Source organism: Rhodoferax sp. BAB1 (assembly GCF_013334205.1).
Taxonomy (GTDB): Bacteria; Pseudomonadota; Gammaproteobacteria; order Burkholderiales; family Burkholderiaceae_C; genus Hylemonella.
Genome location: NZ_CP054424.1, coordinates 404,834 through 631,784, shown reverse-complemented (window position 1 = coordinate 631,784; position 226,951 = coordinate 404,834). Strand labels below are relative to the sequence as shown.

Sequence of the window (226,951 nt, the reverse complement as noted above, 5' to 3'; positions counted from 1 at the left end):
TGTTCTGGCTGTTCAGCCACAGCGACCCGGCCCACCTGGTGCCGAGCAACGTGAAGTTCAGCGACCAGCTCAAGGCCCTGAAGGACCCCAAGGTCATCAAGTACTGCCAGTACTACAGCATCGTCTTCGGCGGCTACGTCGCGCTCTCGCTGTGGATGGTGCAGTACTACGTGGGTGAATACGGCCTGGACATCCGCGCCGCGGCCCTGCTGGCGGCCTGCTTCTCGCTGCCCGGCGGCGTGCTGCGTGCGGTGGGCGGCTGGCTCAGCGACAAGTACGGCGCGCACAGCGTGACCTGGTGGGTCATGTGGGTGAGCTGGATCTGCCTGTTCCTGCTGAGCTACCCGCAGTTCGACTTCACCGTCACCACCATCGAAGGCCCCAAGACCTTCCATTTCGGCCTCAACGTCTACGCCTTCACCGGCCTGATGTTCATCCTGGGCATCGCTTGGGCCTTCGGCAAGGCCAGCGTGTTCAAGTACATCAGCGACGACTACCCGACCAATATCGGCACCATCAGCGGCATCGTCGGCCTGGCCGGCGGCCTGGGCGGTTTCGTGCTGCCCATCCTGTTCGGCGTGCTGCTCGACCTGACCGGCATCCGCTCCAGCGCCTTCATGCTGATGTACGGCGTGGTCTGGGTCTCGCTGATCTGGATGTACTGGACCGAAGTGCGCCGCACCCAGGTCATGGGCTCGCAGGCCACCGCTTTCAGCCTCAAGGGCTGACCCTTATTCATCCCAAGGAACCATCATGAACACCAACACCAGGGAATCGGGTGCCACCATCACCGACTGGCGCCCCGAGGACGAAAAGTTCTGGGAAAGCACGGGCAAGAAGATCGCCTACCGCAACCTCTGGATCTCGGTGCCGGCCCTGCTCTGCGGCTTCGCCATCTGGGGCATGTGGGGCATCATCACCGTGCAGATGCTCAACCTGGGCTTCCCCTTCACCCAGGCCGAACTCTTCACGCTGACCGCCATCGCGGGCCTGGCCGGCGCCACCATGCGCATCCCCGCCAGTTTCCTGATCCGCCTGGCCGGCGGTCGCAACACCATCTTCCTGACCACCGCCATGCTGCTGGCCCCGGCCATCGGCACCGGCATCGCCCTGCAACATAAAGACTGGCCGCTGTGGGCCTTCCAGCTCATGGCCCTGTGGTCGGGTGTGGGCGGCGGCAATTTCGCCAGCTCCATGTCCAACATCGGCACCTTCTTCCCCAAGCGCCTGCAGGGCACGGCGCTGGGTCTGAACGCCGGCCTGGGCAACTTCGGCGTGACCACCATGCAGATCGTGATCCCGCTGGTGATGACGGTGAGCATCTTCGGCACCATCGGCGGCGAATCGATGACGCTGGTGAAGGACAGCGGCTGGATCTTCGGCAAGATCGCCGCGGGCACGCCCACCTTCATCCAGAACGCAGGTTTCGCCTGGCTGCTCTCGCTGGTGCCGCTGTCCATCCTGTGCTGGTTCGGCATGAACAACCTGAAGACGGTCACGCCGGGCGTGGACAACAGCGTCGGCAGCACGATCAGCGCCTTCATCAAGATCGTCTGGCTCTACACCCTGTCCTTCCTGCCGGCCGGTGTGGGCCTCTACCTCTACCTGCCCGCGCCCACCGGCCTGGGCCTGCTGAACATGTGGCTGGCCATGCCGCTGATCATCATCAGCACCCTGCTGGTCATGAAGCTCACGGCCTTCGGCACCATGAAGGAGAACATCGACAAGCAGTTCGCCATCTTCAAGGACAAGCACACCTGGTCCATGACGGCGCTGTACATCGTGACCTTCGGCAGCTTCATCGGCTTCTCCATGGCGCTGCCCCTGTCTATCACCGTGATCTTCGGCAGCACGCACATGTTCGACGTGGCCACCAACGCCTGGGTCCATGCCAAGAACCCCAACGCCCCCAGCGCCCTGACCTACGCCTGGATCGGCCCCTTCGTCGGCGCCGCGGTGCGCCCCATCGGCGGCTGGATCTCGGACAAGGTGGGCGGCTCCATCGTCACGCAGATCATCTCGGCCGTGATGGTGGTGGCCTCGGGCGCCGTGGGTTACGTGATGCTGCAGGCCTACCAGTCGGCCACGCCCGAGCAGTATTTCCCGGCCTTCATCGGCCTGTTCATCGTGCTGTTCTTTGCCACCGGCATCGGCAACGGCTCGACCTTCCGCACCATCGCCGTCATCTTCGACCGCAGCCAGGCCGGCCCGGTGCTGGGCTGGACCTCGGCCATCGCCGCCTACGGCGCCTTCGTGGCCCCGGTGGTGATCGGCGCCCAGATCAAGGCCGGCACGCCGCAGTACGCCATGTACGGCTTCGCCGTCTTCTACGCCCTGTGCCTGGTGCTGAACTGGTGGTTCTACCTGCGCGCGAATGCCTACGTGAAGAACCCCTGATTTACCCGTATCGCGCGTCACAACGAATTTAGGAGGCCGACATGAGCCATTTTCTCGACAAACTGAGCTACTTCTCCCAACCCCGCGAGTCCTTCTCCAAGGACCACGGCGTCACCACCGGTGAAGACCGCACCTGGGAAGACGCCTACCGCGACCGCTGGGCCCACGACAAGATCGTGCGTTCCACCCACGGCGTGAACTGCACGGGCTCCTGCTCGTGGAAGATCTACGTCAAGGGCGGCATCGTCACCTGGGAAACCCAGCAGACCGACTACCCGCGCACCCGCTGGGACATGCCCAACCACGAGCCGCGCGGCTGCGCCCGCGGCGCCAGCTACAGCTGGTACCTGTATTCCGCCAACCGCGTGAAGTACCCCATGGTGCGCGGCCGCCTGCTCAAGCTCTGGCGCGAGGCCCGCCTGAAGTACGGCCCGGTGGAAGCCTGGTCTTCGATCGCCCAGGACAACGCCAAACGCAAGGAATACCAGAGCGTGCGCGGCCTGGGTGGATTCGTGCGCTCGAGCTGGGACGAAGTCAACGAGATGATCGCCGCGGCGAACATCTACACCGTCAAGAAACACGGCCCGGACCGCGTGATCGGCTTCTCGCCGATTCCCGCCATGTCCATGGTCAGCTACGCCGCCGGCAGCCGCTACCTGAGCCTGCTGGGTGGCGTGTGCATGAGCTTCTACGACTGGTACTGCGACCTGCCACCGGCTTCTCCCCAGATCTGGGGCGAGCAGACCGACGTGCCCGAGTCGGCCGACTGGTACAACTCCACCTACATCATCGCCTGGGGCAGCAACGTGCCGCAGACGCGCACCCCCGACGCCCACTTCTTCACCGAGGTGCGCTACAAGGGCGCCAAGACCGTGGCGGTGACGCCGGACTACGCCGAGATCTCCAAGCTGGCCGACATCTGGATGCACCCCAAGCAGGGAACGGATGCGGCCATGGCCATGGCCATGGGCCACGTCATCATGAAGGAGTTCTACTTCGACAAGCCCAGCGCCTACTTCGACGACTACGCCCGCCGTTACACCGACCTGCCCATGCTGGTCATGCTCAAGGAGCAGAAGACCCCGAACGGCGAGACCGTGCTGGTACCCGACCGCTACGTGCGCGCCAGCGACTTCAACGGCAAGCTGGGCCAGGCCAACAACCCCGAGTGGAAGACCGTGGCCATCAACGAAGACGGCAAGGTGGTCTGCCCCAAGGGCGCCATCGGCTTCCGCTGGGGCCCGGACGGCCGTGCCGATGCCGGCCAGTGGAACCTGGAGGCCAAGGAAGCGCGCCACGGCAACGACGTGAAGCTCAAGCTCTCCGCCCTGGAAGGCGGCCAGAAGACAGAGACCGCGAAGATCGGCTTCCCCTACTTCGGCGGCATCGAGCACGAGCACTTCCCCAACAACACCACGGGCGCCGCGGCCAGCAACGTGCTGCTGCGCACCGTGCCGGTGACCCGCATCTCCCTGGGCAAGGAAGGCGAGAAGCGCGAAGCCCTGGTGGCCACCGTGTTCGACCTGCAGGCGGCCAACTACGGCATCGCCCGCGGCCTGCCCGGCGAGCTGGCGGCGAAGAGCTTTGACGACGACACCCCCTACACCCCGGCCTGGCAGGAAAAGATCACCGGTGTGCCGCGCCAGCAGCTCATCACCGTGGCGCGCCAGTTCGCCGACAACGCCGACAAGACCAAGGGCAAGTCCATGGTCATCATCGGCGCGGCCATGAACCACTGGTACCACAGCGACATGAACTACCGCGGCATCATCAACATGCTGATGATGTGCGGCTGCATCGGCCAATCGGGCGGCGGCTGGGCGCACTACGTGGGCCAGGAAAAACTGCGCCCGCAGACCGGCTGGACCGCGCTGGCCTTCGCGCTGGACTGGATCCGCCCGCCGCGCCAGATGAACAGCACCAGCTTCTTCTACGCCCACACCGACCAGTGGCGCTACGAGAAGCTGACCATGGGCGAGGTGATCTCGCCGCTGGCCGACAAGAAGCAGTTTGGCGGCAGCATGATCGACTACAACGTGCGCGCCGAGCGCATGGGCTGGCTGCCCAGCGCCCCGCAGCTGCAGACCAACCCCATGCAGGTGGTCAGGGACGCGGCCGCCGCCGGCATGGACCCCAAGGACTACACGGTCAAGGGCCTGAAGGACGGCACGCTCAAGATGAGCTGCGAGGACCCGGACCACCCGGCCAACTGGCCGCGCAACATGTTCGTCTGGCGTTCCAACCTGCTGGGCTCCAGCGGCAAGGGCCATGAGTACTTCCTCAAGCACCTGCTGGGCACCAGCCACGGCGTGCAGGGCAAGGACCTCGGCAAGGACGAGGCCAAGCCCGAGGAAGTGGTGTGGCACGAGCAGGCCCCGGAGGGCAAGCTGGACCTGCTGGTCACGCTGGACTTCCGCATGAGCACGACCTGCCTGTATTCGGACATCGTGCTGCCCACCGCCACCTGGTACGAGAAGAACGACCTCAACACCAGCGACATGCACCCCTTCATCCACCCGCTGTCCACCGCCGTGGACCCGGCCTGGCAGAGCAGGAGCGACTGGGACATCTACAAGGGTTTCGCGAAGAAGTTCAGCGAGCTCTGCGTGGGCCACCTGGGCGTGGAGCGCGAGATGGTTCTCAGCCCGCTGATGCACGACAGCCCGGCCGAACTGGCCCAGCCTTTCGGCGTGCAGGACTGGAAAAAGGGTGAGATCGACCTGATCCCCGGCAAGACCGCGCCCAACATGGCCGTGGTGGAGAGGGACTACCCCAACCTCTACAAGCGCTTCACGGCCCTGGGGCCGCTGATGAACAAGGTGGGCAACGGCGGCAAGGGCATCGCCTGGAACACGCAGGACGAGGTGAAGCAGCTGGGCGAACTCAACGGCGTGGTCACGGCCGAGGGCGCCACCTGCGGCATGCCGAAGATCGAGACCGACATCGACGCCTGCGAGGTGGTGCTGCAGCTGGCCCCCGAGACCAACGGCCACGTGGCCGTCAAGGCCTGGGGCGCCCTGAGCAAGCAGACCGGACGCGATCACACCCACCTGGCCCTGCACCGCGAAGACGAGAAGATCCGTTTCCGCGACATCCAGGCCCAGCCGCGCAAGATCATCTCCAGCCCGACCTGGAGCGGCATCGAGAGCGAGACCGTGTCCTACAACGCCGGCTACACCAACGTGCACGAACTCATACCGTGGCGCACCCTGACCGGCCGCCAGCAGTTCTACCTGGACCACCCCTGGATGACGGCCTTCGGGGAAAACCTGTCCAGCTACAAGCCGCCCGTGGACCTGAAGACCACGGCCGGCATCCACGGCATCAAGCCCAACGGGAACACCGAGATCCTGCTGAACTTCATCACGCCGCACCAGAAGTGGGGGATCCACTCCACCTACAGCGACAACCTGATGATGCTCACGCTGAATCGCGGCGGCCCGGTGATCTGGCTCAGCGAGGACGACGCCAAGAGCGCCGGCATCGTGGACAACGACTGGGTCGAGCTGTTCAACATCAACGGCGCCATCGCGGCACGCGCGGTGGTGAGCCAGCGGGTGAACAACGGCATGGTCATGATGTACCACGCGCAGGAGAAGATCATCAACACCCCGGGTTCGGAGATCACGGGCGCACGCGGCGGCATCCACAACTCGGTGACGCGCATCGTGCTGAAACCCACGCACATGATCGGCGGTTACGCCCAGTTCAGCTACGGCTTCAACTACTACGGGACCATCGGCACCAACCGCGACGAGTTCGTCGTGGTGCGCAAGATGAACAAGGTGGACTGGCTGGACACCCCGGCTGCCGCCTCCGCCCCTGCCGGCGCACACGCTTAAGGAGACGACCATGAAAATCCGCGCTCAAATCGGCATGGTGCTCAACCTGGACAAGTGCATCGGCTGCCACACCTGTTCGGTCACCTGCAAGAACGTCTGGACCAGCCGCAAAGGCATGGAGTACGCCTGGTTCAACAACGTCGAGACCAAACCCGGCATCGGTTACCCCAAGGAGTGGGAGAACCAGGACAAGTGGAACGGCGGCTGGGTCCGCAAATCGAACGGCAGCATCGAACCACGCCAGGGGGCGAAGTGGAAGCTGCTGATGAAGATCTTCGCCAACCCGAACCTGCCGCAGATCGACGACTACTACGAGCCCTTCACCTTCGACTACGACCACCTGCAGTCGGCGCCCGAGATGAAGGCCGCGCCCACGGCACGTCCGCGCAGCCTGATCACGGGCCAGCGCATGGAGAAGATCGAATGGGGCCCGAACTGGGAAGAAATTCTCGGCGGTGAATTCAGCAAGCGTTCGAAGGACAAGAACTTCGACGACGTGCAGAAGGACATCTACGGCCAGTTCGAGAACACCTTCATGATGTACCTGCCGCGCCTGTGCGAGCACTGCCTGAACCCGGCCTGCGTGGCGAGCTGCCCCTCGGGCTCGATCTACAAGCGCGAGGAAGACGGCATCGTGCTGATCGACCAGGACAAGTGCCGTGGCTGGCGCATGTGCGTCAGCGGCTGCCCCTACAAGAAGATCTACTACAACTGGGAATCGGGCAAGGCCGAGAAGTGCATCTTCTGCTACCCGCGCATCGAGGCCGGCCAACCCACGGTCTGCTCCGAGACCTGCGTGGGCCGCATCCGCTACCTGGGTGTGCTGCTGTATGACGCCGACCGCATCCAGGAAGCGGCCAGCGTGGAGCACGACCGCGACCTCTACGAAGCCCAGCTCGACATCTTCCTGAACCCGAACGATCCCAAGGTGATCGAGCAGGCGCGCGCCGACGGCATCCCCGATGCCTGGATGGAGGCCGCGCGCAAGAGCCCGGTTTACAAGATGGCGGTGGAGTGGAAGGTGGCCCTGCCCCTGCACCCCGAGTACCGTACCCTGCCCATGGTCTGGTACGTGCCGCCGCTCTCGCCCATCACGGCGGCCGCGAACGCCGGCGACATCGGCATCAACGGCGAGATCCCGGACGTCAAGCAGCTGCGCATCCCGGTCAAGTACCTGGCCAACCTGCTGACCGCCGGCGACACCATGCCAGTGGAACGCGCCCTGGAACGCATGCTCGCCATGCGCGCCTACCAGCGCGAGAAGCACGTCGAAGGCCGCATCAACACCACAGCCTTGCAGCAGGTGCAGATGACGCAGGCCGAGGTGGAAGACATGTACCACGTGATGGCGATTGCCAACTACGAGGACCGCTTCGTCATCCCGAGTTCGCACCGCGAGTACGCAGAAAACACCTTCGACATGCGCGGCGGCTGCGGCTTCTCGTTTGGCAACGGCTGTTCTGACGGCGCCAGCGAGACCAGCCTGTTCGGCAGCGGCAAACGTAGAACGATCCCCATCAAGGCAGGAGTCTGATCATGAGCAACAACGCTACCTTGACCCTGCGCGTGCTGGCCCGCCTGCTGGGCTACCCCGACGCCGAACTGCGCGGCCACCTGGGCGACCTGAGCGCCGCGCTGCACAGCGAACAGGCCCTGGGCGCGACCCGCCTGGGTGAGCTGGACGCGCTGCTCAAGTCCCTGCGCACGCGCGACCCCATCGACATGGAAGCCGACTACGTTCAGCTCTTCGACCGCGGCCGCGCCACCTCGCTGCACCTGTTCGAGCACGTGCACGGCGACAGCCGCGACCGCGGCCCGGCCATGATCGACCTGGCCCAGACCTACGAGAAGGCCGGGCTGTATCTCGCCGAAGGTGAGTTGCCCGACTACCTGCCCGTGGTGCTGGAGTTCGTCTCCACCCAGCCGGCCAAGGAGGCACGCGCCTTCCTGGGCGAGATTGCCCACATCCTCAACGCCATCTTCAGCGCGCTGGTGAAACGCGAAAGCCCCTATGCCAGCGTGCTGGGCGCCCTGCTGGAAGTCGCCGGCGAGCGGGCCCAGGCCGTGAAGGTGGTGGAAGACGAGCCGCTGGACCAGGCCTGGGAAGAACCCATGGCCTTTGACGGCTGCTCCACCCAGGGCCAGGCCAAACCGGGCCAGCCCCAGCCCATCCGCATCGTCAGGAATGTTGCGCAGAACGCTGCGCCAGGAGTATGAGCATGAGCTACCTCAACCAGTTCGTCTTCGGGATCTATCCCTACATCTGCCTCACGGTCTTCCTGCTAGGCAGTCTGGTGCGCTTCGACCGCGACCAGTACACATGGAAAAGTGATTCCTCGCAGCTGCTGAAAGCCGGCCAGCTGCGCTGGGGCAGCAACCTGTTCCACGTCGGCATCCTCTTCCTGTTCTTCGGCCACACGGTGGGCATGCTCACGCCGCACTTCCTCTACGAGCCCTTCATGACGGCGGGTGCCAAGCAGCTGATGGCCATGGTCTCCGGCGGCGCGTTCGGGGTGCTGGGTTTCATCGGCGTCACGCTGCTGCTGCACCGCCGCCTCTTCGAGCCGCGCATCCGCGCCACCAGCAAGACCAGCGACATCGTGCTGCTGCTCCTGCTCTGGCTGCAGTTCGCCCTGGGCCTGGCCACCATCCCGCTGTCGGCCCAGCACCTGGACGGCGGCATGATGATGAAGCTGGCCGAGTGGGCGCAGCGCATCGTCACCTTCCGCGGTGGCGCCGTGGAACTGCTGGCCGAGGCCAGCTGGGTCTTCAAGGCCCACATGTTCCTGGGCATGAGCATCTTCCTCATCTTCCCCTTCACGCGCCTGGTGCACGTCTGGAGCGGTTTTGCCTCGGTGACCTACCTGATGCGGCCCTACCAGGTGGTGCGCAGCCGCCGGCTCAATGTGCCGGCCGGCCACAACCTGCCGCGCCAGCCCGGCGCCCGCGTCTGAGGAGCACACCATGAAAGAACCCTGCTCCCCCAGCTGCGGCTGCGCCAGTGCCGCAGCCGACACGGCCGTGGCCACCCCGGTCGCCGTGGCACGCGTCAACGGCCAGCCCTTGCAGCGCGCGGATGAAACACTCAGTGAAGACGAACTGCGCCAGCGCGCCTGCACCGAACTGCTGCGCCAGGCCGCGCAGCGCGCCGGCCTGCTGGCCGCGGACGACAGCGCGGCCGACGGTGTGCCCGGCGAGGCGGCGGTCGACGCCATCGAGCAGCTGCTCGAACAAAGCCTGCAGATCCCCGAGCCGTCTGAAGAAGCCTGCCGCCGCCACCACGCTGCCCACGCCGCGCGTTACCGCATCGGCGAGCGCGTGCACGTGCGTCACATCCTGTTCGCGGTGACGCCGGGCGTCGACGTGGTCGCTTTACGCAAGCGCGCCGAAGGCGCCCTGCTCGATGTGCGCAGCCACGACGGCACGGGCGACCCCTTCGTCGAAGCGGCGCGCAAGCTCTCCAACTGCCCCAGCGGCGCCGAGGGCGGCGAGCTGGGCTGGCTGACGGCACAGGACTGCGCGCCCGAGTTCGCGCGCGAGATCTTCGGCCAGAGCGAGGTGGGTGTGCTGCCGCGCCTGGTGCACAGCCGTTTCGGCCTGCACGTGGTGGACGTGCAGCAACGCGAAGCCGGGGCCGACCAGCCCTTCGAGTCCGTGCACGGTGCCGTGGCCATGACCCTGCGCCAGCAGACCTACGTGACCGCGCTGCGCCAGTACCTGGCCCTGCTGGCCGGTCAGGCCGAGCTGGAGGGCGTGGAGCTGGACGCGGCCGACACGCCCTTGGTCCAATGAAGCACCCCCAGGCTCCGCTCCCTACGTTCGCTACGCCACCCCCCTCAAGGGGGCAACGCCAGTGGCCCGGCAAAGCCGGTTCCACGGCGTTCCGCGGTTGGGCTTCTTTATGCGACACGTAGTTGTAGAAGCCAGCGAACCTCTCTCGGATCCATCGAGCCATGCCTGACGAACTGCTGGAGCGTCTGCGGCGCTTTCACGACCACACCTTCCCCGGCATCCAGGACCAGTTCCAGGATCTGGTGGAGCGCGGCCAGCACCCGACCATCCTCTTCATCGGCTGTTCCGATTCGCGCCTAGTGCCCTACCTGCTCACGGGCACCGGGCCGGGCGACCTGTTCATCGTGCGCAACGTCGCGGCCTTCGTGCCGCCGCACGACGGCATGACGAGCGTGCCCTCCGGTGACATTTCTCCCGAGGGCGCCTACCTGGGTGCCGCGCGGCGTTTCACCGGTTACCACGGCACGGCCGCGGCCATCGAGTTCGCGGTGCTCAACCTCAAGGTTTCGCGCATCGTCGTCTGCGGCCACAGCCACTGCGGTGGCATCCGTGCGCTCTACGAAGGGGCCCCGAAGGAGGCGATCAACCTGGCCGCCTGGCTGGAACTGGGCCGCGAGGCCGTGCTGCCCGTGCAGATGTCGCCCGAAGCGCTGCGCCGCACCGAACAGCGCGCGGTGATCCTGCAGCTGGAACGCCTGATGGGCTATCCCATGGTGCGCGAGCGCGTGGAATCCGGCCAGCTGGCCCTGCACGGCTGGCACTACGTGATCGAAGACGGTGAGGTGCACGTCTTTGACGTCAGAAGCGGGGAGTTCGTGCCGGCGTCGAGTGCCACGCACAGCGGCACTGGACCCTATGCCGACTCTGATGACACAATGGCCCAACCGCTGTTCAACGAAATCGACGACAGCTACCGGCCACAGCAGGCGGCTGCCGGTGGGGCACCAAGGGAAAACAAACCCTAGCGACACCCACCGACCAGCCCGGGGGACCGGTGGCGTATGAGGAGACTGGACCCATGCGTATCGCTGACTGGAAACTCGGAACCCGCCTCGGACTGGCCCTGGGCCTGCCCCTGCTGCTGCTGGCGGGGCTCACCCTGCTGGCCCTGCAGCAGCTGCAGCAGGTCGGCATCGCCAGCGAACGCATGAGCGCCGACGACCGCGCCCAGACCGAGGCCGCGTTGCAGATCCATGCCGGCACCGACAGCCTCTCGCGCCTGACCATGGCGCAGATCACCGCTCCCATCGCGGCCCCCATGGGCCAGATCCGCGAACAGCAGACGGCGGCCAACCGCCAGATCGACCAGGCCCTGGCCACGCTGGAACGCCTGGGCTCGCGCAGCGACGCCCAGGTGCTGACCGATCTCAAGCGCCACCGCGCCGCCCATACGGAATCGGCCGAACGGGTGGTCAAGCTGGTCGAGGAAAACCTGCGGCCCGAAGCCTCGCTGCTTTTCATCGGCGAGACCCTGCCTGCGCTCAACGCCCTGCAGCAATCCATCCAGACCCTGACCGCCCTGCAGCGCAAGAGCGTGGAGCGCGGCAGCATCGCCGCCGCGCGCACGCTGCTGCTCTACTGCGGCGTGGCCGCCGTGCTGCTGGCCGCACTCTGGGGCCTGTGGCTGCTGCTGCCGCTGCGGCGCGGCCTGCGCGAGAACCTGCGCGCGGCACAACAGCTGGCCGCCGGCGAACTCGACACACCCATCGAAGTCCGCACGCACGACGAAAGCGGCCAGGTGCAGGCCGCCCTGGCGCGCATCCAGCAGGGTGTGCAGCAGCTCATCGGGCAGGTACACCAGGACGCCGAGCAACTGGCCATCGACACGCGAACGCTGGCCGCCCCCGAACAGGCCGAAGACCGGCGCAGCCCGCAGGCCGCACGCGTGGAGCAGGCCCAGACCAGCATGCAGGCCCTGGCCGGCACCCTGAAACACAGCCACGAGAGCGGGCGCCAGGCCCAGACGCTGGCGGCCGAAGCCGCCAAGGTGGCCGAGCGCGGCGGTGCCGTGGTGAGCCAGGTGGTGGACACCATGCAGGACATCCGCAAGTCCTCCGCCCGCATCGCCGACATCATCGGCACCATCGACGGTATCGCCTTCCAGACCAACATCCTCGCGCTCAACGCCGCGGTGGAAGCCGCGCGCGCCGGTGAGCAGGGCCGCGGTTTTGCCGTGGTGGCCACCGAGGTGCGCTCGCTTGCCGGGCGCAGCGCCGCCGCCGCCAAGGAGATCAAGCAACTCATCGATGCCTCGGTCGGCAGCGTGGCCGAAGGCGGCAAGCTGGTCGAGCAGGCCGGCCGCACCATGCAGGAGGTCGTGGCCCAGGTGCGCCAGGTGGCCGAGACCATGGCGCAGATCACACGCGAAGGCCAGGCGCAGGACCAGGGCTTCAGCCAGCTGCGGGACGCCATGGCGCAACTGGAGCAGATGGTCAGCAACAACGCCGCCGTGCTGGACCGCTCGGCCGCCTCGGCCCAGGCCCTGGAGCAGCAGGCCCGCCAGCTGGCCAGCAGCGTGGGCGGCTACCGCCTGGGCAGTGCGCCGCTGCGCCTGCGCTGAATGCTGCCATTCCCGCTTTCTTGACGCAGCGCAAAACACGGCGCGGGCATCGTCCTTAAGCTGGCGGCTGGTCTTTTTACCGGCCGCCGTGGCCGCCCGCCCGTTCATGAATGCAGCACTCCCCTTCCCCTACATCCCCACTGACAGCGCCGCCTGGCTGGCGCGCAGCGGCCTGCGCCCGCTGAACCTGGCTGGCCGCAGCCTGCTGCCCCTGGTGCAGGGCGGCATGGGCATCGGCGTCTCGGCCCACCGCCTGGCCGGCAGCGTGGCCGCGCTCGGCGGGGTCGGCACCCTGTCCTCCGTGGACCTGCGCCGCCACCACCCGGACCTGATGGAAGCCACCGGCCACCTGGAAGCCGGCGATGCCGCCAAGCTGGCCATCGACGCTGCCAACATCGAGGCGCTGCGCCGCGAGATCCGCGCCGCGCGTGAGCTGTCCGGGGGGCTGGGCCTGCTGGCCATCAACGTCATGCGCGCCGTCACCGAATACGCCCATTCCATCACCGCGGCGCTGGAAGCCGGCATCGATGCCGTGGTGGTGGGCGCCGGCCTGCCGCTGGACCTGCCCGACCTGGCGCAGGACCACCCGGACACGGCCCTCATCCCCATCCTGTCGGACGCGCGCGGCGTGCAGCTGATCGTGAAGAAGTGGGAGCGCAAGAAGCGCCTGCCCGACGCCATCGTCATCGAACACCCGCGCCTGGCCGGCGGCCACCTGGGCGCCGCGAAGATCGCCGACCTGAACGACCCGCGCTTCGATTTCGAGAACGTCATCCCGCAGTCGCTGGCCTTCCTCAAGTCGGCCGGCATCGAGAAGGAGATCCCGCTGATCGCGGCCGGCGGCATCCGCAGCTTCGAGGACATCGCGCGCCTGCAGGCCCTGGGCGCGGCGGGCGTACAGCTGGGCACGCCCTTTGCCGTCACCACCGAGGGCGACGCCCACCCCGAGTTCAAACGCGTACTGGCCGAGGCGAAAGAAGACGAGATGGTGGAGTTCACCAGCGTGGCCGGCCTGCCGGCGCGCGCCGTGGCCACCCCCTGGCTGCGCGCCTACCTGAAGATCGAGCACAAGCTGCAGGCCGTGGTGCACCACAAGAACCGCTGCACCAAGAGCTTCGACTGCCTGGCCCAGTGCGGCCTGCGCGACGGCCTGCCGGGCTGGGGCCAGTTCTGCATCGACAACCAGCTCGCCGCCGCGCTGCGCGGCGACGTGAAGAAGGGCCTGTTCTTCCGCGGCGTCGGCGCCCTGCCCTTCGGGAACCAGATCCGCAGCGTGCGCGATCTGGTGGAGCGCCTGCTGACCCACCAGGAAACCCTGGTGCCGGCCTGATCCCGGCAGGTACAGCGTGAAGACCATCCCCGTTCGCCCCCTGCCGCCAACGGGACCGGCACGGACCCGCATGCCGCCGCTCGATGCGTCGTGGCGTCCGGCCTGGTTGCTGGCCGCACCGCACCGGCTGGGCTTCTTTGCCGCCGCCCTCATGATGGCCCTCAGTGGGCTGTGGTGGGCGGCTATGCTGCTGGCCCGCGCCCTGGGCAGCCCCATCGCCTGGGCAGTGGCACCGGCCGCCGCCCACGGCCTGCTCATGGCCCTGGGTTTCACCCCCCTGTTCATCGCCGGCTTTCTGTTCACCGCCGGCCCGAAATGGCTGGGCCTGCCCGAAGTGCAGGCCCGCCACCTGCTGCCGGCCATCGTGCTGATGCTGGCCGGCTGGCTGCTGGCCCTGCCCGGTTTCCACTGGCATGCGCTGCTGGCCAGCGCCGGCATCGCCGCCGTGGCCTGCGGCTGGAGCCTGCTGTGCCTGCGCTTCATCGCCTTGCTGCGCCGCAGCCGCGTGGACGACCGCGTGCACCCCGGCGTGGTGGCCGTGGCCTGCGGCATCGGCGCCCTCAGCCTGTGGCTGGCCGCCGTCGCCCTGGCGTTGAGCGACATCACGCTGCTGCGCAGCGCCACGCAGCTCGGGCTCTGGGGTTTTGTGGCCACGGTGTTTGTCGCCGTGTCGCACCGCATGATCCCCTTCTTCAGCGCCAGCGCCGTGCCCCTGCTCGATGCCTGGCGCCCGATGTGGCTGCTCTGGGTACTGGTGGCCGTGGTGTGGCTGGAGCTGCTGCCCGCGCTGGCCGAACTCTGGTGGTGGCCGCTGCCGCCGCTGCTGCGCTGGCTGCAGGTGGTGCTGGAGCTGCCGGCGGCCCTGCTACTGCTGTGGCTGGCCGCGCGCTGGGGCCTGGTGCAGAGCCTGAAGATCCGCCTGCTGGCCATGCTGCACGGCGGCTTTCTCTGGCTCGGCATCGCGCTGGCGCTCAACGCCCTCTCGCATGCGCTGATAGCCCTGAGCGGCGGCGAGCTCTCGCTCGGCCTGGCCCCGCTGCACGCCATGACCATGGGCTACCTCGGTGCCACGCTGTTCGCCATGGCCACCCGCGTGAGCAGCGGCCATGGCGGGCGCCCGCTGGCGGCCGACAACACCGCCTGGGTGCTGTACTGGCTGCTGCAGACGGCCGTGCTGCTGCGCGTGCTGGCCGCCCTGTGGCCGGCCGCTACCACCGTGCTCACCCTGGCCGCCGTGCTGGCCTGGGCGGCCGCCACGCTGGGCTGGTCACTGCGCTACGGCGGCTGGTTCGGCCGGCCGCGGGTGGACGGGCGACCCGGCTGAGATGCGGCGCATGCCGGTCCGGCGCGTCGCCGGTTTCAGCTGCGCAGCAGCAGTGCGACCACGGCGGTCCCACCCAGCAGCGCGGTGAGACCGGCCAGCCAGAGCAGACGCCGGCGCAGGGTTTCCACGCCTCGCACCAGTTGGGCATTCTGGTCGGCCAGGTCGTTGATGAGTTCGGTCGCCGCCAGCATCTGCGCCTGCAGTTCCGACACAGCCGTCTCGGTGGCCTGCAGTTCCGCACGCAGCCTGGCGATCGCATGGGCCTCGGCCTGCAACTGGCCCTGCACCTTGTCGTCCACCGGTGGTGGTGGCGCCGCCGGCCGGCCCGACACCTTGCCCCAGAGATCCTTGGCGCCTTCGGCCACCCTGGGAGCGTTGCGGATCACCTCGCCCCAGGGCACCAGTCGCAATACGGAAAACAGGCCTGTCGCCATCAGCACTCCTTCAGTCGAAATCGAAAATGTCGGACAGGAAACCTTCGCGCTTGCGCTTCTTGCTGTAGTAGCCGTCCTGGTGGCCATGGGCATGGTGGAGCGGCGGCACGGGGCGCGCCACCGCGGCCGGCTGGACCTGCTGGACCACGGCGCCATCGAGCGAGCGGTCGATGATCTTGTCGAGCTCACCGCGGTCGAGCCAGACGCCGCGGCACTGCGGGCAGTAGTCGATCTCGATGCCCTGGCGCTCGGACATCACCAGGCTGACGGTTTTACAGGCTGGGCACAACATGACGGGCGGACTCCATGAAAGCGAAGTTTCTCATTCTGCGCCCGGACGGATAACGCAGGAAACCGTGTGGAAACCAGGCCCGCCGCTCAGCCCTGCGCTGGCAGCGTGCCGGGTGCCGCAGCGGCAGGCTGCTGCAGCTTCTTCCAGGCCTGGAAGCCCCCCGCCACGGACAGCGCCTTGCCATAGCCCATCTGGCGCAGCAGGCTGGCCGCCGCCAGGCTGCGCCGGCCGCTGTTGCAGATGCACAGCAGCAGGTGATCGCGCCCATGGTGCAACTGGTTGATCATGGTGAAGAAGCTCATCACATCCATGTCCTTGGGTTTGCCCGCATCCAGGATGTCCTGCTCGTCCTCGCTCAAGGCGTGGCCCAGCATGCGCTTGACCTCGAACAGGGGGATATGCATGGTGCCGGGAATCGCGCCCTTCATCTCGATCTCGAAGGTCTGGCGGATGTCCACCAGCGTGCCCAGCCCCAGGCGGCACAGTTCCAGCGCGGTGAGCAGGGTCACTTCGAGCGTGGCGCGCTCTTCGTCAGAGAGGGAGGCTTCGGTGTTCATGGCAGGCTCTCGCAAACGGTACCGGGCTGATTGTCCTACAGTGCATCCCCTTGTGGGCCCGAACAGAATGATTGCATTCCGCTGCAAGAAGACTATCCTGTCCCTCGGTCATGTCGACCGCAAGGAAGAGATGCCATGCCGGAAGCCACCACAGCACAGCGGGACAAACTGCTGGACGACCTCCGCCTGGTCATCAGCGACGCCGAGGAGCTGCTGCGCATGACAGCCCACCAGGTCGGCGATGACACGGCCGAACTCCGCAGCCGCATCCAGAGCCGCCTGCAGGAGGCCGGCGTCGAGCTGGCCGGACTGCAGGACGCCGCCACCGCCCAGGTCAAGGCCGCGGGCCACGCCGCCGACGAGTTCGTGCACGAGCACCCCTGGAAGTCCATCGGCATCGCCGCCGCCATCGGGCTGGTCGTCGGCCTGCTGGTCGCGCGCCGCTGAGCCGCCGGCATGAGCGAACCCGCCAAAAGCCCGGGGCTGCTGGCCTCCCTGCGCCAATTGATGGCCACGGTGCTGGAGACCGCGCAGCTGCGGCTGGCCCTGCTCAGCAACGAGATCGAGCAGGAGAAACTGCGCCTGTTCGACGGCCTGCTCTGGGCCGGACTGGCCCTGCTGCTGCTGGGCCTGGGCGCCTTGCTGCTCTGCGCTTTCATCGTGGTGCTGTTCTGGGACAGCCACCGCCTGCTGGCCCTGGGCACGCTCGCGCTGCTCTTCCTGGGCGCCGGCAGCTTGTTGCTGGCCAGGGCCCGGACCCGGCTGCAAAGTCAGGGCGGTTTGTTCCAGAGCAGCGCGACAGAACTCGGCCGCGACCGGGCCGGGCTCGATACGGGCGAATAAGGCCCCATCCCCACACCATGCATCGGCGTCAACACCAGGTACTGATGGAGCGGCAACAGCAACTGCTGCTGCGCGGCGCCGAGCTGCGCCTCACGCTGAAACGGCAAGCCCGGGCCCTGCAATCACCACTCGTGCTGGTCGACCAGGTGCGCAGCAGCCTGCACTGGTTGCGCCAGCACCCGGTCTGGCCCCTGGCCGCCCTGGGCTTGCTGGTGTTCAAGCGCCCGCGCCGCATCCTGCGCTGGCTGCCCCGCCTGCTGGGCGGCTGGCAGCTGTACCGGCAGTTGCGCGACTGGCTGGGCGACAACGCGGCCCGCAAGCCCTAGTCAGGCGCCTGCCTTGGGGTACAGCACCATCTGCGTGCAGCGGAACAGTGCCAGCGTCTTGCCGCTCTCGCGGTGCGTCACCGTGGCATCCCACACCTGCGTGGTGCGGCCCAGGTGCACGGCCTTGGCCACGCTTTGCACCACCCCGTCGCGCACCGTGCCCAGGTGGTTGGACTTGAGCTCGATGGTGGTGAAGCCGTTGGCCCCTTCGGGCAGGCTGGCCAGGGCGCCGCAGCCCGCGCTGGTGTCGGCCAGCGTCACGATGCTGCCGGCATGCAGGAAACCGTTGGGCGCCATCAGCTCATGGCGCACCCGCATCTCCGCGTGCACCTCGCCCGGCTCCGCGCGGGTGATGACGATGCCCAGGTGGCCGGGCAGCATGGCCGCGGCACGCTGGTTGAAATCATGGGGTGTCATCAGGGTTTCCTTCGTCAGGGATCTCGGCTTCGACCAGCAGCGCCAGCAACTCCAGCGACTGGCCCCAGCCCACGTAGCAGCCGTCCACCGGGATGGCCGCCGGGATGCCCTCCTGCACGGCGGTGAGCTCGGTGCCGCTGGGCACGGCGCGCAGCGTCACCGTGGTGCGCATCTCGCCGGGCCAGCCCGGGTCATCGAAACGGTCGGTGTTGACGATGCGCTCGTTCGGCACCAGCTCCAGATACTCGCCGCCAAAGCTGTGCCGCTGGCCATTGCCGAGGTTGGTGAAGGACATGCGGTAACGCCCGCCCACCCGCGCGTCGATCTCGTGCACCCGCCCGGTGAAGCCGTGCGGCGGCAGCCACTTGGCCATGGCGTCGGGGTCCAGGAAGGCGCGATAGACGCGCTCCGGCGGGGCGCGCAGCACGCGGTGCAGGCGGACGGTGTTGGTACTCATGGCAGGTCCTTCAGACATCACTCAGACTGTACGACGAACGGGCCGCGCCGGTTTCGACCAGGCCAGGCACGGGTAACACCCCAGGGTGTACAGGCTCAGCGCACGCCCTTGAGCGCCAGGCCGTCCACCGAACGCGTGATGGGACAGTTGACCACGATGTCAGTCACTTCCAGGGCAAGGTCCCCGCGCTCCTGCGCCGCCAACACCTCTTCTTCGGAACGCAGTTCGCGCACGGCCCCCGGCCTGAGCCAGCGCACCAGCACCATGCGCCACAAGGGGCTGTAGCTGCGGTCGGCATTGGCCCCGCCCGTGGGCAGGGGCGCGGACTGGAACACCGTGATCTGCTCGCCATTCACGAACTTGTAGACTCGCTCCACCAGCGAGGGCCGCCCCTGCGCGGGGATGGCCTGGGCCAGGCGCGGCACGTAGTTGACGCCCTCCTGCCTGGCCATGGTGGCGTCCGAGATGTCGGTGGTCACGTACTCCACCTGGCGGCCCTCGACCCAGGCGCGGTGCAGGGGCAAGGTGGTTTGCGCCGCACCCTGGCCCGGGGTCGGGCCGGCGCAGGCGCCGAGCAGCAGGGCGCTGGCGAAGAACAGGGGCAGCAGCAGACGAGACATGGTGTGATGGGTCCTTGAAAGTCGGAAGGATGGTTCAGGGCGGGTGATGTTCCCGGCTCAGACCGGCAGCCAGCGCCGCCAGAAGGGCTGGCGCGTCTCCCGCGCGCCCAGCGCCAGCAGCCTGGGCAGCAGCGCTACGCGCCCGTACTGGCGGGCCGCCTGCAGCGGGGTGAGGTCATCGAACTCGGAGCGCAGCTGCGGATCGGCCCCCTGCTCCAGCAGGTACAGCGCAACGTCGTCGTGGCCCTGGATCAGGCTGGCCACCAGCGGCGTGCACAGGACTTCAGGGTGCTGGTAATTGGGGTTCACGCCCGCGCTGATGTGATACCGCACCAGTAGCAGATCCCCCGACTGCGCGGCGGCGTACAGCTGTTTCCAGTCTCCGGCTGACATCGTGATCCTCCGGTTCGTCATCCATGGCGCCCGTGGCATGCGGGCGCCGCGGATTCATTCATCGACAAAACCACCCTTGTAGAAACTCCAGGCCGTGCCATCGTGCAGGTAGAAAAAACCGTCAGCGCAGAAATCCTTGCCCGGGAAGTATTCACGGTAGGCTCGCGGCAGCAGACGCAAGAGCTGCTCGTCTTCCAGCAGCTCGAATTCCTCGGGGGTGATGGGCCGGCCGACCCTGAGTCGTGGTGTTTCCATGCTGATCGTCTTCCGATTGATGTCAGGGGCAAGGCTGGCTCACCCCAGCCGCACCGGCTCGCCCCGCGTATTGAACGGCAGGTAGTTGCCGATAGACCCGCGCTTGACGTCTTCCACCATGCGCTGCAGAGGGGCCTCGGCGTCCTGGCCATCGGCCATGGCCGCCACGAACACCAGGGCCCAGGTCTGGCCGAACTGCTGCGCCTCCTCGGCCAGTGCCGCAAAAGATACGAGTTCCTGCGGTGTCTTGTCCACGCACATCAGCGGCGCCAGCGCGCCGCCTTGACCCGCCTCAAAACGCGCGGCCTGTTCGGGTGTGCTGTCGGCCGGCAGCTCGGCGGTGGCAAAAACGAAGAGCAGGCGCTGCGGCTCGCGTTGCTGGCGCGCGGCGGCCAGCAGGTCATCAAAAGTGGCAATGGTCATGGCTTGATTTTCCTCAAGACCATGCCACACTGGCAAGTGCGTTCCCCTCGAAACAACGCCTTGCCTGCATGAGACCAGGGTTTGTGACAGGTCAAACCCGCGTGCCGGCACTCCTCCTAGCATCCTGTCCAAACAGACATGGAGAGATTTCTCATGAGCGACACAACGCACCCGACACCGGCCCTCCAGGCCCTGGCCCCGCAAAGCATCAGCGAGGAAGTGCTGCTGGAAAAGTACGCCAAGGGCGATGAGCAAAGCATCCTGCAGGTGAACCAGCGCGTAGCGCACGCCCTGGCCCAGGTGGAGGCGCCCGAACAACGCCAGCACTGGGAGGGGCGCTTCCTGCACGCGCTGCAGCAGGGCTTTCTGCCGGCCGGGCGCATCCAGTCCGCCGCGGGCACCGACCTGACGGCCACGCTGATCAACTGCTTCGTGCAGCCGGTGGGCGACTCGATCTCGCACGACGACGAGGGCCACCCCGGCATCTACGTGGCGCTGATGGAGGCGGCCGAGACCATGCGCCGCGGCGGCGGCGTGGGCTACGACTTCTCGCGCATCCGCCCGCGCGGCGCCTGGGTGGGCAGCACGCAGAGCAGCGCTTCGGGCCCGGTGAGTTACATGCGCGTGTACGACCGCTCCTGCGAGACGGTGGAATCCGCCGGCAGCCGGCGCGGCGCGCAGATGGGCGTGCTGCGCTGCGACCACCCGGACATCGAGGAGTTCATCCACGCCAAGGACAGCGGCGACCTGAAGAACTTCAACATCTCGGTGGGCGTGACGGATGCCTTCATGCAGGCCGTGGTGAACGACGGTGAGTTCGAACTGGTGCACCGCGCCGAGGCCGGCATGGCACAGAAAGAGGCCGGCGCCTACTTCGAGCGCGAACGCAGCCTGTGGATCTACCGCAAGATCCGCGCGCGCGATCTGTGGGAACAGGTGATGCGCTCCACCTACGACCACGCCGAACCCGGCGTGCTTTTCGTCGACACCATCAACCGCGACAACAACCTCTCGTACTGCGAGAGCATCGCCAGCACCAACCCGTGCGTGACGGACGACACCTGGGTGATGACGTCGCAAGGTGCGCGGCAGGTGCGCGAACTGATAGGCACGCCCTTCGATGCCATCGTGGACGGCAAGCCCTATCGGTCCGAGTCCGCCGGTTTTTTTGCAACCGGCACCAAGCCCGTTTTGCAACTGCGCACGAGCGAGGGCCACACGCTGCGCCTGACAGCAGATCACCCGGTGCGCAAGGTGACCCAGCGCACCCGCTACCAGACGCACAGCGACTGGTGCAAGGCAGGCGAACTCAGGCCTGGCGATGAAATCGTCCTTAACAACCACCGTTCGCTCGAAGGCTGGGAAGGCCATGGCACCCGTCAGGAAGGCTATCTGCTGGGCCTGCTGATTGGTGACGGCCGCCTGGGTGCGACCAAGGCGGTGCTCTCGGTCTGGGCGCCGGAGCTCAAGGTCGTGGGCAGCGACACCCGCGTGGAGAACCACAGCGCCAGCGGCATCATGGCCGCCGCCGCCCAGGCGATCAGCACGCTACCGCACCGTGCCGACTTCCGCGGCTGGCAGCGCCCAATCGAGAGCCGGGGCGAATGCCGCATGGCCTCTGCCGCGCTGCGCGACCTGGCCTTTGCCATGGGCGCCACGCCCGGGCACAAGACCATCACGCCGCAGATGGAAACCGGCTCATCCGAATTCTGCGCCGCCTTGTTGCGCGGCCTCTTCGATGCCGACGGCTCTGTGCAAGGCACGCAAGACAAAGGCGTGAGCGTGCGCCTGTCGCAATCCGACCTGCCCCTGCTCGAAACAGCCCAGCGCATGCTGTTGCGCCTGGGCATCAACAGCACGCTCTACCGTGAACGTCGCCCGGCCGGCATCACGCTCATGCCCGACGGCAAGAGCGGCCAGCGTGAGTACCCGCAACAGGCCTCGCATGAACTCGTCATCAGCGGAGACAACCTGACCGTCTATGCCGAACGTATCGGCTTTGCCGATACGGCCAAGTCCGAGAGGCTGTCCACGCTGCTGGGCAGCTACAAACGGCAACTGAACCGTGAACGGTTTGTCGCCACCGTCGAGTCCCTGGAGAACGACGGCACTGAGCCCGTCTTTGACGTCACAATCGCCGACCTGCACGCCTTCGACGCCAATGGCCTGTACGTCCACAACTGCGCCGAGCAACCCCTGCCCCCCTACGGTTGCTGCTGCCTCGGTTCAATTGACTTGACGCGCTTCGTGCGCGACCCCTTCGACGACAAGGTCCACTTCGACTTCACCGGCTTTGCGGACCTGTGCCGTACCGCCACGCGCATGCTGGACAACGTGCTCGACGTGACCGTCTGGCCGCTACCGCAGCAGGAGCAGGAGATGCGCAACAAGCGCCGCGTGGGCCTGGGCTTTACCGGCCTGGGTGATGCGCTGGTGATGCTGGGCCTGCGCTACGACAGCCAGCCCGCGCGCGAGATGGCGCGCCGAATCTCGGAGACCATGCGCGATGCGGCCTACGACGCCTCCAGCGAACTGGCGCGCGAGCGCGGTGCCTTCCCGCTGTTCAATGCCGACCTGTACCTGAGCAGCCCGCGCTTTGCCTCGCGCCTGCCCACCGCACTGAAGGACAAGATCCGCAAGCAGGGCCTGCGCAATTCGCACCTGCTATCCATCGCCCCCACCGGCACCATCAGCCTGGCCTTTGCCGACAACGCCAGCAACGGCATCGAGCCAGCCTTCAGCTGGCACTACACGCGCAAGAAGCGCATGCCCGACGGCAGCCTGAAGGAATACGCGGTGGAGGACCACGCCTGGCGCCTGTACCGCCACCTCAAGGGCGAGGCCGCGCCGCTCAGCCCCGCCTTCGTCACCGCGCTGGAGATGAGCGCGCAGGACCACGCAGCCATGGTGGCCGCGGTGGCACCCTGCATCGACACCGCCATCTCCAAGACCGTCAACGTGCCGGCCGACTACCCCTATGCCGATTTCCAGGACCTCTACCTGCAGGCCTGGAAAGCCGGGCTCAAGGGTCTGGCCACCTACCGGCCCAACAGCGTTCTGGGCTCGGTGCTCAGCGTGACACCCACGGCCGCACCGCTGCAGCTGGACGATGCCAACCGGCGCCTGGCACTGGAGCGCCTGCCCGCGCCCGTGCTGTCTTCGCTGCGCTGGCCGGGCCGGCCCGAGCTGCCCGGCGGCAACCTGGCCTGGAGCTTCATGGTGCACCACCCCTATGGCGAGTTCGCACTCTTCGTGGGTGAACTGCCGGGCGAGGAAGGCGGACCGCCCCAGCCCTTCGAGGTCTGGGTCAACGGCGCCGAGCAGCCGCGCGGCCTGGGCGCGCTGGCCAAGACCCTGTCCATGGACCTGCGCGCCAACGACCCGGCCTGGCTGCGCCTCAAGCTCGACGCGCTGGCCACGGTGGCGGAAGAGCGCTCCTTCGAAATGCCTTTCCCCCCGCACGGCGAGCGTCGCCTCTTCCCCGGCGTGGTGGCCGCCACGGCCGCCGTGGTCCGCTGGCGCTGCGAGCAGCTGGGCGTGTGGCGCGAACGCACGCAGGCCGCGCCCACGCCGGTGCTGGACGCCATGTTCAGCCGCGAGGAGCCGCTGACCGGCCCCTCGGGCACGCTGGCCTGGGCGGTGGACATCGACAACCCGGCCACGGGCGAGGCCTTCACGCTCACGCTCAAGGAGGTCACCCTGCCCGCGCCCGAAGGCGGCAGCGTCACGCGGCCCTGCGCCGTGGGCTTCTCGGGCAACTACCCGCGCGCGCTCGACGGACTGGCACGCATCCTCTCGCTGGACATGCGCGTGGTGGACCCGGCCTGGATCGGCATGAAGCTGCGCAAGCTGCTGAACTACGCCGAGCCCCTGGGCCAGTTCATGGCCTTCGTGCCCGGCCTGCCGCACGGCGAACGCCGCCAGCAGACCTGGCCCTCCACCGTGGCCTACCTGGCACGCCTCATCATCCACCGCTACGCCATGCTGGGCGTGCTGGACGAGCAGGGTTACCCGCTGCGCGAGATGGGCGTGCTGGAGAGCCCGGGCGAACACGCCGAAGGCGAGGAACCCGCCGCCATGGCCGGGCGCCCCTGCCCCGAGTGCGGCAACCCCACCGTCATCAAGAAGGACGGCTGCGACTTCTGCACCGCCTGCGGCTACGTGGGGCAGTGCGGCTGAAACACTGATCGGGCGAGACTGTGGGTTGACAGTAAAGATGAAACTTTTGACCGATAAGTTGAAACTCTTGCCACTTCAGGATGAAACAGAGCCGGGAAACCGGGTTTAGTAACATTCTCAAGTCAACCTAGGCCGGTTTTCTGCCAATTTGAAGCCATGGACAAGCCCTTAGGGGCTAGTTCATGGCTTCTTTTCTTAAAACATGAAAGACTTTTCCCTGTACGCAAGAAGGACTGTCAATTCATACGAAATCTGCGTCCCCCTCCTTCCGCCGGAAGCGAATCGCCCCCCCGTTTTGACGACAAGCTACGAGATTTATTCTCTCGAAGTAAAGCCGTTAGGACGTGTTCATCGGAATGCGATGGGTCATACTCGAAGCCATAGCATGCCGCGACTGCTTGATCTAACTCCTCATGCACTGATCGCAACCAGTCAGGGAATGTGTTGTAAAGATTTGTCATCGTACGCCGACTCAATTCTTTTGAATCTTCCGCAGAGAGTCCTGGGCGATCAACGATTCTGTCGGGATAAGGTGAAGCGGTCATCCCGATAGGGACGCCCTCGGGAACCGCGATGGTCCATTCCCGCGGGTTAATCCATCGCTCCCGGAGCTCGTAAAGGCGATTGGCAGCCCGGGCAACACGTATAGCTTTAGTCTTGATGGAGGGACGCAGTCCAACAGGAATAGTGGCTCCTTCGGCAGTCTCCGTCTCCTGATTTGAGGTGTCTGCAGGTGTGAGACCAATAGGAAACGGAAATGTCTCAAAGCACGTCGTTGGCGTATATCTGGGGCGATCCTCGAGAGAGGTACCAAGCCTAAGAGACCAGACACGGTGAAATCGAGACTGTAGTATTCCGAAGGTGCATTCGTCTTCTCTGGCTACAACAGCTAGTGCATGATCAGGCAACCCGACTCGACGGCGGTCAGCGTCGTGCGTGAGACCCCGGCTCGTTTGGCCATCTCGACCGTGCCAAAGCCTCGGGCTTTACGCAACCGCTTGAGACGGTCACCAAGCTGTAAAAGTGATTGGCGGTCAAGAACGCTAAGTGAGTCATGCGAGCTCATTTGTCCACTATATTAGACAAGCGGCTATGGCCTATCGACGTCGCCTGGCCCGCTTTTATCGTTCTGGAATTTTGGTTCTAATAGAGACCAATAAGCCTAAAATATCCTATATTGGTCTTAAAGAAAGCCAATAGCATCAAGTCCTAAATCGATCTATTGTTCAACCCATGGCAAAAGATCTCTCTACGCCGGCCGAGCTCGAAGTAACGTTGGGTGAGCAAATCCGTGCTGCTCGATTGCTACGGAACTTATCCCAGGAAGCGCTGGCCCGGGATGCTGGTGTATCCCGTACAGCGGTGCGCAATCTTGAGGGCGGGAAAGGAGCCACGGTCGAGACTCTGGTGCGGGTCCTAAAGGCCATGGAAAGGACGGATTGGATCTCAATGCTGCAGCCGACGGTCACCATCAGTCCGCTGCAGATGCTGAAATCTATATCGCCCCGCCAACGGGCACGTGCGTCTAGAGAGCAAGATTGAGTGAAACTCTTTAAAGATTCACGACTAATCGTTGAACCGGCCTGATGCGTACTGGACATCAACACCTGCGAGCAATGCGGTCGAACGATGGCTGCGGCCTCGGACTTTCCATTGCAAGTGAGATTGCCACACGACATGGGGCAACCCTCACGATCAAAGCCAACCCTACAGGCGCCGGTGTCGTAGTTGAGGTCGTGTTTCCTGAATCAGATGGAATAAGTGCCTGAAGCACCACTTCTGAAGCATAAGCGTATCTAGTCTTCAGCATACGGAGATGCCCAAGGCTTTTTAAGATGGCACGGCCTTTACAACAACCAAAACCGCTATGGTCAACCTCGCCAGCTTTCTGAAATCAGAAATCTCACGTATCGCCCGCAAAGAGATCCGCACCGAAACCCAAGCCCTGAAGAAGGCATCAACCCAGTACCGAAGCGACATCGCCGCGCTCAAGCGGCGTCTGGCCGAACAAGACCGCCTGATCGCCAAGCTGCGCAAGAGCAAGCCCGTTGCCGCAGCGACTGATAAGACGGTTGAAAGTCCCCAGCTGCGTTTCCGTGCCGGTGGGTTCGCCACGCTGCGCCAAAAGCTCGGCCTATCCGCTGCAGATATGGGCAAGCTGCTCGACGTCACTCAGCAAACCGTCTACCACTGGGAGAAGGGGCAATCCAAACCCCGGGCCAGCCAGCTGCAAGGCATCGCTGAAGTGCGCAAGCTGGGCAAGCGCGGTGCAGCCGCACGTCTGGCCAAGGCCTGAACTGCACTGACTTATGCGCGCGCTCCTGCTCCTGGTTCTCGCGCTTCTGGCCTCGCCCAGCCAGGCAGAGATCATTAGCGGCCGCGTTGTCCACGTCGCTGATGGCGACACCATCACGGTTCTCGATGCCAGCAAGGTCCAGCACAAGGTTCGCCTGGCTGGGATTGACGCCCCAGAGAAGTCTCAGGCCTAACCACTCCCCTTTGCGGGATTGACAATGACTCGCCAAGCGGAATCTAGCCAAGGGAGACATTTAGGGAACGTCGGCCATCGCCCCCCGTTGCGGACTTCCACCTCTGCATAACTCATGTCGGCTCAGCAGCGATTGCTGCCGGTCAGGTGGAACGCCTGGGCGTCCTGTTCTGGCCTCAGATCGGTCGTCAGAATTGACCGCAATTAACTGGAGCCGTGTCCGCTAACCGAGGTATGTCGGCCGCCGCATTGGGCAGTCTGATTTGAACGATCACTTGGCCGGCGTTGCCAGCAGGCACTCCTACCCCGTTGCGGACAAATTTGGCAAGGAGAGAAGCGACGAAGAAGATACGCTCGCACGATTCACACTTGAATGCAAACTGGAGGCGGAGCGGCTGGTGAGCAGAGGACCAGAGCTTGGTGATTGTGCCGTTCAGCACAAAGTGGCCGCTAGCGGCACCAATCCTCTTTTCTCACTGTATTCCCTACACCGCTTCAGATGGCACAGCCAGATCAGGCCGGCACCCACTTGAGCTTTAACGGAACCGTGGCGCTGGCCACCTAGATGGAGCCTCATCCTCGACTTCGTCGGCAAACGTATCCAGAGTGAGAATCGTAAGCGTCTTCCCATATGTGCCGAGTCCTTTGACTTCCTCAGTTATCTCAAGGTCATAAGGGCCTCCAAACCAATCCTGAAGGCTGCCCGTCATCTCGTCGCGTTCTGCTGCTGCAATGCGCCCAACTGAACCGTTCATATCTGCCGTGACAGAGCCTTTTGGTATCGGCGTATTTCGTTGTGGCCAATCTAAGCCACGGAATTCCTTGAAAGCCGGTGACATCTTGCAATACTCTACGCGGCCTCCGACGCTAACGACGACAGCCACTGGAATCGAGGAGTGATCCACATACCGATTAGCGGTGGCGAGCATGGACGTTTGGCATAAGCCCGCCAGATACTCTATACCTGCAAGACCGTCATTGGCTTTTCGCAATGCGCTTGTAAATAATCCCTTGGGCATCAGTAACGCAGCTGCGAATGCATCTGCTTCTATTTCATACCGGTCTGGGGATGCACCAGAACGGGACTCGTGCATTACCTTGCTCCCGAGTACAGCATCGATGTGATCGGGCATGAAGTAATGGCCCAATTCATGCGCCACACTGAAGCGCTGAAAACCTACGCTGGCAATTGCGGTGGCATACAGGATTCCAAAGGTGCTTCCACTGCGGAGCAATAGACCAGACACGCCTGGTTGCGTAGGCGGCGCGGCCTTTACGGTGATCTCACGATTCTCTGCGATGCGAAACGGATCTACCGGGAATGTTTTGATCCCATCGTCCAGCAGAACTTTTTCGGCTATGAGCTCTGCATAGTTAGCATCTGGAATCGGCCTAGTCACGATCTTCGCTCTTTGTCTTTGTCTTTGTCTTTGTCTTTGTCTGCCAATAGTGCGAGGAAACCTTCGGCTAGTTTTAAGTCAGCCGTCGTCAGTTTGCTGGCATGCCGTGCCAATTGATCGGGGACGGCCGTCTGCTCCGGTGTGATCGCTCGTCCCAGCAGGAAATCAGCACTGACGTTTAACTTATCAGACAAAAGTCTAAGGTTGTCAAAAGATGGCTTACGCGAACCACTTTCGAAATGTGAAATTGATGTCGCAGGAAGACCTGTGGCGATAGCAAGTGCTTGCTGACTCATTCCACGTAGCTCGCGCGCGCTCTTCAGTCGGCTTGGGAACAAGTTGGATGGTGGGGTAATTTCAGAAATCGACATGAATTAGTTGCCTATTTCGACAAGTTATGATTAAATATCGACAAGTCGATCTTGTCGTTTCCGCATTGTGCGCTGAAAAAGGTTGGCTGCAAATAGGAGTTTTCTATGACTAGCGAGTCTTTTATCAAGCGTGACGACGGTGGTGTTCTTCACCCTATCAAGATTCACATCAAGGTGGATGGTGAAACCGAGGAAGTCCAGGTTGGCGTGATGACCGCACGCCAGATCATCATCGATCTGGCTAAGCGCGACCCCGCGCAGTATTACCTTGTGCAGATCCATGGTCAGGAGCGCATCAGCTACCAGGACAATCCGGGTCAGGAGATCCCTCTCCACAATGGGATGAAGTTTCAGACGGTGCTGCTTGGTCCTACACCGGTATCAGACATCACCGGCATGAAAACCGGCGCTGCTGTATTTGCAGATGGCCTGACTGCAGCGGGCTATAAGCCCGAGGCTCTTCCTGGTCGCGCCGACCACCTTGTTTTTGACTATCGCGTCGAAACTGGCAGCAAGGCGGGCATTGATGTGAAGATCGGTCTGGTTATCCCGGGGGATTTTCCGGTTGGAGTCCCGTCAGGTCCGTATGTGACTCCGCAGGTCTTCCCTATCAAGACCGATGGCGCACATCCTCACGGTGCGATTCATGAATCCCAAGCGGCAGTGTTTGCTGAGGCACTGGGCGGCAAATGGGAATATTGGTCTCGCCCCTGCAATGATTGGAACGCAGGTCGAAAGACAGTGACGGCATACCTTAGCCATATCTGGCGCCTTTGGGACAGCCAATGAAGATGGCACCTCGCGTTGGCGTAGCAATGACGCTCGCCGTGCATGACGAAGTTGTTTGCCATCTTGTCCGTGCGGATGGGCAGGAAGACATTTGCTTCGCCCTGTGGAATCCGAGCAAAGGTGAGGGGCGCTACAGCGCCCTCATCGAGAAGGTTCTTTTGCCTGGCGAAGGTGACCGGATTTTGCATGGCAATGTCAGCTTCACCCCGCAGTTTTTCGAGCGCGCATTGGCCGAGGCCGCAACGCATGGGATGGGATTGGCGATGTTGCACAGTCATCCGCTTGGCCGCGGCTGGCAGGACATGAGCCAACCCGACGTGCTAGCGGAAAGCCGTAACGCCGGCGCAGTCTATGGCGCTACAGACCTCCCGTTTCTCGGTCTGACCCTAGCCTGCAAGGACCATGCATGGAGTGCGCGGATATGGCAACGCGCCGCGCCGCGGGTCTACGATCCTGCGTGGTGCGAGAGTATTCGGGTGATCGGTGACCAGCTGCGGCTTCATTTCGCGCCGCACCTGCTTCCGCCACCTCAAGTCTCTCCGAAGCAGAGACGAACCGTCTCTGCCTGGGGTGAAGCGAAGCAAGCCGACATTGCAAGGCTGCGGATCGGCGTAATCGGCGCTGGAAGTACCGGGGGCTTCATCGCTGAGGGCCTGGCGCGGACAGGGGTCAAAGATATTCTCGTCATGGATCCCGATAAGGTAGCCGAGCACAACCTCGATCGACTTGTTTATGCGGTACCAGAGGACGTAGGGCACAGCAAAGTTGATGTGCTGGCGAAAAGATTGCTAACTGTGGCAACGGCAGAGCAGTTCAACGTCACACCTGTTCAAGCGGCCGTATACGAAAAGAATGCTTACAGGTTAGCACTGGATTGCGACATCCTATTCTCATGTGTAGATAGACCGTGGGGGCGCCATGTACTGAACCATATCGCTTACGCGCACTTAATTCCCGTCGTAGATGGCGGCATCCTTGTCCGCACCAACCGCAGCAATAGACTGGTCGGTGCGGATTGGACTGCCCAGACAGTGGGAGTTGGGCGCGCATGTCTGCAATGCCTTGGGCAGTACACTTCGGCGCTAGTGCAGATCGAGCGCGAAGGTATGCTTGACGACCCGAAGTACATCGAAGGTCTCGCAGACGACCACCCTTTGAAAGCCCGGCAGAACGTATTTGGATTCTCAATGGCATGCGCAAGCCTGCAACTATTGCAGATGCTCAATTTGGTTGTCGCACCTCTTGATCTGGCTGACAGCGGAGTGCAGCGTTATCACTTCGTGGATTCGACGATGGAGCCTAAAAAGCAATGGCACTGTCTCGATAACTGTTTTATGCCAGACCTAATCGCCAAAGGTGATAGATCGCCATTTGTGATGACCCGAGAGTGAGAAAAATCTGCGATCGCGTACAGATCGCTGAGCAGATCTTTCTCGAAGCGCTGGAGACTCGTCGACAGCCGTCAAGTCGAGCTACGCCTCGGATGAATGAGAAGGCACTTCGCCATCAAGGATGGTCGGTTGCTCTCGCTGATGATGCATCATCTGGCACACTTATCAGCAAGGAGGAACCATGACAATTCAATCTACAGCGATGAAGCTACTGCGTTGGGCTCATGAGCAGTCGCTGCTTCGGCCCGACGCATATTCTCCCGGCGATGGCTTTGGAAGCCCGGAATTTGACCCGCCAATAGGGCTCACATCACTCGGCATCCTTAGGCAAAAGCAAATCCGGTTCGTGGGAGTTCATGAAGCCGCTGGGCGAATTGTTGTTTACCTGAGTAAAGCAACACCTAGCGAAAAGGTCCTGAAAACACTTCCGAAGACAGCTGACGGATTTGCTCTTCAATTTCGACAGGGCAACCCCGAAACTGTTTCTCCCGCGCACGTCGCTGAGGCAACAAACACCTGCTCGATGCATATGACTGCGAATGGTGCGCACTACACGTGCGGCAGTTCGGTATCTGTTGGCAACGCTGCCGTTGCAGGGACGCTGAGTTGCTTGCTTAGAGATCCCATTACCGGGGACGTTTATGGTCTTTCAAATAATCACGTTACAGGAGGCTGTAACTATGCGCCAGTAGGATTGCCAATCGTTGCACCTGGGATCATGGATGTCACTCCCAGCAATCCAGTGCCGTTTACGGTTGGGACTCATACTCGTCAACTGACAATGCATATGGGTGATCCCACCCAAGTCGATGCAATGGCGAACAGAGATGCGGCCATCTTTAAGATTCGAGACCTGTCAAAAATATCTTCGATGCAACAGAATCACTATGACACTCCGCTTGGATCATTGCCGCTCGTCGCAGGCATGAAGGTGGAAAAGGTAGGCCGTTCCTCGGAACGGACTGAAGGTGTCGTGCAATCGAAATGTGTTGGTCCATTGCCTGTCACCTATTCGGCGACTCAATACAACTTCTCTGGCTCCGTCTATTTCGAGCCGATATTTGTGGTGCACGGTATCGGAGATAGATTTTCGGAAGGTGGTGATTCAGGTGCGTTAGTAACGCATGTTGATGCTAACGGGGTACGGCACGCAGTCGGGATAGTTGTAGCCGGGTGTGCCGACTCTTCTGCCCCTGGGCAAAAGATCTCCCTAATTGCGCCAATTCAACCTATACTGAATGAATTCGGGCTGACCCTCGTCTGCAATCACAACGTGTAACATGGTCGCTGCAACACTGTCCGATGCATCAGAAAGTGCAGCTGCTCTGATGAAGAGCATCGATGCGGTGGTTGGCTGCGTCTCGATTGCAGCCACTACTGAGCCCAATGGTTCAATCGTTCTACGTGTATGGCTACGCGCAGGCACAAGCATATCGAAGCTTCCGAGCACATTCGCTGGTTATCCAGTTCGAGTTGAGCGTGTACCGGAATTTAAAGCTGAGGCAGATTGCCTTTGACATGAAATATCACCAGAGCGTCACTAGATACGATGAAGTGTGGGATCTAATTAGGCGCTCGAACATGACTCATGTCGGTAAGCCGATGCTTGCGTCGAAATCTCGACGTTGAGCGCATGCATTCTTGATCGCCATTGCGGATACTCGGCAATCTAATTTGAGTAGCTGCAGTCGTCCTAGGAAACAGTGCAGTTGAACGACGGCTTCACGGCCTCAGCCGGCCAACCTGAAATATTTTATCGATGTCCCATACCGGCGGTAGCAGTCATTGGCACACCAAAACCGAATTTCGGCAACCAGCCTGAAGACGATGTTCAAGTGAGTTTGGGCGCTGTGGAGCTAGCCAGATGCACTGCCGCGCCACGTTTGCCGAGCTTGCGAACATCGGCAATACGCTGCATCTGGCCGGCTCTGGGCTTGGACTGCCCCTTTTCCCAGTGGTAGACGGTCTGTAGCGACACCCCCAGCAGCTTGCCCATATCGGCCGCCGACAGGCCCAGCTTCTTGCGCAGGTTGGCAAAGCCATCTGCGCGGAAACGTAGCTGCGGGCCTTCCTCCGACGTCCTGCTGGTCTCGACCACAGGCTTACCTTTACGCAGCCTGGCGATCACGCGATCCTGCTCGGCAATGCGCCGCCTGAGTGCCGCAATATCAGTGCGGTACTGGGCTGACGCCTTCTTCAAGGCTTGGGTTTCGGCGCGGATCTCTTTACGGGCAATACGGGAGATCTCTGCCTTAAGCTGGCTGGCAAAGTTGGCCATTTCATTCTCTGAGTGTTATCGAGTGCCCCATCTTAACGAGTGCAGGATGGCATTTACGACAGCGTGCGACACAATGCACATTCCTCGGCTGTGCTACAGAACTGGTGAGGCGGAGCTCCGGAGCAAGAACACGTCGAGCATCAAGCCCCTCCTTAGGGGAGAATGACCTTGTCAACCCGGAAAGCACAGTGCAGCTGGCACATGCATATAGCTCTTATATTGGGAGATAGGGCTGGAGTACCAATCCTTACATTTGTTGAACACGCTTGAGAATCCAAGTCGCCTCTGACCTGCATTTGGAACTTCTGCCTGAGGATCTGAGGGTAGAGATCCTGGTCGACCCCCACCCGAACGCTGAGCTACTGATCTTGGCAGGAGACATCCATACCGGGGTTGAGGCCATCCGGCATTTCCGAAACTGGCCTGTCCCCGTACTCTATGTCGCGGGAAACCATGAGTTCTATGGACAGACCTGGGAAGATGTCCGGGAGAGTTTGCGGGAGACGACTGCCGGCACGTCCATCCAGATCCTGGACAACGACGCCTGCGTCATCGGCGGTGTCCGCTTTCTGGGGACGACCCTTTGGACCGACTTCGCCATCGATAGGGCGCGTCCGGCACCCAGCGCCATGGAGTTGGCGGGGACTTATCTGAAAGACTTCTTTGAGATTCACACCCGGTCAGCCGAGGCCTCCACGGGGCGGATCACGCCGGCCCTGATGCTGGCTGATCACCTAGCATCCCGTACATGGCTCGAAGGCGAACTAGGACATGAATTCGTCGGCAAGACGGTGGTGATCAGCCATCATGCACCCCATCGCCTGAGCGTGCACCGCAAGTACGTTGGCCATCCATTGACACCCGCTTTTGCCTCCGATCTATCGGAGCTGATGTATCGGACGGATCTCTGGATCCATGGGCATGCGCATGACAGTTTCGACTATCAGGTGGGGCGATGCAGGGTGGTCTCGAACCCGGCTGGCTATTCGCTGAGTCACCGCGGCAGGCTCTCTGGGCGCGAGTCGCTTCAATTGGAGAATCCTGGGTATCAGGCCAGCTACCTGGTCATGATCTAGTAACAACTGGCCTTCAATCTTCAGCATAGGGGGATATTCTCCAAATGCGGCATGGAACGACAGACTTTGGCTCCGAGCTTGGTTGAGCGCCATCGGCGCTAACGGCCTCTGGTGTTCATTTGCCTTAATTGCTGCACCCCAACAACCCACAGGTCAAGGGCCGGATTGCAGCGGGTGCTGCCTGTCGTAGCGTAGCCGCGCGAATTCCGGTATTGGCTGCCTTGCTGTCATTGAACAGCCCGTGCGCTGCTGCGGTCTATGCCCGGTCTGCGATAGGCCACGGACATTGCCGGCTGCAACTTACGCGCGCCGGCGTTGTCGGTATGCGGAATGTCTAATACTCAACTCGGCGAAATCACGCCGCCGATTCATGGCAGAAGACGATAACAGCAAGGGGTGACCTTGTGTGAGTCAGCGCTCTTCAGCGCAGCCATAGCACCGTCGTGACTTGCATGACCGAGCCGATCTGGTTAATCGCCTGCCCCTGCTCGAAAGACATAGCGCTCCAAGTCGCTGCGATTTCGCAACGACACCCTTGTCCGTCGCGGTCGGTTCAGTTGAACGTCCAGCCAGTACTGCGCGGCGAAGTAGCCCACCAGACACTTCTTGATCTGAGCCTTCCACGCCCAGCCCTGCGCATCTCTAGTCATGCCGAAATCACGGGCGACAAGGCTTTGCTGCGCAGCCGTCAACCGTGCATCCGGCACCACAATGACCTCCACCGTCGAGTTCCACTCCTTGTCGTCATCCGCAGTCGCCGGACTGATGGCATGGTGTGCGCGTGTTTCGTCGAAGCGGTGCAAGGCAAAGTCGCGGAAGGCCATGTGTTTGGAGTCATAGGCACGCACGTACCACCACTCGCTGCTGAAGAACAGCGCATGCGGCCAAAGGATTCGGGGCGTCGGCTTGGCGGTTTCCATCGAGAGGTAGACCACCTCCAGGCCGTGGGCGCGCTGAATGGCGAACAGTAACTGCCTGAGCACCTCAGGCAGCACCCGCGCTCGAGGAGCCGGAAGCGATGCGTGTCGGGCAAGATCAGGGTGCAGGCCGAGACTGGGAAGTTGCTTGACGGTCTTGGCTTGGATACCGGCTTTGAGGAGCGCCAGGTACTCCTCCGGATCACCAGTGGCCAGCACTGGCTGAAATTGCGCCGTCGGCTGATAGATCTTCAGGCGGTTGTTGTATGTGAGATTGTCAGGACACCGGTCCCGGTAAGTGGTGAAGTCGCGCGTGACTTGCGTCGGCGCTACTCCGAATGACGCGGACACGCGCTCACGCTGCACTGTGCCGTCCCACAACGCGAGCGTCTCGATGAAGTGGAGCCGTTGACGCTGAGCGAACGCGACGTCGGCAAAGACTTCCATAATTCCCATTTTACAGCTTATCATCAAAATAGATGCTACTATTGTATTGATTGTAATCACCAAAATGAGTAGTGTTACAATCGTATCCACAAACAACCATCAACGCACAGCTTCCTCCACATTTATGACCGCGCACGACAGTGATCAGTGGCTGGAAAGGTTGGGCTACGACAGCGGTTCTGCGTTCCTGCATCGAGCAGCGGACGGCCTAAAGGGCCAGCATCGTTACGGGCCGGAACTGGACGTGCTCTTGGATCCGGCTGGACCGATCCGAGCGCATGCGGTCTTCGACGTCGAAGGCGTTCCCACGGTCTGCTTCTTTCACGACGATGGCCTGCTCAATGATGCGCAGCGGCTCAATGACATCCGTCGCAGGATCTGGAACCAGAATCTCGTCAGTATCATCCTGGTACTGAGCGGGAGCACAGTTACCCCGGTGCCAGTCTCCAAGCGTGCAAACGTGGGGACGCCGGTGCAGCAGTCAGCTGCGTCTTCTCACGGACTCTTCAGTGCCGCGGATGTCCAGTCGGGCGATCTCTACGCCCGGCACGCCGACTGGTTCCGGCATGAAGAGCGTGTGGACTCCTACCTGCTTCGCAACTTGAACGAGGCAGTACGTCAGCTCACCAAAGTCGCAGGCCTCTCCGATGAGCAGGCCCAGCAACTCGTGGGACAGCTGTTGTTCGTGTCCTACCTTGAGGAAAGAGGCATCGTCACCGACGTGTACCGGCGCGAGCGCAAGGTGGCGCGGATGGGCGATCTAGTGACGCAGCAAGATAGTGTCGGCATCCTACGCCTTCTCAAGCAGCTGAAGTCGGACTTCAACGGTGACTTCTTGGAGCCCAGCGCGGGCGAGGACCCCGTCTGGAAAAGCCTGCAACCTAATGGCTATGCCGTAGCCCAGCGCTTCCTGTCTGGCGAGGACATGTCCAGCGGACAGCGGCGCCTGTGGGGCTACGACTTCAGCTTCCTTCCAGTCGAGCTGATCTCGGGCATCTACGAGTCCTTCCTTCGCGATGAACAGGACGAGCTCGGCGCCTTCTACACGCCGCGGAACCTAGCCAACTTGGTCATCGACCAGGCGCTCGGCAATTGCGAGGATCTCGGCGCCCAGCGCATATATGACGGCGCATGTGGTTCGGGCATCCTGTTGACGACTGCCTTCAGGCGGATCCTCACCCACGTGGAGGCGCAGCGCGGACAACTGTTACCCCTAGCTGATCGAATTACACTGCTCAAGTCATGTATTTTTGGCAGCGACGTGAGCAAGGCCGCCTGTCAGATGACGGCGTTCAGTCTGTACTTGTCGCTGCTCGAGCGCCTTCAGCCAGCCGACCTGGCTCAGCTAGAACGCGGCGAGGGCGTCAAGCTGCCCAAGCTGCGGGGAGAGAACCTTTTCAGTGGTGCAGCGGGCGACTTCTTCGATACCAAGAACAAGCTGGTATCCAAGCCGTCGTTCACGGTTTTCATCTGCAACCCACCCTGGAAGGAGCCAAAGAAGGGGGCACAATCGTCAGCGGACACTTGGACCGAGAGCCAGGGCGGCGCGGTCGTGCGCCGTCAGATGGCAGCCGCCTTTGCACACCGCGCGCTGGACTGCGTTGAGTCGACCGGTCGGCTGTGTCTGATCCTCCCGGTGAGCTTATTTCTCGCGCCGACCAGCCAGCGCTTTGTTTCCGAGTGGCTCAGCAAGGTCAAGCTGCACCGGCTGATCAACTTCGGTGACCTACGCGATCTCTTGTTCGATCGCGCTCACCACGCCTGCGTGGTGGCACTGGCTACGCCGCGAGCAAGGAATCAGCAGTTCGTCCCCGTGGCCGAGCAGTTCGAGTATTGGGTGCCCAAGGCTGACACCAGCCTGGCCATGGGAAGGTTGACCTTGCGCGGAGAGGACAGGCAATGGGTACAGACCCAACGCATCGTCTCCAGTAACCAGGCGCTGACCACCCTGTCGTGGGGCGGGCCGGTCGACATCGCGCTTTGTGCCCGTTTGCGCCTGCACGGCCGGCTGGATGACATGGCGAATGGCCGTTTCGGGTCCTGGCAAATCCGCAAAGGTGTCCATCTCAACGACGCATCCCGCCCTCTGCAGAGTGCCACCAAGCTTCACGCGATGCCGCACATCCCCGTGAAGATCGTCCAGGGATCACTTCCCTTTGTCGACGAGGGTCTGCTCGACAACTTCCCGCGCGAGCAGAAGAAGGTCGTCGGCCTAGACAAAGAGCTACTTGCGGTGTTCAGTGGTCCCCGCGTCGTCTTTCCTGATGGCCCGTCGCCGGGCTTGGAAGTGCGCGCGCATTTCATCTCGGCCAGCGCGTCCTTCACCAGCAGCGTTGGCGTCGTTAGCGGCCCCGAGGAAGATGCGGATTTACTGAAATTCTTGGCGGTCTATCTACGGTCCGACCTAGTGCGGTACTTTGTAGTCATGAGCCAGTACTCGGTGCTGGTCGCGCAAGATCGCATCACCCTGAAGGACATCAAGAGCCTGCCCTTCGTGCCGCCTGCGCGGCATCCCAATCCAGAGAAGGCGCGCGCAATCGTGGCGGAGGCGGCGCAGGCCGTTGCGGACGTTCAAGGCTGCGATGTGTTCGAGCAGGACCGTCGATATCAGCAATTGCGCCGGAAGCTGCAAAAGCTGATCTTCCAGTACTTCGGCCTGAGCCAGAGCGAGACGCTGCTCGTGCAGGAAGTGGTTCGCGACGTCATCCCGTCCATCCAGCCGCGCGGGTTCAGCACGCTGCGCACTGAGCTGCAGTTGGACGCGCCGCTGGACAAGTTGTCCGACTACGCGGAGGCCTTGCGCGCCGAATTGGTGGCCTGGCGTGACGCGACGTCCGGACGGGGCGACTTTGAGGTCACCGTGCAGGCTGCCACAGCCGGCCAGGGCCGCTTTGCCGTCGTGCGTGTGAACCTGGTCGCTGCAGCTGGCAACGCGAAAGCCGCTCCCGCTGTTGAGGCAGACAAAGCCGTCCAAGCGACCATCCGGATGCTTCAGGACCGCCAACTCCTACCCATGCGAGTGACTTCCAACATTTTCCTGGCCGCCGATGTCGTGCTGCTGGTCGATTCGTCGGCCTACATCATCAAACCGATGCAGCGCCGAGCGTGGTTGCGCCGCAGCGCGCTGCAGGATGCCCAGCGGATCGTGCAGACCGCCCGTGGCGTTGGGGAAATACCGCGGGCGGAGGCGGCATGAGCGGCGGGCTGAGTTGGGGAGGCGTGTTCCCCACAGACGAATCAGCTATCGCCACCAAACTGCTTGTCGAAGCCTGGGCGCAGCTCACCAGTTCGGCCGGTACCGCCTTCAGGTCCTCGCTGTCCGAACCTAAGCTCACGGACCTCCTCTGCGAGCATCTGAAGGACATTTCCGAAGCCACTGGGCGCCTGACGGGGCGTTGGGGCCAAGAGAGCCCCTTCGGCAAGATCGACGCAGCGGCTGGCAAGCGAATCACCAGCTACCGCACCGACATCGAGTACTTCTCCAACCGTTCGACGCCGACGTTGAAGCTCGTTTACGAGTTCAAGAAGATAGACGGCAACAACCCTCGGACATTGACGAAGTACTGGGGCGCAGACGGCATGGGGCGCTTCATCGACGGCGACTACGCGATCAAGCAGCCGGTGGTGCTGATGGCCGGCATCGTGATCTCGCCAAAAGCTGCTTGCGTCAACAAGCTAAAAGCAACTTTAGCCTCCAATCGCTGCGAGAAGTTGAACTGGCGCAGCGCCGCACGGATCATCGAGCCGTCGCAAGGCTTCCACGAAGCCCATTTCGACACGGAGCACCTGAGGCCGACCGACAAGCAGCCACCCGTCGGGTATGTGCGAATCTGCCACCTCTTCCTTGATTTTCCGTCCTGACGACAGCCGTCAAGCACACGCCGAGATGATTTTTCTGGCGTCGTTCAGCGCGATAGCGCTGGGTTTCGTGATCGAAATTGAGCTGCTGACATTCCAGGTGGTACGGCCACTTGTTGCCATGGAACATGATTTTTCCCGTCCCGTAAGACGATGAGCAAACAGGCGACGAGCGTGCCGTAGGCTGCTGGCACCGTACTCAACAACGGCAGCACTTCAGCGGCAAAGGCGGCCATCATCCTCGGGGCAATGAAGTAGTTAGATGGTGCGCTCCCGTCCCAGTACCGCTGGCGGAAATAGTCATAGCCGTCGAAATCGATTCAGCATCGAGCGACCCAGCGGCTCCTTGTCGGTCGAACAGCGACTTCAAGCTGGCGGCATTCGCTTCGTGTCCAGTTCCGTTTCAACCCGATTTAGCGCATTACTCGCTGCTCGTGCTGTCACGGCGCCAATACATGACGCATACTTGTGAATGCCGTTAATTGTGCATCGCACGGAGTGCGGCATTGAGTTGATCGACAACCTCTGACCAATCAGCATCGTCTTGAAGCTTTTCCCGAAGAAGGGTGGCTTGCGCAGCACTCCAAAACGGCGCGTCCTCTAATCGCACCTCGGCAAACAACGGTGAATTCTTCTCGATAAATGCGCGGATATCGGCTGGCTCGCGCGAGAGGCCAATCTGGGCAAAAAGCTCAGAGAATCGGTGATAGAAAGCATCCATTTCAAAAACCTCTTCTTGCGTCTTCAACCATTTCGCGTACACACCAACTTGCGTAGACGGGGCCCAGGAGCCATCCCAGCCATCTCAGGGCTGCCCGGCTGGGCAGTTGGTAGTCAATCCAGACTTGCAGGCGCGCACCTTGACCTTCTGCTGCCAGGTTGAATCCCATGCGATAGGCTCCAATGACGAGCAAGCGCGGCTCGCCAAGCGTGGCCCACGCCTTGCGTAAGGGTGGCTCATATCCATTCACGATCTCGTCCAGCCCGAGTTCAATGCCGGCGACACGCCCGTTCATGCGGATAACCGAGCCGACACGATGCCCCTGGAACTGATCCAGCTCGAAATTGAATTTCGAGCCCAAGGTCATCCACGACGCTTTGGTCATGTGCGCCGCGAGTCGGCGTTGGTCGTCCAGCCTGGCAAAGATCTGCTCCGGCGCTGCATGGATCAGCGCCACAGCCTCGGCATGTCTCTCTCGCTGTTGACTCATCGCCGTAGACGCAATGCATTACCGATCACCGACGCCGAACTGAAGCTCATGGCCAGTGCGGCAATCAGGGGAGAAAGCAGCCATCCGGTCACTGGATACAAGACGCCGGCGGCCACCGGAATACCCAGCGCGTTGTACAGGAAGGCAAACACGAGGTTCTGCTTCATGTTGCGCACGGTGTCTTCCGACAAGGTACGTGCCACCGCAATCCCGCGCAGATCGCCCTTGACCAGGGTGATCTGCGCGCTGTTCATCGCCACGTCGGTGCCGGTGCCCATGGCGATGCCGACATCCGCTTTCGCCAGTGCTGGCGCGTCGTTGATACCATCGCCCGCCATCGCGACGACCCGACCTTCACGCTGCAGCTTCTCTACAAGAATGAGTTTGTCCGCCGGCTTGACCTCACCATGCACCTCGTCTATCCCCAGGCGGGCACCGACCGCCTTGGCCGTCGTCAGGCCATCGCCGGTGGCCATCACGATGCGCATGCCGGCTGCCTTCAGGGTGGCCAGCGCCTCGGGCGTGCTGGCCTTGATGGGATCGGAGACAGCCAGCAGCCCGGCCAAGCGGCCGTCAACCGCCAAATGCATGACGCTGGCGCCCTCCGCACGGAGTGCCTCAGCCTGGGGAACGAGGGTGTCTACCGACACGCCCATCTGCTGCATCAGGGTTGTATTCCCCAGCGCCAGTTGCCGTCCGCCAACGCTTCCGCGCACGCCGATACCGGATCCAGACTCAAACTGCTCAGGCTTGTCCAGCGCAAGGCCGCGCTCGCGGGCGGCGCGCACGACGGCGTCGGCCAAGGGGTGCTCGCTGCCCTGATCCAGGCTGGCCGCCAGCCGCAACACTTCGTCCGCATCGAAACCGGCAGCCGCAACCGCGCGGTCGAAGGCCGGCCGACCCTCCGTCAGGGTGCCAGTCTTGTCGATGATCAGCGTGTCGATCCGGCGCATGTGCTCGATGGCCGCTGCGTCGCGGAACAGCACACCACGGGTGGCGCCCTTACCCGTAGCCACCATGATAGACATGGGCGTCGCCAGTCCGAGCGCACAGGGACAGGCAATGATCAGGACGGCAACCGCATTGATCAGCGCATAGACCCAGCTAGGCTGAGGCCCAAAGAACCCCCAGACAAAGAAGGTCAGCAGCGCAATGGCAACGACCATGAGTACGAAATACCCGGCCACGATGTCCGCCATGCGCTGCATCGGCGCCTTGGAGCGCTGGGCCTGCGCCACCATCTGAACAATCTGCGCCAACATGGTCGAAGAACCGACTTTTTCTGAGCGCATGACCAGGGCGCCGTTGGTATTCATGGTGGCACCGATCACCTTGTCACCGACCCGCTTTGTCACGGGCACTGGCTCTCCAGTGAGCATCGATTCGTCAACCGCGCTACTCCCTTCCTCCACCACGCCATCCACCGGCACCTTTTCTCCGGGCCGGATGCGCAGCCGGTCGCCAACATGCACATGGGTCAAGGGCACGTCCTCTTCCGAACCATCGACACGAATGCGCCGCGCAGTCTTGGGCGCCAAACCCAGCAGCGACTTGATAGCGGCCGAGGTCTGGGACCGGGCTTTCAATTCGAGCACCTGCCCCAAAAGCGTCAGCGAAATGATGACTGCAGTGGCCTCGTAATAGACGGCCACACGGCCCATGGCAACGAAGGAGGCCGGGAACACTTCCGGCGCGATGGTAGCTACCAGGCTGTAAAGAAAGGCGGCACCGGTGCCCAAGCCGATCAAAGTCCACATATTGGGACTGCGGTTGAGAACCGACTGCCAGCCGCGCTCAAAAAACGGCCAGCCCGCCCACAGCACGATCGGCAGGGAGAGGACCAGTTCGATCCAGCTCTGTCGTGCCATGTCAAACCAGTTGAGCTGGTGGCCAAACATGGCCAACACCGTCACAACCACTGTCAGCGGGAGCGTCCACCAGAAGCGTCGCCGAAAATCTTTCAGCTCAGGGTTGTCTTCCTCTTCCAACTCCGGCAGCAAAGGCTCAAGGGTCATGCCGCACTTGGGGCATGAGCCCGGATGGTCCTGCCGGATCTCCGGATGCATGGGACAGGTGTAGATCGTCCCAATGGGCGCCGGCGCTGACACCGGTGCGGCGGCTACCGGGCTTGCGTAGCGCTCTGGATCAGCGGCGAACTTGCCTTGGCACTTCGCACTGCAGAAAAAGTAACTCTGCCCCTGGTGGCTGAGGCGGTGTTCTGACTGCGCGGTGACGGCCATGCCGCAGACCGGATCTTTCAAACCAGTCGTCTGCGCCGGTGATGTCGAGGCTGGTTTTACCCCATCATGATGATGGTGTTCGTGATGAGCATGTTCATCCATGGCTTCAACTTCCCTTCTGTTCTCAAACAATCTTGGCGCAGCGGCAGTTCAGTCAACGGCCGCAGCAGCATCCACCTTGACCTTGCGTGGCTTTGGCGCTGGTGCAGCGCCCCATGGCAGGGCTCGGCGAATCTTCGCTCCCTGATGCCGTCGAACCTGAAACCAGTTCCCCCTTGTAGCCAGCTTCAGTCAGCGCATCCAGCATATCCTGCAGATGGTTTCCATCACCTGGAGACGCGACCATCGCCCGTCCTCGCGCGAGATCCACGTCAACATGACTGACACCGGGAACGCGGGTCAACGCTCTGCGCACGGCGTTGGCACAAGAGCCGCAGGTCATACCTTCTACTGACAGTTCCATCGAGCTCATAAGTTTCTCCTGTTAGGCGTCTCTATTGACGCAGATACCAAGATAAACCTTCCCATCATGTCAATGTCAAGCGTTATTCCCGAGGCTTGATCATCCCCTCGCCTGTTCAGTTTGGCTTTACCCCCAGCGGAAATACACCATCCATTTCGTGGCGTAGCTGCCATTGCTTCACCAGAGCATAAATGGCCGGGATAACGGCCAACGTGAGGACGGTTGAAGAAATCATGCCTCCGACCATGGGGGCGGCAATACGACTCATGACCTCGGAGCCGGTGCCGCTGCCCCACATGATGGGCAAAAGACCCGCCATGATCGCTACCACGGTCATCATCTTGGGCCGCACGCGTTCAACGGCGCCATCCATCACCGCCGCGTAGAGGTCGGCCGCTCCCGGGGTCTTCCCCTCCGCCTGGCACCGAGCCTTCACCTCTTCCCAGGCGTGATCCAGGTAGATCAGCATGACCACTCCGGTCTCCGCTGCTACCCCGGCCAGAGCGATGAAACCCACGGCCACGGCAACCGACAGGTTGTAATCCAGCAGCCACATCAGCCAGATCCCGCCGACCAGGGCAAACGGAACGGAGAGCATCACGATCAGGGTTTCCGTGAGACGCCTGAAGTTCAGGTACAGCAACAGGAAGATCAGCGCCAGCGTCACGGGGATGACCACCTTCATTTTCTGGATAGCCCGCTCCATGGACTCAAACTGGCCGCTCCAGGTTGCGTAATATCCCGGCGGGAACTTGACCCGTTCAGCCACGGCCTTCTTGGCATCGGCCACATAGCCACCGATGTCCCGATCCCGGATGTCCACATAGATGTACGCGGACAGCAAGGCATTTTCGGTGCGGATACCGGGCGCACCCTTGGCTATCGAAAGAGTCGCCACCTGCCCCAGCGGCACCATGGCGCCGCCCGGCGTCGGCACCAGCACCTGTGTCGCGATCTGCTGCGGATCGTTGCGCAACTCACGCGGGTAGCGCACAGTGACGCCAAAGCGCTCGCGCCCTTCGACCGTGGTGGTCACCATTTCGCCGCCCAGCGCCGTCCCGATGACTTCCTGCAACTCACCCACATTGAGCCCATAGCGTGCCAGCTGCGGGCGATCGGGCTCGATGTTCAGGTAGTAACCGCCGGTGATGCGCTCGGCGAACGCCGAACTGGTGCCAGGCACCGTCTTGACGACCGCTTCAATCTCCTTGGCTAGACGCTCCATCTCGGCCAGGTCCTTGCCGAACACCTTGATACCTATCGGCGTGCGTATGCCGGTCGAGAGCATGTCGATACGCGCCTTGATCGGCATGGTCCAGGCATTGGAAACACCAGGGAACTGCAGCGCCTTGTCCATCTCTGCGATCAGCTTGTCCGTCGTCATGCCGTCCCGCCACTCTGAGGTCGGTTTGAGGTTGATGACCGTCTCGAACATCTCGGTTGGGGCCGGATCGGTTGCCGTGTTGGCACGGCCAGCCTTGCCGTATACGGAGGTTACCTCCGGGAAGCTCTTGATGATCTTGTTCTGGGTCTGCAGCAGTTCGGCAGCCTTGGTGATGGACATGCCAGGCAACGAAGACGGCATGTACAAAAGCGTTCCCTCGTTGAGCGTCGGCATGAATTCGGATCCAAGCCTGGACGCCGGATAAAGGGTGATACCCAGCGCCAGCAGCGCAAGGCCAATGGTCGTCTTTTTCCAGATCATCACCCAGGCAATGATGGGGCGGTACAACCAGATCAGGAAACGGTTCACCGGATTCTTGGCCTCCGGCATGATCTTGCCGCGGATGAAGAACAGCATCAGGACCGGAACCAGTGTCACCGAGAGCATGGCCGCTCCGGCCATGGCGAAAGTCTTGGTGTAAGCCAAGGGCGAGAACAACCGCCCTTCCTGCGATTCCAGCGTGAAGACCGGCAGGAACGAGACCGTGATGATGAGCAGCGAGAAGAACAAAGCCGGCCCAACCTCCTTGCAGGCGACCACCATCGCATCGGCACGCTGGGCCGCCGTATGCTCGGACGGCAGGCGCTCCAGGTGCTTGTGCGCGTTCTCGATCATCACGATGGCGGCATCGACCATGGCGCCGATGGCAATCGCAATCCCCCCCAGACTCATCAGGTTCGAATTCATGCCCAGCAGGCGCATGGCGATGAAAGCAATCAGGACGCCGACGGGCAGCATCAGAATGGCAACCAGGGCGGACCGGACGTGGAGCAGAAACACCACGCAGACCAGCGCAACGATGAGGGATTCCTCGAGCAAGGTCCGCTTCAGCGTGTCAATCGCCCGGTGGATCAGGTCGGAACGGTCATAAACAGCCTCAATGGTGACCCCCTCGGGCAGGCCCGAGGAGACCTCGGCGACTTTTTCCTTCAGATTGTGAATAACCTCCAGGGCGTTCTGACCATAACGCGCCATGGCGATGCCGGAAACCACCTCGCCTTCGCCGTTGAGTTCGGTCAGGCCGCGGCGCTCGTCGGGTACCAGTTCCACCCGTGCGACGTCGCGCACCAGCACCGGTGTCCCCTTCTCGCTGCGCAGCGCCAGGGTTTCGATATCCGACACGCCGCGCAAATAGCCCTTGCCGCGCACCATGTACTCGGTCTCGGCCATCTCAATGACCCGTCCGCCCACGTCCCGATTGGAATCGCGGATCACCTGGGAAATCCGGCTCAGGGGTATGCCGTAGGCGCGGAGCTTTACCGGGTCGACCGTGACCTGATAGGTCTGGACGAAGCCTCCGATGGAGGCAACTTCAGAGACCCCGTGTGCCTTGGTCAGCTGATAACGAAGATACCAATCCTGCAGGCTGCGCAACTCGGCCAAGCTACGGTCTTTCGCCAGCAAGGCGTATTGATACACCCACCCCACGCCGGTCGCGTCGGGCCCGATCTGCGGGGTCACGCCCTTGGGCATACGTCCGGCGGCGAAGTTGAGGTACTCCAGCACGCGCGAGCGTGCCCAGTAGATGTCGGTGCCGTCCTCAAAAATGATGTAAACGAAAGAGGCACCGAAGAAGGAGAATCCCCGCACCACCTTGGATCGGGGCACCGACAACATGGCTGTTGTCAACGGGTAGGTAACCTGGTCCTCGACCACCTGCGGTGCCTGTCCTGGATACTCGGTGTAGACGATGACCTGGACGTCGGACAGGTCAGGCAGGGCATCCAGCGGTGTGCGGATCACGGCATAGATGCCGGCCGCGACAACGAACAGGGTGGCAAGAAGGATCAGGAAGCGGTTGCGCCCCGACCAATCGATGATTCTGGCGAGCATTTTTCTTCCCGTTAGCGACTCTTGTGTGCAGCGGCATCATGCGTTGGTGCGGCACGGCGCATTGCCGTCACCACCCACTCACCGGGCTTGCGCTCGACAAACTCGAACGCCACCATGTCGCCAAGTTTGTAACCCTGCAGCAGGCCGCCATTGGCGACAGCGAACTCCATCGACATGGCTGGCCATTTGAGGCTGGGTACCGGACCATGGCTGATTTCGACCGTGCCGTTCTTAAAATCGATACTTTCGATCGCACCCTCCGCCCGATGACCTGTCGTTGCCGCTTTCGGCGTCTCGCTCGATGGCTTCTGCCCGGCATCTGCACTGGAGCCATGACCCGCGTGACCAAAGCCGCTGACGGCTGCCTTGAGATTGCTCTCGGCATCAATCAGGAAGTTGGCAGATACAACGACGATCTCGCCGTTGCGCACGCCTTCCAGGACTTCCACCTCATTGCTGGCGCGCCGGCCTAGGCGGACCTCCCTCGGCTCGAAGCGCCCCTCCCCGACCTGGACGAGCACGAGCTGCCGCGTACCGCTGTCGATAACCGCCGAATTGGGCACCGTCACTGTCTGTGTGCGTGTTCCGACCGATAGTTCGATCTGCGCAAACATGGCTGGCTTGAGCAGCATGCCGGGGTTGGACAGCTCAATGCGCACGGGAATCGTCCGCGTCTCGGGATTGAGCGTGGGGTAGACATAGGTGACGATGCCCGAAAACGCCTTGTCAGGATAAGCATTGATCGCCACCTTGACCTTGGCACCGGTCTTCACGAGACCGATATCCTGTTCGAACACATCGGCCACTACCCAGACAGCGCCGAGGTCAGTGACTTGGTACAGCGCTTCGCCCGGCATGAAGCGCATGCCTTGCACGGCTCTTTTCTCTGTCACCAGGCCCTGGACCGGGGAACGGAATGCCAGCGTGCGTCGGACTTCCCCCGACAGCGTCAGGCCGGAGATCTGCTCTTCCGAGATATCCCAATTGCGCAGACGCTGCAGACTGGAGTCGGCCAAACGACGCATTCCCGACTGAACCTGATCCGCAGATCCTTGCGTCGACTGCAAGCCCTGCAAAGCGATCTGGTACTCGCGCTGCGCGGAGATCAGTTCCGGGCTGTAGACCTCAAAGAGCACCTGACCCTTGGCCACCGTCTGACCGGTCACGTTCACATGCAGGCGCTCCACATAACCCTCGAACTTCGGCGAGATGGTGTAGATCCGGCGCTCGTCGGGTTCGACCCGTCCCGCCGCACTCACTGTGCGTTCCAGTTTTTGGACGCGCGCCGCTTCGGTCCGAACCCCCAACTTCTGGATCTTTTCCGTGCTGATCCTGATCAGGCCCGTCCGACCCGAACTTTCTTCCTGATCCTCGCCCTCATAAACGGCGATGTAGTCCATGCCCATGGGATCCTTCTTCGGCACGGGAGAGGTATCGGGCAAGCCCATGGGATTGCGATAGAAAAGAAGCTTGCGTGCAGGCTTGGGCGTTTCGGCATTCGGCGATTCCGCCCCGCTCTCTGTGGCAGCCGCTTGCAGTTCGTGGCCTCGGTACAGGAAACCATAGCGAACTTCGAGCGCAATGAGGACCACCAAACTGACGCCCAGACCGGCGATCAGCCATTTGGACCGGACATTCATAGATCTTCTCCGATGATTCGTTCGATTTCAGCCAGCCGGAATTGCGCCTCTACCTGGGACTCCAGCTGACTCTGTCTGGCCTTGCGGATCTGCCGCTGGGCATCCAGCAGCGTCGCAAAGTCCACCTTGCCGTTCTCATACCCTACCAAGGCCGCCTGATAGGTGAATTCCGACTGGGGAAGTAATTGGGTCGCTACGAGATTCTCCGTACGACGGGCGGCATCGATCGCATCCACGTTCTCCGAAAGTTCGGACAGCAGTTGCCGAGTCGCAGACTCCTTGCGCGCCTGGGCTGCCTGCAGCAGGGCTTCGGATTCCCTCTCCTGAGCCCGACGGGACGACTGCTGCAGAGGTATATTCATTTCGATCATCAGTTCCCATTCCTTCACGGTTCCTTGGTACTGAATGGGAGACACCCCCAGCGTGATGTCGGGGTAGCGGTTCTTCAGCACGAGATCCCGGCTCAACTGGGCAGACCTGATGCGGGATTCCTCGCTACTGAGTTGCGGATTGCGCGTTATCGCACGCTCCTCCAGCCCTGTCAGGTTCAACTGTTCATGCGACGGTACTGGCCGCAGTGCCACCGGTTCTGCCAGGGACGCTCCGGCGGGCCGGGCCAGCAAGCCATTCAGACGTGCCTGTAGCTGACGACGTTCAGCGTCCAGCGCGATCAATTCATTGCGCAAGGCAGATTGTTCGAGCTGGGCCCGGATTACGTCCTGCTGGGCCGCCAGGCCGCCGGCGTAGCGGGCCTGCGTCACGCTCTCAAGACGGGTCATCAAGTCGATGATCTCGCGCGCAATTCTTTCGCTGCGATACAGCAGGTAGAGTCGTGCATAGGCAACTTTGATGCGACTTGAAATCTCGATCCAGATTCCCTGGCTGCGCCCCCTAGCTGCTTCGACATCCTGCTCGGCAATGTTTCGCTTCAGGTCCCGCTTGCCATACCAGGGGAACTCCTGCATCAGGAGATATCGCGTGCTGCCGACCTGGCCTGGAAGAAGCAGGGGGGATTGGTCCCCCTGGCGGGTCACGTCCCGAAGTTCGGCGCGGAAACGCGGGTCAGGCAAGGCCCCCGCAGACTCTACGCGCTGGGTCGATGCGTCCAACTCGGCGCGCATCGCAGCGTATTCAGGATTGCCCTTACGCGCGTAGTCAAGGAGACCGCTGAGTGACGCGCCGAGGTCCGACTCCTGGGCCACCGCGGGAAAAATCAGCGACAACCAAGCGATGGAGGCGCAAAGTAGAGTCCGGTAACTTGTTTTCATGACTATCGGTGCTTCCAGAGTCAGCATTCGGTCGATCGGGATGCGACCGAATGCTGACTGGCAGTATCGGAGCCTGGGACCGACAAATTCCTGACAAATTGATTACATTCTTGTAATCCATAAGGCGTGCGAACGCCGACTACTTTATGTTTGATCCCTATCAAACGCTGTCATGACGATGCGGCCGGCGCAAAGATCAGCGCATAGAGCCACAAAGCCGAGAATCCCACTGGAAGCACGAGCGGCGTGATCCGAACGAGGGCGTGGATACGTCCGCCGACGATCTTGCCGGCCCCATTGGCCCGATTGACAACCATGGTTCGCTCATAAACCTGAAGCGCCATCTTTTCGGCATCCGAAAGTTGAAACTCGGCGTTGATCCTGAAAACCAGCGCCTCCTGCTCCCTCAAATACACATCCTGTGCCCAGGTTGCCGCATAAATGGACGCCAGGATCACCACCGAGAGAACGATGGCCGCAATCGGCATCACGTGATGAAAAAATGACTGCCAGAGAAAACCGGTACTCCAGGAAGCTGCATACGCCGTCAGCAGAAACGACTGCGAGGTCACGTACCAAGTCACTCGGCTGGCGATCAAGGTGTTTTCAGCCTGAATGTCTTCTCGTAGCGCCCTCAGGATGTCGGCAAGAGCAAGAGATTTCGTTTCCATGATGGGTATGAATGGGGTCGCTGGCAGATTCTGATGACGATCAAACGCAGGACTGGCCCGGTGCGATCGTATAAATTGCCCCCTCGTTCGGACCGAACGATAGCAGCATACCGCTCAAAAGGAACTTGTGCCGGCAAGCTCAATGGCTACACCCGCCGCCCTTTCCGCTCTTCTGAATCGGTGGACAAGGCATGCTGCCATATGAGCAGTAGACGCAACAGTCTCCTGGCTTGGGGCGGAGCACGGTGTGGCACTGCTCGCACTCGTAGAACCACTGGCAAGCATCTGTAGGCATGATCTCCCGCTTGCTATGGCCACAGACCGGACAGGTCAGCATCGAATCTGGTACGACGGCGGTCATTGTGCATTCCCTAGCGGTTGAGACGGATAACCCGCCTCCTGAGTGGCCCAGGTCAGTGTCTCGACAAGGGTCTTGGCATCGTCGAAGCTCACGGTAGCCTGGCGTTTCTCCAGGCTCACCGCAATCTTGTTGACGCCGGGCACCAATGTCAGCAGCAGCATCGCCGCCGCCGTAGTAGCGCTCAAGTTACCCGACAGCTTGGTTGCATAGGACGATGTCAACAGCAGGGATAGCCCGAGCAACGCACCCAGCAGCGGCCAGCCACCGAAGGCCGGCTGTAAATGGACGATATATGTTGCTGATTGATCTATCAAACAAGTGGGGGAGGATTTTTTCGCCCAAAGAACCTAAGCGCAACGATCACGCTCAAAATTGCCGCGAAGAAACACCAAACGGAGATGAACCATCTCGCAAAGATCAGATAGGCCAGCATAAATGAGATCAAGGCGAGAGCCCCAAAGATCCTGACCATGATCTCATTCGACAGCAGTGGGCTTACGGTGGCTGCGAGAAGGTACCCCGTCATCGTCACTACAGCAAAAAAATGGGGTGACACATATTCAATGTGCCCCCCGTCGCCCGGGATGTGATCGGATACTCGAACATCAAATACAGCAGATACAAGCCGACCCCCATCCCAGCAATGGCGGTCAATTTCAGCAGTCTGCTCCGCCCACCTGGAGGCTCCAGCAAGAGTACGGCCAGAGGCACATAGGCCGGCCAGAGTACGTGCGAGAAAAACGAGTAGAACTGGGTCATGACGACATTGAGACCCGGCGCATCGTGTGCAAAGGTCCACCAGACGACACCCTCGCTCAGTTGCTGAATGGAAAAGAGCAGTGGTATTGCAGCAAAAGGAACCTCAGACGAACGTCGTGCCGCCTTCACGGTCATCGTGCCAACGCCGAGCAGAAATCCTCCGGCGGCAAGACTGGCAGTCATCGAAAAGCACATGGTTCAAGCTTCGTCGTGGCTATTGATCAATCGCATCAATGATGATCATCGCATTGTCGATGCAACGTCCGCTGGCGCTGTTGCATATAGCGATTACTAACGCCACCGGGGAAAGAACCTGGGCGTTTTTAGTGCGTAGCGATCGAATTCCTCCCCGAACTGCGTCCGCATTTCCGTCTCCTCCGTGATAGCGAGCCGGCCGTACATCATCAACAGGATCGGAAACATGAGCAATGTCAGGAGTGTGGGCCACTGCAGCAGAAAGCCCAGGAGGATCAGGACAAACGACACATATTGTGGGTGACGGATCCGCGCATATGGACCTGTCATTGCCAGTGTATGCCTGCGTTGCGCATGGTAGAGAACATTCCAGGCTGTAGACAGCAGATAGAAGCCGTAGCCCAGAAAGATATAGCTGGCGATATGCAGGACACCAAAATGCGGATCCCCCTTCTCTCCGAGCAGAGTGGCCCATAGGTGGCCAGTATCATGGGACATGATGTCCAGATTCGGAAACTTCGTCTGCAGCCATCCTGACAGCAGGTAAATCGTCAGTGGGAATCCGTACATTTCGACGAATAAGGCGACGATGAACGCGGAGAAGGCGCCGAAGGTCCTCCAGTCGCGAGCAGTTGCGGGCTTGAAGAAGCTGAACGCGAACATGATGAAGACGGCCGAGTTCAAAGCCACCAGCAGCCAAAGTCCATAAGCAGGTTCGGCGTGAGTCATGGTGCATCTCCCTTGTCGCCGGAACCAGGTCCCAGGTTGTCCTGTCGGCTGGGTCCGTGCTTATGACCATGCCCGCGATGCATGAAAAAATGCATGATGGGGCAGGCGAGAATAAACAAGTATGGGAGCGCAGTGGCTACGTGTACCAGATGCTCTTTCAACAGAAAGTAACCGGCAACGGCCCCGATCACGAGCAAGCCGACCGAATAACGTGACCCCCAGAATGACGGGGCAGGTTCATGTTGGTGATGTTCGTGATTCATGGCGCCCCCCGATTACTTTCCGGCTGGTGCCGGCTGGATGTCCATCATCATCTGCATCATCATCTGCATCATGTCCATGCGTTTCTCCATCATTTGCTGACGGTCTTCCATGTTGCCAGGCATGCTCTTGCTGTCTTGCGCGCCACCCATCCCCGGGCCACTCATGCCACCCCCACCCATACCTGCGCCGGCCATGCCGGAGCCTTTCATCATGTTCATCATGGACATGCCGTCCTGCATCATTTTCATGTGCTCACCCATGAGTGCACCACGCTCACCTGCGGATTGGGCGCTCATCATTTTCTGATGCATTTCGCCCATCATCATCATTTGCTGGTCCATCCGCTCAATGTTCTGCTTCACGGCCGCTGAAGGCTTCGGCGCAGAGGCTTTTGTCGCTGGCGGTTTTGCCGCGGGGGTCTTGGATTTCGGCGCTGACGCAGCGCCGGCGGGGTGATGGGCCTCGTGATCTTGCGGGTCAGGTTGAGCGGCCAGGCTCAACGTTGAAAGACACGTGATCAAGGACACAGCGATCAGGGAACGTACTGCTTTCATACCAACCTCCTAGAAGTGAAAAACCAATTGCGAACGGGAAACGCCTTACCTCTCGGCCTCCCCCGAGATGGTCAAAAAGGGGTGGGACTTTAGATATTCCTTTGCGTAAGACAACTCCCCAGTAGATTCCGCGTGCAGGGTGAACAAGGGCGTGCCCTGCTGCACAGAGTCCCCGAGCTCAACATGCATGGCCAAGCCGGCGGTTGGAGTTGTTGGTGCTCCCAGCAGCTTCGCCAGGCGTGACAGACGTCTGTTATCAATGTGAGAAATGTGTCCCGAAGATGCTGCGATGACGGGGTCTTTGATTCTGGCGACGGGTGGCTCATGCAAACCTCCTTGCGCTTCGCAAATACCTTGGAATTTCTGCCACGCCATACCAGAGTCAAGCAGCCGCCATGCGAGCGAGTTCCCCGTTCCTGGAGTCGCTTTGCCACAGAACTCCAGCAGGTCGCCCGCCAAGTTGAGCGCACGCATCCGGAGATCGACGGGTGCATGCGCGGCCCCACGGAGTACGCCCATCACGTCGTGAGCTTCGAGCGCTGGGCCGACACCTTGACCTACCGGCTGGCCTCCCCGGGTATGGCGTATGTGCAAATTCAGGCCACAGGCGTCGCCGACCTGCTGAAGCATGGTGGTCAGTCGGCGTGCGTCCTCCTCGCTACGAACTTTTGCGGTGGGGCCAACCGGGATATCCAACACGACATGTGTCGCCCCCGCAGCGATTTTCTTGGACAGCACAGAGGCCACCAGCTGGGCATCACTGTCCAGGTCCAAGGGCCGCTCAACACGAATCAGTAGATCGTCGGCAGGGCTCAGCGACAACGCGCCACCCCAGGCAAGACAACCTCCCTCTCGCTCAACGACCCGTCGCATGGCCCCCAGATCCAGTGTCACGTTTGTCATCGTCTCCATCACGTCCGCTGTTCCAGCCGGGGACGTGATGGCGCGCGAGGAGGTCTTGGGCATGGTTAGACCGGCCGCGGCGACGATGGCCACGACGATCGGTGTCGTCCTGTTGCCGGGCAGACCACCAACACAATGCTTGTCCGCGATCGGGGTTCGCCCCCAATCGATCCGCGTTCCTGCCTCCACCATGGCTAGAGTCAGGTCGATGACTTCCTGCAGATCCATGCGGCCACCGGCGCAGGCACTGAGAAATGCCGCCAGATGCATATCGGAATAGTGACCCGCAGATACATCCGTGATGATGCTGCGGTATGCCGACGCATCGAGCCGGTGCCCGTATATCTTGGACCGCAGCGCACTGTAGGACTCCAGCGTCGGCGCGTGGGAGACTTGGAGTTGGCTTTGCTCGTCTGCAGCCAACGTCTGGGCTGCACCACGCGAAAGGCCAACTTCGCCTGGCAACAGCAAGTCGGAATCGATCACGTTGAGGGTGGCGATGATATGGCGATCCCCCAGGTCCACGCGTACCCGGGTTTGCGATTGAAAACCCTCAGCCCGACACACATGACAGTCTCGCCGCATGTAGATCACATACTCCTGCTGCGTGTCGATTCCCAACAGCCGGTACCGAAGCGCAGCATGCGTCTCGTGATCTTCAAGAGCGTGGAGGTGACTCATGGCACCAGCTCCACGGTCTGGCCTAAGCGGGGCACGCCAGCCGTCCAGCCGAGTTCTCTGTCCACACGCTGTCGCAAAATGTCGGCCGGTCCTGGCTCGCCATGAGTCAGGAAGACCTTCCTGGGCGCGTGGGGCATAGCGGCCATCCAGCGCATGAGCTGTCCGGCATCGGCGTGTGCGGACATGCCGCGCAGCATCGCGACTTCGGCATTGACAGCTACATCCTCGCCAAAGATCCGGATAGACTTCTCCCCGGCGGCTAGACGTGCACCACGAGTCCCCCCGGCCTGATAGCCCACCAGGACGATGGTGTTGCGCCGGTCCGGTGCCATTCTCTTGAGATGGTGCAGCACCCGACCTCCGGTGGCCATGCCGCTGGCCGAGATGATGACGGCGGGGTAGCGAACGTTGTTCAGGGCGCGTGATTCGTCAGAGGTCCGGACCATGGTGGCAACCCGGCACAGACCTTTGCACTCTTCCGGGCTCAGTCGGTGCTCCTTCCGGTGCCGGTGGTAGATCTCGGTCATGTCGATGGCCATCGGACTGTCTAGGAACACGGGCAGATCCGGTATCGCGTGTCGTGCCTTGAGGCGCGAGAGCAGAAACAGCAGGGTCTGCGCGCGCCCCACCGCGAAGGCCGGTACCACAACGCTGCCACCGCGACCCGCCGTTCTCTGGATGATCTCGGCCAGAAGCGCCTCGTTGTCCTCCGGCTGGTGCAGCCGATCGCCATAGGTGGACTCGATGACTAGGTAGTCCGCCGTCCCAAGCGGTGTCGGCGGCCGCATGATCGGATCGTCATCGCGTCCAACATCTCCTGAAAAGACGATGGTCAAGCCGCCCGCCTGAATTTCTGCGTTGGCCGCACCAATAATATGACCCGCTGGCCGCAGTGAAAGCTGCATGTCAGGCACCATTTCTATGGTTTCATTAAATGGCACAGCCTGCATATAGCGCAAAACATGTCGCGCATCCTGTTCTGTGTAGAGAGGAAGAGCCGGCTTATGCTTGCTGGCCTGGTGGCGATTCAGATATTCGGCTTCTTCCTCCTGCAGCCTCGCACTATCAGGCAGGAGCAGGTGACAAAGGTCGATGGTTCCTGGCGTGGTGTAGATGGGGCCGCGATACCCGTTCCGAAGCAGCAGAGGCAGGGCACCGGAGTGATCCAGATGCGCATGGGTCAGGATGACACAGTCCAGGCGCGAGACATCCACTGGGAAAGGCTCCCAGTTCATCTCCCGCAAATGCTTGTAGCCTTGGAAGAGCCCGCAATCGACCAGGATCTGACGTCCGGCATGCTCCAGCAGGTATTTGGAGCCTGTTACTGTGCCTGCAGCGCCGAGAAACGTCAGCTTCATGTCCATTCCTTGTCGCGACGAATTTTTCGCTATTCGTCCTTGCCGAGCAACTGCTTGAGTTGTTCGTACTCTTCCGGCTTGATCTCGCCCTTGGCCAGTCGGCGTCGCAAGACCTGATGCGGTGTCTCCCGCAGGCCGTCATCTCGACCACGGCTAGGAGGCCAAGGACCGAACAATAGCGCGATGATGATGATCACCCAGAAGATCCACCAGAAAGCATGCATGCCGACCATGTAGTAACCATCACCAAAGTACATCGAGATTCTCCCGTTACTGAAGATGCAGTGAATCGTGGGAGCGTCACTCGACTGGCTGGAGATCGGTGATAACCATCTTGCCGCCTTCGTTGACGACCATGAACTTGACCTTATCGCCAGGCTTCAAGTTTGTCAGCAATCCCTTGTCCTTTGCCGTGAAGACCATGGTCATGCCTGGCATGTCCAGATGTTTGATATCGCCGTGCTTGATGGTGATCTTGCCAGTCTCACGATCGACCTTGCGGACCTCCCCATCGGTCATGGACGCGGATTGCGACATACCCATCTTGCTCTGGTCCATCATCATGGTTTGCGCGATGCTGCTCATAGGCAAGGCTATGCCCAATGCGAGAGACGAAATGGCAAGAATATGTTTGATGTTTTTCATGATTTCCTCGCGGGATATTGCTGAGAACCTGTTGCGACCCTTCTTGGTGGCCAGCACGACCTGGTGCAGATCGTGCAGACCGTGCCTTCGGATGGGTTTCATTTCCTGGCGACCTTGACCGCACCTTTCATCCCTGCTTCATAGTGGCCAGGCATCAGACAGGCGAAATTCACGGTGCCAGCCTTGGTGAACTGCCAGATGATCTCGCCCTGCTTCCCCGGAGCCAGCGTGACCTTGCTGGGCTCGTCGTGCTCCATATCGGGAAACTTCTTCATCTGCTCCAGATGCTCCATCAGTTCCTGCTGCGTTCCAAGACTGAGTTCGTGCTTGACCTTGCCGACGTTCTTGACCACGAACCGGACGGTTTCGCCTTGCTTGACCTGAACGTCTGCGGGCGTATAGCGCATGCTGTCGTTCATTTCGATGGTGATGGTGCGGTTGACCCGTGCAGCCACGCCTGGCTTGCCGATCGCCGTCTCCTCATCGTCGTGGCCGTGGCCGCCGGCATGGTTGCCACCAGCGAAAGCCGAGCTGGACAGGGCAATCGCCATCAGGGCCATCACTTTGGCCAGGGTGCGTGTCTTGTGTGTCATGGATATCTCCTTGGATTAAAAATTCAGTGCCCGCTGTGGGACTGAGGCTTGCGAACTTTGACTTCGGTCGGTTGGCTGGGGGTCTGCGCACGAGGCATGGATTGGCCGCCTTCGGCCTTGAACCTCGCAGGCTCGCTGAGCGGGCCTTCGTACTCGTGGGCCACCGTGCCTTCGGGATGCTTGAACCACCCCGGGTCCTTGTAGTCCCCGGGCTTCTGATCGCGCCGAACCTTGAGCACACTGAACATGCCACCCATCTCCACCGAACCAAACGGGCCTTCGCCAGTCATCATGGGGGCGGTGTTGTCGGGTATGGGCATCTCCATTTCCGTCATGTCCGCCATGCCACGCTCCCCCATGACCATATAGTCCGGGATCAGGTTGTTGATCTTCTTGGACAGGCCGCGGTGGTCCACGCCTATCAGCGTAGGGAGGTTATGTCCCATGGCGTTCATGGTGTGGTGGCTCTTGTGGCAGTGGAAGGCCCAGTCGCCTTCCTCGTCCGCGAGGAACTCAACCTGACGCATCTGGCCAACCGCGACATCGGTGGTCACCTCATACCAGCGCGTGCTTTTCGGTGTGGGCCCGCCATCGGTTCCAGTCACCAGGAACTCATGGCCATGCAGGTGGATGGGGTGATTGGTCATCGTCAGATTGCCAATCCGGATCCGGACCTTGTCGTTCAGGCGGACATTCAGGGAGTCGATGCCGGGGAAGATACGGCTGTTCCAGGACCACAGATTGAAGTCCAGCATGGTCATGATCTTGGGGGTGTAGCTCCCGGGATCGATATCAAAGGCGTTCAGGAGAAAGCAGAAGTCTCTCTGAACCTCGTCGATCAGCGGATTCTTGACCTTGGGATGGGTCACCCAGAAGCCCATCATGCCCATGGCCATCTGCGTCATCTCGTCGGCATGTGGGTGGTACATGAAAGTGCCCGGCCGGCGCGCCACGAACTCGTAGACAAAGGTCTTACCGGGTTGAATCGCCGGCTGGTTCAGGCCGGCGACGCCGTCCATGCCGTTGGGCAGCCTTTGGCCATGCCAGTGGATGCTGGTGTGTTCCGGCAGCTTGTTGGTCACGAAGATGCGCACGCGGTCGCCCTCGACCACCTCGAGGGTGGGCCCGGGACTCTGGCCGTTGTAGCCCCAAAGATGGGCTTTGAACCCGGGTGCCATCTCGCGGACCACCGGTTCAGCCACGAGGTGGAATTCCTTGACGCCCTGGTTCATGCGCCAGGGCAGGGTCCAGCCGTTGAGCGTGACCACCGGGTTGTAGGGGCGGCCGCTGTTGGGAACCAATGGGGCCATGGTGTCTGGGCTGGTCTGGATGACCGGCTCGGGCAGGGCCGCCATGGCCACGCGGCTGACCGAGGCCGCTGCCACAGCACCGCCAGCGACGCCTGCTAACTTGAAAAAATCTCTTCTGGATGTCATTGCGGATTCCCTGAAAATCAATGGCCGGCGGCGGCGGCACCGGAAGGAGGTGCTGCTGCGGATAGCGTCGTGCTGGTCGGACGCCCGATGAGGGAAGCCTGCAAGGCTGCGTCAGCCAGCCAGAACTGTTGCTCTGTGTTGATGGCGGCAATGACCGTATTGACTTGATCACGGGCGTCGGCGAGCAGCTCGAAAACGCCGATGATCATTCCGTTGTAGCGCAGCTGGTTCTCGTCTGAGATCACCTTGCGCAGCGGCACGACCTCATCGCGGTGATGGCGCGCCACGTCGTAGGCGGTGCGGTAGCCGGAATAGCTCTCGCGCAGGCTGGATCCGGCCGCACGAATTGTGGCTTCCAGCTGGTTGGCTGCGGCCAGCGTACGCGCGCTCATCGCATCGCGCTGCATGCCACCCCAGTCGAAAATCGGCAACCGTACCCCGATTTCATAGCCACGCGGATCTGAACGGCTTCCCGTTGCGCTGTCGGTCTTGGTATTGCGGCGCGCCGTGAGTTCGATGTCGGTGAGGCTGGTCACCGTGGTCAAACCTTGAGATTTGGCATAAGCCTCGAAGTTCGTCTGTGCGAGCCGGATATCCAGGCGGTTGCGTGTGGCGTACGAACCTGCGGTCTGGGGATCCATGGCCTGCTTGGGCAGATCAGGCAAGCGCTCGGGGAGCTTGAGCAGCGGGGCCTGTGCTTCATCGAGCCCCAGCCGGCGGACCAACTCCTCCCGCGTTGCCGTGGCCTGATGGTTGGCCGTGGCCAGGCGTGTGGCAGCATCTGCGTAGAAGGCCTGCTCGCGGGCACGGCTGATGCGACTGAAGTTGCCCGCGGCCTGCATGCGCCGGGCAATCTCGGAGGTGGCTTCTGCACTCTCGTACACCTGACGGGCATACCGGAGGGTTTGCTGCGCCGCAACGGCACGCACCCAGGCCTGGCGGACCTGCGTGACCTGGTCTACCACTTCGCTGGTCAGGCGCAGCTGCGACTGCTCGATGCGGTAGCGGGAAATCCCCTGGCGGGTCGGCAGCGTCAGCAGGTCCAGCAGACCAAACGACAGAGCGCGTCCAATTTCCAGCTCATCGCCCGCGACCATGCGCTCGTAGCTGAAAATTGGGTTGGCGATCCGGCCAATCTGGGCGGCGTCGGCCGATTCCGCCCAGCCCTGGGCCAACAAGGCCTGCAGGGAGGGGCTGTTGACCAAGGCCAGTTGTACGGCTTCGCGCTGCCCCAGAGGCTGGGTGAGGAGTGCCTGGGCGGCGTCAGCCCGCTCCTTGCGCTCCTGCTCCGTGCGCGAAAGCGCCAGTTTCTTCTCCGTGAAGCTGCTAGCCTCGTCGTTCACGCGGCTGACGTTCTGTTCGAGACTGACGCTGGCGCAGCCGGACAGAACCGCCAGAGTCACGGCCGATATCGCGAGCCTGGCTCCGCTCGATTGCAGAGTGCGTCTCATCGCTTGGAACCTCCGTGATGCCCTTCATGGGCCGCAGACGAAGGTACCGTGTCATTGGCAGGCTCAGCCGTTCTGGCTTCCTTGGCATAAGTGCGCCATCCCCCGATACGGCCAACGGTGTCGTTAACCTCCCGCCAGGACTGGACCGGTTGGTCAGCGTAGGCCTGATACCCGTTCAGGGGCGAGGTGTAGGTCAGTTGGGCCGGGGGTGCCGGTGGCGGGGTCTGCTCGGCCGTGATCTGCGCCATGGCTGAGCCGGCAAGCAGCGCCATCGTCCAGGGAAGCAATTTTCCGAAGGACAGGCTGTGGGTAGGGATGGTCATGGATTCCTCTTGGGGTAACTCGCTGATTTCAGGGGGTGATTCTGAGAAACCGACGCCGTCAGAAAGCTGACTTGCGGATTACATTTCTGTAATCTTGCTGACGAAGGCCAGAAACTTGTCAAACTGACGCCCAGTCGGCTGTGGAGTGCATGCGTGAAGATATTGATCGTTGAAGACGAGCACAAAACTGGGGAGTACCTGCGCCAGGGTCTGGGGGAGGCTGGTTTTGTGGTCGATCTGGCGCGAGATGGAACGGATGGGTTGCACCAAGCCCTCCAAGAGCCCTACGATCTGGTCATCCTGGATGTCATGCTGCCTGGCATCGATGGCTGGCAGGTCCTTCAGGCCATACGCAAACGCGGGCTGCAGATGCCGGTGTTGTTTCTCACGGCACGTGACCAGGTGGAAGACCGCATCAAGGGGCTCGAACTTGGCGCCGACGACTATCTGGTCAAGCCGTTTTCCTTCGCCGAGTTGCTCGCCCGGGTGCGAACCATCCTGCGACGCGGCCGCAGTGGCACAGAGCCAACCACCCTGCTGGTGGCCGACCTGGAGCTGGATCTGCTGCGTCGCCGTGTCGCTCGGGGGGGGCGGAAAATCGATCTGACCGCCAAAGAGTTCGGATTGCTGGAGTTACTGATGCGTCGCCGGGGCGAGGTCCTTCCGCGTTCCCTGATCGCCTCCCAGGTGTGGGACATGAACTTCGATGGGGACACCAATGTCATCGAGGTAGCCATGAGGCGGTTGCGGGTCAAGGTCGACGAGGGCCGTGAGGTCAAGCTTATCCAGACGGTGCGCGGCATGGGCTACGTGCTGGAAGTCCCAGAGGAGTCCTGAGTGCTTCGGTCTCTGTCTCTGACCTCCCGTCTCACCCTGTTCTTCACGCTGCTCTCCGCGGCGATCGTTTTGGGCCTGGGTGTCATTTTTCTGGTGGCGTCCGAACGTCATTTCATTGACCTTGACGACATTGTTTTGCAAGACAAACAGCGTCTGGTTGGAGAGTTGCTCGCCAGGTCCAGCTCAACACAAGACGCTCAAGTTCGATTGAAGGAGGCGTTGGACCATCATCACGGTCTCTATGTGCTTATCAAAGACGTGCATGGCCGCGTTTTTTTCGAGTCGGATGATTTCAACTTGCCCGATGCGGCGGCACTCCCCGAACCCGGGAGCACCCCAAAATCCCTGCTATGGAGCAGTCGAGAGCGCGCTTACCACGGTCTTGCACAGTGGTCAGAGACCAATCACGGTGAATCTACTGAAATGTTGATCTTGGTTGCCATCGACACCGAGCACCACACTCATTTCATGGCGCAGCTGCAGCACACTCTGGCGCTTTATGCCGTGCTCGCCACCCTGGTAAGCGGGTTTGCAGGCTGGTTCGCCGCTCACCAGGGCATGGCCCCGCTGCGCGCCATGAAATCGAGAGCCTCGGTGGTCAGTGGCCAGCAGCTCAATCAACGCATGCAGGTCGAAGCCGTGCCCATCGAAATGGCCGATCTGGCCAATGAGCTTAACCACATGCTGGATCGGTTGCAGCAGGATTTCCAGCGCTTGTCCGATTTTTCGTCCGACCTGGCGCATGAGCTACGCACGCCCATCAGCAACCTCCTGACGCAGACGCAGGTGGCCTTGTCCAACCGGCGTGATGCCGACACCTATCGCGACATCCTGGCCTCCAACGCTGAGGAGTTCCAGCGCTTGGCACGCATGGTGTCCGACATGCTCTTTCTGGCCAAGACCGAAAGAGGGCTCCAGCTCCCCAGCAAAGAGCTTTTCTCGGCCGAACAGGAGGCTCAGGCTTTGCTGGACTTCTACGAGGCCGTGGCCGAGGAAAAAAACGTACGCATGAGCCTGCACGGCAGCGGCAACATCCTGGGCGACCGGCTGATGTTTCGCAGAGCGGTGAGCAACCTGCTGTCCAACGCCTTGCGGCATACGAAGATGGCTGGGGAGGTCTGCATCGAGATCAGCGATACCGAAAATTCAACCCAAGTCTCTGTGGAGAACACGGGTGACGGCATTGATCCGAAAATCATGCCCAGGCTGTTTGACCGCTTCTATCGTGCGGATCCATCACGAGCACAGCCGGACTCTGACGGAACCGGATTGGGACTCGCCATCACGCGCGCAATTGTTGAAGCACACGGAGGGAAGATCGAAGTTTCGTCCGCTCAGGGCCGAACAAGATTTACTCTGGAGTTCAGAAAAGTCAGCCTGACATGAGTAAGAACTCAGACAATACCCTTACTCAGGCAGCGGCGCATTGGAACTAACGCAAATGTAATCGCCGGCACATCTTCATGTCAGGGCTGATCGACAGAATACATAACGTGCATCCGCACAAAGTGCATTGATTGACATTGCACCTGTATTTCAAGAAAGGACCTGATATGAACACCCGAATCACCTCGCTCTTCGCTGCCGCCGTACTCAGCACTCTGGCATCGACCGCTTTTGCCACCGACTCGCTGGCAAACAATGTCGACAAGACCTACCGCCTGAAGGACGGCGGCACTGTATTCGTTTTCAAGGATGGGAAAATGGCTGCGGCCGACAAGTTCGACCGCGTCGTCCATCTCCCCAAAGGCCAAGTCCTGGAAACGGCTGACGGTCAGAAGATCGTCATGACCAGCAGCGAAAGTGCGCGTCTCGACTTCCAGCTGCGCCAAGGTCACGAGAACTGACCTGTCATCTAGGCATACCCCATTTGAGGTAGTGCCTTTCGTTCCTTTGGGGGGCGATGCCTCACGGGCCTTGGCGATGGTCAAACGATCTTGTCAAGGCTCGTGGAATCTCTGCCATTCGAAACTTTGACCTAGTCCATCCGGTCTTCGCAATATACGGCTACGAACGCTTGCGTCGATGTCTTCGTTCCGGTTACGCATACTGCGCCGGAGCCGATCCGTACACATCTGATAGATGTAGTAAACAAAGATCAGTACTAGTACGGTGGCCATGGCCACCCGAAAGAATGCCCCAAAAATCATGGAAATGCTGGATGAAATCCAAGTCTGTGTTATCTACTTTAATTGCACGGAATACCAGAGACCTCTTTTACTCGCGTGATTAGCCATTGACGAGATTCCATGTCTCCATTTCGACCTCCGCCTCCCGCAGGAGAAATTTGTTAACAGAGTCAGAAAATCTCTCGAAGTCCCTCGCCGAGATCCCGAGCCGGTAGGTGCCGCTTAGTGGAACCAATAACGTCGCGAAATAGTCCGCCGCGAGCTGACGAAATCTGACCAACGGCTCCTGCAGCAACTCAGGCTCTGACGCAATCAGTTGATCCAGTGTCCACAAGATGCCGATCACCGCGAATCGGAACACTGCGGCTTGGCCCGCAAACTCGGCCCGCCGAAGGGCGCAAGCCAGCGCCCCAAGCGACCAGACCGATGGCCTGGACGCCAACTCGTATATCCGGTCTTCCCACAGGTCCTGGAGCACAAGTCCTGCGGAGGGTCCTGGGATGTCTATATTGAGCATGATCTCAAGGTACTGCGGGGGAAGCAGCCTCACGCACTCCAGTACCTCCTGCGCGTAGAACGGACCGGGGTCCAGCAGGTACCAGACCGGCGTATCAAACCAGGCTGCAGATCCTGGATAGGCAAGCTCTCCATATTCAACCCAATCCCCGCGACCGCCAGGCCGCCGCGGAATCTGGACACTGTGCTTCCCTCGGCAATAGCGGTCCAGCCGATTGCTCGCCTCGAATCGTTGCAGCCCGGCGCGCTCGTAGAGTTTCTCCTCCAGATTTTTTCGCCCTCTCACGCCGGCAACCAGGAAGAGATTCCGGACCCAGGTCTGGGCTCTGAGTCGGTCGAGTTCTGTGGTCTTGCGGTTCGCCATGCCTGAGGGGGTGCGGTGAGAGATGCGCGATTCGTGATTTGGACAAATTTGACACCAAATTTAACCCTTCCAGTTCAGGTCGTTTTCATGCACATTCCGCGGAAATCATTCAACTGCCCGAATCGTCATCAAAAGTGCCCCAAACGACCGATCTGTTCTCCCGCCTGCTCGAGCGCTATGGCGAGCTCGTCGAGCTCAAGGAGCTGGCTCCCCTCTTGAAATATCCCAGCTCGACGGCGCTGCGCCGAGCCGTCGACGGCAATCGCCTGGATCTCAAGCTGGTCACCATTGGACGTCGCAGGGTCGCGGCGACCCAGGACGTCGCTAAGTTGTTGGTCGAATCGGGATTGTTCCAAGGGTGAGGGCTGCGTGTCTCCTTTGAACGCCCCTACCCAGTGACTTGCCAGTCCTCCGCTTGTACCCGCGACGGACAGGGCAAGAACTCAACCGCCCACTTCCGTGTTTAGTCAAATCATGAAAGGAGCCGCCATGCTCAATAGCTCATAGCTGTCCAGCGTGGGGAAAAAGAAAACGGCCCGAAGCTGTTGACGCAGAATCGGGCCGTGGGCACACAAGTGTTGAAGAACGACTTGATGTCTACAGTATCCCCCAGGTTTGCTTCTCTGTCAACGGTCCAAAAGTACCGATGAGGGAGAAGTGCCGCCTGAAAGCATCACTACCGCATCGGACGATGTCGGCACGCCGCGCGCCGCTTGATGGCCAAGCACGCTGCGGCGTCTTCTGCGGGACCGGCCCATGGCCGCCCTGGCTACCGCCCACTGCCAAGACCTCCACTTTCATCCTGCCTAGATGGCGATGACGGAACGTCCGGGCAGCACCCTACGCCTGATCTCGCTGGGCTATGCCCAGCTCACCTAACCTGGATTTCGCATATGCACATCCAATCTGTCACCCTAGCGCCAACGGACATACTCGCCCGCAAGGTTGTCACCCGTTCCAAGTCCTTCTGCACTGGCAAATGGCCGAGCTGGAAAACCGGCCGCATGACGCAGTGGGAATCGCTGAATGAGCGCAATGCCTTCGTCCTGCTCGATTGCGATACGCGGGTACGCACTTACAAAGAGCAGCCCGCGGTCATTCAATACGAGGTCGCGGGCCGCAGCTTTCGGCATTTCCCTGACGTGTGGGTCCAGTATGAAAGTCACCAAGAGTTTCTGGAAATCAAGCCTGCCAAGCAGGCCCAGGATCCTGAAGTGCAAGTACGCACAGCGCTCATGGAAGTGGAGCTGCCGCGCTTTGGTTACCGATACCGGCTGCTCCTGGCCGAAGACTTGGCCCTCCAACCCCGGTTGAAAACCTGCTCGTATCTGGCGCGCTACGGTCGGCAACCCATCGATGCCCAGGAACGCGAGTGGGCACGGCGCATGTTCGCTCAATACGGCCATCTGCGCTGGGGCGACATCCGGGCAGGGGCCCTTGGTGCAAAGGGAATGTCTCTGGCCTGTCGACTCGCTCTGGAGGGCAATGTGACTGTCGCCCTGGAAGAAGAACTTGGCTCATCGAGTCTGTTGCATTGGTCTACGGGCACGAAAGGAGATCAGTAATGGGCAAACACACTTTCAGCGCCAACGCGCGCATCCAGCTCGATGGCAGGGAACACCATCTGGTCCGCAAGGTCACCGCCACCACCTGGCAGATCGAGGAGTTCACGACCCGGCGCATCACCGAACTCTCGGAGACAGACTTGCAAAGTCTGTACGCTGAGGGCCGTCTGATTTTTCTAACGGACTACGACAAAGCTGTCCAAACGTTCAAACGGGGCCGGCGGCCGGTCACTCTTGATGAAATCGAGTGGCTCGCCGCCAAAACCCGTCGCGCGTATGTATTGGCTATCCGAGGCCTGGCTCGTAGCAAACGGGTCCTCGCCAGGGCCGTGGAGCAGACCCACAAGTTGCTCAATGTCTCCACCCCCAAGCCCAGCCCGAGTTCGGTTCTGCGCTGGCACGACCGCTACTACGCATGCGGGGAGGACATTCACAGCCTGGCGCCAGGATTTGCTCAGAGCGTTCACCGTAAGCCCCGCTATCCCGACGAGCTGTTGAGCCTTGTCGAGCAATCTATCGACGAGATATATCTGAAGCCTGAGCGGCCAAGCGTCGAGGAGACACTGAACCACGCCATCACCGCCACCGACAAGGAAAACGAACTGCGACCCAAGCAGCTGAAGCTCCCTCGCCCGACACGTCGCTTGCTGCGACGCCTCATCGAGGCCATCCCTGCCTACGATCGATGCGCAGCGCGACATGGCGACACTTATGCCAAGCGCAAGTTTCGTGCGGTACTGCAGCACCATACGACGCTGGCGCCATTAGAGCGTGCGGAAATTGATCACACGATCCTCAATTTGATTGTGGTGGATGACGAAAGCGGGTTGCCCCTGGGGCGACCATACGTCACGGCCTGCATAGATAACCACACCCGGTGCGTCCTAGGCATTTACATCGGCTTCGAACCTCCGAGCTATCTCTCTGTTGCCAGATGTCTGCGCCACGCCTTCCTACCCAAAACGGACTTGGTGCAGCACTACCCAGAAATACGACACCCCTGGGAAGCACATGGTGTGATGGCCATTCTGGTGGTGGACAATGGTCAGGAGTTCCACAGCGACGCGCTGGAGCTCGCGTGCGAGGCCTTTGGCGTTGAAATTCACTACACGCCGCGCAAGACCCCGTGGCTCAAAGGCAAAATCGAGCGTTTCCTGGGCACCCTGAACCGGGAGGTTGCACACATCTCGCCGGGCACGACCTTCGAGAGCATCCTGGCGCGCGAGGAATACGATCCCGCGCGCCACGCCGTCGTGAGTCTGAGTGTTATTCAAGAGATCGTGCATCGCTGGATCGCCGACGTTTACCACCAGCGCCCCCACCGCATACTCAAAGCGCCGCCAGCTGCAGCATGGAGGAATTCGATCGCGGCCGACGAGATTCCCCTGCCCGATGACCCCAAGCGTCTGGACGCGCTCCTGGGACGCCCCGACAAGAGGAAGTTGACCCACCAAGGTATCGAATTCGACTGCCTCGTCTACAACTCGCCAGAGATGACCGATCTGCGCCGGCGCTACGGTGCGCAACTCGATGTGGACATCCGGTACAACGATGAAGATATCGGCAGTCTTCACGTCATCGGCCCGGACGGCGAAATCTACGAGGTTCCCGCCCTTAACGGCGACTATGCCCAAGGCCTGAGTCGCTGGCAGCACAAGATTATCCGGCGCTATGCCGCGCGCATCCTGGGGTTGCACGACGACACAGGCTGGCGCGAGGCGAAGCGCAAGATCAGCGAGATCGTGCGCAAGCGGCTCGGCCTGGGCAAATCCCGAAAAACGATGAGCCGCGGGGCACGCTACCTCCATGCCGGCGACAAGGAGGCGCCCGCCCCCAAAGGCTCCGGCACCGGGACGCGCTCGCGCTCCACGGCGCGCAAGGCACAGGAAGCGGCAATACCGACCACCCCCGCCGCCGCAACTCAGGCTCTCGTTTTGCCTCTGAAGGCTGTCCCCGGCGGCCCGGATACCGAAACGAACTTGCACACGCCCCCGCTCAGCGCACCCAGGCAATTTGCGCCGCTACAGCGGGACCGTCGTCCTTCCCCCTGACAGCAAAGTGCACCCAATGATTTTCCGGGCAATAGGCGGGCGAACCCTCGGTGCTTCGCTCATCTTGCTGCGCCGGGAATCGCGGGATGCCCGTACACATCCATACCTTCAATTTCACACGCAGATCACCACCGTATATGGACATCAAACACCTCGTTGACAGCATCCTCGTGCCCCACACGGCATTCACTCACGCACTCAACAAGCTGGATCAGTGCTACGCGTATGCACCGGGCGCCAGCGAACCGATTTGCCTTGCCTTGATCGGAGAATCTAGAACCGGCAAAAGCCGGGTCATCGAGGAGTTTTGCCACCGCCATCCGCCAGCCCGACTGAAAGAGAGTCTTTCGATGCCGATCCTGCGGGTCAGAACGCCCTCGCACCCCACCGTCAAGGGCTTGGTGGAACTGCTGCTGGGCACCATCGGCGACCCGCGGTTTGCCTCGGGCACGGAGAACGCCAAGACGATCCGTCTAAAACATCTGATGCGAGAGGTCAGCACCAACATGGTGGTGCTTGACGAGTTCCAGCACTTCTTTGACAAGGGTTCCCAGACGGTCATGCACCATGTAGCCGACTGGCTCAAGATCCTGGCCGACGAAAGCCGCTGCGCGCTTGTGGTGGCCGGATTGCCGACCTGCAAAGCGGTTATCGACCAGAACGAGCAGCTGGCCGGCCGCTTCGCGGCCCCCATCGTGATGCCACGCTTTAACTGGACAGTCGACGAAGACCGGCAGGAATTCATCGCAATTTTGCAGGCCTTTGACGAGGTGATTGCCACCGTCCTGGATTGCCCTCTCCTAGCGACCGATGACATGGCGTTTCGCTGCTTCTGTTCCACCGGCGGGCTGGTCGGCATTCTCTCCAAGTTCCTGCGCCAGCTGGTCTGGAATGCGTCGGTTGCCGGCAAAAAGGTCCTGGCGCTGACGGATCTGCAGGAAGCGCACAAGCAGTCGGTCTGGTCCATTCAGCGGGAAACTCCAATCACAGGTCAATCCGGACCGGTCATGCCCAATCCCTATGCGCGGGACTTCTTGAAACGACACACCCAGGAAGAGCTTCTTCTCTGGGCCCAGAGTGTCGGTCGACCGGCGCCGCGCCAAACCGGCTCCTCCAGACGCGGTAGAAAGAAAAGCGTCAGTGCCGACTACAACGATGTCTTCGGAGGCTGATGTGCTGGTCGTTACGCCCGATCCCATGCCTCGCGAAAGCCTGTTCGGCTACATGCTCAGGCTCACTCAGGTCAATGCCTACGATTCGCCATGGCACATCTATCGCCATGCCGGACTACAGCAAGGCGAAATGAAGACGGCATGCTTACCCGTGCACAAGTTGGCCGCGGTTCTGGGCAAGAACCCGGCACGGCTTGAGGCGATGTCATACACACGCACCAGCGTTCAGGGTGACACCACCTACCGAATATTGACGCATGATCTCGGGAGCGGTTTGATGACTCGCCCGTTTCGATTGGATCTGCAGGGCCTCTGCCCGCTATGCGTTAAAGAGTCGGGTTACATAGACACTTTCTGGGACTTGCGCATTGCCACGGCCTGCCCGTTTCACCGCTGTAAGGCTTTGACGCAGTGCCCGACATGCCAAGAACCGCTGAGACAGTTTAGGCCTGCGCCACTTAGATGCAAGTGCGGGTCTGACCTCGCAAGCGTTTCACTCGAGATAGCAAGTTCGGCTGAGGTAGAGCTGATGAAGGTGGTGTATGCGCGTCTACATGATGAGCCCGGTACCTTGGGCGATTTGACTGAGGGTCTACCGATTGATCATCTGATCAACCTCCCGATGAGATCCCTGATGACGCATTTATTCCGTCTGGGAGCTTTTGTGTTGAACGAAAGCTGCGAGAAATCGTCCGCAGCACGATCCATCCCTGCCGCAGCCGACCTGCTTGCGAACTGGCCCAATGGTTTGTTCAGCCATTTGCGGAACAAGATGGAACATCGCCTGCCGCATGAGACAAGTTTTCTGAAGTTTTATGGCAATTTTTATAACAATTTTGTGAAAACCGGAAAGCGCCCGCGCCAGGAACTTGACTGGATACGCAACGCCTTCTTGGAATTTGGCGTCAAAGAATGGAATGGAGGAGCAGTTGATGCACGTCTCGTTGCTCAAACAGTAGAAAGGAGAAAGCTGCTCAATAGACAGGATTTGGCCGATGCCCTAAGGGTCAGTTGTGGGACCGTCACCAAATGGCTACGCAACGGCGTCATTGCCCAATGCGAATATGTTCACACGGACTCACGGCGTTATGGTTTTGACCGTAGTACCCTGGGAACCGCTGCCACACCAGAAGGCAAATCAGAGGTCTTGGAGACCAGAGTGGCTGCCGCCTATTTGGGAATACCGGTCCCCGCGCTGCAGTTTCTCAAAGAGAATTGCCATGTGGGCGCTCGCAATCCCAGACTGCAGCGAGCAGGCTACTTCCGATCAGATCTGGACCGGGTCAGGCAGCAACTCCTGGAGAAAGCACCTTTTCTTCCGGCTGATTCACTTCCCAATTCCAACGCATTGTTGATCTTGGGCCGATTCCTGAAGTTCTCACACCCGAGAAACAAGTCCATCAAAGGACGCCTTCTTGCCGCAATTCTTACTGGTTCGGTACACCCCATTGGTCGAAACGGCGATCAAATTTCCACGATTCTTCTAAAGAAGAGTGACCTCGATCGCATGCTTCACGAGAGACCAATTGAAAACTGATGTGTTGACTCAGATCCGGTCAATGTGCTGACTCAGCAGTTGGCTGCAGGCAAACGTCTCTCCGGTTGTCCTCTTGCCATCTGTCATGGTACCGGAGAGCCGGGTGGTGCTGATCAACCCGGTGCACCCCCTTTCCGCAGGGGTCTCCGCGACGAAAACCCGCAAGTGGCTCTATGATCCGCGACTCAAACGCTGATTGATGTGATTCGTTTAGATGAAGTCCATCCATCTCTCACATTCCCTCAGCTTGGGTCCTGGCGGTAGGTGTCATCGCCGGCCTGCCGCAACGCGCTGACCTGGCGCAACTCGCTCAGGGCTTTCGCCGCAAGCCGAGGATGCAAAACGGCTCGATCCATATGGATCAGAGTCAGCTTCTTTTTACCGGTCGCTTCGCTGCTTTAGGGCCTTCGGATTTGGGATGAGCATCGATGTCTAGCACGATACCTTTCTTCAGGCTCCGCATTTGATCGAGCACATGCAGTCTGATGTCATCAGGGAGAACGGTAGGAAGTGGCGACGCCTGTCGCAGCTGTTGTGCCCGGCAGGTGTGGCCTAGTGCCTTGCGCCAATTGCGCGCCTCAATGATTCGAGCCCATTCTTGCCACAAGGGGGCGGCACGTGATTTGAGATCAGCGGCAAGCCATTTTTCCAAAGTACCTTGTGCCTTGGTGATCAAGGCCGGATCACGCTGTATCGCCCGAACGGCCTCCCGATGTAGCGCCAGGCTTTGCAGGTCTTGGGAGCGATGGCTGGACTCGTCCACGGAAATCACAACCTGGCGGGCGCTTGCCGACCGTGTCTGCTTCTCGGCAAATCCTGCCGGCGCCTGCTGCAATGCGTCTTCGACCAGAAGAGCCAACTCACCTTCCAACCCTAGAGTCGACATGATCCGGAGATAGGCCCCAATGGAAGAGGTCGGATCACCTGACTCGACGGCTTCTAAGGTCATGCGAGAGATCCCGGCGCGCTTGGCCATCTCGACCGTACCCAGTCCTTGAGATTGGCGTAGCCGCCGCAGGCGGTTTCCCAGCACCATCAACAACTGAAGATCCAAGACCGTGAGGGCGTCGGGCGTGCTCATTTGCCTAATATAGTAGACAAATGGGCCAGAAGTCTGCCTCCGCTCCCTTCAATGTGGCCAGCCAAGCTAGGACATAAAGGGCAACCTCCAGCAAGTGTCGAGTTTCGTTGGTGAAATTTGACGGATTTCCAGTCCTATAGGCGGAAGCTGATCAGTTGAGTGCCCCGTTGAGCTTGCGTGCGTCGTATCTCCGGTACATCCGGGAGACGCTCAATTTGATGGCAAAAAACTTTCCAAAGCGTGACGGTTATGGTGTCTAGCGATGCGTCAAGACTTTTCTATTGGTGCGGATCTTCACGCCCTGCCATGCACTATTGTCATTGCGCTGGCCAGGACATACGCGCCGTTTGGTTGTTCTGGTCTTGCGGCATTGCCTCAAGAGGCTTGAGCGCCACTTCAAGTACATGCTCAGCGAACCGCTTGAAGGTACTTCCGGTTACGCCACGGCCAGCTAGCAGGCCTATGTTTGCGGTGTGTAGCGCCTGCTCTAGATCCTCAACACTGGACAGCATCTGTCGAAATCCGGAACCGGCCCGGCCAGCCAGCTCGGCTGCCTGCTGCGGAAATATCGCTTGAAGCCCTTCCCACCACCTTGCTGCCCAGGTCTCGGTTTCACCGTGGCCCCCTAAGATAGCCAGTGTGACTACGCGGCCCAAGTCTTTATTCGAGCGCTTGATGGGACGGCCATTGTCGTCTCCGCTGATCAAGGCGGGATGCACAGTCGGATGGTGCAGCATGTTGGCCATGGCCATCATGGCTGGGGTGGCAACCCGTATACCGAATTCGCTTGTGATGGCATCGTGCTGGACCAGCGCAAGGTAGCCAAAGCTCACCAAGCTGAAGTACCCTTGTTGAGTGGAGATGGGGTAGAAGTCTCGTTTCAGTCTGGGGGGCTTCGTCTGGTCCGGAGCGGCCATCAGTTCGATGAACCACTGTGCAGCACCACCTGGTGGATGCAAACGTACGAGTGGACGGTCGTCAGCTGGAACATTTTCCTCCGCAGGCCGTCCCCAGCGTGGGTCGGGACGAAGTGTCCACTTTCCCGCCATAAGCTGGTTTGCAACCTCCTCCCCAGTAATGATGGCCGCGGCATGCGGCGCGATCATCGTGTCCACGTCCTTGGTGTACACCCCTTGGCCCTGGCTCAAGCTGAAAGCTGCGGCCAGGCTGCCCACGATAATGACCTTCTCGCGCTGCTCATGCGTGAGCGTCTCGGCCAGTTGTCTGAGCACGGCAGCAGGATAAAGGTAGTTCATGTGGGCATTCCAGTCGTAGCTGACTTTGATCTCGCATCCACGAGATGGCGCAGCATTTCATTGGCCTGACTCTCCAGTCCTAGTTCGTACATATCGACGATACAAGTCAGGGGATCGGCGTAGAGAATATCTCCGTCCGAGAGGAAGCGTGATGTCTTTCGGCGACCGACGAAGTGCACTGCCAGAGATGCCTGCGCCTCATTTCCGGTGCAGCGCTCTAAGGTCGGATCAAGGCGGGCCACGTCCACTTCTGTCATATCTCGCGGCTCACCCAGTACCACGAGATCCACCCGTGGCGTTCCGACTACATCCAGCATTGGGAAATGCTTAGCTGCCCCGAGGGTGCCTCCAACTGCGATGTCATCGCGGCCAAGTTTCTTCAGGCGAATTAATACCCAAGACTCGGCCGTGGGCAAGTGCCTTACCGTAGATTGGTAGAGCACGGTCTTGCGACTGGTAATCGTTCTGGCCGACCAGCTGCGCCACTCGGTCCAGGGGAAGCGCTTGAGTTCCACTGAGCGGTTGAAGCCGCGTTCAATATAGCCTGAAGACTCTAAATCCTTGATGACGGCCGCAGCTGTTGGATAGCTCACGCCTACGTGGCGCTGCACATCAGCTGTCGACAATCCACCATCCGAGCGCAGCCAGCTCAGAATGAGGAACTCCAGCACAGCGTCCTTGCCTCCTCCAGGAGCCGAACCGTACGGACGGGATGGGGCGGTCTCTTGCTGAATGAGATTCAACAAATAGGTATGAAATTCAGTAGTTTGTAGTTGTTGTGGTGCGTCAAATTCGTGGTCGAATTTTTCGAGGGTAGGGAGCCCATTGAAGATGTCGATGCGACTGAATAGATCGTCGCGAAGCACGCTGCGAAACATCTGCATTTCGGTATGGACGGCTTCAGAGCTGATTCGACTGTCGACCAACACGACCATCCCGCGCAAATCCTGAGAGCTCTCTTGGCTGAGACGATAAACCAGTTGCAGAACCGCTAGGCGGAGGTCTCGTCGACTGCTGCTGGTAAAGATCTCAATCAGCCAGTTGGCCCACTTGCCATCCGGAGAGTAGTGACCGGTGCTGACATTTGGGTTCGCCATAGGATTCAAACAGATCGAAAGTTTATTTTTAATATTAAACATCAACTTAAACAATAAAGCAAGTCCAACTTACATAGTTAAGTCCAACTTGCGTAGTGTATTGAGCTTGTTCCGCGCGATATTGACAGCATCATCAACAACTGAAGATCCAAGATCTGTGAGGGCGTCGGGCATGCTCATTTGCCTAATATAGTAGACAAATGGGTCGGAAGTCTGCCTCCGCTCCCTTCAATGTGGCCAGCCAAGCTAGGACATAAAGGGCAACCTTCTGCAGCGTGTGATGGAACACCCGTACATCACTAGGCTGCGGTCAAACCCGCGCTGAACAACGGGGAAGAAAGGGACCTTCGCCTTGGAACTAGCGGTTCATCAGCGCTTCGAGCGCCGCATCTTGTGCGCTCCCGCCGGAGTCGGCGGCTTGGGCTACAGACAATCAACCGTTGACCGGAAAAAAATGTTTGAAATCCAGTAGTTACGATTCTGTCAATACGTATGGGGATGTTGATGCGCGGAAAGCGTCACCGTTAACGTCAACTTCCGGTGAAAGATTCACCGTTAGTGATCAACGAGCCTCAACTTAGACTGTGCAGTCGGTATGTAACTACTTGATTTCTATAGACGCTCAGTTGCATTCAATCTGCTAACTCACAGAGACAGCTGGTCCATCGGGTGAAGTATTGCGGCGCTGCCCTGCACCGCCCTATACTTCACTAATGAACGAACCAGTACAAAAAACGCGGGCACGCACGACTCGTGCCGCGGCCCCGGCCCGCAAAGCCACCAGCCGCACCAACGACCCCGAGCGCACCAAGGCCAACATCCTGCAGGTGGCCGAAGTCGAGTTCGGCGAGAAGGGCCTGGCGGGCGCGCGCATCGACGAGATCGCCGAGGCCACGCGCACCAGCAAGCGCATGATCTATTACTACTTCGGCAGCAAGGAGGGCCTGTACCTGGCCGTGCTGGAAGAGGCCTACCGCCGCGTGCGCGACGTCGAATCCGAACTCAAGCTGCAGGACCTGGAACCGGAAGAAGGCCTGCGCCGCCTGGTGGCCTTCACCTTCGACCACCATCTGCACCACGAGAGCTATATCCGCCTGGTGATGTCCGAGAACATCCACCGCGGCCAATACCTGGCGCAGAGCCAGCGTATCCAGGAACTGAACGTGCCGGCCATCGCCGCGATCCGCAACCTCTACGAGCGCGGTCTCAAGGCGGGCCAGTTCCGCAAGGGACTGGACCCGGTCGACATCCATGCCTCGATCTCGGCCTTGAGCTTCTTCAACGTGTCCAACCGTCACACCTTCGGCATCATCTTCAAGCTGGACATGACCTCCCGTGCCTACATCACCCAGCGGCGCGAGAACGTGGTGGAAATGATCGTGCGCTTCGTGCGCAAGATCTGAGCAGGAAGCGCCCCGGTAGCGAAAACGTCAGGGTTTTCCCTTAAATAAAAACTAACTAGTTCGTACAAAATAAGATCATGGAGACATACCCGTGATACAGAAATTCATCGATCTCATCGCCCGGGCCTTCGGTTTGCTCATGGTGGCCTGCCTGGGCCTGATGGTGCTCATGGTCTTCGGCAATGTGGTGCTGCGCTACGGCTTCAATTCCAGCATCACCATGTCGGAAGAGCTGTCGCGCTGGCTCTTCGTCTGGATGACCTTCCTGGGGGCCGTGGTCGGCCTGATCCAGCACGCCCACCTGGGCACGGACGCCCTGCTCTCGCGCCTGCCCCCGCTGGGGCGCAAGGTCTGCTTTGTGTTGGCGCACGGGCTGATGCTGGCCATGTGCTGGTTCATGTTCGACGGTGCCCGCCAGCAGGCCCTCATCAACCTGCAGTCCACCAGCGCCGTGATGGAGGTTTCGATGGCCTGGCTCTACAGTGCCGGGCTGCTGTTCTCCGTACTGGCCGCACTGGTCATCGCCCATGAGCTGTGGAAGTTCTTCACCGGCCAGTTGCCGGATACGGAACTGATCGGCGTCGTCGGCTCCGATGACATGCCGCACGGCCTGGGCCCGGCCGCCCCGGGCACGCCAGCGGTGCAGCCGAAGGAGCGCGCATGACCATCGCCATTTTCCTCGCCGTCCTGCTGGGCGCCATGGCGCTGGGTGTGCCCATCGCCTTCTCCCTGCTGGTCACCGGTGCCGCGCTGATGTGGCACCTCAACATGTTCGACGCGCAGATCCTGGCCCAGAACATGATCGAAGGGGCCAACAGCTTCCCCCTGCTGGCCGTGCCCTTCTTCATGCTGGCCGGCGAGATCATGAACGCGGGCGGCCTGTCCAAACGCATCGTGGCCTTCGCCACCACCCTGGTGGGCCATCTGCGCGGCGGACTGGGTTACGTGGGCATCATGGCCGCCGTCATCATGGGCGCGCTCTCGGGTTCGGCCGTGGCCGATGCCGCCGCCCTGGCCGCGCTGCTGCTGCCCGTCATGAACCGGGCCGGCTACGACCGCGCGCGTTCGGCCGGCCTGATCGCCGCGGGCAGCATCATTGCACCCATCATCCCGCCCAGCATCGGCTTCGTGATCTTCGGGGTGACGGCCAATGTCTCGATCTCCAAGCTCTTCCTGGCCGGCATCGTGCCGGGGCTCATGCTGGGCCTCACGCTGGCCATCACCTGGTGGCTGCTGTCACGCAAGAGCGATGTCGCGCTCACGCCGCGCGCCACGCGCGCCGAGGTGCTGGGTGCCCTGAAGGACGCCACACTCGCGCTGGGCCTGCCGGTCATCGTGATCGTAGGGCTGAAGTTCGGCGTCTTCACGCCGACCGAGGCTGCGGTGGTCGCCGCCGTGTACGCGCTGCTGATCTCCACCCTGGTCTACAAGGAGCTCAAGCTCAGCCAGCTCTTCGGCCTGTTCCAGTCGGCCGCCCAGACCACCGCCGTGATCATGTTCCTGGTGGCCGCCGCCATGGTCGTGGCCTGGCTGATCACGGTGGCCAACCTGCCCGGCGAGCTGATCTCGCTGCTGCAACCCCTGCTGGACCGGCCCACCCTGCTGCTGATCGTGATGATGCTCATCACCATGCTGGTGGGCACGGCCATGGACATGACACCCACCATCGTCATCCTCACGCCGGTCTTCATGCCCCTGGTGAAGGCCGCGGGCATCGACCCGGTGTACTTCGGCGTGCTATTCATGATCAACAACGCCATCGGGCTGATCACGCCGCCGGTGGGCACCGTGCTGAGCACGGTGGCCGGCGTGGGCAAGCTGAGCATGGACGAGGTGACCAAGGGCGTGTGGCCCTTCATGCTGGCGCAGTTCGCGCTGATGTTCCTGCTGGTGCTGTTCCCGGCCCTGGTGATGGTGCCGGCGCGCTGGTTTTATTGATTTCAAGACGATGACTGCGGCACCAGGGTACGCCACCGCAGTTGTCCCAGAACCCGGCGGCCCGTAAACATAGACGGAGACAAACCATGAAACGACTCGTCCTCAAGACCCTGGCGGCAGCCATCTGTGTCACGGCCTTCGGCCTGGCCCAGGCCCAGACCAAGACCCTGAAGTTCGTCAACCAGAACGCCAAGGGCCACCCCATCGTGCTGGGCATGGACAAGTTCGCCGAGATCGTCGAAGCCAAGTCCGGCGGCAAGCTCAAGGTCACCGTCTATCCCGGTGGCGCCCTGGGCAGCGACCAGGCCAATGTGTCGGCCCTGCAAGGCGGCACGCTGGAGATGGCGTCCATGAATTCGGGCATCTTCGCCAGCCTGGTGAAAGACTTCGCCATCTACGACTTCCCCTTCCTCTTCGCCAACCCGGCCGAAGCCGATGCCGTGGTCGACGGCAGCTTCGGCAAGGCCCTGCACGCCAAGCTCGAAGAGAAGGGCCTGGTCGGCCTGGGTTATTACGAGCTGGGCTTTCGCCACATCAGCAACAGCAAGCGCCCCATCAACAAGGTCGAAGACCTGGCCGGCCTGAAGCTGCGTGTGATCCCCAACCCGATCAACGTGGACTGGGTCTCCGCCCTGGGCGCCAACCCCACCCCGCTGCCCTTCCCCGAGCTGTATGCCGCGCTGGAGCAGAAGGCGGTGGACGGCCAGGAAAACCCGGTCGCCACCATCAATGGCGCCAAGCTCTTTGAAGTGCAGAAGCACCTGGCCCTGACCAGCCACCAGTACAACCCGCAGTCCGTCGTGATCAGCAAGAAGGTCTGGGACGCTCTGTCGGCCGACGAAAAGAAGATCGTGCAGGACGCCGTGAACGAGTCCAGCAAGTTCCAGCGCCAGCAGTCGCGCGCCCTGGCCGGCAGCCTGCTGGAGACGCTGAAGAAGAACGGCATGCAGGTCACCGAACTGCCGCCGGCCGAAGTGGCCAAGCTGCGCGAGAAGATGAAACCCGTGATCGCCAAGCATTCCGCCAGCGTGGGTGAGGCCACCGTCAGCGCCATGATGGCCGAGCTGGCCCGCATCCGCAAGTAAAGAAGAGCGCAGCACCGCGATGAACGCACGAGCCTTCCAGGGCACCCTGATCAACGGCGACACCGAGCTGATCGCCCATCTGGGTTTCCCCACCCATGCCTTCAAGGCCCCGCTGATCTACAACCCCTACTTCGAGTCGGTCGGGGTCAATGCGGTGGTGGTGCCCATGGGCTGCAGGCCCGAGGCGTTCGCCGAGGTGCTGCATAACCTGTTCCGGCTGGAAAACATACGCGGCGCGCTGATCACCATGCCACACAAGGTCAGCACCGTGGGCCTGCTCGACGAGGTCACGCGCACCGCGCGCGTGGCCGGCGCCTGCAATGCCGTCAAGCGGCTGGCGGACGGCCGCCTGGTCGGCGACATGTTCGACGGCGAGGGTTTCGTGCGCGGGCTGCGCCGCAAGGGCATGGTGCTGGAGGGCGCACGGGCGCTGGTGGTCGGTTGCGGTGGCGTGGGCTCGGCCATTGCCGCCTCGCTGGCCGGCGCCGGCGTGGCCCACCTGGCGCTATTCGATCTGCAGGGCGCCTCTGCCGACGCGCTGGCCGATCGGCTGCGTACCGAGTACCCCTTGCTGGGCGTGTCCACCGGCAGCCGGGATCCGGCCGGTTTCGACCTGGTCGTCAACGGCACGCCGCTGGGCATGAACCCCGGCGACCCGCTGCCCATCGACATCGAGCGCCTGTCCGCCAACACCTTTGTTGGCGAAGTGGTCATGCGCACCGAGATGACCGCCTTTCTCAAAGCCGCGCAGGCGCGTGGCTGCCGCATCCAGGTGGGCTCGGACATGCTGTTCGAGATGATCCCGGCCTATCTGGAGTTTTTCGGCTACCCCACAGCCACGGCCGACCAGCTGCGCGCCGTAGCACGCCTGAACGACTGACACCCCTGCTGGAGACCGCCCATGAGCGACCTATTGCTACAACCCGAACATGCGCGCGAACCGCTGCAGGATTCTTTCAGCGATGTCTCCAACCCCATAGCCCTGGACGGCATCGAATTTATCGAGTACGCCACGCTCAAGCCCCAGGCCCTGGGCCAGGTGCTGGAGATGATGGGTTTCCGGCCGGTAGCGCGCCACCGCTCGCGCGAAGTCACGCTCTACCGCCAGGGCACGCTGAGCATCGTGGTCAACGCCCACCCGCCGGACGCGCTGGGCGCCAGCCACGGCGCCGACCACCCCAGCATCAGCGCCATCGCGCTGCGGGTGCGCAGTGCGCGCGCCGCGCGCGAGTACGTGCTGGAACGCGGCGGCTGGGAAGTGCCCAGCCATCCGGACGCGATGGAACTCAACATCCCCGCCATCCACGGCGTGGGCGGCAGCCGCATCTACCTGATCGACCGCTACCAGGACTTCTCGATCTACGACGTCGACTTCATCCCGATTCCCGGCGCAGCCGCCCAGCCGCCCGTGCTGGCCGGCCTCAATTTCTTCGGCATCGTCCAGTACATCGGCATCGGCCGCAGCTACGACTGGATCGAGTTCTACCAGACCCTGCTGGGCGCCACGCTGATCCCCGACGAACAGCGCTTCGGCATCATGCCCTCGGGCAAGCTCATGCGCACGCCCGCGCTGCACACCGGCCAGTCCTTCATGATCCAGCTGGTGGAGCCGGCGGTGGACGCCCCCGATCCGCGTGAACAGCTGCAGCGCATCGGCCTGGGTGTGCCGGACGTGCTGGCCGCGGTGCAGGCCCTGCGCGCCCGGGGCGTCGAGTTTGTCGAGAGCCCCGCCACCCACAGCGGGAAACGCGGCGCCATCAGCAAGACCTATCTGGGCAGCGTGGTGTTCGAGCTCGTGCACTCCGCCGCGGAGCCGACATGAACGACCGGCGCAGCATGGAGGAAGCCATCCGCGGTTTCGGGATGGACACCATCACCCTGGCCGGTCCGCTGCAGGCCAAGCTGCAGGCCATGAAAGACGCCGGCTTCAGCCAGGTCATGCTCAAGGCCAATGACCTGGTCGGCCACCCCGGCGGCTGGAAGGCCGCCGCGCAGGAAGTGCGTGAGAGCGGGCTGCGTGGCACGGGTTTCCAGGTGCTACGCGACTTCGAAGGCCTGAGCGGCCACCTGCACGACTACAAGGTCGACATCGCCAAGACCATGCTGGAGATGTGCGCCGAACTGGGCTGCGACGTGCTGCTGGCCTGTTCCTCCACCTCGGCCCACGCGAGCCAGGACCTGGACCACATCGCACGCGACCTGCGCAAGCTGGCCATGCTGGCCGTGCCCTTCGGCATCCGCATCGCCTACGAGGGCCTGTCCTGGGGCCGTACCATCAACGAATACACCACGGCCTGGGACGTGGTCAACCGTGCCGACGCGCCCAACCTGGGCGTCTGCATCGACTCGTACCACATCCTGGCCGCCAAGACGCCGCTGGACGGCATCCTCGACCTCGACCCGTCCAGGATCTTCCTGGTCCAGCTCTCCGACTTCATGTGGAATGAAACACCCACCTTCGAGGAGCGCATGGCCACGGCGCGCACCTACCGGGTCTTCCCCGGCGAAGGCGTGCACACCACCGAGCTCATCGATCTGGTGCAGAAGCTCGACCGGCTCGGTTATGCCGGCGACTACAGCTTCGAGGTCTTCAACGACGATTTCGTGCAGATGCCCCTGCCCATGGTGGCCGAACGCGCCCGCAAGTCGGCGCTCTGGCTGGCCGACGACATCCTGCGCCGCTCGCTGCCGCTACCGAATCAATTGAGGCTGCGTCGCAGCCACGCCTGAGCGGCAGGCGCCAGCTCTTCCTCTCGCATCAGATCTGCACCCGCGTCCCCAGCTCGATCACGCAATTGTTGGGCAGGCGGAAGAAGTCCGCCACATTGCCCGCGTTGCGCGACATCAGGGCAAACAGCGCTTCGCGCCAGCGTGCCATGCCGGCACCTCGCGTGGGCACCACGATCTCGCGGCTCAGGAAGTAGGACGTCTCGAACAGGTTGATGGGCAGGCCCTGGGCCTGGCACAGCTCCAGCGCCTTCGGGATGTCCGGCTGGTTCTGGAAACCGTAATTGATCTGCACCTTCCAGAAACCCGGCACCAGCGGCGTGACCTGCACCCGCTCCTCGAAGGGGATCCAGGGCACATCATGGAAGACGACTGTGAGAATCAGGTTGCGCTCGTGCAGCACCTGGTTGTGCTTGAGGTTGTGCATCAGCGCCTGCGGCACCGTGTCCGGGTTGGCCACGGCATACACGGCTGTGCGCGGGACGCGGTGCATGGCCTCGGCCGAGAGAGTGCCGATGAAAGGCAACAACTCGGGGTCGCCCTGGCGGATATTGTCGAGCAACAGCTCGCGCCCGCGCCGCCAGGTGGCCATGACGAGGAAGATCAGCACGCCCGCGACCAAGGGGAACCAGCCACCGTCCAGGAACTTCAGCATGCACGCAGCCACCAGCATGGCGTCGAGCAACAGGAAGGCGCCGGTGGCCGCCAGCGCCAGTGGCAGCGGGTAGTTCCAGGCATGGCGGATGACAAAGAAAGTCAGCGCGGTGGTGATCAGCATGGTGACCGTCACCGCGATGCCATAGGCCGAGGCCAGCGCGGACGAGCTGCCGAAACCCACCACCGCCAGCAGCACCGCGGCCAGCAGCAGCCAGTTGACCTGGGGCATGTAGATCTGCCCCGCTTCCCGGGTGGACGTGTAATGCACCTGCAGGCGCGGCAGAAGGCCCAGTTGCATGGCCTGTTTGGTCATGGAATAGGCACCCGAGATGACTGCCTGCGAGGCGATCACCGTGGCCAGGGTGGCCAGTACCACGGCAGGAATCAGCCAGGCGGCCGGGAACAGGCGGTAGAAGGGACTTTCCAGCGCGCTCGGGTCACGCATCAGCAAGGCGCCCTGCCCCATGTAATTGAGCGCCAGCGCCGGCAGCACCAGGCCGGTCCATGCCAGCTGGATAGGCCGCTTGCCGAAGTGTCCCATGTCGGCATACAGCGCCTCGGCACCGGTGAAGGCCAGCACGATGGCGCCCAGGGCCACGAACATGTGCCAGCCCTGCGCGCGCAGGAAGGCCAGCGCCTCGAGTGGGTTGAGCGCGGCCAGGATGGCCGGTTCACGCAGGATCTCCACCACGCCGGTCAGGGCCAGCACGCTGAACCACAGCAGGATGATAGGACCGAACAATCTGCCTACCAGTCCCGTGCCGTAGCGCTGCACGGCAAACAGGGCCACCAGCACAGCCGCGGTGACAGGCAGGACATAAGGCTTGAGCAGAGGTGTGACCACCTCCAGCCCCTCGACGGCACTGAGCACCGAGATGGCAGGCGTGATGACGCTGTCGCCATAAAAAAGCGCCGCGCCCATCACCCCTACCAGCAGCAGAGCCACGCGCCGCCGGTGGGTCTTGCCAGCGGCCTGCGCCGCCAGCGCCGTGAGCGCCATGATGCCGCCCTCGCCGCGATTGTCGGCGCGCAGGATGAGCAGCACGTACTTGAGCGTCACCACCAGCATCAGGCCCCAGAAGATGGTCGACACCGCGCCGATCAGGTGCGGGGCGTCCAGCGGTATGCCGGTATGCGGTCCGAAAACTTCCTTCATGGTGTAGAGCGGGCTGGTGCCGATGTCGCCGTACACCACACCGAGTGCGCCCAGGGTCAGGGCGGCCAGGCCTTCGCGGCCCTGCGTTTGCTGATTCATATCCATCCATGCAGAGTGAGCATGGTTGCGACTGTCGCCGCGCAGGCATCAGGAACGCATATGGATGGCGCGCACTGGTGCCGATTCAGTCCCCGGCCAGGCGGTAGCCCACACCGGTTTCGGTCAGCAGGTGGCGCGGCTCGGCCGGATCGCGTTCGATCTTGGCACGCAACTGCCCCATGTACAGGCGCAGGTAGTGCGTGTGCTCGGTGTATTCCGGGCCCCAGACGTCGGCCAGCAACTGGCGGTGCGTCACCACCCGGCCGGCGCTGCGCACCAGACAGGCCAGGAGCTTGAACTCCGTGGGCGTGAGATGCACGGGCTGGCCATCGCGCGTCACGGTGCGCGTGGCCAGGTCGATGCGCAGGTCGTCCAGCACGTGTTCGGTGACTGCCGCCGCCAGGGCCGTACCGCGATGGCGCAACGCCACACGCATGCGCGCCAACAGCTCGGCCACGCTGAAGGGCTTGGTCAGGTAGTCATCGGCGCCGGCGTCGAGCAGCACGATCTTCTGTTCTTCCTGGTGGCGCGCCGAGACCACGACGATGGGCAGGCTGGACTGGCGACGCACTTCGCGCACCAGCTGCAGTCCCTCGCCGTCGGGCAGGCCCAGGTCGAGCACGATGAGGTCAGGCGGGCTGTGCTGCACAAGCGCGGTGGCTTCGCTCAGCGTCACCGCCGTCTGCACCTCGAAACCCTCGACCGCCAGCGCAGACTGCACCAGGGTGCGGATTTCGCGGTCGTCCTCGACCACCAGCACGCGCAGGCTCATGGAGAAACCTCCGTGCGGCGCACTACGGTGCGAGCCCCTTCGGGCGGCCGGGCGGGGCTCATGCTGCCTCCGGTGTCGCGGGTTGCGGTTCGACCGGCAGTTGCAGGCAGAAGCTGCTGCCGCCACCGGCACGCGGACGCAGCAGCAGTTGAGCCCCGTGCGCCTGGGCGATGGCGCGACACACTGCCAGCCCCAGGCCCGTGCCGCGCCGACCCGCGCGGTCGCCGCGCACATAGGGCAGGAAGACGGCTTCGCGCTCGGCCTCGGGGACACCGGGGCCCCGGTCCTTGACACAGACATCCACACGTCCATCGCGCGACACCACCGACAGCTCCACTTCACCCTCGCTGTACTTGAGCGCGTTGTCGAGCAGGTTGGTCAGCAACTGGGATAGCAGCACGGCATCGGCCCGCACCAGGGGCAGCCCTTCAGGCACGCGCGAGCGGATGCGGCGCGCCGGATCGTGCTGGCGCACGCGGCCCAGCACCGCACCGACGATCTCCTCCAGCGATTCCCAGCCGAGCTGCAAAGCCTGACCCGGCTGGGCCAGGCGCAGCAGCTGCAGGGTGTTGTCGCTCATGCTGCTCAGGTAGTTCGCTTCATTGACGATGCTCTGCAGCAGGCGTGCCTGTGCTGCTGCATCGAGCCGCTCGCGCTGCGTCTGCAGGGACGAGGCCGCCGCGACGATGGCCGCCAGCGGTGTGCGCAGGTCGTGCGAGATGGCCGCCAGGAAAGTACTTTGCAGTTGCTGGCGATCGGCCTCGCTCTGCGCCACCTGCATGGCATGCCCCAGGCGCAAACGCCCCAGGGCCTGTGCCAGCAGGGCGCACAAGGCCTGTGCATGTTCGCGCCCGGCTTCATCGCTTGCCAGGGCCGGGCGCACGCACGCAGCCCCGAACACCTCGTCCTGGTCACGCAGCGGCAGGTACCAGGCCTCCAATCCGGGCCAGCGCCCGGTGCCCGGCCCCAGCACGGCGCGCTCCTTCATGCAGCTGCGCAGGCCGTCACGGACCTGCGGCTCCAGGTCGCCGTCGGGCGCAGGTTCCCCCATGCCACCGGCCAGGACCAGCTGGCAAGGGCCGGCAAAGGCGGCGCCCAGTGCCACCTGTCCAAGTTGCCATACGTCCGTCGGCTGTGTAGCAGTCACCAGCTCACCCGCCAGCGTCTGCAACTGGCGCGCCCGCTGCTCGTTGACCCGTGCGATCTCCGTTTCACGCCGCAAGCCACTGGCCAGCCGGCTGATGACCAGTGCCACCACCAGCATAACCGCCAGCGCGATGAAGTGCTCGCGACTCTCGACATCAAAGGTCCAGCGCGGCGGCACGAAAAAGAAGTTCAGGGCGATGACAGCCCCCACGGCACAGGCCAGCGACGCCTGCCAGGCCAAGCGGTAAGCTGCGATCACGACCGCCAGCACATAGATCATGGCCTGGCTGGTCAGCGAAACCTGCGCATCCAGCACCCAGCCCAGCAGCGTGGCGAGCGCCAGCAGGCCGGCAACGGTGAGCCATGGCCGGAGCGGGGCAGGGACAGGGTGCGGGTCCATGGCAGCCAGCGTACCACCCGTGCCATCAGGAAAGCATCAGGATAGTCTGCTGGAGGTATGGGTCGGCAGCATGCAATAGCCTTACGTGTGGGCCTAGTTCTCTCGACGTATTGGCTGCTGGCACGGCTTGGGCTAGGCTATGGCTGTCTTGAAAATACTTCTTCAGCACAGCCATGACCTCAGCCCTCACCCTCGAATCCACCGCCGCCCATATCCTGCGTCACATGCCGGAGGCGCTGATCTTCTGTGACCTCGAAGGCATCATCCGCGTCTGGAACGGCGGCGCCGAGAAGGTATTCGGCTGGACTGCAGCCGAAGCCGTGGGCCAGAGCCTGGACCTCATCATCCCCGAACGCATGCGCAAGGCACACTGGGACGGTTTCAACCAGGCGCTGGAGCGCGGCGGCGTCAAACCCGGGCGCACCTCGATGATCACGCGCTCGCTGCACAAAAGCGTGGAGTTCATCTACGTGGACATGAGCTTCGAGATGGTGCGCAATGAGGCCGGCCAGATGCTGGGCTCGCTGGCCGTGGCGCGTGACGCCACCAAACGCTTCAACGACGAGAAGGCCCTGCGCAAGCAGCTGGCCGACCTGACGGCGCCCAAGCCGTCGGCCTGAGTCCGTGGCCACCGCCCTGCCCGGCTTCGACGCCCCGGCCGTGGGCTTCGAGGCACCCTACGAGATGCTGGAAGCCTGCCACGAGCGTGTGCAGCGCAGCCTGGACCTGCTGGGGCGCCTGGTCGACTACATCGCCGACAAGGGCCACGACGCCCAGACGCGTTCGGCAGCGGCCGACGTGCTGCGCTACTTCGATCTCGCCGCACCGCTGCACCACCAGGACGAGGAGCAACACGTCTTCCCCCTGCTGCTGGCACAGGGCGACGCCCCCTTGCGCGCCATTGTCCAGCGCCTGCAGGCCGATCACCGGCAGATGGAAACACGATGGGCCGTGGTGCGCGAGGCGCTGCTGCGCTGGCGCGAGCCCGCTTGCCAGGAGCCTGTCCCGGCCGACATCCGCACCGCCATCGCGCAATTCCGCAGCGTGTACGCAGGCCATATCGAGGCCGAGGAAGGACTGGTGTTTCCCGCCGCGCGTGCCGCCATGAGCGAGGCCACACAGGCGGCCATGGGCGCCGAGATGCAGGCCCGGCGCCGGGCCTGAACCCGTTTCAGGCTGGCAAACGGAAGCGTGCCACCTGGTCCGCCAGGTACCGCGCCTGGTCGTTCAGGGTATTGGCCGTGCCCACGGTCTCCTGCACCAGGGCGGCGTTCTGCTGGGTCATGCGGTCCAGTTCCTGGATGGCCTCGCCCACCTGGCCGATGCCCACCCGCTCCTCACGCGCGCTGATCGCGATCGAGGCCAGCAGCTCGCTGACGCGCCGGGCCGAAGCCACGATCTCCTCGATGGTGGTACCGGCGCGCTGCACCACACTGGCGCCGATGGACACCTGCTCGACGCTGCCGCCGATCAACGCCTTGATCTCGCGCGCCGCTTCAGCGCTGCGCTGCGCCAGCATGCGCACCTCGCCGGCCACCACGGCAAAACCCTTACCCTGCTCCCCGGCGCGCGCCGCCTCCACCGCGGCGTTGAGCGCCAGGATATTGGTCTGGAAGGCAATGCCGTCGATGGTGCCGATGATCTCGGCGATCTGGGCCGAGGATTGGCGGATGCGCTCCATGGTGCTCACCACCTCCTGCATGATGCGCCCGCCCTGGACGGCGGCCTCGGCGTTGTGCCGAGCTTCACCCGAAGCCTCTTCGGTGTGCGACTGCGTGGTCTTGACGGTGGCCGAGATCTGCTCCATCGACGCGGCCGACTCCTCCAGGCTGGCGGCGGCCTGCTCGGTACGCGCGGAAAGGTCGGTGGCGCCATGGGCCGACTCGGTGCTGGAGCGCACGATCTCGTCGCTGGCGTGGCGCACCTGCACCACCATGTCGCGCAGCGAATCCTGCATGTGGCGCAGCTCGATCATCAGCTGGGCCGCTTCGTCACGACCCCAGGGTGAGGGGGTGGTGGTCAGGTCACCGCTGGTCATGGCGCGCAGGTGGCGGCGGGTTTCACGCAGACCACCGTCCATCACCCGGTAGAAGCAGAAAAAAAGATAGGCGGCGAACAGCAGGGCAAACAAGGTGACACCCGCGTCGAGCAGCACCTGCTGCCTGAGCTCGTTCTGCACGTCGTTGACGTAGATGCCCGAACCGATCACCCAGCCCCAGGGCTCGAAGCCCATCACATACGAGATCTTGTCCACGGGACGGCTCTCGCCCGGCTTGGGCCACTGGTAGGCGACAAAACCCTTGCCATCGGCGCGCACCTTGGCGACGAAAGCCTGGAACAGCCGCAGGCCATTCGGATCCTTGAGGTCCGACACGTCCTGACCGTTGAGCTCGGGCTTGATCGGGTGCATCACGACACGCGGTTGCATGTCGTTGATCCAGAAATACTCCTCGCGTTCGTAACGCAGCCGGCTGACCGAATCACGTGCCAGTTCCTGGGCCTGTTCCCGGCTGAGCTTTCCAGCCTGCTCCTGGGCTTGCGCCCAGACCAGCAGCCCGTGCGCGATCTCGACGTGCTGGCGTGTCGCGGTCTCGCGGTCGCGCATGGTCTTGAGGTACTGGTTGCTGATCTGGAAACCCAGCATGGCCAGCAGCGGCAGCACGAAGGCCAGCGAAATCACCAGGGCCTTGGACATGAAGCGCATCTGGCGGAACAGCCGAACGCCCGGGGCCCAGAAGCCGTGGTAGGTGAAGAATCCTTCGTGACCGGCGCGCACCTTCGTCGGCATGGGGCGCGTGGCCAGCATCGCACTGTTGCTCATCCAGGCAACTCCTCTAGATTGATTTGTTTGTTGTGGGAATCGCAGCGCGCGACAACACAGAAAAAATTATCGGCGCACCCGGTGGCCCATGGAGAGGTCCACGCGGTGCGCGCTCAAATATTCTCAGGAGTCGACAACTAGTGCCGCCGCTTGGCGACGAGCCCAGGGCCGGTCGATGCGTGGATGCGACATGCATACCCCGGCGGGCATGCGATGGCTTGTGAAAAGTAAGCATGCATGGTATGCATGCTTATGAATGACCGCGACAGCAGAGCGTGGAGGTCAGTCGCGCACGACGAAGACCGACAGGTGCGCATGCGAAAGAACGCGCTGCGCCACGCTGCCCAGCACGATCTTCTCCACCCCACGGCGGCCGTGCGAGCCCATGACGATGAGGTCGGCGCCCAGCGTCTTGGCGGTGTCGAGGATGCCGCGCCAGGCGGCATGCGCCTCGATCACCTGGGTGGTCACCGGCACACCGGCCTGGGCCAGCGTAGCCTGCGCCGCCTCGGTGGCCTCTTTCGCCTCGGCCGTGGCCGCGCTCAGGTACTCGGCCTGGCCGTAGGCGAAATCGCTGCCCAGGCCGGTGAAGGGATAGGGATCGATCACGTAGATGGCCGTGACCTGGCTGCCGAAAGCCTGGGCCAGGCCGGCGGCCTTCTGAACCGCTTTCTGTGCGGTCTCGGACCCGTCGACGGGCACCAAGATGTGCTTGAACATGGCTCGTCTCCTTGCTGGGTGTCAGGGGGCAACGTCTTCGCCCTGGAAGGCGCCGGCGCGCAGCGTGATGACCAGCGTATCACGGTAGGCCGGCTGCGCCACCGGCTGGATGGGCGTGGTCTCGTGGATCACACGTGCATCGTCCAGCAGCAGCAGGGACCAGGGTTCACTCAGCGTGAAGCGCTGGCCATTCGGACCGGCCGCCTCGAACACACGGGTCTCCCCGCCCTTGACACCGCGCCGCTGCACCAGAAACACGGCCACCAGGTCCACGCCATCGCGGTGTGCGCCTTCGGGCGTGGGCCGGCCGATGCCGTCGGTGGTGTCGATGCGGAAGGGGTGCGCCTCGATGTACCAGGGCTGTCGCCCCTTGAGCGCCGAGGCCACCTGCCCCAGCCAGCGCAGCAGCTGCGCCCAGGCGGGGTTCGCCACCATGGCCGGCGCCATCGGCTCGAACAGGCGCTGCATGCCGCCGTGCAGGGCGTTGTACTCCAGCGGCTGCCAGTGCGCGCGGTGCGGCACCTGGGTGAGCTGCTCACCATCGAGCACGAAACAGGAGTGGCGCCGGCGCCGGTAACGGCCGCCGTCCTTCAGGAAGGCGTCGGGCGGCAGCTCGTCCCAGTAGGGGCGCAGGGCCAGGAGGTCTTCCAGGCGGCAGCCGCTGAGGGCGCAGACCGCGGCAGCGTCGAGCACGGCATGGCCCTGCTGCTGCAGGGTGCTATCCAGGGCCGCCGGTGCCACGACCGGGGGCAAAAACAAGGGGCTGGTCATGACAGGCATTGTGCCTGCCGTGACCAGCCCCTTGCGGGAGCCGGGGGCCGGGGGCCGGGGGCCGGGATCAGCAGCCGCTGATATCCGGTGTCGAGACCGTCGGCGCGCCGTTGGCGACCGGCGCCCAGGTATAGGTGAACTGGCAGTTGGCGGGGGTCGTCGCGCCAGGGGACTGGACCGTCATCACGTCACCTGCGAACGTGACTGTGTAGTCGGCCCCCAGTTGCGCAGCAGCCTGGATGCCGCCAGCCGCAGCCGTGGGGTAGGCAAAAGCTGTCAGCACGTTCTGGCCGTCCATGACGATGCCAACGGTAGCACCGGCAGCCACGTTGCAGCCGCCGGCCATCAGGAAGGTGGTGGAGCCCGTGCCGGTCTGGGTGATGCACAAGGCTTTGGCCAGGGCGGCGGCCGACCGGACGCTACCAGCGGCAGCCTGCAGTTTGGCTGCACGGGCATCCGACTGCAGGGCGATGTAACGCGGCAGCGCGATGGCGGCCAGGATGGCGATGATGGTGATCACGATGACCAGTTCGATCAGCGTGAAACCGCGGTTGAGCTTTTTCATGGGAACTCCAGGTTCATGAAGAATGATGAAGAGATTGTGCGCCCATCAGGCCGGTCAGTACAAATTTGATAGCAAAAAAGCGGCCTCTGGCGTGACTTATTTGACACCTTCCCCGTCTCGCACCAGCGACGGCAGGGCGGTGCCGCAGTGCAGGCAGTAATGCGCCTCGGGCGCATGGCCTTCTTTCAGGCACTCGGGGCAGGTGCGCGAGACCGGCTGGCTGCCCAGGCGGCGCGCCGTCATTTCGGCGGTGACGATGCCGGTGGGCACGGCCAGCGTGCCCCAGCCCAGCAGCATCATGAAGGAGGCGATGAAACGGCCCAGATCGGTCTTGGGCGTGATGTCGCCGAAACCCACGGTGGTCATGGTGGTGATGGCCCAGTAGACGGCGGTGGGGATGCTGGTGAAGCCGTTGGCCTGCCCCTCGACCACGTACATCAGCGTACCCATCACCACCACGATCATCATGACCGCCGAGATGAAGACCAGCACCTTGCGCCGGCTCGCGCGCAGCGCGGCACCCAGGGCCTGGAACTCGGCCAGGTAGGCGGTGAGCTTGAAGATGCGGAACACCCGCAGCAGCCGCAGCACACGCACGTCGATCAGCGCGTGCACCTCGGGCACCAGCAGGGCCAGCCAGGTGGGCAGCAGGGCCAGCAGGTCGATGACACCGTAGAAGCTCAGGGCGTAACGCAGGGGCTGGCGCACGCAGGCCAGACGCGCCAGGTACTCCACGGTGAACAGCGCGGTGAACAGCCACTCGGTGCGGTAGAGAATGTCGCGCTGGCCGGCGGGCAGGCCCGGCAGGCTGTCGAGCACCACGGCCAGCACGCTGGCCAGGATGAGGACGATGAGCCAGATGTCGAACAGCCGGCCGGCGCGGGTATCGGATTCGAAGATGACGGTGTAGAGCGTCAGACGCCAGCCGGTCTGCGGGCGGCCTGGCTCCTGCGTCGGGTCGGAATGGGAGGCGGAGGTACTCATGGTGCGGGCGCTGCTGCTGTGGGAACTGGGGTATTCTCCTCGCCTCCCGGCCACGGCCTTTCAGGAGCCCCGATCTCATGCGCACCACCCCGCCAACCCTGCTCACCCCGCTGCAGGCCGAGTTCGACGCGCTGCGCCGCGGCGCCACCAGCCCCGGCGCGTTCAGCCTGCACGCACGGGCGCAGGCCGAGCTGCTGGTCGCGCTGCCACCGCGCTACACCGAGGTGCTGCTGGGCCTGCTGGACCGGCTGGAGTCGAGTGCGCTGTTTGCCGAGGAAAGCTGCTCCTTCAGTCAGCAGGATCTTCTCGACAGCCTGCAACTCTGGCTGGACAAGGCGGCCCTGCAGTTGCCGGCCTGAGCCGGCTCCGGGTAAACCCTCAACCCTCGGGCCTGCATGCGCACCCGCCCACGGCATGCACCCGGGCAGGAAATCCCGTATAAAAGCCCATGGACCGGCATCACCCGGTCATGCAGGCCACACACGTAAGGAGGCACACGATGGCGAAACTCAACATCAACGGCAAGGACCTTGAATTCGATGCCGCGCCCGACACCCCCTTGCTGTGGGTGCTGCGCGAGCAACTGGACCTGACCGGCACCAAATACGGCTGCGGCGTGGCCCAGTGCGGCGCCTGCACCGTGCACATCGACGGGGCCGCCGTGCGCAGCTGCGTGATGCCGCTGCGCGCCGTCAAGGCGGCGCAGAAGGTCGTGACCATCGAGGGCCTGTCGCGCAACGGCACGCACCCGGTGCAGCGCGCCTGGCAGGCGCTGGATGTGCCGCAGTGCGGCTTCTGCCAGAGCGGCATGATCATGGCGGTATCCGCCCTGCTCAAGACCAAACCCAATCCGAGCGATGCCGACATCGACGCGGCGGTCACCAACATCTGCCGTTGCGGCACCTACAACCGCGTGCGCGCGGCCATCCACGTGGCAGCCCGCGGGAGCGGCGCCCGCAAGGCCGAGCTGAACACCCAGCCCACCGAAGGGAGCGCAACATGAGCAGCCCCGTCCTGAACCCCGAACTCTCGCGCCGCGGTTTCCTGGCCAGCACGGGTGCTGCTGCCGGCGGCCTGGTGGTGAGCTTCCACCTGCCGCTGGCGCAGGCCGCCAATGCCCCGCCCGAGATCAACGCCTGGGTGGTGGTCAAACCCGACGACACGGTGGTCATCCGCATAGCCCGCTCCGAGATGGGCCAGGGCACGCTGACCGGCCTGGCCCAGCTGGTGGCCGAGGAACTGGAATGCAGCTGGGCACGGGTCACCACCGAGTACCCGACGCCGGGCCAGAACCTGGCACGCAAGCGCATCTGGGGCAATTTCGCCACCGGCGGCAGCCGTGGCATCCGCGAGTCGCATGACTACGTGCGCAAGGGCGGTGCCATCGCACGCGTGATGCTGGTGCAGGCCGCAGCCAATGCCTGGGGCGTGCCGGCGGCCGAATGCAGCGCGAGCGCGGGCGTGATCACGCACACGCCCACGGGACGGCGCACCATCTACGGCCGGGTCGCCGCTGCTGCCGGGCAGCTCACCGCACCCGATCCGGCCAGCATCGTGCTCAAGGACCCTTCGACCTGGCAGATCGCCGGCCAGCGCCTCATGCGCCTGGACACCTATCGCAAGACGACCGGCGCGCAGGACTACGGCATCGACCTGAAACTGCCGGGCATGCTCAACGCCGCCATCAAGGACTGCCCGGTCTTCGGCGGCAAGGTCAAGAGCTTCAATGGCGCAGCCATCATGCGACGCCTGGGCGTGAAAAAAGTGGTGCAGGTCGGCCCCAGCGCCGTGGCCGTGGTGGCCACCACCTGGTGGGGCGCCAAGACCGCGCTGGACGCGCTGGTCATCGAATGGGACTACGGCCCCAACGCCGCGGTCTCGCAGGCCGACATCCGGGCCATGGTGCAGGGCGGACTGGACCCGGCTGTGCCCGCCACCTCGGTGGGCAACAGCAACGGCGACGCTGCGGCCGCCATCAGCGCTGCCGCGCGCAAGATCGAGGCGGTCTACCACTACCCCTACCAGAACCACGCCTGCATGGAGCCCATGAACGCGACGGCGCGCTGGACGCCTGAGCGCTGCGAGGTCTGGGTGCCCACGCAGAATGGCGAGGCGGCGCTGGCCGCCGCCGCCGAGGCCTCGGGCCTGCCGGCCACGCAATGCGAGGTCTACAAGCAGCTACTGGGCGGCGGTTTCGGGCGGCGCGGCCGCAGCGACTTCGTCACGCAAGCCGTGCTGCTCGCCAAAAGCATGCCGGGCACGCCGATCAAGCTGATCTGGTCGCGCGAAGAAGACATGCAGCACTGCTTCTACCACCCGATCACGAGCGCCAGGCTCACCGCAGGGCTGGATGCGGACGGCAACATCAGCGGCCTGCACATGCGCATTTCGGGCCAGTCCATCCTGGCCACGGTGGCGCCGCAGGCCATGCGCGACGGCAAGGACATGGTGGTCTACCAGGGCCTCAGCCCCTCGGGCCCCGAGGCCTCCATCGGCTACAGCTTCCCCCACCTGCTGATCGACCACGCCATGCGCAACCCGCATGTGCCGGCCGGCTTCTGGCGCGGTGTGAACCTGAACCAGAACACGATCTACCTCGAGTGTTTCCTCGACGAGATCGCGCATGCGACCGGGCAGGACCCGCTGGCCCTGCGCCGCAAGCTCATGGCCAATCACCCCAAGCACCTGGCCGTGCTCAATGCCGTGGCCGCGCGCGTGGGCTGGGACACCCCGGCGCCGGCCGGCATTTACCGCGGCCTGGCGCAGACCATGGGCTTTGGCAGTTATGTGGCGGCCTGCGCCGAAGTCTCGGTCAGCGCCGAGGGCAAGCTCAAGATCCACCGCATCGTGGCGGCCACCGACTGTGGCCATGCGGTGAACCCGCAGCAGATCGAGGCGCAGGTGGAAGGCTCCTTCGTCTATGGCCTGTCGGCCGCGCTGTTTGGTGAGATCACCGTCAAGGACGGTGCCGTGGAGCAGAAGAACTTCGACAGCTACCCCGTGCTGCGCCTGGCCGAGATGCCGCCGGTGGAGACCATCGTCATGCCTTCGGGCGGCTTCTGGGGCGGTGTGGGCGAACCCACCATCGCGGTGGCCGCGCCGGCCGTGCTCAATGCCATCTTTGCCGCCACCGGCAAGCGCATCCGCGAACTGCCGATCAAGAGCCAGGACCTGCGGCGCGCCTGAGCCCCGGCCATGAGACTGCTGTTCGCCGCCGCCCTGCTGGCCCTGCCCCTGGCGGGCGGGGCCGTCACCGTGGTGGGCGATGGCATCCCCTCAGCACTCGAAGGCGCGCTGGGCGATGCGACGCGCGGGCGTGCCATCGTCGCCAGCCGCCAGACCGGCCTGTGCCTCTTGTGCCACGGCGGGCCGATCCCCGAGGAACGGTTCCAGGGCAATCTGGCACCCGATCTCGCGGGCGCCGGCCAGCGCTGGACGCCGGCCCAATTGCGCCTGCGCCTGGTGGACCCGCGCCGCCTCAACCCCGACAGCATCATGCCGGCCTATTACCGCAGCGTCGGCCTGACGCGTGTGGGCCGGGCCTGGGAAGGCAAGACCCTGCTCAGCGCCCAGCAGCTCGAAGACGTGGTGGCCTACCTCTCCACGCTGAAAGAATGAGATGGACACAACCACCACACGCCGCCAGTTGCTGCACACCGGCGCCGGCCTGGGCGGCTGGCTGCTGCTGCGCCCGGCCCAGGCCGCCGACCAGCTCGACGAGGCCATCCGCGCCTGGACCGGCGGCGCGCCGGTGCAGAACGGGCGCGTGAAGCTGGACATCGCGCCCTTGGTGGACAACGGCAACACCGTGCCGCTGGCCGTGCAGGTGGACAGCCCCATGACGGCGGCCGACCATGTGGTGGCCATCGCCGTCTTCAACCAGCGCAACCCGCAGGCCGATGTGCTGCGTTTCACGCTGGGCCCGCGCGCCGGCCGTGCCAGCGTGGCCACCCGCATCCGCCTGGCCACCACACAGAAGCTCGGCGCCGTGGCGCGTCTGAGTGACGGCAGCTACTGGCAACACACGGTGGAAGTCATCGTCACGCTGGCGGCCTGCCTGGAGGAGCTGGAATGAGTGCCCGCACCCTCATCAAGGTGCCCAGGACCGCCCGCCGCGGCGAGGTCATCGAGATCAGCACCATCATCGGCCACCCGATGGAGTCGGGTTTTCGTCCCGGCGCCGACGGGCAGCGCCTGCCGCGCAACATCATCGAGCGCTTCAGCTGCCACTACAACGGCGAGCTGGTGTTCAGCGCCGAACTCTCGGCGGCCATCGCCGCCAACCCGCTGATCGCCTTCCACACCGTGGCCACGGCCAGCGGCACGCTGCGTTTCAGCTGGGAAGGCGAGCAGGGCTTCCGTCACAGCGAGAGCGTGGCGATCAGCGTCACATGAGGTGGCGCTGCCATTTCCTTGCGCTCCTGCTGCTGGCACCCTCACTGCACGCGCAGATCCCCGAGGCACAACGCCGCTCCGACTTCGAGTTCATGGGGCCGGATGTGCAGGCCATGCAGCGCGATGATGCGCGCAACCCGGCCATGCTCTGGGTCCAGCAGGGCGCGCAGCTGTGGCAGCAGAAGGCCGGTAGCAGCGCCAGGTCCTGCGCCAGCTGCCATGGTGACGTGAGCAGCCTGCGTGGCGTGGCGGCGCGTTACCCGGCCTTCGACACGCCCACGCGGGGGCCCATCAACCTGGCACAGCGCATCAACCGCTGCCGGCAGTCGCAACAGCAGGCCACGCCCTGGAAGCTGGAGAGCGAGGAACTGCTGGCCCTGGAAAGCCTGGTGGCGCTGCAGTCGCGCGGCCAGCCCATGGCCCCGCCCGCGGATGTGCGCCTGCAGCCGCACCTGGAGCGCGGCCGCCAGCTGTACGCGCAACGCCTGGGACAGCTCGACCTCTCCTGTGCGTTGTGCCATGACCAGCGCTGGGGCCAGCGCCTGGGCGGCACGACCATCCCGCAGGGCCATCCCACCAGCTATCCGCAGTACCGGCTCGAATGGCAGGGACTGGGTTCGCTGCAGCGGCGGCTGCGCAACTGCCTGAGCGGCGTGCGCGCCCAGCCCTGGCCGCTGGGCGCCACCGAACTGGTGGAACTGGAACTTTTCCTCAGTGATCGCGCCCGCGGCCTGCCGCTGGAGGCCCCGGGCGTCAGACCCTGATCCATGCGCCACCCGAATCGCGGTATATATAGGCCATGCGTTTGCCACGGTTCCAGCAGTCCAGCCTCAAGACCCGGGTAGTGCTGGCCGTCGCCCTGCTTTTTGTCGTCTTCGCCAGCCTGCTCACCTGGTTGACGTTGCGCCACTTCGACCAGAGCTTTCGCCAGAACTTCTACCAGCAGCAGTTCGTGCTGGCCAGCACCCTGGCCAACACCATCGACGACAAGCTGCGCCAGAGCCAGGACATGTTGACGCAGGTGGCTGGGCAACTACCGCCACAGGCATTGCAGAACCCGCAGCGGGCGCAGGAGTTCCTGGACCAGAAAACCGCCCTGAAGACGCTCTTCACCAACGGGCTTCTGCTGATCGACGCGCAGGGGCGCGTCGTGGCCGAATCGCCCTACATTCCCGGTCGACGCGGACGCGATGTATCCGGCCTGGAAGTCTTCAAGGTGGTGACCGAAACCCGCCAGCCTTATATTTCCAAACCCTTCGCCTCGGTCCGGGCCATGGGACGACCTGTCATCACCATGGCCCTGCCGCTGTTCAATGCCCAGGGCGCCATGGTCGGCCGGCTGCATGGCAGCATCGAGCTGCTGGGGCGCAACTTCCTCTCCGATCTCAATGACTTCAAGCTCGGCCAGACCGGCTATGTTTCGCTGTTCACCAGGGACCGGATCTTCATCTCCAACCGCAATCCCACGCGCATCCTCCAGCCCATCGTCCTGCCGGGACTCAACCCGCTGGTGGACCGTGCGGTCGGGGGTTTCGAAGGCAGCGATACCGTCGTCAATTCGCGTGGCGTCGAGCTGATCACCAGTTTCAAGCACCTGCGCACCGTACCCTGGATCCTCAGCCTGAACCTGCCGCTCGACGAGGCCGCTGAACCGCTGCAGCAGGCACGCAACTTCCTGCTGCTGGCCATCGCTGCAGGCACCACCCTGGTCGTCATTCTGATCTGGCTGCTCATGCGCAAGGCACTGGCCCCCCTGGAGGTGCTGACCCAGCACGTACGCGATCTGCCCCGCAAGCAGGGCACCGACCGACGCCTGGCCTTGAGCCGCGATGACGAGATCGGCACCCTGGTGCAGTCCTTCAACACCATGGTCGAGGACCTGGACCAGCAGCGCCAGATCCTGCAGGAAAGCGAAGCACGCTTTCGCAGCCTGGCCCAGATGTCGACCGACTGGTTCTGGGAACAGGACGAGTTGTATCGTTTCACCCAGGTCTCGCAGGGTTTCAGGAACTCGGACATGGCGGCGCAGCTGGGCAAGACACGCTGGGAGCAGGCCATCGTTGCACCCGGCCCGCAGGAGTGGGAACTGCACCGCCAGTTGCTCGACCGTCGCGAACCCTTCAGCAACTTCATCTACCAGCTACGGGACAGCCATGGCCGGGTACGCACCCTGACCATCAGCGGCACGCCCATCTTCGACGAACAGGGTGTGTTCCGCGGCTACCGCGGTGTGGGCTCCGACATCAGCGATCGCCGGGCCGCCGAACAGCGCATCGAATACCTGGCCTACCACGATGCGCTGACCGGCCTGCCCAACCGCCTGCTGGTGCAGGACCGCTTCGAGCAGGCCATGGCGCAGGCAGAACGCAGCAACACCAAGGTGGCGCTGGTCTACCTGGACCTGGACAACTTCAAGACCATCAACGACACCCTGGGCCACGCGGCCGGCGACGAGTTCCTGAAGGAGGTGGCGCGGCGCCTGCGCGCCTGTGTGCGCGACAGCGACACCATCAGCCGCCAGGGTGGCGACGAATTCCTGCTGGTGCTGCGCGATCTGCCCGACACCGAGATCGTCTCGACCGTCGTCATCAAGATCATGGAAAGGCTGCAGGAGCCCCTGCGCCTGGACACGCAGGAGCTGTCCTCCTCCGCCTCCATCGGTGTGGCCATCGGCCCGGACGACGGGCTCGATTTCGAGACCCTGCGCAAGAAGGCCGACCTCGCCATGTACCGCTCCAAGGAGTCCGGCCGCAACGCCTGGCACTTCTTCGACCCCACCATGGACGCCGAAGCCGGCGAGCACCTGCTCATGCGCAACGGTCTGCGCCGCGCACTGGAGCGCCAGGAGTTCGTGCTTTATTACCAGCCCCAGTACGAGCTGGCCAACGGTACCCTGATCGGGGTGGAGGCGCTGATCCGCTGGCAACACCCGGAACTGGGCCTGGTGGCGCCCGGGCGTTTCATCGGGGTGGCCGAGGAAAGCGGCCTGATCGTGCCGATGGGCGACTGGGTGCTGCGCCAGGCCTGCCAGCAGGCCGTGTCGTGGCAACGCGCTGGCCTGCCGACACTGAGCATGTCGGTCAACCTCTCGGCCATCCAGTTCAAGCGTGGCAATGTGGAGCAGTCGGTGGAACGGGCCTTGACCGAATCCGGCCTGGCCCCGGCGCTGCTGGAGCTGGAGCTGACCGAGTCCATCCTGATCCAGAACATCGAGAGCGTGCTCACCAGCGTGCGCCGGCTCAAGCAGCTGGGCGTGAAGCTGGCCATCGACGACTTCGGCACCGGCTACTCCAGCCTGTCCTATCTGAAGCGCCTGGACATCGACAAGCTCAAGATCGACCAGAGTTTCGTGCGCGATCTGGCCAACGATCCGGACGATGCGGCCATCGTGCGCGCCATCATCCAGATGGCACGCAGCCTGAACCTCCAGACCATCGCCGAAGGGGTGGAAACCGAAGAGATGCGCAGCCAGCTGCAGGCCTTCGGCTGCGATGCCGCCCAGGGCTACCTGTACTCGCGGCCGGTGCCGGCCCAGGACATCGAGCGCCTGCTCAGGCAGGCGCAGACGAACTAGAAGCTCTCCCAGTCGTCGCCACCAGCCGGTTTGCCGGCCGGGGCCAGCGCCGGCCGTGCGGCCGGTGCAGGTGCCGCAGCCACGCGACGCGGGGCCGCAGGCGCACGGGGGGCCGGCGGGCTGGAGCGCGGCGCTGAGACCGGAGCGCCAGCAGAAGACTGCGCCACCTTGAACACGCTGACCGCCTGCACCAGATCCTGGGCCTGGCTTTTCAGGCTGCTGGCCGCCGCCGCCATCTCTTCCACCAGCGCGGCATTCTGCTGCGTGGCCTGGTCGATCTGCGTGACGGCTTCGCCCACCTGCGACACGCCCTTGTTCTGCTCGCTGCTGGCTGCGCTGATCTCGCCCATGATGTCGGTCACGCGGCGGATGCTGGACACCACCTCGCTCATGGTGCTGCCGGCCCGGTCCACCAGGGCACTGCCCTGTTCCACCCGGCCCACGCTGTCGTTGATCAGGGTCTTGATCTCCTTGGCCGCTTCCGCGCTGCGGCCGGCCAGGCTGCGCACTTCAGAAGCCACCACGGCAAAACCGCGGCCCTGCTCACCGGCCCGTGCGGCTTCCACCGCGGCATTGAGCGCCAGGATGTTGGTCTGGAAGGCGATGCCGTCGATGACGCTGATGATGTCGGCAATCTTCTTGCTCGAATCATTGATGCCCTTCATGGTGTCCACCACCTGGGCCACGACTTCGCCGCCCTGCACCGCCACGGTGGACGCGCTTTGCGCCAGCTGGTTGGCCTGTTTGGCGTTGTCGGCGTTCTGCTTCACGGTGGAAGAGAGCTCTTCCATCGATGCAGCGGTTTCCTGCAGCGCGCTGGCCTGACTCTCGGTACGGGCGCTCAGGTCATGGTTGCCACTGGCAATTTCGGAACAGGCCACGTCCATGCTGCTGGCAGAACTGCGCACGGTGGCCACCGCCGCCGCCATGCGGTCGAGGGTGGTCTTGAGCGTCTGCGCCACCGGGGTGGATACCGGCACGCTGCCGACGCTGTCCAGGGCGATGCCCTCGGGCCGGTCCACGGCCGCCACCAGCTGGCCCAGTTCGACGCCCTGGCGCGCCGTGCGGCCCATGCTCACGGCCAGCACCACCTCCAGCGCCGTCTGGATCACCACGTACACGGCATGGATGACGACGATGCCGAAATTGGGCTGGGTCAGGCAGTACAGACCAAAACCGGCCGCCTGCAGGCGATCGAACAGGACGTGATGCACGGCAAAGGTCACGGCCGACAGCACGATGGGCCGCCAGTCCAGATAGACCAGCAGCAAGGCCAGGGTGACGAACACGCCGAAGTGGAGTTCGGTCATGCCGCGGGCCAGATCGATGTGCAAGGCGACAAAACAGGACTGGATGAAGGCCAGCGCCAGACTGGAGAGCAGGGTGCCCTTGCTGGTCGCGTAGACCCCCAGGGCCAGCAGCACGAGCACGATGGACGCACCCCAGGCCAGGCCCGATTCGATGAAGCTGAACCCGAGGATGACCGCAGCCACGGCGCTCAGGCCGATGGCCGCCAGCATGACCCGGTCGCCCAGCAGGGCCTGCGCCGACAACGAGGCGGCGGGAGTGGAAGATGGATGGCTCATGGAAAACGTGACTCCGTGGTTCTGGTCTGCCCCCTGCGATCCGTTAACACGGTCGCCGGCCTCTCGGCTCTGTTTTATGCCAGCGTACGCCCGTATACCCCTGGGAGTCAATGTCGATGCACCGAAATTGCATACACTTTTGTGAACTCTTGACGCCCATCAATTCATTTGTCGTGGACAGAGGGGTGAAGACCGGGAACTTTTCACACCCGGGGTTTATCATTCACCCAACGCCTGCCTTCGACCCGACCGTGCCCGTGTTGCGCCTCCTCCTGCTCGCCTTCATGATCGCCCTGCTGCCCCTGCGCGGCTGGGTCGGTGATGTCATGGCCATGGAGCGGGTCTCGCAGGCGCTGACCACGACGTCGGCCACTGCGGCTTCAGGCGACTGTCACGAGGCCATGGTCCCCCACGGCCAGGCTGACACCCAGCACGAGAGCCGTCAGCCGGCCGTCGCGCAGGATGCGGCCCACGCCAGCGGTGACTGTGGCAGCTGCACGGCCTGCCAGATCTGCCACTCGGTGGCGCTCGCCGGCCTGTCCATGGCGGCCCCGGCTGCAGCAAGCGCCACGCCTGCACCACAAACGCAGGCACGGCTGCACGCCAGCGTCGAGCGCGCCCCGGGCTTCAAGCCGCCCATTTCCTGACCCTCACACCCTAGGTGCGTCCGCAGCGGGCCACATACCGCTGGCTGCGTGCGCGTGACCTGTTTTCAGGCTGTGCAGGAGTCTTTTATGAAGTATTTTTCAGCGCTGCTGGCGCTGTCCGTGCCCCTCCTCGGAGGTGCGCAGACCGTGCAGCAGCCATCCCCCGCGGTGGCCAGACCGGCGACCGCTACGCCCCCCGTGCCCTATCAGCCCATGGCCCCCACGGGTGCCAGCGCACGGGTCCTTGAACTCGAGGACTGGAAAGCAGCCAATGCCACCGTGGGCCAGTACCGGCGCGGCCACATGGACATCGTCAAGTGGGAGAAGGCGCAGCCGCCCGCCGTGACGACATCACAGGAGCCACCGCGATGACAGCCCATCCCATGCGACACCGTGCCCTGGCACTGGGTGTCCTGCTGCTGACGGGCTGTGCCACTCTGGAGCCCGACAAGAACCTGGCCGACGTGCAGCAGCTCACCGAGGGCCGCACCGCCGGCGTGGCCGTAGAGTTGCGCCGGCCCGCCCCGGACCAGGACGAGGCCACCGTAGCCCAATGGCTGGCCACACCGCTGAGCGCCGAGAACGCGGTACGCATCGCCCTGCTGGGCAGCCCGGGGGTACAGCAGGCGCTGCTGACCCTGGACCTCAGTGATGCCCTGCGTGTGCAGGCCGGCCGCCTGCCCAATCCGCATTTTTCACTGGGCGCATTCAGGGAAGGCGAACAGCGCGAGATCGAACGTGCGTTGAGCTTCGACCTCGTGGGCCTGCTTTTCCTGCCCTGGAAAAGCCAGTGGCAGAGCCGCCAGCACGAGCTGGCCAAGCTGCAGGCGGCGCAGGACATCGCGCGCCTGGCCACCGAGGTGCGCAAGGCCTGGATCAGCGCCGTGGCGGCCGAGCAGAGCGTGCGTTACCTGCGCGACGTGCAGGAGGCCGCAGAGGCCGGCGCCGAACTCGCGCGTCGCATGACCCGCGTGGGCAACTTCAGCAAACTGCAGCAGGCGCGCGAACAGCTGCTGGTGGCCGATGCCGCCGCGCAGCTGGCACGCGCACAGCAGCGCGCCTGGAGCGAACGCGAGAAACTCACGCGCCTGCTGGGGCTGGCCGGCACGCAGACGCAATTCACGCTGGCCGAACGTCTGCCCGATCTGCCGCCCCAGCCGATCGCACAGGACGACCTGGAAGCCCGTGCCCTGCGTGAACGCCTGGATGTGCGCTCGGCCGTCGCGGAAACGGCTTATGTCGCCGACTCCCTGGGTCTGGTGAAAACGGTGGGGTATCTCGACGGTCTGACGCTGAGCTACAAACGCGCCAGCACCGTGGATGGGACCGGCGCGCAGGAAGTCAAGCGCGGCTGGGAGGTGGAACTGGCGCTGCCCATCTTCGACTGGGGCAGCGCGCGCAACGCCCGCGCCGAGACCCTCTACCTGCAATCGGCCGTGCGCGTGCGCAACGTGGCCGTACAGGCCCGCAGCGAAGCACGCGAGGCCTACCTCGGCTGGCGCACCGCGTATGACCTGGCGCGCCACTATCGCGAGGAGGTGGTGCCGCTGCGCCGCTTCATCGGCGATGAGATGCTGCTGCGCTACAACGGCATGCTCTCCAGCGTCTGGGACCTGCTGGGCGAGATCCGCGCGCAGAGCCTGGCGGTGAACCAGGCGCTGGAGGCGCAGCGCGACTTCTGGCTGGCCGACGCCGACCTCCAACTCACCCTGACCACCACCTCTCCCGGCGCGCTCACGCAACTGCGTGGCGCCAGCACCAGCGCCGCTCCGGCCGCACAAGGACACTGAACATGAACCGACGCAATTTCTTCGCCGGCGCCGGCCTCACCGCGGTGGCCGCGGCCTCCGTCAGCAAGGTGGCGCTGGCCGCCCTGCCCGAGCCGGTGCTGATGGACAGCGCTGTCACCGCACCACCGCTTCACCCCGAGAACGGCCGACCCTACAACCCGGTGGTCACGCTCAACGGCTGGACCCTGCCCTGGCGCATGAACAGCGGAGTCAAGGAATTCCATCTGGTGGCCGAGCCCGTGGTGCGCGAGATCGCACCCGGCATGAAGGCGCACCTGTGGGGCTACAACGGCCAGAGCCCGGGACCGACCATCGAAGTGGTGGAAGGCGACCGCGTGCGCATCTTCGTCACCAACAAGCTGCCCGAGCACACCACCATCCACTGGCACGGCCAGCGCCTGCCCAATGGCATGGACGGCGTGGGCGGATTGAACCAGCCACAGATCCCGGTGGGCAAGACCTTTGCCTACGAATTCGTGGCCCGGCGGCCCGGCACCTTCATGTACCACCCGCATGCCGACGAGATGACGCAGATGGCCATGGGCATGATGGGTTTCTGGGTCACGCACCCGAAGGCGAAGAACCCGCTGATCGGCGAAGTGCAGCGCGACTTCTGCTTCCTGCTCAACGCCTTCGACATCGAACCCGGCAGTGCGACGCCGAAGATCAACACCATGCTGGACTTCAACCTCTGGACCTGGAACAGCCGTGCCTTCCCCGGCATCGACAGCCTGAACGTGCGGCTGGGCGACAAGGTGCGCATCCGCGTGGGCAACCTGACCATGACCAACCACCCCATCCACCTGCACGGCCACGAGTTCGTGGTCAGCGGCAGCGACGGCGGGCCCTGGCCCATGGGCGTGCGCGTGCCCGAGGTGACCACCGATGTGGCCGTGGGCCAGATGCGGCAGATAGAGTTCCTGGCCGACGAGGAAGGCGACTGGGCCTTCCACTGCCACAAGAGCCACCACACCATGAACCCCATGGGCCACAGCGTGCCCACCATGATCGGCGTCGACCACCGCGGCCTGGTGCAGAAGATCCAGAAGCTGGTGCCCGACTACATGGTGATGGGCGAACGCGGCATGGCCGACATGGGCGAGATGGAGATGCCCCTGCCCGACAACACCCTGCCCATGATGACCGGCACCGGCCCCTACGGCCCGATCGAGATGGGCGGCATGTTCACCACGCTCAAGGTGCGCAAGGGCCAGAAGGCGGGCGACTACAGCGATCCGGGCTGGTACCAGCAAGCCCCCGGCACCCAGGCCTATGAATGGAACGGCGCTACCCCGGCCACCCCGCGTGCCGCAGCGCCCGACAGCGGCGCGCCGGCCGTGGAGGTCAAGGCCATCAAACCCAAAGCACATGACGCACATCACTGAGGACACCATGAAGACACTTGCATTCATCATCAGCGCGGCCCTGCTGGCCGCCGGCTCCGCCCAGGCCCATGGTCCGAAGTCCCATACCAGCGCCGTGGTCATGGAACAGAAGGACTGGGGCATCGCCGGTACGGCCAGGAGCGTCCAGCGCACCATCACGCTGACCATGACGGACAACATGCGCTTCACCCCCGATCGCATCGAGGTCAAGCAGGGCGAGACCGTGCGCCTGCGCGTGCGCAACACGGGCAAGCTGCTGCACGAGCTGGTCATCGGCACGCCCAGGGAGCTCGCCGCCCATGCCGAACAGATGCTCAAGCACCCGAACATGGAGCACGATGAGCCCTACATGACCCACGTCGACCCCGGCAAGACCGGCGAGATCATCTGGACCTTCAACCGCGCCGGAGAATTCGAATTCGCCTGCCTGATTGCCGGCCACTTCCAGGCCGGCATGAAGGGCACCATCACCGTCCGCGCCAAATAGAGGAGAGAACCATGAACCGACGCAAACTTTTGCAGACCTACATTGCCCTGGCCGCTGGCACGCTGGCCGGCCTGGCCGCAGCCACACCGACCCGCCCCCTGATCGAAGTCTGGAAGACCCCTACCTGCGGCTGCTGCAAGGACTGGATCAAGCACCTGCAGGCCCAGGGCTTCGAGGTCAAGGCACACGATGTCAGCAACGCCGTCAAGAACGACTACCGCCGCCGCATCGGCCTGGAAGACAAATTTGGTTCCTGCCACACCGCGCTGGTGAACGGCTACGTGATCGAAGGCCATGTGCCGGCGCGCGAGATCCATCGCCTGCTCAAAGACAAACCCCGCGCCCTGGGCCTGGCCGTGCCCGGCATGCCCGTGGGCTCACCCGGCATGGACGGCCCGGAATACGATGGCCTGAAAGATCCCTACGACGTGCTGCTGGTGCAGCGCGGCGGCACGGCCACCGTCTTCCAGACCTATCGATGACAGCTCTTCCACCCCGGACGCAAAACACCATGAAGACAAACACCACCCTCCTCTGCTTCCTGCTGGCCCTGGCCGGCCCGGCGCTGGCCCAGGGCCACGGTGGCCATGAGCCCGGCGTGCTGGTCGCCCAGGCCAAGGCGCCCACGCCGACCCGCGCCGAGGTGCGCAAGGTCGACAAGTCGGCGAAGAAGATCACGCTACGGCACGAGCGCATCGAGAACCTGGACATGGACGGCATGACCATGGTGTTCCAGGTGCAGGATGCCGCGCTGCTGGACCAGGTCAAGGCTGGTGACCAGGTGCGCTTCACGGCCGAGCAGATCCGGGGCGCCTACACAGTGCTCACGATCGAGCCCGTCCGGCCCTAGAACAGGCAAGCCTGGCCCGCGGCCAGGCCGGGCCGGAACTGCGAGAGGTCCAGCACGATGCGTTCGCGGTTCAGGCCGTGGCGCATACAGGCCTTGTGGAAACGCTGACGGATCAGCTCGGCCCACAGGCCGCTGCCCTTCATGCGTGTGGCGTAGTCGCTGTCGTAGTCCTGGCCGCCGCGCATGTCGCGGATGCGCGCCATCACACGCGCGGCCCGCTGCGGGTAGTGCAGCTGCAACCACTGCTGGAACACCTCGTTCAACTCCCAGGGCAGGCGCAGCACGGTGTAGAACGCATTCGTTGCACCCGCCTCGGCCGCCGCTGCCAGCACCTGCTCCATGTCGTCGTTGATGAAGGGGATCTGCGGCGCCACGCTCACGCCGACCGGCACGCCCGCTTCGGCCAGGGCGCGGATGGTGCGCAGGCGGCGCTGCGGCGAGGCGGCGCGCGGCTCCAGCCGGCGCGCAAGCTCGCCGTCCAGCGTGGTGATGGTGACGTAGACCGCGGCCAGACGGTCTTGCGCCATGGGGGCGATCAGGTCCAGGTCGCGCTCCACGCCACTGGATTTGGTGACCAGCGAGAAGGGATGGCGCGCGTCACGCAGCACCTCGATCAAGGAACGCGTGATACCCAGCTCGCGCTCCACCGGCTGGTAGCAGTCGGTGACCGAGCCGATGACGATCATGCTGGGCTGGTAGGACCGTGCCGAGAGTTCGCGCCGCAGCAATGCCGCAAGCCCGCGCTTGGCGATGATCACCCGCTCGAAATCCAGCCCCGGTGACAGGCCCAGGTAGCTGTGCGTGGGCCGGGCATAGCAGTAACTGCAGCCGTGCTCGCAACCGCGGTAGGGGTTGATGGACTGGTCGAAGGCGATGTCCGGCGAATCGTTGCTGACCAGTGCGCTGCGCGCGTCCTCCCAGCGAAGCTCGGTACGCGGCTTCGACGCCGCCTCCGACAAGGCCTCGTCCCAGGTTGACCAGCCGTCGTCGAAGGCCGCGCGCAGATCCTGCTCGAAACGGTGGGCATTACGCGTGGCGGCGCCCCGGCCCTTGAGGGCCTGCAGGGGGATCTTGAATTCGCTCATGGCACCGGCCTGTTCTGATGCCGCAGCATCACATTGATAACTGTATATTTGTACAGTTTACTGACATTCACCACTTCTGTCAGCCCTTCCAGCATCGCCACCACCCGTCGGGGCGGACGACCTTCCATCGACCCACTGCAGCACGCTTGCAACAAGCAGGCCCCGCGCGCATCCTCCGGGCCAGGCCAGTCGCTATAGTGGAGCGCATGACCGCTACCACCCTGCACCAGGAACTCCGTGACCATCCGGCCCGCTGGCTGGCCGGGGGGCTGTGCGCGCTGGCCCTGCTGGTCCTCGCGGGCTGCAGCAGCACCCCCAAATCCGGCGGCAGCGTGGCCAGCGGCCACAGCGAATCGGGCCAGGCCTCTTATTACGGTAATGAGTTCCACGGCCGCAAGACGGCCAACGGCGAGCGTTTCGACCAGGCCAAGCTGACGGCGGCACACCGCACCCTGCCTTTCGGCACGCGGCTCAAGGTCACCAACACGCAGACCGGCAAAAGCGTGCAGGTGCGCGTGAACGACCGTGGGCCTTTTGTGAAGGGGCGCGTGATCGACCTCTCCAGTTCGGCCTTCAAGTCCATCGCCAGCCTGAATGCCGGCGTGGTGCCGGTGCGCATCCAGGTCATCGATTAGGCCCACGCGCCTGTGCTGCGCATAATCGGCGCATGAATCCCACGCACCTGCCCTACCCGGGCGCCATCACCGACGTGGCCGGCATCGAGGTCGGACACCACAGCGACACGCGCCGGCCCACCGGCTGCAGCGTGGTGCTGGCACGCCATGGCGCCGTGGGCGGCGTGGACGTGCGCGGTGCCGCGCCCGGCACACGCGAAACCGATCTGCTGCACCCCGGCAACCTGGTGCCCCATGTGCACGCCGTGCTGCTGGCGGGCGGCAGCGCCTGGGGCCTGGACGCAGCCGGCGGCGTGATGCGCTGGCTGGAAGAAAACGACATCGGCCTGGACACCGGCCACGGCCTGGTGCCCATCGTGCCGGCGGCCGTGGTCTTCGACCTGGGCGTGGGCGACGGCCGTATCCGCCCTGATGCGCAGTCCGGCTACCACGCCTGCGGGGCTGCAAGCCGCAGCGCGCCAGCCCAGGGCAATGTGGGTGCGGGCAGCGGTGCGCTGGTGGGCAAGCTGCTGGGCATGGCTCGCGCGATGAAGGGCGGCGTGGGCACGGCCTCGGTCAGCGCCGGCGGTGTCACCGTGGGTGCGCTGGTGGTCTGCAATGCCGTGGGCGACGTGCTGGAACCGGCGACAGGCCGCGTGATCGCCGGTGCCCGCACACGCGACGGCAAGACGCTGCAGAACACACGCGATGCCCTGCTGGCCGGCCACATGCCGCAGCACCTGCTGGCCGGCAACAACACCACCATCGGCGTGATCGCCACCGACGCGGTATTGACCAAGGCCCAGGCCCAGCGCCTGGCCCAGGTGGCTCACGACGGGCTGGCCCGCAGCATCAACCCCGTGCACACGATGCTCGACGGCGACACGCTGTTCGCGCTGGGCACCGGGACCAGCGGCAAGGAGGCAGACATGCTGCTGCTGGCCACGCTGGCAGCCGAGGCCACCGCACGCGCCGTGGTCAATGCAGTGCAGGCGGCGCAGGGCCTGACGGTTGGCGAGCAGCACTGGCCCAGCGCGGCCGAACTTGCATCGAGCTGAAGCATACATACGCATGCCGGCTGTCCTGCGCCACACCCTGCTCTCGCTGCGCGACCTCTGGGCCTCGGCCGCGCCCTTTGTGCTGCTGGCCCTGCTGCTGCTGACGCTGGCCTACTGGTGGCTGGACCCGATGCCGCCAAAGCGCATCACGCTGGCCACCGGGCCGGCCCAAAGTGCCTATGACGAACTGGGCAAGCGTTATGCCCAGTCCCTGGCGGGCTACGGCATCCAGGTGACGCTGCGGCCCAGCCAGGGCGCAGCGGACAACCTGGCCCTGCTGCGTGCGGGCGAAGTGGACATCGGCTTCGTGCAGGGCGGCACGGCCACGCCGACGGAAGACGACGAGCTCGAATCGCTGGGCAGCCTCTTTGTGGAGCCGGTCTGGCTGTTCTACCGCGCCGACGCCGCGCGCAAGGTGAAGCGCCAGGGCACGCTAGCCGCGCTGGGTGAACTCAAGGGCCTGCGCCTGAACGTGGGCGCCGAGGGCAGCGGCGTGCCGCGCCTGATGGAACGGCTGTTCGAGGCCAACCGCATCGCCCCCAATAGCATGCAGCTCTCGCGCCTGGACCAGACCCCGGCAGTGATGGCGCTGCTGGCTGGCGAGATCGACGCGCTGGTGCTGGCCTCCGCGCCGGAATCGCTGATGGTGCAGATGCTGCTGCAGACGCCGGACGTGCGCCTGATGGATTTCAGCCAGAGTGAGGCCTATGCACGCCGCTTCGCCTTTCTCACACCGGTCACGCTGCCGCGCGGTGTGGTGGACCTGGCGCGGGACATCCCGGCGCAGGATGTACGACTGATCGCCACCACCACCACGCTGCTGGCCACACCCGACGTGCACCCGGCGCTGTTGCAGCTCTTCTCGCAGGCCGCGCTCAAGCTGCACGGACCGGCCGGCTGGTTCAACCGTGCACGTGAATTCCCGAACGCCGGGCAGACCGAGTTCCCGCTGGCCCAGGAAGCCGAGCGCGCGCTCAAGAACGGCGTGCCGCTGCTGCAGCGCTACCTGTCCTTCACGCTGGCCAATCTGCTGGAACGCATGTGGCTGGCGCTGGGCATCATCATCGCCATCCTGCTGCCGCTGAGCCGCATCGTGCCGCCACTCTACGAGTTCCGCATCCGCTCGCGTGTGTTCCGCTGGTACGGACAGCTGCGCCAGATCGAGGAACGCATGCAGTCCGGCAACGGCACACGCGAGGAACTGCTGCAGGCGCTGAACCAGCTGGAAGTGCGCGCAACCCGGGTGAAGGTACCGCTGTCGTATACCGACGAGCTCTACGCCCTGCGCAACTACATCGAGATGGTGCGCAGCCGCCTGCAACGCGGCTGAGGCGGGACCTCAGGCCGGTGGTGGGTCGGCCTGAATGTCCATGTAGACGCTGTTGCGCATGGCCAGCTCGGCCACAGCATCAAAGGCGCGCTCGACCACCGGCCCCTGTGCCACCAGGCGCAACTGCGCCTGCGCCACCAGGCGGTCGAACATGCGCCGTGTCATCGAGTGGTTGGAGCCGCTGGCACTGGAGAACAGGCACAGCGTGGCCGACTCGTTGACCCAGGCCAGTTGCAGGCGCGTCCAGTGCCCGCCCACCAGCAACTCGATCCAGCCGCCCTGCTGCAAATGGTCGAGCGAGAGCAGTGGCGACGCTGCCGCGCTCTCCAGCGGTGCCTGCCCGGTATCGATCTCCCGCTCCACCAGCCCCATGGGCTCGGTCGCCGGGAATTCGCCGGGGAAGTCTGCCGGCACCGTGGACGCAAAGTCGGGTGTTTCACTGCCCCCCAGGTCGTCCATGAAGCCGGAATCCCGTGCTTCCTCGGGCGCCAGCCAGGTCCGGGCCACCGGCTGCTGGGGTACCAGTTTCTGGCTGCGTGCAGCGGACACACCATCGAGCCCGCCCTGGTGCAGGGCGAACAACTGGTCGAGGAAATGCTGCAACTGCTCGGACGGGTAATGGATGCGCTCCAGGCCCCGACGCAGTCCCTGCACCAGCTGCGGGATGAGTTTGGCAAGTTGTGCGGGTTGCTGTCGGGTCTGGTCGGGGCGCACGCTCCAGAACAGGTCTTCGAGCAGGGCCACGTGGTCGGGCTCGCCGGGCTGGTCGACCTTGCCCTCGATCTGGGCCTGCGCCATGACCTGGGCCCAGGGGCCGCAGGCGAAATCCACCACCAGGTCGGGCACCAGCACGGTACCGGGCTGCTTGCGGATGTGCTGCGCAATCTGGTTGGCCAGCTGGTTGCGCTTTTCGGCCTGCTGCAGGGCCTGCACGGCGGCCTGCTGCTGCACCTGGCGGCGTTGCTCGGCCTGCGACCAGATATGGCGCAGGCGCACCAGCACGCGCTCGAAGGTCTCGGACGCACCGGCGGCCGGGTCCAGGCGCACCAGCGTCTCGCGCATGTCGGCCAGGAATTCGTCGAAACCTTCAGCCGCGACGCTTTCGTAAGCGAAGCTGTGTTGCGCCAGCTCCTCCAGCAGCAGGCGCGCCGGGTGCTGCTTGTCGCTGAAGAAGTGCAGGTCGTTGCGGGCCAGTTGCAGCAGGGCCGGCTTGAGCCCGGCGATGAGCTCACGCACCGGCGGCAGGATGCGCTCGTCGCCGGTGATGCCGGCCAGGATGAGCTGGACCACTTCCTGCACCAGCTGGTCGGCGTCCGGCGTGGCGCCCGAGACGAGCCCATGCAGTTGCTGCACGGTCAACTGGCCGGCAACCGCCTGTTGTGCAAGACCACCCTGCAGACCCTGCGGCTGCCCCAGCGACGGCCCCGGTGCCGGCCGGCCCGCCATGGTCTCCCGGGCCGGCGACACCTGGTTCGGCACAGGCCTGGCGCCCGCCGCGCCGGAGGACGCCGTGCGCTGGATGACATAACCCACCGGCTGGACTTTCTGCACCTTCAGATAGGCCAGCAATTCCTGGTAGACCGGACGCAGGCTCTTGCCCAGCAGGGGCACCATGACCTGGCGGCACTGGGTCTGCACCGCGCTGTCGCCCTGCATCTCGCTGATCAGGCCCTGCAGGGCTTCAACGTAGACCTCGGGCCGGAAGGGATTGCGCTCCGGACGCACCTGGTCGAAGCCCAGGATGGCGCTGACCAGGGTGTTGAGTTCGGTCAGTTCGTTCTCGGCATCCATCAGCGCCTGCTGCAGGCCGCGCACGGCGCTGATGCGCGTCTGCACTTCCTGCTCGTCCATCAGTTCGAGTTGCTCAAACTTGATGCTGGACGGTCCGGCGTCCAGGGTGGTCGTCACCGGGCCGTCCCCCAGTTCGCGCTCGAAGGAGCGCTGCAGGGCCTCGGGGAAGCGCGCACGCATTTCCGGCGCAGACTGCGCCAGGGCGGAGACCACCCGGGCGCGCGCATCACGTGCCAGCAGGTCACGTGTCTGGTCGATCTGACGCTGCAAGGTCTCTCGCGTCTGACGCAGCAGGCTGTCCATGACGTCCAGCCCGCGGCGCGAAGCCTCCCAGATCAGGCCATCGAGCTGGGTACTGCGGGCAACCGCTGGTGGACGTGGGCTCATGGTCTGTTCCTGCTGGAGGGACGATGGAGGCGGCTAGCTTATTTGAGCGCCTTGAAGCGCACCCGGTGCGGCTTGGCGCCCTCTTCACCCAGGCGCTTCTTCTTGTCGGCCTCGTACTCCTGGTAGTTGCCGTCGAAGAAGGTCCACTGGCTGTCGCCTTCGGCGGCCAGGATGTGGGTACAGATGCGGTCCAGGAACCAGCGGTCGTGGCTGATGACCATGACAGAGCCGGCGAACTCCAGCAGCGCGTCTTCCAGCGCACGCAGGGTTTCCACGTCCAGATCGTTGGAGGGCTCGTCCAGCAGCAGGGTGTTACCGCCGGCGATCAGGGTCTTGGCCAGGTGCAGGCGTCCGCGCTCGCCGCCCGACAGCGTGCCCACGCGTTTCTGCTGGTCGCCGCCGTTGAAGTTGAAACGGCCGCAGTAGGCGCGGCTGGCCATCTGGAACTTGCCCACGGTCAGGATGTCCAGTCCGCCGGACACGTCTTCCCAGACGGTCTTCTCGTTGGACAGGTCGTCACGCGTCTGGTCGACGAAGGCCATCTTCACGGTCTGGCCGATCTTGACCTCGCCGCTGTCCGGCTTTTCCTTACCGGCGATCAGCTTGAACAGAGTCGACTTGCCGGCGCCGTTGGGGCCGATGATGCCGACGATGGCGCCCGCGGGCACCTTGAAGCTCAGGTTGTCGATCAGCAGGCGGTCGCCAAAGGACTTGCTGACGTTCTTGAACTCGATGACTTCATTGCCCAGGCGATCCGCCACGGGGATGAAGATTTCCTGCGTCTCGTTGCGCTTCTGGTATTCGAAATCGCTCAGTTCCTCGAAGCGGGCCAGGCGGGCCTTGCTCTTGGCCTGGCGTGCCTTGGGGTTCTGGCGTGCCCACTCCAGCTCCTTCTTCAGGGCCTTGGCGCGGGACTCTTCGCCCTTCTGCTCCTGCTCCAGGCGGGCCTGCTTCTGCTGCAGCCACTCGCTGTAGTTGCCCTTGTAGGGAATGCCCGAGCCCCGGTCCATTTCCAGGATCCATTCGGCTGCGTTGTCCAGGAAGTAGCGGTCGTGGGTGATGGCCACCACGGTGCCGGAATAACGCTGCAGGAACTGCTCCAGCCAGTCCACCGATTCGGCGTCCAGGTGGTTGGTCGGCTCGTCCAGCAACAGCATGTCGGGTTTGGACAGCAGCAGGCGGCACAGGGCCACCCGGCGCTTCTCGCCGCCGGAGAGCTTGCCGATCACGGCGTCCCAGGGCGGCAGGCGCAGCGCGTCGGCGGCGATCTCCAGCTGGTGCTCGCCGCCGTCGCCGGCGGTGGCGATGATGGCTTCGAGCTTGGCCTGCTCGGCGGCCAGGGCATCGAAGTCGGCGTTCTCGTCCGCGTAGGCCGCGTACACCTCTTCCAGCCGGGCCTGGGCGGCCTTGGATTCACCCATGCCGCCTTCGACGGCCTGGCGCACGGTTTCATTGGGGTCGAGCTGCGGCTCCTGCGGCAGGTAGCCGATCTTCAGGCCGGCCATGGGGATGGCCTCGCCCTCGAACTCCTTGTCCACGCCGGCCATGATCTTGAGCAGGGTGGACTTGCCCGAGCCGTTGAGGCCCAGCACGCCGATCTTGGCGCCGGGGAAGAAGGACAGGGAGATGTCCTTGAGGATGTAACGCTTCGGCGGAATGATCTTGCCGAGGCGGTTCATGGAAAAGACGTATTGGGCCATGAGCGGTGAATTCTGCGGGGGTAAAACCCGCATTATCCCCGCCCGACAGGCCCCGGGCCGCTCCGTTCAGGATTTGGGCGGGTTGCGGGCGTTCAGCAGGGCCGCCTGGGCCACGGCGTCCAGCGCGTTGTCCACCATGTGGCGCTCGGACACGATGCGCATGATGCCGCGCGTGCGCAGCTGCTCCATGGTGCGGCGCGACATGGAGTGCGCCAGCCCCTTGCCCGAGATGAACATGAAGAGCGTGCGGTGCGGGCTGGCCCAGGTCAGCTGGGCGCGAACCCACTCGCCCTTGAGCTGCAGCTCGACCCAGCAGCCGATGGCCAGATCGGCCGCGTTCCAGGCGCTGGACACGGACGCGCCACCGGGCGCCGTGGCCGGCATGACATCCCCCTCGGGCAGGTAACCGGCCTCGTCGGCCTCGTGGCCGGCCATCCAGATCTGGTCGGCGTCGGCCGCCTCGATGACGCCGAAGCCGGTGCTCTCCTCGCCCGAATCCTGCGAAAACTCCTCGGGCAGTTCGTCGGGCATGCCCTCGAGCTCGGTCACCTCCAGGCCGTCCATGGGGTCTCCCAGGTCGGCTGGCGCCTGGGTCGGCCTGGTCGCCTTGGTCGGCGCGGGCGCCTTGATCTTGGGCGCCTCGAAGGCCTTCTCGTGCAGGGCGATCAGCTGGTCCAGGAAACGCGGGATGCGCTCCGGCGGGTATTCGATGAGCAGCAAGCCATGGCGCAGCTTGACCAGCAGATTGGGCACCAGCTGCACCAGGCGGTCCCGGTTGCGCCGCGCCAGCTTGACCTGCACGCTCCAGATCAGGTCATCCACCAGGTCCAGGTAACCCTGGGCGTCGGTCGTGCCGTCGGCGTTGCGCAGCTGCGATTCGGCCACCACCTGGGCCCAGGGGCCGCACAGGAAGGCCACCACGAAATCCGGGACCTTCTTCTCGCGCAGGCGCTCCTGGAAATCCGCCACCAGCCGCTGCGCCAGCATGTTGCGCTGCTCGGCATGCATCAGCGCGCGTGCGGCGTCTTCCTGCTTCGCGCGCAGTTCCAGGTCCACACGCGACCACTGGGCGTCCAGCATGGTCAGCGCCCGGGCAAAGGACTCGGGCTGACCGTCGCTGCCCAGCAGCTCGAGCACCGACGATGACACCATCTTGAGAAAGCGCTGGAAACGCTCGTCGTTCTCGGTCTTGTAACCCAGGCTCTGGTGCGTGATGCGGTCCAGGAACTGGCGCGCCGGGTGCTTGCGCTCACTGAAGAAACGCGGATCGGCCTGGGCCAGGCGCAACAGCAGAGGCTCCAGCTCCTTGACCTGGGCCCGCACCGGTGGCAACAGGCGCTGGTCCTTGCCCAGGTTCTCCAGCATGAGACGCACCACCTCCTCGCCCAATTGCTGGCCCAGCTCACGATTCATGTTCTTGCCGGCCCCCTTGGCCGTGGCCTTGGCCTCCGTGAGGGCGCGTTCGCTCAGGCGCTTGATCATGGGTTCAACCATGCGCAGGTCTTCCAGCGCCACCATGGAGGCCGGCACCGTGTGCAGGAAATCCGTTCTCCGGTTGGCCCCACCGCTGAGATCGATCTCTGCCGTCAACAGGCGGCGCAGCTTGTCCAGCGTGAGCATGGTGCGGGTGACCGGGTGCTCGACCGGCGTGCCGCCCGGCGCCGGCGCGGCGGAGGTCAGCAGCGGCACCACCGGCTCGATCCCCTGCGAACGCAGCCAGTCGCCCAGCTCCTTGTAGAGCGTACGCAGGCTGTGGCCCATGATGCCGGCGGCCGGGGTGATCAGTGCGGTGCGCGCCTGCTCGCTGGGCACGTGTTGCAGCAGGGTTTCGCGCAGGGCACGGGCAAAGGTCTCGGGGCGCAGGGGGTTGAGGTGGGCCTGCACCGACATCCAGCCCATCAGGCTGCTGATCAGCGCATTGAGCGGCGGCATCACCTCGTCCACCGCCATCTGGATCTCCTGCTGCGCCATGGCGAACTCGATGTTGGCGTCGAGCTGGCCCTCGTCGAGCAACTGGATGTCCTCGAAGCGCACCAGCGCCTCCGGGTCGCTGGCATGGCTGCCGCTGCGGTAGATCGCCAGGCGCAACTGCACGCCGAAAGTGGCGCGCACGGCCTCAGCCTGGCGGCGCAAGTCCTCGACGATGGGCTGGCTCAGACCGCGCTGGTTGACCTTGGAGACCTTGCCGCTCACCTGCTGCATGGCGATGTCCAGGCCCTTGATCACATCATCGATCAGCGAGCCGGACTGCTCCAGCACCGCCTCGATGCAGTCGTGCAGGGAAGGCTTCTCGGCGGTCGGATCATCCGACACACCCAGGCGCCGCATGCGAAACTTTTTCATGGATTCTTTGTTCATTGCCCGGGCTCGGGCCCGGTACTTGTTACATTTTCCACCGAGTACATGACAGCGCCCACGCCCTGACAACATTTTGTTACGGGTATGACAAAAATGGCGAGAAGGAACAATTTCCGTCAAATAAGGCCGCTTGGCAAGCGCCATCAGCCGAAGCATGCGACAATGATGTCCGTTGCCGTTCAGTTGCGCGCAACATCAGCACACTGCTGGGGGCTTAGTCACCGCGTTCCGCGGATCGATGGTCCCACCCTTGAACCCTATCTGCCTTTGACTGGCCAGGTGCCCCAGGTACCTGTACTGGCCGATATCCCAGCGCCCGGATGGGCGCCATCTACATGAACTTTGAAGATCTGAAACTGGCTCCGGCCATCCTGAAGGCCGTGCGCGAGCAGGGCTACGAGACCCCCACGGCCATCCAGGCCCAGGCGATTCCGCTGGTGCTCGAGGGCCACGACCTGCTGGGCGGCGCCCAGACCGGTACCGGCAAGACCGCCGCCTTCACCCTGCCCCTGCTGCACCGCCTCACCATGAGCCGCAGCGCCCAGAACAAATGGGGCGGCACCGGCATCCGTGCCCTGGTGCTCACCCCCACGCGCGAGCTGGCCGCCCAGGTCGAGGAATCGGTGCAGACCTACGGCAAGTACCTGCAGCTGAGCTCCACCGTGGTCTTCGGCGGTGTCGGCATGAACCCGCAGATCAGCCGCCTGAAAAAGGGCGTGGACATCCTGGTCGCCACCCCGGGCCGCCTGCTAGACCTGCAGCAGCAGGGTTTCCTGGACCTGTCCACGGTGCAGACCCTGGTGCTGGACGAAGCCGACCGCATGCTGGACATGGGCTTCATCCACGACGTCAAGAAGGTGCTGGCCCTGGTGCCCAAGGAAAAGCAGAGCCTGCTGTTCTCCGCCACCTTCAGCGACGAGATCCGTGAGCTGGCCAACGGCCTGCTCAAGAACCCTCAGAGCGTGCAGGTCACGCCGCGCAACACCACGGTGCAGCGCATCACCCAGGTCATCCACCCGGTGGGCCGTGGCAAGAAGAAGGCCCTGCTGGCGCACATCATCAAGGAACACGACTGGAGCCAGGTGCTGGTCTTCGTGCGCACCAAGTTCGGCGCCAACAACGTGGCCGAGTACCTGGAGAAGAACGGCATCACCGCCATGGCCCTGCACGGCAACAAGAGCCAGGGTGCCCGCACCCAGGCGTTGGCCGGCTTCAAGAGCGGCGACGTCCGCGCCCTGGTGGCCACCGACATCGCCGCGCGCGGCATCGACATCGACGATCTGCCGCACGTGGTGAACTACGAGATCCCCAACGTCAGCGAAGACTATGTGCACCGCATCGGCCGCACCGGCCGCGCCGGCGCCGACGGCGCCGCTGTCAACCTGGTGTGCCTGGACGAGGAAGGCTTCATGGCCGACATCGAGCGCTTCACCAAGCAGAAGATCGAGGTGCAGGTGGTCGAAGGCTTCGGTCCCGAGCCGGGCGAGCGTGCCGAGCCCATCGCCATGGGTCGCCAGACCATCTGGGGCGGCGCCGGCAAGCCGCCGAGCCGCGAAGTCATGGCCGCAGCCGCCAAGGCTGCGCGCTCCGAGATGATGCAGCGCATGCGCGACAACAAGGCCGGCCAGGGCGAACGCAGCAAGGGCGGCGGCCAGGGTCAGGGCCAGCGCAGCGGCGGCGGACAGAACCAGCCGCGTGGCGGCCAGTCCAAACCCCAGGGTCAGCGTGCCCAGGGCCAGGGACAAGGTCAGGGCCAGGGTCGCAACAACGAGCAGCGCCGCAGCAACAACGGCCCGCGTGCTCAGGGTCAGGGCGGTGGCAACGGCGGTCAGCCCGATCCGCTACGCACCGGTACCGATGCCCTGAGCCAGGGCGGTCGCCGTCGCGGGGGCGCAGGCGGTGGACGCGGCCGTTCCGGCGGTGGCCAGGGTAGCGGTGGCGGTGGCGGCGGAGTCGATCCGCTGCGTACCAACTACGGCCGCATCAGCCACTGAACGCGGCTCGACCCGGTACCCAAACGGCCCTGCGGGGCCGTTTTTTCTGGCCGACCGCAAGCCGGCGCTAGCATAGGCACATGAACCATGACACCACAGCCATCCGATACGGCCTGCAAGGCCGCGTCTGCATCGTCACCGGCGGCGCCCAGGGCATAGGCGAGGCCTGCGTGCGCCGCTTCGCGCGCGAGGGTGCACCGGTGGTCATCGCCGACATCGCCGATGACCGCGGCCAGGCCCTGGCCGAGGAACTCGGTGCGCTTTACGTGCACTGCGACGTCGGCGACAAGGGCCAGGTCGAGGCCCTGGTGACACGCTGTCTGTCAGCGCACGGGCGCATCGACGTGCTGGTCAACAACGCCGGCATCTTCAAGGCCGCCGATTTCCTGGACATCAGCGAAGCCGACTTCGACGCCGTGCTGCGCATCAACCTCAAGGGCGCCTTCCTGGTCGGCCAGGCCGTGGCGCGTGCCATGGCCCAGGCCGGGCGCGGTGCCATCGTCAACATGAGCTCGGTCAACGGTGTGCTGGCCATCCCCAACATTGCCAGCTACAACGTCAGCAAGGGCGGCATCAACCAGCTCACGCGTGTGATGGCGCTGGCACTGGCCGACAAGGGCATCCGGGTCAACGCCGTGGCACCGGGCACCATTGCCACCGAACTGGCGGCGCAGGCCGTGCTGACCAGCGCCGAGGCCAAGACCCGGATCCTCAGCCGCACACCCATGAAACGCCTGGGCGAACCCGGCGAAATTGCCGATGTGGTGGCCTGGCTGGCCAGCGATGCGGCCAGCTACGTCACGGGTGAAATCGTCACCGCCGACGGTGGTCGCATGGCGCTGAACTACACCGTACCGGTCTGAGCGGCGGAAAAACGTTCAGCCTCGCACGAACAGCGTGATCAGCGGGTCGGGGCCGACCTGGCGGCTCCAGTGGCCGTGCACGGCCGGATCGAAGGTGGCGCCCTCGGGCAGCAGATCGGCCGAATGGAAGTGCTGGCCGGGACCGAACACGCGCGACACCCCCCCTTGCAGGCCGATCTCCATCTGCCCCTGCAGGATGAAACACCACTGGGGTGCCCCGGTGCAGTGGAAGCTGCTGCGAAAACCCACCGGGCTCATGCGCAGCTGGTAGCCGCCGCTGGCAAAGACCTCGGACAGCATGGACTGCGGCGTGCCTTCGTTCAGCGGAATCTGCTCCTCGCGAAAGCGTGCACGGCCATCGGTGTCGGTGTAGAGAACGATCTGGGTGAAGCTGGACATAAGGGTTTCCATTGGCGGTGACAGTCGTCAATTATTCCCCAGCCGCACGGTACAAGCGTGAAAACGGTATGCTTGAAGTCCTTTTCGACAGACCCCCTGACCACCATGAGATTCCTGCACACCATGCTGCGCGTCGGCGACATGCAGCGCTCCATCGACTTCTACACCCGCGTCATGGGCATGCAGCTGCTGCGCACCACCGACCGGCCCGAACAGAAGTATTCACTTGCCTTCGTGGGCTACGCCAGCAACCCGGAGCAGGCCGAACTCGAACTGACCTACAACTACGGCGTCGACCAATACGAGATGGGTGGGGCCTACGGCCACGTCGCCCTGGGCGTGGAGGACATCTACGCCAGCTGCGAACAGATCCGCGCCAAGGGCGGCAACATCACGCGCGAACCCGGCCCGGTCAAGGGCGGGGGCACGCTGATCGCCTTCATCACCGACCCCGACGGCTACAAGATCGAGCTGATCCAGCGCGACGCCTGAGACCGGCGACGCAGCCGTGCCCCGGGCGCGGGATGTGACTTTTCCGTCATAAGTCGCAGAACATGCCGTGCGGGGCTCGCCCGCCGGCAGCAAGTCGCGCTAGGATGGGGCGTGCGGACCCACCCTGTCCGCCAGGACGAGGGTCATTCCAACCGCGAGGTCCCGCACCTTGAGAGCGTTCGTGAAGCTGCTAGGCAGGCTGCATCCCCCATCGGCAGAACCCGAGGTGCTGCTCGACTGGCGTGCCCGCATCCTCTCGACCGTCCTGATGTTCGTGGCCCTGCTCGGGGCCCTGACGGCCGTCCCCAGCGTCTGGCTGGCCCTGCGCCACGAGTTGTGGGCCATCGCCTGGATCGACCTCGCCGCCCTGGCCTGGGTGCTGGTCCTGTGGCGGCACAAGCGCCTGTCCTACCGCTTGCGCGCCTGGAACCTGCTGGCCCTGATCTATCTGCTCGGTGTCTGGTTCCTGATGCACATCGGGCCGGTCAGCCAGATCTACCTGATGGCCTTTCCCGTCATGGCTGCGCTGCTGCTGGGTCTGCGCCCGGCCCTGCTGGCGCTGGTGGTGAATGCCCTGACCCTGATGAGCCTGGGTTACCTGGCGAATGCCGACCTGCACGTGCCCGGCTTCGAGTCACGCCCCTTCATCGAATGGGTCGTCATCACGATCAACTTCATCTTCATCAATACCGTCATCACGATCTCCTGCGCCGTGCTGCTCAGCCAGCTGGAACGTTCGCTCGAACGCCAGCTGGTGATCTCGCGCTCTCTGGCGCAAGGCCAGGAGGACCTCAAGCGCGTCAACGAGGAATTGCAGCACACCGCCTCCGCACTCAACCGTCTGGCCTATTTCGACGAACTCACCGGCCTGCCCAACCGGCGCATGCTGATGGACCGCCTGGGCCAGGCCCTGGCTGCCGCCCGCCGCAGCCCGATGAGCGGCACCCTGCTCTACCTGGACCTGGACCGCTTCAAGAACATCAACGATGCGCGTGGCCACGCCGCCGGCGATGCCCTGCTGCTGGCCGTGGCGCAGCGCCTGGGCGGCCTGATGCGCGAAGAAGATACCGTGGCGCGCCTGGGTGGCGACGAATTCGTGATCCTCTCGCCCCGCTCGGCGCAGGAACACGATGGCGATGCGCGGGCTGCCCGGGTCGTGGCGGGCAAGGTGCGCGAAGCCTTCGAGCAGCCCTTCATCCTGGACGGCCAACCCTACAGCGCCAGCGCCAGCATCGGCGTGGTCGTGCTGGGGCCTGCCGCACAGAGCGCCGAGGAACTGCTACGCAACGCCGACACCGCCATGTACCGCGCCAAGGCAGCGGGGCGCAGCCGCATCGCCTTTTTCGAGGCAGCCATGCAGAGGGAGGTCGAAGAGCAGCTGGCATTGGAAAGCGAGTTGGCGCAGGCCATTGCCCAGGACCAGCTGGCCCTGCACCTGCAGTCCCAGGTGGACGCGGCCGGCACGGTGGTCGGGGTGGAGGTTCTGCTGCGCTGGACGCACCCGCTGCACGGCGCGGTGCCGCCAGCGCGTTTCATCCCCATCGCCGAAGAGAGCAGCCTGATCCTGCGCCTGGGCCGGTGGGTGCTGGAGCAGGCCTGCCACATCCAGCGGCAGTTGCTGGCCGCAGGCCATGCCATCCCGGTCTCGCTCAATGTCAGCCCGCGCCAGTTCCATCAGGCCGATTTTGTCGAACAGGTGCTGGCCGTGCTCGAGCACAGCGGCGCCCGCGCAGACCTGCTGGTCTTCGAGGTCACCGAGGGCCTGCTGCTGGAAAATCTGGAACGCACCATCCCGCGCATGGACGCGCTGGCCCTGCTCGGCATCCGCTTCTCGATCGACGACTTCGGCACGGGTTATTCCAGCCTGGCCTACCTCAAGCGCCTGCCGCTGCACGAACTCAAGATCGACCGCAGCTTCATCGAGGACACGCCGCACGATCCGGGCGATACCGCCATCGTCGAGATGGTCCTCTCCATGGCCCGGCATCTGGGCCTCAAGGTGGTGGCCGAGGGCGTGGAGACGCGCGCGCAAGCCGACTTCCTGTCGGCCCACGGCTGCGACGCCTTGCAGGGTTTTCTCTACGCGCGCCCGCAGCCGCTGGACGACTGGCTGCGGGTCACCCACCACAGTTCCAGCCTCTTCGCCCCCCTGTGAACCCGACCTTCCAGCTCCCCCCGCCTCTGCGTGATCCGGCCCCCATGCTGGCCGCGACGCTGAGGCAATGGGGTGGCCACGGAGATCTCTGGATCTTCGGCTACGCCTCCCTGATCTGGCGGCCCGACTTCGATTTCGAGGAACGGCGGCCGGCCCATGTGCGCGGCTGGCACCGTGCGCTCAAGATGTGGAGCCGGGTGAACCGCGGCACGCCGGAGCGGCCCGGCCTGGTCTTCGGCCTGCTCACGGGCGGGAGTTGTCATGGTGTGGTGTTCCGGGTGCACCGGCAGCAGGCCCCGGCCGTGCTGGGCACGCTGTGGGAGCGCGAGATGCCCACCGGCGTCTACGACCCGCGCTGGCTGCGCTGCGAAACACCGCACGGCCCCGTTTCGGCCCTGGCTTTCACGCTGTCACGCCGCAGCCCCAACTTCACCGGGGCGCTGAGCCCGGAACAGTATCGCCAGATTTTCGCGCAAGCCATCGGTCGCTATGGCAGTACGCACGACTACGCCCACCAGACCTATGTGAGCCTCAAGGCCCACGGCATCCATGACCGGGCCCTCGAACAGCTGCTGGGGCACGCCCCTGCCCGCCCGGGCAGCTAGCCGCGCACCGAGCGGACTCAGGCCGCGATGCAGCCCGGTGCGTGGTCCACGCGCCGGCTGGCCGCGTTCTTGACCTGCACGATCTCGGCCATGACGGAGACCGCGATCTCGGCCGGCGTGCGTGCACCGATGTCCAGTCCCACTGGCCCGTGCAGGCGGGCCAGCTCCTCGGCGCTGAGATCGAAGTGCTCTGCCAGGCGCTGCTTGCGCGCGTCCTGGTTGCGGCGCGAGCCAAGTGCGCCGACATAAAAGGCGGCGGACTTCAGCGCTTCGAGCAGCGCCATGTCGTCGAGCTTGGGATCGTGCGTGAGCGCCACGATGGCGGTGTGCGCATCGGGCAGCATCTCGCGCACCACATCATCGGGCATGCCCGGCACGCGCAACACGCCGGCGATACCCAGCGTGGCTGCGTACTCTTCGCGCGGGTCGCAGACCAGCACCTCGAAGTCGAGCAGGCCGGCCATCTGCGCTACGGCCTGCGAGAGCTGGCCGGCACCGATCAGCAGCAGGCGCCACTTCGGGCCGAAAACCGTGGTCAGACGCTGGTCGTCGAAGCTCATGGACTGGCCGCGCACCGCATCGGCCAGCGTCACCTGGCCCGTGGCCAGGTCCAGCGTGCGCGCCACCAGCCGGTGTTCGGCCGTGCGCGCCAGCAGCTGCTCCACCCAGCCCGCATCCTGCAAGGGCTCCTGCACCAGGCGCAGCGTGCCACCACAGGGCAGGCCGAAACGCGCCGCCTCTTCCTTGTTGACGCCGTAGACGATGAGCGCGGGTTTGGCCGCCGCCGGCTCCCGCACACCGGCCGCCAGGGCCGCCTTGGCGCGCGCGATCAGGTCGTCCTCGACACAACCGCCCGAGACCGAGCCGCTGACCACGCCGTCCTCGCGCACAGCGAGCAGCGCCCCGGGCGGGCGCGGCGCGCTGCCCCAGGTCTGCACCACCGTGACGAGGGAGACGGCGCGGCCGGCGCGCTTCCAGGCCAGCGCATCGGCCAGCACACGCAGATCGAGACTTTCCATCGTGTCGCTCCTCCTCGGTTTCTCCGCCCTCAGGCCGCGCGGATTGCTTCCGATGTCAGCGGCAGCTTGCGCACGCGCTTGCCGGTGGCGGCCGCCACGGCATTCGCGATGGCCGGCACCACCAGGGCGGTGGCCGGCTCGCCGATGCCGCCGGGTTTTTCCTTGCTCGGGACCAGCACGATATCAATTTTCGGCGACTCGTGCATGCGCACCACCGGGTAGTTGTTGTAGTTCGTCTGCTGCACCCGGCCCTTGTCCAGGGTGATCTCCTGCATCAGCGCGGCCGACATGCCGAACACGATACTGGACTGGATCTGCGCCTCCACCGTGTCCGGGTTGACCATGCGGCCCAGGTCGGCGGCCACGGTGACGCGATGCACCTTGACTTCCCCGTTCTTGACCGAGACCTCGGCCACCTGGGCCATATAGGTGTCGTAGCCCTCCATCAGCGCGATGCCCCGCGCACGCCCCTTGGGCAGCGGCTTGCCCCAGCCGGACTTCTCGGCCGCCAGCTTGAGCACGCGGGCAAAACGCGGCTTGTCTTTCAGCAGCGCCATGCGGTACTGGTAGGGGTCCTTGCCAGCGGAGGCGGCCAGCTCGTCCATGAAGCTCTCGTTGGCGAAGGCGTTCATGTTGTGGCTCACGGCGCGCCAGTAACCCACACGCATGCCGCTGTCGTGGATGACCAGGTCGTGCTGGGTATTGGCGATGGTGTAGGGCGCCACCGCCGCCTCGGCCATGAAGGGGTCCAGCGTGTCCTTGGGCAGGCCGAAGGCGCGCTGCGTGATGGACTGCGAGGTGACCTTGTGCTGGAAGGCCACCGGCATGCCCTTGGCGTCCAGGCCGGCCTGCACCTGGTTCAGGCCCAGGGGACGGTAGTAGTCGTGTGTCATGTCGTCCTCGCGTGTCCACAGCAGCTTGACGGGCTTGCCCACGGCCTTGGAGATCTGCGCGGCCTGGATCACGAAGTCCAGCTCCAGGCGGCGGCCGAAACCGCCGCCGAGAAAAGTCGTCTTGAGCGTGACGTCTTCCGGTTTCAGCCCCAGTGCGCCGGCCACGGCGCCGTGCGCCCCCTGCTGGAACTGGGTCGGGCCGATCAGCAGGATCTTGCCGTTCTCGAAGCTGGCCGTGAAGTTCATGGGTTCCAGCGGCGCATGGGCCTGCATGGGCGTGATGTACTCGGCCTTGAGCACCCTGGCCGCACCCTTCATGGCCTCGGCCACATTGCCCATGGGTTTGCCGATGGGCAGCACCTTGCCGCTGTCGGCTGCGGCGCGTGTGCTGGCCAACACGCCATGGTGATCCAGCGCGGCCCCGGTCCCCTCGTCCCACAACACGCTCAGGGCCTGGCGCGCCTTGACCGCATGCCAGTAGCTGTCGGCCACCACGGCCACGCCGTCGCTGATCTGCACCACGTCGATCACACCCGGCATGCCCTTGGCTTTGGAGGCATCGAAGCTCCTGACCTTGCCGCCGATCACCGGGCACTGCTCCAGGCTGGCGTAGACCAAACCCGGCAGCTTGACGTCGATGCCGAACTCGGCCGTGCCGTTGACCTTGGACGGCGTGTCCAGGCGCTTGATGCGCTTGCCCACGATCTTGAAGTCCTTCGGGTCCTTGAGCGCCACCTTCTCGGGCACCGGCAGCTTGGCGGCCGTCGCGGCCAGCGAGCCATAACTCGCCTTCTTGCCCTTAGGGCCCAGCACCATGCCGCGCTCGGCCCTGAGCTTGCTGCGGTCCACCTTCCATTCGTCGGCCGCAGCGGAGATCAGCATCTCGCGCACCTGGGCCCCGCCCACGCGCAGCTTCTCCCAGCCATCACGCACCGAGGTCGAGCCGCCGGTGATCTGCGCGCCCAGCAGGGCGTTGACGTAGACGGCCGCCGGCGGCGCGATGCTGACCTTGATCTGATTGATGTCGACATTGAGCTCCTCGGCGATCAGCATGGGCATGGAGGTGTAGACCCCCTGGCCCATTTCGGAACGCGCCGAGATCAGCGTGATGGTGTTGTCGTCGGCGATGTGCACCCAGGCATTGGGCGTGTAGACGGTGCCGGCCGCCTGGGCCTCGACCTTGGCGCCCGGCAGGGCAAAACCCATCAGCAGGCCGCCAGCGGCCAGCGAGGAGGTCTTCAGGAAATCACGACGGGAAGTCTGGTTCGTTGTCATGGTGTGTCTCCTCAGACAGTCTTGCGCATGGTGGCAGCCGCATCCTTGATGGCAGCCTTGATGCGGGGGTAGGTGCCGCAGCGGCAGATGTTGCCGCTCATGGCGGCGTCGATGTCCGCGTCGCTCGGGTTCTTGTTCTTGGACAGCAGGGCAGCCGCACTCATGAGCTGGCCCGACTGGCAATAGCCGCACTGCGGCACATCGTGCTTGATCCAGGCCTTCTGCAGCGGATGGCTGTTGTTCTTCGAGAGGCTTTCCACCGTGGCCACCTTCTTGCCGGCGACGGACGCGACGGGGGTCTGGCAGGAGCGCACCGGCTGGCCGTTGACGTGCACGGTGCAGGCACCGCACAGGGCCGCGCCGCAGCCGAACTTGGTGCCGCTCAGGCCCAGTTCATCGCGGATCACCCACAGCAGGGGGGTATCGGGCTCGGACCGGGCGGTGACCGCCTTGCCGTTGACGTTCATCGTGGTACTCATCTTCAGGCTCCTCTATATAAGCCGGACATGAAGCGTGCCGGCCGTGTTGGAATGACAGCGTTTCAGCGTAGTCACATGCATCTGCGCCACCATGCGGGTTAGCCCTAGGCCGGCGCGGGATAGTTGCAATTTGCGACAGCGCTGGCCGCTGGCGAGCCTCGATGCCGGGCCTGCCTATACTCTTGTACCTATGTCCTCGATTGCCAATCTCCGCAAAAGCTACGAGCGCGCCGAACTCAGCGAAGACGCCTCGCACGCCGACCCGCTGCAACAGTTCGACCAGTGGCTGCACGAAGCGATCAAGACCGAAATTCCCGAGCCCAACGCCATGACGGTGGCCACCGTGGCCAGCGACCTGCGGCCCTCCACGCGCGTGGTGCTGATCAAGGGCTACGACGCGCGCGGCATCGTCTGGTACAGCAACTATGACAGCCGCAAGGGCCGCGAGCTGGCCGGCAACCCCTTTGCCGCGCTGCAGTTCCACTGGGTGGAGCTGGAGCGCGTGGTGCGCATCGAAGGCCGGGTGGAACAGGTGAGTGCCGAGGAGAGTGACGAATATTTCCAGAGCCGCCCGCTCGATTCACGCATCGGCGCCTGGGCCAGCCCGCAAAGCCAGGTCATCAGCGGCCGCGGCGTGCTGGTGGCCAATGCCGCGAAGTACGCAGCGCAGTTCCTGCTCAAGCCGCCGCGCCCGCCGCACTGGGGTGGCTACCGCCTGGTGCCCGAGCGCTGGGAGTTCTGGCAGGGCCGGCCCAGCCGCCTGCACGACCGGCTGCGTTACACGCAGAGCGGCACGGGCTGGACACGCGAGCGCCTGGCACCCTGAAGCCCAGGCCTCTTAAAGCTTGCCGGCGAGGAACATCACCAGCGGCAAGGTCAGCAGGGCCGCCGCGTTGGAGACGATGACACTGGCCGTCACCAGTTCCTCGGCCACCTCGTAACGCTGCGAGAACAGGAAGACGTTGGCCCCCATGGGTAGGGCCGCCGTCACCACCATCACCACCAGTGGCAGGCCCGAGAGGCCCATGAGCAGACCCAGCCCCGCCACCAGGGCTGGCATCAGCAGGTTCTTCACAAGCGCCAGGCCCAGCGCGCCGCGCAGATGCGGGCCCACCGTGGTACCGGCCAGCGTCACGCCCACCAGCAGCAGGGCCAGCGGACCGAAGGCATTGCCCAGCCACTGCAGGGGACGGTCCACCACCTCGGGGATGGCCCAGCCGGTCTGCGCAAACAGCAGGCCGGCAATGATGGGCAGGGGCACGGGATGGATGACGGCATTGCGCACCGCACTGAGCACGGTGCGCCACATGGCACGCGGCTGAGCCACAGCAGCCTCGCGCGCCACCGCCAGTTCCAGGATTACGGTGCCCGCTGTCAGCAGCACCACGGCATGCAGGGACAGGAGCGCCAGCAGGATGACCAGCCCATCGTCGCCGTAGGCCAGGCCGATGAAGGCAATGCCGATCATCACGGTGTTGCTGAAGGTCGAGGCCAGGGCCAGCACGGCGGCACGCCGGTTGAGCCCCTGCCACAGCAGGTTGACACCGAAGAGGATGAACACGGCCACAAAGTAGGTGGCCAGCGGCAGCAGCTCGAGCTGTTTCACGTCCACCTTGCCCATGGTACGGAACATCAGGGCCGGCGTGAGGACCAGAAAGACGAGGTTGGACAGGTCCTTGACCGAGTCAGCGCGCATCCAGCGCAGGCGACCGGCCACATAACCCAGGGCCACCAGCAGCACGACGGGAACCAGGGCGGAGAAAACAGGATGATTCACTCCACAATCGTAACCCCTCCGAACTGCCGGTCCGGCTGGATCAGAAGCTCAGCTGCACCCCGGCCTTGAGGCTGCGCCCCGGCAAGGGCACCCTCCCCGGCACCGTCTGCGTCAGGATGGACGAGGAGGAGTAGGCCAGGGTGTTGCCGATGTTGTCCAGGCGCGCATACCAAAGCACCGGTGCACCGCCAATCCGGTCACGCCAGTGCAGCGCCGCGTTCCACAGCGTGTAACCCCCGGTGGCGAGCTGGCCGGCAGGCACCCGGTCCTGCCCCGCATGGCTGTCCACCCCCAGGCGGGCCCCCCAGGCCGCGCGGCTCCATGACAGTGATGCGCCCAGGCGATGCGGGGCGATGCGCGGCAGGGGCTGGCCGGTGCTGCTGTTCTCGGCGCGCACAGTGTCGGCGCGCAGGCCCAGGTCCAGCTTGTGCTGTTCGTCCAGCAGGCGCAGATTGCCGCTGGCTTCCGCGCCGGTGAAACGCGCCTGCACCTGGGTGTAGGTGTACTCGGGCGGGGAGGCGCCCAGGTCCGTGCCCTCCAGCGAGATGTAGTTGCTGAAGTGGTGCTGGAAGAGCTGCGCCTTGGCACGGTGCGCACCGCGTTTCCAGGCGGCGCCGATGTCCACGTTGGCCGAACGCTCCTTGCCCAGGTTCGGGTTGCCGATCTCCTCGGCATTCGTCGCCACGTGCTCGCCGTTGGCGTAGAGCTCGTAGTGTCTGGGCGCGCGTTCGTTGAGCGAGAGGTTGGACGTGAGTTGCCACTCGGGCGCCACGTTCCACAAGGCGCCCAGGGCGTAGCTGGCGGGGTTGAAGCTGCGCGAGCCCGGCGTGAAGGCCGCGTTGCCGGTTATGCCGAAGGACTCGACGTTCACCGACTCCAGCCGCGCGCCGGCACTGAGCTTGCCCCAGCCCGTGGCCAGTTCCTCGTGCACAAAGGCCGCGCTGCTGCGCGTGCGGCTGTAGGGGGCGTAGGCCTCGGCGCCGTCGGCGGAGAACCTGCTGTCCTCGAACTGCAGGCCGATCACGCCGTCGAGCGCGCCCAGGCGGGCGTGGCGGGCCTGCAGGCGCAGGTCCTTGCCCCCGGTCCTGAACAGGGTGCCCGGCGTGCCGGCCTCGTATTCGGTGTGCCGGTAATCGTTGCGGCTGAACTGGGCCTTGAGGCTTTGCAGGGGGCCGCCCAGATCACGCAGCTCGCCCTCCAGCGCCAGGCGATTCGAGCGCATGCGGATGGTGACCTCGTCCTCGGCGACGGAGCCGTAGTCGCTGTCGTAGGTGGAGAGGGAGGCGCCGAGGTAACCGCGGTCGAAGAACAGCGTGCCGCCCAGGGCCCCGCCATAGCTGCGGCTGGCCGAGTTGCAGATGCGCCGCGCGGTGGTGGTGACGCCACCCTGCGTGCAATCGATGTCCTTGGGCACAGCCACGTCTTCGGTCTTGCGCGACATGGCGTCCACGTGCAGGCTGTAACGGTGGGTGCCGGCATCCAGCACCACAGCCCCGCCCTGCTCCTTGTTGCCGGTGGCGTAGCCCATGTCAAGCTTGCCGGCGACGCCGCCTTTCTCATCAAACATCGGCTCGCGGTGGATGCGGCCGTCGATCACATTGACCACACCGCCCACGGCGCTGCCGCCGTACTGCAGCACGCCGGGGCCGCGCAGCACTTCCACACGCTCGATCAGCAGCGGGTCCAGGGCCACGGCGTGGTCATAACTGAGACTGGACAGGTCCTGGCTGGCCCCGCCGTTGTTGAGGATGCGGATGCGGTCGCCGTCCATGCCGCGGATCACGGGCCGGCTGGCATTGGGGCCGAAGTAGGTGCTGCTCACACCGGGCAGGCCCTGCAGGGTCTCGCCCAGGGTGGGCTGGCTGCGCAAGAGCAGTTCGGTGCCTGAGAGCTGGTCGGTGGGCGCGATCAGCTCGGTGGTGCCCAGCGGGTTGCCGGTGACCACCACCGGCGCCAGCGTGGCGTTGTCCTGGGCCCAGGCACTGCAGGCCAGCAGGGTCAGCGTCGCCAGCGTGCCGTGGCGGAAAAATTCAGGGGTCTTGTGTTCGTGTTGCATGCTCGTCTCGTTGAATCCAGCAGAAAACACCGCAGGGCCTGGCGGCCAATGCGGCGGATCGGATGAGGAGGTTCAGCGGGACGTCGGGGGTGCGCGCGCGGCAAAGGCGACGCAGGGGCGCGGCTGCAGGGCCTGCAGCACGACCCAGGCCGGCACCAGCGGCAGGGCCAGGGCCGGTGCTGCCAGCGACTGCAGCAGCGGACCGCCCTGACCGAGCTGGTCGTACAGGCGGCACTCGCTCTCATCACTGGCGGGCGCCAGCAGGTGGGCCAGGAGATCCTGTGCGGGCTGGGCCTGCGTGGCCGCGACCGGGGCGTGCCCGGCATGGGCATGCAGCACACCGTGCGCCAGGCCCAGCAACTGCGCCCACAACAGCGCCAGCACGAGCAACACCGTGCCCGGCAGATGCCGCGACGGTGTCTTCAGGTGGGCGTGGGGGTGCAAGGCCATGGATGCAGGATTATTTCACGGGCACGGCGTCGGTGATGCGGTAGTACAGGCCGTACTGGTCGTCATGCAGCACGGCCAGGCGGCCCTGCACCACCAGGGGCTCCATGCCGTACTTGATGGGCGTTTTCGTTTTCACCTCGATCATGCTCTCGGGCCCGCCGGGCAGGCAGAAGGAGCAGGACAGGGGCACCGAACTGAGCAGGAAATGGGTCTGCTTTTCGCCCGGCTCCAGCGGCATCATGAAACCCTGCACCCGTTGCGGCTTGCCATCCAGCGCCAGGATCGCCGGCGGGAACACCGGCAGCACGCGGTTTTTCTCGATGCGGGTCTTCACATTGGTCAGGAAGGACCAGGGCAGCACGTCGGCGCGCTCCTTCAGTGGCGGAATGGGGCTTTGCGCGCTGTGCACGCCGGCGCCGCTGCCGCTCGGTATGCCGCCGGCGATCGGCGGATCCAGCTGGGCCTGGGCCAGCGTTGTGACCAACAAGCTCAGTGCCAACAGTAGATAACGCATGATTTATCTCGAATTCAGGAGTTGTGCCGCGTCCACGCGGTAGGCGCCCAGCGCGGGCAACAAGGCCGCCAGCGCCGCCACGGTCAGAGCCAGGGCCGGTACCCAGAGTTCCGCCCCCAGCCAGAGCCAGCTCGTCATGGGCAGGGATTGCTCAGCCGCCAGGAGATAGCCTAGCAGGCCTGTCAAGAGGTGCCCCCCCAGCAGGCCCAGCCCGGTGGCCAGGCCGGCCAGCCAGAGCGCCTCGCACAGCAGCAGGGCAGCCAGGCGCCGCGGTGGTGCACCCAGCATGCGCAGCAGGGCCAAGTCCTCGCGGCGTTCGCGCACGGCGCTCCACAGCGCGATGAAAACGCTCAAGGCCGCGGTCAGCAGCAGCACGGCGGCAAAGCCCCGCAGCACATCGGCCCCCACGCCCACCAAACGCAGCAGGCGGGTGATCTCCAGCGCCGGTGCGGCCGCCTGCATATTGGTCGTGGTGTTGACATGGCGCGGGAAGGTGGCCGCCGCCAGCGGGCTGCGGTAACGCAGCAGGGCCAGGGTGATCTCGCGCGTTTCCTCCTCATGCGCCGCGTCATGGTCCTTGCCATGGGCCACCTCGTGCACCTCCCACACCGATTCGGTCGCGGTGAGCAGCAGGCGGTCCAGCACGCAGCCGCAGGGGGCCAGCACGCCCACCACCTGGTAAGGATGGGCTGCGTGACCGCCGGCCTCGCTGCTGTCGGCCAGGCCGTGCGCACCAGCGAACGCCTGCCCCGCTTGCAGGCCCGTCACATGTGCCGCCTGGTGGCCCAGCACCACCTCCATGGCCTGTTGCCAGAGCCGGCCCTGCGCGACTTGCGCACCGTAGTGCGCGGGGTAATCGTGCGTGGTACCGACGATGCGAAAACCGCGGTAGCTGTCGCCCAGGCTCAGCGGAATCAGTTGGGCCACACGCGCGTCGCGCGCCAGGGCCTGCACCTCGCGCAGCGGGATGTTGCCCGGCGGCACGTCCAGATGGAAGACACCGGAGAGGATGAGCTGCAGCGGGCTGCCCTTGGCGCCGACCACGACGTCGATGCCGGCCAGGTCGCGCTCGAAAGCACGGTCGAGCTGCGCGCGCGTGAGCAGCACCAGGGTGATGGCCGCCAGCCCCAGGCTGAGCAGCAGCAGGTTGAGCACGGTGGCCAGCGGCCGTGCCCACAGGTAGCGCCAGGCCAGGGCCAGGGTCTTCATGCCGGCACCTCGCGGAACGCATCGAGGTCCAGCACCTGAGCCTGGGACAAGGCCGCCACCACGCGCGCGTCATGCGTGGCGATCACCAGCGTGGCACCGCAACGCTGCGCCGTGCCCTGCAGCAGGGCCAGCGCTTCCTGCGCGGCCACATCGTCCAGGCTGGCCGTCGGTTCGTCGGCCAGGATCACCCGGGGTTGCAGCAGCACGGCACGCGCCAGCGCCACGCGCTGCGCCTGCCCACCGGAGAGCTGCTGCGGCCGCCGCGTCGCAAGTTCACCCACGCCCAAGGCCTGCAAGGCGGCGCTGATGGCGGCCGCATCCGAAGGCAGGCCGGCTGCGAAATACACCAGTTCCAGGTTGCCGGCCACCGTGAGGGCCGCACTGAGGTGCAGCTTTTGAGGCAGAAAACCGACGTGGCGCGCGCGCCAGGCGTCGCGCTGCACCGGCGGGAGCGCGCCCAGGGACTGGCCGGCCACCTCGATCGTGCCGGCACTGGGCGCCATCAGGCCGGCCGCCAGCGCCAGCCAACTGGACTTGCCGCTGCCCGAGCGACCGCGCAGCAGCAGCACACCGCCCTGCGGCACGGCGATATCGGGGAACGCCAGGCGTGCGCCGCCCGGGTACTGGCAGGCGAGGTCCCGGCCAAGAATCATGGCTTGAGCAGTTCGCTGAACTGCTTGCGGAACTTGGCCACCTTGGGGCCCACCACATGGGCGCAATAACCCTGGTTCGGGTGCTGCGCGTAGTAGTCCTGGTGGTAGGCCTCGGCCGGCCAGTAGTTGGCCAGGGGCAGCACCTCGGTGACGATGGGCCCGTTGAAGATCGCCCCCTGCTCAAGCTCGGCGATCATCAGGCGGGCCTCCTGCTCCTGTTCGGGTGTCGTGTAGTACACGGCACTGCGGTACTGGGTCCCCACATCGTTCCCCTGGCGATTCAGCGAGGTCGGGTCATGGGTGGCAAAGAAGATGCCGAGCAGCTGGCGCACGCTCACCTGCGAGGGGTCATACACCAGGCGCACCACCTCGTTGTGGCCGGTGTTGCCGCTGCAGACCTGCTCGTAGCTGGGTTGCACCACCTGGCCGTTGCTGTAACCGCTTTCGACGTCGATCACGCCGCGCACCCGGTCGAACACCGCTTCGGTGCACCAGAAACAGCCGCCGCCTAGGACGAGAATGGGATGATCGTGCGACATGGGGCTTCCTGGGAACGGGGGAACTGCATCTTAATCAGAGCCGGACCGCCACGGCTTTACTCCGGCTTTACCCGTTTCCGGGGCTTGCCTCACATGGCAAGGGCAGGATGCAGCTTGACGGACCCGGGGCTGCGGGATTACATTAATAACCCATCAGTCATTAGCAATATGATCAGCAAACTCCTCACCGACACCTGCGCCAAGGTGCAGGCCAAACGCGAACGCCGCAAGGAAGCCCGCCCGGGCGAGTTGCTGGCGGCCGCGCTGGAACTCTTCGTCGAGAAGGGCTATGCCGCGACGCGCTCCGAGGAAGTGGCGCGGCGCGCCGGTGTTTCCAAGGGCACGCTGTTCCTCTACTTCAGCAGCAAGGAAGAACTGTTCAAGGCCGTGGTGCGCGAGAACATCGCCGGGCGCTTCGCCGAGTGGAACGCCGAGTTCGAAGCCTTCGCCGGCAGCACCGCGGAGATGCTGCGTTACGCCATGCTGATGTGGTGGCAGCGCGTGGGCAATACGCCGGCGGCTGGCATCACCAAGCTCATGATGAGCGAGGCCAGCAACTTCCCCGAGCTGGCCGCCTTCTACCAGCAGGAAGTCATCGAGCCCGGCCACGAGCTGGTGCGGCGCATCCTCAAGCGCGGCGTGGACCGCGGCGAGTTCCGCCCCGTCGACATGGAGCACGCGATCTACATGGTGCTCGCGCCCATGATCTTCCTGATGTCCTGGAAACACTCCTTCGGCGCCTGCGCCTGTCCTTCCACGGTCCTGGACCCCGAAAAATACCTCGAACTGCAGGTGCAGACCCTGCTGTACGGCCTGTGTGCGCCGGCAGCCGGCAGCACCCCCAAGCCCCAAGGAAAGTAGAAAAAGATGAAACGCCAGATCAAATGGGTCCTGGTGGGCCTGGTCGTCACCCTGCTGGCCATCGCCGTGCTGCGGGCCCTGGGTGCACGCAAGGCCCAGCAGGCTGCGCTGACCGAACAGACCGCGCGGGCCACACAGACCGTGATCGAGCTGGCCGCCAGCGACCTGCTGCCGCTGCAGATGCAGGAACTGACGCGTGGCCTGCCGGTCTCGGGCACGCTCAAGGCAGCCAACACGGCCTACGTCAAGGCCCGCGTTCCCGGTGAGCTGCAGGGCCTGAGCGTGCGCGAAGGCGATGCCGTGCAGGCCGGCCAGGTCATCGCCCGCATTGACCCGGCCGAGTACGAGGCCCGCTTGCGCCAGGCCCAGCTGCAGGCCGATGCGGCCAAGGCGCAGATCGATATCGCGCAACGCCAGTACGACAACAACAAGGCCCTGGTCGACCGGGGTTTCATCTCGACCACCGCGCTGGACACCTCGCTGTCCAACCTCAACGCCGCCCGTGCCAACCACGCGGCGGCCCTGGCCGCCGCCGACGTGGCGCGCAAGAGCATGGCAGACACCACGCTCAAGGCGCCCATGAGCGGTTTCGTCTCGCAGCGCCTGGCGCAGCCGGGCGAGCGCGTGGCGCTGGACGCGCGCATCGTCGAGATCGTCGACCTCTCGCGCATGGAAATCGAGGCCGCGCTCAGCGCGGCCGACACCGCGGGTGTGCGTGTGGGCCAGCAGGCCCTGCTGCAGGTCGAGGGCCATGCCCAGCCGGTGCCGGCGCGGGTGGCGCGCATCAACCCCAGCACCCAGGCCGGCAGCCGCAGCGTGCTGGTCTACCTGCAACTCAAGTCCGTGCCCGGCCTGCGCCAGGGCCTGTTCGTGCAGGGCACGCTGGGCACCGAGAAGCTCAAGACCCTGGCCGTGCCGCTGCAGGCCGTGCGCAGCGACAAGCCCCAGCCCTACATCCAGGTGGTCGAGAACCAGCAGGTGCGCCATGTCAGCGTCACGCTGGGCGCGCGCGGCCAGGCCGGCGGGCAGGACATGGTGGCCATCAGCGGATTGCCCGCAGGCAGCCTGGTGCTGGCCAGCACCGTGGGCCCGCTGCAGGAGGGCACGGCCGTGCGCACCACTCCTGCCGCCCCGGCAGTGCAAGGACGCTGAGCCATGTGGTTCACCCGCGTCAGTCTCCAGAACCCGGTTTTCGCCACCATGGTCATGCTGGCCTTCGTGGTGCTGGGCCTGTTTTCCTACCAGCGCCTGCAGGTCGACCAGTTCCCCAATGTGGACTTCCCCGTGGTGGTGGTCAGCACGACTTACCCGGGCGCCTCGCCCGAGATCGTCGAGAGCGAGGTCACCAAGAAGATCGAGGAAGGCGTCAATTCGATTGCCGGCATCAATGCCCTGACCTCGCGCAGCTACGAAAACCAGTCGGTGGTCATCATCGAATTCCAGCTGCACATCGACGGCCGCAAGGCAGCCGAGGACGTGCGCGAGAAGGTCGCCGCCATCCGCCCCAACCTGCGTGACGAAGTCGAGGAACCGCGGGTGCTGCGCTTCGACCCGGCCAGCCGCGCCATCTGGTCGCTGGCCGTCTTGCCCGACGCCGGTGCGGCCAAGGCGCCCAGCGCGGTGGAGCTGACCAGCTGGGCCGACCAGGTGCTCAAGAAGCGGCTGGAGAACGTGCGCGGCGTCGGCGCCGTGAACCTGGTGGGCGCCACCAAACGCGAGATCAACATCTACCTGCGCCCCGAGGCGCTTGAAGCCTACGGCATCACACCCGAGCAGGTGGTGGCCGCGGTGAAAAGCGAGAACCAGGACCTGCCCGTGGGCGCCGTGCGCTCCAGCAGCCAGGAACTGGCCGTGCAGATCGATGCGCGCATGCAGCGCCCCGAGGACTTCGGCCGCATCATCGTGGCGCGCAAGGGCAGCACGCCCATCCGCCTGGCCCAGCTGGCCACGGTGCAGGACGGCCCGCAGGAGATCGAGACCCTGGCGCTGCACAACGGCCAGCGCACGCTGCTGATGTCGGTGCAGAAGGCGCAGGACGAAAACACCATCGCCGTCATCGACGGGCTGATGCGCACCGTGACCGAGCTCAAGAACCAGCTGCCGCCGGGCGTGCGGCTGGAGCCCATCCAGGACGGCTCACGGCCGATCCGCGTGGCGGTGGACAACGTGCGCCGCACCCTGATCGAGGGTGCCCTGCTGACCGTGCTGATTGTCTTCCTGTTCCTCAATTCCTGGCGCTCCACCGTCATCACCGGCCTGACGCTGCCGATCTCGCTGATCGGCACCTTTCTTTTCATGTACTGGTTCGGCTTCACGATCAACATGATCACGCTGATGGCGCTCTCGCTCTGCGTGGGCCTGCTGATCGACGATGCCATCGTGGTGCGCGAGAACATCGTGCGCCACGTGCAGATGGGGAAAAAGTCCTACGACGCCTCGCTGGACGGCACCCAGGAGATCGGCCTGGCCGTGCTGGCCACCACCTTCTCCATCGTGGCGGTGTTCATGCCCATCGGTTTCATGGGCGGCATCATCGGCAAGTTCTTCCACGAGTTCGGCATCACCATCGTGGCGGCGGTGCTGATCTCCATGTTCGTGAGCTTCACGCTCGACCCCATGCTCTCCAGCATCTGGCACGACCCCAGCATCCACGCGCACGGCCAGAAGACCGAACCGGTCACCTTCTACGACAAGACCATCGGCCGCGTCACCGGCTGGTTCGACCACGCCACCGACAGCCTGGCCGAGGCCTACCAGGGCATCCTGCGCTGGTCGCTGGTGCACAAGCTCACCACGCTGGCCATCGCCTTCGCGATCTTCGTGCTGAGCATCTTCATGGTGCCGCTGCTCGGGACCGAATTCGTGCCCAAGGCCGATTTCTCCGAGACCAGTGTCACCTTCTACACCCCGGTGGGCTCGTCCATCGAAGCCACCGAGACCAAGGCGCGCCAGGTGCAGGACATCCTGCGTGAGTTTCCCGAGGTGCGCTATTCGCTGGCCACGATCAACACCGGCAATGCACTGGGCAAGAACTACGCCAACATCTACGTGCGCCTGATCGACCGCAAGGAGCGCAGCCGCAACGTGGACCAGATCTCGGCGCTGCTGCGCGAGCGCCTGCAACGGGTGCCGGGCATCACCGTCACGCACGCCGGCCTGCTCGATGCCGTGGGCGGCCAGAAGCAGATCGAGTTCTCGCTGCAGGGCAACGACCTGCAGGAGCTCGAGCGGCTCAGCGTGCAGGTCATGGACAAGGTGCGCAACATTCCCGGCCTGGTCGACCTCGATTCCAGCGTCAAGCCGGGCAAGCCGACTATCGCCGTGCAGGTCCGGCGCGAGGCCGCGTCCGACCTGGGCCTGAACGTGAACCAGATCGCGTCCTCGCTGCGCACCCTGGTGGCCGGCCAGACCGTGGGCAACTGGCGCGCCAGCGACGACCAGACCTACGACGTCAACGTGCGCCTGGCGCCCGAGGCCCGCAACAGCATGGGCGACCTGGAACGCCTGCCCTTTGCGCTGGGCAGCAATGCCGACGGCAGCTCGCGTGTGATCCGCCTGAACCAGGTGGCCGCGCTGGTCGAGGACACCGGCTCCAACCAGATCAACCGGCGCGACCTGATGCGCGAGGTGGCCATCAACGCCAACGTCTACAACCGCTCGGCCGGCGAGATCTCGACCGACATCCGCAAGGCACTGGACAGCATCACCTTCCCGCCGGGTTATCGCTACCAGTTCGGCGGCTCGACCAAGAACATGCAGGAGTCCTTCGGCTACGCCATCTCCGCCCTGGCCATGGCCATCATCTTCATCTACATGATCCTGGCCAGCCAGTTCAAGAGCTTCTTCCAGCCCCTGGCGCTGATGACCTCGCTGCCACTCACGCTGATCGGCGTGGTGCTGGCCTTGCTGATGTTCGGCTCCACCCTCTCGATGTTCTCCATCATCGGTGTGGTCATGCTCATGGGCCTGGTGACCAAGAACGCCATCCTGCTGGTGGACTTCGCCATCCGCGCCCGCGAGGAAGGCATGGAGCGGGCCGAGGCCCTGCTGATGGCCGCCAAGGTGCGGCTGCGCCCCATCCTCATGACCACCCTGGCCATGATCTTCGGCATGGTGCCGCTGGCCTTCGCCCTGACCGAGGGCTCGGAGCAGCGCGCCCCCATGGGCCAGGCCGTGATCGGCGGGGTCATCACCTCCTCCCTGCTCACGCTGGTGGTGGTGCCTGTGGTCTACTGTTATATGGACGATTTCAGCCAGTGGCTGGGGCGGCGCTGGCGCGGCGAAAAGTGAGAGACCGCTAAAATTTTCCAGGAATCCCTATAATACCCCGTGGAGTATGTGACATGAACTTCGAACAAGCCCGCTTCAACATGATCGAGCAGCAGATCCGCCCCTGGAACGTGCTCGACGCCGCCGTGCTGGACCTGCTCTCCGTCGTGCGCCGTGAAGACTTCGTGCCTCCGGCCCACAAGTCCCTGGCTTTCGCCGACATGGAACTGCCCCTGGGCTCCGGCGGCGAAGCCGGCCAGTGCATGCTGGCCCCCAAGGTCGAAGCCCGCATGCTGCAGGACCTGGCCGTGCAGAAACACGAGAAGGTGCTGGAGATCGGCACCGGTTCCGGCTACATGGCCGCCCTGCTGGCCCAGCGCGCCCAGCGCGTGGTCTCGCTGGAAATCGAGCCCGCGCTCGTCAGCCTGGCGCGCGCCAATCTGCAGAAGGCCGGCGTCTCCAACGTGGAAGTGCGCCAGGCCGACGGCGCCAAAGGCGTGCCGGTCGACGGCCCTTTCGACGTCATCGTGCTCAGCGGCTCGGTCGCCGATGTGCCGCACAAGCTGCTGGAGCAGCTCAAGACCGGTGGCCGCCTGATGGCCATCGTCGGCGACGCGCCGGTGATGCGCGCCACCCTGATCCAGCGCACCAGCGCCGTGGAATACCTGACCACCCAGGGCTGGGACACGCTGGCGCCGCGCCTGCTGCACTTCCCTGAGCATTCCCGCTTCAACTTCTGAGGCGCCCGCGGGCGAACCCACCATGATCGAACACATCCACCCCGGAGATCTCAAAGACTGGGTCGCGAAGGCCCAGGCCCATGGCCGTCCGCTCGTGCTGGATGTGCGTGAACCGTCCGAACTGCAGCAGGCCAGCCTCAAGCCGGATGCGGCCTACGATCTGGTGCACATCCCCATGGGGGTGATACCGCCGCGCCTGAATGAGCTCGACCCCGCGCGCCCGGTCGCCTGCCTGTGCCACCACGGTGGCCGCAGCATGCGCGTGGCCCAGTTCCTGGAATACCAGGGCTTCAAGCATGTGGCCAACATCAGCGGCGGCATCAACGCCTGGTCCCTGCAGGTCGACACGAGCGTGCCGCGTTACTGATCTTCTGCCTACACCCCGGAGTACCCGTCACCATGAAAACCTACCGCCTCCTGCCCCTGACGCTGGCCATCGGTGCCGCGCTGGCCCTGCCCGTGCGCGCCCAGAGCCTGCTGGAGCTCTATGACGCGGCACGCGGCCATGATGCGGCCTACCAGTCCGCCAAGTCGCAGTACGAGGCCAACCTGGCCAAGGCCGACCAGGCCAAGGCGGCCCTGCTGCCCACGGTGAACCTCACGGCCGGCGCCTCCACCACGCAGCTGCGCACCGAAACCGGCGGCACCACGACCGACCGCAACTTCGACAACCAGAACGTCGGCATCAGCGCCACCCAGCCGCTGTACCGCGCGGCCAACTACGCCAGCTACCAGCAGGGCACGCGCCAGACCGAGCTGGCCGAAGCCCAGCTGCTGGCCGCCGAGCAGGACCTGATCGTGCGCGTGAGCCAGGCCTATTTCGACGTGCTGGCCTCGCAGGACAGCCTGACCTTCGTGCAGGCCCAGAAAACAGCCGTGGCCGAGCAGCTGGCTTCTGCCCGCCGCAACTTCGAAGTCGGCACCGCCACCATCACCGACACGCGCGAAGCCCAGGCGCGCTTCGACCTGGTGACGGCCCAGGAGATCGCCGCCGACAATGACCTGCGCGTCAAGAAGCTGGCACTGAACCAGCTGGTCGGCAAGGCCGACACGGCACCCCATCCGCTGGTGCCGGCCTCCGGCCTGCCGGCGCTGCTGCCCGAGGACATCAACACCTGGGTGCAGCAGGGCCAGGACCAGCACCCGGCCATCCGCCAGGCGCGCATCGCCATGGAAGTGGCCACGCTGGAAACCGACAAGGCCAAGGCCGGCCACAAGCCCACGCTGGACCTGACCGCCAGCCATGTCGCCAACCGCAACGTCGGCGGCTCCGCCACGTCAATCTCGGATTCACGCACCCAGAACACCACCGTGGGCGTGCAATTCGTGCTGCCGCTGTTTGCAGGTTTCGCCACGCAGAACCGCCTCAAGGAAACCCTGGCCCTGGAAGACAAGGCCCGCTCCGATCTGGATGCCGCCCAGCGCAACGTGGCGCAGGGCACGCGCAGCGCCTACTTCGGCGTGGTCTCGGGCCTGGGCCAGGTGAAGGCGCTGGAAGCGGCCGAAACCTCCAGCCAGAGTGCGCTGGACGCCAACAAGCTGGGTTACCAGGTGGGCGTGCGTATCAACATCGATGTGCTGAACTCGCAAAGCCAGCTCTACCAGACCAAACGCGACCTGGCCAAGGCGCGTTACGACGTGCTGGTGGGCGGCCTCAAGCTGCGTCAGGCCAATGGCACGCTCAAGAGCGATGACCTGCAGGGGGTGAACGCCTTGCTGGCACCGGCTGCCACGGCGCCGGCCACCGCCGCTCCTGCCGCTCAGCCCAGGTAAGCCGCCAACGCTGCGCGTGCGCCGGGCCGCAGTGTGCGCGTGCAGAGGGCCCACTCCCGTGCCTGGCACGGCGCACCGGTTTCGGATTCGTGACGAAATATCTATCGGGCCGGCAGCAGCTTGGGCAACTCCAGCGTCATGGAAATGGGGCCTTCCAGGCTGGGCGCCAGCGACGCGCTCCTGGGTGCGACGGAATGCAGCACCAGATCGTCGGTGACCTGGGTGCCCACCGCATACGGTCTGGCTGGTTTGCCATCGACGGAAATCAGCGCGTGGCCCCTGCTCGAAGGTGCTGCCACCACACCCATCAGCTTGAACCGGCTGCTTGCGCTGACCACCGGCATGCCCTGCACGGCTTTGGCGACCACCTGATCGCCGGCCAGGAAACGAGCCACGGCCTGCGGGTCGGTCTGGCTTGAAGCGGAAGCCCCGCCCAGTGCCATCGGACTCGTGGGTGGGGTACCGAGCCACTTCAGCGCCCAGTGCGTCGCACTGGCGGTGGCCACCGCAGCCAACAGGAATGTCGCCAGTCGTAGCCGCCAGAGGCTGATGGAATGGGTCTGCATATAAGCGCTTATACGCCGAATTGCGCGGGATGAACGATCAGCGATGCCTCACGCATGCTTTTCGCCCAAGACGAAAAACCACCGAACCCTGATCGATCGGTGGTCGGGGACTGATCCCACCAGCGCGGTGACTCACCGTCCGCCACGACCTCCACCACCGGCGGGACCACCACCCTGACCCGGGCCCTGGCCCATGCCCCCCCCACCACGGCGGGCAGCCGGTTCAGCCGGCAACGTCACCCCGCGTTCCCGGGCACGTTCCTGCATCTGCTGGTGATGCTGCTGACGGAAGGCCTCGCGTTCCTGTTCCGTCTTCATGTTGCGCATCCGCTGCTGGTACTCATTGCGCTCGGCCTGCGTCATCAACTGGCTGCCATAGATCTGGTCGCGCGTGCGATCCTGCGTCCGGTCCTGGGTTTTGTCCTGCGCCACCACAGTCGTGGCCATCCCGGCGACCGACAGTGCGAGCGCAGCAACCATTGCCCATCCCGGCAAGCTAGATTTGCGTTTCATCATGCTTTCCTCCTGTGTCGCTGGTGGCCGCGGGGGTGCCCATCCTGCGGGCGCTGCAGGCCGCTGCCGAAACGCTGTCCAACCGCGCCATGCGGACCGACGCGCTGGATGCGCTGGTCCTGGTCAGGGAAGGTGCACCCCTGGCAACCGCCTTGTCACAGAAAAAGCGTTTCCCGGGTCTGTTGAGCATGTTTGCCCGCCAGGGCGAGCAGACCGGTGAGCTGCCGGCCATGCTGCAGCGTGCCGCAAGGCAGTTGAGCACCGAGGTCCAACGCCGCTCGATGCAGATGGCGACCATACTGGAGCCCTTGCTGATCGTGGCCATGGGGCTGGTGGTGATGCTGATCGTGCTGGCCGTCCTGCTGCCCATCATCCAGCTGAATCAGCTGGTCGCGTGATGCGTCGCGTCGCGTGATGGGAATCACCCTGTCGTCTATCCCGGCCTGGAACAGCGGCGGCCCCGCTGCCGCAGCTCAGCCCAGGTAGGCGGCCAGCGCCTCGCGCGTGCGCGCGGCGGCACCGCGGTGCGCCTTGGCAAAACGGCTGGCCTCGCGCGCCATGGCCTGCTGGCGCCCGGGCTCGCGCACCAGTGCCAGTGCGCCGGCCACGGCCGATGCCATGTCGGCACAGCGCGTGGCCGCACCGGCTTCCTGCGCCAGGCTGGCCGCCTCGTCGAAATTGAAGGTGTGCGGGCCCATGAAGACCGGGCAGGCACAGGCCGCCGCCTCGATCAGGTTCTGCCCGCCCAGGGGTGCGAAGCTGCCGCCCAGCAGGGCCGCGTCGCTCAGGCCGTAATACAGCGCCATCTCGCCCAGGCTGTCGCCCAGCCAGATGTCGGCCGACATCTCGACCAGGGTCGGCGCACTGCCCCACAGGCTGCGCCGCGCCACGCTGTAGCCCTGGCGCGCGATCAGATCGGCCACCTCGTCGAAACGCTGCGGGTGGCGCGGCACGATCAGCCACTGGATCTCTCGCGCGGCGGGGCCGGCCTGCCGCAGGCACTGCAGCAGTTCCAGCTCCTCGCCCTCACGCGAACTGGCGAACATGATGACCGGGCGACCCAGCGCCGTGCGCCAGGCCTGGCCACGCGCCACCTGAGCGGCATCGGGCGTGGCATCGAACTTCAGATTGCCGAACACGCCCCGCACCGGCGCGCCGACGGCGGCCAGGCGCGTCGCGTCGTCCTGCGTCTGCGCCCACACCGCGGCCAGGCTGCGATAGGCCGGCCGGGACAGCCAGGCCACGCGCAATGCCTGGCGCAGCGATTTTTCGCTCAGGCGTGCATTGGCCAGCACCAGGGGTACACGGGCCGCAGCACAGGCCGCCGCCAGATTGGGCCAGACCTCGGTCTCCAGCAGGATGCCCAGCCGCGGCTTGAAATGGTCCAGGAAACGCGACACGGCCTCGGACGTGTCCCAGGGCAACCAGACCTGCAGGTCCCCCTCGCGCAGCAGGCCGGCGCCCTCGGCACGACCGGTGGCCGTGCCGTGCGTGAGCAGGAGTCGGTAAGCCGGCCACTGTTCGCGCAGCGCGCCCAGCAGCACGGCGGCGGCACGGGTCTCGCCCAGCGAGACCGCATGCACCCAGAGCGTGCGGCCATCGTCCGGCCAGGCCGGTTGGGTGTACCGCCCGAAACGCTCCTCCACCGCCACCAGATAACCCGGCTCCTGGCGGCCGCGGCGCAGCAGCTTGCGCCGCAGCAGGGGCTGCACCAGCCAGACCAGCAGGGAATAGAGATAACGCGCCATCAGGCGGCCCCGCCCGCTGGCTGCACCTGACGCCAGGCGGACCAGACGGCCTCCACCGTGGGCGCGGGCGGCGCATAAACGCAACGCTGGCGCGCGCGGTCGACGGGACCGGTGCGCCAGGCGGTGTCGAAGTTGTACAGCTGCACGTGCGGCAGGTCCAGCGCCACGGCGATGTGGCTCAGCCCGCTGTCCACGCCGATCACACCGGCACAGCTGGCCAGGGCATCGGTCAGGGCGTCGAGCGCCAGGCGCGGCCAGACCACGGCATGGGGCATCTGGCGCGCCAAGGCCTCGCTGCGCTGCTGCTCCTCATTCGTGCCATGCGGCAGGGCCACGTCGTAACCGGCGGCGTCCAGCCGCTGCGCCAGTGCCAGCCAGTGCGTGGCCGGCCACTGCTTGTCGACGCGCGAGGTGCCGTGCACCAGGGCCACGCAGGGACGCGCCGAGAGCATGCCGATCGCTATCTTTTCAGGAGCAATCTCACCCTCCCCCAGATGCGGCTGCAGGCCGAAGATTTCCTGCTGCGGCACGCTGTAACCGAGCGCCCGCGCGCACAGTTCACGCGAGCGTTGCACGGCGTGCACGTGGGGCTCGATGCGGATGGCTCGGTGCGCCACCCAGCGCGTTGGCGCCTCGTAGCCCGAACCCTCGGTGCGGTTGGCCAGGGCATAACGCTGGCCGCCCGGCGCCAGGCGCGCCAGCCAGGCCACCAGGGCCGACTTGGTCAAGCCCTGCAGGTCGATCACGGCGTCGTAGGCCTCGCGCTGCAGCTCGCTCCTGAACGCGGCCCATTCGGCGCGTGTGGTCGCCGCGAAGGGCGCCTTGCGCCAGCGCCGCAGCTCGCAGGGGATGACACGACGCACACCGGCACAGCGCTGCACCAGGGGTGCGAAACCACGCTCCACCACCCAGTCGATCTGGGCCTGCGGCAGCGCGCGCCGGATGTCCTGCACGGCCGGCATGGTGTGCACCACGTCCCCCAGCGAGGAGAGCTTGACGATCAGGATGTTCAAGAGCTGGATCCGTCCCGCTTTAATGCGCGGCTTCGGCAAAAGACGCGTCGGGCTTGACGCTGCGCAGCAGGGCCAGCATCTCGCCTTCGATGCGCTGCAGCGCCTCAGGCGTGTGGCCTTCGAAACGCAGCACCAGCACGGGGGTGGTGTTGGATGCGCGGATCAGGCCGAAGCCGTCCGGCCAGTCCACGCGCACGCCGTCGATGGTGTTGATCTTCGCGGGTGCGGCAAACGATGCCTTGGCCACCAGCTGAGCCACCAGTTGGTGCGGCTCGCCCTCGGCACATTTCACATTGAGCTCGGGGGTGGAGTGGCTGGTGGGCAGTGCGTTGAGCACGGCGCCGGCGTCGGCCGAGCGGCTCAGGATCTCCAGCAGGCGGCAGGCGGCATAGGTGCCGTCGTCGAAACCGAACCAGCGCTCCTTGAAGAAGATGTGGCCGCTCATCTCGCCGCCCAGCGGAGAATCGATCTCCTTCATCCTGGCCTTGATCAGCGAATGGCCGGTCTTGAACATCAGGGGCTGGCCACCCGCGGCTTCAATCGCCGGCGCCAGGCGTTGCGAGCACTTGACGTCATAGACGATGGTGCCGCCGGGCACACGCGACAGCACGTCCTGGGCAAACAGCATCATCTGACGGTCCGGGTAGATGTTGCTGCCGTCCTTGGTGACAATGCCCAGGCGGTCGCCGTCGCCGTCGAAGGCCAGGCCCAGTTCGGCATCGCCGCTCTGGAGCGCGGCGATCACGTCACGCAGGTTCTCGGGCTTGCTCGGGTCCGGATGGTGGTTCGGGAAGGTGCCGTCGACTTCGCTGTGCAGCTCGGTCACCTCGCAGCCCAGGGCACGCAGGATGGCCGGCGCCGTAGCACCCGCCACGCCATTGCCGGAGTCGACCACGATCTTCATGGGGCGCGTCAGCTTGATGTCGCCCACGATGCGATCGCGGTAGGGCGCGTAGACGTTGAGGTTGCGCACGGAGCCGCCGGCCTGCAGGGTCCAGGACTCGGCTTCCATGGTCCGGCGCAGGCCCTGGATTTCCTCGCCGTAGATGGCGCGGCCGGCCAGCACCATCTTGAAGCCGTTGTAGTCGGCCGGGTTGTGGCTGCCCGTGACCTGGATGCCGCTGCTGCACACGGTACTGGCCGCGAAATAAAGCATGGGCGTGGTGACCATGCCCACGTCGATGACCTCGATGCCCGCCTCCATCAGGCCGCGGATCAGCGCGGCACTCAGGGCCGGTCCGCTGAGCCGGCCGTCGCGCCCCACGGCCACCCGCGTTTCGCCAGCCTGGCTCGCAGCGCTGCCGAAAGCGCGCCCCAGGGCCAGGCCCAGGTTTTCATCGAGGGTGGACGGCACGATGCCGCGGATGTCATAGGCCTTGAAGATCGAGGCAGAAACTTGCATGGTGGATCAGGAGCTACGGGACGGGCGCCCCACTCGGAAGGGGGCAGGGCACAGGTGGGCCATTGTAGGCGTCCAGGGGGACGGACGCGATAATGGCGGCTCCTTGCCCCCAGGGGCCTGCCCATGAATTCCGCCCGCAAGACCAAACTCAAGCTCAAGCAGCACAAGCCGCGCAACCCCCTGGTGGCGCCGGCCCTGCAGCGCAAGGCGGGCTCGCACCGCAAGTCGCACAAGAGCGAGCGCCAGGCTCAGCAAAGGGCGCTGAAACGCGAACTGAACGGTTGAGACATATTCACAGCGTTGGCGGCCGCTGCCACCACCAGGCCAGCCAGCCCAGGGCGGCGAAAAAGATGACCAGCTGGCCCGCCGCCATCCAGAGAAAACGCCGGGCCAGCTTCTCGGGCTCGTGGTTGCTGATGAGGTAAAGGCTGGAGGGCGCGCCCTCGACCAGATGCAGCTCGGGCTGGCGCCGCAACTCGCGATGTTTCATCTCCACCTCGCCGCGCGCCAGGCGGCGGGCCAGTTCCCACTCGCGTTCATCGACCTCGCCGTCGTGGTTGAGGTCAAAGCGCTTGAGCAGGCCGGGCCGGTCCTGCTTCCAGCCGGCCAGCAGTTCACGCACATCGGCCCCGGCGTCCAGCCCCTGGTGCGGATGGCGGGTCAGGAAATTGCCAAGCACGTAGATGGAGTCTTGCTGCCGCAAGGTCCATTCCACGTAACGGTAGTCGCCGTTGTTCCAGCGCTTGCAATGCCGTGTCATGATTTCAGCCCCATCCGGGTCGACCAGGCACAGGCCACTGCCATCATCAAGAACAAAACTCGCCTGGCTCTGCGCCTGCTCGACCAGTTCCCATTTATCGTCGCTGGTCTTGTGCTCGACCTGGTAGCGGTACCAGAGACAGGCCGCGCCGCTCAGCGGTGAATGCAGGGGGTTCACATCCAGGGGCCGACCAATACCTTGCAGTTCCACATAACCCTGGGCCGCACTGGCGATGCGCGATGTCGGCATCCCTGTGATCGCATGGCGCCGGCGCAGCGCCACTACCCAGCCCAGCAGGGCCAGCAGCACCATGCCGGCCAGCGCGCCCAGCCAGACCTCGCGCCGTGCGATCTTGAAGCCCACAACCAGCAACATGAACTGCACAAAGGCGATGCCGGCGTGCAGCGAACCCAGTCCGCGGCCGAAAGAAAGATGCCAGGTCATGGCAGACCGCGAACCGCAGCGCTCAGCTCTTGAAGAGCTGGCGCACGTCCACGTCGGCCTTCTCGTGGTCGGCGAACTCGAGCAGCGGGTGGTGCGGGAAGCGGAACAGACGCGCGACCAGGGCATCCGGGAAGGAGTCGACCCGCACATTGTTCAGGTTGACCGACTCGTTGTAGAGCTCGCGCCGGTCGGAGATCAGATTTTCCAGCGAGCTGATGCGCTGCTGCAGCTGCATGAAGTGCTCGTTGGCCTTGAGCTCGGGGTAGGCCTCGGCCACGGCGAAGATCTGGCCCAGGCCGGTGCGCAGGGCACCTTCGGCCCGGCTCAGCGCTGGCACGTCGTGCGCCTCGCGTGCGCTCTGCACGCGGCTGCGCGCCTCGATCACCGACTGCAGGGTGGCCTGCTCGAACTGCTTGTACTGCTTGCAGACCTCGACCAGCTTGGGCAGCTCGTCATGGCGCTGCTTGAGCGACACGTCGATATTGGCCCAGGCCTTGGCCACGTTGTGCTTGAGCTGCACCAGGCCGTTGTAGAGCATGACGACGTACACGCCGACCACCACCACCACACCCCAGAAGATCGCGGAACCGATAGACATGAACTGCCCTCCACTTATGTTGGCAGGTCATAATAAGAGCAGCCACGCCACGCCCGGGCTGCACCCATGAAAAAAGGGACAGGCCCGACGGCGCTGTCCCTTTTTGGCGACGCGCTTGCGCTTAAGCGGCCACGGCCTCGGCCACCGGCGTGCGGATCAGGTGGTCGAAGGCGCTGAGCGCAGCCTTGGCGCCCTCGCCGGCGGCGATCACGATCTGCTTGTAGGGCACGGTCGTGCAGTCACCGGCGGCAAACACGCCCGCCACATTGGTGTGGCCCTTGGCATCGACCACGATCTCGCCGTAGCGGCTGAGCTCCAGCGTGCCCTTGAGCCATTCGGTGTTGGGCACCAGGCCGATCTGCACGAACACGCCCTCGAGTTCCACGTGTTTCGCTTCGCCGCTGACGCGGTCCTTGTAACCCAGGCCGTTGACCCGTGCGCCGTCACCGGTGATCTCGGTGGTCTGCGCATTGAGGTGGATGCTCACATTGGGCAGGCTCTTGAGCTTGCTGACCAGCACGGCGTCGGCCTTGAGCGCGTCGGCGAACTCGATCAGGGTCACGTGCTGCACGATGCCGGCGAGATCAATCGCGGCTTCCACACCCGAATTGCCGCCGCCGATCACCGCCACGCGCTTGCCCTTGAAGAGCGGGCCGTCGCAGTGCGGGCAATAGGCCACGCCGCGGTTCTTGTACTCCTGCTCGCCGGGCACGTTGACATTGCGCCAGCGCGCGCCGGTCGAGAGGATGACACTGCGCGCCTTGAGGCTGCCGCCATTGGCCATCTGCAGCTCGACCAGGCCGCCGGGCTCGCTGGCCGGGATCAGCTTGTCGGCGCGCTGCAGGTTCATGATGTCCACTTCGTAGTGGCGCACCTGGGCTTCCAGCGCTGCTGCGAACTTCGGGCCATCGGTCTCCAGCACCGAGATGTAGTTCTCGATGGCCATGGTGTCGTTGACCTGGCCGCCGAAACGCTCGGCCGCCACACCCACGCGGATGCCCTTGCGCGCCGCGTACACGGCCGCCGCGGCGCCGGCCGGGCCGCCGCCGACGATCAGCACGTCATAAGGGTCCTTGGCGGACAGCTTGGCCGCCTCGCGCTCTTCGGACTTGACGTCGAGCTTGGCGACGATCTCTTCCACCGTCATGCGTCCCGAGGCGAAGACCTGGCCGTTGAGGAAGGTCATGGGTACGGCCATGATCTGGCGCTCATCCACTTCGGCCTGGAACAGGGCGCCGTCGATGATGGTGGTCTGCACGCGCGGGTTCAGGATGGCCATCAGGCTGGCCGCCTGCACCACGTCCGGGCAGTTGTGGCAGCTCAGGGACATGTAGACCTCGAACTTGAAGTCGCCTTCCAGGCCCTTGATCTGTTCGATGACGTCGGCCTCGACCTTCGGGGGATGGCCGCCGGTCCACAGCAGGGCCAGCACCAGCGAGGTGAACTCGTGGCCCAGGGGAATGCCGGCAAAACGCACACCACGGCTCTCGCCTTCGCGGGCGATCAGGAAAGAAGGCTTGCGCGCATCGCTGCCGCTCTCGTCGAAGCTCACCTGGTCCGACAGGCTGGCGATGTCCTGCAGCAGCGCGCGCAGTTCGGCCGAGCTGGCGCCATCGTCCAGCGAGGCAATCAGGCGGATCGGACGCTGCAGCTTGCCCAGGTAGGCCTGCAGCTGTTGCTTCATGGTGTCGTCGAGCATGGGGTTCTCCAGGTTGGGGTTGGGCAGGCAATGCCGCTGTGGGATGGGCCGGGGTCCTCGTGGGACCGCGGCCCATCAGGCTGCGGTACTGTCAGCTGAACGATCAGATCTTGCCGACCAGGTCCAGGGACGGGGTCAGGGTCTTGGCGCCTTCGTTCCACTTGGCGGGGCAGACCTGGCCGGGGTTCTTGGCCACGTACTGGGCGGCCTTGAGCTTGCGCAGGGTTTCCTTGACGTCGCGGGCGATGGCGTTGTCATGCACTTCGGCGGTCTTGATCTGGCCTTCGGGGTTGATGATGAAGGTGCCGCGCAGGGCCAGGCCTTCTTCTTCGATGTGCACGCCGAAAGCGCGGGTCAGCTGGTGCGTCGGGTCGCCGACCAGGGGGAACTTGGCCTTGCCCACAGCGGGGGAGGTCTCGTGCCACACCTTGTGGGCGAAGTGGGTGTCGGTGGTGACGATGTAGACCTCGGCGCCGGCCTTCTGGAACTCGGCGTAGTTGTCAGCGGCGTCTTCCACTTCGGTCGGGCAGTTGAAGGTGAAGGCAGCCGGCATGAAGATCAGCACGGACCACTCGCCCTTGAGCGTCTCATTGCTGACCTGCACGAAGCGGCCGTTGTGGAAGGCTTCGGCCTTGAAGGGCTGGACTTGGGTGTTGATCAGGGACATGAATTAACTCCTGTTGATTGATAAAGGGGATTGATGAAATCGACCGGTTTTTGAGAACCGATGGTCAGATTGTAGTCATCGTCTATCAACATCAATTGTTGATTTATCAATACTAACGATAGGAAAGTTTTATTGCACCGCACAAAACGGGGCAAACCGGCCCGAGGCACCGGCCCCATGGGCCGGCTCCCTGCGTCAGGCGCCCAGACTCTTGAGCGCCAGTCCCAGCAAGGCACACACGCCGATGACGTGCATGACATTGCGCTGGTAGCGCAGCAGGGCAATGGCCGCCGCCAGGGCGATCGCGGCCGACGCCGCGTCGAAGCGCCCGCCCAGGCCGTCCGGCCAGAGCACGTGGTAGCCGAAGAACAGCGCCAGGTTCAGCACCACCCCCACCACGGCAGCCGTGATGGCGGTCAGCGGCGCGGTGAACTTGAGGTCACCGTGGGTGGACTCCACCAGCGGCCCACCGGCCAGGATGAAGAGGAAGGACGGCAGGAAGGTGAACCAGGTCACCAGCGCCGCCGCCAGCGCACCGGCCAGGAAGAGCGCATCCGGCCCCAGCAGGGCCTGGCCGTAGCCGCCGACGAAACCGACAAAGGCCACCACCATGATCAGCGGCCCGGGCGTGGTCTCGCCCAGGGCCAGGCCGTCGATCATCTGCTCGGGTGTGAGCCAGCCGTAATGCTCCACCCCGCCCTGGTAGACATAGGGCAGCACGGCGTAGGCGCCACCGAAGGTCAGCAGCGCCGCCTTGGTGAAGAACCAGCCCATCTGCGTGTAGCTGTGATGCCAGCCCCAGAGTGCCATCAGCACCCCCATGGGCACGGCCCACAGCAGGCCGGCCACCGCCAGCACGCGCAGCGTGTGCGGCCAGTGCAAGCGCGCGTGCGCCGGCGTGGGCGTGTCGTCATCGATCAGGGCCGGTCCATAGGACTTCTGCTGGCTGCCGTGTCCGCCGCCGGTGCGAAAGCGTTCCGGCATGAAACGCCCACCCACGTAGCCGATCAGGGCTGCCGCTGCCACGATGGCCGGGAAAGGCACATGCAGTGCGAAGATCGCCACGAAGGCGGCCGCCGCAATCGCCCACAGGACTCCGTTCTTCAGCGCGCGCGAGCCGATGCGCCAGGCCGCCTGCAGCACGATGGCAGTCACGGCTGGCTTGATGCCGTAGAACAGGCCGGCCACCAGGGGCGTTTCACCCCAGGCGAGGTAGATCCAGGACAGCGCGATCAGGATGAACAGCGAGGGCAGAACGAAGAGCACACCGGCCACGATACCGCCCCAGGTGCGGTGCATCAGCCAGCCCAGGTAGGTGGCCAGTTGCTGCGCCTCGGGGCCGGGCAGCACCATGCAGTAGTTCAGCGCGTGCAGGAAACGCCGCTCGGAAATCCAGCGCCGCCGCTCCACCAGCTCCTCGTGCATGATGGCGATCTGCCCTGCGGGCCCGCCGAAGCTGATGAACCCCAGCCTGAGCCAGAAACGGAAGGCCTGCCAGAAACTCACGGGCGACGGGGCGCTATCCTCGGTGCTTGTCTTGCTCATCGCGCCGATCATAGCCACCGCCTTGCCTGCCCCATGTTCGTTCTCGCCAAACTGCTCGCCTTCCTCACCCAGCCCCTGGCCTGGGTCGTCGCCCTGCTCGCCCTGGGTCTGCTTCTGCTGCAACGCTGGCGCCGCACGGGCATCGCCCTGCTCTGGAGCGCCCTGGCCGTGCTGCTGCTGCAAGGCTGGGAGCCGCTGCCGGATGCGCTGCTGCGCCGGCTGGAAGCGCAACACCCGGCGCCGGCGCAGATCGAGCTGCAGCGCTATGCGGGCGTCATCGTGCTCGGAGGCGCAACGGAATCATCCTACGTCTGGCAAGGCCACACACAACCCGCACTCAATGGCGCCGCCGAGCGGCTCACAGCCGCCCTGCCGCTGCTGCAACGCGCACCGCAGCTCAAGCTGCTCTACACCGGAGGCGAGGGCGAACTGCTGACGCGCGCCCTGACCGAGGCAGAACGCGCGCGCCGTTTCTACGCCAGCGTGGGCGTGGACCCGCAGCGCCTGATCCTGGAGTCGGCCTCGCGCACCACCCATGAGAACGCCGTGCTCAGCGCCGCCCTGCCCGGGGTGGACAAGACCCGGCCCTGGCTGCTGCTGACCTCGGCCTGGCACATGCCGCGTTCCATGGCCACCTTCGAGAAGGCCGGCTGGAACGTCACCCCCTGGCCCGCCGATTACCGCACCGGCCTGGAAACGCCCTGGCATCAATACTCTCTGGCCCAGGGGGCGGCCAAATGGCACACCGCGCTGCACGAGTACCTGGGCCTGCTGGTCTACCGGCTCACCGGGCGTGCCTGATACAAATCTGCTACATCTGGTCCCTACAATCGCGCCGGTGCAAACACATCCTTGGAGCGATGAGATGAACAATAACGCCGCCTGGTGGATCCGCTACCTGCTGGTCATCGTGGTCACCCTGGTCCTGGGTGCTGCCCTTGGGGAACTGACCTTCTTCCAGAAGACGAGCATCGACTTGCTCAAGCTCACGGCCGCCAACCTGGTACGTTTTCTCGGTTACGGCAGCGCCCTGGGCCTGCTGTGGCTGCTCGGCCAGCGTGCCGCGCAGGAACTGAAAAACCGCGGCAGCTGGCAGGTGCAGGCCAGCCACTTCGTGCTGCCGCTGGCCACCGTCGTGATCGTGCCGGCAGCACATCCGGTGCTGCTGCTGGTACTGGGCGGCCTGCTCGGCACCGAGCTGCGCAAGATCTACGACTGGCTCTTCATCCTGGGCACGCTGGCAGCGGCGATCTGGCTTGTGCTGTCCCTGTACCAGCACCTGGAGCCGCTGCTCGAAAGCCTGCGCAACCCCAAGTCGTCCGGTTGAGCCGGGGCATGGGTGCCGGGCTTGCGCCGACTGCACGGCCCGGCCCCGGACAGCGGCATATACTTTGCCCCATGCAGCCGTCCCCAGCCTCAAGTTCCAGGCACCCTGGCCTGGCAAGCGCTGAAGTGTCCCCGCAGGCTGGGCCAACGGCGCGCTTGCTGCCGCCGGCCTGAGCCCGCCCATGTCCTGCTCCCCCGAAGAACTCCTGAAACGCAGCACGGCCCTGGCCTCCAGCTGGCAGGCCTTCCTGGCCGCACCCGGCACCGACCCGCTGCTGGAGTTTGCCGTTTCCCTCTCCAGCTTCACCGAGTTCCTGCATGGCAAGGGACTCTCGGGGCTGAACCAGATCTCGCGCAGCCTGGAACAGCAGACGCTCGCCCTGCTCGACAGCGGCCCCGACACCACCATCGCGCCGGCCACCCTGACCGACCTGGACCAGCGCGTGCAGGAGCTCGGCACACGGGTGGCGGACTTCATCGACGGCCAGCGCCACCCGGTGCTGGAGCGCCGCACGCAGACCGTCGCGACACCGCTGCTGGATGTCGCCCCCCGCCATCGCATCTGGCTGTTCGGCAGCAGTGGCGCCGCGTGGCAGGAACTGGCACTGCAGCTGGGTTACTTCAACATCGACGCGGAATTCCACCAGGTCCGCAACCTGCCCGGCCTGGGCGACGAACCGGCCATCGTCCTGCTCAACGCCCACGGCCTGAGCAGCCGGCAGACCGTCGAGCAGCTGCAGCAGCTGCGCGGGCGTTTTGCCGCCAGTACCCTGCTGGTGCACGAACTCGCGGGTGACTTCGACAGCCTGCGCCTGGCCTTGTCGGCCGGCAGCGATTTCTGCTTTCCGGCCGGCACCGCCCAGCCCCTCATACTTGCCAAGCTGATCGAACTGTGCAGCGGCCGGCAGGAAGCGCCCTATCGGGCGCTGGTCGTGGAAGACTCCATCACGGCCAGCAAGTCCATCCAGCGCACCCTGGCCATGTGCGACATCGAGAGCCACGCCATCAGCAAGCCCCATGAGGTGCTGGACTGCCTGGCGCAGTTCCAGCCCGACCTGATCCTGATGGACATGTTCATGCCCGGCTGCACCGGGGTCGAGGCGGCCCGGGTGATCCGCCAGCACCCGGAGTTCCTCTCCATCCCCATCGTCTACCTCTCGGGCGACAGCAACGTGCCGCTGCAGGTCGAGGCGCTGCGCCTGGGCGGCGACCACTTCCTCACCAAGCCCTACAACCCGGTGCTGCTCAACGCCATCGTGCAGAGCAAGATCGAGCGTTATCGCCAGCTGCGCCGCGCCATGCTGCACGACAGCCTGACCGGGCTGCTCAACCACAACACCTCCAAGGAGCGGCTGGCCGCTGCCATCCGCCAGGCCCAGGCCGAGCAGCAGCCCCTGGCCGTGGCCATGGTGGACATCGACCACTTCAAGAAGATCAACGACAGCTACGGCCACCCCATGGGCGACCAGGTCATCCGCAGCCTGGCCTGGTTCCTCAGCCAGCGCCTGCGCAAGACCGACATCATCGGCCGCTACGGCGGTGAGGAATTCCTGGTGGTGCTGCCGGCGGCGGACGCCGCCAGCGCGGTGGACGTGCTGGACCGCATCCGCCACGACTTCGGCCAGATCAAGCATCCCTTCAATGAGACCTGGTGCTCGGCCACCCTCTCCGTGGGCGTGACCCAGCTGAACGAGACCGACAGCGCGCAGACGCTGATCAAGCAGGCCGACGAAGCGCTCTACGCCGCCAAACACGCGGGGCGCAACCGCATCGTCAGCTACTGAGCCATCCTCACAGGCCCAGCGCCGGTGGCAGGGTGCGGGCCAGCACCTTGTCGATGCGCCGGCCGTCCAGGTCCACCACCTCGAACTCCCAGCCGGCGCACTGGATGCGCTCCCCGACCTTGGGCAGGTGACCGCTAACCGACAGCAGCAGACCGGCCACGGTGTTGTAGCGCCCGCGCTCCTCGTCAGGCAAGTCGCGGATGTCCAGGCGGCTCTTGAGCTCGTCCACCGGGATCATGCCGTCGAGCAGCCAGGAGCCGTCGTCACGCCGGGTGGCCCAGGCGTCGACCTGCGCCACCGGCTGCAACTCCCCGGTGATGGCCTCCAGCAGGTCACCCGGCGTCAGCAGGCCCTGCACCACGCCGTACTCGTCGACCACGAAGACCATGCGGCCCGAGCGCGCGCGGAACTGCTCCAGCAGCTCCATGCCCGACAGCGTCTCGGGCACAAAAAGTGCCGACTGCGCATGCGCCTCGATCGTGCCCTCGCTCGCCGAGCCCAGGGACAGCAGCTTGCCCACGCTGATCACGCCCACCACGTCCTCCAGCGAACCGCGGCACACCGGGTACCAGGAATGCGCACCGGCCTGGCCGGCCTGGCCCACATGCAAGAGGCATTGCGCCACGCTTTGTCCGGCGTCCAGCCAGTCGATGTCAGCGCGCGGCACCATCAGCGAGGTCAGCGGCCGGTCGTCCAGGCGGAACACGTTCTGCACCATCTGGTGCTCCTGCTGCTCGATCACGCCGGCGTCCACCCCCTCCTCCAGGTTGTGGCGGATTTCCTCCTCGGTCATGCTGCGTGTCACGTCGGTGGGGATGCGCAGCAGCCTGAGCACACCCTGGGTGCAGGCCGCCAGCAGCTTGACGAAAGGCTTGGCACCGATGGCCAGCCAGTGCATGGGGCGCGACATCCAGCGCGCCACCGTCTCGGGGTAGAGCTGGCCGATGCGCTTGGGCACCAGTTCGCCGAAGATGATGGTCAGGAAGGTGATGAGGGTCACGACCAGCGCCGTAGCCCAGATCGCCGACGCTTTCGCGGACACACCCAGGCCCTGAAGCAGTTGCGCCAGGTCGTCGCTGAAGGCCGCCTCACCAACGATACCGTTGAGCACACCGATGGAGGTGATGCCCACCTGCACGGTGGAGAGGAACTGGTTGGGCTTGTCCAGCAGCTCCAGCGCCACTTGCGCGCCGCCATCTCCGGCCTCGGCCATGGCCAGCAGGCGCGCCTTGCGGCTGGCGGCCAGCGCCAGCTCCGACATGGCGAACAGGCCGTTGAGGACGATCAGCAGGGCAATCAGCAGGAAATCCATGGATCCCGTAACAAAGTGGAGATCACCGGACTTTACCTGTCCTCCAGATCGGGCCCGCCCGGCACCGTGTCCGACCAGGCCGGTCCTGCGCCCGGGGTCGCCGGCACCGTCGCCTCCCAGGCCGGCTTGGGCAGCGTCGCCGCGCACTGGCGCAGGGCCTCGGCCAGCTCGGCGCCACTGGCGTAACGGTCCCCCGGCGGCTTGGCCAGGGCCTTGGCCAGGATGGCCACCAGGCAGGGCGGCAGGTCAGCCCGCACGCTCAGGATGTCGGTTGGTGCCTCGTTGGCGATGCGGTACATCAGCTGGGCCATGGAGTCGCCGTCGAAAGGCAGGCGTCCGCAAGCCAGCTGGTAGAGCATGACCCCCAGCGAGAAAAGATCGGAGGCACCACTCACCTTGTGCCCGGCCAGCTGCTCGGGTGACATATAGGAGGGTGTGCCCATGACCATGCCGGTGCGGGTCTTGCTGGAATCGGTGATACGCGCGATGCCGAAGTCGGCCACCTTGACCGTGTCGGTCCCGGGGTCGTACATGATGTTGCCGGGTTTGATGTCGCGGTGCACCACGTTCTGCCGGTGCGCGTAATCCAGCGCATCGGCCACACGCGCGACGATGCCCATCACCACCGGCAGCGGCAGCAGGGCCCCGGGCTTGATGTAGGCCACCAGATCACGGCCCTTGAGGTACTCCATGGCGATGTAGGCCAAGTCGTGTTCCTCGCCCGCATCGAACATGGTGACGATGTTGGGGTGGCTGAGTCGCCCGGCCGATTCCGCCTCGCTGAAGAAACGCTGCTTGACCTCCTGCAGCACGTCCGCGTCGAACTCCTGCGCCAGGGCCAGGGTCTTGATGGCCACCAGGCGCCCGATCTTCGGATCCCGGCCCAGGTAGACCACGCCCATGGCGCCCTTGCCCAGCTCCTTCTCCACCTCGTAGCGACCCAGCATGGGCTTGGCCACGCCCGGGCGGTCCAGCACCAGGGTGCTGTCGTTGCCACGCGTGGCGCCGCCCAGGATCACGGTCTCGGCCATGGCCTTGGACTGGGCCAGCCGCGTTTCCAGGTCGCGGAACTTGCGGTTGTAGCCGGCCATGCGCCGGAACACGGCCTCGGCCTTGTTGAACTGGCGCTTGCGCTCGAAGTCCAGCGCCAGGTTGTAGAGCAGCTCCATCAGGCCGTCGTCCATCGGCACCTTGCTGAACTTCTCGAAGGCCATGTCCAGCTGGCCCTGCCCCTGGAAGGCCAGGCCCAGCATGCGGTTGCTCTCGGCCGATTCGGCGTCGGACTTCTGCTTGCCCGCTTCGGCCAGCAGGAAGTGCTTGGAGGTCAGCAGCAGGTGGCCCACCAGCAGCAGCACGACCGGCAGCATCAGCGGCAGCCAGGTGGCGTACATCGTCATCAGGCCGAAGTGCGCAAGCAGCAGGGCGACAAAGATGGCCCCCGTCACTAGGGCGCCAGTGGCAGCGCGCAGACGCGGCAGCAGCAGGATGAGGTAGAGCGCCACGGCCAGGAAGATGCCCAGCTGCGCCAGCGTGCCCCAGGTCGGCGTGAGGAAATAGTCGCCGTTGAGGATGCTGGAGACCGTGTGCGCCAGCGTCACCACCGAAGGCATGCTGGCTGCGATGGGCGTGACCTGCAGTGTGCCCACGCCGGCGGCCGAGGCGCCGATGAGCACGATCTTGTCGCGGTACTTGGTGGCCGGGATCTTGCCGCTGAGCACGTCGTAGAAGGAATCCACGGGAAAGGCAGGCCGGCCGCCGGCGTCCTTGTAGAAGAAGGTCTGCATGCGCAGGGTCGGATCGGTGCTGATGAAACGCTGGCCCAGCTGCACACCGCTACCCAGCTGCACCCGGATATCTTCGGCCTTGAGGTTCAGGCTGCGCGCCGCCAGCATCAGCGACAAGGAGGGGTAGTAGTCGCCGTAGTGGCCCATGAGCAGCGGCTCGCTGCGCACGGCGCCGTCGACGTCACGCGAAACGTTCAGGTGACCCAGGCCCGAAGCCTGGCTGCCCAGCACGGGGATGGGCAGCAGCACGCCCTGCGAGGGATCGGGCTGCGCACCGGCGGGACTGGCCTGCACCTGGGTCAGCCGGTGGCGCAGCACATAGTCAGGCAGGGGTTTGTCCGGTTTGCCCTGGGGCTCGCCGGGCTCGAAGTACATGGCCAGCTGCACACGGCCGCTGCGGCCCAGGCTCTCGCCGAGCTTGCGGTCGTTGTCGAGCTTGCGCGCAGCGTCTTCCAGCAGCGCCTCCAGGCGCGCCAGGTCGGCGCGGTGCGCCGGGTTGCCGGAGCTGCGGATCGACGAAGCATCGAGCCAGCTGCTGACCTGGCCGACATAAGCCAGGCCGGCCTCGACCTGGGGCTCGGTGAACAGCACCGTATGGCCCACCACCTTGGCCTGCCCTTCGGCCAGCAGGTCGATCAGACGCGCGTGGATCTCGCGCGGCCAGGGCCAGCGCCCCAGGTTGGCAATGCTCTGGTCGTCGATGGCGATGATGGTTATCTTGTCGCTGGGCACCCGCGTGCTGGCCATGACACCGAGGTCATAGGCCTTGCGCTCCAGGCTCTGCATCAGGTCACTGCCGGCAGCCAGCAAGAACAGCAGGGAGACCAGCAGGCCGACCAGCCAGTCCTTACGCCAAAACGACGCGTGTTTCATGTCGTCCTCTGTGTTGTCATCCAAATGCAGGCGCACGTCCTCGCACACCCTAGACACGACCCAGTCTAATGCAGCCGCCGGGCCCGGAACAGGGGCAGCACACGGAATGCGAAAATTCCTCCAACTCCTGGAAATACCCCATGGCCCATTACCTGATCGGCGACGTGCAAGGCTGCGACGCCGCCCTGCAGCGCCTGCTGGAGGAGATCGCCTTCTCGCCCAGCCGCGACACGCTCTGGCTGCTGGGTGACCTGGTCAACCGCGGGCCGGATTCGGCCGGCGTGCTGCGCCGCCTCATGGGCTACGGCCAGGCCGCGCGCTGCCTGCTGGGCAACCACGACCTGCACCTGCTGGCCATCGCCCACGGTGTGCGGCCGCCGCACCGCAGCGACACCATCGCCGACGTGCTGCAGGCCCCCGACCGCCCCGCCCTGCTGGACTGGCTGCGTCGCCAGCACCTGGCGCTGCGGGAGACCTTCGAGGGCGAGGAGATCCTGATGGTGCACGCAGGTGTGCTGCCCGACTGGAGTGCTACAAAAACAATAGCTTTAGCACATGAACTGGAAAACGTCTTGCGCGGCCCCGACCTGCCGGATTTCCTGCGTCGCATGTACGGCAACGAGCCGGTCCGCTGGGACGACAGCCTGCAGGGCGACGCGCGGCTGCGCGTGATCGTCAATGCGCTGACACGGCTGCGCTTCTGCAGCGCCGAGGGGGAGATGGAGTTCGCCAGCAAGGAGGGCGCCGGCGCGGCGCCGGCGGGTTACCAACCCTGGTTCGAGGTGCCCGGGCGCCGTACCGCCGATATCACCGTGGCCTTCGGCCACTGGTCCACACTGGGCTGGCTGGATCGGCCCGATGTGCTGGCGCTGGACACGGGCTGTGTCTGGGGCGGTTGTCTCAGTGCGCTGCGCCTGGGACCAGCCCGCGCGCACGAACTGATCCAGGTGAAATGCGAAGCCGCCCAGACACCGGGCGGCCGCGGGAACTGAGTTGCCTCAGCTGGAGGTTTCTTCGGTCTTGTTGAACAGCGCCGCCACCTTGCGCTTGGGCCGGATATTGGCCGACACCACACGGCCGGCCGGCTTGGCCACCGCTTCCCACGGCGCCGGTTCGGCCGCAGCCTCCGTGCTTTGGTAGGGCTGGTTGAAGAAGGGGTCCTGCGGAGGGGCCGACGGGCGACGGCTCTCGCGCGGGGCGGAGCGGCGCTCACCGCGCGGCTCGATACGCTCTTCGGTCTGCTCGTACAGGCGCCGGCCTTCGTTGAAACGGCCCTGGCGACGGATATCGGGTTTGTCCTCGTCGTACTCGACGGGCTCCAGCTCGATCTTGGTCTTGATCAGCTTCTCGATGTCGGCCACCAGGCGGGTGTCCTTGGGCGAGACAAAACTCACCGCCAGGCCCGAGGCGCCGGCACGGCCGGTGCGGCCGATGCGGTGCACGTAGTCCTCGGCGTTGAAGGGCACGTCGAAGTTGAACACCGCCGGCACGTCCTTGATGTCCAGGCCGCGCGCGGCCACATCGGTACACACCAGCAGATCAACCTCGCCCTTCTTGAAGGACTCCAGCGCCTTCAGGCGCTCGTCCTGGCTCTTGTCACCGTGCAGCGCCGTGGTCTTGAGGCCCTCGCGCTCCAGCGAACGCGCCAGGCGGGCACAGCCCAGCTTGCTGTTCACGAAGACGAAGGCCTGCTTCATGCCGCGCTGGCGCAGGATCTGGTGCAGGGCGTGGCGCTTGTCGTCGTCACCCACGCTGTAGAAATGCTGCTCCACGGTGGAGGCCGTGGCGTTGGAACGCGCCACCTCGATGGTCACCGGGTCCTGCAGGTAGCTGCCGGCCAGGCGCTTGATCTCGGGCGAGAAGGTGGCCGAGAACAGCAAGGTGGTGCGCTGTTTGGGCAGGTAGGACAGGATGCGCTGCAGGTCCGGCAGGAAACCGATGTCCAGCATGCGGTCGGCCTCGTCCAGCACCACGTACTCGACTTGGTTGAGCACGGCGTTCTTGGCCTCGATGTGGTCCAGCAGGCGGCCGGGCGTGGCCACCAGCACTTCCACACCCTTTTTGAGCTCCAGGGTCTGGGGTTTCATGTCCATGCCGCCGAAGACCACGGTGCTGCGCAGATTGGTGTACTTGGCGTACATCTTGACCTGCTGGGCCACCTGGTCGGCCAGTTCGCGTGTGGGCAGCAGCACCAGGGCACGCACGGGATGGCGGGCCGGTGAGGTGGAGCTGTTTTCGTGTTTCAGCAGGCGCTGCAGCAGGGGCAGGGAGAAGGCGGCGGTCTTGCCAGTGCCGGTCTGGGCGGCGCCCATCACGTCACGACCTTCCAGCACCACGGGGATGGCCTGGGCCTGGATCGGGGTCATGAACTCATAGCCCATGTCGGCCACGGCACGCCGCAGGGGCTCGGCCAGGGTCAGATCGGCATAACGTTGGGGTACGGCTTCGGGGGAATCAGGAGTCATCGGGTCTCGGGAAAGATTGCCGTCGACGCGACGGCCTGCGCTGGGGCCCGCTCTGAACCGGCCCTCGTGCCCGAAATTTGGGCAGACCCGTATTATCCCTGATATCCCGTCCTGGGGCCCGGGTCCGCGGCTACAGTGCCTGCCTATGCCCGAGACCCTGCTTTGCCCGACCCGGACCGCCGAACGCCTGCCCTACCCGGCCCTGGCGGCCGAAATCGCGGCGCTGCTGCGCGACCCGGCCGTCCAGGTCCCCGCGCGGCTGGTCCAACCCCTGCCCGGAGGCGGCAGTCTCTTCGTGATGCCGGCGCTGGACGGGCGCATTGCCATCACCAAGCTGATCAGCTACACCCCGGCCAACGCCGGCACCGGCCGCCCCGCCATCCAGGGCGACGTGGTGGTGTTCGACATCGCCACCGGCGAACGCCGCCTGGTGCTGGACGGCCCCACGGTCACGGCCCGGCGCACGGCCGCGGTCTCCCTGCTGGCAGCGCAGACCCTGGCACCGAATCCGGACGGGCCGCTGCTCATCATCGGCGCCGGCGTGCAAGGGAAGGCCCATCTGGAAGCTTTTGCCGCCGGACTGGGTGTGCAAGAGGTGCGGATCGCCTCGCGCAGCACCGCCAGCGCCGAAGCCCTGGCCACCCATGCCCGCACGCTGGGGCTGCAGGCCGAAGTGGTCACCAACCCCAACGCCGCCCTGGCTGATTGCCCCCTGGTCGTGACCTGCACCCCGGCCAGCGGTGTGGTGCTGAGGGCCGAGCCGCGACCCGACGCCTTCATCGCCGCCGTTGGCGCCTTCACGCCGCACATGGTGGAACTGGCACCCGAACTGTGCCGCCACCTGGCGGAGCTCGGAACGGTGGTGGTGGACACCCGCGATGCCGACCACGAGGCCGGCGACCTGCTGCAGGCCCGGCTGGACGTGACACGCTTTGGCACGCTGCAGGAGGTGCTGCGGGAAAAGAAAAACCGGCCGCCCGGGCCGGTGTTGTTCAAGAGCTGCGGCTGGGCCGGCTGGGATCTGGCGGCGGCCAGAGTCTCCATTCTCTAGTCGTTCTTCAGAAGCTCCGGATAAAAAAGCTTCGTGATAATTCTGCTTAGCTCATCAATATCGGCGGCATACCGATCATCTTTGTTGTAGTCGGCCGCGACCTTTCGAGCCAGATGCCCTCGGAGCCAGTAATTGTCTTCGTAAAGGTCAGGCTTACTTTGCTTTGTCTCCTCAAGCCAATTGCGATAGCTTGAAACGACGCGCTCAAAGCCCAAGCGCACGCTTTCCATATCATTGATACGTTTTTTAGTCGTCACTTGCATTGGGCCCAAGCTTCTTCCCCAATACGGGAACACCATATGCTCCAATTTCTGAGCCAGCCACGGCCGGTTAAATGACTCATAAAGAAGTATCGTCATCCCTAGCAATTGGGAAAGATCATCAGGGAATGACTCTTTGATAGTCGTTGCGTATTTCTCCTTGAGGTCGAAAAATCGTTTCTTAAGGAATCGTTGCTTTCTGGCCGCTGCTCCAGTTGTCCCGGTATCAACCTTATTCAGTACGGCGTAAACGAATACCCCAACAATGACCCATAGCTCATTCGTTGCGGTTGTTAAATCCGGCAGTAACGTCTCCTTGTGCCTGATAACGGCGTCGTATAAGACCCAGGAGCCAGATATACACACGCCACCTATTACGGCCTCCCGAAACCAGTTAATCAGGAGAAAACGCCCCATCAGAACGTTGAAAGTGGCTCGTCCAATGAAGTAATAGACCGAGACGTGCCAAATATCTTGCACATAGTCGTCAAGTCTGGCGCTGTAGAGTAGCGCAGCCACAATTGTTAAGAATACGAGAGGCCCCAGCAACCTCAACGCAAGATTGAATGCTGGCGCTTCGTCTCTCTGAACAAATATCCCAAGGCTGATGTAGCCAAGCGAATGGGAATGCCGTCCTATCCAATTAATTAAGAAAAATAGACCGAGCGCAAGCAGCAAATGGATTCCGATAATCATTCGTCCTCCCTTAAGTTGCTCTGATCCGACCCATCTTGGGCAACCCGTTCAGCTAGAACGAATCACGTTTTCGGCAGCGTCACGCCACGCTGGCCCTGGTACTTGCCGCCGCGGTCCTTGTAGCTGGTCTCGCAGACATCGTCCTTGTCGCTCTCGAAGAACAGCACCTGGGCGCAGCCCTCGCCGGCGTAGATCTTGGCCGGCAGCGGGGTGGTGTTGGAGAACTCCAGGGTCACATAACCTTCCCACTCGGGCTCGAAGGGGGTGACGTTGACGATGATGCCGCAGCGCGCGTAGGTGCTCTTGCCCAGGCAGATGGTCAGCACGTTGCGCGGGATGCGGAAGTACTCCATGGTGCGTGCCAGCGCGAAGCTGTTGGGCGGAATGACGCAGACGTCGCTCTCGATGTCCACGAAGCTCTTTTCGTCGAAGTTCTTCGGGTCCACCACCGTGCTGTAGATGTTGGTGAAGACCTTGAACTCGGGCGCGCAGCGGATGTCGTAGCCATAGCTGCTGGTGCCGTAGCTCACGATCTTGTTGCCGGCGGCGTCCTGCCGGATCTGGCCCGGCTCGAAGGGTTCGATCATGCCGTGCTGCTCGGCCATGCGGCGGATCCATTTGTCGCTCTTGATGCTCATGGTGGTTTTTCCTGGGAATGCGGGGATTGTAGGCAGGCGGGACAAGGGGGCTCAAGGGACAGAAAACAGCTCAACCAGGGTCTCGCGCAGCCAGCGGTTGGCCGGGTCGGTCTCGAAACGGCGGCTCCAGTGCAGGGACACCGTGAAGTCGCGCAGGGGAAAAGGCGGCTCGATCAGGGTGTAGCCGCCACTGGCCGCAAAACCCTGGGCAATGTTGCGCGGCATCACCACGGCCAGGTCGGTGGCGCCCACGATGGCCGGCAGCACCATGAAGTGCTCGGCCGTCAGGCGGATGCGGTCTTCCAGCTTGAGCAGCTGCAGGATACGCAGCGTGTCCGAATGGGTGCGCCCGGCCACGAACTCCAGCTCATGCAGGGAATCCAGCAGCGTCTTGCCCTTGCGCCGGCGTGCGGCCGCGGCAAAGGGGTGGCCGGCGCGCAGCATGACGATGTAGCGATCCTGCAGCAGCTGCACACGCTGCGTGTCCTTGACGGTGGGCAGGAAACCGAAGGCGAAGTCCACCTGCCCGCTGTCCAGCGCGTCGGCCATGCTGGCGGCGGGCACGGGCAGGGTCTCGATGCGCACGCCGGGCGCGCGCTCGCGCAGCGCCACCATGAGGTCGGGCAGGAAACGGCCCTCGCCGATGTCGCTCATGTGGATACGGAAGGTCTTGTGCGAGCGTTGCGGGTCGAACTGCGCCGCCTCACCCAGGGCCTGCTCCAGCAGGCCCAGGGCACTGCGTACGGCCGGCGCCAGGCGCGCGGCGCGCGGCGTGGGCTGCACGCCGCCGCCCACACGCATGAACAGCGGGTCGTTCAGCAGCAGGCGCAGGCGGGTCAGGCTCTGGCTCACCGCCGGCTGCGTCAGGTCCAGCATCTCGGCGGCCCGGCCGACCTTGCGCGCGCGGTAGACCGCATCGAACACGCGCAGCAGGTTGAGGTCCAGGTCCTTGATATGCATATATCTAATAATCGATAGTGACGTTATTTTATTGATGAATGGGCCCCGAGCAAGGACACTAGCCGGCTGCACCTAAAAACACCGAGGAAGACACGTGGAAGTTTCATTCAGCCAGGAGATCAAGTCCCTGGCGCTGGGCCAGGGCCAGACCTTTCATGGCGAGGGCATCCTGGCCATCACCAAGGGCCTGCTGCAGTCCGGCGTGGCCTATGTGGGTGGTTACCAGGGCGCGCCGGTTTCGCATCTGCTCGACGTCATGGTGCAGGCCAAGCCCTATATGGACCAGCTCGGCGTGCACGTCGAGGCCTGCTCCAACGAAGCCTCGGCCGCCGCCATGCTGGGCGCCTCCATCCACTACCCGCTGCGCGGCGCCGTGACCTGGAAGTCCATCGTCGGCACCAACGTGGCGGCCGATGCCCTGTCCAATCTCTCGTCCCCCGGCGTCACGGGTGGTGTGCTCATCGTCGTGGGCGAGGACTATGGCGAGGGCGCCAGCGTGATCCAGGAGCGCACCCACGCCTACGCGCTCAAGTCCGGCATGGTGCTGCTCGACCCGCGGCCCGACCTGGGCCGTATGGTCGACATGGTGGAGCATGGGTTCGCCCTGTCCGAGGCCTCCAATATGCCGGCAATCCTGGAGCTGCGCATCCGCGCCTGCCACGTGCGCGGCAGCTTCCAGGCCAAGGACAACCGCATCTCCAGGGTGTCCACGCGCGACCTGATGGAAGAACCCGCCAGCTTCAACTACGAGCGACTGGCGCATCCTCCCGTGACCTTCCGCCACGAGAAACTCAAGAGCGAACAACGCGTTCCGGCCGCGCGCCAGTACATCCGCGAGCACAAGCTGAACGAATTGTTCGCCGGCAAACACAGCGACCTGGGCATCGTGGTGCAGGGCGGCCTGTACAACACCCTGATCCGCACCCTGCAGCAGTTCGGCCTGGCCGATGCCTTTGGCCAGACCGACATCCCGCTGCTGGTGCTCAACGTCACCTACCCCCTGGTGCCCGAAGAACTGAGCGAGTTCTGCATCGGCAAACGCGCCGTGCTGATGGTCGAAGAAGGCCAGCCCGAGTACATCGAGCAGGAACTCGCCACGATGCTGCGCCGTGCCGACATCCAGACCCCGCTGCACGGCAAGGACATGCTGGCCCTGGCTGGCGAGTACTCGGCCGAGGTCATGGCCGGCGGCCTGGAGAAATTCCTGCGCCAGTACCGTTCCGAGCTGCTGCCGACCATCGTGCCCGCTTGGCTACAGGGCAACCGCGATCGCCGCGCCGCCATCGCCACCGAGATCACGAAACACAGCGGCCAGCCCCTGCCGGCCCGTCCGCCGGGCATGTGCATAGGCTGCCCGGAGCGCCCGGTGTTCTCGGCACTCAAACTCGCACAGGAGCAGGTGGGCCAGGTGCACATCGCGGGCGACATCGGCTGCCACGCCCTGGCCACCTTCGAGCCCTTCTCCTTCGGCCACTCCATCCTGGGTTACGGCATGAGCCTGGCCAGCCGCGCGGGTGTCTCACCCATGATGAACCGGCGCGTGCTCTCGGTCATGGGCGACGGCGGCTTCTGGCACAACGGCCTGCTGACCGGCGTGCAGAGCGCGCTCTTCAACGGCGACGACGCCGTGCTGCTGATCTTCAAGAACGGTTACACCTCGGCCACCGGCACGCAGGACATCATCTCCACCCCCGGCAACGAAGCCAAGGACGAGGCTATCGACAAGCGCGCCAGCGTGGTCCACACCAACCAGACCATCGAGACCACCCTCAAGGGCCTGGGCGTGCAGTGGCTGCGCACCGTCACCACCTACGAGGTGGAGCATGTACGCCGCACCCTGATCGACGCCTTCACCTCCGACTTCAACGGCCTCAAGGTCATCATCGCCGAGGGTGAATGCCAGCTGGAACGCCAGCGCCGTATCAAGCCCTGGCTGGCCAGTCTGCTGAAGAAGGGCAAGCGGGTGGAGCGGGTGAAATACGGTGTGGACGAGGACGTCTGCAACGGTGACCATGCCTGTATCCGGCTCTCGGGTTGCCCGACCTTGACGTTGAAGGACAACCCGGATCCTTTGAAGGTGGATCCTGTTGCTACCGTGATTGATGGGTGTGTGGGGTGTGGTCTGTGTGGGGCCAATGCGCATGCGGCGACTTTGTGTCCTTCCTTCTACCGGGCTGAGGTGGTGCAGAACCCTTCCTGGTATGAGCGCTTGCTTGCATCGGTTCGCCGTGGCGTTGTTCGCGTGCTGCAACCTGCTTGAACTTGAGGTGGTTTGTGTTTAGTCACTTTTGTAACCCCCCACTCTCCCCCCCGCCCCTCTCTACCCCCGCCGGGGTAGAGAGGGGGGCCTTGATTTGGTTGCTTCGCGCCGGTTACGCTTCTATGGCGCGGCACGTCGCCACCGCTTCTTCTCTCCCCGATTGGCACGCCCACGGTCGTAGAGAACGCGCCGCCATCTGTGCGCCACGGCTGGCGGCTGTGCCGGCCAGTGACGAGACAAAAAACAAAGACGCCCCGCACCTTTCCTGTCTCGCTCACAGCAGGCCGCGCAGCGGCCGCTGTCGTTGGCACGCCAAAGCCCAGCCATTTACTACGACCGCCGGCGTGAAATGCTGGCGCCCAGACCACGGTAGCGACGGTTCGTGCCGTAGAAGCCTCCCCAAAACGCCAACAACCGAATCCAGGCTCCCCTCTCTGCCCCGGCGGGGGCAGAGAGGGGCGGGGGGGAGAGTGGGGGGCAGACCAGCTGTCGCAGACAAAAACGCAAGCCTCAACCCAAAGCGCACCGAGCAAGGCCAAAGAACATGAGCCAACAACAACCAATATCCCTCCTCCTCTGCGCCCTAGGCGGCGAAGGCGGCGGCGTGCTGACCGAGTGGCTGGTCGAGACCGCCCGTCACGCCGGCTACCCCGTGCAAGCCACCTCCATCCCCGGCGTGGCCCAGCGCACCGGCGCCACCACCTACTACCTCGAAGTCTTCCCCGTCCCGGTCAAGGAACTGGATGGCAAACGCCCCGTGCTGGGCCTCTACCCCATGCCGGGCCGGCTCGACGCCCTGGTCTCCAGCGAGCTGCTCGAGACCGTGCGCCAGATCAGCCTGGGCCACGCCAGCAGCGACCGCACCCTGGTGTTGAGCTCCACGGCGCGCGCGCTGACCACCATGGAAAAGATGCAGATGGGCGACGGCCGGCGCGACGCGCAGGGCCTGCTGAACCTCATCACCGCGCACAGCCGCGCCCACCACGTGCTGGACATGGCCGAACTCACGCGCCAGGCCGGCACCATCGTCAGCGCCGTGATGCTGGGCTGCATCGCCGCCAGCGGCCTGCTGCCCATGGGCCGCGCCGAGTACGAAGCCATCCTCAAAGACAGCGGCGGCAGTGCCCAGGCCAGCCTGCGTGGTTTTGCCCTGGGCTTCGACGCCGTGCATGCACAGCGCACGCAGGCTCAATTCATCGAGCAGGTGCTCACACCGAAAGCTGTGGCCCCGGCCGCCGAAGTGCCGGCCCTGCCCGCCCCCGTGGCCGCGCTCTTCCCCGGCGTGCTGCACGAGATCATCGCCCTGGGCCATGCGCGCCTGGTCGAGTACCAGAACGCCGCCTACGCACAGCGCTACATCGAGCGCCTGCAACAGGTGCTGGCGGCCGAGCGCGCGAGCGATCCGCAGGGCACACGCGGCTGGGCCGTCACGCGCGAGATGGCGCGCTGGCTGGCGCTGTGGATGGCCTTCGACGACATCATCCGCGTGGCCGACCTCAAGAGCCGCGCCAGCCGCTGGTCGCGTGTGTTGGGCGAGGTCAAGGCCGGCGAAGCCGACCTGCTCAAGCTCTACGACCACTTCAAACCCGGCGCGCCCGAGTTCGCCGCCCTGCTGCCCACGGACCTGGCGCAGCGCGTGCTGGCCTGGGACCGCAAACGCGTGCTGGCCGGCAAGACGCCCTGGGCCCTGCCGCTGAAGATCGGCACCCATTCGGTAGCCGGCATGCTGGCCCTGCGTGGCCTGGCCATGCTGCGCGCGCTGCGCCCGCTGGGCAGCCGTTATGCCACCGAGCAGGCGCTGATCGAACAATGGCTGGCCGCCGTGGTGGGCAGCACCGCTCGCCACTGGCCCACGGGCCACGAGCTGGCCTTGTGCGGCCGCCTGATCAAGGGCTACGGCTCCACCAACGAGCGCGGCAAGGACAACCTGCTGCACGTGGTGCAACACCTGGCCGTGGCCGACCATTTCGAACATGACGATGCACGTGCCGCCGCGATCGCCGCGGCACGCCAAGCGGCCCTGGCCGATGACGCCGGGAAAACCCTCGATCAGGCTCTGGTAAAACACGGCGTACCGGCGCGCCCCGTCAAGGCGCAACCCATCCGCTGGATGCGCAGGCCCCCAGTGAAGAAGACGAGTTGATACAACGAAGGAGACCCACCATGACAAGCAAAATCCAATCCCGACTGCTGCGACGCAGCCTGCTCGCCGCGCTGGTGGCCGCCGCCGGCGTGCTGCCCGTGGCGCACGCGCAGGGTTACCCCACCAAGCCGGTCAAGGTCATCGTGACCTTCCCGCCCGGCGGTGTGGCCGACGTGCTGGCGCGTCTGGTGGCCGCGCCGCTGCAGGACGCGCTGGGCCAGCCGGTGGTGGTGGAAAACCGCGCCGGCTCGGGCGGCAACATCGGCGGTGACGTCGTGGTCAAGTCGCCGGCCGACGGCTATACGCTGCTGATGAGCTCGGGCGGTCTGGTGTCGGTGAACCCGCACATCTACCCCAAGATGCCCTTCGACCCCGCCAAGGACCTGAGCCCGGTAGCCTCGGTCGCCCGCGTCGCCGTGTTCCTGGTGGTCAAGCCCGCGCTGCCGGTGGCCAACGCCCGCGAGTTCGTCTCCTACATGAAGGCCAACCCGGGCAAGCTGTCCTACGGCTCGCCGGGCAACGGCAGCTCGCCGCACCTAGCCACCGAGATGCTCAAGAGCATGACCGGCACCTTCTCCGTGCACGTCCCCTACCGCGGCGCAGCCCCGGCGCTCAACGACCTGCTGGCCGGCCAGATCGACTTTGCCTTCGATCCGGGCATCGCCCTGCCGCATGTGCGCGCCAACCGGCTCAAGCTGCTGGCCATCGGCAGCCCCAAGCGTTCGCCGCTGTTCCCCGACGTGCCCACCGTGGACGAGGCCACCGGCCTCAAGGGCTTCGACGCCGACAGCTACTTCGGCTTCTACGCCCCGGCCGGCACGCCGCCCGCTGTGGTCGCGCGCCTGAACACCGAGATCAACAAGATCCTGGGCAGCCAGTCCGCCAAGGACCGCATTGCCGCCCTCGGTGGCGAAGCGGCGCCGATGACGCCGCAGCAATTCGCCGCCAAGGCGACGGACGACTCCAAGCGTTTCGGCGCCCTGATCCGCGAACGCGGCATCAAGGGCGACTGAAGCCAGCCCGCATCCAGCCCCTGCGCCTGCGCAGGGGCTTTTTTATTCCCTGCCATGACAGCCACCACCTCCCCCCAGCCGCGCACCGTCGTCTACACCCAGCGCGTCGAGTTCGGCGACTGCGACCCCGCACGCATCGTCTGGTTTCCCAACTTCTTCCGCTGGATCGACGCGGCCTCGCGCCACTTCTTCCTGCAATGCGGCGTGCCGCCCTGGCACGAGACCGAAAAAACCAGCGGCCTGATCGGCACACCCCTGGTGGACACGCACGCGCGTTTCGTCAAGACCGCCAGCTACGGCGACACCCTGCAGATCCACGTGCACGTGGCCGAGTGGCGCGAGAAGAGTTTTGTGCAGCGTTACCAGATCAGGCGCGAGAACCCGGATGCTTCGGTGGACCTGATCATGGAATGCGACGAGGTGCGCATCTTCGCGGCGCACCGCGAGGACGGCAAGGGTATACGCGCCATCCCGATCCCGGCCGATATCAAGGCCCTGTGCAGTTAGTTGAACACCCCCAGGCTGCGCGCACTACGTGTCGCTTAATGCCTTGTGCCTAGGCCAGAGGCTCAGGCTCTTCGTGCCGTCCAAGCCTGCGCAGGCAGGCTTGGAGCCGCGGCCCTCAGCCCCTTGCGGGGGGCAACGCCAGTGGCCCGGCGAAGCCGGTTCCACGGCGTTCCGCGATAGGGGCACTTCTACGGCACCGGCCTATGAAGCCGACACTGAGCTGTCTGGCTCTGTGATCAGACCCCGGCCAGCAGACGCAGACCGCCCGGGTCCAGCAGATTGAGCACACGGCCCGTGCCGCTGATCAGGCTGCGCTCACGCAGATGGCGCAGCACCCGCGACAGCGTCTCCGGTGCAATGCCCAGCTGCGCGGCGATCAGGCGCTTGCGCTGCTCCAGCGGCACGGCCAGCGCCCCCTTCTCGCCGGGTTGGGCATGGCGCAGCAGCCACTCGGCACAGCGTGCCTCGGCATCCTTGGCCAGGCGGCTGACCGCCAGTTCGGTCTGGCGCCGATGCGCCGTGGCCACATCCTGCAGCACGGTGCGGGCCGCAACGGGCATGGCCGCCAGCGACTGGCGAAACCGCGCCAGCGGAATGCGCCGCAACACGACCTCGGTCTCGGCCACGGCATCCACGACACTGGGCAGGCCCAGCACGGCGGCCGTGGCCTCCAGCCAGAACGGCCCCTGGATCTCGCCGAGCTGATGCGCCAGGGCTTCACCCTCCATCACACCCAGCGCCACGCGACCGGACTCCACATACATCACCGCGGTAGGCGTGCTGCCGCGCTTGAGCAGCACGGCACCGGCCGCCGACTTGCGGCGCTCGGCACTGGGGTCCATGAATTCGGGTGGCAGCATGGGAGCCACTGTGCCGCCCCGCCGCCCCGCCGACCTTGAGCCAAGTCAAAGACCAGGCACGAAAGACGCCCGCGACTGCCTACAAAATCAGCAGAGCCCGGAAATCGTTCACATTGGTGTGGGTCGGGCCGGTCACCACCAGGTCCCCCAGGGGCTGGAAAAAGCCGTAGGCGTCGTTGCGGTCCAGGTAACGCTCCACCTTCATGCCCTGCGCCTGGGCCCGGGCCAGGGTGCCGGGCTCGACCCAGGCGCCGGCGTTCTCTTCCATGCCATCGATGCCATCGGTGTCGGCCGCCAGGGCCCAGACGCCAGGCTGGCCCTGCAGGGCCAGCGCCAGCCCCAGGCAGAACTCGCCGGCACGGCCACCCTTGCCGCGCTGTTCGCTGGCGGGCACCGGGCGCACCGTGACCGTGGTCTCGCCACCGCTGAGGATGACGCAGGGTCTGGCAAAGGGCTGGCCACGCTGCGCCACACCCCGAGCCAGCGCCGCATGCACCTTGCCGACTTCGCGCGACTCGCCTTCCATCTCGTCGCTCAGGATGTAGGCGTTCAGGCCGGCGGCGCGCGCCGCCGCCGCCGCGGCTTCCAGCGACTGCAGGGGCGTGGCGATCATGTTGACCTGGTGACCCTGGAAGATCGGACTGCCGGGCTTGGGCGTTTCCAGTGCGCCTTGTTCGAGCGCAGCCTGTACCGGGGCCGGCACCTCGATGCGGTAGCGCTTCAGGATGGACAGGGCATCGGCGCAGGTGGTGGCGTCGGGCACGGTGGGGCCGCTGGCAATCACGGAAGGGTCGTCGCCCGGCACGTCGCTGATGGTCAGTGTCACCACCTGGGCCGGCGCGCAGGCCGCAGCCAGGCGCCCGCCCTTGATGCGCGAGAGGTGCTTGCGCACGCAGTTCATCTCGCCGATGTTGGCGCCGCTGGCCAGCAGGGCCTTGTTGATGCCTTGTTTGTCCTGCAGCGTCAGGCCTTCGGCCGGCAGCGTCAGCAGGGCCGAGCCGCCACCGGAGATCAGGCACAGCACCAGGTCGTCGGCCGTCAGGCCCTGCACCAGCTGCAGGATGCGCTGCGATGCGGCCAGGCCGGCCGCATCGGGCACCGGGTGCGAGGCCTCGACCACCTCGATGCGCTGCGCCAGGCCCGCCGGGCGCGGCGGGGTGTGGTGGTAACGCGTGACCACCAGGCCCGACAGCGGCGCGTCGGCCGGCCACAGGGCCTCGACCGCCTGCGCCATGGCACCGCCGGCCTTGCCGGCACCGATGACGACGGTGCGGCCCTTGGGCGGCTGGGGCAGGAAGGCTGCCGTGTTGTGCAGGGGCAGGGCGCGCCGCACGGCGGCCTGGTACAGGTGCATCAGGAATTCGCGGGGCTGCAGGCGGGGATCTGGGGCATTCATTGTTCTCTCGGTCTCCTGCTCACATTGTGCCGCCTCGTAACCTGGCGGTAACCGGGCGGCGGCAGCGCCACACCCGCCGGGCTGTTGCACGGCAGGCACACATCCGGCCACCGCCGGCCGCCAAACACGCCCCGGCGGGTCAAGACCTGTAACAGTTGCTGACATTTGTGGCACAGTAGCCGCATCACAGCCTGCAGGCCGGGCCCCGTTGGGACAACGGATCCGGCCGGACACCCTTCCATGCGCTTTAACCCTCACGCTCGCCCTTTCCTGCCCGCCGTCGGCGCACTCCTGCTGCTGGCCCTGCTGGCCGGCTGCGCCACGGCCCCTACACCCACGGCCAGCCTGCCCCCGCCGCCGGCCCCCGTGCTGGCCGAGCCAGCGCAGCCGATGTTGCCCATGGGCCCGGTCTCCACGGCCGACAGCGCCATCGACTACCGCCTGGACGCGGCCTACCACCTCTACAACAAGAACAACGGGCGCATCTTCCAGGGCGTGATGCCGCATTTCCTCTACGCCATCGGCGTGCTGGAACTGCAGGTAGACAGCCGTGGCAACCTGCTGGCACTGAACTGGATGCGCGCGCCCGAGCACGCGCCCGAGGTCATGGCCGAGATCGAACGCACGGTGCGCCAGGCCGCCCCCTTCCCGGCGCCGGTGCGCCTGGGGCAGGCCAGCTACATCGAGACCTGGCTGTGGGATGCCAGCGGCAGCTTCCAGTTGCACACCCTGAGCGAAGGCCAGGGCGCCCGGGGCACCCCGCGTCGCCCCATCCCGCCCAACCCGCAGACCGTGCGCCTGGTCTCCATGCCCGGCACCAGTGCGCAATAGCTCCCGCCAGCCACCCGCGCAAAACTTGCGAAGAAATCGTAGCGAGCAGCCCGAGCGCAAGGCGGACGGAGCGCAGGAACCGGAACGTACTCAGGGTACGTGAGGATTCCGACAACGAAGTTGCGGCGCAGGCTAACTTTCGCTTACGAAAGTTAAGCGCAGCGGCCGGAGCCAACACCGCCCAACGCCGCGATCGGGTTGCGCAGTAGATTTATTCGCAAGTTTTCAAGTCTTCGGTAGATCGTCCCACCACCGCTCGCCCAGGCGCGACTGCAGGTAGGCGATGAAGGCCAGCACCTTGCCCGGCACCAGCTTCGGGCTTGGGAACACCGCGTGGATCTCCTGTTCGGGCAGGCCGTGGCCCTTGAGCACCTCCACCACATGGCCTGACTTCAGCGACTCGCTGGCCACGTAGTGCGGCATGGCCGCGATGCCAAAACCGTTGCGTGCTGCCGCCAGCACGGCCGCCAGGTTGTTGGAACGCAGGCGCCCGGCCACCGGCACCGTCACCGAGTCGCCCTTGGGGGTCGTCATGCGCCAGACATCGTCGCCCAGCACGCTGCTGTAGATCAGGGCCGGGTGCCGGCTCAGATCCGCCGCCTGTTTCGGCGTGCCGTGCTTGCGCAGGTACTTGGGTGAGGCCACCATCAGCCAGGGGTTGACCCCCAGGAAACGTGCGCCCAGCGTGGAGTCGGCCAGCTTGCCCATGCGGATGGCCAGGTCGATGCCATTGGCGACCAGGTCGATGTAACGGTCCTCGAAACTCAGGTCGATCTGCACCTGCGGGTGCTTGGCCATGAATTCCAGCGCCAGCGGCGTGACCACGCGCCGCCCGAAGGCCACCGAGGTGCCGATGCGCAGCAGGCCCTGGGCCTGGGTCTGGCGCAGGCGCACGATGTTGTCGGCTTCGTCCGACTCGCGCACGATGACCTTGCACTTCTCGTAATACAGCGCGCCCGATTCGGTGACGCTGACACCGCGCGTGTTGCGGTTGAGCAGGCGCACCTTGAGGCGCTCCTCGATCGCCGCCACCAGCTTGGTCACCGTGGGCTGGGTGATGGAGAACTCCTTGGCCGCCTTGGAAAAGCTGCCGGTTTCCACCACCCTGACGTACACCTCCATCGCATGCAATCGATCCATCGTTTCCGCCTGTTTATTCCGATATGGAATAGATGTTATGGACTCCAGCCCTCTTCCGCAAGTGCCCGGGAATTTTTACAGTCCGGCATCGATTTTGATATTCAAGGAGAACTCCCCATGGCCAAAATGAAAGCGATCGAAGCCGCCGTCTGGGTGATGGAAAAAGAAGGCGTCACGCAGGCCTTCGGCGTCCCCGGCGCCGCCATCAACCCGCTGTACGCCGCGCTGCGCAAGCAGGGCACCATCAGCCACATCCTGGCGCGCCACGTGGAAGGCGCCTCGCACATGGCCGAGGGTTACACCCGCGCCAACGCCGGCAACATCGGCGTGTGCATCGGCACCTCCGGCCCGGCCGGCACCGACATGATCACCGGCCTGTACTCGGCCCAGGCCGATTCGATCCCGATCCTGTGCATCACCGGCCAGGCTCCGCGCGCCCGTCTGTACAAGGAAGACTTCCAGGCCGTGGACATCGAGTCCATCTCCAAGCCCGTGACCAAGTGGTCGGTCACCGTGCGCGAGCCGGCCCAGGTGCCGCGCGCCTTCCAGCAGGCCTTCCACCTGATGCGCTCGGGCCGCCCGGGCCCGGTGCTGATCGACCTGCCCTTCGACGTGCAGATGGCCGAGATCGAGTTCGATCCCGAGACCTATTCCTCCCTGCCCGCCTACAAGCCGGCCGCCACGCGCGCCCAGGCCGAGAAGGCTATGACCATGCTCAACGAGTCAGCCCGTCCGCTGCTCGTGGCCGGTGGCGGCATCATCAACGCCGACGCCTCCGAGCTGCTGGTGCAGCTCGCCGAGATCACCGGCGTGCCGGTCATCCCCACCCTGATGGGCTGGGGCACCATCCCCGACGACCACCCGCTGATGGCCGGCATGTGCGGCCTGCAGACCAGCCATCGCTACGGCAACGCCACGATGCTGGCCTCCGACTTCGTGCTGGGCATCGGCAACCGCTGGGCGAATCGCCACACCGGCTCGGTCGAGGTCTACACCAAGGGCCGCAAGTTCGTGCACGTGGACATCGAGCCCACCCAGATCGGCCGCGTCTTCTCGCCCGACTACGGCATCGTCTCCGACGCCAAGGCCGCGCTGGAACTGTTCGTGCAGGTCGCCAAGGAATGGAAGGCCGCCGGCAAGCTGGCCGACCGCAAGAGCTGGGCCGCCGAGTGCCTGCAGCGCAAGAACACCCTGCACCGCAAGACCGACTTCGACAACGTGCCCATGAAGCCGCAGCGCGTCTACCAGGGCATGGTGGAAGCCTTCGGCAAGGACGTCTGCTACGTCAGCACCATCGGCCTGTCGCAGATCGCCGGCGCCCAGATGCTGCACGTCTACAAGCCCCGCCACTGGATCAACTGCGGCCAGGCCGGCCCGCTGGGCTGGACCGTGCCCGCCGCCCTGGGCGTGCGCGCCGCCGACCCGAGCCGCAAGATCGTGGCCCTGTCGGGTGACTACGACTTCCAGTTCATGATCGAGGAGCTGGCCGTGGGCGCGCAGTTCAAGCTGCCCTACATCCACGTCGTGGTGAACAACTCCTACCTGGGCCTGATCCGCCAGGCGCAGCGCGGTTTCGAGATGGACTACTGCGTGCAGCTGGCCTTCGAGAACATCAACACCGAGGGCGACCCGGTGACCCAGGGCTACGGCGTGGACCACGTCAAGGTGGTCGAGGGCCTGGGCTGCAAGGCCATCCGCGTGCACAGCCCGTCCGAACTGGCCCCGGCCATCGCGCAGGCCGAAGAGCTGATGGAGAAGTTCAGCGTGCCGGTGGTGATCGAGGTCATGCTGGAGCGTGTGACCAACATCGCCATGGGTACCGAGATTGACAATATCATCGAGTTCGAGGAAACGGAAGACCGCCGCGTCGGCGCGCCGGCCTGAACCTGAGCAACCGAGCATCCGGGGCCGGCACATGTGCCGGCCCTCTTTGATATTGACGGAGTAAAGACATGCCCAAATTTGCAGCCAACCTGACCATGCTGTTCAACGAAGTGCCCTTCCTGGAGCGCTTCGCCGCAGCCAAGGCGGCCGGCTTCGAGGCGGTGGAATACCTGTTCCCCTACCCTTATGACAAGAACGAACTGGCCGGCCTGCTCAAGACCCACGGCCTCAAACAGGTCCTGCACAACCTGCCGGCCGGCAACTGGGACGGCGGCGAGCGTGGCATTGCCTGCCACCCCGACCGCGTGGAAGAGTTCCGTGCCGGCGTGGACCAGGCCATCGCCTACGCCCAGGCCCTGGGCTGCCCCCAGGTCAACTGCCTGGCCGGCAAGCTGCCCGCCGGCGTGAGCCGCGATCAGGCGCAGGCCACCTTCGTGGCCAACCTGAAGTTCGCGGCCGACAAGCTCAAGGCCGCCGGCCTGCGCCTGCTGATCGAGCCGATCAACAGCTATGACATTCCCGGCTTCTTCCTGAACACCACGGCGCAGGCCGCGGCGATTCTGGACGCCGTGGGCAGTGACAACCTGTACATCCAGTACGACATCTACCATGCCCAGCGCATGGAAGGCGAACTGGCCGCCACCGCGCAGGCCTACCTGCCGCGCATCGGCCACATCCAGCTGGCCGACAACCCGGGGCGCAACGAGCCCGGCACCGGCGAAATCAACTATCCTTTCCTGTTCCGCCACCTCGACGCCATCGGCTACACCGGCTGGATCGGCTGCGAGTACAAGCCCCGCACCAAGACGGTCGAGGGCCTGGGCTGGATCAAGACTTTGACGAAATAAGAGACGAGAGAATCGACATGACCAAATCCGGACTGAAATTGGGCTTCGTGGGCCTGGGCATCATGGGCACCCCCATGGTGATGAACCTCATCAAGGGCGGCCACGTGCTGTTCGTCAACACCCGCAGCAAGGTGCCGCAGGAACTGGTGGACGCCGGTGCCACTGTCTGCACCTCGCCTACCGGTGTGGCCGAGCGCGCCGACATCATCTTCACCATGGTGCCCGACACCCCCGACGTGGAGAAGGTGCTGTTCGGCGAGAACGGCATCGCCAAGGGCCTGTCCAAGGGCAAGGTCGTGGTGGACATGAGCTCCATCGACCCGATCGCCACCAAGGAATACGCCAAGAAGATCAATGCCCTGGGTTGCGACTACGTGGACGCGCCGGTCTCCGGCGGTGAAGTCGGCGCCAAGGCCGCTTCCCTGACCATCATGGTCGGTGCCGACGAGGCCGTGTTCGAGCGCGTCAAGCCCCTGTTCGAGCTGATGGGCAAGAACATCACCCTGATCGGCGGCAACGGCGCCGGCCAGACCTGCAAGGTGGCCAACCAGATCATCGTGGCCCTGAACATCGCGGCCGTCAGCGAAGCCCTGGTGTTCGCCTCCAAGGCCGGCGCCGATCCGGCCAAGGTGCGCCAGGCGCTGATGGGCGGCTTCGCCGCTTCGCGCATCCTGGAAGTGCACGGCGAGCGCATGGTCAAGCGCACTTTCAACCCGGGCTTCCGCATCGCGCTGCACCAGAAGGACCTGAACCTGGCCCTGCAAGGCGCCAAGTCGCTCAAGATGGCCCTGCCGCAGACCGCCAACGCCGCGCAGCTGATGCAGGCCTGCGCCGCCCTGGGCCATGACCAGGCCGACCACTCGGCCCTGGTGAAAGCCATCGAGGCCCTGGCCAACCACAAGGTCGCGCCCGACGCCTGATCTTTGCAGGGCACAGGCCCTGCATCGCCCCATCATCCACAACAGCCCCGGCACGCGCAAGTGTGCCGGGGCTGGTTGCTTGGCGGCATCAGGGCTATCATCCCCGCATCCCCAACCGAGGACCAGCCTGCGCATGGCGCTGTACGACGACGATCTTTCCAACACCCGGGCGCTGGTCGTCGACGGCAACCCCACCTCGCGCGCCATCCTGGTCAACCAGCTGCGCGAGTTCGGCGTGGGCGCCGTGGAACAGGCCACCCGCACCGCCGACGCGCGCAAGGTGCTGGAGTTCAAGACCTTCGACATCGTGCTGTGCGAGCAGTACTTCCAGCCCGGCACCCCCACCGGCCAGGACCTGCTGGACGACCTGCGGCGCAACCAGCTGCTGCCCTTTGCCACGGTCTTCATCATGGTCACCGGCGAGGCCACCTACGCCAAGGTGGCCGAGGCCGCCGAGTCGGCCCTGGACGGCTACCTCATCAAGCCGCACACCGCCACCCGCCTGGCCGAGCGCCTGTACCAGGCGCGCCAGCGCAAGGCGGCGCTGGCCGACATCTTTTCCGCCATCGAGGCCCACGACTTCGAAAAAGGCGCGCGGCTGTGCCTGCAGCGTTTCGAGGCCCGCGGTCCCTTCTGGCTTTATGCCGCGCGCATCGGCGCCGAGCTGCTCATGCGCATCGAGGACTATGCCCAGGCGCAGAAGCTGTACGAAGCCGTCATCGCCGCCAAGACCATGCCCTGGGCCAAACTGGGTGTGGCGCGTGCATTGCTGGACAACGGCGAGCCCACCCGTGCCATCAGCACGCTGGAAAACCTCATCAGCGACGACCCGCGCTACGCCGACGCCTACGATGTGCTGGGCCGCGCCCAGTTCGAACTGGGCAACCACGAACAGACCCTGGCCGCCTACCGCATGGCCTGTGCGGTCACGCCCTTCTCCATATCGCGCCTGCAGAACCTGGGCCTGATGATGTACTACAGCGGCGACCGCGTGGAAGCCGAGAAGATCCTGGGCCAGTGCGCGCGCCTGGGCCTGGACTCCAAGATGTTCGACTGCCAGACACTGGTGCTGCTGGCCTTTGCCCGGCTGGAATGCAGCGACCGCAAGGGCCTGCAGCACTGCCGCGACGACTTCGTCAAGCTGATCGACCGCGACGAGAAGAACCCCCGTCTGCAACGCCAGGCCGCCATCGTCGATGCGCTGACCCTCATCATGGACCGCCAGTTCGCACGCGCCGTCGACGCCGTGCGCGAACTGGCCGGTCAGGTCAAGGACCCTGCCTTCGACTTCGAGTCCGCCACCAACCTGGTGGCCCTGATGGCCCAGCTGGCCAACAAGGCCATCCAGCTCGATGACGTGGAACCCGCCATCGACGCCCTGGGGATGCGCTTCTCCACCGGCCGCTCCATGAGCGAACTGCTGGCCGGCGCCGCCGGCGTGCACCCGGCGTATGCCGAGCGTTTGCGCGTGACCAGCGCGCACGTGCTCAAGCTGGCCGAAACCGCCATGGCCCTGAGCCTGGCCGGCGATCCGGCCGGCGCCGTGCGCAACCTGCTGAGCCATGGCAACGAGACACTCAACGCCAAGCTGATCGAAACCGCCCATCTGGTGCTGCAACGCTACGGCGCCAAGATCAGCGACGCGGCTGAACTGGAAGCAGCGATACAGCAGTGGCGCCAGAAAAACGGCAACCCTGCCCTGCGCCCCGCCCTGAGCGCACAGGGCCGGCCCGCCGGGGCCTTGAGCCTGCGCACCGGCCGCAAGGCCGACGGCTCGCCCGCGGCCGTGTTTGCGGCGGCGGCCGCCAGCGAGACGGACAACGAGGATGCACCTGCGGCCTGATGACAGGCCCAGACGCTAGAATCGGCGCATCGGAAGCGTGGCAGAGTGGTCGATTGCACCGGTCTTGAAAACCGGCAACGGGCAACCGTTCGTGAGTTCGAATCTCACCGCTTCCGCCAATAAACAAATAAAATCAATAACTTACGTCGGATAACTTATTTTATCCCACATAAAAGCCCACAAACAGATTTCCTGTTTGTGGGCTTTTATGCTTCTAGGGCTAGCCCAAATAAGACACGCGTTGTTGAATTGAGTGGAACCAGATCCCATCTCGCTGAGGGCGGCCTTCAGAATCCGGTTCGACTGAGGCATCCGTAACTGGGTTTCTCCGCATAAGTTGTCATATGGTCCACCTACGCAGCACCCCAATGACAACCCTGGCCCCGGGTAAACGGACAAATAACATCTCGATCAGTGTGAATTAATGCCAAGCATTTGGCTTGCCTAGAGCAAGGCGCAGCTTGTCAGACCGACACTTAACGATAAAATAAAAACCTTGCTGGCTTCAGATTGCAGCGCTGACTGCTTGCAAGAACCACCAGTGCAGGACATCCACATCTCCCGCACTGGCTCATACTAAAGATGCGCGGGCGATTACCTCCCAGCTGATTAGCAAAAAACCGGTACAGCGCCGGTGAATGCTGATAACTGCATCGATCCACCACTTGCGGGATGACTTGTCTCGGGCATAAGCCTCCGACAGGGTTGCGATTTACGCGCAATTTCCCCCGCCACCACACGAAGTCGCGCGACTAGGCCGTCTGCACCTAGCCGCACGCATCTCGTCGCTTCCGCTAGCTTTCTCAGCTCGGAGGCAGGTGCCGCATCAGCGGTATGGATACAGCGGTACGCCATGCGTACCGCTTAATGCGGAAAAAAGAAATGTCTAAGTCAGCTTTGCAGCCGGAATGGCTGAACAGTTCAATGATCAGGACTTGCTACGGCATCCCTCATTCGACGCTGTATGAACTCATCAAAAATGACGGCTTCCCTAAGCCTGTGAAAATCGGCCGTTCGAGTTTGTGGGCCAAATCGGCCATTGACGCATGGTTTGCCAACAAGGCAAGTCAAGTGCAATAAAGGGGCAAAAGCAATGAGCACCCCTTCACCACACTCGAAGTACTTTGAACGTGCCCGCAAGGGCGGCCAAGCCCGAGCCAAGCGCTACGAACAGCTTAAAACGGCTGTGACTGAAATCTTGACGCTCAAAACTCCTGCACAAGGCTGGGCCCGCTACATTACGGCGGCCCGGATAATCACTACAGAACTCGAAACAAACCACGATCACGCAATTGAGGCCAGCGGTTTGAAACGGGAAAACCTTTTGGACACTGTTGTTCGGTGGTTGAAAGCCGATACTGAGGGGCGCTTCGGGTTTAGGCTTAAAGACGAGCCAGCCCATCAACCCTAAATGGCATAAAAGCCCACCGACGGTCGAACACTGCAGCAAGCACTGGCTATGTGTTCGACTGTCGGCGTCTGAAGACTTCATACCACTGCACTCCATAGCACTGGCCAGCGCGATGCGCTGAGCTTATCCATCGTGGCTCATACCACCGCATCAGGGATCTGATGGTCGGCCTCAGCTGCCCCTACTAAGGGCGATCTTAGCCAGACCACCTCTTGACGCCCTTCTGCAAATGGAGGCAAGTCACCGACTCTAGGTGATCTCAGCGGTAGGCTGAAGGGATTACACCCTCCGCGATCAACGCCTGTCGCACCTGGCTAGCCATTGACTGAGCACAACCCAGCGATTGACGGATGGACGTTACCGTCCCCTTGAGCTTTCCCGCCTCGATCTCAGGCCGCACTCTTGCCACCAGCTGGTCAATTTTCGAAGGTTGCAGGGCCTTAGCTGCTTCAGGATCAACCTCCGCGAGCTTGCCGACATCCTTGACTACCAGAGTCACTGCGGCAGTCTCATCGGCAATCATGGGTGGTTGCATCGAGTCACGGCGCCGAAACACCAGACTCCAGAGGACAAGGGCAGACCCATCGAGAACAACCGCAAGCACTATGCCCATGACCAGACTAACGTCTCCCTCAGTCACGTTCAACGACTGGGCAAGCTTCGCAGTCGCGGGATCTACTTGCTGGGCGTGCTTCAGGACCTGAAGTCGATCTTGTTCAGCTTGCCAGCGTCTCGCTTCCTCAGCTTCAGCCTCAAGAGCCTGAATCCGAGCCGTCAACGGCGCGACTCGGCTACGCCTACGGTCGCAGTCATCCCGGCAATCCAAGGCACCTGCCCACTGCAATGCACTGGTCACGCGCACCTTTTCTTCGAGAATCGCTGACACAGTGCGAGCTGGCTTCTGGGTCGTCACAGCTTGAGTGACAGTATCAGACCGACGCTCTCCAGCCTTGTACTGCGAGGATAGGAAGAAAGCTGTGTGGACGTACCCGACAAACGCCATGCAGGCCACCCAAACACCCCAAGAAAGCACTCGAACCCAAGGTCCAGCCTCGCGTGAGAGGGCAGGCAGCAAGTGCGCAAAGATCACCGCCAGCACCCCGACCAACGGCAGGGGCTGTTGACTTAAGGTGCCGGCACCCTCGCTGCTCATGACAGAGATCGCTACTGAAAGCGCGGTGGCTACAAGAGCCAGGGTGACGGAGAGGTATCGGCTCATGACCTGCTCGCCCCCTGCTGACCACCCCTCAGGATGCCAGGCTCGGTCCTAGGCACATCGCCTGGCAAAAAAGAGCCGTCTTCTTCACTGGAATCGCTCATATCAGCGTCTGGGGACCCCATAACCTCACTCCCTTTCGAGCGAGGGCGGCCTTGACGTGCCGGCTTGCCACGGAAAATAGAGCCCGTCCCGAACAGATTGGCTTTCGGATAGGGGATCAACTGTGCGCTCTGATTCGTTTTCCAAAAGTATGACAAAACGTTTTCCACAAGGCACCCACGCTTGTGTGCGTCGTGGTAATCAATCATTCCAACGCCATATAGATGCCGAGGAAGATTTTTGCGACGCCGATTTACATTTTCATAGTACCCCCGTCCGTTGGTGATGTCATGCGACCAGTACTCTCCGATTTTTTGCGCCATCCACTCATGCTTCATCACCTTTGAGCCATCGAAGAAGAAGATGAAATGCAGATGGAAACCAGCAACGGGAGTGCATTCGATACGCCACGCATACGCAAGGAGGTCCTTGAATAGAGACCTCTTGCCCTTCATCCTGGAAATGAAAAGCGCTCGGTCGCGCTGCACCTCACTGAATGGAACCCGGCCTTTTGGTTTTGATCCACCCAGTGACAGCGCCTGGAGCATCTTCTCCAGGTCGGCCTCATCCAGCTTAGCGGCGTGATAGTTGAAATCCAGACGGATAACGAGAACCTTTGCCCGTCGCTCGAATACCTCGTCGGTCATGCGCAAAAGCTCATCACGATTTCGCTTGGGCTTGTTGTCCCAATTGCGCGTTTTTGCCTTCAGTCCAACTTCCTTCGCACGCTTACGCAAAACAGAGAGAAAGTCGTCAAACAACTTCCCGATGATCATCAGTTCAGAATGATTGCCTGGCGAAAGAGGACCGGGGTAATAAGCAATTGCATGCTTAGCGTACTCTTCAAAAAAGAATGCTGCGAGCGGTGAATACGTCAGCGTCGGATCCTGCGCCCTGGCGAAGTCTGCAAGTCTCCCGCAGCTCCGTCCGATATGGGATACCTCAGGATGACCCGATTGGGTTTTCTTGCCAGTGAAGAACCTCGTATCAGTGTTAACGACGTCCCTCATAAATCGGATCAGGGCGTTGAGGTCCTTCAGACGAGACTCAAATAGTAAGCAGCTTCCGTCTTTTCCATCGAGAGTGAAGTAGCTTTCTTCTTTTTCCATTTTTATCTTCCTTGCTTTGAGGTATCGTTAAACCTTGCATCGATCTAGCTTGATCCGTTCTAATCTCACTAAAATCCATAACTCTCTTCCTAGGGAGAATCGTCAAAATCTCAGAGTGAACAGGGCTTATCGATACATGGCGGAATAACGCACAGCGTCCGGCAAAAGGTACTTTTGATGCAGGGCCTGACTTGTCGCAGATGTCTAGTCAATCCTGAATCTTTCTTAGCAGGCCAGATTCGATGCGGCGCAATGAGATTTCAACTTTTCCCCTCTCCGCTGCCAACCGATGTGCTTAAAGGTTTTTGAATGTGCTTCATGTCTATGAGCGCAAGTTGCACCAGACATCGATATCTGAAAAGTGAATTTCCAGCTGAGTTCGTATCTGAAAAGTGAATTCGGGCCCTCGATCCTCTTAGAACGAGTACTTGCATGGACCACACTCAAATGAAGCCGGTAGCAGTTCAGCTGTTGAAGTACCTGGTCGGCATCCTCTTACTGGCCTTGAGCACGATCAGCCACGCAGAGGTAATCGATGGCAAGGTCGTAGGCGTCCTTGATGGAGACACCATCGACGTGCTTGACGCGGCTCTTGTCAAGCACCGGATTCGGTTAGCAGGTGTAGATGCCCCGGAGAAGCGTCAAGCCTATGGGGAGAGATCCAAGCAGAGTCTGAGCGACATGGTGTTTGGTGAGCAGGTTCAAGTCGAAGCACATAAGCGTGACCGCTATGGACGCAGGGTAGGCAAGGTCTTGGTCAATGGCCAAGATGCCAATCTGCAGCAGATCAGTCTTGGTATGGCATGGTTCTACCGACAATATGAGTCGGAGCTGAGCCCCGATGACCGCAGGAAGTACGCGGGAGGTGAGCTGAGCGCTCGTCAGAATGGATTGGGGCTTTGGGCTGACAAGAATCCAGTGCCACCCTGGGGATTCAGAAGACAATAGCTTCTTACAGCACTGTCCCTTGGCCCATATCTGCTTGATGGCGCCGGACAGTTTTTCCCTCATGTAAAGGGCATAGAGCATCCATGAGCGACTGGGATTTCCTGCATGAAATGCATGACCGCGGCTACAGCCCCGAAGAAATTGCCGATGCCGCTGGTTCGGGCGCAGCGCCTTGGGAATGGGATTCCCTAGCCAGAGACTGGATTGACTCCCAGCTTCAAGATGCTCCCAAAAGTAACGCTGCTTCAGTTGAGTTAGGTGGTCCCTCTAGGAGCAGAGATGGTTTGCCTCTCAGCATCACTGAACAGGCGCAGATCTTTCGCGATCTGGTTGACTGTGCGGCGCGCCACTTTGACAACACCGGTCGCTACCTGCAGGTCTGGGGGGAGCTAGGGGAAATCTACGCCGAGCTTAAGTTCGGACTGCAGCGCCATCCAACCCACCAGGCTGGCTCCGACGGATACATCAATGGCAAGTTGGTGGAGGTGAAGACGATCTCCCCAGAGAAGACCAGTGACCGCGTATTGGTCAAAACCCAGGGAGATTTTGAGCAGCTGCTCATCGTGCGCATTGACCGAGACTTCCAGTTCCAGAGCAAGCTCATCGACAGGAGCGAACTGAATGGTGGAAGTGGGAAGTTCTTGTCTGGGCGTCTCAAGGATGATGCCGGGACTGACTCAGCAGGTACCTGATTCAACTTCTTTTCAGACACATATCACCTTCCTGAGCGGGCCAATCGTGGCTCATCCGTCAGCGTTTTTGACTGACGTACCCACTCAGGAGCATCCATGTCTGAAGAACAATCTGCTGGCCATGACGACCAGCAAACCCAAGAACGCCTCAAGCAGAAAGCTAAGAACCCCTACGCCTGCCCTCGCTGCAACTCGCACAACGTCGAGGAGCTGGGCTACGGCCGGCGTGTCGGCGGAGCCATCGGCACAGTGGTCGGTGCCACGGGCGGAGCCATGACCGCGATATTGGGCGCACGTACAGGTGCAGCCGTAGGCGCCGTGGCCGGTCCGGTTGGCGCAGTTGCCGGAGGTATGGTCGGCGCTCTTCTGGCTGGCCTGACTGGCGCTACGGTCGGCGGTATCGCTGGCAGCGCTCTGGGGGATGTCGTGGACAGCAACATCCTCGCAAACATTCACTGCCTTAGCTGCGACCACACCTACAGCGTCACGACCGACGACTGATCGCCCTTTTCCACTTCCCATCTCACCCCCCGAAGCCCGGCAGCGAAAGCTGACCGGGCTTTATGTCGTCTATCTAGGAGAACTTTGTGCATTCTGTTCAAACAATGGCCTTTACACACTCCACCCCATGGCATGGCCTGGGTAACCAACTCTCCCCCGGACAGCCCATTGAGGTCTGGGCAGATCGTGCTGGCATGGACTGGAGCATCGAGGAAGCCCCCGTTCGTTACGTCGCAACCGGCGCCAATGGCGAAAGCTACGGATCGATCCATTCCTTTCCGGAGCAAAAGGTCCTGTACCGCTCTGACAGTAAGTCCCCTCTCTCCGTCGTTTCCAACCGCTTCAAGGTCGTCCAGCCTGGGGAAATCCTGGAGTTCTACCGGGACCTAACTGAGGCTGGCGGCTACGAGTTGGAGACTGCCGGCGTACTTAAGGAGGGCCGCAAGCTATGGGCCTTGGCACGCACTGGGCAAAGCGCATGCCTCAAAGGCCGCGATAAGGTTCACGGCTACTTGTTGTTGGCAACGGCCTGTGACGGGACACTGGCGACTACCGCGCAGCACACCTCCGTCAGGGTAGTGTGTGCTAACACGCTGGCTATCGCCTTAGGTGATGGATCTGATGCTGTCAAGGTGCCTCATCGCAGCCAATTCGACGCTCAAGCCGTCAAGCGCCAGCTGGGCATTGCCGTCTCGTCTTGGGATGGCTTCATGGTCCGAATGAAGGCGCTGGCCGACTGCAAGGTGAAAGACGAGGCAGCCGAAACTTTCCTGCGCCGGGTTCTGACCTACCCGGTCAACAACATCGAGGGTGTGAGCACTGCCATCAATGAAAGTGCGCTCAAGGTCGTGCACGAGCTCTATGCCGGTCGCGGCAGAGGGTCCGAGATGGCTTCGGCTGCTGGTACGGCTTGGGGGCTGGTCAATGCAATTTCTGAATTTACTGACCACCACCGCCGTGCCCGCAGCGATGACCACCGCAGAGATGCGGCTTGGTTTGGCCAAGGTGCAGCCATCAAGCACCGGGCCTGGGAAGAAGCCCTGAAGCTTCTGGCCTGACATTCATCAACAAACGGCATAGAGCCCGACAGCGCGAGTTGTCGGGCTTTTTCTTTTCTAAGGAGATCCAAATGTCTCAACCCAAACAGGTATCGAGCGAGCTACGACGGCCGGCCTTGCGCCTGGTCGAAACCAAGAAGATGGAGCGTGGCGATTGGCTGGAGGTACGTCGCACGGGGATCGGTGGGTCCGATGCCGCAGCGGCCGTGGGCCTGAACCCCCACAAGAGCGCACTGGAGCTGTGGATGGAAAAAACCGGTCGCGAAGGCGAACTGCGTCAGCCCGATCCCAACGATACGACTACGCCGCTTTTCTGGGGCTCTCTGTTAGAGCCAATCGTAGCCGCGGCGTACGTGAAGCAGACTGGAAACAAGGTCCGCAAGGTCAATGCCGTCTTACGGCATCCCACGGTGCCTTACATGCTGGCCAACCTGGACCGGGAAATCGTCGGAGCTCCTGATGTCCAGATCCTGGAGTGCAAAACCGCCGGTGAGTTCGGCTCAAGGCTATGGAAGGACGGTGTGCCCGAGTATGTCCAGTTGCAAGTCCAGCACCAGCTGGCGGTCACAGGCAAACAAGCTGCGGACGTGGCTGTGCTTCTCTGTGGCCAAAAGCTAGTGGTTCACCGGATCGACCGTGACGATGCCCTGATCGAGCGGCTGATCGAGCTGGAGGGGCACTTCTGGCGCCACGTAACCGATGACAAGCCACCACCGCCCGATGGCACTGAATCCGCTGAACAGGCGCTCAGAGCGCTATACCCAAGGGATCGAGGCCAAACGCTGGACTGGTCGACCAATCTCGTGATGTCGGCCGTATTCTCTGACCTGCTGGCTGTTCGTCAGCAACTGGAGACCCAGAGCCGTCTGGAGGCCTCCCTTAAGCAGCAGATCCAGCAACACATGGGCGAAGCCACTCGGGTCCGCTTCGAGAAGGGCTCTATCACCTGGCGGCGAAGCAAGGACAGCGAATCCGTAGATCTGGACCGTCTGTGGGCAGAACACCCCGAGCTTCGCCAGCGCTATGGCGTGGCTAAGCCTGGCTCACGTCGCTTCCTGATTCACGATGCGCCCCCTACCGATTCCATGGCACTTCCTCATACACATCAACACATCAATTCCTGAACGAAAGGACCACTATGCTGAAAGGTTTAGCACTCACCCCACCGGTTGTGGGGCGTATCTCCATCGGTCGCGTCGTCGAACGGAACGGTAAACGGCTGCCGGAGAAGGACGATGAGTTCACCCTGACGACCCAGACACAGACCCGAGATGGCTGGGTACTGCACCCGATGGATGAACAGCTGCGCCAGGCGCAAGCCCAGGCACAGCCGGGATCACGGAAGGGAGAAGCCAAGGTGAAGCTGCGCCAGATCCCTGTGCGACTGCTTTTCAATGACCCGGACCTGAACCTGCGGGCCAGCTACTGCCTGTTCGACCGCGCCACCGGTCGACCGCTGTGCGTAGGCAACGGAGAGACATGCCGTCGATCAACGATCGATGGCATGCAGTCCCTTCCCTGCCCGGCTCCGGAGGCCTGCGAACTGGCTGAGCGTGGCTGCAAGCCCTTCGGGAGGCTGAACGTCCGCATCGGAGATGAGGATGAGCTGAGCGCATTTATCTTAAGGACGACGAGCTTTAACTCTGTTCGTACGCTATCTACCCGGCTCAGGTATTTCCAGGCAGTTAGCGGAGACAACCTCTCCACCTTGCCGCTGGAGTTGCGGCTGAGAGGGAAATCCACCCAGCAGTCACACGGCACACCGATCTACTACGTGGACCTCACGGTTCGTACCGGTAGTACCTTGAACGAGGCTATCAGTCAGGCGAAGACGGAAGCGCAGGCCAGGCAGGAGGCAGGATTCTGTCAGGCTGATCTGGACAAAGCTGCAGGAGAAGGGCTAGCTCTGGGCGCGTTCGAAGAGTCTGTCGAAGAGGGCGCGGCTGTCGTGGAGGAGTTCTACCCCGGAAAGGAAGGAGGGTGGGAGCCGATATCTGAGCGCCCGGTGACAGCGGGGCGTCAACCAAGCTTGCGGGAGAAGTTGGAGAAAAAAGCCGCCATGCAGGTTAGGCCCGACTGGGAGCCGATCTGTCTATTTGATCGGCTGCTCTGCAGCGATAGCCGCCGGTCGGTAACTAATGCTGAGCGGCTGCTACTTGGTCGCTAACGCCATCTCTGCGTGGAGATCCATAGCTGAAAAGCAGGATGCCCAACCCGGCCTGTTTGTCCGGGTGGACACCACCCACCCCTCAGATCTCCGTTTGCTCAGAGATTTCGAGGGCGTCGTCAACTTCAATGCCTAGGTACCGCACCGTCGACTCCAGCTTGGCGTGCCCGAGAAGCAACTGCACGGCGCGAAGGTTCTTGGTTCGCCGGTAGATCAGCGTCGCCTTGGTCCTGCGCATCGAATGCGTTCCATAGTCGGCACGGTCAAGCCCTAGTTCGTCAACCCAGTGCCCGAGAATCCGCGCGTACTGCCGGGTTCCGAGATGGGGCGACTCGTGAAGTCGGCTGGGAAACAGGAAATTGTCCGGTTTCAGCCCAGCGTACTTGATCCACGCCTGCAGGGTATCTCGAGTGGTTGCGGTGATCTCGAACTGAACCGGACGCTGAGTTTTGTGCTGCATGACGATGGCGCGGGTTGCCACCTGGTCGCCATGGCAGACGTCCCGGACTTTGAGCGCGACGAGATCGCATCCACGTAACTTGCTGTCGATGCCCAGATTGAGGAGCGCAAGTTCTCGTATGCGTCCTTCCATCTGAAGGCGGACGCGGAGTGCCCAGATGTCCTTGGGCTTGAACGGCGCCTTCTGCCCTACGATCTTGCCCTTGTTCCACGGCTCGCGATGTGTGGTGTTACCTACTGTTTCCATGATGGTCTCCCATCGAGTTGAGGGGCACGTAGGATGCGCCGAGAACCGCCGGCGGACTACGATCTTGGTTTACAAGCGGGCTAGAACGGCTGGTCAGAGTCAGCTTGTGGCACGCCCCGGGTAGACACTGATCCGGCCAGGTGCGGACGGTAGCGTGGAAAGCGCAGAGTGGACACCATGTGCCGACGGGTTTCCCAGCCTTGTTATTACCTTTGGAATACCAGAGATTCAGGAATTTCCAGGCCCTAGCCTCAGCCCCTCGCCAGCTCCACAAAGGCCTGCAGGTAATCCACATCGCCATCCGATTCACGCAGGCCCAGGAAAATCTGTTTCTTGAGGCCGTGCCGGCCCAGGCGCACGGGCACGATGTCCATGCGTTCGGCGTACTCCTCGATTAGCCAGCGCGGCAGTGCCGTGACACCACGGCCGCTGGCCACCATCTGCAGCAGGATGTCGGTGGTCTCGATGGTTCGGTGCTGGCGCGGCGCGATGCCTGCGGGCGTAAGGAACTGGTTGAACACGTCCAGCCGCTCGGGTGCCACGGGGTAGGTGATGAGGATCTCCTGCGCCAGCTGTTTTGGCAGCACATGGGTCGCCCCGGCCAGCGTGTGGCTGCGCGGGACGACCAGCACCTGTTCGTAGTCGAACACGGGTTCGAAGCGCAACCCGGGTTTAAACAGGGGGTCGGGCGTGACCAGCAGGTCAATCTCAAAACCGAACAGCGCGCCGATGCCGCCGAACTGGAATTTCTGCTTCACGTCTACGTCCACATCGGGCCAACGCGTGAGGTAGGGGGCCACGAGATTGAGCAGCCACTGGTAGCAGGGGTGGCATTCCATGCCGATGCGCAGCGTGCCGCGTTCACCCTCGGCGTATTGCCGCAGGCGTTCTTCGGCCTGGTCCAATTGCGGCAGCACACGGTTCGCCACCGCCAGCAGGTACTCACCCGCCTGAGTGGGGATGAGCTGGCGCCCTTCGCGCAGCCAGATGGCCGTGCCCAGCAGCGACTCCAGCTTTTTCACTGAATGGCTCAGGGCTGACTGGGTCAGGCACAGGGTGTCGGCGGCGGCCGTCAACGAACCCTGTTTGGCGACTTCCTGCACGATGGCCAGATGGATGCGTTCCAGCATATATGAGCCAATCTCATGGATGATTGAAATAAAACCATTTTACGTAATGGGTCTGCTTGCCTAGGATGCCGAGCTTCGACATCACACACACGATAGGCAACAACAACATGGCCCTGATCCACAACCTAGGCTTCCCCCGTATCGGCGCCAAGCGTGAACTCAAATTCGCCCTGGAGTCCTATTGGAAAGGCGAGTCCTCGCGCGCAACCCTGCAGGCCACGGGCGCCCAGCTGCGCCAGCGCCACTGGCAGCAGCAGGCCGGGCTGGACCTGGTGCCCGTGGGCGACTTCTCTTTCTACGACCAGGTGCTGGACATGAGCTTTACGCTGGGCAATCTGCCCGAGCGCGTGCGGGGTTTCCACGGCGAAGCCCTGGACAACTACTTCCGCATCGCACGGGGCCGTTCTGCCGTCGGGACCGACGAGCACAGTGCCTGCTGCGTTGGTGTGGCCGCGGGCGAGATGACCAAGTGGTTCGACACCAACTACCACTACATCGTGCCGGAGTTCACGGCCGCCACCGAATTCAAGCTCGATGCCTCGCGCCTGCTGGCACAGCTGGCCGAAGCCAAGGCCCAGGGTGTGAAGGTCAAGCCGGTCATCGTCGGGCCCGTCACTTACCTCGCCATCGGAAAAGCCAAGGATGATTCCGACAAGCTGGCCCTGCTGCCTCGCCTGCTCGACGTCTATGCCCAACTGCTGGAGACCCTGGCCGCGCAGGGCGTGACCTGGGTGCAGATCGACGAGCCCCTGCTCGTGACCGAGCTCGATGCTGACTGGCAACACGCCTACAACACCGCCTACCACCAGCTCAAGAGCTGCAAGGTCCAGCTGCTGTTGGCGACCTACTTCGGTCCCCTGCTGGAGAATGGCTATCTGGCTGCCAACCTGCCCGTGGCCGGCTTGCACATCGATGCGGTCCAGGGCCGTGACGACGTGCTGCCCGTGCTGAATCTGTTGCCGGCGCACAAGGTGCTGTCGCTGGGGGTGATCAGCGGCCGCAATATCTGGAAGACCGATCTGAACGCGGTGCTCGACTGGCTGGAGCCGCTCAGCGCACGCCTGGGTGACCGCCTGTGGATCGCCCCCACGTGTTCGCTGCTGCATGTACCGGTAGACCTGGACAATGAACAGAAGCTCGATGCCGAGGTGAAATCCTGGCTGGCCTTTGCCTTGCAGAAGCTCGATGAGCTGCAGGTGCTGGGCACCGCCCTGCGTGAGGGGCGCGCTGCGGTGCAAGACGCGCTTACCACCAACCAGGCCGCGCTGGTTGCACGGCGCACTTCACCGCGTGTGCACAACCCGGCTGTGCAGGCCGCCGTGGCCACGATCAGCGACAGCCTGGGCCAGCGTGAACACAACTATGCCCAGCGCGCACCCAAGCAGGCCGCCCTGCTGCAACTGCCTGTCTACCCGACCACCACCATCGGCTCCTTCCCGCAGACGGCCGAGATCCGCCATGCACGCAGCGAGTTCAAGGCCGGCCGCCTGGACGAGACCGGCTACCAGGCTGCGATGAAAAAGGAGATTGAACGCAGCGTGCGCGAGCAGGAGGCCCTGGGCCTGGACGTGCTGGTGCACGGCGAGGCCGAGCGCAACGACATGGTGGAGTACTTTGGTGAGCAGCTTGAGGGCTATGCCTTCAGCCAGTTCGGCTGGGTGCAGTCCTATGGTTCGCGTTGCGTGAAGCCGCCCATCCTCTTCGGTGACATCAGCCGCCCCAAGGCGATGACGGTGGAGTGGATACGCTACGCGCAATCGCTCACGGCCAAGCCCATGAAAGGCATGCTCACGGGCCCGGTGACCATCCTCAACTGGTCCTTTGTGCGTGACGACCAGCCGCGTGCGCTGTCCTGCAAACAGCTGGCGCTGGCTATCCGCGAGGAGGTGCTGGACCTGGAGCGGGCCGGCGTGCAAGTGATCCAGATCGACGAGGCCGCGCTGCGCGAAGGCCTGCCGCTGCGTCGTTCTCAATGGAAGGTCTATCTGGACTGGGCGGTGGAGTCCTTCCGAATCACGGCCAACGGCGTGCGTGACGAGACGCAGATCCACACCCATATGTGCTATTCGGAGTTCAACGACATCATTGCCTCGATCGCCGACATGGATGCCGATGTCATCACCATCGAGACCTCACGTTCGGACATGGAGCTGCTAGATGCCTTCGACCACTTCAAGTACCCGAACGAGATCGGCCCCGGCGTCTACGACATCCACTCACCCAACATCCCGACGCAGGAACACATGGTGCAGCTGATGCGCAAGGCCGCCGAGCGCATTCCGGCCGAACGCCTCTGGGTGAACCCGGACTGTGGCCTCAAGACCCGGCAGTGGTCCGAGGTGTTGCCAGCGCTGACGCATATGGTGGGCGCGGCGCGTCAGCTGCGCGCCACCGTCGCAGCCTAGGACGTATACTGAACTCGCCTCGCGGTTTCCTGCCCAACAGCAGGAATGAAAAGGGAACGACAGAGGGATGGACACGCCATCCAAGCTGTGGCTGCCCCCGCAACTGTGATCGGCGAGTCCGCTGCCTGACAACCACTGGCTATATGCCGGGAAGGCCGCAGCGGACGACGACCCGAGAGCCAGGAGACCTGCCACGGGGCGATGTGATTGTGCATGGGGCGGGGTGTCCTCGAGCAAGATCGGTGGTGCTTCGTCCTGCCTTCGTCTTCCGCGCGCCTGCGTCTTCGGGTCAGCGCGTGTGGCCGTGTCCGCGTGCGTTGCGCCTGGTTTTGCCGTGCTCCCGCCTTCTTAACCGGAGGAAGCACCTTGTCTGTACTCGTTGAGCCCGAAACGTCCGCGCCCGCGGACACCCCCAACATGTCCCTGGTCGTGGTCGACATGGTCTGGCCCGATCAATCCAACCACCACGGCACCCTGTTCGGCGGTGCGGCCCTGTCCATGCTCGACCGCATGGCCTTCATCGTGGGCAGCAAGGTGCTGCGTGGTTCCGTGGTCACGGCCGCGGTGAGCCGGCTGGACTTTGCCGCACCAGCGCCTGCGGGCCATCTGGTGGAGTGCCGCGCCGAGGTGCTGCAGCGGGGCCGCCGGTCCGTCACCGTAGACACCCGCCTGATCGCCGAAGACCTGCTCAGCGGTGCACGTACCCACTGCCTCTCGGGTGAGTTCGTGATGGTGCGCCAGGCTGACGAGGCGCCCGCCGATGCAGCTGAGGCAGCCGAGGTGGCGCAGGCCAGGCATGAGGCCGGTGCCGAAAACACGGCCATGGCCTGCGCCACCGTGGCTGAGATCGTCTTCCCTGGCCATGTGAACCACCGCGGCGTGCTGCACGGCGGTCCCGCCATGGCCTGGATGGCCAAGGCCGGTTTCGTGGCCGCCACGCGCCAGGTGCGTCGACCCGTGGTGATGGCGGGCACCGAACAGCTGGACTTCGTCGCCTCGGCGAGGGTGGGGGATGTGGTCGAGGTCACGGCCCGCGTTATCGGCACCGGCCGGCGCTCCATCCGTGTGCAGGTAGATATGTGGGCTGAGTCGTCGAGTAGCGGCGAACGCCGGCTCTGCGCCTCGGCCCCGCTGACTTATGTGGCCATCGAGGCTTGAGATCTCGCCGCTGCTGCCCGTGCACCGTGGTGCGCTGGGCCTGCACCTGCTGGCCCTCCCGGCCGAGCACCGGTACTCTCGCTTCGGCGCCACGCTCAGCGACGAGGCCCTGCTGCGCTGGGTGGCTCGCTTGGCCTGGGAGCGGCAACGATGCTTGGGGGCTTGGCTTCCGGGAGACCTAGGCTTGGTCGCCGTGCTTCAGCTCACCCCCACACGCCGGCTTGGCAGTTGGGAACTTGCCCTCACAGTGGCCGCCGCCCTGCATGGTCGGGGCGTGGGCACGACCCTGCTAGCTACGGCCTTGGGTCAGATGCCCGACGTACGGCGACTGGTATGCCAGCACGGCCACGCGGCCGTCTACGCCATGGCAAAGCGGCTAGGCTATGGTGTGCAGTGGCAGGGACAGCAACTGAGGTTGGCAACAGCAGCACCGCACAGCACGGTCCCGGCAACTCCGAAACGGGCTGGTAGGCGCTGATTCAATATCTGCTTTAGCAAGGAGCGAAGGTTCAACAACGCTAATTCATGGGCCCCGATAGCGGCCACCCAGTCAGCGAGCTGCTCAGTGACTGGTGTCGATGGCAGCAGTCATTGACGCTCCGAAGTCAAGTGACTGCAGTCAGCCTAGAGCGGAAATCACAGCAGCCAACGATCGGATTGCAGCGGTTGCGGCCGGTCGTCTGTGCGCGCTGAGTTCACGGTCTCGGCGCCAATGCGGTCATTGAGCCAGCCAGCCGGTAGATAGCAAATCAACCTTTTCCCGCAACGGCAAGGTGAGATTTGCGGACGTGACTCTTTGGAGAGTCTTTCGAATCTTTATCGTCGGTCGGCCTAGACAACTCACCGAGAATTCCGCAGTTTGCGGCAAGCTGAGCATCGCAGCAACGCTCACGCAGGCTCTTGAGCTGTTTCTCCAGAGCACGCAGTTCCCGGATCCGGTCAGCCACATGACCCATGTGAGCATCCAGAAGCTCATTAACGTCACCGCAGTCCGATGCGGGGTCGTCCTTGAAGCGCAGCAACTGCCGAATTTCATCCAGCGTCATGTCCAGACTGCGGCAATGGCGGATGAAGGCCAGCCTTTCGGCATGGACCTCACCATAGATTCTGTAGTTGCTTTCCGTACGCTCCGGCTCGGGGAGCAGACCTTCATGCTCGTAGTACCGAATGGTCTCGACCTGGGTCTGGGTCCGTTTGGACAGATCACCGATCTTCATCATGTACGTCTCCCGGGTCAGGCTGCAACCGTTCGAGGCTGGAAAGCAATCAGGGCCATGCCCAGCAGGCAAATGGTACCCCCCAAAATGTCCCAGCGTGTGGGTGCGACACCATCCACACGCCAGAGCCACAGCAGCGCCACCACCACATAGACACCACCATAAGCCGCATAGGTGCGACCGGCGGCCTGTGGATGAAGCGTGAGCAGCCAGGCAAAAAACGCCAAGGCCAACGCCGCTGGCAACAGCAGCCATGGGGTGCGACCCTGGACCAGCACCAGCCAGGGCAGGTAGCAGCCTACGATCTCCGCCACGGCGGTGAGGACGAAAAGAACAGAGACGCGCAGGGCTTCAAGCATGGCAAGGCGGATAGGGTGTCAGGGTTATTGCATCTTAGCGGCTTGACTCTGTAGCCGCTATAGGGTTTCTAATTCCGTTCAACAAGGAGTAGAAATGCAACGACAGAACACCTCAGAGCCGGGCAAGGATCTCGGACGCGCTTGCGATAGCGGCTGCAGCAGCCCGTCCGCGCCCGTACGCATCGAGGGTGGACCGCCCGGCACCTCCGGCACGGTTTTCCGCATTCCGACCATGGATTGCGCATCCGAGGAAAGTGAGATCCGGAATGCGCTGGCAGGCATCGGCGGCGTGCGGGGCCTGGGCTTCCAGCTATCGGCGCGCACCCTGCGCATCGATGCCCCCGCTGAAGTCCTGCCGCGCGCCCTGGACGCCATCCGGCAGGCCGGCTTTGATCCCCAGCCCGTGACTCCATTTGAACAGGCTGATCAGCACGCCCCCATGGCCGAAGGGCTGGGGCGTCTGGGCGCTTCCCTGCTGCTGGCCATCGCCGCTGAGCTGCTGGACTTTTTTGCGCCCGAGACCGCTGTCTACAAAGGGGCCGGCATGGCACTGGCTGCGGCGGCCATCTGGTTGGCCGGCTTTTCAACCTACCGCAAGGGCTTTACCGCGCTGCGGCAGGGGCGGCTGAACATCAGCGCCCTGATGACGGTGGCTGTGACAGGCGCCTTCCTGATCGGCCAGTGGCCCGAAGCGGCCATGGTGATGGCTCTCTACGCTATTGCTGAACTTATCGAGGCGCGGGCCGTGGACCGGGCGCGCAATGCGATCAAGAGCCTGCTGGATCTCACGCCGGATACGGCTGAGGTCAAACAGCCCGATGGCGAATGGAAGGAGGTGGCTGCGGCTGATGTGGCACTGAATGCCATCGTGCGGGTCAAACCTGGCGCACGCATCCCGCTCGACGGCATGATCACCTCCGGCAACAGCGCGGTCAATCAGGCACCCGTGACCGGCGAGAGCATGCCCATCGACAAGGCTGTGAGTGACCTGGTCTTCGCAGGCACCATCAACGGCACCGGCGCGCTCGAAATGCGCGTGACCGCTGCCGCCAGCAACACCACGCTGGCCCGGATCATCCAGGCTGTGGAACAGGCTCAGGGCAGCCGCGCGCCGACTCAACAGTTTGTGGACCGCTTCGCCGCCATCTACACCCCGGCAGTGTTTGCGCTTGCTGTGGCCGTGGCGTTGTTGACCCCCTGGCTCATGGGCATCGGTTGGATGGAGGCCCTCTACAAGGCCCTGGTTCTGCTCGTCATCGCCTGCCCCTGCGCCCTGGTGATTGCCACGCCGGTCACGGTGGTCAGCGGCCTTGCTGCAGCGGCGCGACGTGGCATCCTCATCAAAGGCGGGGTCTACCTGGAAGGCGCCCACAAGATCAAGGTCATCGCTCTGGACAAGACCGGCACCATCACAGAGGGCAAGCCCAAACTGGTGGCAACCGAGGTGCAGCCCTCGCCGATACCGCAGGCAGAGGTGTTGCGTTGGGCGGGTGCCTTGGCGGGCCACTCGGATCACCCCGTGTCCAAGGCCATCGCGCAAGGTCTGGATCGGAGCATTGGACAACTGGAGCAGTTCACGGCCTTGCCTGGCCGGGGCATACAAGCCCTCAGCGACGGGCAGACGCTGATCCTGGGCAACCATCGCCTGATTGAAGAGCGGGGCCTGTGCAGCCCGGCCATTGAAGCACGCCTGGCTGAGCATGAGGCTCAAGGTCGCACCGTGACGCTGCTGGCCATGGACAGCCAGGTGCTGGCGATCTTTGCCGTGGCCGACACCATCAAGGAGAGTTCACGCGAGGCTCTGGCTGAGCTTCATGCCCTGGGAGTTCGCTCGGTGATGTTGACGGGCGACAACCCGGCCACCGCGCAGACCATCGCCCGGCAGGCTGGCATCGACGATGCTCGCGGCAATCTGCTGCCCGAGGACAAGTTGACAGCCATCGAGGACATGCAAGGCCGATACGGCACCACCGCGATGACAGGCGACGGCATCAACGATGCACCGGCCCTGGCACGCTCCGACATTGGCATCGCCATGGGCGCAGCCGGCACGGACACGGCCATGGAGGCGGCTGATGTGGTCATCATGAACGACGACTTGCGCCGCATTCCCGAACTGATCCGCTTGTCACGGCGCACGCGGGCCGTGCTGTGGCAGAACATCGTTCTGGCCCTGGGCATCAAGTCAGTGTTCCTGGTGCTCTCCATCATCGGCGGCGCCACCATGTGGATGGCCGTGTTCGCTGATATGGGCGCGAGCCTGATCGTGGTGTTCAATGGCCTGCGCCTGCTCAAGATCAAGACCTGAAGAAAGCACGATATGGAAAAAAGCAACAACTCCACCACCACGGTCTCCGGCTCCCACCTCAGCACGGAACTCCTCGATTACCAGCACCCCAGCCTGCAGCGTCTGATCGCCGAGCGTGGCTGGAACGGGTTGTCGGAGTACGAACGCATTGGCGCCATCTACGATTTCGTGCGCAACGACATTGCCTTCGGCTACAACGTCACTGACGACTTGCCCGCGTCACAGGTGCTGGCTGATGGCCTGGGGCAGTGCAATACCAAGGCCACCCTGCTGATGGCCTTGCTGAGGGCCACGGGCATTTCCTGCCGCTTCCACGGCTTCACGATCAACAAGCGCCTGCAGAAAGGCGCTATCACCGGGCTTGGCTACCTGCTGGCACCGCGTTCCATCATCCACAGTTGGGTTGAAGTCTCGTACCAGGGCCGCTGGGTCAATCTGGAGGGCTTCATACTGGACCAGGACTACCTGAGCGCTCTCCAGCAGCAATTCCCGGGAGCGCGCCCGTTCTGTGGTTACGGCGTAGCCGTGCGCAACCTGGCGGCCCCGCCGGTGTCATGGCGCGGAACCGACACCTACATCCAGAGCGAAGGCATCAACCAGGACCTGGGTGTCTATGAAAACCCGGATGATTTCTATCGGGTGCATGGCACCAACGTCTCGGGCTGGAAGAAATGGTTTTTCATCAACGTCATCCGGCATCAGATGAACCGCAATGTTGTCCGGATGCGCTCGAAACTCAAGCGGCCCGCCTCTGTGCTTACCCCGGACTCCAAAGGGTCTGTTCAAGGTTTCGGCCAAGCCCGCTAGAATGCCGTCCATGCGCCGCTGGCTCCCCATCTTTCTGCTGGCCCTGCTCCCGCTGCAACTCAGCTGGGCGGCAGTGAGCGTGTATTGCCAGCACGAAACGGGTGCGGCGGCCCAGCACTTCGGTCATCACGAGCATCAGCACCACGCGGATGAGACGCCCAAAGACGACAGCGGCCCCAAGACTCTGGGGGCGGTTGATGCCGATTGTCCGGTCTGCCATGCAGGCTGTGCAACGGCCTTGCATGCCTCCCAGGTGATGCCTGTGCTGTACTCGGCGGCCGACATGCATGTCGGGGAGCAGGCCCTGCTTTCCTCCCCGCCACCCACCTTGCCTGAACGGCCCAACTGGGCTCACCTCGCCTGATCGGCGAGGTAGGCACTTCTGCCCCTCTCTGACCCAGCGCATCGCTGATGCGCCAGGTCTGTCTGTCGCGATCCCAGGATCGCACCTCGCTGATTCCCCAGATGTCTTTCACACATTGGAGAATCGCATGCCGCGAATCGAACGAATTTTTTGCATTGCACTGGCCGTACTGGGCGGGAGCGTCGGCAGTGCTTGGGCTCAGCTCAAGCCGCCGCCAGCCATCCCCGGCCCTGCTCAGATCCCCAACTCGGCAGCTACGCCACCACAACCCGGTTTTCGTCCGGCGCCACCCGTGGCATCGGCCAACACCCCGGTCCTCACACTGACCGAAGTGTTTGATGCCGCCTGGCAGCGCCAGCCTGAAGCCAGGTCGCTGCAGGCGCGCCAGGATGCTGCCGCAGCGCGCAAGGAAGCAGCAGCCAGCTGGACGGCGGAGCCCGTCGCCCTGGAGCTGTCGGGCCAGACCGACCAGATGAACAACAACCTGGGTCGTCGTGAATACACGGCAGGTGTTGCCATCCCGCTGTGGCTGCCGAACGAGCGTTCCCGCAGCATGGCGGTTGCGGAGGCCGAACAACGGGCCACGGCAAGCAGCACCTTGCTGGCGCAGTTGCAGACGGCTGCCGAGGTACGTGAAGCCTACTGGTCGTGGCAATTGGCCCGGATTGGATTTGTATTGGCGCGCGAGCGACTGCTCAATGCCCAGCAACTCACGGCCGATGTCAGCCGGCGTGTACGGGCCGGTGATCTGGCCCGCGCCGATCAGCACCAGGCCGAAGGTGCGCAAGCCGGTGCGGAAGCCGAGCTGGCCGAGGCCGCCAGTGCGTTGGCAGCGGCTGGTCAGCGTCTGCGCGCTCTGAGCGGTTTGACCTTGCCCGCAGACGCCACCGCCCAGCCCGAGGCCTTGCTGACCGAGCCTGCGCCAGAGCTTGTGCGGGATGCCAGCGCCCTGGGCGATCGACACCCCGCTGTGATGGAGCTGCTCAACCGCACCGAGATCGCTCGCCGATCCGCTGAACTGGCTCAGGCCAGGACACGGGGCACGCCTGAGCTGATGCTGGCCACTGGCCGCGATCGCGGTGCCTTCGGTGACAGCTACCAGCAAAGTGTCACCGTCGGCGTACGCATCCCCTTTGGTTCAGACAGCCGCAATCGCGCCAGCATTTCGTCCGCCCAGGCCCAGGCCATTGAAGCCGAAACGCAACTCGCCCTGGAACAGGGCCGCATCCAGGCCACGCTGGACAGCGTCCAGGTCCGCCTGGAATCGACGCGCACGCAGCTCACAGCAGCAGAGCGACGGGCCCAGCTGGCACGTGAATCACGCGCGTTCTTCGAAAAATCCTTCAAGGCCGGCGAAACCGATCTGCCCACACGCCTGCGCATCGAGCTGGAAGCCATCGCCGCCGAACGGCAGGCCGCCCGCGCCCGTGTCGAACTTGCCGCCACCATCTCGGCCCTACGCCAGGCCCTGGGCCTGCTGCCCCAGCAAAACACCCCGTGAAACGGAAACCATCATGAAACGATTTCAACAACTTCTTGCCCTGGGCCTCACAGTCCTCACACTGAGCCTCACCCCATCCAGCTGGGCTGGCCCCGGCCACGACCACGGCGATACCCCCGCCATGACCGAAGGCGCTGCCTCACCGCGTTTTACGGCGGTGTCCGAGAGCTTCGAGCTGGTGGGCATCCTGCAGGGTAAGCAGCTCACGCTGTACCTGGACCAAAGTGCCGACAACAGCCCGGTACCCGACGCGCGTCTGGAACTCGAACTGGCCGGGCAGAAGATTCCCGTGCAGGCCCAGGGCGTCGGTGAGTTTGTCGTCAGCCTGGCCCAGGAACTTCCTCCCGGACAGCATGCCGTCATGGTCACTGTAGTCACCGCTCGCGAGACCGATCTGCTGGCAGGCGAGCTGGATTTGCATGAGGACGAACACAGCCATGCTCAGACCGGGCTCCTCGCTTGGCTGCTTTACGCCGGCTTGGCTCTCTTGATTCTGGCCCTGAGCGTCTGGGGCCTGCGTCGCCGCTTCGGCCGCCGTCATCCTTTCCTGGGAGGTGCAGCATGAAAAACCGTTACCTGAATATCATTTCCGCGTTCACCACCCTGGCCTTGCTCGCCGGCAGCCCCACAACGACATGGGCCGGCGAAGGACATGACCATGGCGATGCTCCCGCCGCCGTCAGTGGCAATGGCCCCAAACGTCTGCCGGATGGCAGCGTCTTCCTGCCCAAGCCCGCCCAGCGGCAGTTGAACGTGCGCACCACCACCGTCAGTCTCGCCGAGCTGCCCCGCTCGATCGAGCTGGCTGGCAAGGTGGTGATGGATCCCAATGCCGGCGGCAAGGTCCAGGCCATGGTTGCGGGCCGCATCGAGCCTGGCCCGCAAGGCCTGCCGAATATCGGCCAGAGCGTGCGTAAAGGTCAGGTGCTGGCCTATGTGCTTCCGTCGTCGGGACAGATCGAGCGCTCCAATCAGTCCGCCCAGCTGGCTGAGCTGCGCGCGGCCAAAAGCCTTGCAGAAAAGCGCCTGGCTCGCCTGCAAGAACTTGCAGACACCGTGCCGCGCAAGGAACTGGAAGCCGCTGAGAGTGAAGTCAGCAGCCTGGGTGAGCGTGTGACCGCCGTGGGCGCAGGCCTGAGCAATCGCGACGCTCTGGTGGCCCCGGTGTCCGGCGTGATCGCCTCTAGCCATGTGGTCGCGGGCCAGGTCGTGGACGCCCGTGAACTGGTCTTTGAGGTCATCAACCCCGCACGTCTGCGCATCGAGGCCCTGGCCTACGACGCCGATGTGGCCCGCAATGTGGCGGGCGCCAGCGTGGCCATCGGGACGCAATCGATACGCCTGAGCTTTGTCGGCGCGGCCCGCAGCCTGCGCGAGCAGGCGCTGCCCATGCTGTTCCGGGGTGAAGGTGCTGCGCTTTCCAGCTTGGCCGTGGGCCAGCCCGTGAAGGTCTACGTCCAGACCGCGACCCGCGTCAGCGGTCTGCGTGTCCCTGCCGCCTCGCTCATGAAAAACCCAGCCAATCAGTCCGTGGTCTGGGTCAAGAAGGCGCCGGAGCAGTTCGAGCCTCGCGTGGTCACTGTTGAGCCGCTGGATGGTGCCTCCGTGGCCATCACCTCCGGCCTGCAGGCCGGCGACCGGGTGGCCACCCAGGCCGCTGCCCTGATCAACCAGATCCGTTGAGCGGGAGCCCCACATCATGTTCAAGTGGCTTCTCGATAACAGTCTGGGCAATCGGCTGCTGGTGATCATCGCCAGCCTGGTGCTCATGGCCTATGGCGCGTTCACGCTTTCACGCACCCCCGTGGACGTTTTTCCAGATCTCAACAAACCCACGGTCACCATCATGACCGAGGCCGGTGGTATGGCTGCGGAAGAGGTGGAACAGCTCATTACATTCCCCCTGGAGACGACCATGAACGGTCTGCCGGGTGTGGAAAGCGTGCGATCCGTCTCCAGCGCGGGCCTGTCCTTCATCTATGTCACCTTCGATTGGAGTACGGAAATCTTCCGGGCCCGACAGATGGTGTCCGAGCGCCTTTCCGCCATGGAGGGAGGCCTGCCGCCCGACATCACGCCACGTATGGGACCCATCAGTTCGATCATGGGTGAGATCATGCAGATCGCGATCCCGATCGACACCAGCAAGATCTCGCCCATGCAAGTGCGCGAGTACGCCGACTGGGTGCTGCGCCCCCGCCTGATGGCCATCCCGGGAGTGGCACAGGTCATACCTATCGGGGGTGAGGTGCGCCAGTTCCAGGTCCAGCCCAACACCAGCCGCATGGGGGAGCTCGGCATCACGCAGGAGCAGCTGGAGACCGCACTCAAGGGTTACTCCTCCAACACCTCGGGCGGCTTCCTGGAGCTCAACGGCCGCGAATACCTGATCCGCAACCTGGGCCGCACGTCGCGTCTGGATGATCTAAAGAACCTGGCGCTCACCTCCCGCAACGGCCAGCCCATCCTGCTGCGCCAGCTGGCAGATGTGACCTTTGCCCCGGCCCTCAAACGCGGCGATGCCGGCTTCGAAGGCAAGCCGGCTGTCATCCTGGGCGTGCAGAAACAGCCGGCCGCGGACACCATCCACCTGACCCTCTCCATCGAGTCAGCGCTGGAAGCCATGCAGCGCTCCCTGCCAGCCGGCATGGACAGCCCGAAAGTGACGTTCCGGCAAGCCAGCTTCATTGAGGCCTCCATCACGACACTTCAGGGCAAGTTGATCGGTGCTTCTATTTTTGTGGCACTGATCCTGTTTTTCTTTCTGGGCACGCTGCGGCCAACCATCATCGCCCTGACCGCCATCCCGGTGTCGATCTTCGTGACGGCCCTGGTGTTTCGCTACTTCGGGCTGTCCATCAACACCATGACGCTGGGCGGCCTGGCCATCGCCATCGGGGGCTTGGTGGACGATGCCGTGGTTGACGTTGAGAACGTGCTGCGCCGCCTCAAGGTGGATCGCGCCAAACACCCCGACCATCGTCTGCATCCCCTGGAGCTAGTGAGAGCGGCTTCCATGGAAGTGCGATCGGCCATCCTGTACGCCACGGTCATCATCGTGCTGGTCTTCCTGCCGCTGTTTGCGCTGCCAGGCATGGAGGGCCGCCTGTTCGTGCCACTGGGCATCGCCTTCATCGTCTCCACAATGGCCTCGCTGGTGGTCTCGGTGACGGTCACACCAGTGCTGTCTTTCTACCTGCTGCCGAGCATGAAGTCGCTCGACCATGGGGATACACGCCTACTGGCCTGGCTCAAACGCAAGTACCAGAGCAGCCTGCAAGCTGTGCTGAACCGGCCACGGGCGGTGCTGGTCACAGCGGGGGTTGCTGTGCTGGTTTCATTGATCGCGGTGCCGTTTTTCCCCAAAACCTTCCTGCCACCGTTCAACGAGGGAACGCTGCTGGTTGGACTGCGGCTCAATCCGGGCGTGACCCTGGCCGAATCCTCCGCCCTGGCACAGCAGGCTGAAAAGCTGGTCAAGCTGGTGCCCGAAGTCGTGCACGTCGGCCGGCGCAGCGGGCGGGCTGAGCTGGACGAACACGCCGAGGGTGTGCACGTGAGTGAGCTGGACGTGGGCCTGCTCCCTGCCGGAGAGCTCAAGCGCTCCATGGACGAGATTTCCGCCGATATCCGCTCGCGTCTGATTAACCTGCCGGCGGCCATTGCCATCGGCCAGCCGATCTCGCACCGCATCGACCACATGCTCTCGGGCGTGCGTTCCCAGATCGCCATCAAGATCTTCGGTGACGACCTGGACACGCTGCGTGGGCAAGCCGATGTGCTGCGTGGCCGGCTGGCCGCCATCCCCGGCATCGCCGATCTGGAAATCGAGAAGCAGGTACTGGCGCCGCAGATCAAGGTCCGGCTGGATTACGCGGCTGCGGCGCAGTACGGCGTGCCGACCCCGCAGATCCTGAGTACCCTGCAAAGCCTGGTCGAAGGCGAAAGGATCACCCAGATCGTCGAAGGCAGCCGACGTTTTGCCCTGGTGGTGCGTCTGCCTGAATCCGCGCGTTCGGTCGAGGGTCTGGGCAACATCCTGCTGGAGACACCCTCAGGGCGAATACCTCTGTCGCGCATCGCGACCATCGAGGACGGGGATGGTCCCAACCAGATCAGCCGTGACGACGGCAAGCGGCGTATCGTGCTCTCGGCCAACGCCCAGGGCCGGGCCCTCTCGGACATCGTGACCGATATCCGCCGGGTTGTCGCCGAGACCCGGTTGCCCGAGGGTTATTTCATCACCCTGGGGGGACAGTTCCAGGCGCAGGAGGAAGCCTCACGTCTGGTCGGCCTGCTGTCCATCGTCTCGCTGGTGCTGATGTTCGTCGTGCTGTACAGCCGCTACAAGTCCGTTGTCCTGTCCGCACTGATCATGGGCAATATCCCGCTGGCCTTGGTGGGCGCTGTGCTGGGCCTATGGATTTCCGGGCAACCGTTGTCGGTAGCGGCGCTGGTGGGTTTCATCACGTTGGCGGGCATCTCGGTGCGCAACGGCATCCTGAAGGTCAGCCACTATCTGAACCTAATGCGCAGCGAAGGTGAAAGTTTCGATCACAAGATGATCCTGCGCGGCTCGATGGAACGGTTAAGCCCGGTGCTGATGACGGCGCTGGTCACGGCCTTTGCGCTGGCACCCCTGCTGTTCGAGGCCGAGCGTCCGGGCACCGAGATCCTGCACCCCGTGGCGGTGGTGATCTTCTCGGGCCTGATCAGCTCCACCCTCCTCGACACCTACCTGACCCCCCTCATGTTCTGGCTCTTCGGCCGCAAGGATGCCGAGCGCTTGCTGGATGACCGCAATGCCGAGGCGTTCTGAACCCGCACTAAACAAGTTTCCCTCTGCAGTCCTACCTTAATGAAAGGAAGTTCCATGAAGTTACTAGCAATTATTACAGCGCTTGCGCTTTTCTCGGGAACCGTAGCGTACGCTGCGGGCCCACACAGCCACGCCGAAAAACCCTTGCATGGCGGCGTGGTCGCCGAAGCCCGCGACATCGACTTTGAGCTGGTGGCGCAGAAAGACAAGCTGCGCCTCTACCTGCGTGATCACGGCAAGAAGGTCGATGTGAGCAACGCGACAGCCGCACTGACCTTGCTCAACGGAGCAGACAAGCAGGAGGTGGCACTCGTGCCGCAAGGTGAATGGCTAGGTGCAGCCGGGGATTTCAAGGTTGCCAAAGGCACCAAAGCGGTGGCTGTGGTCAAGCAGGCTAGCAGGACCGTGACGGTCAGATTCGTCCTGCCGTAAGTCGCCAGTGATTCCGGCAGTTGAGATTTATCGGTGGACCATTCCGCTTGATAGCTTTCAGTTGTCGGTCTCAGAGTCGTCCGCATATCCACTTAAAACCATGCATGAATTGAAGTCGGCGGGACTCATATGCCATCGTCCTTTGCGACATTGGTCAGAATAGCCACCCGGACTGACCGGGCGGACATCGTCTCGCCCTCTCAGATTTCCGTCTGCTCAGAGATTTCGAGTGCGTCATCGACTTCTATGCCGAGGTACCGTACAGTCGACTCGATTTTGGAGTGCCCGAGAAGTAACTGCACGACGCGAAGGTTCTTGGTTCGTTTATAGATGAGCGTCGCCTTGGTCCGCCGGATCGAGTGCGTCCCATAGTCAGCTCGTTCAAGTCCGAGTTCGTTAACCCAATGCCCAAGAATGCGGGCGTACTGTCGAGTTCCGAGGTGAGGCGAATCGTGAAGCCGGCTAGGAAATAGGAAGTTATCCGGCTTCAATCCGGCATGCTTTATCCACGTCAGTAAGGCATCTCGGGAGGCAGCCGTGATTTCGAACTGAACCGGACGCCGGGTTTTATGTTGCATGACGATAGCGCGAGTTGCCACCTGGTCGCCATGGCAGATGTCTCGGACCTTGAGTGCGACCAGATCGCAACCGCGCAGCTTGCTGTCGATACCTAGGTTGAGGAGTGCGAGTTCTCGAATGCGCCTTTCCATCTGAAGACGGGCACGGAGTGCCCAGATATCCTTGGGCTTGAACGGGGCTTTCTGGCCGACGATCTTGCCTTTGTTCCAAGGCTCGCGATGCGCGATGGCTACAGCTGATTCCATGATGGTCTCCCATCGAGTTGAGGGGCATATAGGATGCGCCTTTCAGCCGCCTAATTGCTAGTCTTTTTGCGCAAGTGGGGGCAGCACTTGGCTTGGCCGTCTGCTTTAGGGTGGAGTGATATTCACGGTTCAGCCAAATGCCGTCAGTCGCTAGACCTAACCTCAACGTCCGCTCCCAGCCTTAAGCCGATACTCGTCCGCCAACAGCGGGTCTGCAGCGGTTGCCGTCGGTCGGCTCGAACGGATGAACTCACGCTGTCGGCCACTAAGCGGCCCCTAGCGGCGGCCTCATGAAGGTTCGTTGAAAGGGAGCTGCGTCACACGAAGGTGACACCATAGGTTAGCTCTTCTTCAAAGCCGCTGAATCCACTCTTCTCGTCGAGCGTTCTCACACGCCAAAAGTAGAACGATCGCACCTCCTGGACAGCCTCATCCGGTGATGTGCGATATGCCGTGCCTCTGGAGACAAGGGCCACACCGCAGTTTCCGTCGAACTGCATAGCGCGAACCGGTCCCCAGCCTGCATTCCAGTAGCAAAGGTCAGCGACCACTTCACTACCGGATTTGACCTCCAGCCCTCCACCACAAGACGTGACCTCCAACTGTCCCCGCTCTGGCATTGTCGGCAAGAAGAGCCGCCCAGGATAAAGGTCGTACTGCAGGTAGCCTAGTCGGTTGAAATCGAGCGGCTTGGCCAGCGGCCATGCCTTGCTCTCCTCATCGGCTATCTCGTGGGGAGTTGGCGACTCCAGGAACGTAGTCGTGCCCAGAGGCTCCTGGAAGTCGCTTGCGAGTAGCTCTCCGGTTCTCCACAGGTCCTTCAAGTGCCCCGCCAAGCCTTCATCAGCGACGCTGCCACCTGCCGCCTGCGCCCACCGGACGACCGAGACCTCCACACAGCGGCCCATCGACATCACAACGGGCGACGAGAAGGCCATCAGCTCATCGCCAGGACGCTCCTGCTGAACCCGCTCGACGAGGCTGCGGACAGCCCCACCAATAGCCTCATCATCGCCGTCGAATTCCGTTCGGCCTGGAAACCAAGCCGGTCGTCTAGGCCTGAGCAGCGCAAGTGTCGGGTGAACAGGCAAAGCCAACAGAGCCCGGTCTTCCGCCTTATCGGGAGGCATGCCCCAGAACGCCTCAGCAACCGCCAACGTGCGGTGGTAGGCGGAGATCATCCGCAAGGCAGTCCGAGATGAGATTTGGCCGCTGAACCCTTCGCCCAAGGGGCGCGAGAAGTGCCAAGGGTCGCCCTGAAAAGGAGCATCCGGGTAGGCGCCTTTGTTCTTCGACCACTCGAAAGCCATCTGGCGGACGAACGGCAGCCCCGTAGCGGCCTCAAGCTCCGTCATGGAGGTGCGGAACATCCGCGGAAGGTCTGCACCTTGCACCCCGTTGAAATCCTGTGGGATCTGGAAGTCTTCAGGCACTTCTTCGAGGCCTTCGTCCGGGGTGTCCGCCCATAGACCGAGGCTCTCCAGCAACAGTTCCGAGAGGATGGACGTCTTAGGAATGCTCTCGGCCAGTTTCGGGCCGGCCTCGTACCCGTGCGCCTGCGCGGCCATCCAAAAGACGACGAGCGCCTCCACCACCTCGGCTTCGAGCTTCCTTGTGCCGAGGAATTCGAGGAGTGCGGCCTCCGTCGCCGCTTTCGACGCCGGCGCGCCCAGGCGAGCGGCGAGTTCCTGCATGGTCCACCACCGTGCAGCGGTCGACGGCCAGCCCAGCCTGGCGACGAGGATGCGCAGGTCTTCCATCACGTGCCCTTCGCCCTCGCAGCGTCGAGCTCTTCTGCCCAGCGCGGCCGTTCCAGCGGAAGAGTTCGGGTGTCTTCGAGCACGCAATTCACCATCATCTCGGCGAACTTCACGGCGTCGGTAACGCGCTTCTGCCGCGCATAGAAATAGACCATCAGATCCGTCGGCGCTAGACGCGGCGGCTCGGGCTCTCCGAACATGGCGTACGTCGTCGCCCTGACAAACTCGTCGCAACGACTCGGGTAGTGCTGAACGACCATATCCAGCCGCTTACGCGTCTTTTCTTCGCTCTCCGCGAAGCCAAGCCATGCACCCTTCCGGATCTGCGCCTGGACGAGGTAATTCCACGCAGCCTTCGAGCCACTCAGCTTGCGCCTCGTCTTAAAGGCGAGGTCAGACAGTTCAAGGATGCCGTTCATGCGCCCCTCGTCTGACTGAAGAAAACTGTCCAACGCCGCGAGAAGGCGCTTGCCCTGCCCGGCCGTATCCCAGTGCTCGTACCAGGCTCGAAGGAGCCTCTTCTTTTCGTTGTAGCTGGTCGACAGGCTTGCCAGCAGCTCGTCGACCTGCTCCGGTGCAAACCTGGTGACGTCGCCTGTGTATGGCTTGCTGTCAATGTCGCCGCTAGACGAGTCTTTGTGCTGAAGCACGCCGACGTCCCAGCCGGCATGCTCCCTGAGGACACGCAGCCGCTCGGCAGCGCCATCCTGACCATTGCGTTCCAGCTGCATCAACGCATCCTGGATCTCTGGGTGAACACCCGTGCGCATAAGCGCATCCAGGGGCCAACTGTCCCGCACGCCCTGCTCGACGTATGCCCGCAGGCTGTCCTCCGCATGCGACCAATCGCCCGCGTCCGTGTGCTCCTCATACTTCACCACCAGAGCTGGCGGGCAGAGCTTCGCCAGCAACCGGTCCGCGGCTGAGAGCACGTGCCTCGTTCCCTTTCCGTCCGTGAAGTCCAGCACGCGGTGGACCTGGGGCGAAATCATGCTGAGCAGCCGTCGAGCATCGTCTGGCACGACCTCCAACAGGTAGTCAATGGCGTCGACGGTGTTGTTCAAGGTAGGGTCCTTGCGGTGCCCGTAGCCGGTTACCAGCTCCCAAGTCTGAGTGCAGAGCTCCTGTGCGCTGGTGTTCAAGCCGTGGGTGAGGGCGATGCCGCAGAGTTGCAGGGGCGTCTGAAGATGAACGCTGGTCTCCTGGCGGATCTCAGCATCGAGCAGGACGCGCTGGGATTGGATGAAGGCCGATGCTGCTTCATCGCTCATCCTGGTCAGCAATCCTGCCTCGTACTGGGTGCGGAAGGACGCAGGGTCGAACCACTCGCTGGTACCTGCGGCGACTATGGTCGCCTCAGTCACGTCAACATCGTCGCGACCGGCGAGCAGGCAGCTGCCCAGCCGAATATCGCAGGCAATGCGATGCAGTCCAGCCCGGAACTCCTCCGCAGCTGAGCTGGCGTCGTACCCCTGCCTGAAGCGCCTGAACTGGACAGGTTTGAGCAGTTCGAACAGCTGATTGAAGTCCACAAACTCCCCGCGCCACCAGCGCTCGGCAACCTCAGCTGCAATCGCTGAGAGCGAATTCAGCAAGTAGCTGATGTTCCTCCTGTCCTCGTAGGTGGGCGCCCGCACGAACTCGAAGCCTGTTTGTCCTTCCGCTTGCATGCAAAGGCTCAGTTGCACACCGCTGAAGAACCAATGGTGGACGAGCGCACTCAGGTTGTCCTTTCGCTCGTAGTAGTCACCCTTGAGCCACTCAATGGGGATGGGCTCGTTCAGCGGCTTCGAGACCCGTGAGCGGGCGGCCTCCAATGCGGCAACGAACGGGGTTCGCGCCAGCTTGCTGAAGTCGTCGCGATCAAAGATGATCACCCCGGCCGTTGCAGCCGCACGGACGCAGACGTCGCTGAGAGCACTCTTATCCGGGTCGCCGGGCGGCAGCGGGGTGGTCGCGTCCATCAGGTCGTCCAGCACGCCCTCATCAACAAGCATCCGGGCTCTCGGCATCCACACGATAGGGCCGTTTTCACGAACCAGCTTCGCAAACGCCTCCGAGGTCGCACCGATGACACCCAGGCGCGCGAACGCCTCGACCAAGAACTTGAAATCAGTAGTCCCTGCGTTGGACGAGTACCGCGTGGTGAAGTGGCTGAGACCTCTGAAACGCCGCAGTGCCTCGGCACCACAGGTCTTGGCCATTACCGCCTGTCCTCGCGCCTGCAAAGCCAAGGCAAGGGCGGCCACACGCAGAATGTCCGTCTCGTGCCGCGACGCCACAGCCTCTCGGACGACACCATCGTCGGCTGTCAGCCTCAGCGTGAACGAAACAAGCCGAGCCATGTCGTCGTCCTGCATCTGAAACTCGCTGCCACGAACCATCCGTGCCTTGAGATTGTCAAGGCGATAGGCATCGGCAAACGCATTGGTATCCAGCGCAGCGACCATGGCCTCCGACAACAAGGTATCGAACAGCGACTCTGGATAGCCCTCCTCCAGACGGAGCATGATCCAGTCGCGGGTCAACCCGGCAATGAGGTTCTTGGGGTCACCGAGCTTGGCCTGAACCGACCAGAGCCAGTTGACGCGCAAAGAGGGCGGCGCCGATGTTTCCAGCCAGCTCGCCACCGCCGGCATCAGCTCCTTGATGCGCTCGTCGTATCCCGGAGTCGAGCGCACAAAGACGGCCAGGCTCTCGTGGAAGACCTTCAAGCCTGCGGCCGAAGAATGCAACAGGTGCTCCACCTTCGCGACATCGGGCTGAGCAATGCCGACCTTCGTCGCAATATCCAAGAACGCAGCCCTCGGCCAGAAGAAAGGGAACGCGCACACCAAGCGCAGCGTGTCCTTCAGACTAGGCGGCAGCTCTTCCCACAGGGACGCGTAGTAGAACTTCACCTCCTTGGTCATGTCCCCTTGCAGCCGCCCGATATCCCAGCTATCCAGGACTCCCCCGGCGTGCTCAAGCTCCGCGGTGGCATAGATGACGTGCAGTGGGTGGCCGTTGGTCTTCTTGCGAAGCGCGGTCGCCGCCTCCTGCAGCTGGCGCTCTGATTGCTCTTCGTGGTCGAATCGGGTCGACAGCCTGCCCTCGTCAACGGCCCTGCGCAGGTACGACAACACCGCGTTCTCGGACATCGCCGGCAACTCTCGCCAGCTAGCCTTCGGTGCGACGACCAAGAGGTCCTTGGGCAGCTGGGCATCGTCGACCGGCTGCGTGCCCACCAACAGGACCATGTTGTCCGGGCACGGCAGGACCTGGGAGAACAAGTCGTCCAGCGGGCGCTTGTCGGCTGCGTTGATGCGCCAGACATGATCCAAGCCGTCCAGAACCAGCACGAACGGCTTGCCCTTCTCCTTGTAGTAGGCCGCGCAAGCTTCGAGGAGCCCTCGCAAGTCACCGTCTGGCGCCTGAACGCCTGGATGAAACTGCTTGACCTGTGCCGCGATGGACTGCTCAACCACGTAGCTGTGCACGCGGTCGCGCCCCCGCTCGGTCGTCGACAGGAAGTAGTGGTGCCGTACCGTGGGAATATCTAAGCTAGCAAGCTTGTCGCACAGCGCGCTCAAGTACGTGCTTTTCCCGCGGCCTGGTGGCCCCGTGAGCACGAAAGCCTGTCCGGCACCGACAGCGGTGTCGCGCACGAACTCCCCGTGGAAGGTCTCGTCTGGCACCTCATATCCGAGCGGCACGAAAAAGTCTTCAAGCAAGGGCGCCGGCGGCGCAGCCTGAAGGATGGTGCGCACCTGATCCAAGGAGATCCACCCGTCCGGCGGTGGAAAATTCTCCCGAATCGCCCAGTTCAAGGCGACATTCTTGAGATTCGCAATACCCTCAGGCGTGCCGTGCCGGTGCAGTCGAGCATCGACCTCGTGCTCAAGCGACTCGAAACCCTTGTCGCTGTGAAGAACCTGCAGCTGACTGAAGAAGGTCTCGCACCTCTTCTCGTCACCCAACTCGGCGATCAACGCTGAGCGCCGCGGCTCGGGCACTTTAGCGAAGTCGATTTTCCCGCCGGCTAGGCACGCCTCAATTTCCGCATCTGGCCGACGATTCGTCTTCAGCGAGATCACCCCAACCCGAGCCGGGTGCAACACGGCGAAGGCGTCAAACCACTTCCGCAGCATCGACTTAGACTTAGCCGTCTTGCCAGACTTCTCGAGCAGCCACTCCCAGCTCAACGCGTGAACGGCCGGGTTCGGTGTGTACTTGACTTGCTCAAGGTCAACGAGGCCACCAGAGCGCTCCGCCACGATGTCGTCCAACCCCTTCGGCGCATCGATCTCGACGTCGCACTCGAACTTCACCCGGGTGTAGCGCGTCGGTGCGTCGAGCCAGTCGCACAGGAGGCGCAACCCCTGCCGATTCTGGTAGACGTAGCCGGCGGCGGTTATCGCAGTGTTCTTAATCTCTTCAGACATGGAATGGGATGGCCGGCAAAGGTATTGACCGAGCGGACGACATTGTGAAACCGTTTGCGGAACACCAGTTCTTGCATACGCACCTATCTGCTCACATTGGCGGCGCAGGAGCCTCGCTGTAGTGGCAGAAACTGCTCAAGGAACAGGGCAAGTCAAAGGAGCATAGCGACTCCCTGGCAAGGAGGCTTGTTGCTGCGCTGAAGGATGTGCTTGCAATTCGGAGTTCCTAAGGCGGCTCGACGACAGCCCGCAGTGAAGCAGGCAGTCGCGTCAGCTGTGGTTGGGGGGCAGGTATTGATGTAAGCCTTCGCTCGGTTCGACCACGGAGATTGGCCGGAATCAGCCTTATGGCGACTAAGCAACTGCGCAGTTGCTTAGTCTTTTATTTGCATCTCGCCACAGTATTTAGCCCAATCTGCCATCAAATTGGTGCGCTTGGCCAGGTAGTCTGTCCGCAGGTAAGCAGCTTCGACTTCGTCTGGCAATTTGTGGGCCAGAGCGTGTTCACATACTTCACGCGGGTAGTCGGTTTCGTCTGCCGACCAGTCCCGGAACGTGGAGCGAAATCCGTGCGTAGTCACCACCTTGTTTTGCTTCGGATCCAGAAAGCCACTACGTCCTGCATCCAACTCATCCTGATGCATTCGCCGGATCAGCATGGTGATCGACATATCCGATAGCTTGCCCCCGCGCGGAGCCGGAAAGACCAGGTCGTTGTTTTTGATCTTGAACAGAGCTTGGAGCAGCCTCTTCGCCTCATCCGACAAGGGTACACGGTGCTCCTTCTCGGCTTTCATGCGTTCGCCCGGAATCGTCCAGGTAGATTCTTTCAAGTTGAGCTCGTTCCAGGTCGCTCCGAAGACTTCATTTGATCGAACTGCAGTGAGGATGGCGAACTCCAGCGCACGGGCAGTTACGCCCTCACGTTTGCGAAGTTCAACCATGAACTCACCGACTTGGCTATACGGCAAGGAGGGATGGGAGCTTTTCTTGCGCTTAACCCTCCCCAGGATCGGCTCCAGGTTGCCTTTCCAAGCTGCTGGGTTGTCACCCGTGCAATATTCCATCGCCTTGCCGTAATCCCAGATGGTCTCAATACGTCCACGAAGACGACTGGCCGTTTCGTGTTTCGTACTCCAGATGGGTTTGAGAATCTCCACGACATCGCCCCGGCTGATTGTTGCGATGATGCGGTCGCCGATGACGGGATAGGCGTAGGTTTCCAGCGTCGATTCCCATTGGGCGATGTGCTTGGCGTTCTTTAGTTCACGCGCTTTGTTGGCGATCACCACCTTCGCGCAGTCACGGAAGTTCTTGGATCTGGAATGCTGGACACGCTGGGCTTCGCGGTCTTGCTTCTTGCGCTCCAGGGGGTCAATGCCGTCTTTAACCTGCTTACGCAGTTCACGGGCTTTTTCACGGGCCTCGGCCAAGGTGATTTCGGGGTAGCTGCCCAGCCCCATGTCACGACGATGAACTACTGGTTTGCCACTGGCATTTGTACGCTCCCCCACCACAAGCCGCAGGACCCACGAACGAGAGTCCCCGACGATGCGTAGGTGCAAGCCATCCGCTCCGCCGACGGCGTACCGCCCTTCAGCTTTGAGCTTTGCTACCGCTAGTGCAGATAATTCCTTGGCTTTCTTTGGCATCGTGTCCACCTAACCAACCGTCCCACATCCTAACCCACAAAAGATGCTGGATTCTGGCAGACAACACAAGAAAGCCCCGGACAATTACATCATTAAGTTATTGAAAATAAACGAATTTTAAGATTCACCGAGATAACCTTGGATTCAACTTCTACGGACACCGCTTCCGCCAGACCGGCGCTCAGCCGCGCTGGTTCAAGGGCGTAGCGACCGGCTCGGCCACCACACGGCGCAGGAAGTCCGTCATCTCCGCGGCCGGCATGGGTCGGGCGAAGTGGTAACCTTGGGCCTCGTCGCAGCCGAAACGGCACAGGCTCTCCAGCATCTCTACGGTTTCCACGCCCTCGGCTATGGTCTTGAGATTGAGGCCGTGCGCCATCTGGATCACGGCCCGCACGATGGCGGCATCGTCCTCGTCGCTACCCAGGTCGCGCACGAAACTCTGGTCGATCTTGAGCTTGTCGATGTCGAAGCGCTTCAGATAGGACAGGCTGGAATAACCGGTGCCGAAGTCGTCGATGGAGAGCTTCACGCCCAGCTGCTTGAGGCGCTTGAGGCTGGCCAGCACGCCCTCGGCGTTCTGGATCAGGATGGACTCGGTGAGTTCCAGTTCCAGCAGCTGCGCAGACAGGCCTGATTCCTCCAGCGCGCGCAGCACCGACTGCTCGACATCACCGCGCTTGAACTGCACGGCCGAGAGGTTGACCGCCATGGTCAGGCCCGGCAACCCGCTACGCTGCCAGTCCGCCGCCTGGCGGCAGGCTTCGCGCAGCACCCACACACCGATGGGCACGATCAGGCCGCTTTCCTCGGCCACCGGGATGAAACGGGCCGGTGAGATCAGGCCACGCTCGGGATGGCGCCAGCGCAGCAGCGCCTCCACGCCGATCACGACGCCGCTGGAGAGATCGAACTGCGGCTGGTAATGCAGGGCGAGTTCACCGCGCTCCAGCGCGCGGTGCAGGCCATTGCGCAGGCTGAGGTGCTCGAAGGCCTCCACATTCATGGCCGCATCGAAGAAGCGGTAGGTGTTGCGACCGGCCTGCTTGGCCTGGTACATGGCCACATCGGCCTTCTTGCGCAGGGTCTCCAGATCAGCGCCGTCGTCGGGGTAGATCGCCACGCCCATGGAGGCCGAGGTGACGATTTCCTGCCCTGCCAGCATCAGGGGTTCCTGCAGGCATTCCATCAGGGCGGACGCCAGCAGGGCCACGTCATCGGTGTGCCGCAAGCCCGGCATCAGCACATAAAACTCGTCACCGCCCTGGCGACTCACCACATCCACGTCGCGCGCTTTCGCCCGCAGGCGCCGGGCCACCTCGCGCAGCAGGGCATCGCCGCTGTCGTGCCCGAGGATGTCGTTGATGCCCTTGAAGTTGTCCAGGTCCAGCAGCAGCAGGGCGGCCCGTCCCTCGGCATGCATGGACGGGGCGGTCAGCTGCGCAAACTGCTCATGCAGCAGGCGGTGGTTGGGCAGGCCGGTCAGCGTGTCGTGGTAGGCCAGGAACTCGATGCGTTTCTCGGCCGCCAGCTGGTCGGTGATGTCGCGGCCCACCCCCTGGTAACCCAGGAACTCGCCGTCCTCGCCGAACAGGGGGCTGCCGTTGGCCGCCAGGGTGCGGACCTGGCCGGGCGCCACCTCGACCTGGTAGACGAAATCGCGGAAAGGCTCGTGCCGCTCCAGCTGGGCACGGTGGACCTGCCACTGCTCGGGGCTCACGCCCAGCACGGGCAGCTCCCAGCGGGTCCGGCCCAGCATGGCCTGCATGTCCATGCCATTGAAGGACTGCGACACCTGGGTGAAACGGAAGTTGCGGTCCTGCTCCCAGTAGCCGTCGACGGACAGCTCGGTCAGGGCCCGGAAACGCTCCTCGCTCTTGCGCAGGGCTTCGTAGGGCTGGCGGATCGCCAGCACGAAGACGTTCTGGTAGAGGAAGGCATAAGAGACGATCTTGAAGACGTGGCCGAAGATGTTCAGGAAGTCCGAGGGCGCCTTGTAGTTGGAGAACACGATCTCGCCCATGGCCATGACCAGGCAGGAGGTGGCGAAGGCAAAGGAACGCGGGCGGTTGCCCGCGCCCGCGCGGTAGATGAAGAGCAGGGCCAGCAGCACATAACCGATGAACAGGCCATATTCGTAGTTGCGCTTGAAGGTCGTGACACCGCTGCCGGCGACGAAGGTGGTCGGCACCCAGTCCATGCCCCAGGTGCCCAGCCAGAACAGGCCGGCCCCCAACACGGTGGCGATGCCCAGCCACACATAGCGCGAGAAGGGCAGGCGCAGGCGCAGCACCACCAGCAGCAGGGTCAGCAGGACCAGGGTGCGCCCCGCCAGCCAGAAGAAGATGGCACGCGGGGTCGAACTGTCGATCACCAGCCGGGGCATACCGTCGTAGGTCAGGGCATGCACCAGGTCCACGAAGGCCACCATGGTGAAACCTGCCAGCAGGATGCCCGATTCCGGATTGAAGCGGTGCTTGAGGTCGTGCCAGGACACCACCACGATCAGGATGGCCACGATGACGGCGAACAGCTCCAGCAGCAGGTGCAGCTGCAGCATGCTGGAAGCCCGGTCCTCGAACAGGGGGAAAGGTGGCAGCGCCATGGCCGCGACAAAGACCAGCACGGCCGGCAGGAAATACCGGGCATCGCAACGCCAGTAGTTCTTCAGGTTCGCAAGCACCGAATGCGTCTCCCCATCATGGTCCGTATGCGGGCCTTGCGCGCCGCGCGGTCTGTTGATGGCCGAATGGTAATCCAAGGAGCCCCTGCCCCCGGCCTCAACTCCAGAGATCGAGCGGCGGGTCGTGAACTACCGCACGCAGGATGTCGCTGCGCGAGATGAAACCGGTGACCTGCCCTTCCTCGGCCACCACGGGCAGGCCCGGCAGCCGGGTGTCGAGCAGCACGCGCGCGACGCGGCGCAGGTCGATGTCTTCGGACACCGCCGGCACCGGGCTGAGCATGACGGCCGAGACCGGCTGCATCAGCAGGGCACGCCAGACCAGGCTGGGGGCATCGGGCTGGGGCAGGCGCTCCAGGTTCAGCAGTTCGGCGCGGGTCAGCAGACCGACCAGCTCGCCCTGCGCATTGATCACGGGCGCCTGGCCCAGGCCGGCACCGCCCAGCATCTGCCAGGCCTGCAGCACGGTGAAATCCTGCGTGACGGTGGTGACGCCCCGGCTCATGACATCGGCCACCCGGGTCAGCGGATGCCGTGCCGGCGGGCCGCCGCTGGCCTGGGCATAAGCCGACAGGGCGGCACCCGCCAGGGTGCGGGGCGGCGGGGCCTCGTGGCCGGTCACGGCGCTGACCGCCGGGGTCGTCTGCTGGGCTTCGAGGCGGCGCGTGCGCGTGACCGCGCGCAGGGCCTCGATGCGCCACAGGTCTTCCATCGCGCCCTTGAAGATGCGCCCGCTTTCGCCGTAGATCGAGAACATGCCGGCCCTCCTGCACTGCCTGACGCCGACTATAGCCGGCGTCGGACCGGAACGAGCCTCAGGCGGGATCGGGCAGGAACAGGCTCTGCAGGTCGCTGAGGAAGTCGAAGCCCAGCGCCGTCGGCCGCACGCGCTGCAGGTCGCGCGTGATCCAGCCTTTGCGCTCGGCCTCTTCGAGCTGGCGCGCGATGGCCGTGATGGCCAGGCCGGTGCGCTCGCTGAACTCGCCCAGCGCAAAACCCTGGCGCAGGCGCAGGGCGTTGAGCATGAATTCGAAGGGCAGGTCGGCGCGCTTGATCTCCTCTTCCTGCGAGACGGCGTTGCCGGCCAGCGCGCGCTCCATGTACAGGCGCGGCTCGCGTGTGCGCACCTGGCGCACGATGCGGTGCGCAAAACTGAGCTTGCCGTGTGCGCCGGCGCCGATGCCCAGGTAATCACCGTACTGCCAGTAGTTGAGGTTGTGCCGGCAATGGTGGCCGGTCCGGGCGTAGGCCGAGACCTCGTAACGCTGCAGGCCGGCCAGGCCGGTGCGCTCGGTGATCAGGTCCAGCATGGCGTAGGCCGTGTCCTCCTCGGGAATCTGGGGCGGGTGCTTGGCGAAATACGTGTTGGGCTCGATGGTCAGGTGGTAGATCGAGAGATGCGGCGGCGCAAAGGCCAGGGCCTGGTCGATTTCCTGGCCCAAGCCCTCCAGGCTCTGGCCGGGCAGCGCGTACATCAGGTCCAGGTTCCAGGTGTCGAAGCTGCGCGCGGCCTCTTCCAGCGCCGCGATGGCCTGGGCGCTGTCGTGCACCCGGCCGATACGCTGCAGGTGCTCGTCCTTGAAACTCTGTACGCCCACCGACAGGCGCGTGACGCCGGCATCGCGGAAGGCGCGGAAACGCTCCTTCTCGAAGGTGCCGGGGTTGGCCTCCAGGGTGATCTCGCAGTCGGCCGAAAGCTTGAGGCGGGCGCGGATGTCGGACAGCAGGCGCTCGATGGACTCGGGCGCGAACAGGCTGGGTGTGCCGCCCCCGAGAAAGATGCTGTGCACGCTGCGGCCCCAGATGAGCGGGAGCGCACTGTCCAGATCGGCCACCAGGGCGTCGAGATAACGCTGTTCGGGCATGTCCGCCGCACGCATCTCGTGGGAGTTGAAGTCGCAATAAGGGCACTTCTTCAGGCACCAGGGCAGGTGCACGTAGAGAGAGAGCGGCGGCAGGCTGGCCAGTTGCAGCGTGCCGGGGCGCAGGTAATGCTGGATGTCGTGCGCCATGTCTAAAGCCAACGCTCGCGGATCAGCTCGACCATGGCCTTGGCAGCCCGGCCGCGATGGCTGTTGGCGTTCTTGACCTCGATGGGCAACTGGGCGAAGGTCTGGCCGAACTCGGGGATGAACATCACCGGGTCGAAACCGAAGCCGTTTGTACCCAGGCGCTCGCGCGCGATCTCGCCGCTGACACGACCCACGGCCACCAGGGGCTCGGGGTCATCAGCCGAACGCAGGGCCACCAGGGTGCTGACCATGGCGGCACGCCGGTTCTCCACACCCTTCATCTGCTCCAGCAGGGCCGTGACGTTGTTGTCGTCACCCTTGGCGTAACCGAACTGCGTGGCATAAAAAGCCGTGTCCACACCGGGCAGGCCCCCGAAGGCGTCCACGCACAGGCCGGCGTCGTCCGCGATGGCCGGCAAGCCGCTGAGTTTCGCGGCATGGCGTGCCTTGGCCAGCGCGTTTTCCAGGAAGGTGCGAAACGGCTCCTCGGCCTCGGGAATGTTCAGCTCGCCCTGGCGCACCAGCTCCAGACCCAGCGGCGCCAGCATCTCCTGCAGCTCGCGCAGCTTGCCCGCGTTGTTGGAGGCGAGGACGATCTTTTTCATCAGGACTTCAGCGCCGCGTCTTGCAGGCGGACCAGTTCCTTGACACCCGACTCGGCCAGGGCCAGCAGGCGGTCCATCTCCTGGCGGCTGAAGGCCGCGCCTTCGGCCGTGCCCTGCACCTCGATGTAGTGGCCGGCGCCGGTCATCACCACGTTCATGTCGGTGTCGCAGGCCGAGTCCTCGGTGTACTCCAGGTCCAGCAGGGGCGTGCCCTGCACGATGCCCACCGAGATGGCGGCCACGTGGCCGCTGATGGGCGAGGCGGTGAGCTTGCCGGCGGCCAGCAGGGCGTGGACAGCGTCCTGCGCGGCGACAAAGGCGCCCGTGATGGCGGCCGTGCGGGTGCCGCCGTCGGCCTGCAGCACGTCGCAGTCCAGGGTAATGGTGCGTTCGCCCAGTACCTTCAGGTCGAAGACGGCGCGCAGGGAGCGGCCGATCAGGCGCTGGATCTCCTGCGTGCGGCCGGTCTGCTTGCCACGCGCGGCCTCGCGGTCGCTGCGGGTGTGGGTGGCGCGCGGCAGCATGCCGTACTCGGCCGTGACCCAGCCCTCGCCGCTGCCTTTCTTGTGCGGCGGCACGCGCTCTTCCACCGAAGCGGTGCAGAGCACGCGCGTGTTGCCGAATTCGATCAGCACCGAGCCTTCGGCGTGGATGGTGTAGTGGCGGGTGATGCGCACGGGGCGCAGCTGGTCGGCGGCACGGCCACCGCTACGGACAAATTCAGTCATGGCTGTACCTGCAGGTCAAAAGGAAGGCCGCCAGGGTGCCCGGCGCTCAGCCGTTGCGGCGTGCGGCAGTGCGGCGGATGGCTTCGTTGATCTCGGCGATCGAGCGTTCGATGGCCTCGTCGTCCAGATCCTCGACGATGGTGTCCACGCCACCGGCCTGCACCGTGGAAGCAAAGACGCCGTCGTTGATGCTGTCGGTGGTGACGCTGCCGCGGGTTTCCTCGAAGTTGTCGGGCGTTTCCCACTCCATGGCGATCACGGTCACGTTGTCGCTGTTGGCGCCGGCTTTCTCCAGCGCCTTGTCGACCAGATCAGGGACGGCGCGCGCCACCGGCTTGAGGCCGAGGTCATAGGTGATCTCGATATCCGACAGGGCGCTCCACAGGCCGTCGGAACACAGCAGGATGCGGTCGCTCTGCTGCAGGTTGATCGGTCCCATGACGTCGAACACCGGATTGGCCGGCGAGCCCAGGCAGGTGAAGAGCACGTTGCGGTTGGTCTTCTCGCCGTTCTTGGCGCCCGGGGGCACCTCGTCCTGGCGTTGTTCCGCATAAGAGTGGTCGCGTGTGCGCGCCAGCATCTCGCCGTCGCGCACCATGTACAGGCGCGAATCACCGCAGTGCACCCAGCTCACGCTGTCACCCTGGACCAGGGCCGCCACGAAGGTGGTGCGCGGCGTGTCCAGCATGTTCTTGCTGGCGGCATAGGTCAGGATCTGGCGATGCGCCAGCAGCACCGAGGACGCCAGAAAGGCACGCGGGTCCTTGATGCCGGTCTTGGTCTCCTGCTGGAAGGCGGCCGAGACCACCTGCAGCGCCAGCTGGGCCGCGACTTCGCCCTCCGGGTGGCCACCCATGCCGTCGGCCAGCAGGAACAGCGCGGCATCACGCGTGTAGCAGTAGCCCATGCGGTCTTCATTGGTGCCACGACCACCCTTGCGACTGACCTGGAAAACGGAAAATTTCATTTCGGTTTGACGGCAGCAACGCCGGTCACGCTTTTGACGCTTTTCTTGGTGTCCGCCACCATGGTGTCGAACTGCAGGCGCATCTTCTCGGCCATGGACAGCTTGGTGTAACGGCGCTCACCTTCGCGGCTGAGTTCTTTCTGCAGGGCAAACACCGACTGCGGCCGCGACAGGGGATCGAGCGCCATGGTCCATTCGACCACCTCGATCAGGTTGTCCGAATACACGCCGCGCAGGCGCGCCAGCGCCGTGGTCAGGCGGTCTTTCTCCAGGCGTTGCGGCGCCTCGTTGGGCGGGTAACCCTGCATGCAGGCGTAGATGCAGGCCCCGATGGCGTAGATGTCGGTCCAGGGGCCCATGGCGGCATCGCGCCGGTACATCTCGGGCGCGGCGAAGCCGGGCGTGTACATGGGGCGGATGAAGTTGCCTTCCTTGCTCAGCACTTCGCGTGCGGCGCCGAAGTCGATCAGCACCGAGCGGTTGTCGTCGGTGATGAAGATGTTGGCCGGCTTGATGTCCAGGTGCAGCATCTTGTGCTGGTGCACGATGCGCAGGCCGCGCAGGATCTCGTCGAACAGCGAGCGGATGGTGGACTCGCGGAACACCTTCTGCTGCTTCTGGTCGCGTGCGGTGATGATGAAGTCCTGCAGGGACGCGCCCTCCAGGTAGTTCATCACCATGTAGACGGTCTCGTTCTCGCGGAAGAAGTTCAGCACGCTGACCACGGAGGGGTGCGAGATCTGCGCCAGCGAGCGGCCCTCCTCGAAGAAGCTCTTGAGGCCGAGGCGGTACAGGGACAGTTTCTCGGTGGTGACCTGGGGCAGCAGTTCGCCGGGCGCGCGCGCCACGAGGGATGCGGGCAGGTATTCCTTGATGGCGACCTGCTGGCCCTCCGGGTCGATGGCCAGGTACACCACGCCAAAGCCTCCGGCCGCCACCTTGCGGACGACGCGGTAACCGCCGATCTGGGTTTCCGGGGACAGGGGTGCTGGTTTGACCTTGGACATCATTCTGGTGGGGCTGCCCCGATGACCGGGCCCAATCCGGTTATTCTCGGGGTCGTTATACAGATCAAGAATACGCCATGCCAGTTTACAGCATGACCGGCTACGCCAGTGCCCAGCAGGGCGCCGCCACCGGCCCCGACAGCCCCTCCGCGCCCGTGCGCCTCGGCCTGGAAATCCGCTCCGTCAACGGCCGCTTCCTGGACTTCAGCCTGCGCCTGTCCGAGGAACTGCGCACGCACGAACCCGCCCTGCGCGAACTGGTGCAGAGCCGGCTCAAGCGCGGCAAGGTCGAACTGCGCGCCTTTGTCGAATCCACCGTGGCCGGCAACGTGGCCGAGCCCAGCCCGCGCCTGCTGCAGCGCCTCAACACGCTGCAGGACAGCGTGAAGTCCTGGCTGCCCGAAGCCCGGGGCCTGAGCGTGGCCGACATCCTCAAGCTGTCCTCTGGCGAACAGGGCGCCGGCCAGGACTGGGGCCCGGCCCTGCAGGCCCTGGCGACCCAGGCACTGGACGCCCTGGTGCAGGCCCGCGCGCGCGAAGGCGCCCGCCTGGCCACCATGCTGCTGGGCCACATCGCCCAGCTGCGCCAGCTGGCCACCCAGGCGGGGCCCATGCTGCCCCTGCTGGTGGAGCAGCAGCGCCAGCGCTTCCTGGAACGCTGGCAGGAAGCCATGGCCCTGACCGACGGCGCCACCCCTCCCCAGGCCGCCCAGGAGCGCGCCCTGACCGAAGCCACCGCCTACGCCATCCGCATCGACGTGGCCGAGGAGCTGACCCGCCTGGCCTCGCACCTGGACGAGATCGAGCGCCTGCTCAAGAAGGGGGGCGAGGTCGGCAAACGCCTGGACTTCCTGATCCAGGAACTGCACCGCGAGGCCAACACCCTGGGCTCCAAATCGGCCGCCCTGGACCTGACCCGCATCTCGGTGGACATGAAGGTGCTGATCGAGCAGATGCGCGAGCAGGTGCAGAACCTAGAATAAGTCCATCCCGGCCACCGCTTCATCCATGGACCATCCCGGTAATCTCTACGTCATCGCCGCCCCCAGCGGGGCCGGCAAGTCCACTCTGGTCAAGGCCCTGCTGGCGCAGGACCCCCGCCTGCAGCTCTCGGTCTCGCACACCACGCGCTCGCCCCGGGGCCAGGAGCAGAACGGGCGCGAGTACTACTTCGTCTCGCCCGCGGCCTTCGACGCCATGGTCCAGGCCGACGCCTTCGTCGAGTGGGCCCATGTGCACAACCACCGCTACGGTACCTCGCGCCAGGCCATCGAGGACAAGATCCGGGCCGGCGCCGACATCGTGCTGGAGATCGACTACCAGGGGGCCATGCAGATCAAGACGCTGTTCCCGGACGCCGTGACCATCTTCATCCTGCCGCCGAGCTGGGCGGAATTGCGTGCCCGGCTGGAAAAACGCGGCGAAGACAGCGCCGAGGTGATCGCCCTGCGGCTGGAGAATGCCGCCACCGAGATGGCCCAGGCCCCGAACTTCGATTTCGTTATAATCAACGACTTGTTCGAGCGCGCGCTGGCCGACCTTCAACTGGTCGTGAATGCCCAGCGGCTTCGGTACCCGGCCCAGCGCCGGTCCCGGCCCGACGCCTTCCAGGCGCTGCGCCTGCCCTGATGCCGGATCGCCCGGTCCACTGGAGTAAATACATGGCCCGTATCACCGTCGAAGACTGCCTGCAGCAGATCCCCAACCGTTTCCAGCTCGTGCTGGCCGCGACCTACCGCGCCCGCATGCTCAGCCAGGGCCATGCCCCGAAGATCGAGAGCAAGAACAAGCCGGGCGTGACCGCCCTGCGCGAGATTGCCGAAGGCAAGATCGGCCTGGAGATGCTGAAGAAGGTCCCGGTCTGAGACGACCCCCGTCCGACCTGTAAAAAGCACCGCTTGCGGTGCTTTTTTCTTGCCCGCCCCCGGAATAGTGCCCGTAGTTATATATTCGAGGGGTGAGCGCCATCCTCCAGGCCCCAGCCGCCAGCCCCAGCACCCCGAGTCCACCCGACCCGGCTGGTCCGGCCGCGGCCAATGCGGCGGCAGCGAGCTTCGCCAGCCTCACGGCCCGCCTGGACTACCTCTCGCCCTCCGACCTGGAGCAGGTGCGCCAGGCCTACCGCTTCGCCGACGAGGCCCATCTGGGCCAGCTGCGCAACAGCGGTGAACCCTACATCACCCACCCCATCGCCGTGGCCGCCCAGTGCGCCGAGTGGAAACTCGACGCCCAGGCCCTGATGGCGGCCCTGCTGCACGACGCCCTGGAAGACTGCGGTGTCAGCAAGGCCGAGCTGATCGAGCGCTTCGGCTCGCCGGTGGCCGAACTGGTGGACGGCCTGACCAAGCTGGACAAGCTGCAGTTCAACACGCGCGAGGAAAGCCAGGCCGAGTCCTTCCGCAAGATGCTGCTGGCCATGGCGCGCGACGTGCGTGTCATCCTCATCAAGCTGGCCGACCGCAGCCACAACATGCGCACCCTGGCCGACGTGCCGCGCGCGAAATGGGCCCGCATCGCCTCGGAAACGCAGGAGATCTACGCCCCCATCGCCTATCGCCTGGGCCTGAACCAGACCTACCGCGAACTGCAGGACCTGTCCTTCCGCCACCTGCACCCCTGGCGCCACGCCGTCCTGGAAAGGGCGCTGGAGCGGGCCCGGGGCCGCCGCCGCGACCTGATCCAGAAGGTGCGCAAGGAGGTGGAGACCGCCTTCGAGGGGGCCGGCATGTCCGTGCGCATCGGCGGACGCGA

Annotated in this window: 208 protein-coding genes, 1 tRNA gene, 3 pseudogenes and 1 riboswitch (2 of these 213 cut by a window edge); of the genes and pseudogenes, 111 read left to right on the top strand and 101 right to left on the bottom strand. The window is 64.1% G+C overall.

Features of this window, described 5'->3' with window-relative positions; translation table 11 throughout:
• The 11 genes from HTY51_RS03090 to HTY51_RS03040 form a co-directional block, all read left to right on the top strand.
• Positions 1 to 728, top strand: partial view of a nitrate/nitrite transporter gene (locus HTY51_RS03090; protein ID WP_174251356.1) — the 3' portion only. It extends 529 nt beyond the left edge of the window; only the last 728 of its 1,257 coding nucleotides appear in the window; its start codon lies beyond the left edge, outside the window; it ends in the stop codon at positions 726 to 728.
• 25 nt (positions 729 to 753) lie between these two features.
• Complete coding sequence (locus tag HTY51_RS03085) at positions 754 to 2,397, top strand: MFS transporter (protein ID WP_174251355.1); 1,644 nt, start codon at positions 754 to 756, stop codon at positions 2,395 to 2,397.
• 41 nt (positions 2,398 to 2,438) lie between these two features.
• Positions 2,439 to 6,239 carry a nitrate reductase subunit alpha gene (locus HTY51_RS03080; protein WP_174251354.1) on the top strand — a complete coding sequence of 1,267 codons (3,801 nt, stop codon included), beginning with the start codon at positions 2,439 to 2,441 and terminating at the stop codon, positions 6,237 to 6,239.
• 10 nt (positions 6,240 to 6,249) lie between these two features.
• A complete protein-coding gene (gene narH, locus HTY51_RS03075) occupies positions 6,250 to 7,773 on the top strand; it encodes a nitrate reductase subunit beta (RefSeq protein WP_174251353.1) in 1,524 nt (507 codons plus the stop codon).
• Positions 7,774 to 7,775: 2 nt separating this feature from the next.
• Entirely contained in the window at positions 7,776 to 8,456 is a 681-nt protein-coding gene (narJ, locus tag HTY51_RS03070) for a nitrate reductase molybdenum cofactor assembly chaperone (protein ID WP_174251352.1), read from the top strand.
• 2 nt (positions 8,457 to 8,458) lie between these two features.
• The gene (gene narI / locus HTY51_RS03065; RefSeq protein WP_174251351.1) at positions 8,459 to 9,193 is read left to right on the top strand and encodes a respiratory nitrate reductase subunit gamma; all 735 of its coding nucleotides are present in this window, start codon (positions 8,459 to 8,461) and stop codon (positions 9,191 to 9,193) included.
• 10 nt (positions 9,194 to 9,203) lie between these two features.
• Complete coding sequence (locus tag HTY51_RS03060; RefSeq protein ID WP_174251350.1) at positions 9,204 to 10,031, top strand: peptidylprolyl isomerase; 828 nt, start codon at positions 9,204 to 9,206, stop codon at positions 10,029 to 10,031.
• Between the two features lie 161 nt (positions 10,032 to 10,192).
• Complete coding sequence (locus HTY51_RS03055) at positions 10,193 to 10,996, top strand: carbonic anhydrase (protein ID WP_174251349.1); 804 nt, start codon at positions 10,193 to 10,195, stop codon at positions 10,994 to 10,996.
• Between the two features lie 53 nt (positions 10,997 to 11,049).
• Positions 11,050 to 12,591: a methyl-accepting chemotaxis protein gene (locus HTY51_RS03050; protein ID WP_174251348.1), complete on the top strand. Its 1,542-nt coding sequence runs from the start codon at positions 11,050 to 11,052 to the stop codon at positions 12,589 to 12,591.
• Positions 12,592 to 12,697: 106 nt separating this feature from the next.
• The gene (locus HTY51_RS03045; protein ID WP_174251347.1) at positions 12,698 to 13,921 is read left to right on the top strand and encodes a nitronate monooxygenase family protein; all 1,224 of its coding nucleotides are present in this window, start codon (positions 12,698 to 12,700) and stop codon (positions 13,919 to 13,921) included.
• A 16-nt stretch (positions 13,922 to 13,937) separates the two neighbouring features.
• On the top strand, positions 13,938 to 15,245 hold the full coding sequence (locus HTY51_RS03040) for an NnrS family protein (RefSeq protein ID WP_174251346.1): 1,308 nt from the start codon (positions 13,938 to 13,940) through the stop codon (positions 15,243 to 15,245).
• Positions 15,246 to 15,280: 35 nt separating this feature from the next.
• Here the strand turns inward: HTY51_RS03040 and HTY51_RS03035 are convergent, their stop codons facing one another.
• From HTY51_RS03035 to HTY51_RS03025, 3 genes are all read right to left on the bottom strand, one after another.
• On the bottom strand, positions 15,281 to 15,679 hold the full coding sequence (locus HTY51_RS03035) for a hypothetical protein (protein ID WP_174251345.1): 399 nt from the start codon (positions 15,677 to 15,679) through the stop codon (positions 15,281 to 15,283).
• 10 nt (positions 15,680 to 15,689) lie between these two features.
• Positions 15,690 to 15,971 carry a zf-TFIIB domain-containing protein gene (locus HTY51_RS03030; RefSeq protein ID WP_174251344.1) on the bottom strand — a complete coding sequence of 94 codons (282 nt, stop codon included), beginning with the start codon at positions 15,969 to 15,971 and terminating at the stop codon, positions 15,690 to 15,692.
• 86 nt (positions 15,972 to 16,057) lie between these two features.
• Positions 16,058 to 16,528, bottom strand: coding sequence for a rhodanese-like domain-containing protein (locus HTY51_RS03025; RefSeq protein WP_174251343.1), 471 nt, complete (start codon positions 16,526 to 16,528; stop codon positions 16,058 to 16,060).
• 135 nt (positions 16,529 to 16,663) lie between these two features.
• Here HTY51_RS03025 and HTY51_RS03020 point away from each other — a divergent pair, with 135 nt between their 5' ends.
• The 3 genes from HTY51_RS03020 to HTY51_RS03010 are packed head-to-tail and all read left to right on the top strand — an operon-like array spanning position 16,664 to position 17,697.
• On the top strand, positions 16,664 to 16,975 hold the full coding sequence (locus HTY51_RS03020; protein ID WP_174251342.1) for a YqjD family protein: 312 nt from the start codon (positions 16,664 to 16,666) through the stop codon (positions 16,973 to 16,975).
• A 9-nt stretch (positions 16,976 to 16,984) separates the two neighbouring features.
• Positions 16,985 to 17,371, top strand: coding sequence for a phage holin family protein (locus HTY51_RS03015; RefSeq protein ID WP_174251341.1), 387 nt, complete (start codon positions 16,985 to 16,987; stop codon positions 17,369 to 17,371).
• A gap of 17 nt (positions 17,372 to 17,388) precedes the next feature.
• A complete protein-coding gene (locus tag HTY51_RS03010) occupies positions 17,389 to 17,697 on the top strand; it encodes a YqjK family protein (RefSeq protein ID WP_174251340.1) in 309 nt (102 codons plus the stop codon).
• Here HTY51_RS03010 and HTY51_RS03005 read toward each other — a convergent pair whose 3' ends face one another.
• The 6 genes from HTY51_RS03005 to HTY51_RS02980 form a co-directional block, all read right to left on the bottom strand.
• Positions 17,698 to 18,114 carry a PaaI family thioesterase gene (locus HTY51_RS03005; RefSeq protein WP_174251339.1) on the bottom strand — a complete coding sequence of 139 codons (417 nt, stop codon included), beginning with the start codon at positions 18,112 to 18,114 and terminating at the stop codon, positions 17,698 to 17,700.
• On the bottom strand, positions 18,101 to 18,571 hold the full coding sequence (locus HTY51_RS03000) for an SRPBCC family protein (RefSeq protein WP_174251338.1): 471 nt from the start codon (positions 18,569 to 18,571) through the stop codon (positions 18,101 to 18,103). The genes HTY51_RS03005 and HTY51_RS03000 overlap by 14 nt, the downstream gene beginning before the upstream one ends.
• Positions 18,572 to 18,666: 95 nt before the next feature.
• A complete protein-coding gene (locus HTY51_RS02995) occupies positions 18,667 to 19,191 on the bottom strand; it encodes a hypothetical protein (protein WP_174251337.1) in 525 nt (174 codons plus the stop codon).
• 57 nt (positions 19,192 to 19,248) lie between these two features.
• Positions 19,249 to 19,584 (bottom strand): ankyrin repeat domain-containing protein, encoded by a 336-nt coding sequence (locus tag HTY51_RS02990; RefSeq protein ID WP_174251336.1) that lies wholly within the window; start codon positions 19,582 to 19,584, stop codon positions 19,249 to 19,251.
• Positions 19,585 to 19,638: 54 nt separating this feature from the next.
• On the bottom strand, positions 19,639 to 19,839 hold the full coding sequence (locus tag HTY51_RS02985) for a hypothetical protein (protein ID WP_174251335.1): 201 nt from the start codon (positions 19,837 to 19,839) through the stop codon (positions 19,639 to 19,641).
• A gap of 39 nt (positions 19,840 to 19,878) precedes the next feature.
• Positions 19,879 to 20,262, bottom strand: coding sequence for a ribonucleotide reductase subunit alpha (locus HTY51_RS02980; protein WP_174251334.1), 384 nt, complete (start codon positions 20,260 to 20,262; stop codon positions 19,879 to 19,881).
• A gap of 153 nt (positions 20,263 to 20,415) precedes the next feature.
• Here HTY51_RS02980 and HTY51_RS02975 point away from each other — a divergent pair, with 153 nt between their 5' ends.
• Positions 20,416 to 24,441, top strand: coding sequence for an LAGLIDADG family homing endonuclease (locus HTY51_RS02975; RefSeq protein WP_174251333.1), 4,026 nt, complete (start codon positions 20,416 to 20,418; stop codon positions 24,439 to 24,441).
• A 236-nt stretch (positions 24,442 to 24,677) separates the two neighbouring features.
• Here the strand turns inward: HTY51_RS02975 and HTY51_RS18830 are convergent, their stop codons facing one another.
• Together HTY51_RS18830 and HTY51_RS02970 are read right to left on the bottom strand one after the other, a co-directional pair.
• The gene (locus tag HTY51_RS18830) at positions 24,678 to 25,349 is read right to left on the bottom strand and encodes a type IIL restriction-modification enzyme MmeI (RefSeq protein ID WP_371733851.1); all 672 of its coding nucleotides are present in this window, start codon (positions 25,347 to 25,349) and stop codon (positions 24,678 to 24,680) included.
• Positions 25,349 to 25,507, bottom strand: a pseudogene (locus HTY51_RS02970) (helix-turn-helix transcriptional regulator); the annotation flags it as partial. The gene HTY51_RS18830 and the pseudogene HTY51_RS02970, both read right to left, overlap by 1 nt.
• A gap of 167 nt (positions 25,508 to 25,674) precedes the next feature.
• On the opposite strand from HTY51_RS02970, the gene HTY51_RS02965 reads away from it, so the two are divergent.
• The 3 genes from HTY51_RS02965 (at position 25,675) to HTY51_RS02955 (ending at position 26,930) form a co-directional block, all read left to right on the top strand.
• The gene (locus HTY51_RS02965; RefSeq protein WP_174251331.1) at positions 25,675 to 25,983 is read left to right on the top strand and encodes a helix-turn-helix transcriptional regulator; all 309 of its coding nucleotides are present in this window, start codon (positions 25,675 to 25,677) and stop codon (positions 25,981 to 25,983) included.
• A gap of 325 nt (positions 25,984 to 26,308) precedes the next feature.
• Complete coding sequence (locus tag HTY51_RS02960) at positions 26,309 to 26,737, top strand: DNA-binding transcriptional regulator (RefSeq protein WP_174251330.1); 429 nt, start codon at positions 26,309 to 26,311, stop codon at positions 26,735 to 26,737.
• A 13-nt stretch (positions 26,738 to 26,750) separates the two neighbouring features.
• Entirely contained in the window at positions 26,751 to 26,930 is a 180-nt protein-coding gene (locus HTY51_RS02955) for a thermonuclease family protein (protein WP_174251329.1), read from the top strand.
• Between the two features lie 535 nt (positions 26,931 to 27,465).
• On the opposite strand, the gene HTY51_RS02950 is transcribed toward HTY51_RS02955, so the two are convergent.
• Complete coding sequence (locus HTY51_RS02950; protein ID WP_174251328.1) at positions 27,466 to 28,329, bottom strand: ImmA/IrrE family metallo-endopeptidase; 864 nt, start codon at positions 28,327 to 28,329, stop codon at positions 27,466 to 27,468.
• The gene (locus tag HTY51_RS02945) at positions 28,326 to 28,700 is read right to left on the bottom strand and encodes a helix-turn-helix domain-containing protein (RefSeq protein ID WP_174251327.1); all 375 of its coding nucleotides are present in this window, start codon (positions 28,698 to 28,700) and stop codon (positions 28,326 to 28,328) included. Before HTY51_RS02945 ends, HTY51_RS02950 begins: the two co-directional genes overlap by 4 nt.
• Before the next feature lie 105 nt (positions 28,701 to 28,805).
• Here HTY51_RS02945 and HTY51_RS02940 point away from each other — a divergent pair, with 105 nt between their 5' ends.
• The 3 genes from HTY51_RS02940 (at position 28,806) to HTY51_RS02930 (ending at position 32,159) form a co-directional block, all read left to right on the top strand.
• Complete coding sequence (locus HTY51_RS02940; RefSeq protein WP_174251326.1) at positions 28,806 to 29,489, top strand: hypothetical protein; 684 nt, start codon at positions 28,806 to 28,808, stop codon at positions 29,487 to 29,489.
• Positions 29,490 to 29,527: 38 nt separating this feature from the next.
• Positions 29,528 to 30,880, top strand: a complete 1,353-nt coding sequence (locus HTY51_RS02935) for a ThiF family adenylyltransferase (RefSeq protein WP_174251325.1) — start codon at positions 29,528 to 29,530, stop codon at positions 30,878 to 30,880.
• 181 nt (positions 30,881 to 31,061) lie between these two features.
• Entirely contained in the window at positions 31,062 to 32,159 is a 1,098-nt protein-coding gene (locus HTY51_RS02930) for a hypothetical protein (RefSeq protein WP_174251324.1), read from the top strand.
• Positions 32,160 to 32,711: 552 nt separating this feature from the next.
• On the opposite strand, the gene HTY51_RS02925 is transcribed toward HTY51_RS02930, so the two are convergent.
• Complete coding sequence (locus HTY51_RS02925) at positions 32,712 to 33,158, bottom strand: DNA-binding transcriptional regulator (protein WP_174251323.1); 447 nt, start codon at positions 33,156 to 33,158, stop codon at positions 32,712 to 32,714.
• A 296-nt stretch (positions 33,159 to 33,454) separates the two neighbouring features.
• Between HTY51_RS02925 and HTY51_RS02920 the strand changes: the two genes are divergently transcribed.
• Positions 33,455 to 34,234, top strand: a complete 780-nt coding sequence (locus HTY51_RS02920) for a metallophosphoesterase (RefSeq protein ID WP_174251322.1) — start codon at positions 33,455 to 33,457, stop codon at positions 34,232 to 34,234.
• Between the two features lie 470 nt (positions 34,235 to 34,704).
• Here the strand turns inward: HTY51_RS02920 and HTY51_RS02915 are convergent, their stop codons facing one another.
• Positions 34,705 to 35,598: a WYL domain-containing protein gene (locus tag HTY51_RS02915; protein ID WP_174251321.1), complete on the bottom strand. Its 894-nt coding sequence runs from the start codon at positions 35,596 to 35,598 to the stop codon at positions 34,705 to 34,707.
• Positions 35,599 to 35,722: 124 nt separating this feature from the next.
• Between HTY51_RS02915 and HTY51_RS02910 the strand changes: the two genes are divergently transcribed.
• Together HTY51_RS02910 and HTY51_RS02905 are read left to right on the top strand one after the other, a co-directional pair.
• Positions 35,723 to 38,794 (top strand): Eco57I restriction-modification methylase domain-containing protein, encoded by a 3,072-nt coding sequence (locus HTY51_RS02910; protein WP_174251320.1) that lies wholly within the window; start codon positions 35,723 to 35,725, stop codon positions 38,792 to 38,794.
• Entirely contained in the window at positions 38,791 to 39,459 is a 669-nt protein-coding gene (locus HTY51_RS02905; RefSeq protein WP_174251319.1) for a hypothetical protein, read from the top strand. Before HTY51_RS02910 ends, HTY51_RS02905 begins: the two co-directional genes overlap by 4 nt.
• 475 nt (positions 39,460 to 39,934) lie before the next feature.
• Here HTY51_RS02905 and HTY51_RS02900 read toward each other — a convergent pair whose 3' ends face one another.
• From HTY51_RS02900 to HTY51_RS02800, 22 genes and pseudogenes are all read right to left on the bottom strand, one after another.
• Positions 39,935 to 40,177, bottom strand: coding sequence for a DUF2789 domain-containing protein (locus HTY51_RS02900; protein WP_174251318.1), 243 nt, complete (start codon positions 40,175 to 40,177; stop codon positions 39,935 to 39,937).
• A 1-nt stretch (position 40,178) separates the two neighbouring features.
• Positions 40,179 to 40,634 carry an SRPBCC family protein gene (locus tag HTY51_RS02895; protein WP_254606967.1) on the bottom strand — a complete coding sequence of 152 codons (456 nt, stop codon included), beginning with the start codon at positions 40,632 to 40,634 and terminating at the stop codon, positions 40,179 to 40,181.
• Positions 40,635 to 40,663: 29 nt separating this feature from the next.
• A complete protein-coding gene (locus HTY51_RS02890) occupies positions 40,664 to 43,009 on the bottom strand; it encodes a heavy metal translocating P-type ATPase (RefSeq protein ID WP_174251316.1) in 2,346 nt (781 codons plus the stop codon).
• A 52-nt stretch (positions 43,010 to 43,061) separates the two neighbouring features.
• Positions 43,062 to 43,379 carry a heavy-metal-associated domain-containing protein gene (locus tag HTY51_RS02885; RefSeq protein WP_174251315.1) on the bottom strand — a complete coding sequence of 106 codons (318 nt, stop codon included), beginning with the start codon at positions 43,377 to 43,379 and terminating at the stop codon, positions 43,062 to 43,064.
• Positions 43,380 to 43,485: 106 nt separating this feature from the next.
• On the bottom strand, positions 43,486 to 46,647 hold the full coding sequence (locus HTY51_RS02880) for an efflux RND transporter permease subunit (RefSeq protein ID WP_174251314.1): 3,162 nt from the start codon (positions 46,645 to 46,647) through the stop codon (positions 43,486 to 43,488).
• Between the two features lie 11 nt (positions 46,648 to 46,658).
• Positions 46,659 to 48,287 (bottom strand): efflux RND transporter periplasmic adaptor subunit, encoded by a 1,629-nt coding sequence (locus HTY51_RS02875; protein ID WP_217448234.1) that lies wholly within the window; start codon positions 48,285 to 48,287, stop codon positions 46,659 to 46,661.
• Positions 48,284 to 49,555 (bottom strand): TolC family protein, encoded by a 1,272-nt coding sequence (locus HTY51_RS02870; protein ID WP_217448233.1) that lies wholly within the window; start codon positions 49,553 to 49,555, stop codon positions 48,284 to 48,286. The genes HTY51_RS02875 and HTY51_RS02870 overlap by 4 nt, the downstream gene beginning before the upstream one ends.
• 170 nt (positions 49,556 to 49,725) lie before the next feature.
• Entirely contained in the window at positions 49,726 to 50,226 is a 501-nt protein-coding gene (locus HTY51_RS02865) for a hypothetical protein (RefSeq protein ID WP_174251312.1), read from the bottom strand.
• Between the two features lie 139 nt (positions 50,227 to 50,365).
• Complete coding sequence (locus HTY51_RS18555) at positions 50,366 to 50,587, bottom strand: GDCCVxC domain-containing (seleno)protein (protein ID WP_254606966.1); 222 nt, start codon at positions 50,585 to 50,587, stop codon at positions 50,366 to 50,368.
• Positions 50,584 to 50,901 (bottom strand): cation transporter, encoded by a 318-nt coding sequence (locus HTY51_RS02860; protein WP_174250811.1) that lies wholly within the window; start codon positions 50,899 to 50,901, stop codon positions 50,584 to 50,586. The genes HTY51_RS18555 and HTY51_RS02860 overlap by 4 nt, the downstream gene beginning before the upstream one ends.
• An 80-nt stretch (positions 50,902 to 50,981) precedes the next feature.
• A pseudogene (locus HTY51_RS02855) lies at positions 50,982 to 51,481 on the bottom strand (DUF6629 family protein); the annotation flags it as partial.
• Positions 51,482 to 51,637: 156 nt separating this feature from the next.
• Positions 51,638 to 52,270 carry an isoprenylcysteine carboxylmethyltransferase family protein gene (locus HTY51_RS02850; protein WP_174251311.1) on the bottom strand — a complete coding sequence of 211 codons (633 nt, stop codon included), beginning with the start codon at positions 52,268 to 52,270 and terminating at the stop codon, positions 51,638 to 51,640.
• The gene (locus HTY51_RS02845; protein WP_174251310.1) at positions 52,267 to 52,533 is read right to left on the bottom strand and encodes a DUF2933 domain-containing protein; all 267 of its coding nucleotides are present in this window, start codon (positions 52,531 to 52,533) and stop codon (positions 52,267 to 52,269) included. The genes HTY51_RS02850 and HTY51_RS02845 overlap by 4 nt, the downstream gene beginning before the upstream one ends.
• Before the next feature lie 12 nt (positions 52,534 to 52,545).
• Positions 52,546 to 53,088 carry a hypothetical protein gene (locus HTY51_RS02840; protein ID WP_174251309.1) on the bottom strand — a complete coding sequence of 181 codons (543 nt, stop codon included), beginning with the start codon at positions 53,086 to 53,088 and terminating at the stop codon, positions 52,546 to 52,548.
• 45 nt (positions 53,089 to 53,133) lie between these two features.
• The gene (locus tag HTY51_RS02835; RefSeq protein WP_174251308.1) at positions 53,134 to 54,672 is read right to left on the bottom strand and encodes a thymidine phosphorylase family protein; all 1,539 of its coding nucleotides are present in this window, start codon (positions 54,670 to 54,672) and stop codon (positions 53,134 to 53,136) included.
• On the bottom strand, positions 54,669 to 56,030 hold the full coding sequence (locus HTY51_RS02830; RefSeq protein ID WP_174251307.1) for an MBL fold metallo-hydrolase RNA specificity domain-containing protein: 1,362 nt from the start codon (positions 56,028 to 56,030) through the stop codon (positions 54,669 to 54,671). The genes HTY51_RS02835 and HTY51_RS02830 overlap by 4 nt, the downstream gene beginning before the upstream one ends.
• Positions 56,031 to 56,059: 29 nt before the next feature.
• The gene (locus tag HTY51_RS02825) at positions 56,060 to 56,287 is read right to left on the bottom strand and encodes an SHOCT domain-containing protein (protein WP_254606965.1); all 228 of its coding nucleotides are present in this window, start codon (positions 56,285 to 56,287) and stop codon (positions 56,060 to 56,062) included.
• A 43-nt stretch (positions 56,288 to 56,330) separates the two neighbouring features.
• On the bottom strand, positions 56,331 to 56,675 hold the full coding sequence (locus HTY51_RS02820) for a copper-binding protein (RefSeq protein WP_174254141.1): 345 nt from the start codon (positions 56,673 to 56,675) through the stop codon (positions 56,331 to 56,333).
• A gap of 98 nt (positions 56,676 to 56,773) precedes the next feature.
• The gene (locus HTY51_RS02815; RefSeq protein ID WP_174251306.1) at positions 56,774 to 57,268 is read right to left on the bottom strand and encodes a plastocyanin/azurin family copper-binding protein; all 495 of its coding nucleotides are present in this window, start codon (positions 57,266 to 57,268) and stop codon (positions 56,774 to 56,776) included.
• 23 nt (positions 57,269 to 57,291) lie between these two features.
• Positions 57,292 to 58,704 carry a multicopper oxidase family protein gene (locus HTY51_RS02810; protein ID WP_174251305.1) on the bottom strand — a complete coding sequence of 471 codons (1,413 nt, stop codon included), beginning with the start codon at positions 58,702 to 58,704 and terminating at the stop codon, positions 57,292 to 57,294.
• Positions 58,705 to 58,721: 17 nt separating this feature from the next.
• Entirely contained in the window at positions 58,722 to 60,155 is a 1,434-nt protein-coding gene (locus tag HTY51_RS02805; protein WP_174251304.1) for a TolC family protein, read from the bottom strand.
• Positions 60,152 to 60,478 carry a hypothetical protein gene (locus HTY51_RS02800; protein WP_174251303.1) on the bottom strand — a complete coding sequence of 109 codons (327 nt, stop codon included), beginning with the start codon at positions 60,476 to 60,478 and terminating at the stop codon, positions 60,152 to 60,154. Before HTY51_RS02800 ends, HTY51_RS02805 begins: the two co-directional genes overlap by 4 nt.
• Positions 60,479 to 60,631: 153 nt before the next feature.
• Here HTY51_RS02800 and HTY51_RS02795 point away from each other — a divergent pair, with 153 nt between their 5' ends.
• The 3 genes from HTY51_RS02795 to HTY51_RS02785 all read left to right on the top strand — a co-directional run bounded on the left by HTY51_RS02795 (position 60,632) and on the right by HTY51_RS02785 (position 63,162).
• Positions 60,632 to 61,315, top strand: a complete 684-nt coding sequence (locus tag HTY51_RS02795; protein WP_057675105.1) for a heavy metal response regulator transcription factor — start codon at positions 60,632 to 60,634, stop codon at positions 61,313 to 61,315.
• Positions 61,316 to 62,701, top strand: coding sequence for a heavy metal sensor histidine kinase (locus tag HTY51_RS02790; RefSeq protein WP_174251302.1), 1,386 nt, complete (start codon positions 61,316 to 61,318; stop codon positions 62,699 to 62,701).
• Between the two features lie 167 nt (positions 62,702 to 62,868).
• The gene (locus tag HTY51_RS02785; protein WP_174251301.1) at positions 62,869 to 63,162 is read left to right on the top strand and encodes a CopK family periplasmic copper-binding protein; all 294 of its coding nucleotides are present in this window, start codon (positions 62,869 to 62,871) and stop codon (positions 63,160 to 63,162) included.
• Between the two features lie 382 nt (positions 63,163 to 63,544).
• Here HTY51_RS02785 and HTY51_RS02780 read toward each other — a convergent pair whose 3' ends face one another.
• Entirely contained in the window at positions 63,545 to 64,324 is a 780-nt protein-coding gene (locus HTY51_RS02780) for a hypothetical protein (RefSeq protein WP_174251300.1), read from the bottom strand.
• A 38-nt stretch (positions 64,325 to 64,362) separates the two neighbouring features.
• Between HTY51_RS02780 and HTY51_RS02775 the strand changes: the two genes are divergently transcribed.
• The 5 genes from HTY51_RS02775 to HTY51_RS02755 all read left to right on the top strand — a co-directional run bounded on the left by HTY51_RS02775 (position 64,363) and on the right by HTY51_RS02755 (position 70,649).
• Positions 64,363 to 64,686, top strand: a complete 324-nt coding sequence (locus HTY51_RS02775) for a hypothetical protein (protein WP_156404503.1) — start codon at positions 64,363 to 64,365, stop codon at positions 64,684 to 64,686.
• 531 nt (positions 64,687 to 65,217) lie between these two features.
• The gene (locus tag HTY51_RS02770; protein WP_174251299.1) at positions 65,218 to 65,889 is read left to right on the top strand and encodes a TnsA endonuclease N-terminal domain-containing protein; all 672 of its coding nucleotides are present in this window, start codon (positions 65,218 to 65,220) and stop codon (positions 65,887 to 65,889) included.
• A complete protein-coding gene (locus HTY51_RS02765) occupies positions 65,889 to 67,940 on the top strand; it encodes a Mu transposase C-terminal domain-containing protein (protein WP_174251298.1) in 2,052 nt (683 codons plus the stop codon). The genes HTY51_RS02770 and HTY51_RS02765 overlap by 1 nt, the downstream gene beginning before the upstream one ends.
• Positions 67,941 to 68,077: 137 nt before the next feature.
• Positions 68,078 to 69,112, top strand: coding sequence for a TniB family NTP-binding protein (locus HTY51_RS02760; protein ID WP_174251297.1), 1,035 nt, complete (start codon positions 68,078 to 68,080; stop codon positions 69,110 to 69,112).
• 1 nt (position 69,113) lies between these two features.
• Positions 69,114 to 70,649: a TniQ family protein gene (locus tag HTY51_RS02755; RefSeq protein WP_174251296.1), complete on the top strand. Its 1,536-nt coding sequence runs from the start codon at positions 69,114 to 69,116 to the stop codon at positions 70,647 to 70,649.
• Positions 70,650 to 71,016: 367 nt separating this feature from the next.
• Here the strand turns inward: HTY51_RS02755 and HTY51_RS02750 are convergent, their stop codons facing one another.
• The 3 genes from HTY51_RS02750 to HTY51_RS02740 form a co-directional block, all read right to left on the bottom strand.
• Positions 71,017 to 71,730, bottom strand: a complete 714-nt coding sequence (locus HTY51_RS02750) for a helix-turn-helix transcriptional regulator (RefSeq protein WP_174251295.1) — start codon at positions 71,728 to 71,730, stop codon at positions 71,017 to 71,019.
• A 317-nt stretch (positions 71,731 to 72,047) separates the two neighbouring features.
• Positions 72,048 to 72,986 carry a hypothetical protein gene (locus HTY51_RS02745; protein ID WP_174251294.1) on the bottom strand — a complete coding sequence of 313 codons (939 nt, stop codon included), beginning with the start codon at positions 72,984 to 72,986 and terminating at the stop codon, positions 72,048 to 72,050.
• Positions 72,983 to 74,137, bottom strand: coding sequence for a winged helix-turn-helix domain-containing protein (locus HTY51_RS02740; protein ID WP_174251293.1), 1,155 nt, complete (start codon positions 74,135 to 74,137; stop codon positions 72,983 to 72,985). Before HTY51_RS02740 ends, HTY51_RS02745 begins: the two co-directional genes overlap by 4 nt.
• Positions 74,138 to 74,796: 659 nt before the next feature.
• Between HTY51_RS02740 and HTY51_RS02735 the strand changes: the two genes are divergently transcribed.
• The 7 genes from HTY51_RS02735 to HTY51_RS02705 all read left to right on the top strand — a co-directional run bounded on the left by HTY51_RS02735 (position 74,797) and on the right by HTY51_RS02705 (position 81,239).
• Positions 74,797 to 75,486: a TetR/AcrR family transcriptional regulator gene (locus HTY51_RS02735; RefSeq protein ID WP_174251292.1), complete on the top strand. Its 690-nt coding sequence runs from the start codon at positions 74,797 to 74,799 to the stop codon at positions 75,484 to 75,486.
• Between the two features lie 91 nt (positions 75,487 to 75,577).
• Positions 75,578 to 76,150: a TRAP transporter small permease gene (locus HTY51_RS02730; protein ID WP_174251291.1), complete on the top strand. Its 573-nt coding sequence runs from the start codon at positions 75,578 to 75,580 to the stop codon at positions 76,148 to 76,150.
• On the top strand, positions 76,147 to 77,424 hold the full coding sequence (locus HTY51_RS02725) for a TRAP transporter large permease subunit (RefSeq protein ID WP_174251290.1): 1,278 nt from the start codon (positions 76,147 to 76,149) through the stop codon (positions 77,422 to 77,424). Before HTY51_RS02730 ends, HTY51_RS02725 begins: the two co-directional genes overlap by 4 nt.
• A gap of 86 nt (positions 77,425 to 77,510) precedes the next feature.
• The gene (locus tag HTY51_RS02720) at positions 77,511 to 78,509 is read left to right on the top strand and encodes a TRAP transporter substrate-binding protein (protein WP_174251289.1); all 999 of its coding nucleotides are present in this window, start codon (positions 77,511 to 77,513) and stop codon (positions 78,507 to 78,509) included.
• 46 nt (positions 78,510 to 78,555) lie between these two features.
• Positions 78,556 to 79,389, top strand: coding sequence for a shikimate dehydrogenase (locus tag HTY51_RS02715; protein ID WP_174254140.1), 834 nt, complete (start codon positions 78,556 to 78,558; stop codon positions 79,387 to 79,389).
• A gap of 21 nt (positions 79,390 to 79,410) precedes the next feature.
• Positions 79,411 to 80,331 (top strand): VOC family protein, encoded by a 921-nt coding sequence (locus HTY51_RS02710; protein ID WP_174251288.1) that lies wholly within the window; start codon positions 79,411 to 79,413, stop codon positions 80,329 to 80,331.
• Positions 80,328 to 81,239 (top strand): sugar phosphate isomerase/epimerase, encoded by a 912-nt coding sequence (locus HTY51_RS02705; RefSeq protein ID WP_174251287.1) that lies wholly within the window; start codon positions 80,328 to 80,330, stop codon positions 81,237 to 81,239. The genes HTY51_RS02710 and HTY51_RS02705 overlap by 4 nt, the downstream gene beginning before the upstream one ends.
• A 28-nt stretch (positions 81,240 to 81,267) precedes the next feature.
• On the opposite strand, the gene HTY51_RS02700 is transcribed toward HTY51_RS02705, so the two are convergent.
• The 3 genes from HTY51_RS02700 to HTY51_RS02690 form a co-directional block, all read right to left on the bottom strand.
• On the bottom strand, positions 81,268 to 83,154 hold the full coding sequence (locus HTY51_RS02700; protein WP_371733850.1) for a potassium transporter Kup: 1,887 nt from the start codon (positions 83,152 to 83,154) through the stop codon (positions 81,268 to 81,270).
• 79 nt (positions 83,155 to 83,233) lie between these two features.
• Positions 83,234 to 83,920: a response regulator gene (locus HTY51_RS02695; RefSeq protein WP_174251285.1), complete on the bottom strand. Its 687-nt coding sequence runs from the start codon at positions 83,918 to 83,920 to the stop codon at positions 83,234 to 83,236.
• Between the two features lie 58 nt (positions 83,921 to 83,978).
• Positions 83,979 to 85,466 (bottom strand): DUF4118 domain-containing protein, encoded by a 1,488-nt coding sequence (locus tag HTY51_RS02690; protein WP_174251284.1) that lies wholly within the window; start codon positions 85,464 to 85,466, stop codon positions 83,979 to 83,981.
• A 173-nt stretch (positions 85,467 to 85,639) separates the two neighbouring features.
• On the opposite strand from HTY51_RS02690, the gene HTY51_RS02685 reads away from it, so the two are divergent.
• Positions 85,640 to 86,086 (top strand): PAS domain S-box protein, encoded by a 447-nt coding sequence (locus HTY51_RS02685; RefSeq protein WP_174251283.1) that lies wholly within the window; start codon positions 85,640 to 85,642, stop codon positions 86,084 to 86,086.
• 4 nt (positions 86,087 to 86,090) lie between these two features.
• Entirely contained in the window at positions 86,091 to 86,630 is a 540-nt protein-coding gene (locus HTY51_RS02680; RefSeq protein WP_371733849.1) for a hemerythrin domain-containing protein, read from the top strand.
• Between the two features lie 7 nt (positions 86,631 to 86,637).
• Here the strand turns inward: HTY51_RS02680 and HTY51_RS02675 are convergent, their stop codons facing one another.
• The 5 genes from HTY51_RS02675 to HTY51_RS02655 form a co-directional block, all read right to left on the bottom strand.
• Positions 86,638 to 88,287: a methyl-accepting chemotaxis protein gene (locus HTY51_RS02675; RefSeq protein ID WP_254606964.1), complete on the bottom strand. Its 1,650-nt coding sequence runs from the start codon at positions 88,285 to 88,287 to the stop codon at positions 86,638 to 86,640.
• 282 nt (positions 88,288 to 88,569) lie between these two features.
• On the bottom strand, positions 88,570 to 89,007 hold the full coding sequence (locus HTY51_RS02670; RefSeq protein ID WP_174251282.1) for a universal stress protein: 438 nt from the start codon (positions 89,005 to 89,007) through the stop codon (positions 88,570 to 88,572).
• Positions 89,008 to 89,028: 21 nt separating this feature from the next.
• Complete coding sequence (locus tag HTY51_RS02665) at positions 89,029 to 89,778, bottom strand: 2OG-Fe dioxygenase family protein (protein ID WP_174251281.1); 750 nt, start codon at positions 89,776 to 89,778, stop codon at positions 89,029 to 89,031.
• A gap of 67 nt (positions 89,779 to 89,845) precedes the next feature.
• Positions 89,846 to 90,343 carry a prepilin-type N-terminal cleavage/methylation domain-containing protein gene (locus HTY51_RS18775; protein WP_174251280.1) on the bottom strand — a complete coding sequence of 166 codons (498 nt, stop codon included), beginning with the start codon at positions 90,341 to 90,343 and terminating at the stop codon, positions 89,846 to 89,848.
• Between the two features lie 96 nt (positions 90,344 to 90,439).
• Positions 90,440 to 91,327, bottom strand: a complete 888-nt coding sequence (locus HTY51_RS02655) for an ion transporter (protein WP_174251279.1) — start codon at positions 91,325 to 91,327, stop codon at positions 90,440 to 90,442.
• A gap of 77 nt (positions 91,328 to 91,404) precedes the next feature.
• Here HTY51_RS02655 and HTY51_RS02650 point away from each other — a divergent pair, with 77 nt between their 5' ends.
• The 8 genes from HTY51_RS02650 (at position 91,405) to HTY51_RS02615 (ending at position 99,296) form a co-directional block, all read left to right on the top strand.
• Entirely contained in the window at positions 91,405 to 91,686 is a 282-nt protein-coding gene (locus HTY51_RS02650; RefSeq protein ID WP_174251278.1) for a hypothetical protein, read from the top strand.
• Between the two features lie 140 nt (positions 91,687 to 91,826).
• Positions 91,827 to 92,330 (top strand): (2Fe-2S)-binding protein, encoded by a 504-nt coding sequence (locus tag HTY51_RS02645; protein ID WP_174251277.1) that lies wholly within the window; start codon positions 91,827 to 91,829, stop codon positions 92,328 to 92,330.
• Positions 92,327 to 94,513: a xanthine dehydrogenase family protein molybdopterin-binding subunit gene (locus tag HTY51_RS02640; protein WP_174251276.1), complete on the top strand. Its 2,187-nt coding sequence runs from the start codon at positions 92,327 to 92,329 to the stop codon at positions 94,511 to 94,513. Before HTY51_RS02645 ends, HTY51_RS02640 begins: the two co-directional genes overlap by 4 nt.
• A gap of 9 nt (positions 94,514 to 94,522) precedes the next feature.
• Positions 94,523 to 94,945, top strand: a complete 423-nt coding sequence (gene soxX, locus HTY51_RS02635; protein ID WP_174251275.1) for a sulfur oxidation c-type cytochrome SoxX — start codon at positions 94,523 to 94,525, stop codon at positions 94,943 to 94,945.
• 1 nt (position 94,946) lies between these two features.
• Positions 94,947 to 95,402 carry a SoxY-related AACIE arm protein gene (locus tag HTY51_RS02630; RefSeq protein WP_174251274.1) on the top strand — a complete coding sequence of 152 codons (456 nt, stop codon included), beginning with the start codon at positions 94,947 to 94,949 and terminating at the stop codon, positions 95,400 to 95,402.
• Complete coding sequence (gene soxZ, locus HTY51_RS02625) at positions 95,399 to 95,722, top strand: thiosulfate oxidation carrier complex protein SoxZ (RefSeq protein WP_174251273.1); 324 nt, start codon at positions 95,399 to 95,401, stop codon at positions 95,720 to 95,722. The genes HTY51_RS02630 and soxZ overlap by 4 nt, the downstream gene beginning before the upstream one ends.
• Positions 95,719 to 96,486, top strand: coding sequence for a sulfur oxidation c-type cytochrome SoxA (soxA, locus tag HTY51_RS02620; RefSeq protein ID WP_174251272.1), 768 nt, complete (start codon positions 95,719 to 95,721; stop codon positions 96,484 to 96,486). Before soxZ ends, soxA begins: the two co-directional genes overlap by 4 nt.
• A 35-nt stretch (positions 96,487 to 96,521) precedes the next feature.
• On the top strand, positions 96,522 to 99,296 hold the full coding sequence (locus tag HTY51_RS02615) for an EAL domain-containing protein (protein ID WP_174251271.1): 2,775 nt from the start codon (positions 96,522 to 96,524) through the stop codon (positions 99,294 to 99,296).
• Here HTY51_RS02615 and HTY51_RS18770 read toward each other — a convergent pair.
• On the bottom strand, positions 99,293 to 100,882 hold the full coding sequence (locus HTY51_RS18770; RefSeq protein ID WP_174251270.1) for a methyl-accepting chemotaxis protein: 1,590 nt from the start codon (positions 100,880 to 100,882) through the stop codon (positions 99,293 to 99,295). The two genes, HTY51_RS02615 and HTY51_RS18770, sit on opposite strands and share 4 nt — an antisense overlap.
• A 257-nt stretch (positions 100,883 to 101,139) precedes the next feature.
• On the opposite strand from HTY51_RS18770, the gene HTY51_RS02605 reads away from it, so the two are divergent.
• From HTY51_RS02605 to HTY51_RS02575, 7 genes are all read left to right on the top strand, one after another.
• Entirely contained in the window at positions 101,140 to 101,529 is a 390-nt protein-coding gene (locus tag HTY51_RS02605) for a hypothetical protein (protein ID WP_174251269.1), read from the top strand.
• An 87-nt stretch (positions 101,530 to 101,616) separates the two neighbouring features.
• On the top strand, positions 101,617 to 101,901 hold the full coding sequence (locus tag HTY51_RS02600; protein WP_174251268.1) for a hypothetical protein: 285 nt from the start codon (positions 101,617 to 101,619) through the stop codon (positions 101,899 to 101,901).
• A gap of 11 nt (positions 101,902 to 101,912) precedes the next feature.
• Positions 101,913 to 103,319 carry a TolC family protein gene (locus tag HTY51_RS02595; protein WP_254606963.1) on the top strand — a complete coding sequence of 469 codons (1,407 nt, stop codon included), beginning with the start codon at positions 101,913 to 101,915 and terminating at the stop codon, positions 103,317 to 103,319.
• Positions 103,320 to 103,321: 2 nt separating this feature from the next.
• The gene (locus HTY51_RS02590) at positions 103,322 to 104,704 is read left to right on the top strand and encodes a multicopper oxidase family protein (RefSeq protein ID WP_174251266.1); all 1,383 of its coding nucleotides are present in this window, start codon (positions 103,322 to 103,324) and stop codon (positions 104,702 to 104,704) included.
• Positions 104,705 to 104,711: 7 nt separating this feature from the next.
• The gene (locus HTY51_RS02585; RefSeq protein ID WP_174251265.1) at positions 104,712 to 105,191 is read left to right on the top strand and encodes a cupredoxin domain-containing protein; all 480 of its coding nucleotides are present in this window, start codon (positions 104,712 to 104,714) and stop codon (positions 105,189 to 105,191) included.
• A gap of 11 nt (positions 105,192 to 105,202) precedes the next feature.
• Positions 105,203 to 105,673, top strand: coding sequence for a DUF411 domain-containing protein (locus HTY51_RS02580; RefSeq protein WP_174251264.1), 471 nt, complete (start codon positions 105,203 to 105,205; stop codon positions 105,671 to 105,673).
• A 29-nt stretch (positions 105,674 to 105,702) separates the two neighbouring features.
• Entirely contained in the window at positions 105,703 to 106,041 is a 339-nt protein-coding gene (locus HTY51_RS02575; protein WP_174251263.1) for a copper-binding protein, read from the top strand.
• On the opposite strand, the gene HTY51_RS02570 is transcribed toward HTY51_RS02575, so the two are convergent.
• Positions 106,038 to 107,126, bottom strand: a complete 1,089-nt coding sequence (locus tag HTY51_RS02570; RefSeq protein ID WP_174251262.1) for a PA0069 family radical SAM protein — start codon at positions 107,124 to 107,126, stop codon at positions 106,038 to 106,040. The two genes, HTY51_RS02575 and HTY51_RS02570, sit on opposite strands and share 4 nt — an antisense overlap.
• Before the next feature lie 206 nt (positions 107,127 to 107,332).
• Between HTY51_RS02570 and HTY51_RS02565 the strand changes: the two genes are divergently transcribed.
• From HTY51_RS02565 to HTY51_RS02555, 3 genes are read left to right on the top strand one after another with little or no spacing between them, the layout of a single operon-like run.
• On the top strand, positions 107,333 to 107,761 hold the full coding sequence (locus HTY51_RS02565) for a septal ring lytic transglycosylase RlpA family protein (protein WP_174251261.1): 429 nt from the start codon (positions 107,333 to 107,335) through the stop codon (positions 107,759 to 107,761).
• A 32-nt stretch (positions 107,762 to 107,793) separates the two neighbouring features.
• A complete protein-coding gene (locus tag HTY51_RS02560; RefSeq protein WP_174251260.1) occupies positions 107,794 to 108,798 on the top strand; it encodes a P1 family peptidase in 1,005 nt (334 codons plus the stop codon).
• A gap of 13 nt (positions 108,799 to 108,811) precedes the next feature.
• Positions 108,812 to 110,128: a TAXI family TRAP transporter solute-binding subunit gene (locus HTY51_RS02555; RefSeq protein WP_174251259.1), complete on the top strand. Its 1,317-nt coding sequence runs from the start codon at positions 108,812 to 108,814 to the stop codon at positions 110,126 to 110,128.
• Between the two features lie 9 nt (positions 110,129 to 110,137).
• Here HTY51_RS02555 and HTY51_RS02550 read toward each other — a convergent pair whose 3' ends face one another.
• From HTY51_RS02550 to HTY51_RS02540, 3 genes are all read right to left on the bottom strand, one after another.
• Positions 110,138 to 112,306 carry a DUF1631 family protein gene (locus HTY51_RS02550; protein WP_174251258.1) on the bottom strand — a complete coding sequence of 723 codons (2,169 nt, stop codon included), beginning with the start codon at positions 112,304 to 112,306 and terminating at the stop codon, positions 110,138 to 110,140.
• A gap of 38 nt (positions 112,307 to 112,344) precedes the next feature.
• On the bottom strand, positions 112,345 to 114,006 hold the full coding sequence (gene ettA, locus HTY51_RS02545; protein ID WP_174251257.1) for an energy-dependent translational throttle protein EttA: 1,662 nt from the start codon (positions 114,004 to 114,006) through the stop codon (positions 112,345 to 112,347).
• A gap of 66 nt (positions 114,007 to 114,072) precedes the next feature.
• Positions 114,073 to 116,349: a DUF1631 family protein gene (locus tag HTY51_RS02540; RefSeq protein ID WP_174251256.1), complete on the bottom strand. Its 2,277-nt coding sequence runs from the start codon at positions 116,347 to 116,349 to the stop codon at positions 114,073 to 114,075.
• A gap of 350 nt (positions 116,350 to 116,699) precedes the next feature.
• On the opposite strand from HTY51_RS02540, the gene HTY51_RS02535 reads away from it, so the two are divergent.
• Complete coding sequence (locus HTY51_RS02535; RefSeq protein ID WP_174251255.1) at positions 116,700 to 118,358, top strand: DEAD/DEAH box helicase; 1,659 nt, start codon at positions 116,700 to 116,702, stop codon at positions 118,356 to 118,358.
• An 80-nt stretch (positions 118,359 to 118,438) separates the two neighbouring features.
• A complete protein-coding gene (locus HTY51_RS02530) occupies positions 118,439 to 119,221 on the top strand; it encodes an SDR family NAD(P)-dependent oxidoreductase (RefSeq protein WP_174251254.1) in 783 nt (260 codons plus the stop codon).
• A gap of 15 nt (positions 119,222 to 119,236) precedes the next feature.
• On the opposite strand, the gene HTY51_RS02525 is transcribed toward HTY51_RS02530, so the two are convergent.
• Positions 119,237 to 119,620 (bottom strand): hypothetical protein, encoded by a 384-nt coding sequence (locus HTY51_RS02525; protein ID WP_174251253.1) that lies wholly within the window; start codon positions 119,618 to 119,620, stop codon positions 119,237 to 119,239.
• 105 nt (positions 119,621 to 119,725) lie between these two features.
• Here HTY51_RS02525 and gloA point away from each other — a divergent pair, with 105 nt between their 5' ends.
• The 3 genes from gloA to HTY51_RS02510 all read left to right on the top strand — a co-directional run bounded on the left by gloA (position 119,726) and on the right by HTY51_RS02510 (position 122,872).
• Positions 119,726 to 120,112, top strand: a complete 387-nt coding sequence (gene gloA, locus HTY51_RS02520) for a lactoylglutathione lyase (protein ID WP_174251252.1) — start codon at positions 119,726 to 119,728, stop codon at positions 120,110 to 120,112.
• A 181-nt stretch (positions 120,113 to 120,293) separates the two neighbouring features.
• The gene (locus HTY51_RS02515; protein ID WP_254606962.1) at positions 120,294 to 122,267 is read left to right on the top strand and encodes a bifunctional diguanylate cyclase/phosphodiesterase; all 1,974 of its coding nucleotides are present in this window, start codon (positions 120,294 to 120,296) and stop codon (positions 122,265 to 122,267) included.
• A gap of 44 nt (positions 122,268 to 122,311) precedes the next feature.
• Positions 122,312 to 122,872, top strand: coding sequence for a gamma-glutamylcyclotransferase (locus HTY51_RS02510; RefSeq protein WP_174254136.1), 561 nt, complete (start codon positions 122,312 to 122,314; stop codon positions 122,870 to 122,872).
• A gap of 17 nt (positions 122,873 to 122,889) precedes the next feature.
• Here the strand turns inward: HTY51_RS02510 and HTY51_RS02505 are convergent, their stop codons facing one another.
• From HTY51_RS02505 to HTY51_RS02495, 3 genes are read right to left on the bottom strand one after another with little or no spacing between them, the layout of a single operon-like run.
• Entirely contained in the window at positions 122,890 to 123,891 is a 1,002-nt protein-coding gene (locus HTY51_RS02505) for an XdhC family protein (protein ID WP_174251251.1), read from the bottom strand.
• A gap of 29 nt (positions 123,892 to 123,920) precedes the next feature.
• Complete coding sequence (locus tag HTY51_RS02500; RefSeq protein WP_174251250.1) at positions 123,921 to 126,059, bottom strand: xanthine dehydrogenase family protein molybdopterin-binding subunit; 2,139 nt, start codon at positions 126,057 to 126,059, stop codon at positions 123,921 to 123,923.
• Between the two features lie 11 nt (positions 126,060 to 126,070).
• Complete coding sequence (locus HTY51_RS02495; protein ID WP_174251249.1) at positions 126,071 to 126,538, bottom strand: (2Fe-2S)-binding protein; 468 nt, start codon at positions 126,536 to 126,538, stop codon at positions 126,071 to 126,073.
• Between the two features lie 190 nt (positions 126,539 to 126,728).
• On the opposite strand from HTY51_RS02495, the gene pdxH reads away from it, so the two are divergent.
• Complete coding sequence (pdxH, locus tag HTY51_RS02490; protein WP_174251248.1) at positions 126,729 to 127,364, top strand: pyridoxamine 5'-phosphate oxidase; 636 nt, start codon at positions 126,729 to 126,731, stop codon at positions 127,362 to 127,364.
• Between the two features lie 12 nt (positions 127,365 to 127,376).
• Here pdxH and HTY51_RS02485 read toward each other — a convergent pair whose 3' ends face one another.
• From HTY51_RS02485 to msrA, 7 genes are all read right to left on the bottom strand, one after another.
• Entirely contained in the window at positions 127,377 to 128,315 is a 939-nt protein-coding gene (locus tag HTY51_RS02485) for an AEC family transporter (protein WP_174251247.1), read from the bottom strand.
• A 40-nt stretch (positions 128,316 to 128,355) separates the two neighbouring features.
• A complete protein-coding gene (locus HTY51_RS02480) occupies positions 128,356 to 130,371 on the bottom strand; it encodes a TonB-dependent receptor (RefSeq protein WP_174251246.1) in 2,016 nt (671 codons plus the stop codon).
• A 72-nt stretch (positions 130,372 to 130,443) separates the two neighbouring features.
• Positions 130,444 to 130,821 (bottom strand): hypothetical protein, encoded by a 378-nt coding sequence (locus tag HTY51_RS02475; RefSeq protein WP_174251245.1) that lies wholly within the window; start codon positions 130,819 to 130,821, stop codon positions 130,444 to 130,446.
• Positions 130,822 to 130,831: 10 nt separating this feature from the next.
• Complete coding sequence (locus HTY51_RS02470) at positions 130,832 to 131,335, bottom strand: DUF3299 domain-containing protein (RefSeq protein WP_174251244.1); 504 nt, start codon at positions 131,333 to 131,335, stop codon at positions 130,832 to 130,834.
• A 3-nt stretch (positions 131,336 to 131,338) separates the two neighbouring features.
• Entirely contained in the window at positions 131,339 to 132,544 is a 1,206-nt protein-coding gene (locus tag HTY51_RS02465) for an ABC transporter permease (protein WP_174251243.1), read from the bottom strand.
• A complete protein-coding gene (locus tag HTY51_RS02460; RefSeq protein ID WP_174251242.1) occupies positions 132,541 to 133,197 on the bottom strand; it encodes an ABC transporter ATP-binding protein in 657 nt (218 codons plus the stop codon). The genes HTY51_RS02465 and HTY51_RS02460 overlap by 4 nt, the downstream gene beginning before the upstream one ends.
• Entirely contained in the window at positions 133,194 to 133,736 is a 543-nt protein-coding gene (gene msrA, locus HTY51_RS02455; RefSeq protein WP_174251241.1) for a peptide-methionine (S)-S-oxide reductase MsrA, read from the bottom strand. Before msrA ends, HTY51_RS02460 begins: the two co-directional genes overlap by 4 nt.
• Before the next feature lie 168 nt (positions 133,737 to 133,904).
• Here msrA and HTY51_RS02450 point away from each other — a divergent pair, with 168 nt between their 5' ends.
• From HTY51_RS02450 to HTY51_RS02425, 6 genes are read left to right on the top strand one after another with little or no spacing between them, the layout of a single operon-like run.
• Positions 133,905 to 134,597 carry a TetR/AcrR family transcriptional regulator gene (locus HTY51_RS02450; RefSeq protein WP_174251240.1) on the top strand — a complete coding sequence of 231 codons (693 nt, stop codon included), beginning with the start codon at positions 133,905 to 133,907 and terminating at the stop codon, positions 134,595 to 134,597.
• A gap of 6 nt (positions 134,598 to 134,603) precedes the next feature.
• Positions 134,604 to 135,749 carry an efflux RND transporter periplasmic adaptor subunit gene (locus HTY51_RS02445; RefSeq protein WP_174251239.1) on the top strand — a complete coding sequence of 382 codons (1,146 nt, stop codon included), beginning with the start codon at positions 134,604 to 134,606 and terminating at the stop codon, positions 135,747 to 135,749.
• Between the two features lie 3 nt (positions 135,750 to 135,752).
• On the top strand, positions 135,753 to 138,887 hold the full coding sequence (locus HTY51_RS02440) for an efflux RND transporter permease subunit (RefSeq protein ID WP_174251238.1): 3,135 nt from the start codon (positions 135,753 to 135,755) through the stop codon (positions 138,885 to 138,887).
• A 53-nt stretch (positions 138,888 to 138,940) separates the two neighbouring features.
• The gene (locus HTY51_RS02435; protein ID WP_174251237.1) at positions 138,941 to 139,606 is read left to right on the top strand and encodes a protein-L-isoaspartate O-methyltransferase; all 666 of its coding nucleotides are present in this window, start codon (positions 138,941 to 138,943) and stop codon (positions 139,604 to 139,606) included.
• Between the two features lie 22 nt (positions 139,607 to 139,628).
• Positions 139,629 to 139,973: a rhodanese-like domain-containing protein gene (locus HTY51_RS02430; RefSeq protein ID WP_174251236.1), complete on the top strand. Its 345-nt coding sequence runs from the start codon at positions 139,629 to 139,631 to the stop codon at positions 139,971 to 139,973.
• 32 nt (positions 139,974 to 140,005) lie between these two features.
• Positions 140,006 to 141,379 (top strand): TolC family outer membrane protein, encoded by a 1,374-nt coding sequence (locus tag HTY51_RS02425; RefSeq protein WP_174251235.1) that lies wholly within the window; start codon positions 140,006 to 140,008, stop codon positions 141,377 to 141,379.
• A 101-nt stretch (positions 141,380 to 141,480) separates the two neighbouring features.
• On the opposite strand, the gene HTY51_RS02420 is transcribed toward HTY51_RS02425, so the two are convergent.
• Positions 141,481 to 141,945, bottom strand: coding sequence for a type II secretion system protein N (locus HTY51_RS02420; protein WP_174251234.1), 465 nt, complete (start codon positions 141,943 to 141,945; stop codon positions 141,481 to 141,483).
• 132 nt (positions 141,946 to 142,077) lie between these two features.
• Complete coding sequence (locus HTY51_RS02415; protein WP_254606961.1) at positions 142,078 to 142,461, bottom strand: hypothetical protein; 384 nt, start codon at positions 142,459 to 142,461, stop codon at positions 142,078 to 142,080.
• Positions 142,462 to 142,478: 17 nt separating this feature from the next.
• Here HTY51_RS02415 and HTY51_RS02410 point away from each other — a divergent pair.
• Positions 142,479 to 142,856, top strand: a pseudogene (locus HTY51_RS02410) (type II secretion system F family protein); the annotation flags it as partial.
• Between the two features lie 75 nt (positions 142,857 to 142,931).
• Here HTY51_RS02410 and HTY51_RS02405 read toward each other — a convergent pair.
• The 3 genes from HTY51_RS02405 to HTY51_RS02395 are packed head-to-tail and all read right to left on the bottom strand — an operon-like array spanning position 142,932 to position 146,621.
• Positions 142,932 to 144,206, bottom strand: a complete 1,275-nt coding sequence (locus HTY51_RS02405; protein WP_174251233.1) for a 3-deoxy-D-manno-octulosonic acid transferase — start codon at positions 144,204 to 144,206, stop codon at positions 142,932 to 142,934.
• On the bottom strand, positions 144,206 to 145,219 hold the full coding sequence (waaC, locus tag HTY51_RS02400) for a lipopolysaccharide heptosyltransferase I (RefSeq protein WP_174251232.1): 1,014 nt from the start codon (positions 145,217 to 145,219) through the stop codon (positions 144,206 to 144,208). The genes HTY51_RS02405 and waaC overlap by 1 nt, the downstream gene beginning before the upstream one ends.
• Positions 145,220 to 145,238: 19 nt before the next feature.
• Entirely contained in the window at positions 145,239 to 146,621 is a 1,383-nt protein-coding gene (locus HTY51_RS02395; protein WP_174251231.1) for a phosphomannomutase/phosphoglucomutase, read from the bottom strand.
• A 123-nt stretch (positions 146,622 to 146,744) separates the two neighbouring features.
• Between HTY51_RS02395 and HTY51_RS02390 the strand changes: the two genes are divergently transcribed.
• Positions 146,745 to 146,906 carry a hypothetical protein gene (locus HTY51_RS02390; RefSeq protein WP_174251230.1) on the top strand — a complete coding sequence of 54 codons (162 nt, stop codon included), beginning with the start codon at positions 146,745 to 146,747 and terminating at the stop codon, positions 146,904 to 146,906.
• A gap of 7 nt (positions 146,907 to 146,913) precedes the next feature.
• On the opposite strand, the gene HTY51_RS02385 is transcribed toward HTY51_RS02390, so the two are convergent.
• The 5 genes from HTY51_RS02385 to chrA form a co-directional block, all read right to left on the bottom strand.
• Complete coding sequence (locus tag HTY51_RS02385) at positions 146,914 to 147,825, bottom strand: hypothetical protein (RefSeq protein ID WP_174251229.1); 912 nt, start codon at positions 147,823 to 147,825, stop codon at positions 146,914 to 146,916.
• A gap of 22 nt (positions 147,826 to 147,847) precedes the next feature.
• Positions 147,848 to 148,423, bottom strand: coding sequence for a LemA family protein (locus HTY51_RS02380; RefSeq protein WP_174251228.1), 576 nt, complete (start codon positions 148,421 to 148,423; stop codon positions 147,848 to 147,850).
• A gap of 121 nt (positions 148,424 to 148,544) precedes the next feature.
• Positions 148,545 to 150,122, bottom strand: coding sequence for an alkyl hydroperoxide reductase subunit F (gene ahpF, locus HTY51_RS02375; RefSeq protein WP_174251227.1), 1,578 nt, complete (start codon positions 150,120 to 150,122; stop codon positions 148,545 to 148,547).
• A gap of 103 nt (positions 150,123 to 150,225) precedes the next feature.
• Entirely contained in the window at positions 150,226 to 150,789 is a 564-nt protein-coding gene (ahpC, locus tag HTY51_RS02370) for an alkyl hydroperoxide reductase subunit C (RefSeq protein WP_174251226.1), read from the bottom strand.
• 195 nt (positions 150,790 to 150,984) lie between these two features.
• Positions 150,985 to 152,334: a chromate efflux transporter gene (chrA, locus tag HTY51_RS02365; RefSeq protein ID WP_217448232.1), complete on the bottom strand. Its 1,350-nt coding sequence runs from the start codon at positions 152,332 to 152,334 to the stop codon at positions 150,985 to 150,987.
• Positions 152,335 to 152,367: 33 nt separating this feature from the next.
• Here chrA and HTY51_RS02360 point away from each other — a divergent pair, with 33 nt between their 5' ends.
• The 3 genes from HTY51_RS02360 (at position 152,368) to HTY51_RS02350 (ending at position 155,444) form a co-directional block, all read left to right on the top strand.
• A complete protein-coding gene (locus HTY51_RS02360; protein WP_174251224.1) occupies positions 152,368 to 153,135 on the top strand; it encodes a YdcF family protein in 768 nt (255 codons plus the stop codon).
• 64 nt (positions 153,136 to 153,199) lie between these two features.
• Complete coding sequence (locus HTY51_RS02355; RefSeq protein WP_174251223.1) at positions 153,200 to 153,661, top strand: hypothetical protein; 462 nt, start codon at positions 153,200 to 153,202, stop codon at positions 153,659 to 153,661.
• A gap of 181 nt (positions 153,662 to 153,842) precedes the next feature.
• Positions 153,843 to 155,444, top strand: coding sequence for a diguanylate cyclase (locus tag HTY51_RS02350; RefSeq protein ID WP_174251222.1), 1,602 nt, complete (start codon positions 153,843 to 153,845; stop codon positions 155,442 to 155,444).
• A gap of 7 nt (positions 155,445 to 155,451) precedes the next feature.
• Here the strand turns inward: HTY51_RS02350 and HTY51_RS02345 are convergent, their stop codons facing one another.
• Both HTY51_RS02345 and HTY51_RS02340 read right to left on the bottom strand, forming a co-directional pair.
• Positions 155,452 to 156,756, bottom strand: coding sequence for a hemolysin family protein (locus HTY51_RS02345; protein WP_174251221.1), 1,305 nt, complete (start codon positions 156,754 to 156,756; stop codon positions 155,452 to 155,454).
• 32 nt (positions 156,757 to 156,788) lie between these two features.
• Positions 156,789 to 159,413: a CHASE2 domain-containing serine/threonine-protein kinase gene (locus HTY51_RS02340; RefSeq protein ID WP_174251220.1), complete on the bottom strand. Its 2,625-nt coding sequence runs from the start codon at positions 159,411 to 159,413 to the stop codon at positions 156,789 to 156,791.
• Between the two features lie 140 nt (positions 159,414 to 159,553).
• Between HTY51_RS02340 and HTY51_RS02335 the strand changes: the two genes are divergently transcribed.
• Positions 159,554 to 160,405, top strand: coding sequence for a symmetrical bis(5'-nucleosyl)-tetraphosphatase (locus HTY51_RS02335; protein ID WP_174251219.1), 852 nt, complete (start codon positions 159,554 to 159,556; stop codon positions 160,403 to 160,405).
• A 6-nt stretch (positions 160,406 to 160,411) separates the two neighbouring features.
• Here HTY51_RS02335 and HTY51_RS02330 read toward each other — a convergent pair whose 3' ends face one another.
• Positions 160,412 to 161,878, bottom strand: a complete 1,467-nt coding sequence (locus tag HTY51_RS02330) for a DEAD/DEAH box helicase (protein WP_174251218.1) — start codon at positions 161,876 to 161,878, stop codon at positions 160,412 to 160,414.
• A 145-nt stretch (positions 161,879 to 162,023) separates the two neighbouring features.
• On the opposite strand from HTY51_RS02330, the gene HTY51_RS02325 reads away from it, so the two are divergent.
• Complete coding sequence (locus HTY51_RS02325) at positions 162,024 to 162,929, top strand: delta(1)-pyrroline-2-carboxylate reductase family protein (RefSeq protein WP_174251217.1); 906 nt, start codon at positions 162,024 to 162,026, stop codon at positions 162,927 to 162,929.
• On the opposite strand, the gene HTY51_RS02320 is transcribed toward HTY51_RS02325, so the two are convergent.
• The 3 genes from HTY51_RS02320 to HTY51_RS02310 all read right to left on the bottom strand — a co-directional run bounded on the left by HTY51_RS02320 (position 162,926) and on the right by HTY51_RS02310 (position 165,483).
• Positions 162,926 to 163,885 carry a hypothetical protein gene (locus HTY51_RS02320; protein WP_174251216.1) on the bottom strand — a complete coding sequence of 320 codons (960 nt, stop codon included), beginning with the start codon at positions 163,883 to 163,885 and terminating at the stop codon, positions 162,926 to 162,928. The genes HTY51_RS02325 and HTY51_RS02320 overlap by 4 nt on opposite strands.
• 62 nt (positions 163,886 to 163,947) lie before the next feature.
• On the bottom strand, positions 163,948 to 164,523 hold the full coding sequence (gene dcd, locus HTY51_RS02315) for a dCTP deaminase (RefSeq protein ID WP_057675004.1): 576 nt from the start codon (positions 164,521 to 164,523) through the stop codon (positions 163,948 to 163,950).
• Between the two features lie 51 nt (positions 164,524 to 164,574).
• Positions 164,575 to 165,483 carry a LysR family transcriptional regulator gene (locus HTY51_RS02310; protein WP_174251215.1) on the bottom strand — a complete coding sequence of 303 codons (909 nt, stop codon included), beginning with the start codon at positions 165,481 to 165,483 and terminating at the stop codon, positions 164,575 to 164,577.
• Positions 165,484 to 165,577: 94 nt separating this feature from the next.
• Between HTY51_RS02310 and HTY51_RS02305 the strand changes: the two genes are divergently transcribed.
• The 4 genes from HTY51_RS02305 to HTY51_RS02290 all read left to right on the top strand — a co-directional run bounded on the left by HTY51_RS02305 (position 165,578) and on the right by HTY51_RS02290 (position 171,406).
• Positions 165,578 to 167,743, top strand: a complete 2,166-nt coding sequence (locus tag HTY51_RS02305; protein WP_174251214.1) for an indolepyruvate ferredoxin oxidoreductase subunit alpha — start codon at positions 165,578 to 165,580, stop codon at positions 167,741 to 167,743.
• A gap of 544 nt (positions 167,744 to 168,287) precedes the next feature.
• Entirely contained in the window at positions 168,288 to 169,886 is a 1,599-nt protein-coding gene (locus tag HTY51_RS02300) for an indolepyruvate oxidoreductase subunit beta family protein (RefSeq protein WP_174251213.1), read from the top strand.
• Positions 169,887 to 169,906: 20 nt separating this feature from the next.
• Positions 169,907 to 170,899 carry a tripartite tricarboxylate transporter substrate binding protein gene (locus tag HTY51_RS02295; RefSeq protein WP_174251212.1) on the top strand — a complete coding sequence of 331 codons (993 nt, stop codon included), beginning with the start codon at positions 169,907 to 169,909 and terminating at the stop codon, positions 170,897 to 170,899.
• Positions 170,900 to 170,953: 54 nt separating this feature from the next.
• Complete coding sequence (locus HTY51_RS02290; RefSeq protein ID WP_174251211.1) at positions 170,954 to 171,406, top strand: thioesterase family protein; 453 nt, start codon at positions 170,954 to 170,956, stop codon at positions 171,404 to 171,406.
• 236 nt (positions 171,407 to 171,642) lie between these two features.
• On the opposite strand, the gene HTY51_RS02285 is transcribed toward HTY51_RS02290, so the two are convergent.
• Together HTY51_RS02285 and HTY51_RS02280 are read right to left on the bottom strand one after the other, a co-directional pair.
• Entirely contained in the window at positions 171,643 to 172,266 is a 624-nt protein-coding gene (locus HTY51_RS02285; protein ID WP_174251210.1) for a Crp/Fnr family transcriptional regulator, read from the bottom strand.
• Positions 172,267 to 172,345: 79 nt separating this feature from the next.
• Positions 172,346 to 173,662 carry a glycerate kinase gene (locus HTY51_RS02280; RefSeq protein ID WP_174251209.1) on the bottom strand — a complete coding sequence of 439 codons (1,317 nt, stop codon included), beginning with the start codon at positions 173,660 to 173,662 and terminating at the stop codon, positions 172,346 to 172,348.
• A 240-nt stretch (positions 173,663 to 173,902) separates the two neighbouring features.
• Between HTY51_RS02280 and HTY51_RS02275 the strand changes: the two genes are divergently transcribed.
• Entirely contained in the window at positions 173,903 to 174,493 is a 591-nt protein-coding gene (locus tag HTY51_RS02275) for a hypothetical protein (protein WP_254606960.1), read from the top strand.
• Between the two features lie 225 nt (positions 174,494 to 174,718).
• Here HTY51_RS02275 and HTY51_RS02270 read toward each other — a convergent pair whose 3' ends face one another.
• Positions 174,719 to 175,633, bottom strand: coding sequence for a LysR family transcriptional regulator (locus HTY51_RS02270; RefSeq protein ID WP_174251208.1), 915 nt, complete (start codon positions 175,631 to 175,633; stop codon positions 174,719 to 174,721).
• A gap of 117 nt (positions 175,634 to 175,750) precedes the next feature.
• Here HTY51_RS02270 and gcl point away from each other — a divergent pair, with 117 nt between their 5' ends.
• From gcl to HTY51_RS02235, 7 genes are all read left to right on the top strand, one after another.
• Positions 175,751 to 177,517 (top strand): glyoxylate carboligase, encoded by a 1,767-nt coding sequence (gcl, locus tag HTY51_RS02265; protein WP_174251207.1) that lies wholly within the window; start codon positions 175,751 to 175,753, stop codon positions 177,515 to 177,517.
• Between the two features lie 68 nt (positions 177,518 to 177,585).
• Positions 177,586 to 178,365 (top strand): hydroxypyruvate isomerase, encoded by a 780-nt coding sequence (hyi, locus tag HTY51_RS02260; RefSeq protein ID WP_174251206.1) that lies wholly within the window; start codon positions 177,586 to 177,588, stop codon positions 178,363 to 178,365.
• A 17-nt stretch (positions 178,366 to 178,382) separates the two neighbouring features.
• Positions 178,383 to 179,285, top strand: coding sequence for a 2-hydroxy-3-oxopropionate reductase (gene glxR / locus HTY51_RS02255; RefSeq protein ID WP_174251205.1), 903 nt, complete (start codon positions 178,383 to 178,385; stop codon positions 179,283 to 179,285).
• Between the two features lie 133 nt (positions 179,286 to 179,418).
• Positions 179,419 to 181,128 carry a response regulator gene (locus tag HTY51_RS02250; protein WP_174251204.1) on the top strand — a complete coding sequence of 570 codons (1,710 nt, stop codon included), beginning with the start codon at positions 179,419 to 179,421 and terminating at the stop codon, positions 181,126 to 181,128.
• Positions 181,129 to 181,159: 31 nt separating this feature from the next.
• A tRNA-Ser gene (locus tag HTY51_RS02245) sits at positions 181,160 to 181,247 on the top strand.
• Positions 181,248 to 181,962: 715 nt separating this feature from the next.
• Positions 181,963 to 182,208 (top strand): AlpA family transcriptional regulator, encoded by a 246-nt coding sequence (locus HTY51_RS02240; RefSeq protein WP_174251203.1) that lies wholly within the window; start codon positions 181,963 to 181,965, stop codon positions 182,206 to 182,208.
• A 13-nt stretch (positions 182,209 to 182,221) separates the two neighbouring features.
• Positions 182,222 to 182,539 (top strand): hypothetical protein, encoded by a 318-nt coding sequence (locus tag HTY51_RS02235; RefSeq protein WP_174251202.1) that lies wholly within the window; start codon positions 182,222 to 182,224, stop codon positions 182,537 to 182,539.
• A 259-nt stretch (positions 182,540 to 182,798) separates the two neighbouring features.
• On the opposite strand, the gene HTY51_RS02230 is transcribed toward HTY51_RS02235, so the two are convergent.
• Both HTY51_RS02230 and HTY51_RS02225 read right to left on the bottom strand, forming a co-directional pair.
• The gene (locus HTY51_RS02230) at positions 182,799 to 183,758 is read right to left on the bottom strand and encodes a hypothetical protein (RefSeq protein WP_174251201.1); all 960 of its coding nucleotides are present in this window, start codon (positions 183,756 to 183,758) and stop codon (positions 182,799 to 182,801) included.
• Positions 183,755 to 184,966, bottom strand: coding sequence for an inovirus-type Gp2 protein (locus HTY51_RS02225; RefSeq protein ID WP_174251200.1), 1,212 nt, complete (start codon positions 184,964 to 184,966; stop codon positions 183,755 to 183,757). The genes HTY51_RS02230 and HTY51_RS02225 overlap by 4 nt, the downstream gene beginning before the upstream one ends.
• A 432-nt stretch (positions 184,967 to 185,398) precedes the next feature.
• On the opposite strand from HTY51_RS02225, the gene HTY51_RS02220 reads away from it, so the two are divergent.
• The 6 genes from HTY51_RS02220 to HTY51_RS02195 all read left to right on the top strand — a co-directional run bounded on the left by HTY51_RS02220 (position 185,399) and on the right by HTY51_RS02195 (position 190,332).
• On the top strand, positions 185,399 to 185,914 hold the full coding sequence (locus HTY51_RS02220) for a thermonuclease family protein (protein WP_254606959.1): 516 nt from the start codon (positions 185,399 to 185,401) through the stop codon (positions 185,912 to 185,914).
• Between the two features lie 83 nt (positions 185,915 to 185,997).
• Positions 185,998 to 186,606 carry a hypothetical protein gene (locus HTY51_RS02215; protein ID WP_174251199.1) on the top strand — a complete coding sequence of 203 codons (609 nt, stop codon included), beginning with the start codon at positions 185,998 to 186,000 and terminating at the stop codon, positions 186,604 to 186,606.
• Between the two features lie 96 nt (positions 186,607 to 186,702).
• The gene (locus tag HTY51_RS02210) at positions 186,703 to 187,107 is read left to right on the top strand and encodes a complement resistance protein TraT (protein ID WP_217448231.1); all 405 of its coding nucleotides are present in this window, start codon (positions 186,703 to 186,705) and stop codon (positions 187,105 to 187,107) included.
• Positions 187,108 to 187,193: 86 nt separating this feature from the next.
• Positions 187,194 to 188,165, top strand: coding sequence for a DUF932 domain-containing protein (locus tag HTY51_RS02205; protein WP_174251198.1), 972 nt, complete (start codon positions 187,194 to 187,196; stop codon positions 188,163 to 188,165).
• A 71-nt stretch (positions 188,166 to 188,236) separates the two neighbouring features.
• Positions 188,237 to 189,289 carry a YqaJ viral recombinase family protein gene (locus tag HTY51_RS02200; protein ID WP_174251197.1) on the top strand — a complete coding sequence of 351 codons (1,053 nt, stop codon included), beginning with the start codon at positions 188,237 to 188,239 and terminating at the stop codon, positions 189,287 to 189,289.
• Between the two features lie 14 nt (positions 189,290 to 189,303).
• On the top strand, positions 189,304 to 190,332 hold the full coding sequence (locus tag HTY51_RS02195) for a hypothetical protein (RefSeq protein WP_254606958.1): 1,029 nt from the start codon (positions 189,304 to 189,306) through the stop codon (positions 190,330 to 190,332).
• An 82-nt stretch (positions 190,333 to 190,414) separates the two neighbouring features.
• On the opposite strand, the gene HTY51_RS02190 is transcribed toward HTY51_RS02195, so the two are convergent.
• Both HTY51_RS02190 and HTY51_RS02185 read right to left on the bottom strand, forming a co-directional pair.
• Entirely contained in the window at positions 190,415 to 191,038 is a 624-nt protein-coding gene (locus tag HTY51_RS02190; protein WP_174251196.1) for a tyrosine-type recombinase/integrase, read from the bottom strand.
• Positions 191,039 to 191,289: 251 nt separating this feature from the next.
• Entirely contained in the window at positions 191,290 to 192,168 is an 879-nt protein-coding gene (locus tag HTY51_RS02185) for a LysR family transcriptional regulator (protein ID WP_174251195.1), read from the bottom strand.
• A 107-nt stretch (positions 192,169 to 192,275) separates the two neighbouring features.
• Between HTY51_RS02185 and metE the strand changes: the two genes are divergently transcribed.
• The 3 genes from metE (at position 192,276) to HTY51_RS18825 (ending at position 196,209) form a co-directional block, all read left to right on the top strand.
• A complete protein-coding gene (gene metE, locus HTY51_RS02180; protein WP_174251194.1) occupies positions 192,276 to 194,573 on the top strand; it encodes a 5-methyltetrahydropteroyltriglutamate--homocysteine S-methyltransferase in 2,298 nt (765 codons plus the stop codon).
• Positions 194,574 to 194,578: 5 nt separating this feature from the next.
• A riboswitch (cobalamin riboswitch) is annotated at positions 194,579 to 194,784 on the top strand.
• Positions 194,785 to 194,939: 155 nt separating this feature from the next.
• Positions 194,940 to 195,731 carry an acyl-CoA thioesterase gene (locus HTY51_RS02175; protein ID WP_254606957.1) on the top strand — a complete coding sequence of 264 codons (792 nt, stop codon included), beginning with the start codon at positions 194,940 to 194,942 and terminating at the stop codon, positions 195,729 to 195,731.
• Complete coding sequence (locus HTY51_RS18825; protein ID WP_371733847.1) at positions 195,712 to 196,209, top strand: GNAT family N-acetyltransferase; 498 nt, start codon at positions 195,712 to 195,714, stop codon at positions 196,207 to 196,209. The genes HTY51_RS02175 and HTY51_RS18825 overlap by 20 nt, the downstream gene beginning before the upstream one ends.
• A 271-nt stretch (positions 196,210 to 196,480) precedes the next feature.
• On the opposite strand, the gene cadR is transcribed toward HTY51_RS18825, so the two are convergent.
• Positions 196,481 to 196,948 (bottom strand): Cd(II)/Pb(II)-responsive transcriptional regulator, encoded by a 468-nt coding sequence (gene cadR, locus HTY51_RS02170; RefSeq protein ID WP_174254132.1) that lies wholly within the window; start codon positions 196,946 to 196,948, stop codon positions 196,481 to 196,483.
• A 17-nt stretch (positions 196,949 to 196,965) separates the two neighbouring features.
• Positions 196,966 to 197,307: a YnfA family protein gene (locus HTY51_RS02165; RefSeq protein ID WP_174251192.1), complete on the bottom strand. Its 342-nt coding sequence runs from the start codon at positions 197,305 to 197,307 to the stop codon at positions 196,966 to 196,968.
• Between the two features lie 94 nt (positions 197,308 to 197,401).
• Between HTY51_RS02165 and HTY51_RS02160 the strand changes: the two genes are divergently transcribed.
• The 8 genes from HTY51_RS02160 to HTY51_RS02125 all read left to right on the top strand — a co-directional run bounded on the left by HTY51_RS02160 (position 197,402) and on the right by HTY51_RS02125 (position 207,538).
• Positions 197,402 to 199,615: a cation-translocating P-type ATPase gene (locus tag HTY51_RS02160; RefSeq protein ID WP_174251191.1), complete on the top strand. Its 2,214-nt coding sequence runs from the start codon at positions 197,402 to 197,404 to the stop codon at positions 199,613 to 199,615.
• Positions 199,616 to 199,627: 12 nt separating this feature from the next.
• A complete protein-coding gene (locus HTY51_RS02155) occupies positions 199,628 to 200,422 on the top strand; it encodes a transglutaminase family protein (protein ID WP_174251190.1) in 795 nt (264 codons plus the stop codon).
• A gap of 10 nt (positions 200,423 to 200,432) precedes the next feature.
• On the top strand, positions 200,433 to 200,786 hold the full coding sequence (gene czcI / locus HTY51_RS02150; protein ID WP_174251189.1) for a cation efflux protein, CzcI family: 354 nt from the start codon (positions 200,433 to 200,435) through the stop codon (positions 200,784 to 200,786).
• A gap of 127 nt (positions 200,787 to 200,913) precedes the next feature.
• A complete protein-coding gene (locus tag HTY51_RS02145; RefSeq protein WP_174251188.1) occupies positions 200,914 to 202,287 on the top strand; it encodes a TolC family protein in 1,374 nt (457 codons plus the stop codon).
• Positions 202,288 to 202,300: 13 nt separating this feature from the next.
• Positions 202,301 to 202,852, top strand: coding sequence for a hypothetical protein (locus tag HTY51_RS02140; RefSeq protein ID WP_254606956.1), 552 nt, complete (start codon positions 202,301 to 202,303; stop codon positions 202,850 to 202,852).
• Positions 202,849 to 203,970 carry an efflux RND transporter periplasmic adaptor subunit gene (locus HTY51_RS02135; protein WP_174251187.1) on the top strand — a complete coding sequence of 374 codons (1,122 nt, stop codon included), beginning with the start codon at positions 202,849 to 202,851 and terminating at the stop codon, positions 203,968 to 203,970. The genes HTY51_RS02140 and HTY51_RS02135 overlap by 4 nt, the downstream gene beginning before the upstream one ends.
• Before the next feature lie 16 nt (positions 203,971 to 203,986).
• Positions 203,987 to 207,106: an efflux RND transporter permease subunit gene (locus tag HTY51_RS02130; RefSeq protein WP_174251186.1), complete on the top strand. Its 3,120-nt coding sequence runs from the start codon at positions 203,987 to 203,989 to the stop codon at positions 207,104 to 207,106.
• Positions 207,107 to 207,160: 54 nt separating this feature from the next.
• A complete protein-coding gene (locus HTY51_RS02125) occupies positions 207,161 to 207,538 on the top strand; it encodes a hypothetical protein (protein WP_174251185.1) in 378 nt (125 codons plus the stop codon).
• Positions 207,539 to 207,738: 200 nt separating this feature from the next.
• On the opposite strand, the gene HTY51_RS02120 is transcribed toward HTY51_RS02125, so the two are convergent.
• From HTY51_RS02120 to HTY51_RS02070, 11 genes are all read right to left on the bottom strand, one after another.
• Positions 207,739 to 208,362 carry a tyrosine-type recombinase/integrase gene (locus HTY51_RS02120; protein WP_174251184.1) on the bottom strand — a complete coding sequence of 208 codons (624 nt, stop codon included), beginning with the start codon at positions 208,360 to 208,362 and terminating at the stop codon, positions 207,739 to 207,741.
• A 317-nt stretch (positions 208,363 to 208,679) separates the two neighbouring features.
• Entirely contained in the window at positions 208,680 to 210,122 is a 1,443-nt protein-coding gene (locus HTY51_RS02115; RefSeq protein ID WP_174251183.1) for a multidrug DMT transporter permease, read from the bottom strand.
• A complete protein-coding gene (locus HTY51_RS02110) occupies positions 210,122 to 214,546 on the bottom strand; it encodes an ATP-binding protein (RefSeq protein WP_174251182.1) in 4,425 nt (1,474 codons plus the stop codon). Before HTY51_RS02110 ends, HTY51_RS02115 begins: the two co-directional genes overlap by 1 nt.
• 374 nt (positions 214,547 to 214,920) lie before the next feature.
• Positions 214,921 to 216,198, bottom strand: a complete 1,278-nt coding sequence (locus HTY51_RS02105) for a site-specific integrase (protein ID WP_174251181.1) — start codon at positions 216,196 to 216,198, stop codon at positions 214,921 to 214,923.
• Positions 216,199 to 216,379: 181 nt separating this feature from the next.
• On the bottom strand, positions 216,380 to 218,881 hold the full coding sequence (locus tag HTY51_RS02100; protein WP_174251180.1) for an EAL domain-containing protein: 2,502 nt from the start codon (positions 218,879 to 218,881) through the stop codon (positions 216,380 to 216,382).
• Positions 218,882 to 218,978: 97 nt separating this feature from the next.
• Positions 218,979 to 219,638 (bottom strand): CBS domain-containing protein, encoded by a 660-nt coding sequence (locus HTY51_RS02095; protein WP_174251179.1) that lies wholly within the window; start codon positions 219,636 to 219,638, stop codon positions 218,979 to 218,981.
• Between the two features lie 58 nt (positions 219,639 to 219,696).
• The gene (gene hemW / locus HTY51_RS02090; RefSeq protein WP_174251178.1) at positions 219,697 to 220,893 is read right to left on the bottom strand and encodes a radical SAM family heme chaperone HemW; all 1,197 of its coding nucleotides are present in this window, start codon (positions 220,891 to 220,893) and stop codon (positions 219,697 to 219,699) included.
• Between the two features lie 2 nt (positions 220,894 to 220,895).
• A complete protein-coding gene (rdgB, locus tag HTY51_RS02085; protein ID WP_174251177.1) occupies positions 220,896 to 221,498 on the bottom strand; it encodes an RdgB/HAM1 family non-canonical purine NTP pyrophosphatase in 603 nt (200 codons plus the stop codon).
• Positions 221,498 to 222,226 carry a ribonuclease PH gene (rph, locus tag HTY51_RS02080; protein ID WP_174251176.1) on the bottom strand — a complete coding sequence of 243 codons (729 nt, stop codon included), beginning with the start codon at positions 222,224 to 222,226 and terminating at the stop codon, positions 221,498 to 221,500. Before rph ends, rdgB begins: the two co-directional genes overlap by 1 nt.
• A 46-nt stretch (positions 222,227 to 222,272) precedes the next feature.
• Positions 222,273 to 223,193, bottom strand: coding sequence for a PP2C family serine/threonine-protein phosphatase (locus tag HTY51_RS02075; RefSeq protein WP_174251175.1), 921 nt, complete (start codon positions 223,191 to 223,193; stop codon positions 222,273 to 222,275).
• Entirely contained in the window at positions 223,190 to 224,200 is a 1,011-nt protein-coding gene (locus HTY51_RS02070; RefSeq protein ID WP_174251174.1) for a serine/threonine-protein kinase, read from the bottom strand. Before HTY51_RS02070 ends, HTY51_RS02075 begins: the two co-directional genes overlap by 4 nt.
• Before the next feature lie 77 nt (positions 224,201 to 224,277).
• Here HTY51_RS02070 and HTY51_RS02065 point away from each other — a divergent pair, with 77 nt between their 5' ends.
• The 4 genes from HTY51_RS02065 to HTY51_RS02050 form a co-directional block, all read left to right on the top strand.
• Positions 224,278 to 225,183 carry a YicC/YloC family endoribonuclease gene (locus HTY51_RS02065; RefSeq protein WP_174251173.1) on the top strand — a complete coding sequence of 302 codons (906 nt, stop codon included), beginning with the start codon at positions 224,278 to 224,280 and terminating at the stop codon, positions 225,181 to 225,183.
• A 25-nt stretch (positions 225,184 to 225,208) separates the two neighbouring features.
• A complete protein-coding gene (gene gmk / locus HTY51_RS02060) occupies positions 225,209 to 225,829 on the top strand; it encodes a guanylate kinase (protein ID WP_174251172.1) in 621 nt (206 codons plus the stop codon).
• A 32-nt stretch (positions 225,830 to 225,861) separates the two neighbouring features.
• Positions 225,862 to 226,065, top strand: a complete 204-nt coding sequence (rpoZ, locus tag HTY51_RS02055; protein WP_174251171.1) for a DNA-directed RNA polymerase subunit omega — start codon at positions 225,862 to 225,864, stop codon at positions 226,063 to 226,065.
• Positions 226,066 to 226,157: 92 nt separating this feature from the next.
• On the top strand, positions 226,158 to 226,951 hold the start of the coding sequence (locus HTY51_RS02050) for a bifunctional (p)ppGpp synthetase/guanosine-3',5'-bis(diphosphate) 3'-pyrophosphohydrolase (protein ID WP_174251170.1). Its footprint extends 1,471 nt past the window's final position; 794 of the gene's 2,265 nt are visible here — the first part of the coding sequence; the start codon lies at positions 226,158 to 226,160; the stop codon falls past the right edge of the window.

Excerpts from the sequence above, each read along its gene's own strand:
- HTY51_RS02960 (WP_174251330.1), top strand. The coding sequence starts at position 26,309 with ATGGTCAACCTCGCCAGCTTTCTGAAATCAGAAATCTCACGTATCGCC.
- HTY51_RS02820 (WP_174254141.1), bottom strand. The coding sequence starts at position 56,675 with ATGAAAAACATCAAACATATTCTTGCCATTTCGTCTCTCGCATTGGGC.
- HTY51_RS02310 (WP_174251215.1), bottom strand. The coding sequence starts at position 165,483 with ATGCATATCAAGGACCTGGACCTCAACCTGCTGCGCGTGTTCGATGCG.
- HTY51_RS02280 (WP_174251209.1), bottom strand. The coding sequence starts at position 173,662 with ATGAATGCCCCAGATCCCCGCCTGCAGCCCCGCGAATTCCTGATGCAC.
- HTY51_RS02495 (WP_174251249.1), bottom strand. The coding sequence starts at position 126,538 with ATGAGTACCACGATGAACGTCAACGGCAAGGCGGTCACCGCCCGGTCC.
- ettA (WP_174251257.1), bottom strand. The coding sequence starts at position 114,006 with ATGGCCCAATACGTCTTTTCCATGAACCGCCTCGGCAAGATCATTCCG.
- HTY51_RS18555 (WP_254606966.1), bottom strand. The coding sequence starts at position 50,587 with ATGACCGCCGTCGTACCAGATTCGATGCTGACCTGTCCGGTCTGTGGC.
- HTY51_RS02285 (WP_174251210.1), bottom strand. The coding sequence starts at position 172,266 with ATGCTGCCACCCGAATTCATGGACCCCAGTGCCGAGCGCCGCAAGTCG.
- HTY51_RS02575 (WP_174251263.1), top strand. The coding sequence starts at position 105,703 with ATGAAGACAAACACCACCCTCCTCTGCTTCCTGCTGGCCCTGGCCGGC.
- soxA (WP_174251272.1), top strand. The coding sequence starts at position 95,719 with ATGAGGTGGCGCTGCCATTTCCTTGCGCTCCTGCTGCTGGCACCCTCA.
- HTY51_RS02250 (WP_174251204.1), top strand. The coding sequence starts at position 179,419 with ATGGCGCTGTACGACGACGATCTTTCCAACACCCGGGCGCTGGTCGTC.
- gmk (WP_174251172.1), top strand. The coding sequence starts at position 225,209 with ATGGACCATCCCGGTAATCTCTACGTCATCGCCGCCCCCAGCGGGGCC.
- HTY51_RS02965 (WP_174251331.1), top strand. The coding sequence starts at position 25,675 with ATGGCAAAAGATCTCTCTACGCCGGCCGAGCTCGAAGTAACGTTGGGT.
- HTY51_RS02875 (WP_217448234.1), bottom strand. The coding sequence starts at position 48,287 with ATGAATGTCCGGTCCAAATGGCTGATCGCCGGTCTGGGCGTCAGTTTG.
- HTY51_RS02155 (WP_174251190.1), top strand. The coding sequence starts at position 199,628 with ATGGAAAAAAGCAACAACTCCACCACCACGGTCTCCGGCTCCCACCTC.
- HTY51_RS02165 (WP_174251192.1), bottom strand. The coding sequence starts at position 197,307 with ATGCTTGAAGCCCTGCGCGTCTCTGTTCTTTTCGTCCTCACCGCCGTG.
- HTY51_RS02465 (WP_174251243.1), bottom strand. The coding sequence starts at position 132,544 with ATGAAGACCCTGGCCCTGGCCTGGCGCTACCTGTGGGCACGGCCGCTG.
- HTY51_RS02995 (WP_174251337.1), bottom strand. The coding sequence starts at position 19,191 with ATGTCTCGTCTGCTGCTGCCCCTGTTCTTCGCCAGCGCCCTGCTGCTC.
- HTY51_RS18775 (WP_174251280.1), bottom strand. The coding sequence starts at position 90,343 with ATGAAAAAGCTCAACCGCGGTTTCACGCTGATCGAACTGGTCATCGTG.
- HTY51_RS02220 (WP_254606959.1), top strand. The coding sequence starts at position 185,399 with ATGGACCACACTCAAATGAAGCCGGTAGCAGTTCAGCTGTTGAAGTAC.
- HTY51_RS02300 (WP_174251213.1), top strand. The coding sequence starts at position 168,288 with ATGAGCCAACAACAACCAATATCCCTCCTCCTCTGCGCCCTAGGCGGC.
- HTY51_RS02240 (WP_174251203.1), top strand. The coding sequence starts at position 181,963 with ATGGATACAGCGGTACGCCATGCGTACCGCTTAATGCGGAAAAAAGAA.
- HTY51_RS02665 (WP_174251281.1), bottom strand. The coding sequence starts at position 89,778 with ATGACCAGCCCCTTGTTTTTGCCCCCGGTCGTGGCACCGGCGGCCCTG.
- HTY51_RS02160 (WP_174251191.1), top strand. The coding sequence starts at position 197,402 with ATGCAACGACAGAACACCTCAGAGCCGGGCAAGGATCTCGGACGCGCT.
- HTY51_RS02630 (WP_174251274.1), top strand. The coding sequence starts at position 94,947 with ATGGACACAACCACCACACGCCGCCAGTTGCTGCACACCGGCGCCGGC.
- HTY51_RS02940 (WP_174251326.1), top strand. The coding sequence starts at position 28,806 with ATGACTAGCGAGTCTTTTATCAAGCGTGACGACGGTGGTGTTCTTCAC.
- HTY51_RS02905 (WP_174251319.1), top strand. The coding sequence starts at position 38,791 with ATGAGCGGCGGGCTGAGTTGGGGAGGCGTGTTCCCCACAGACGAATCA.
- HTY51_RS02585 (WP_174251265.1), top strand. The coding sequence starts at position 104,712 with ATGAAGACACTTGCATTCATCATCAGCGCGGCCCTGCTGGCCGCCGGC.
- HTY51_RS03025 (WP_174251343.1), bottom strand. The coding sequence starts at position 16,528 with ATGAACACCGAAGCCTCCCTCTCTGACGAAGAGCGCGCCACGCTCGAA.
- HTY51_RS03000 (WP_174251338.1), bottom strand. The coding sequence starts at position 18,571 with ATGAGTACCAACACCGTCCGCCTGCACCGCGTGCTGCGCGCCCCGCCG.
- HTY51_RS03005 (WP_174251339.1), bottom strand. The coding sequence starts at position 18,114 with ATGACACCCCATGATTTCAACCAGCGTGCCGCGGCCATGCTGCCCGGC.
- HTY51_RS02850 (WP_174251311.1), bottom strand. The coding sequence starts at position 52,270 with ATGACTCACGCCGAACCTGCTTATGGACTTTGGCTGCTGGTGGCTTTG.
- HTY51_RS02735 (WP_174251292.1), top strand. The coding sequence starts at position 74,797 with ATGAACGAACCAGTACAAAAAACGCGGGCACGCACGACTCGTGCCGCG.
- HTY51_RS02645 (WP_174251277.1), top strand. The coding sequence starts at position 91,827 with ATGGCGAAACTCAACATCAACGGCAAGGACCTTGAATTCGATGCCGCG.
- HTY51_RS02075 (WP_174251175.1), bottom strand. The coding sequence starts at position 223,193 with ATGAAATTTTCCGTTTTCCAGGTCAGTCGCAAGGGTGGTCGTGGCACC.
- gcl (WP_174251207.1), top strand. The coding sequence starts at position 175,751 with ATGGCCAAAATGAAAGCGATCGAAGCCGCCGTCTGGGTGATGGAAAAA.
- HTY51_RS02990 (WP_174251336.1), bottom strand. The coding sequence starts at position 19,584 with ATGTCAGCCGGAGACTGGAAACAGCTGTACGCCGCCGCGCAGTCGGGG.
- HTY51_RS03035 (WP_174251345.1), bottom strand. The coding sequence starts at position 15,679 with ATGGCGACAGGCCTGTTTTCCGTATTGCGACTGGTGCCCTGGGGCGAG.
- HTY51_RS02580 (WP_174251264.1), top strand. The coding sequence starts at position 105,203 with ATGAACCGACGCAAACTTTTGCAGACCTACATTGCCCTGGCCGCTGGC.
- HTY51_RS02270 (WP_174251208.1), bottom strand. The coding sequence starts at position 175,633 with ATGGATCGATTGCATGCGATGGAGGTGTACGTCAGGGTGGTGGAAACC.
- HTY51_RS02125 (WP_174251185.1), top strand. The coding sequence starts at position 207,161 with ATGAAGTTACTAGCAATTATTACAGCGCTTGCGCTTTTCTCGGGAACC.
- HTY51_RS02475 (WP_174251245.1), bottom strand. The coding sequence starts at position 130,821 with ATGGCCTTGCACCCCCACGCCCACCTGAAGACACCGTCGCGGCATCTG.
- rpoZ (WP_174251171.1), top strand. The coding sequence starts at position 225,862 with ATGGCCCGTATCACCGTCGAAGACTGCCTGCAGCAGATCCCCAACCGT.
- HTY51_RS02070 (WP_174251174.1), bottom strand. The coding sequence starts at position 224,200 with ATGTCCAAGGTCAAACCAGCACCCCTGTCCCCGGAAACCCAGATCGGC.
- HTY51_RS02615 (WP_174251271.1), top strand. The coding sequence starts at position 96,522 with ATGCGTTTGCCACGGTTCCAGCAGTCCAGCCTCAAGACCCGGGTAGTG.
- narJ (WP_174251352.1), top strand. The coding sequence starts at position 7,776 with ATGAGCAACAACGCTACCTTGACCCTGCGCGTGCTGGCCCGCCTGCTG.
- HTY51_RS02420 (WP_174251234.1), bottom strand. The coding sequence starts at position 141,945 with ATGCAGACCCATTCCATCAGCCTCTGGCGGCTACGACTGGCGACATTC.
- HTY51_RS02555 (WP_174251259.1), top strand. The coding sequence starts at position 108,812 with ATGCCGGCTGTCCTGCGCCACACCCTGCTCTCGCTGCGCGACCTCTGG.
- rph (WP_174251176.1), bottom strand. The coding sequence starts at position 222,226 with ATGACTGAATTTGTCCGTAGCGGTGGCCGTGCCGCCGACCAGCTGCGC.
- HTY51_RS02390 (WP_174251230.1), top strand. The coding sequence starts at position 146,745 with ATGAATTCCGCCCGCAAGACCAAACTCAAGCTCAAGCAGCACAAGCCG.
- HTY51_RS02440 (WP_174251238.1), top strand. The coding sequence starts at position 135,753 with ATGTGGTTCACCCGCGTCAGTCTCCAGAACCCGGTTTTCGCCACCATG.
- HTY51_RS02830 (WP_174251307.1), bottom strand. The coding sequence starts at position 56,030 with ATGAAGCTGACGTTTCTCGGCGCTGCAGGCACAGTAACAGGCTCCAAA.
- ahpF (WP_174251227.1), bottom strand. The coding sequence starts at position 150,122 with ATGCTCGACGACACCATGAAGCAACAGCTGCAGGCCTACCTGGGCAAG.
- soxZ (WP_174251273.1), top strand. The coding sequence starts at position 95,399 with ATGAGTGCCCGCACCCTCATCAAGGTGCCCAGGACCGCCCGCCGCGGC.
- HTY51_RS02340 (WP_174251220.1), bottom strand. The coding sequence starts at position 159,413 with ATGAAACACGCGTCGTTTTGGCGTAAGGACTGGCTGGTCGGCCTGCTG.
- HTY51_RS02435 (WP_174251237.1), top strand. The coding sequence starts at position 138,941 with ATGAACTTCGAACAAGCCCGCTTCAACATGATCGAGCAGCAGATCCGC.
- HTY51_RS02335 (WP_174251219.1), top strand. The coding sequence starts at position 159,554 with ATGGCCCATTACCTGATCGGCGACGTGCAAGGCTGCGACGCCGCCCTG.
- HTY51_RS02530 (WP_174251254.1), top strand. The coding sequence starts at position 118,439 with ATGAACCATGACACCACAGCCATCCGATACGGCCTGCAAGGCCGCGTC.
- HTY51_RS03085 (WP_174251355.1), top strand. The coding sequence starts at position 754 with ATGAACACCAACACCAGGGAATCGGGTGCCACCATCACCGACTGGCGC.
- HTY51_RS02695 (WP_174251285.1), bottom strand. The coding sequence starts at position 83,920 with ATGAGCCTGCGCGTGCTGGTGGTCGAGGACGACCGCGAAATCCGCACC.
- narH (WP_174251353.1), top strand. The coding sequence starts at position 6,250 with ATGAAAATCCGCGCTCAAATCGGCATGGTGCTCAACCTGGACAAGTGC.
- HTY51_RS02500 (WP_174251250.1), bottom strand. The coding sequence starts at position 126,059 with ATGACAACGAACCAGACTTCCCGTCGTGATTTCCTGAAGACCTCCTCG.
- HTY51_RS02670 (WP_174251282.1), bottom strand. The coding sequence starts at position 89,007 with ATGTTCAAGCACATCTTGGTGCCCGTCGACGGGTCCGAGACCGCACAG.
- HTY51_RS02130 (WP_174251186.1), top strand. The coding sequence starts at position 203,987 with ATGTTCAAGTGGCTTCTCGATAACAGTCTGGGCAATCGGCTGCTGGTG.
- HTY51_RS02720 (WP_174251289.1), top strand. The coding sequence starts at position 77,511 with ATGAAACGACTCGTCCTCAAGACCCTGGCGGCAGCCATCTGTGTCACG.
- narI (WP_174251351.1), top strand. The coding sequence starts at position 8,459 with ATGAGCTACCTCAACCAGTTCGTCTTCGGGATCTATCCCTACATCTGC.
- HTY51_RS03045 (WP_174251347.1), top strand. The coding sequence starts at position 12,698 with ATGAATGCAGCACTCCCCTTCCCCTACATCCCCACTGACAGCGCCGCC.
- HTY51_RS02505 (WP_174251251.1), bottom strand. The coding sequence starts at position 123,891 with ATGGAAAGTCTCGATCTGCGTGTGCTGGCCGATGCGCTGGCCTGGAAG.
- HTY51_RS02835 (WP_174251308.1), bottom strand. The coding sequence starts at position 54,672 with ATGAGTCACCTCCACGCTCTTGAAGATCACGAGACGCATGCTGCGCTT.
- HTY51_RS18770 (WP_174251270.1), bottom strand. The coding sequence starts at position 100,882 with ATGAGCCATCCATCTTCCACTCCCGCCGCCTCGTTGTCGGCGCAGGCC.
- HTY51_RS02700 (WP_371733850.1), bottom strand. The coding sequence starts at position 83,154 with ATGGATATGAATCAGCAAACGCAGGGCCGCGAAGGCCTGGCCGCCCTG.
- HTY51_RS02690 (WP_174251284.1), bottom strand. The coding sequence starts at position 85,466 with ATGGACCCGCACCCTGTCCCTGCCCCGCTCCGGCCATGGCTCACCGTT.
- HTY51_RS02750 (WP_174251295.1), bottom strand. The coding sequence starts at position 71,730 with ATGAGCACGCCCGACGCCCTCACGGTCTTGGATCTTCAGTTGTTGATG.
- HTY51_RS18825 (WP_371733847.1), top strand. The coding sequence starts at position 195,712 with ATGTGGCCATCGAGGCTTGAGATCTCGCCGCTGCTGCCCGTGCACCGT.
- hyi (WP_174251206.1), top strand. The coding sequence starts at position 177,586 with ATGCCCAAATTTGCAGCCAACCTGACCATGCTGTTCAACGAAGTGCCC.
- HTY51_RS02590 (WP_174251266.1), top strand. The coding sequence starts at position 103,322 with ATGAACCGACGCAATTTCTTCGCCGGCGCCGGCCTCACCGCGGTGGCC.
- HTY51_RS02330 (WP_174251218.1), bottom strand. The coding sequence starts at position 161,878 with ATGACTCCTGATTCCCCCGAAGCCGTACCCCAACGTTATGCCGATCTG.
- HTY51_RS02210 (WP_217448231.1), top strand. The coding sequence starts at position 186,703 with ATGTCTGAAGAACAATCTGCTGGCCATGACGACCAGCAAACCCAAGAA.
- HTY51_RS02570 (WP_174251262.1), bottom strand. The coding sequence starts at position 107,126 with ATGAGCGAATTCAAGATCCCCCTGCAGGCCCTCAAGGGCCGGGGCGCC.
- HTY51_RS02535 (WP_174251255.1), top strand. The coding sequence starts at position 116,700 with ATGAACTTTGAAGATCTGAAACTGGCTCCGGCCATCCTGAAGGCCGTG.
- HTY51_RS02200 (WP_174251197.1), top strand. The coding sequence starts at position 188,237 with ATGTCTCAACCCAAACAGGTATCGAGCGAGCTACGACGGCCGGCCTTG.
- HTY51_RS02360 (WP_174251224.1), top strand. The coding sequence starts at position 152,368 with ATGTTCGTTCTCGCCAAACTGCTCGCCTTCCTCACCCAGCCCCTGGCC.
- dcd (WP_057675004.1), bottom strand. The coding sequence starts at position 164,523 with ATGAGCATCAAGAGCGACAAATGGATCCGCCGCATGGCCGAGCAGCAC.
- HTY51_RS02870 (WP_217448233.1), bottom strand. The coding sequence starts at position 49,555 with ATGAAAACAAGTTACCGGACTCTACTTTGCGCCTCCATCGCTTGGTTG.
- HTY51_RS02345 (WP_174251221.1), bottom strand. The coding sequence starts at position 156,756 with ATGGATTTCCTGCTGATTGCCCTGCTGATCGTCCTCAACGGCCTGTTC.
- HTY51_RS02980 (WP_174251334.1), bottom strand. The coding sequence starts at position 20,262 with ATGACCATTGCCACTTTTGATGACCTGCTGGCCGCCGCGCGCCAGCAA.
- HTY51_RS02120 (WP_174251184.1), bottom strand. The coding sequence starts at position 208,362 with ATGGAATCAGCTGTAGCCATCGCGCATCGCGAGCCTTGGAACAAAGGC.
- HTY51_RS02215 (WP_174251199.1), top strand. The coding sequence starts at position 185,998 with ATGAGCGACTGGGATTTCCTGCATGAAATGCATGACCGCGGCTACAGC.
- msrA (WP_174251241.1), bottom strand. The coding sequence starts at position 133,736 with ATGTCGCACGATCATCCCATTCTCGTCCTAGGCGGCGGCTGTTTCTGG.
- HTY51_RS03015 (WP_174251341.1), top strand. The coding sequence starts at position 16,985 with ATGAGCGAACCCGCCAAAAGCCCGGGGCTGCTGGCCTCCCTGCGCCAA.
- HTY51_RS02185 (WP_174251195.1), bottom strand. The coding sequence starts at position 192,168 with ATGCTGGAACGCATCCATCTGGCCATCGTGCAGGAAGTCGCCAAACAG.
- HTY51_RS02290 (WP_174251211.1), top strand. The coding sequence starts at position 170,954 with ATGACAGCCACCACCTCCCCCCAGCCGCGCACCGTCGTCTACACCCAG.
- HTY51_RS02800 (WP_174251303.1), bottom strand. The coding sequence starts at position 60,478 with ATGACCATCCCTACCCACAGCCTGTCCTTCGGAAAATTGCTTCCCTGG.
- HTY51_RS02450 (WP_174251240.1), top strand. The coding sequence starts at position 133,905 with ATGATCAGCAAACTCCTCACCGACACCTGCGCCAAGGTGCAGGCCAAA.
- HTY51_RS02985 (WP_174251335.1), bottom strand. The coding sequence starts at position 19,839 with ATGGAAACACCACGACTCAGGGTCGGCCGGCCCATCACCCCCGAGGAA.
- czcI (WP_174251189.1), top strand. The coding sequence starts at position 200,433 with ATGCGCCGCTGGCTCCCCATCTTTCTGCTGGCCCTGCTCCCGCTGCAA.
- HTY51_RS02925 (WP_174251323.1), bottom strand. The coding sequence starts at position 33,158 with ATGGCCAACTTTGCCAGCCAGCTTAAGGCAGAGATCTCCCGTATTGCC.
- HTY51_RS02550 (WP_174251258.1), bottom strand. The coding sequence starts at position 112,306 with ATGAGCCCACGTCCACCAGCGGTTGCCCGCAGTACCCAGCTCGATGGC.
- HTY51_RS03055 (WP_174251349.1), top strand. The coding sequence starts at position 10,193 with ATGCCTGACGAACTGCTGGAGCGTCTGCGGCGCTTTCACGACCACACC.
- HTY51_RS02065 (WP_174251173.1), top strand. The coding sequence starts at position 224,278 with ATGCCAGTTTACAGCATGACCGGCTACGCCAGTGCCCAGCAGGGCGCC.
- HTY51_RS02140 (WP_254606956.1), top strand. The coding sequence starts at position 202,301 with ATGAAACGATTTCAACAACTTCTTGCCCTGGGCCTCACAGTCCTCACA.
- HTY51_RS02595 (WP_254606963.1), top strand. The coding sequence starts at position 101,913 with ATGCGACACCGTGCCCTGGCACTGGGTGTCCTGCTGCTGACGGGCTGT.
- HTY51_RS02470 (WP_174251244.1), bottom strand. The coding sequence starts at position 131,335 with ATGCGTTATCTACTGTTGGCACTGAGCTTGTTGGTCACAACGCTGGCC.
- HTY51_RS02445 (WP_174251239.1), top strand. The coding sequence starts at position 134,604 with ATGAAACGCCAGATCAAATGGGTCCTGGTGGGCCTGGTCGTCACCCTG.
- HTY51_RS02350 (WP_174251222.1), top strand. The coding sequence starts at position 153,843 with ATGTCCTGCTCCCCCGAAGAACTCCTGAAACGCAGCACGGCCCTGGCC.
- HTY51_RS02845 (WP_174251310.1), bottom strand. The coding sequence starts at position 52,533 with ATGAATCACGAACATCACCAACATGAACCTGCCCCGTCATTCTGGGGG.
- HTY51_RS02600 (WP_174251268.1), top strand. The coding sequence starts at position 101,617 with ATGAAGTATTTTTCAGCGCTGCTGGCGCTGTCCGTGCCCCTCCTCGGA.
- HTY51_RS02405 (WP_174251233.1), bottom strand. The coding sequence starts at position 144,206 with ATGGCGCGTTATCTCTATTCCCTGCTGGTCTGGCTGGTGCAGCCCCTG.
- cadR (WP_174254132.1), bottom strand. The coding sequence starts at position 196,948 with ATGAAGATCGGTGATCTGTCCAAACGGACCCAGACCCAGGTCGAGACC.
- HTY51_RS02890 (WP_174251316.1), bottom strand. The coding sequence starts at position 43,009 with ATGGATGAACATGCTCATCACGAACACCATCATCATGATGGGGTAAAA.
- HTY51_RS02425 (WP_174251235.1), top strand. The coding sequence starts at position 140,006 with ATGAAAACCTACCGCCTCCTGCCCCTGACGCTGGCCATCGGTGCCGCG.
- HTY51_RS02810 (WP_174251305.1), bottom strand. The coding sequence starts at position 58,704 with ATGACATCCAGAAGAGATTTTTTCAAGTTAGCAGGCGTCGCTGGCGGT.
- HTY51_RS03030 (WP_174251344.1), bottom strand. The coding sequence starts at position 15,971 with ATGTTGTGCCCAGCCTGTAAAACCGTCAGCCTGGTGATGTCCGAGCGC.
- HTY51_RS02975 (WP_174251333.1), top strand. The coding sequence starts at position 20,416 with ATGAGCGACACAACGCACCCGACACCGGCCCTCCAGGCCCTGGCCCCG.
- HTY51_RS02650 (WP_174251278.1), top strand. The coding sequence starts at position 91,405 with ATGCGCACCACCCCGCCAACCCTGCTCACCCCGCTGCAGGCCGAGTTC.
- HTY51_RS02780 (WP_174251300.1), bottom strand. The coding sequence starts at position 64,324 with ATGGCGAACCGCAAGACCACAGAACTCGACCGACTCAGAGCCCAGACC.
- HTY51_RS02540 (WP_174251256.1), bottom strand. The coding sequence starts at position 116,349 with ATGAAAAAGTTTCGCATGCGGCGCCTGGGTGTGTCGGATGATCCGACC.
- HTY51_RS02115 (WP_174251183.1), bottom strand. The coding sequence starts at position 210,122 with ATGGAAGACCTGCGCATCCTCGTCGCCAGGCTGGGCTGGCCGTCGACC.
- HTY51_RS03010 (WP_174251340.1), top strand. The coding sequence starts at position 17,389 with ATGCATCGGCGTCAACACCAGGTACTGATGGAGCGGCAACAGCAACTG.
- HTY51_RS02760 (WP_174251297.1), top strand. The coding sequence starts at position 68,078 with ATGGACATCAAACACCTCGTTGACAGCATCCTCGTGCCCCACACGGCA.
- HTY51_RS02460 (WP_174251242.1), bottom strand. The coding sequence starts at position 133,197 with ATGATTCTTGGCCGGGACCTCGCCTGCCAGTACCCGGGCGGCGCACGC.
- HTY51_RS03080 (WP_174251354.1), top strand. The coding sequence starts at position 2,439 with ATGAGCCATTTTCTCGACAAACTGAGCTACTTCTCCCAACCCCGCGAG.
- HTY51_RS02095 (WP_174251179.1), bottom strand. The coding sequence starts at position 219,638 with ATGTTCTCGATCTACGGCGAAAGCGGGCGCATCTTCAAGGGCGCGATG.
- HTY51_RS02945 (WP_174251327.1), bottom strand. The coding sequence starts at position 28,700 with ATGTCGATTTCTGAAATTACCCCACCATCCAACTTGTTCCCAAGCCGA.
- HTY51_RS02430 (WP_174251236.1), top strand. The coding sequence starts at position 139,629 with ATGATCGAACACATCCACCCCGGAGATCTCAAAGACTGGGTCGCGAAG.
- HTY51_RS02815 (WP_174251306.1), bottom strand. The coding sequence starts at position 57,268 with ATGACACACAAGACACGCACCCTGGCCAAAGTGATGGCCCTGATGGCG.
- HTY51_RS02930 (WP_174251324.1), top strand. The coding sequence starts at position 31,062 with ATGACAATTCAATCTACAGCGATGAAGCTACTGCGTTGGGCTCATGAG.
- HTY51_RS02805 (WP_174251304.1), bottom strand. The coding sequence starts at position 60,155 with ATGAGACGCACTCTGCAATCGAGCGGAGCCAGGCTCGCGATATCGGCC.
- HTY51_RS02655 (WP_174251279.1), bottom strand. The coding sequence starts at position 91,327 with ATGAGTACCTCCGCCTCCCATTCCGACCCGACGCAGGAGCCAGGCCGC.
- HTY51_RS02900 (WP_174251318.1), bottom strand. The coding sequence starts at position 40,177 with ATGGATGCTTTCTATCACCGATTCTCTGAGCTTTTTGCCCAGATTGGC.
- HTY51_RS02745 (WP_174251294.1), bottom strand. The coding sequence starts at position 72,986 with ATGAACTACCTTTATCCTGCTGCCGTGCTCAGACAACTGGCCGAGACG.
- HTY51_RS02710 (WP_174251288.1), top strand. The coding sequence starts at position 79,411 with ATGAGCGACCTATTGCTACAACCCGAACATGCGCGCGAACCGCTGCAG.
- metE (WP_174251194.1), top strand. The coding sequence starts at position 192,276 with ATGGCCCTGATCCACAACCTAGGCTTCCCCCGTATCGGCGCCAAGCGT.
- HTY51_RS02525 (WP_174251253.1), bottom strand. The coding sequence starts at position 119,620 with ATGTCCAGCTTCACCCAGATCGTTCTCTACACCGACACCGATGGCCGT.
- gloA (WP_174251252.1), top strand. The coding sequence starts at position 119,726 with ATGAGATTCCTGCACACCATGCTGCGCGTCGGCGACATGCAGCGCTCC.
- HTY51_RS02725 (WP_174251290.1), top strand. The coding sequence starts at position 76,147 with ATGACCATCGCCATTTTCCTCGCCGTCCTGCTGGGCGCCATGGCGCTG.
- HTY51_RS02275 (WP_254606960.1), top strand. The coding sequence starts at position 173,903 with ATGCGCTTTAACCCTCACGCTCGCCCTTTCCTGCCCGCCGTCGGCGCA.
- HTY51_RS02225 (WP_174251200.1), bottom strand. The coding sequence starts at position 184,966 with ATGGAAAAAGAAGAAAGCTACTTCACTCTCGATGGAAAAGACGGAAGC.
- HTY51_RS02675 (WP_254606964.1), bottom strand. The coding sequence starts at position 88,287 with ATGAGCAACAGTGCGATGCTGGCCACGCGCCCCATGCCGACGAAGGTG.
- HTY51_RS02380 (WP_174251228.1), bottom strand. The coding sequence starts at position 148,423 with ATGTCTATCGGTTCCGCGATCTTCTGGGGTGTGGTGGTGGTGGTCGGC.
- glxR (WP_174251205.1), top strand. The coding sequence starts at position 178,383 with ATGACCAAATCCGGACTGAAATTGGGCTTCGTGGGCCTGGGCATCATG.
- HTY51_RS02395 (WP_174251231.1), bottom strand. The coding sequence starts at position 146,621 with ATGCAAGTTTCTGCCTCGATCTTCAAGGCCTATGACATCCGCGGCATC.
- rdgB (WP_174251177.1), bottom strand. The coding sequence starts at position 221,498 with ATGAAAAAGATCGTCCTCGCCTCCAACAACGCGGGCAAGCTGCGCGAG.
- HTY51_RS03020 (WP_174251342.1), top strand. The coding sequence starts at position 16,664 with ATGCCGGAAGCCACCACAGCACAGCGGGACAAACTGCTGGACGACCTC.
- HTY51_RS02880 (WP_174251314.1), bottom strand. The coding sequence starts at position 46,647 with ATGCTCGCCAGAATCATCGATTGGTCGGGGCGCAACCGCTTCCTGATC.
- HTY51_RS02705 (WP_174251287.1), top strand. The coding sequence starts at position 80,328 with ATGAACGACCGGCGCAGCATGGAGGAAGCCATCCGCGGTTTCGGGATG.
- HTY51_RS02325 (WP_174251217.1), top strand. The coding sequence starts at position 162,024 with ATGCCCGAGACCCTGCTTTGCCCGACCCGGACCGCCGAACGCCTGCCC.
- HTY51_RS02910 (WP_174251320.1), top strand. The coding sequence starts at position 35,723 with ATGACCGCGCACGACAGTGATCAGTGGCTGGAAAGGTTGGGCTACGAC.
- HTY51_RS02915 (WP_174251321.1), bottom strand. The coding sequence starts at position 35,598 with ATGGAAGTCTTTGCCGACGTCGCGTTCGCTCAGCGTCAACGGCTCCAC.
- HTY51_RS02955 (WP_174251329.1), top strand. The coding sequence starts at position 26,751 with ATGCGCGCGCTCCTGCTCCTGGTTCTCGCGCTTCTGGCCTCGCCCAGC.
- HTY51_RS02510 (WP_174254136.1), top strand. The coding sequence starts at position 122,312 with ATGCTGGCCGCGACGCTGAGGCAATGGGGTGGCCACGGAGATCTCTGG.
- HTY51_RS02385 (WP_174251229.1), bottom strand. The coding sequence starts at position 147,825 with ATGACCTGGCATCTTTCTTTCGGCCGCGGACTGGGTTCGCTGCACGCC.
- HTY51_RS02770 (WP_174251299.1), top strand. The coding sequence starts at position 65,218 with ATGCACATCCAATCTGTCACCCTAGCGCCAACGGACATACTCGCCCGC.
- HTY51_RS02825 (WP_254606965.1), bottom strand. The coding sequence starts at position 56,287 with ATGTACTTTGGTGATGGTTACTACATGGTCGGCATGCATGCTTTCTGG.
- HTY51_RS02640 (WP_174251276.1), top strand. The coding sequence starts at position 92,327 with ATGAGCAGCCCCGTCCTGAACCCCGAACTCTCGCGCCGCGGTTTCCTG.
- HTY51_RS02840 (WP_174251309.1), bottom strand. The coding sequence starts at position 53,088 with ATGAAAGCAGTACGTTCCCTGATCGCTGTGTCCTTGATCACGTGTCTT.
- HTY51_RS02235 (WP_174251202.1), top strand. The coding sequence starts at position 182,222 with ATGAGCACCCCTTCACCACACTCGAAGTACTTTGAACGTGCCCGCAAG.
- HTY51_RS02195 (WP_254606958.1), top strand. The coding sequence starts at position 189,304 with ATGCTGAAAGGTTTAGCACTCACCCCACCGGTTGTGGGGCGTATCTCC.
- HTY51_RS02230 (WP_174251201.1), bottom strand. The coding sequence starts at position 183,758 with ATGAGCCGATACCTCTCCGTCACCCTGGCTCTTGTAGCCACCGCGCTT.
- HTY51_RS02190 (WP_174251196.1), bottom strand. The coding sequence starts at position 191,038 with ATGGAAACAGTAGGTAACACCACACATCGCGAGCCGTGGAACAAGGGC.
- soxX (WP_174251275.1), top strand. The coding sequence starts at position 94,523 with ATGAGACTGCTGTTCGCCGCCGCCCTGCTGGCCCTGCCCCTGGCGGGC.
- ahpC (WP_174251226.1), bottom strand. The coding sequence starts at position 150,789 with ATGTCCCTGATCAACACCCAAGTCCAGCCCTTCAAGGCCGAAGCCTTC.
- HTY51_RS02320 (WP_174251216.1), bottom strand. The coding sequence starts at position 163,885 with ATGATTATCGGAATCCATTTGCTGCTTGCGCTCGGTCTATTTTTCTTA.
- HTY51_RS02765 (WP_174251298.1), top strand. The coding sequence starts at position 65,889 with ATGGGCAAACACACTTTCAGCGCCAACGCGCGCATCCAGCTCGATGGC.
- HTY51_RS02565 (WP_174251261.1), top strand. The coding sequence starts at position 107,333 with ATGACCGCTACCACCCTGCACCAGGAACTCCGTGACCATCCGGCCCGC.
- HTY51_RS02785 (WP_174251301.1), top strand. The coding sequence starts at position 62,869 with ATGAACACCCGAATCACCTCGCTCTTCGCTGCCGCCGTACTCAGCACT.
- HTY51_RS02560 (WP_174251260.1), top strand. The coding sequence starts at position 107,794 with ATGAATCCCACGCACCTGCCCTACCCGGGCGCCATCACCGACGTGGCC.
- HTY51_RS03060 (WP_174251350.1), top strand. The coding sequence starts at position 9,204 with ATGAAAGAACCCTGCTCCCCCAGCTGCGGCTGCGCCAGTGCCGCAGCC.
- HTY51_RS02145 (WP_174251188.1), top strand. The coding sequence starts at position 200,914 with ATGCCGCGAATCGAACGAATTTTTTGCATTGCACTGGCCGTACTGGGC.
- HTY51_RS02110 (WP_174251182.1), bottom strand. The coding sequence starts at position 214,546 with ATGTCTGAAGAGATTAAGAACACTGCGATAACCGCCGCCGGCTACGTC.
- chrA (WP_217448232.1), bottom strand. The coding sequence starts at position 152,334 with ATGAGCAAGACAAGCACCGAGGATAGCGCCCCGTCGCCCGTGAGTTTC.
- HTY51_RS02865 (WP_174251312.1), bottom strand. The coding sequence starts at position 50,226 with ATGGAAACGAAATCTCTTGCTCTTGCCGACATCCTGAGGGCGCTACGA.
- HTY51_RS02355 (WP_174251223.1), top strand. The coding sequence starts at position 153,200 with ATGAACAATAACGCCGCCTGGTGGATCCGCTACCTGCTGGTCATCGTG.
- HTY51_RS02295 (WP_174251212.1), top strand. The coding sequence starts at position 169,907 with ATGACAAGCAAAATCCAATCCCGACTGCTGCGACGCAGCCTGCTCGCC.
- HTY51_RS02685 (WP_174251283.1), top strand. The coding sequence starts at position 85,640 with ATGACCTCAGCCCTCACCCTCGAATCCACCGCCGCCCATATCCTGCGT.
- hemW (WP_174251178.1), bottom strand. The coding sequence starts at position 220,893 with ATGGCGCACGACATCCAGCATTACCTGCGCCCCGGCACGCTGCAACTG.
- pdxH (WP_174251248.1), top strand. The coding sequence starts at position 126,729 with ATGTCCTCGATTGCCAATCTCCGCAAAAGCTACGAGCGCGCCGAACTC.
- HTY51_RS02105 (WP_174251181.1), bottom strand. The coding sequence starts at position 216,198 with ATGCCAAAGAAAGCCAAGGAATTATCTGCACTAGCGGTAGCAAAGCTC.
- HTY51_RS02885 (WP_174251315.1), bottom strand. The coding sequence starts at position 43,379 with ATGAGCTCGATGGAACTGTCAGTAGAAGGTATGACCTGCGGCTCTTGT.
- HTY51_RS03050 (WP_174251348.1), top strand. The coding sequence starts at position 11,050 with ATGCGTATCGCTGACTGGAAACTCGGAACCCGCCTCGGACTGGCCCTG.
- HTY51_RS02135 (WP_174251187.1), top strand. The coding sequence starts at position 202,849 with ATGAAAAACCGTTACCTGAATATCATTTCCGCGTTCACCACCCTGGCC.
- HTY51_RS02415 (WP_254606961.1), bottom strand. The coding sequence starts at position 142,461 with ATGATGAAACGCAAATCTAGCTTGCCGGGATGGGCAATGGTTGCTGCG.
- HTY51_RS02480 (WP_174251246.1), bottom strand. The coding sequence starts at position 130,371 with ATGCAACACGAACACAAGACCCCTGAATTTTTCCGCCACGGCACGCTG.